Raw genomic sequence first — 222195 nt, forward strand, 5'->3', positions numbered from 1 at the left:
CGAGGTGCGCACAGCGGCGGGCCTGGACGTGGCGTACCGCGACTCGGATCAACTGGTCGCTGCGGTGACGGTCGTCGATGTCGCGACATTGTCCGTCGTGGACAGCGCTGTCGTGCGCGGATCGACTGATTTTCCTTACATCCCTGGACTCTTCGCGTTCCGCGAGGCTCCGTCGCTGCTCGAAGCGCTTTCCCAGCTGTCGGTGGTGCCGGACGTCCTGGTCTGCGACGGCCAAGGCCGGGCCCACCCTCGCCGCTTCGGCCTGGCCTGCCACCTGGGTGTGCTGACGGAGATCCCGAGCATCGGTGTCGGCAAGACCGCGATGGGCCGCTACGAGCCGCCAGGTGAGAAGCGGGGGGAGTGGTCGCCGCTGCGGATGGACGACGAAGTCGTCGGCCGGGCGCTGCGCACGCAGCGCGGGGTGAAGCCGGTGTTCGTCTCGGTGGGCCACCGCTACACCCTCGACGCGGCCTGCGACCTCACCCTCCGCCTAGCCCCGAAGTACCGCCTCCCGGAGACGACCCGCGCAGCGGACCACCTGGGCCGAACCCGGGACTGACTGAGCGGGAGGGCACCCGACGACCCTTCCAGCGAGCTCAAGAGACTTCTTGCCGAATCATGTTCCCAGCATCATCAAAAATCGCCGCCTGGTAATTCGGCCGCCGTCGGAGAAATCCAGTTACGCCTTGCCCGCGCCTTCGAAACGCCGCCGATGGCACCGCCGATGGAGCCGGAGATCGCGGCGTCCTTGAACTTCCCGCCGCCGAAGGTCGCCGGGGCGGCGGCGATCATAGCGGCGATCTTGCCGCCCGTGCGTATGGACGGGCTAGTGCTCCGCTGCCCTGGCGATCAGGTGCTGCTGGCTTCTGCCAGACGCCGGCGGAACCAGTCCGGTGTGTGTTCATCATCGCGCGGGAACAGGTCCTGCTCCTTGATGAAGCTCCCCGGCTCGGCGCCCCACGGCGGTTCGTTGTCGTGGTTGTAGAAGATCTCGTACTCGCCTGGTTGGCGCATCCGGAAGAAGGCGGAGAACCAGGTACCGAGCCCTTCCCGGTACATGCCGACACGCAGCCGCCAGAAGATCGTGTCTGTTTCGGTCGGCAGCTCCCAGGCGATCTGCTCGCCAGCAGCGTTCTTGCACCCAACCCCAAGCTCTACGTGTCGGCCGATGCACTTGTACTCGATGGAGATTCGCTGCCATGCCTCCGGGGCGGTCTCGCGAACCAAGGTGGCCAGCGAGTCCACCAGCTCTTTCTGTTCTTCCGGCCCCAAACCGCCGGGCTGTGTCATCAATACTCCTGTCACATTGAACTCGGCGAGTGCATCAGCCTACCGGTGCCGCAAACGGCGATCTTCAGCCTGTACTTGGATCGGACGCCCCGTAACGGTACCGCTCCGCAAACGTGGCTGCATCTGTCAAGCGTTCGTTCAGCCAACTGGGAATATACTTGGGAGAGCGTGGAAAAGCCTGCTGATCCAGTGCAAAAACCGTCGGCGCTACCGGGGGTGACCACTGCGGATCATCCGTGTAGTTGAACTGGAAGTTCGGCTCGGAGTTCCGTTGAACGGTCGCCTGCACGGAAAGCCAGGTTCCGAAATCAGGCTGATACATATCAGCGCGGAGCTTACGCAATAGGAGGGGCAGGGCCCGGGGTGGGGCGAGCAGTAGCTGAGCACCGCCTGCCCTGGACCCACTGAGCTCCACCTGGCAGATGGTGCTGCTGCCACGAAACGTCATGCGCAGCTCCGCCCAATCGGACGGTGCATCCGAGATAAGTGAGTCGGCGATTGCCTTGGTGAGTTCGCCGGTAGCAGTCGCTGGTTTCGAAGGGTCGTTCGACATCAGTTGTAGTCCTCCCATTCGCGGTAATTGAAGTCCGGCCGGTTGGGGAACCACGCCTCCATGACTTTCGAGACACCGTTCTCGGTCTCAATCCAGCGGTACCGTACCTCGGTCGGGATGCCGTCCGGGTCTCGAACAGCCTCCACCTCGATTCGATCGACACTGCAGCCCGGTCGCTGCGCATGATCGGACAGGTGTTGTTCGAGGTTGCGCCAGGACGCTTCGTTGCTCATACCCTCCATGTTGTGCCCGCTGTTGGACGTCGCCATCTGCGGGAACATGTTGATGTACTCGCCTGGGGCGCCCGCCTCGTGGGCCGCAGCATGACCACCTGCCCAGTGGCGGTTCGGGTAGACCGCGCGCCCCTCGTCGCCAGCCTTGTTCTGCGAGTATTCGTCGCGGTAGTAGCGGTCGCTCTCCAGCGAGTCGGAAGCACCCTTGTAATGCGGGGTACCAGACATGCGTTCGGTCTGTCCATGCTCGTTGGTATTGAAGGTCCAGTTGTCGTCGACCCGGTATTGGGCGTTGCCCGCCGGTTGACGAAGCTCGATGTTCGGCCGGACATAACCGTCGGCCGTGGTATCGACCTCGGCCCATTTGATCCTGCCGGAGTCGTCGGTGAAGAAGGCGCCTCGCCCTTCGATCTCGTAACGCGTCCAAGGCTCGAGCTGTCCCTTTTCCGACAGCGAGCTCAGCGACGTTCTGGGACCGAGTGCGTCCAGTGGCTTCGGATTCGACGAATCCGGGATCTGAACGGGGCTTCCCGGATCGTTTTCGCCTGGCCCTCGCTCGAACCTGGCGTCGTCCGGTCGGTTCCAATCGGTAATTGGGTCGGGGAACGCGTCCTGTTGGGCCGCATCACCGTAGTGTGATGGAAGGTCGTCATGGACGATCGTTTCTACGACGCGACGTTCCGGCGGTTCGTCGAACTCGTCGTTCCCCCGGGCTTCGGCGTCGGTGGGGCGGTCGCCGGGGTCTTCGCCGTCGTTAGATGGGTGGAAGGCGTCGTCGCTGGCGGGCGACTTCGAGCCGTCGGGGCTGTGGGTTTCCCAGCCTCCGTCCGGGGGCCAGGTGGGGCCGCTGTCCGGGGCCGTGCTGCTTGCAAAGACGTTACCGTTGCCGTCGGACCAGGCTTTGCCGTTCGGCGCCGTCACATCCACGCCGAGCTTCTTGGCCAGGTCGCTGGCGAAGTCGCCCGAGTCGCAGCTGAGCAGGCGGATGGGGCTTTCGCCGTCCCAGCCGGAGCGGCGCAGCACGTCAGCGAGCTCGTCCGGAGAGTAGTTCCGGCCGCCGATCTGGAGGCCGTCCGGGCCGTGGTGGGCGTCGACCGTGAAGTGCTTGCCGTCGTTGGGGACCCTGTTGGCCAAGTCCTGCATGTTCGGGTCGGTGTGGCCCGACGCGCCAGCGTCGGTCTGGTGCAGGTTGTTGACGCCGTCGTCGATCTTCTGGTCGTACTCCGGCGTGCCCGGCTCCGGCTTGTCGGCGTCCGCGTCCGGGTCGTTCGGCTTGTCGCCGTCCGTCGGGTTGTCCGGGCCATCCGGTTTGGACTGCGACTCGGTCTCGTTCTTCGGCTTGTCGGGTGCGTCGTTGGCATCCGACTGCTTCGTCGTGTCCGGTGCCTTGTCGGTGTCGGGCGACCTGGTCGTGTCCGGGGACTTCGTTGCGTCCGGAGACTTCGTCGACCCCGGTTCGTTGGTGTCCGGCCGCTGGCCCGGGCCCTTCGTGCCCGTTGGGCGTTGGGTGCTTGGCGTGTCCGTGCTGGTGCCTGGGGTGTCGGTGCGCGGTTGGGTGCCGCCCGGGCCTCGGCCGTCGGGGCCTGGGCGCGACGGACCGTCGGGGCTGCGGCCCGGTGTGTTCGGAACGCTGCCGTCGGGATGCCGAGGCCGGGGCATGTCGCCGGGTCCGCCAGGGCGCGGCGTGTCTGGTTCGCCCTGGGGCCGTGTCGAACCGCCGGGTCCGCCAGGGCGCGGCGGGCCATCTGGGCCGCCGTGGGGTCGCGTCGGGCTGTCGGGGCCGCCCGGACCGCTGGGGCGGGATGGCGCGTCTGGTCTCCCTCGCGGAGCAGCGCTCGGGCGCGTGCTGCTGCCCTCCGGGCCGCGGGGCCGTGGTGGTCCGTCCGGGGTCGACGGCGGGCGTCCGGCGGCGCCGGGACTGCCCGGTGTGCCGGTCCAGCCGCCGCCAGGGCCGCTGCCGGGACGGCTTCCGCCGCTGCTCGGGCTCGCGCCGCCCGGGCTGTGCCCGCCAGGGCTGCCCATCGGGCCACCCATAGGGCCGCCGGCCGGAGCACTGCCCGGCTGGTCTGCACGGGGTGCGCTGGGAGACGGGGCGGTAGGTGATGGCGCCGTCGGAGCGTCCACATTGGACGAGGTGGTGCTTGATGGGGTGTTCGGGTGCGATGTGGACGGCGAATGCCCGCTGCTCGGCGCCGACGGGCCGCCGCCGAGCGACGGGCCACCGCCTGGGGCGTCACCACCGGCCGGGCTTCCGCCGGGCGAACCGCCAGGGCTGTGCGAGCTGGGGCTGCTCGGCGAATTGCCGGCGTCCGGGCTGTGACCGCCGCCGTTGCTCGGGGCGTTGCCGGGACTGCTCGGGGCGTCCGGGGTGCTTGGCGAACTGCCGTTGCCGGGGCTGCTTGGACTGCTTGAGGTGCTCGCGTCTGGACTGCTGGGCGAACTGCTCGGGGCGTCCGGGCTGCCACCGCTCGGTGCTCCGCTGGCGTTCGGGCTGCTGGACAGGTCGCCGGAGAACGTCGTGGGACGGTTGGTGTCGGGCGAGTTCGGGGAGCTCGGCGGGGCCGAAGGCGCATCGGTTCGGGTGCCCTTGTCGGGCGTCGAGCTGCTGTTCGGGGAGTCGGAGCCGTTGCCGGAGCTGCTCGGGGAGGAGTCTGCGCTACCACTGTCCGAAGTGGACCTCGGGGATCCGCTGTCGGCGCCGGAGCTCGACGACCCGTTGCCAGAGTTCGACCCGTTGCCAGAGTTCGGCGAACCCGAACCGGAATCCGTGCCACTGCCGGGCGAGCCCGTTCCGCCGTCCGAACCGGAACCGGATTCGTTGCCGCTGCCGGAGTTGGAACCGGAATCGTTGCCGCTGCCGTTGCTGGAATCAGATCCGCTGCCGGAGTTGTTGCCGTTGCCGGAGTTGTTTCCGGAGCCCGAATCCGACCCGCTACCAGAGTCGTTGCCGGAGCCGTTGCTGCCGTTGTCCCCGGACCCGTTGCCGTCGGTTCCGCCGCCCAGGCCGCCGACCTTGGCGTTGTGCTTGCCCACGACGTTCGTGCCGAAGACGTCGTCGAACTTCTTCCACACGCCCTCGGCGATCTTGTCCGGCGCGCTGCCGAGCTTCTTGATGACCTTGCCGAGGACCTCGACCATCTTGCTGATCTTCGGTGCCACGTTGCTGATCGTCTTGATCAGCTTCTTGACGACGTCGCCGATCTTCGAGGTGACCTTGGCGATCTTCGCGGTCACCTGCGCGACGATGACCGGGGTGCCCAGCCCGAGGGTGCACACCGCTTCCAGCGCGTACGTGATGATCGCCGCGATGCACTCGGCCACCAGATCGCGCACGAACTCGCGCACGAACGAGACGACCTCGCCCATGATCGTCACGACGGAGCTCAGCGTGCCCGCCAGTTCGCCGGCGCCCGCAACGGCCTCGGCCTTCTCCGTGGCATGCTTGCGATACGCGTCGCCCGCCGCGCCGGTCCACTCCGCCGTATCGGCCTTGACCGCGTTGTTGTACTGCTCGACGGCCGCCTTGACCGCCTCGGACACCTTCCCCCACGTCTGCCCGTACGCCTTGACCCCGTCCGGGTCGCCTGCGAACCAGTCCAGCGCCTCCTTGAGGGGTTGGACGTGCTCGATCAGCCACGACAGGCCGTAGGAGAGCAGGGTTCCGATCGGGTCCACGGCCAGGCTGACGACTTCCATCGCCATGCCGCCGTAGGCCAAGCCGGCTTCCACCCAGCTGGAGCCGTCTTCCAGGCTCTTGATGTCGTGGGCGGATTCCAGGATCCCGATGCCCTTGACGCCGTCGGGAGTCTCGTTCGGGTCCTTCTGCAGGGTGTCTTCGGTGACGACCAGGTTGTTTTCGGCCATCACTGCACCTTGTTGATCAGCGCGCTGTTGTCGTCGTCCATGGACTGGTAGTCCTCGGCCGCGCCGCGGACGTTCTCGGCGATCTCCTCCATCGCCGAGATCGCCTTCTGCAGCGCCTCGACGCCGTTGCGCTCAACGGGCTGCAGCATCATGGCGAACGGCTGGCAGAGGATGCCGTACGCCTCGTTGTCCATCGTCACCTGCTGCGACGCGTCCAATGCGGTGTTCAGCTGATCCACCACCCCGTCCACTCTGGACGAATGGGCGCGCAAGTTCTCGGTGACGACGTTCATCTCGTCTGCCATCGTTTGCTCCCTCGGTGATCAGCGCAGGAAAGAGCGGTCGCTGAAGTCGTCGTCGTCGAAGTCGTCCGGGCGGCGGCGAACAGGCCGCGGTGGTGGTGGCGGCGGTGGCGCGGCCGGTCGCTGCGGGGGCTGCTGCTGCCGCGATTCCTCGTAGTCGTCCTCGACGCCGAACTGCATCTCCGGCACGCCGGACCCGCGTTGCTGCGCCTCTTCCTCAGCTGCCGGGGGTTCGGGGAAGTTCTTGCGGGCCTCGCCGAGCACGTGCTGCGCGGCGGAGTCATCCAGCCCGACGGTGCTGGCCACCGCCTGCTGCATCAGTTCGGGAATCTTCGCCTGTGCCGCCTGGACGGCGCGCATGATCTCGGTGCCCAGCTTCGCCATCGGGCGGTTGTTGGCGTTCTCGGAGAGCTGGATGTTCTGCAGGATGCCGTTCGACCCGACGGTCACCTGGATCGAGCCGTCGCGGGACGTTTCAGTGGCCGAGATCTGCTCGATCTCCTGCTGCATCCGACCGAACTTCTCGGCCTTCTCGGCAGCACGTTCCTGCCATTGCTGAACCATCCTCTCGGCCGCGCCGATATCCCTGCCGAAATCCTCGGGCACACGTCCTCCCCCCGGGCGAAACCCCTGTTCGGGAAAGGATGACGCGCCGCGATTGGAATCGGTGCCCCTCAGTCGCACAAAACGGCTCAACGGCCCATTTCGTTGCGACGGACGGACTAATTGGAATTGCTGGGTTCAGGTGATCCGGGCTGATCCTGTTCGTGTCGATCATCAGCGCTCGACGGAGAGCTGCCGTTCGCCGTACCGCCCGTCCGACTTCCAGTGACCTCACCGGGCAACCAGGACCTCGTTCCGCAGCACGGGCGCCTGTCGGCTGCTGTTCACCTCGGCGGCCAGCGCGACATCGTGCGCGAACCCCAGCTCCGCGAGCTCCCGACCCGATTCGCAGTCGGCGAGCAGAGAGCCGATCTCGCCGGTCACGGCCCGGAACGCGGCCGCGGCCAGCTCTGCCTCGGGAGAACGGCGGCCGGGCAGGGCGGAGATGATCGCGCCCGCACCGAGCTGATCCTCGATCGCGGGCCGCAGCTGGTCGTCCCGGCGTTCCCCTGCGGCGATGACGCCGATCGGCCCACCTTCCTGCGCTGCTGCGTGCGCCACCGCCTCCGCGTTGCGCAGACAGCCCACGAACACGGTGGCCCCGGTGGCTGACGCCTCAGCGCAGAGCGTCGCGCCATTCGGTGACGGCAATCCCAGCAGCACGTTCGGGTTGAGAGTGCGCAGCGACGACGGGCTCAGGGACCACTCGTCCAGGCTGCGGGGCTGCGCGAGCACCGCACCTGCGGGTATCGAGGCGTCCTGCCAGCGCAGCGGGAGCACCCGGGCCCCGGTGGTCGTGGCGACGTCCACGGCCGTCGAGAACGACAGCACGTCGACCACCACCAGCACCGGGCAGTCCGCCAGGGCTCGCAGGCCGGGCAGCGCCCAGTCGAGGTGCACGTCGGGGTTCGCGCTGGTCACAGCGGGTAGCGTAACCGGGGTGAGCGGGGGTGGGGGCCCATTTGGCAGACTGCCCGCGTGCGCGTCTACATCGGCTCCGACCATGCCGGCTACGAACTGAAGAACCACCTCGTCAAGTGGCTGACCGACAAGGGTCACGACGTGACCGACATCGGTCCTGCGGAATACGACGCCCAGGACGACTACCCGCCGTTCTGCGTCGAGACCGCCCGCCGCGTCGTCGCCGACGAGGGCAGCCTCGGGCTGGTCCTCGGCGGGTCCGGCAACGGCGAGCAGATCGCCGCGAACAAGGTCCCCGGCGCCCGCGCCGCGCTGGCCTGGAGCGTTGAAACCGCGAAGCTCGCCCGGCAGCACAACAACGCGCTGCTGGCCGGCATCGGTGCGCGGATGCACACCGTCGAGGAGGCCGAGCAGATCGTCGAGGCGTTCCTGACCACCGACTTCGAGGGTGGTCGGCACCAGCGCCGGATCGACCTGCTCACCGACTACGAGAAGTCCGGCCAGCCCCCGGCCCTGCCCGGCAGCTGATCGATGGCACCGGCACGCCGTACCGCGGCGCTGCTGACACCTCTGGTGGCGGCAGCGGGCACCGCTGCTGGCGTGCTGGTGCTTTTCTTTGGGCAGCGCGCGCTCGCGCCCGTCCTCGCCGGTGGCCCAGGTGCGGCCTGCACCGAACCCGACTGCGTGCTCGGGGTGGGCCTGTGGCTGATCGTGGGCGGCGTCATCGCGCTGTGCGCCTCGCTGCTGGCCGGGACGGTGTTCCGGCATCCCGATCGACCGGTTCGGCGCGGTCTGCTGATCGCACTGTGGTGCGTGACGGCGTACCTCGTGGAGTCGGTCGTGCTGTGGATCCTCGCTTGACATGGACGGACTGTTGACATGCCTGAAGGCCACACCCTGCACCGGCTCGCCGGGTTGCACGGCGAGCTGTTCGCCGGCACGGAGGTCCGGGTGGGCAGCCCGCAGGGGAGGTTCGCCACCAGCGCTTCGCTGCTGAACGGCTCGGTGTTGCAGCGGGCTGAAGCGCACGGCAAGCACCTCTTCCATTTCTACGGCCCGGATCGGGTCGTCCACGTGCACCTGGGGTTGTACGGCACGTTCACGGAATCCGAGCTCCCGCTGGCCGAACCGCGCGGCCAGGTGCGGATGCGCATCATCGGCCGTACACATTGGACGGACCTGCGCGGTCCCACCGCGTGCGAGCTGCTGACCGGCGAGGAGGTCGCCGCGCTGCGCGGGCGGCTGGGCCCCGATCCGCTGCGCCGGGACGCCGACCCCGAGCAGGCCTGGCAGCGGATCTCGCGGTCCCGCACGAGCATCGCCGCGCTGCTGATGGACCAGAAGGTGCTGGCGGGTGTCGGCAACGTCTACCGCGCCGAAGTGCTGTTCCGGCACGGCATCCCGCCCTACACTCCGGGCCGGTCGCTGGACCGGGCGCAGTGGGAGACGATCTGGGCGGACCTGGTCGAGCTGATGGCCGACGGGGTGCGCGCGGGTCGCATCGACACGGTGCGGCCGGAGCACCTGCCGGAGGTCACCGGTCGGGCGCCGCGTCAAGACCGGCACGGCGGAGAGGTCTACGTCTACCGGCGGGCGGGAATGCCTTGCCTGATCTGCGGAACCCCGGTGGCCACGGCAGCCCTCGCCGCCCGGAACCTCTACTGGTGCCCCGCCTGCCAAACAGACTGACGAACGTCCCCACCTCCCCAGGAGGTGTGCGATTTCAATGGAAATCGAAGGTTCGATTTCAATGGAAATTGCGGTTCTCCGGCGTGTCGGGTCACGACACGCCGGAGGGTGTGGATAACTCGCACGATTTCAATGGAAATCGAAGGTCTCCTACGAGGTGGTCCGCCGCGTCGAACAGGTCGAACTCGTCGACATGACCGCCGAAGTCCTGCGCCGCCGCATGGTCCACGGCAACGTCTACCCGCCCGAGAAGATCGACGCGGCGCTGAGCAATTACTTCCGCGTCGGCAACCTCACCTGCACCGCAGCGAGTTGACAAAATTAGCAACGCGGTGGCATATGGCGTACAGTCGAACGTTCTGTTAAATGGGGGTTTCCAGTCAAGTGCGAGTTCGGCTCGAGAGTCGAACTTCCGGCAACGAATGTTGCCGATTCTTGGCACGAGATTGCCGCGCCGGCCCTGGACCCCGGTTCGGGTTCACTTTGCGTAATTACTGTTCGGATAAATTGAGTGAGGGCATGCTCGCATCCGCCAATCCAAGCAGAAAGCCGACGTCACCAAAAGGGCGAAGTTTTAATTCTTGGTTGAAAAACGCAGATCTGAAGATGATTGCCGACCAGGTCGGCACGCCGGTGTTCATTTACAGCGAGGCACAGCTGCGGCGCAACCTCGGCCGCGTGCGCTCGGCGGCGCAAGCCGCGGGCCTTGGCGAACGCGTCGAGCTCTACGTGCCATTCTTCCCCAACTCCAATCCCCACGTGCTGCGCCCGCTGCGGGAACTGGGCGTCGGGCTGCTGCTTCAGCTGCCCGGAGAATACGAGATCCTGCGTCAGTTCGGCTTCGACCGCTTCATCGTCTCGCCGGGCCACATCGCCGACGAGGAGATCACCTTCTGGTCCCGCGCCGGCCACCCGACTTTTCTTTCCAGTGTCGGCGAGGTTCGAGTACGCATTGCGCAGCAAGGCGCCTACGATCAGTGTCCGCGTCGACAGCCTCGACTCCGGCAAGCCCGGCGTCAAAATCGGCGAGCTCGAACGGCTGACGCGGTTGCTGCGGGAATACGATCGCGAGCTGGAATGCTTCGAGGTCTACTGCGGCAGCGGGAACTCGCGCGACGAGATGATCGGCATCATCGAGACGATGTTCCGGATCTTCAACGACCACTTTCCGTCCGCGCGGTCGGTGAATTTCGCCGGTGGTCACGGTTTCGCGTACGAAGAATGGGACGAATCGGCGAAACATTTCGACTGGCACGAATATTTCCAGGAGCTTGCGGAGACCGCGCGGCGAATGGATATACCGCCGCACGTGCGTTTCCTGTTCGAACTGGCCCGTGACGTGCTGGCCGACACCGCGGTGCTGCTGCTCGGTGTGAAGCGCGAAGTGATCAGCAACCCCGTATCGAGCCTGGTACCTACCGACGGTTCCCGGATGCTCATGCCTTCGGCGCAGCTGCGCGACCGTCGGCACAACATCGTGTTCTTCGACGCCGACATGGCCGAGCTGACCGGCGAGAGCTCGACCAGTGCCGCGCTCCGCGGCCGGACCATTCTCCGCAACGACTACATACTGCCCGGCGAATACCCCGTTCCCGCAGGTGTGGATGCGCGCAGCTACGTGGCGATCTTCGACGTTGGCGCCTACTGCGCGACTCAGCACATGGAGTTCCTCAACGTCCCGCCGCCGGCCGAAGTGCTGGTCGACGTCGACGGCGCCGCCCACCTGATCACTTCCCGCGGCGACGACCTCGATAAGTGGCGAAACCTGCTTTTCGGCCGTAAGAAGCTCAGCTGAGCCCACTGGTCAACGGTCCGGCCCCGCCGACGACGTGTGGGCCGGCCGGGGTACGTCCAAGAAAGATGGCATGTGATGAGGACCCCCTCAGCTCAGGCGCAAGATGAGTGCGTCACAAGTTGTTTCGGGAGCGTGAGGAGGTCCCGATGACTATCGTAGGCGGTTTTGGCGTGCACCGTCAGCAGATCACGTTCGATCATGTGGATACCGGCACCGGTGAGGTGTGCCGGGGGCAGATTCGTCCGGCGACGCGGGGGATGTTGCGGGGCTGGCTGGCACAACGGTGTCCGGCCGGTGGTGCGGTGGATGCGGCGATCGCGGTGGAGGGCTGCACCGGGTGGCGGTTCGTGGCCGAGGAGTTGACCGCGACCGGTGTCGAGGTGCATCTGGCCGAACCCGCGGACACTGCGAACGCCCGGGGCCGGAAGAAGCGGGCCAAGACCGACCGGTCCGATGCGAGGTTGCTGCGGGATCTTCTGCTGGAACACCGGTTACCGGAGTCGTGGATACCCCCGGCACAGGTGCTGGAAGTCCGCACCGTGGGACGCTTGTACTGCGCGCTGATGGACCAGCGGCGGTCCTGGCAGCAGCGCATCCACGCTCAGCTGTTCCACCAAGGCTGCCCGCCGGTGCGGGCGCTGCTCACCGAGGCCGGCCGGGCGAGCCTGGCCACCGCCCAGCTATCGCCGGCAGGCCGGCAGTCAGTAGACGTGGCCCTGCCGGCCATCGATGCGCTCACGGAGCTGATCACCCCGATCCGTGCGCAACTGGTGACCTTCGCCCGCCGTCAGCCCGGCTGCCGGGCGTTGCAGGCGCACTACGGGATCGGCTGGTTATGCGCGGCGGTCATCTGGGCCGAGCTCGGCGATTGCCGCCGGTTCCACAATTCCGATCAGGTGGTGCGCTACTCGGGGCTGGATGTCACCGTCTATTCCTCCGACGGTAAACGCTCCCCGGGACACCTGGCCCGCCAGGGCCCACCCGAGCTGCGGTGGGCGGTCTTCGAGGCAGCCACCTCTGCCGCCCGCCGAAGCTCCCCGGATTACGCCTACTACTGCTACTGCGCCGCTGCTACCACACCCTGCGTGACCTCGGCGACACCGCCTGGGTTCGGCGTCGACTGGCCGGAGGCGGCTGCCTGATGACCACGTGCACGCCATGCCCAACTATTCAGCCGATGCCCGCGGCCGGCTCCCGCCAGCCCCCTGCCGCCACCGAATCGCCGGTGGACGTCCCGGAAAGATTGAGCGGCCGCACCCCATCACCGGAAACACCCCATCCACCATCATGTCGCCGGACCGGTACACACCCGAGTCCGTGGTCCCAGATAAGGCAGGGCGCCGGGCGTGCACACCGTTTAGTCAAGCACCGCAACCATTCCCACGCCTCGAGGCAGCCATGACCTAACCCAGGCTCCAGCTTTCCCGGTCTCGCCGCCCATCGCCAGCATGCGGGGGCCCCCGCCGGCGTCAAGGTCGTTCGTCCTCGCTACCGCTGCGGGCGCTCCACCTTGACCCCGCCGCGGACCACCACGCCCAAACAGCGACGACGAGCCCTCAAAAACGACGAAATCAATCATCGAACGCTCCCTTTACGGGGCCCACATCACAGATAAGGGGACACGCATGTCCCGCCACCCGTCGGATGGCCTGGCGCGGGTCACCGAGGCCATCGCGAACGCCTGCGCCCGGTCCGGCCGCGATCCCGGCTCCGTCGAACTGGTCGCGGCGTCCAAGACCGTCCCGGTCGAGGTCCTTACCGAGGCCATCATGGCCGGCCACCGAGTCTTCGGTGAGAATCGGGTGCAGGAGGCCAACGGCAAGTGGCCTGAGCTGCGCGCCGCGCACCCGGACGTCGAGTTGCACCTGATCGGCCCGCTGCAGAGCAACAAGGCGGGCCAGGCCGTGGAGCTGTTCGACGTCATCCACTCCGTCGACCGCGTCAGCCTGTGCGCCGCGCTCGCCCGCCAATGCGAACTGAAAAGCCGGTGGCCGGAGCTGTTCGTCCAGGTCAACACCGGTATGGAGGCGCAGAAGGCCGGTGTCGCTCCGGAGGACGCCGACGCCTTCGTCAAGTCATGCCGGCAGGACTTCGGGCTCAATGTGACGGGTCTGATGTGCATCCCGCCGCCTGACCGGCCGCCGGCGCCGCACTTCGAGCTGCTGGCCGGCCTCGCCGAACGCAGCGGGCTGTCTTCGATGTCGATGGGCATGAGCGGGGATTACGAGCTCGCCGTCGAATACGGCGCGACGCACGTGCGGGTGGGAAGCGCGATCTTCGGCGCCCGCCCGCCGATGGGACCGGCATGACAGCGCGACTTCCCGTCACCCGGCCTGCCCGCTACGACGTTCTGTTCGAGCCGGTGCGCATCGGCCCGGTCACCGCGAAGAACCGCTTCTACCAGGTCCCGCACTTCAACGGCATGGGTCGCTCTTTCCCCAGCGCAATGGCCGCCATGCGCGGGGTGAAGGCCGAGGGCGGCTGGGGAGTGGTCAGCACCGAGCAGTGCGACGTGCACTACTCCGGAAACCATCTGCGGGAGCTGCGGCTTTGGGACGCCCGCGACGTGCCCTACCTGGCCAGGGCGACGGACGAGATCCACCGGCATGGCGCGCTCGCGGCGGTCGAGCTGGTGCACAACGGCCATCACGTGCCCAACTTGGAGTCCCGCGCGACCCCGATCGCCCCCAGTGTCACGGCCACCAGAGGGATTTTCCCCGTCACAGCGAGGGAAATGGACTCCGCGGACATCCGCGCGTTCCGCCGCTGGCATCGCGCGGCTGCGGTCAACGCGAAGCGGGCCGGTTTCGACATCATTTACGTCTACGCCGGTCATGACATGACGCTGCCGGTGCATTTCCTTTCCCGGCTGCACAATCAGCGCACCGACGAATACGGCGGCAGTCTGCGGAACCGGGCCCGGCTGCTGCGCGAGCTCGTCGAGGACGCCAAGGAAGCCGTCGGCGACACCTGCGCGGTAGCGATCCGCTTCGGTGTCGATGCGCTCGCCGGCCCTGACGGCCCTTCGGCGGAGGAGGCGCGAGAGGTCGTCGAGATGCTCGCCGAACTGCCGGATCTCTGGGACGTCAATCTCGGTGACTTCTCCCGCGACGGCGCTACCTCCCGGTTCAGCGACGAGGGGCACCAGGCCGAGTACGTCAAGTTCGTCAAGACCGTCACCAGTAAACCCGTCGTCGGGGTCGGCCGGTTCACCTCGCCTGACCTGATGGTGGCGATGGTGACCGGCGGGACGCTCGACTTCATCGGGGCCGCCCGTCCGTCCATCGCCGACCCGTTCCTGCCGGCCAAGATCGAGCAGGGCCGTTTCGGCGATATCCGGGAGTGCATCGGCTGCAATATCTGCGTCGCCGGTGACAAAGCGAACGTACCAATGCACTGCACTCAGAACCCCACCATGGGCGAGGAGTGGCGGCGCGGCTGGCACCCGGAGTACATCCCGCCCCGTGACACCGACGACTCGGTGCTGATCGTAGGTGGCGGGCCGGCCGGACTGGAGGCCGCGCGGGCGCTGGGACAGCGTGGTTACCAGGTTATTCTCGCCGAACGTGACCGCGAGCTGGGCGGCCGGATCAACCGCGAGTCCCGGCTGCCCGGGCTGGCTCCCTGGGCGCGGGTGCGGGACTGGCGGCTCGGCCAACTGAGCGGCATGCGCAACGTGCAGCTGCTGCCGGGCAACGAGCTCACCGCGGCGGAGGTGCTGGCGGGGGAGTGCTCGCTGGTCGCGGTGGCCACGGGAGCGACCTGGCGGGCCGACGGGGTCGGGCGTTATCACCGCCGGGAGGTGCCCGGCCTGGCCGGCGTCCCGGTCTTCACGCCGGACGACATCATGACCGGACGCTTACCCGAAGGCAGGGTCGTGCTTTTCGATGACGATCACTACTACATGGGCGGGGTGCTCGCCGAACTGCTGGCGCGCAGCCGCCGGGTCACGTTCGTGACTCCAGAGCCGCTGGTGTCGGCGTACACCCAGTACACGGCGGAACAGAAACGAATCCAGCGCCGGGTCATGGAACTGTGCGCCGATGTGCATACTTCCACTGCGTTGTCTCATGTTGACGCCGGAAGTGCGGTGCTGTCGTGCGTTTTCACCGGTCGTGAGCGTGTGGTCGAGGCCGATGCGATCGTTACGGTGACCGGGTCGGTCCCGCGTGATGCGCTTTACCGCGAACTGCCGGGCGAGTCCCTGGCAGCGGCGGGGATCCGGCGCGTCGTGCGGCTCGGTGACTGCCTCGGGCCGGGTATCATCGCCGCCGCGGTGTACAGCGGGCACTTGTTCGCCCGCACGCTCGACACGGGCCTGAGTGACGAGCCGCCGTTTCGCCGGGAGAACACCGAACTCGACTGGGACCAGCGTTTCCCCACCGAAAGCTCGAATGACCCGGCTGGAGACCGGAATGGCTGATTTCAGGGAATACGTCGGCCGGGTGGCGACCGGTTCGGACCTGGATTTCGATGCGGCGTCCAGGGCGTTCGCCCACCTGACCTCGGGTACGGCCACGCAATCGCAGATGGGCGCCTTTCTGATGGCGCTGCGAATGCGCGGGGAGACCGTCGCCGAGCTGACCGCAGCGGCAAATACGTTGCGCCGCAAGATGATCCGCGTCGACGCGCCCGCCTCGGCCGTCGACGTGGTGGGAACCGGCGGCGACGAATCGGGCTCTTACAACGTGTCGACCTGCGCGGCGTTCATCGTGGCGGGAGCGGGCCTTCCGGTGGCCAAGCACGGCAACCGGGCGCTTTCGTCGCGAAGCGGCGCATCCGACGTGCTCACGGCGCTCGGCGTCCGGATCGACCTGGGGGCGGCGGCGATCGGTCGTTGTATCGCCGAGGCCGGCATCGGGTTCATGTTCGCCCCGAATCATCACCCTACGCTCAGACACGTCGCCGCCACCCGCGTCGAACTCGGCACCCGGACGATCTTCAATCTGCTCGGTCCGCTGCTGAATCCGGCGGGCGTGCGCAGGCACCTGGTCGGTGTCTACTCCCGGGAATGGGTCGAGCCCTTGGCAACCGTGCTCGGCGAACTCGGCTCGGAGCGAGCGTTGGTGGTCCACGGCAGTGATGGACTCGACGAGATCACCACATCCGGGCCGACGACCGTCGCGGAGCTCCGAGCCGGCCGGGTCCGCGTCTACGAACTCAGCCCCGGCGACGCCGGGCTGCCTACGGTACGCGCCAACCAGCTGAAGGGCGGCGACCCCGCGGCCAACGCCGAAGCGTTGCGTGCCGTACTGGAAGGAGCCACTGGACCCTACCGCGATATCGCGGTCTTCAACGCCGCCGCCGCGCTGGTCATCAGCGACCGGGCGCAAAACCTGGTCGAAGGCATGGAAATCGCGGCGAAATCGTTGGATTCCGGAGAAGCACTCGCCCGCCTCGAACGACTCATTCACGTGTCCAACCACGCCTGATTAGGACCCGAGATGGCCAACTTCCTCACCAGAATCGAGCAATACAAGCGAGCAGAGATCGCAGCGGCGAAACAGCGGACGCCGCTGGCCGAACTCGAGCGACGAGCAGCCGATGCCGAGGCGCCGAGGGGGTTTCTTGCCGCGATCGAAAAGCGGCTCACCGCTGGCGGATACGCGCTGATCACCGAGCTTAAGAAGGCGAGCCCGTCAAAGGGGCTCATCCGCACCGACTTCGACCCGCCGGCGCTGGCCCGCGATTACGAGCGAGGTGGCGCGACGTGTCTGTCGGTGCTCACCGACGTCAAGTCGTTTCAGGGCGGCCCCGAACATCTCACCGCAGCTCGCGCGGCCACCTCACTTCCCGTACTGCGTAAGGACTTCATGTACGACGTATACCAGGTGTTCCAGGCCCGGGCGTGGGGCGCCGACTGCATCTTGATCACCCTCGCCACGGTGTCGGACACGGAGGCGCAAGAGCTGGAGGAAGCGGCATTTTCGCTCGGCATGGACGCCCTGGTGGAGGTTCACAACGAGGCCGAACTGGCCCGTGCGGTCGGGATGCGTTCACGGCTGGCCGGCATCAACAACAAGGACCTCCGGACGTTCGAAACCTCGCTGAGCACAACGGAAACGCTCGCTCCAGGTTTCCCGCCGGACCGCGTCGTGGTGGGCGAAAGCGGACTGAGTACCCGGGCGGACCTCGACCGGCTCGCAAAAGCCGGCGTACGCACCTTCCTCATCGGCGAAAGCCTGATGCGGGCCCCCGACGTGGAACGCGCGACAGCGGAACTGGTGCGCTGATTCAGGCTGCCGTCTCGCGGGCCGCGGCGACGAATTCCCGCATGCGGCCGTGGTCCTTCACGCCGCGGCGGGATTCGATGCCGCTGGAAACATCCACACCCCACGGACGCGCCTCGGCGATCGCCCGCGCGACGTTGTCCGGCGTCAGGCCGCCTGCCAGCAGCCAATGCCCCTGCGGACGGGCGCCGGCCAGCCCGGCGAGATCCCAGCGGCGGCCCGAGCCCGCCACCGGCGAGTCCAGCAGCAGGACTTCCTCCCCGAAGGCCCCGACCCGTACCTCGGTCTCCGGGGTGAGTGTGGTGGCGCGCCAGAGCCGGTGTGGGGCCAGCGAGTCGAACGCGGCCGGTGGGTACTCGCCGTGCAGCTGAATCACGCCGACGCCGGATGCCTCGGCCAGCGGTGCGACTTGCTCGATCTGCACCTTGCCGAACACTCCTACGGCGAGCACGGAATCGGGTAGTCCCGCCACCAACGCCCGCGCCGTCTCGGCGTCGATCCGGCGAGGGCTGGGGCCGAAGACGAAGCCGACCGCGTCACAGCCGGCGTCGACCGCAGCGGCCACGTCGGCGCTGGTGCGAAGCCCGCACAGCTTCACGAACATGATCATCACCATACCTGGGGCCACCCGCAGTGTCCCGTCCGGTTACGCAACGGGCGACACACTGAGCGAGCCTGATACTACCTTGGGTAACGTTACAGGTGGGAAGCCTGAGCCTCTGTTTGCCGAGAGGGAGAGCAGTGTCCGTCGAGTTTCTGCTGACCATGCTCATCGTCGTGATCACGCCGGGAACGGGGGTTCTCTACACGATGGCCGCCGCACTCTCCCGGGGGATGGCCGCCGGCGTGGTCGCCGCCGTCGGCTGCACGCTGGGCATCGTCCCGCACATGATCGCGGCGATCTCCGGTCTAGCCGCCCTGCTCAGTGCCAGCTCGGTGGCGTTCGAGGTGCTGCGGTATCTCGGCGTCGCCTACCTGCTCTACATGGCGTGGGGGGTGCTACGGGAAAAGGGCGGACTCAAGATCGAAGATGACGTGGAGCCCCAGTCGCCGCTCCGGGTGATCGTGCACGGCATCCTGATCAACATTCTCAACCCGAAGCTGACGCTGTTCTTCTTCGCGTTCCTGCCGCAGTTCGTCGACACCAACGCGCCCAACGCACTGCTCTACATGGTGGAGCTGAGCGCGGTCTTCATGCTGGCGACGTTCGTGGTGTTCGTGCTCTACGGGAAGTTCGCGGCGATCATCCGCTGGCGGGTGATCAGCAAGCCGCAGATCCTGGCGTGGCTGCGCCGGGTCTTCGGCATCGCGTTCATAGCGCTCGCCGCCCGCCTCGTCTTCGACAACTGACTCCGACCGACGCTGCCAACCCGATCTGCTGAGGAATCATGTATTTCGAGCATTCCACCGACATCTGGAACGACTTTCCCGAACTCGTCGCCGGGGTGCTGGTCGCCGACGGCGTGAACGCCGAGAACTCGACGGTGGCGCGCATCGACCGGTTCACCGGCATCGCCACCGAGCGGCTGGCCACCGCCGCCGAGAGCGAGTTCCCGGAGATTCAGGCGTGGCGGCGCACATTCTCCCGGATGGGGCTCAAGCCGACCCAGTACCGGTGTGCGTCGGAGGCGATGCTGCGCCGGTTCCGCAAGGACAAGTCCCTGCCGCAGCTGCACCCGCTCGTCGATGTGTGCAACGCGATGTCGATCGCCTTCGCGATTCCGATCGCTGTCTTCGACATCGCCGAGGTGGCCGGACACTTGGAGGTCCGCCGGGCCTCGGGCGAAGAGACATATCTGACCTTCGGCGGGGAGACGGAGAACCCGGAGCCGGGTGAGGTGATCTTCGCGGATGAGCAGCACCGGGCACACGCCCGGCGATGGACCAACCGGCAGAGCCGCTACTCCGCAGTGCAACCGTCCACCGGCAAGGTATTGATCGTCGTGGAGGCACTGCACGACTCGGCAGGCGAGGACGTCACCCGCCTACTCGCGACGGTAGCGGAAGAACTGGAAGCAGTCTGGGGCGTGCGGGCCAAGTCAGCGACCCTCGGGCCGCAGTCCCGCCGCTTCGAATTCTGACTTCCGCAGGTGTTTGGGTCATGGCGAGCCGACGCGTGCTGGCGGATGAGCCCTGCCGATGGAGACACCGTGGCCCGGCGGCCAAACCTGCAGGCCCATGAAGCCACGATCACCCGACCTCCGACGGGAAAGGTAGATCGAGGCGTACGCCATCGATGCCGAAGTCGGTCTCGATGTGCATAGCTGGTCTAGTTTCCATTGAAATTGCGGGTTGTCGCCAGCGACATCGGAACCGTCAGAGGTCGAAACCGCCCATGTCGATTCCGCCCTGGTCGAAACCGCCTTGGTCGAATCCGTCGTCGCCGCCCGCGTTCGCGGCGTCGATGCCTGGGTCGCCGCTGGCGCCCAGGCCGTCCTGGAAGCCGTCCGCGTAGGCCGCCTCTGCCGGGATCCCGGCCATGCCGCCGAACAGGGCGCTCATCAGCACGAACGAGCCCACGCCCCAGGCACCCGCGACGAGCGCCGGCTTCCACCACGGCTCGCTGTACCAGCCCTGCGGCACCGGCCGCCCGGCGACCGTGCCGCCCGGGTAGTAGTGCGGGGTCTGCTCGGTCGGGTTCGGCGACGCCACCTGCGGGTGGCCTTCGACCTCGACCTCGCGGTACTCGGTCACCTTGCCCGCGCCGCGCTGGCCGGAGAGGTCGGGGAGCTCGGGGCCCGGATCCAGGTCCATCGCGATCCGCGCGGCCCGCACGTAGTACAGGCCTTCCAGCGCGGACTCCGTGGTCAGGCGGGCCTGCGCGGCGGTGCGCGCCTGGTCGAGCTGAGAGACCGCCGCGCCATGCCGTTCAGCCGCATCGGCGAGCGACTGCTTGGCCGCTTCGTTGGTGCCGACCAGGTTGAGCACCTGACCGCCCAACCGCTCCACCCAGCGTCGCGCTTCCGCCTTGGCGTCTTCGAGCTGGTTGCGTTGGTGCGCCACGGCCTTCTGCCGGGACCACCAGACCGCGGCGACGATCACCACGAGGGCGATCACGATGATGACGATTGCGGTCACCCATGCCTCCTGACCCGGCGGAACACCCGTTGGTTCCGACGGTACGCCGCTCAGCAGGGGCGCTGGTCGATCAGAAACCCTCCGGGCAGTGCGGGGCGTCGTCGGTGGCGAACGCGCGAGAGGCTTCGAACAGCGCACCCGGCGCGAGCTCGGCTACCCGCCCGGACCTGGCCAGCCCGGACAGCGTGTTGCCGCCCAGGTACGCCGCGGCCAGGTCGCTGACGTCCAATGCCATCTGGCCCGGGTCGTCGGTGCGGGCGACGCTCGCGACCCCGTCGGCACCCGTGGTCAGCCGCCACCGGCCCGCGTTCCACGGGCAGAACGAGTCGGTAACGTCGAACACGACGTCCACCGCGGCGCTGTACCGGCGTGCTTCCAGCGCGTGGCCGAGATCGACCAGTCGGACCCACAGCCCGTCGATGATCTGCCGCTCCGCGAGGCGCGAGTTGGCGAGCATGCCCACCACTGGTTCGTCGACCGCGGCCTTGCCCCAGTGCACCTCGCCGACCAGGTCGAAGTCGAGCAGGTACCGCCAGAGCGCGGCGTAGGCCTGCGGGGTCGACGCGACGAGCTCCAGCACCCGCAGGTGGTAGGCGGGGCCCTGGTTCGTCCAATTGGGCTTGGGCCGGTAGATGACGTAGCCGTCGGGGTGCAGCGCGAACCGGGTCTTGCCCAGGTCGCCGCGCTCGCTGCGGTCGTCGATCATCCGGACCTCCCAGGAGCCGTCGGCCCTGGACAGCCAGCCGGTCCGGGTCGCGGCCACCGCCGGGTATCGTTGGTGCACGAATTCCAGCGCGGTTTCCCGGTCGACCTCGCTGACCCGCCTCCCATCGACGTCCACAGTGGACAAGAAAGCCGCGCCGCGGGGCAGGGTCAGGTGGCTCTCGTAGCTGGCCAGGCCGAAGCCGAACCGGCCGTAGATGGACGCTTCCGAGGCGTACAGCGCGGCGAGCCCGGAGCCGTTGCCGCGCAGGCCGTCGAGCTGGGCGCGCATCAGCGAGGTCAGCGCGCCGCGTCGCCGGTGTCCGGGCTTGACCCCGACCGCCGTGATGGCGGCGACCGGGTGCTGAACCGGGCCCGGCAGTGTAATGCCCGTTTCGAACCGCCCGGCGACGCCGATCGCCTCGTCGCCGTCGAACGTTCCGTGGGCCAGCGCCGGGTCGAAGAGCTCGCGGTAGCGCTCGATCGCGGAGTCGCGGCTGTCGTCGAGGAAAGCAGCGGTGAAGACGTCGAAGAACAACTCGCGGTCGTCGGCCGAAAGACTTCTCGTGGTGAGGTCCGCCATATGACGTTCATACCGCCCGCGAGAACGGCGTGCGACTCATTTTCAGGCGGTCCTCGGGACTCGGCGAAACCGTGCTTTCAGACGCCGAGCGGGACCTCGGCGACGGTCTCCCACTCGGAGCACGAGTGGTCCCGGTTGAGCTTGACCAGGGACAGCGCGGACACCTTGGCCGTGGTCGGGTCGACCACCGTGGCACCGAGGGTGGCGACGGCGAAGATCGCCGGGCCTTCGGTGGTGGAGTGAGCGAGGCTCACGTGCTTGTCGAGGTCTTCGGGTTCCGCCGGGAGGGTCGCTCCACCGAGTGCCTCGGCGGTCACTTCGCGCACCGCGGCGCGGAGTTCGAGCACCGTCGACTGGGGTTCGGCGGGCAGCGACAGCGACTCCGGCAGCACCACTGCGTGGTGGAACGCCAGGGTCAGGGGCAGCGCGGACGCCAGCCGGGTACGGGCGGCCGCCACCAGCGGTTCGATGCGCGACTCGTCGATCTCGTCGGTGAAACCGATTTCCTGCACCAGGATGTGCATCCATTCCAGCGGAACGAGGTCGAAGCCGGGCAAATCGCGCAGCGCGTACTGGTAGCCGTTCACCAGCTTGCGCAGCCCGGGCTGATCGGCCAGCGGCAGCAGCCACGCGTAGCCGGTGCGCCCGGCGTGCCAGCCCGAGCGCCAGCGGGCGTGATTGCGGACCTGGTCGGCGTGCGGCATGTCGGTCACCCCTCACATACTGCCCGGGCCGCTCCGGGAGTGGGGCGAGCTTGAGCTATCTCACGGTTTTCGAGGGCTCGCGTTCACTCGGCTGTGCCTTCGCGTCCGGGGTGTCCAGGCTGGCCGCCGCGTCGGAGTCGCGCACCCGCAGCCCCAGCAGCAGGCCGAGCCCGGCGAAGACCACCGAGACCAGGAACGCGCCGTGGTAGGCGCCCAGCTGCGCCTCGGCGACCTGGCCGGCCGCAGCGGGATCCACTGTGGACATGCCGTGCTCGGTGAGCACCACCAGCACGGTCGCGACGATCGCGGTGCCCAGCGCGGTGGCGACCTGCCTGCTGACGTTGAACATCGAGCTGGCCTGCCCCATGGCGGCACCGGAGATCCGGGCGAATGTCGCGGTCTGCACCGGAGTCATCAGCAGCCCCATCGCCACGCCCTGCACCGCGAGCAACGCGACCAGGAGCCACAACGAGGTGTCGGTGCCCTGCAGTTGCAACCCGAGGCCGATCGCGACCTGCACCGCGAACCCGGCCAGGATCAGCCGCTTCGGCCCGACCCGGCCGTAGATCCGGCTGATTACCTGGGTGGTCAGCAACATGCTGATGGCCTGCGGCATCAGCACGAGGCCGGCGTGCATGGGCGATACCCCACGCAGGTTCTGCAGGTACAGCGGGATTAGGAAGAGCACCCCGAACATCGCCCCGGTCTGGCACAGCAGCAGCACGTTGCCGGTGCCGAACAACCGGTCGGTCAGCAGCCGCAGGTCGAGCATCGGATGCGTGACGGTCAACTCCCGCCAGACCAATCCGCCGATGAGCAGCACCGCGGCCACGAGGCTCGACCAGACCTGGGGCTGGCCCCAGCCGAGCTGCGCACCCTGCTCGAGCCCGTAGAGCAGCGTCGCCAAACCGGCTCCGGCGAGCACGAAACCGGGAAAGTCGAAGCGCCCCGGATCGCGCCGCGGTTCCTCCCGGAGGAACACCACGGCGAAGAACAGCGCCAAGGCCCCGACGGGGACGTTGATGAAGAAGATCCACCGCCAGTTGGCGTATTGGACGAGCAATCCGCCGAGCACCGGCCCGAGCATGGGCGCAACGGTGATCGGGATGGAAAGCACGGCCCCGGCTTTGGCGCGCTCGTTGGGCGGGAAGGCTCGGAACAGCATCGCCTGGCCAACGGGCACGAGCATCCCGCCGCCAACGCCCTGCAGCACCCGGGCGCCGACGAGCTGCCACATCTCGGTGGAAACCCCGCAGAGCACGGACGCGAGGGTGAAGATGACGACGGCGGACTGGAAGGTCCGCTTGCTGCCGAACCGATCGGCGATCCAGCCGGACGATGGGATGAACACGGCGAGGCTGATCATGTACCCGGTGAGCACCCACTGGAGTGCGGCGGCGTCGACCCGGAACTCCCGCCCCAAGGTGGCCAGCGCGACGTTCAGGATGGTGACGTCGAGGATCTGCATGATCAGCGCCAGTACAAAGGTGATGCCGACCAACCACTTGTACTCAAGCCGCCGCACAAAACCCCCAAGAGATCAAGAAGAGCCGAGAAGGGCCCGAGCCACCATCAGCCCGACCACAAGCCTCGCCCAACCCGCTGACAAAACCCAAAGCCTTTTTATTCCCCAGAACCCCAACCCAAAACGCAACAGCCGCGAAGCGGCACGAACCGCCCAAACGGCAAGCCGCACCCGAGAGGCGCGACACAACGGACACTGTGAGCAAGGTCGCTGCCCCAGCACGCCGCTCTGCAGGACGACACTGGATGCGCACGAACACACCGCGCACCAACGGGGAAGGACCAAGCGGCGATTTCGCGCGAAATCGCCACCCAGCACGCATGGGGAGCGGCGATTTCGCGCGAAATCGCCACCACGGCGCGGCTGGTCGGAAGCCTAGGTCGGGTACGTGAGAAAGCCGAGAAGCAGTCGAAAAGCGCCCCCCGGGCCGTGGGTGTGTGGGGGCTCGGTCTCCGTGGCGTGGCGAAGTGTGGAGGTCTGGGGCCGCGCGAGATCGCTGCTATGGCACGGCTGGTCGGAAGCCTAGGTCGGGAACGTGAGGAAGCTGAGGGGCAGTCGAAAAGCGCCCCCCGCGCCGTGGGGGGTGTGGGGGGCTCGGCCCCCCACAGCGAAGGCGAAGAGTAAGGGTCTAGGTGGGCCGAAGGCCCACTAGACACAAAGTACCCAACTCGGAGCGGGCGACGGGAATCGAACCCGCGTAGCCAGTTTGGAAGACTGGGGCTCTACCATTGAGCTACGCCCGCGTGCTGGTTCCGCCTGGCCCTCGCGGGTTTAGGCGACCTTGCGTGTCATAGCTTAGCGGGTCGCGATAAGCTCTCCGCAACGCACCCGGAGTTCCCGGGTGCTCCGCACGTCGGACGGGGTGTGGCGCAGTTTGGTAGCGCACTCGCTTTGGGTGCGAGGGGTCGTGGGTTCAAATCCCGCCACCCCGACGTCGCGGCCGGCCGCTCGCCATCGGTGAGTGGCCGGTTTTCTTTTTGCCGGTCGGCGTGTTCGGCGTGGTGATGTGCGTCGCAGCAGCCGGCCGCGGATGGTAACGGTCTGTGGGGGGCGGCCGATCTTCCTTTCGTGCGCGATTGGAGTCTGTCCGGTTTCCGGATCCAGCTGCCGACCTTGGTGGTGTGCGCGGTGTTGGGCGCTGCGGTGGCTTTCCTGGTCGTCGTTTCGCTATGCGTGCCGGGTCCGCCGGTTTCGCCTGCGTCGGCGCCGCCGGAGGGCATCGTGACCGCGGTGACGCCTACTCAGTTGGGTTCGGCGGTTGGGGCGCTGGTCGGCGGTTGATGGTTTCGACGGCGCAGGCGGTGGGGCGGATCGCCTTCTTGCCGCAACTGTTGGGCCGGGGCGGGTCGAGTTCGCGTTCCCGGACCACGACCTGCCAGCTCCGGCCGTCCTTGTGGTTGATCAGCACCTGGTGGGCTTCTTCGCCGGTGACGCGTAGGGCGTCGGCGAGGTATTCGCCGAGGCGCTCCCGGAGGGCGAGTTCGGCGGCTTGTCCGGCGCGGCTCCACGTGGATCGGCCTCGGCAGTGGTCGAGGACGACCTTCCCGGCCGCAGCTGAGGACAGCACCGCGTCGGCGGTTTGCGCGTTCAGCCGCCCGTAGGTGTACCCGCTGGGCAGCACGACCGCGGCGGGCGCGAAGCGGTGCCCGCCGGTGTGCGAGGACTCCCAGACCGTGCCGTCGTGCCGCCCGGCGAGTTCCGTGATCAGTTCGCGGCCTAGGAGGGCGCAGCACCGGTCGCGGCGGCCGTTGGTGCAAACCAGCAGCAGCGGCTCGGTGGCGGGCTGCCCCCAGCCGTCGTGGTGGCCGGCCGTGATCCGGGCGAAGTCGAGTTCGAGGAGTTCGGCGGGGTCCGTGGTGGTCGCCGTCCGCAGCCAGCCAGTGCCGGGGGCGGTGTGCGCGAGGAACACCCGCTGCGGCTGGTCGCCGGCGGTGTCCGCGTGCCGCCCGGGGTGCCGGATGAGCTGGATCCGCACTCGGTGCTGGTCGGCCCGCGCGGACAGCGCCCGCCCGAGCTCGGGGTCCAGGTGGCTCTGGGTCAGCGCGTTGTGGCCCCAGGGGCCGCGCTGTTCCAGGCACAGCCAGCTGGCGGCCACCGCTGCGGTGCCGGGCATCGGCTCGGCGAGCGCTTCGGACAGTGCGGCGCAGGTAGCGGCGTCGGCTGCGGTGTGGTGCACGTTTCCACTCAAACACGGATGACGGTTCGGCGGAGCATCCGGGCTTAGGTGAGGCTTGCCAACGCCGGTAGTTGCAACCCCGGGCCGGGTGTCCCGGCGGGAAGCAATAGACTCGGAGGTCAGCCCGGCATCGTTGGACGTGGTGGTATGCCGCGCCCGTTGGCAGCGCCGGGAATCAAGCACGTTCGCACTAGGAGACCACGTGAAGAGCACCGTCGAGCACCTGAGCCCGACGCGCGTCCGGATCAATGTCGAGGTGCCGTTCGACGAGCTCAAGCCGAACTTCGACCGCGCGTACAAGGCACTCGCCCAGCAGGTCCGTATCCCCGGCTTCCGGCCGGGCAAGGTCCCGGCGCGGGTGCTGGAGAGTCGCATCGGTCGGGGCCCCGTGCTCGACGAGGTCGTCAACGAAGCGGTCCCGGCCAAGTACCTGGAGGCGGTCAACAGCAGCGAGGTGCGCACCCTCGGTACCCCGGACATCGAGGTGACCAAGATCGAGGACGGCGCGGAGATTGCGTTCACCGCCGAGGTCGACGTCCGCCCCGAGATCACCGTGCCCGCCTTCGGCGAGCTGTCGGTCAGCGTGGACGACGTCGAGGTCACCGAGGACGAGGTGACCGAGCAGCTCGACTCGCTGCGCGCCCGCTTCGGCACCCTCGCCGGTGTGGAGCGCCCCGCGCAGGAGGGCGATTTCGTCAGCATCGACCTGTCGGCCACCGTCGACGGCGAGGACGTCGAGGACGCCAATACCAGCGGCCTGTCCTACGAGATCGGCTCCGGCCAGCTCATCGAGGGCATCGACGACGCGCTGATCGGCGCGAGCGAGGGCGACACCAAGACGTTCACCACCAAGCTGGTGGGCGGTGAGTACGCCGGCAAGGACGCCGAGGTTTCGGTCACGCTCAACTCCGTCAAGGAGCGCCAGCTGCCCGAGGCCGATGACGAGTTCGCCCTGCTGGCCAGCGAGTTCGACACCGTCGAGGAGCTCGTCGCCGACCTGCGGGAGCGGCTGGGCCGGGTCAAGAAGATGCAGCAGGGCATGGAGGCGCGGGACAACGTCCTGGACGCGCTGCTGGAGACCGTCGAGGTGCCGCTGCCGGAGAAGATCGTCGAGTCGGAGATCGAGGCGCGCCAGCACGACGCGTTGCACCCGTTCGACCAGGACGAGGCGCGCTTCGAAGAGTGGCTTGAGCAGCAGGAGAAGACCCGCGAGGAGTTCGACGCCGAGACTCGCGCCGAGGCGGAGAAGGCGGTCAAGACTCAGCTGGTGCTGGACACCATCGCCGACTCCGAGGACGTGTCCGTCTCCGACGACGAGCTCACCCAGCGGATCATCTACCAAGCCCAGCGCTTCGGCATGAGCCCGGACCAGTTCGTCCAGCAGGCCCAGCAGTCGGGCCAGCTCGGCGCGATGTACGCCGACGTGCGCCGCAGCAAGGCGCTGTTCTCGGTCGTGCGCCAGGCCACCGTCACCGACGGGGCCGGCAACGAGCTGGACCTCGACGAGCTGTTCGGCCCGCAGGAGTCCGAGCAGGCCGAGGCCGCGAAGGCGGCGGAGTGACCCGCCTCTCGACTGGACAATTGAATAGCATGCTCTAAGCGAACGTGGGCGGTACTGGGAAGCTGGTGCCGTCCACGTTCGTTAGGGTCAGTTGTAGCGGATCACCCGAGAGGGAAGCAGGACATCGCCGGGGCGCGGTCCACTGTGGAAGTGGGCGGAGTGGCCGAAGTGGCCCCGGTGGACAACGGCCCATTGTGGGAGAAGGCAGGGAGACGTGACGCAGCACCTGACTGTTCCGGCGTCCGACACGCAGTCGCCGTCCATGCGGACGGGGACGAACGGGCTCTCGCTCAACGACTCGGTTTACGAGCGGCTGCTGCGGGAGCGCATCATCGTCCTCGGCTCCCAGGTCGAGGACTCGATCTCGAACCAGATTTGCTCGCAGCTTCTGCTGCTGGCGGCGGAGGACCCGGACCGCGACATTTCGCTCTACATCAACTCGCCGGGTGGCTCGGTGACGGCGGGCATGGCGATCTACGACACCATGCAGCTGATCAAGCCGGACGTGGCCACCGTGGCAATGGGCATGGCCGCCTCGATGGGACAGTTCCTGCTGTCCGCGGGCGCCCAGGGCAAGCGGTTCGCGCTGCCGCACGCGCGGATCATGATGCACCAGCCGTCGGCCGGTCTCGGCGGTACGGCTTCGGACATCGAGATCCAGGCCAAGATGTTCTCCAGGCACAAGAAGGAGATGGCCGAGCTGATCGCGGCGCAGACCGGTCAGACGGTGGAGAAGATCACTCAGGACTCGGACCGCGACCGGTGGTTCACCGCGGAGGAGGCCCGCGAGTACGGGTTCGTGGACCACGTGGCGAGTGCCGCGAACCTTCCGAGCAGCTGATCATCCCGCCCGGACCTAGCAACGAGGAGTCACCTGTCGTGAACCCTTATCAGTCACTGCAGTCCCGGTACGTGCTGCCTTCGTTCGTCGAGCGCACCGCGTACGGGGTCAAGGAGTCGAACCCGTACAACAAGCTGTTCGAGGAACGGATCATCTTCCTCGGCGTCCAGGTCGACGACGCGTCGGCCAACGACGTGATGGCGCAGCTGCTGTTCCTGGAGTCCGACGACCCGGACCGCGAGATCCAGATGTACATCAACTCGCCCGGTGGTTCGTTCACCGCGCTGATGGCCATCTATGACACCATCCAGTACGTCCGGCCGGACGTGCGCACCATCTGCCTCGGGCAGGCGGCCTCGGCCGCGGCGGTGCTGCTGGCCGCCGGCACCAAGGGCAAGCGGATGGCGCTGCCGAACTCGCGGATCCTGATCCACCAGCCGTCGGTCGAGGGCATCTACGGCCAGGTTTCCGACCTGGAGATCCAGGCCGCCGAGGTGCAGCGGATGCGCGAACTGCTGGAGACCACGTTGGCGAAGCACACCAACCGGTCTCAGGAGCAGGTCCGCGACGACATCGACCGGGACAAGATCCTCACGGCCGAGCAGGCCGCCGAGTACGGCATCATCGACGAGGTCCTGCCTTACCGGAAGCTGTCGGCGCAGAAGTCCTGATTCAGAAGAATGCACGGCTCGTCCTGAGCAGCGGTGCGAGTAACGGAACCTCAGAGGCTTTCTCGACCCCGGGATCCCCGACTCGTGTATGACCCAACACGCCACGTCGGGGCTGTCCTCGCGAGAAGGCCTCTGAGAACCCGCGGCGGTGCCGGTTGCGAGGGTGGGCCAAGCGGCTGCGCCGCTTGCGGCGGCTTCCGCGCACGCCGCGTCAAGCGTCGCGATGCGGGTTGCGGGATGAAGCAACCGCCCGATACCGCAGTGCGCGGTCGCGCACCTGGTAGAAGTGGGCGGACGGCCGGATAGTGGCGGACTCGCCACGCCCGTCCGTTGTCCACGACACGCCGAACGCGGTGCTGGTCACACCACGCTCGGCCATGGCGGACACTGTGAGTCTCCCCGAACACGGGGAACGACAGGTACCGTCGGAGGCACATACGGTCAGGCGCGCTACTGGACGGCGCGCCGGAGGGGACGGGGTCAGCGGTCATGGCACGTATCGGTGACGGCGGCGACCTGCTGAAGTGCTCCTTCTGCGGGAAGAGCCAGAAGCAGGTGAAGAAACTCATCGCCGGCCCCGGCGTGTACATCTGCGATGAGTGCATCGATCTCTGCAACGAGATCATCGAGGAGGAACTGGCCGAGGCGGGCGAGGTCAAGCTCGACGAGCTGCCGAAGCCGGCCGAGATCCACGAGTTCCTCGACCAGTACGTCATCGGGCAGGACCCGGCGAAGCGGAACCTGGCTGTTGCGGTCTACAACCACTACAAGCGCATCCAGGCCGGTGAGCGCCGGGAGAGCCGCGGTGAAGAGGCCGTCGAACTGGCCAAGTCGAACATCCTTATGCTCGGGCCCACCGGCTGCGGCAAGACCTACCTGGCCCAGACGCTGGCCAAGATGCTCAACGTTCCGTTCGCGATCGCCGACGCCACCGCGCTCACTGAGGCCGGTTACGTGGGCGAGGACGTGGAGAACATCCTGCTCAAGCTGATCCAGGCGGCCGACTACGACGTGAAGCGGGCCGAGACCGGGATCATCTACATCGACGAGGTCGACAAGATCGCGCGCAAGAGCGAGAACCCGTCGATCACCCGCGACGTCTCCGGCGAGGGCGTGCAGCAGGCCCTGCTGAAGATCCTGGAAGGCACCACCGCGAGCGTGCCGCCGCAGGGCGGTCGCAAGCACCCGCATCAGGAGTTCATCCAGATCGACACCACGAACGTGCTGTTCATCGTGGCGGGCGCGTTCGCCGGGCTGGAGAAGATCGTCGAGGACAGGGTCGGCAAGCACAGCGTCGGGTTCGGCGCGGAGCTGCGGTCGAAGAACCAGATCGACACCACCGACCATTTCGCCGACGTGATGCCCGAGGACCTGATCAAGTTCGGCTTGATTCCCGAGTTCATCGGCCGGCTGCCCACGGTCGCCAGCGTCACCAACCTGGACAAGCCGTCGCTGGTGCAGATCCTCACCGAGCCGCGCAACGCGCTGGTGAAGCAGTACAAGCGGTTGTTCGAGATGGACAACGTGGAGCTGGAGTTCACCAAGACCGCGCTGGAGGCCATCGCCGACCAGGCGATCCTGCGGGGCACGGGTGCCCGCGGGCTGCGCGCGATCCTGGAAGAGGTCCTGCTGCCGGTGATGTACGACATCCCGAGCCGTTCAGACGTGGCCAAGGTCGTGATCACCGAGCAGACGGTGCGCGAGAACGTCAACCCGACGATCGTCGCCCGCCAGGCCACTCGTCGCGAGCGCCGCGAGAAGTCCGCCTGAGGCCAGCTGGGTCGGTGTCGCAGTCGCTCGTGCGGTGATGTCCCCTGCGCGGGCCTGCGCGTCGCGAGCGCGTTCAGCGGTTGACGAGTCGTTGCGAATGGTTCCGAGGGCGGTGCCCTTCGGGCTGCTCCTCGGGTGGGTGCCGCCCTTGGTCTTAATCATTACCGGATCGGTGGATACCGGTCGCGGCCTGCGGATCCATCAGGGTTAGATGATCATTGGGTGCGACCAGACCAACGTTTCTCCGGGAGCGGTGCCATGAGCGAGATGCATGTCCTGCTGGTTCACGGAATGACCGGTTCCGGTCCTTGGCATTGGCAGCAGTGGCTCGCCGGGCAGCTCCGTGAGCAGGGCGTCCAGGTGGACCTGCCGGCCCTGCCCGACCCCGACCGGCCGATGCTCGAAAACTGGCTGCCGGTGCTTCGGGAGCGGCTGGAGGCCGTGCCGCCGGAAGCCGAACTGGTCGTCGCGGCCCATTCCTGCGGGGTGGCACTGTGGCTGCACCACGCGGCGACGATCGCCGGGCGGTCCCGGCGCGCGGACCGGGTCCTGCTCGTGTCCCCGCCGGCCCGGGACTGGCAGCACCCGGGCGCCCAGGGCATCACGCCCTACCCGGCGGACGCCTCGGCGCTGCGCCGGGCCGCCGGGATCACCCGCCTCGTGGTGGGCACCGGCGACCCCTACCTGTCGATGTACCAGGCGCACGCGTTGGCCGAGGACCTGCAGGTCGAGGTGGACGTGATCCTCGATGGCGGGCATCTCAACACCGACGGCGGCTACGGTCCGTGGCCGGCGGTGCTGCGGTGGTCCCTGTACGGCACGGTCCCGCTCAACGACCGCTTCGACACGGACACCTACGCCGCGGGCCCGTCCCAGGAACGCCTACGCCTGGTCTGAGAGCCTGACTGGTGAACGGAATGGTCTGGGTGGGTGGTCGCTTAGCGGAACCTTAGGTTCCCTGGACTGCGGGTGCCCCTCCTGATGTATGACCAAATACGCGGCGGAGGGGCCGTCCTCGCCAGAAAACCTCTCAGAACCCGCCGATGGTCGTCTTGGCAAGGTGAATGCAAGCGGCTACGCCGCTTCCAAAGGCGCGGACGGCATTCGCCGACAGGCTCTGAGCTGAGCCCTTCACCTGTCGCTTGAGCGGGCGAGCTGGGTGCCGACGAAGTCGACGAGCTCCGGCAGCGCCTTGCGGTAGTAGCGGCTGTTGTGGCCACCCGGGGTGGTCGAGGCGTAGTCGGGCTGAGCGGCGCGGATGAAGCGGCGGGTGCCGTCGATGAAGCGGTCCTCGGTGCCGCACCACACGCCCAGCGGGACGTCGCCGAGCGCGCCGATGTGGCGGAGCGGGTCCATCTCCGCCCACTCCGCCTCGTTTGCGAAGGCCCGCCGCTTGCTCATCTCCTGCCAGCTGGTGATCAGCGCCGGGGAGACCACGGCGGCGGCCGACAGGGGGTTGCCCTGCTCGCGGCGGCGGCGGGCGTAGAGCAGCGCGCCGAACCCGCCCATCGAGATGCCGGCGGCCGCGAACGGTCGGCCGCCTTCGCCGCCGAGGCCACGTTCGGCCAGCCAGCGTGGCACTTCGTCGAGCAACATCGACATCGGGTCATCGCCGGGCCACCGGTGCCAGTAGCTGTTCCCGCCGCCGTCCACGGCGAGGAACGCGAACGACGGGATGCGGCCGACCGCGACCGAGTCGGACAGCCAGTTCGGCAGCCCGCCCGCCGACTTGCGCGCGTCGCCGAACCGGCCGTGCAGCATCAGGCAGGCCGGAAGTCCTTCGCGCGCAACGCCTTTCGGGTACATCGTGACGAGGTGGACGGGGCAGTTGCGGGCCTGCGAGTACACCTGCTCCACGGACAAGTCCGACGCGTCGGCCAGTGGCACCGCCGGGCGCGAGTCGAGGTCGGCGGTCAGGCCGACGCCCAGCGCGGCGAGCCCGGCGACACCGGAGGCAAGGACGCTGCGCCGACTCAGCATGCGGCCGCGCGATTCACCGTCGCCCATGCGCCCTCCCGTTTGACCGTTCCGCTCTATCGTGCCAACGGCATGTGCCGCCACCAACCGGATGGGGCGCAATCAGGCGATGTCCTTCGTCACGATGCGTTCAGCTCCGGTGTAGACGTTCATGGACTGGCCGCGGAGGAACCCGATCAACGTCATGCCCTGCTCCGCCGCGAGGTCCGCGGCCAGCGACGATGGCGCGGACACCGCGGCGAGCGCGGGCACCCCGGCCATCGCGGCCTTCTGCACGAGTTCGAACGAAGCCCGGCCGGACACCAGCAACACGCATCCGGTCAACGGCACCCGGTCCGCCAGCAGGGCCCAACCCAGGACCTTGTCGACCGCGTTGTGCCTGCCGACGTCCTCGCGCACCACGAGCACCTCGCCGCCGGAATCGAACAGGCCTGCCGCGTGCAGCCCGCCGGTGGTGTCGAAGACGCGCTGGGCGGCCCGCAACCGGCCGGGGAGCTCGATGAGGGTGGCGGGTTCCAGCGTCAGCGGGTCGTCGGCGGGGGAGTGGCGGGTGCTCAGCCGGACCGAGTCCAGCGCGGCCTTGCCGCACACCCCGCAGGACGAGGTGGTGTAGAAGTTGCGCGTCACCGAGGCGTCCGGCGGCTGCACGCCGGGCGCGAGCAGGATGTCGAGCACGTTGTAGGTGTTGCGGCCGTCCGGGCCGGGGCTGTCGCAGTAGCGGGCCGTGGACAGCTGGTCCTTGTCGTGGATGACGCCCTCGGTCAGCAGGAACCCGTGCGCGAGCTCGATGTCGTGGCCGGGCGTGCGCATGGTGACCGAGAGCGGGGTGCCGTTGACCCGGATCTCCAGCGGCTCCTCGGCGGCCAGGGTGTCCGGCCTGGTCCGGGCGCCGTCGGCGGCGATCTTCAGCACCGGTCGTCGTATGGTTACGCGTCCCATCGGGCCCTCCCTGCCAGGCTGCGTCGGCGAAACGCGCTTCATTCGGGTTTGTACACAGTATGCTCAGCCGCGCTGTGATCAACACCGCGCCGGGGAGGTCCCATGGTCGCAGACCTGCTCGCTCCCACTCGAATCGTCGCACCCACTGGCTGGAACCGGTGGCTGGTTCCGCCCGCCGGCCTCGCGGTGCACCTGTCCATCGGGCAGGTCTACGCCTGGAGCGTCTTCAAGCCGCCGCTGGAAGGGGCCCTCGGCCTGTCCGGAACGCTTAGCGCGCTCCCGTTCCAGCTGGGCATCGTGATGCTCGGGCTGTCCGCCGCGCTGGGTGGGACGCTGGTGGAGCGCCGTGGCCCGAGGTGGGCCATGGCGGTGTCCACCACCTGCTTCTCGCTGGGATTCCTGCTGTCCTCGCTCGGGGTTTCGCTCGGCCAGTACTGGCTGGTGGTGCTCGGGTATGGATTCGTCGGCGGGATCGGGCTCGGCATCGGCTACATCTCGCCGGTGTCGACGCTGATCAAGTGGTTCCCGGACCGGCCGGGCATGGCGACCGGCATAGCCATCATGGGCTTCGGCGGGGGCGCGTTGATCGCCTCGCCGTGGTCGGCCCAGATGCTGGAGGCCTTTGGCACCGGTCGGTCCGGGATCGCGCTGACCTTCCTGGTGCACGGGCTGGTCTACGGGGTGTTCATGTCGCTGGGCGTGGCGCTGGTGCGGGTGCCGCCGCCGGACTGGCGCCCCGCGGCGGCGCCGAAGCAGGTGGCCCGCCCGCTGATCACTACGGCGAACGTGGCGGCCCGCAACGCGGTCCGCACGCCGCAGTTCTGGCTGCTGTGGGTTGTCCTGTGCTGCAACGTCACGGCCGGGATCGGCATCCTGGAGAAGGCTTCGCCGATGATCGTCAGCTTCTTCGCGGAGAGCTCGACACCGGTTGCGACCGGCGCCGCGGCCGGGTTCGTCGCACTGCTTTCGCTGACCAACATGGCCGGGCGCTTCATCTGGTCGTCCACATCGGACATTCTCGGGCGCAAGAACATCTACCGGCTCTACCTCGGCGGCGGGGTGCTGCTGTACCTGGGCATCATGCTGTTCGGGGCGACCGGGGTCCCGGTCTTCGTGCTGTTCGCGATGCTGATCCTTTCGTTCTACGGCGGCGGTTTCGCGACGATCCCCGCCTACCTGAAGGACCTGTTCGGCAGCTACGAGGTGGGCGCGATCCACGGTCGGCTGCTCACCGCGTGGTCGGTGGCCGGCGTGTTGGGGCCGCTGATCGTCAACGCGATCGCCGATGTCCGCAAGGCGGCCGGTGCCACCGGGCCGGACCTGTACACGACGTCGCTGTACATCATGATCGGCCTGCTCGTCGTCGGGTTCGTGGCCAACGAACTCGTGCGGCCGGTCAACCCCAGGTTCCACGAACCGGCCACGGGAGGTGCGCGATGAACCGCCGGGGACTGCTCCTCTTCGCGTGGGCGTGGGTCGGCGTGCCCTTCGCCTACGGCGTGTACGAACTCGTCCAGAAGGTCACCCAGCTCTTCACCGGCTGACCCTCGGCGCAAATCCGAAGCGCGGTTCTCCTCTTTGGACTCGCGCTGGTCGCGCGTGCAGCAGGAGGTCCAGTCCACTGCGGGACTGGACCTCCGGGCCGGATCGCTACGAGGCGATGTATCCCCAGCTCGGGCACGAGAACTCGTCGCCGTGATGAATCGACGTGACGTTGTTCTGCAACCCGTACGCGTCGAGGTCGTCGATCCGGCTGCCCGGTAGAACGGTGACGCATCGCCCGTAGCGCCAGTGTTCGTACAGCGTGATCTGCTGGTCCGTCCTGTTGATCACAGACTCTGCCTCGTCGCTGCTACCTGGACTTCGCCCGAGATCGGGCTGGGAATTCCTGGACCGCCACATCCAGTTCTCCTGGCCCTGGTTGTAGAAGGGGGCGTTGTACCAGCAGAACTCACCCACGGGACACCGCTCGATGCCGCTTCCGCGTTCCTCGACGAATGTTGGAACCGTTCTTGCTTCTGGACCGTCTGCCCCGGGGACGGCGACCGCGGCGTGCCCGGCGGCAGCGGGAAGAAGAGCGATGGCGGCAGCGAAGCCACCAGCGACGAGCGAACGCAGACGCATGGGAATCTTTCCCTTTCGGCTGGAAGATCGACATGTAGGACGTTTCAGGATGTTTCCGCCGCTGCCAGCGGAAGTCCACCAATGAGTCCCCGTTACAGCCTGTCGGGTTACTGGACGACACCCGGTCGAACCAGCAGTACCTCAAGGCACTAAATCGCCACCGAATTACGCAGGTTTCGAACTGGTCCAGGAGGTTGTTCGGCTCTTCACGGCCCCGCGCCTGCGGGGGTGGTTGGTGGCGCTAACGTCGGTCGCGCACCCCGCACAGTGAGGAATGTGATGGCCACCAGCACCCCGCTCGATCGGCAGAACCTGGGCTTCGTGGAAGCGCCGGAGCCGATCACCGAACCGGTCACCAAGTTCGGCGGCCAGCCGGTTTGGCTGGCCGAACCGACCTGGCCGCTATCAGCGAGCACCGGCCGGCCGATGCGGTTCATCGGCCAGATCCGCCTGCCGGGCGAGGCGGTCCGGCTCGGCTACCTGTTCATGACCGAGGACGATCCCGGCGAATTCGTCGACGGCACCTACGACCCGGCCGGCGGCGAGAACGCCTTCTTCGCCCAGCCCGGCGAACCGGCGGACTTCTATCAGGTGGCCAGCATCCGCCGCGGCCCGACGTTCGGCCCCGACCACCGAGCGGAACTCACCCCGCACGACCCCGACGCCGCCACCGACGACGAAAACGACCTGCTGCGCAGCCGCCTCTGGGGCGAACCGGGCTGGCTGCAGGGCGAGGAGTGGCCGGACGAACCCGGCACCTGGCGCTTCGTGGCGCAGTTGGACAGCGCGGACGAACCGTTCGACATGAACCTGGGCGACGCGGGTGTCGCCTACGCCTTCCTCGACGAGAAAACCGGCCAAGGCCGCTTCCTCTGGCAATGCTGCTAGGTGGTTGCCGGGAGTCCAGTTGATCACTCGTGCAGCCCTTGGTTGATCATTGCTCTTGAGAGAGAAACAAGATCGATCCAAGGGCTGCGGTGGCTCGTGTGCATGATCCCGGACGCGGGTTGCATTCGGGGTGGGGTTCGGGAATTACGACATAACACCGGGAATTACGACATAACACACTGTCCCGTGGCGGGGATTGGTCGTGCTGCAACCGATCGCTGTTGGCGACAGCGGTCGGCACCAGCGACAGGTCAGGTCCGTTCCAGGCGGATGATGACGGCCTTGGAGACCGGGGTGTTGGACTTCTCCGCCACCGAGTTCAGCGGGACCAGGGGGTTGGCCTCCGGGTAGTAGGCCGCCGCGCAACCCTTGGCCGTCGGGTAAGCGACGATCCGGAAGCGGTCCGCGCGGCGCTCTTCGAGCGAGCCGTCCGCCGCCGTCCACTCCGAGATCAGGTTCACCAGATCTCCCGCCGCGAAACCGAGTTCCGCGATGTCCTCGGGGTTGACCAGTACCACGCGGCGGCCGTCCTCGACGCCGCGGTACCGGTCCGACAGGCCGTAGATAGTGGTGTTGTACTGGTCGTGGCTGCGCAGCGTCTGCAGCAGCAGGCGCCCGGCAGGCACCCGGATCGGCTCCGGGACGTTCACCGTGAAGTTCGCCTTGCCCGTCGCAGTCGGGAAGGTGCGGCTGTCGCGCGGCGGGTGCGGCAGCACGAAACCGTCCGGTTCGCGGACCCGGCGGTTGTAGTCCGCGCAGCCGGGCACCACCTGCGCGATGTGGTCGCGGATCACGTCGTAGTCGCGCTCGAAGGACTCCCAGCGCACAGGATGGTCCGGGCCGAGCAGCTCGCGGGCCAGCCGGCAGATGATCGCGACCTCCGAGAGCAGGTGCTCGGACGCCGGGGCGAGCCGCCCACGCGAGGCGTGCACCACCGACATCGAGTCCTCGACCGTCACGAACTGCTCCCCGCCGCCCTGCACGTCGCGTTCCGTGCGGCCGAGCGCGGGCAGGATCAGCGCGGTCCGGCCCGGGGTCGCGTGCGAGCGGTTGAGCTTCGTGGACACCTGGACCGTCAGCTCGCAGCCGCGCAGCGCCTGCGCGGTGGCGTCGGTGTCCGGCGTCGCGGACACGAAGTTTCCGCCCATCCCCAGGAACGCCTTGACCCGGCCGGACTGCATGGCCCGGATGGTGTCCACTGTGTCCAGACCGTGGTGGCGCGGCACCGGCACCCCGAACTCGCGCTCCAGGGCGTCCAGGAACTTCTCCGGCATCTTCTCCCAGATGCCCATCGTCCGGTCGCCTTGCACGTTCGAGTGGCCGCGGACCGGGCAGACTCCGGCGCCGGGCTTGCCGATCATTCCGCGCAGCAGCAGTAGGTTGACCACCTCGCGGATGGTTGCGACGCCCTGCTTGTGCTGGGTCAGCCCCATCGCCCAGCACGCCACCGTGCGCTGCGAAGAGATCAGCATCTCCGCGATCCGCTCGATCTGCTCGCGGGCCAGCCCGGTGGCCTCGGTGGTGGCCGCCCAGTCGACGTCGGTGGCCTGGGCGGCGAACTCGGCAAAGCCGTGCGTGTGGGTGTCGATGAAGTCCTGGTCCACCGCCCCCGCCTTGATCACCAGCGCGTTGAGGGCCTTGAACAGCGCCAGGTCGCCGCCGATGCGGATCTGTGCGAACTCGTCGGCCAGTTGGGTGCCGTCGCCGACCACGCCGCGCACGTTCTGCGGGTTCTTGAACCGCATCAGGCCGGTCTCCGGCAGCGGGTTGACCGCGATGATCCGCCCGCCGCGCCGCTTGACCTTCTCCAGCGACGACAGCATCCGCGGGTGGTTGGTGCCCGGGTTCTGGCCCACCACCAGCACCAGGTCCGCGTGCTCCACATCGGACAGCGACACCGAGCCCTTGCCGATGCCGATGGTCTCGGTCAACGCCGACCCCGACGACTCGTGGCACATGTTCGAGCAGTCCGGCAGGTTGTTCGTGCCGAAGCTGCGCACCAGCAGCTGGTAGAGGAATGCCGCCTCGTTGCTGGTGCGGCCCGAGGTGTAGAACGCGGCATCGTCGGGCGAAGCCAGCCCGCGCAGGTTCGCCGCGATCACCTCGAACGCCTCGCCCCAGCCGATCGGGCGGTAGTGGCTGTCGCCGTCGCGCAGGATCATCGGCTCCGTCAGGCGACCCTGCTGGCCCAGCCAGTAGTCGGTCTTGCCGACCAGCTCGGCGACCGGGTGGCGGGCGAAGAACTCCGGCCCGACCCGCCGCGTCGTCGCCTCCTCGGCCACGGCCTTCGCGCCGTTCTCGCAGAATTCCGCGATCTTGCGCTTGTCACCCTCGGCCTCGCGCGGGTCCGGCCACGCGCAGCCCGGGCAGTCGAAGCCCGCGCGCTGGTTCAGCAGCGGCAACGTCCGGGCGGTCCGGGCCAGGCCCATCTGCTCCCAACTGCGCTGCAGCGAGACCAGCACGCCCTTCACGCCCGCCGCGGCGTGGCCGGGCTGACCGACTCGGAGGGCGTTCTCGTCGATGTCCTGTTCTGGGGCTCCACGCGACATGGCAATAGCGTGCGACACCATTCACAGACCGGCATCGCCGAGGTGTCGGGAGTCACAACGGATGCTGGTCGCGGCGCAGCCTAATGCCCGGAAAACGCGCTGAACAGACACTCGTAGAATTCGGTGCGTGACACAGACCCATGCCGCCCAGCCCCGTGAACTTCCGTCGACCTGGAATCCGGCCGACGTAGAGGCCGAGCTGTACGAGCGCTGGGTAGCTGCCGGGTATTTCGTCGCCGACGCCAACAGCGACAAGCCGCCGTTCTCGATCGTCATCCCGCCGCCGAACGTCACCGGCAGCCTGCACATCGGGCACGCCTTCGAGCACACCCTGATGGACATCCTCACCCGGCGCCGCCGGATGCAGGGCTACGAAGCGCTGTGGCTGCCCGGCATGGACCACGCGAGCATCGCGGTGCAGGCGCTGGTGGAGCGCCAGCTCCGCGAGGAGGGCATCGACCACCGCGACCTGGGCCGCGAAGCGTTCCTGGAGCGCGTGTGGCAGTGGAAGGAGAAGCACGGCGGGGCGATCCTGTCCCAGATGCGCCGCCTCGGGGACAGCGTGGACTGGACCCGCGAGCGCTTCACCATGGACGCCGGGCTGTCCCGCGCGGTGCAGACGATCTTCAAGAAGCTCTTCGACGACGGCCTGATCTACCGGGCGGAGCGCCTGGTCAACTGGTCACCGGAGATGCGCTCGGCGATCAGCGACATCGAGGTGGAGCACAAGGAGGTCGAGGGAGAGCTCGTCTCCATGCGGTACGGCGACGGCGATGACTCGATCGTGGTCGCCACCACCCGGATCGAGACGATGCTCGGCGACACCGCCGTCGCGGTGCACCCCGACGACGAGCGCTACAAGCACCTCGTCGGCACCGAGATCGAGCTCCCGCTGACCGGTCGCAAGATCCCGATCGTCGCCGACGAGCACGTCGACCCGGAGTTCGGCACCGGTGCCGTCAAGGTCACCCCGGCGCACGACCCGAACGACTTCGAGATCGGCAAGCGGCACGACCTGCCGATGCTGACGATCATGGACGAGCAGGGCCGGATCGCCCACACCAGCACGCAGTTCGACGGCATGGACCGCTTCGAGGCCCGCGTCGCCGTCCGCGAGGCGCTGCGCGAGCAGGGCCGCATCCTCGCGGAGAAGCGCCCGTACCTGCACAGTGTCGGGCACAGCTCGCGGTCGAAGGAGCCGATCGAGCCGCGGCTGTCGCTGCAGTGGTTCGTCAAGGTCGGCCCGCTGGCCAAGGCCGCCGGCGACGCGGTGCGCGATGGCCGGGTCGCGGTGCACCCGCCGGAGATGACCAAGCGTTACTTCGACTGGGTCGACAACCTGCACGACTGGGCCATCTCGCGGCAGCTCTGGTGGGGCCACCGCATCCCGATCTGGTACGGGCCGAACGGCGAGGTCGTCTGCGTCGGACCGGACGAGGAGCCGCCGACCGGCGAGGGCTGGCACCAGGACGAGGACGTGCTGGACACCTGGTTCTCATCGGGCCTGTGGCCGTTCTCCACGATGGGGTGGCCAGCGGACACCACGGACCTGCGGAGGTTCTACCCGACCAGCGTCCTGGTCACGGGCTACGACATCTTGTTCTTCTGGGTCGCCCGGATGATGATGTTCGGCCTCTACGCGATGGACGGCGTGGAGCCCTTCAAGGTCATCGCGCTGCACGGCATGGTCCGCGACGCGCACGGCAAGAAGATGTCGAAGTCTGCGGGCAACACCGTCGACCCGCTGGTGTGGATGGACACCTACGGCACCGACGCGCTGCGGTTCACCCTGGCGCGCGGCGCGAACCCCGGCACCGACTCGCCGATCAGCGAGGAGTGGGTGGCGGCATCCCGCAGCTTCTGCACGAAGCTGTTCAATGCCACCAAGTTCGCGATGATGAACGGCGCGCGGGTGCCGGAGCGGCTGGCCGACCGCGGCGAACTCACCGACGCGGACCGGTGGATCCTGGACCGGACCGACCAGTTGGTGTCCGATGTGGACGAGCTGCTGGAGGACTTCCAGTTCGCCAAGGCCACCGAGGCGCTCTACCACTTCACCTGGGATGAGTTCTGCGACTGGTACCTGGAGCTGTCCAAGGTCCAGCTAAACGCTTCTGGAGCTGGCATGGGCGATAATTCTTCGCCTGCCCATGACCAGCGACCGGGTGCGGGTGTCCCGCAGGACGCTGCCGAGCGGGCGGAGCGCACCCGCGAGGTGCTCGGGTACGTGCTCGACGTGCTGCTGCGACTGCTGCACCCGACCATCCCGTTCATCACCGAGACGCTGTGGACCGCGTTGACCGGCCGCGAGTCCGTGGTGATCGCGGAGTGGCCGGAGGTGTCCGGGGCGGCTGCCGACGAGGCGGCCGCGGTGCGGATCGCCGCGGCGCAGAAGCTGATCACCGAGATCCGGCGGTTCCGGTCCGACCAGGGGCTAAAGCCGGGTCAACGGGTGGCGGCCAAGCTTGGCGGCGTCGTGGAGCAGGGCCTGGCCGACCACGTGCCCGCGGTCCGGGCGCTGGCCCGGGTCACCGAGCCGGCCGACGGGTTCACCTCGTCGGCGTCCATCGAGGTCGGGTTGACCGGCGGCAACGTGTCGGTGGAGCTGGACCTCTCCGGTGCCGTCGACGTGGTCGCCGAGCGCAAGCGGCTGGCCAGGGACCTGGCCGCGGCGGAGAAGGAACTCACGGGCACCGACAAGAAGCTGAACAACCTGGCATTCCTGGACAAGGCCCCGGCCGACGTGGTGGACAAGATCAAGGCCCGTCGCGAAACGGCGCAGGCCGACATCGCCCGCATCAACGCGCGCCTGGCCGCGCTGCCGGAGGCCTGATCGGTTACGAGAGTGGTGGGTGGCGATTTCGCGCGAAATCGCCACCCACCACGCATGGGGTGCGGCGATTTCGCGCGAAATCGCCGCGCTCCTTTCCGGGCGCGTCGCCAGGTTGGTGCGTCCACGCTCAACGGTTGCATTAGTTAGCCATGCCTAACCTGAGTGAGGCTCGCGATAGGGCACGCGCCCTCGGAACGGGGCCGCCGCTCGCCGATCTCGCCCGCCGGGCCGCTCGACCACCGCCGCCGAACGGGTCTTCGACGGCCCGCTCGACGTCGAGACGTAGACTGACCTCGACATTCGTCGTGCCCAGCCGAGAAATCGCAGGGGAGTGAGCATTTGTCCGGCACCGATCCCGCCGCGCTGCAGGAGCTACGCGTGGTGGAGGCCGAGCTCAACGAACGCTGGCCGGAAACCAAGATCGAACCGTCGCTCGACCGGATCAGGGCGCTCACCGAGCTGCTCGCCGACCCGCAGCACAGCTATCCGGTCGTGCACATCGCCGGCACCAACGGCAAGTCGTCGACCTCGCGCATCACGGACGCGTTGCTAAGCGGCCTCGGGCTGCGCACCGGCCGCTACACCAGCCCGCATCTGCAGCTGGCCACCGAGCGCATAAGCATCGACGGCGCGCCGATCAGCCCCGAGGGCTACGTCGAGGCGTACCGGGACGTCGCCCCGTATGTGTCCATCGTGGACTCGCGCAGCGACGTCCGGATGAGCAAGTTCGAGGTGCTCACCGGCATGGCGTTCGCGGCCTTCGCCGATGCCCCGGTGGAAGCCGCGGTGATCGAGGTCGGGCTGGGCGGAAGCTGGGACGCGACCAACGTCGCCGACGCGAAGATCGCGGTCGTCTGCCCGGTCGCGCTTGACCACGCCGAGTACCTCGGCACCGACCTCGCCGGGATTGCCGAGGAGAAGGCCGGGATCATCAAGCCCGGTTCGATCGCCGTCGTGGCGGCGCAGCCCGCCGAGGCGCAGAAGGCGATCATGGAGCGGGTCGCCGAGGTGGACGCGACCGTGGCCCGTGAAGGCCAGGAGTTCGGGGTGCTGTCCCGGACCGTCGCGGTGGGCGGCCAACTGCTCCGGCTGCAAGGCCTGGGCGGCGTGTACGACGAGATCTTCCTGCCGCTGCACGGCGAACACCAGGCGCGCAACGCCGCGCTCGCGCTAGCGGCCGTCGAGGCGTTCTTCGGTGCCGGTGCGGACCGGCAGCTCGACGTCGAGCGGGTCCGCGAAGCCTTCGCCAGCGTCGTCACCCCGGGACGCCTGGAGCGGGTCCGCGCGGCACCGACCGTGCTCGTCGACGCGGCCCACAACCCGCACGGTGCTCGCGCCCTCGCCGACGCACTGAGCTCGGAGTTCTCCTTCCGCCGACTGGTCGCCGTGGTCGGCGTGCTCGGCGACAAGGACGCGCGCGGCATCCTCGCCGAACTGGAACCGGTGGTCGAGGAGATCGTGTTGACCAAGAACTCCTCGCCCCGCGCGATGGATCCCGACGAACTCGCGGGCGTGGCCAAGGACGTCTTCGGACCAGACCGGATCGTGGTGGAACCCCGGCTGGACAACGCGGTCGAGACCGCGATCCAGCTGGCCGAGGAGACCGAGGAACCGGGCGAGTCGGTCTCCGGCGGCGGCGTTGTGATCACCGGGTCCGTGGTGACCGCGGGCGAGGCGCGCGCCCTGTTCGGCAAGGAGCCGGCGTGAGCCATCCGCAAGACACGGGAGCCGTCGTGACCGATCAGTCGAAACCCGAACCGGAAAAGGGCCTGCCCGAGGCACCGGCCGGCGTGCGCGACCCGTGGAAGGGCCTGCGCGGGATCATGGCGGGCACGCTGGTGCTGGAGTTCATCACCTTCATGCTCGCGCTGCCGGTGGTCGGGAAGCTCGGCGGTGGCGTCTCCAGCATCGGCTTCGTCATCGTCACGGTGCTTTCGGTGCTGATGCTGGCGGCCGCGTTCGTGCAGCGCCGCCCCTGGGGACTCGGCGTCGCGCTCGCGCTGCAGGGCGCGATGATCCTGTGCGCCTTCGTGCACCCGGCGGTCGGGATCATGGGTGCGGTCTTCGCGGCGGTGTGGGGCTACATCCTGTACCTGCGCCGCGACGTCGCCCGCCGCATGCGGGAGGGGCAGCTCTACGACCAGCTCGGCCACCCGCCGGGCTACCCGCCGGAACAGGCCGACTGAACGTTGCGCGTCCCGTGAGTACTTTTCGGTGTCACAGCGCCGAAAAGTACTCACGGGCAGCTAGCGGCGGAGCGCTTCGACGAGTGCCGAAGCGGCCGGGTGCCAGGGCCTGGCCAGCGGCCCGGTGAGGACGAGACTGCGGGTTACGCGTTGGCGCAAAGGGACCAGCACGAGCCTGGCGTCGAGCATCGGCTCGGCCAGGCCCGGGACCACCGAGATCCCCACACCGGCGCGGACCATGGCGAACAACGTGCCGAGCTCGCGGATGCGGTGGGCGGGTTCGAGCCGGGCCCCGGCCTGGCGGTAGGCGTCGCGGACGTGCCGCTCGCAGCCGCCGCAGGACAGCAGAAACGGGGCGTCGTCGAGGTCGCGGAGGTCGATCTCGCGCTGGTCGGCCAGCGGGTGGTCGTGCGGTAGCAGCGCGTGGAAGCGGTCCTCGCCGATCGGCACCCCGTCGCCCGGCGGCGGATCCACGAGCACCGCGAGCTCGACGGTCGCCGAGGCCAGCCAGTCGGCGACCTCGTCGTCCTCGCCTTCGAAGACGCGGATCTTCAGCTGCGGGAACTCGTCCCGCCAGCGCGCCAGCAACTCGGGCAGCAGCCCCTGGCAGACGGTCGGCGGCGCGGCCAGCCGGAGCGGGCCGGTCGGACGCCCGTCCCGATGCTCCGCGAGCACGCGGATGGCGTCGGTCGCGGCGACGGCGGTCCGGGCGTGTTCGAGGATGGTTCCGCCGAACGCCGTCGGCCGGGGTTTTCCCTGGCGCACCAGTACTCGGCAGCCCAGCGACTTCTCGAGCGCTGCCACGGCGTGGGACACCGCGGACTGGCTGATCCGCAGCGCGTCGGCCGCCGCGCTGAACCCGCCCTCGTCCGCCACCGCGAGGAACGCGCGGAGCTGCGCGATGTTGATCGACATGAGAAATCCTCATCGATGGCTCAGATCTGCTTGTTTGACTCATGATGCCCGGTCTTGTGCGATGGCGGAAAGCCGCCGGAGAACGGCGGCGGCGACAGACAAGGTGGTGGCATGGCCGAGCGACTGGTTGAGTCCGCGGAGCGCGGGACCGAACGGTGGTTACCGGGCTTCGTCCTGCTGTCCGCGATCTGGGGATCCAGCTTCGTGCTGATCAAGGTCGCCGTCGACGCCGGTGTCGCACCGGTCTGGGTGGCGCTGGCGCGCTGCCTCTTCGGCGCCGTGGCGCTGTGGCTGGTATGCGCCGCGCAGCGGGTTCCGGTGCCGCGCGATCCCCGGACCTGGGGGCACGCCGCAGTGGTGGCGTTGTTGCTCAACGCCGTGCCGTTCACGCTCTTCGCCTACGGCGAGACGCACGTCAGCTCGGTGCTGGCCGGGGTCTGGAACGCGACGACGCCGTTGACCACGCTCGTCTTCGTCCTACTCCTCGTCCCGCAGGAGAAGCCGACCGCGCGCCGGATGGTGGGCCTGCTGATCGGCTTCGGCGGGGCGCTGGTAGTCCTCGGAGTATGGCGCGGTGTCGGCGGCGCGGTGCTGGTCGGGAGCCTCGCCTGCCTGACCGCGACCACCTGCTACGGCGCCGGATTCGCCTACACCAGGCGGTTTTTCTCCGGCCGCGCCGAGTCGGCGACCGCGCTGACGGCCGTGCAACTCACCTGCGCCACGACCCAACTCGCGCTGGCGGCCGCGGTCGTCGGGGCGGTGCCCGCGTGGCCTGGCGCGACGGCGTTCGGATCCCTGGTGCTGCTGGGCGCGGTGGGCACCGGCCTCGCGTTTCTGCTGAACATGCGGGTGATCCGCGCGGCCGGGTCGACCATCGCATCGACTGTCACGTACGTGACACCGTTGTGGTCGACGGCGCTGGGCGCGCTCCTGCTCGCCGAACCGGTCGGCTGGAACACCCTGCTCGGAGGGGCCCTGGTGATCGCCGGAGTCCTCTTCGCCAGGACCTCCCGCTGACGCCGAACCTGGGCGGATGAGCGCTAGCCAATATCGATGACGGCTCGGCCGACGGTTTCGCCTCGCTTGAGTGCGTCGTAGGCCTCTTGGACCTGCTCGAATGGGTAGTGGCGGCTGATCGCGTCCTGGGGGCGGAGCAGGCCGCGGGCCACCAGGTCGAGCAGGACCGGCATGTCGCGCCGCGGCTTCGCGCCGTAGGAGCCTTTGATCTGCAGCTTCCGTCGGGCGATCGTGGCCAGGTCGAATTCCCCGGTGGTGCCCCTGGCGGCGATGCCGACGACCACGACCTGCCCGCCCTCGACGACCGAGTCCCGGGCGATGTTGAAGGTCGGCACCGCGCCCAGCGCCTCGAATGCGATGTCCACGCCGCGCCCGCCGGTCAGCTCGCGAATCGCCGCTGGAGCGTCGACTTCTGCGGAGTTGACCGCGTGCGTCGCGCCGAGCTTCCGCGCCTCAGCCAGCTTCTCCTCGCTGATGTCCACCGCGATGATCACCGATGCGCCGAACACCGCCGCCAGCTGGATCAGCGCCGAACCGACGCCGCCCGCCGCGACTACCGCCACGGTGTCGCCCACGTGCACGTTCGCCGCGTGGCGCAGCGCGCCGTAGGCGGTCATCGTCGAGCAGCCCACCGAAGCGACGTCGCTGAGCTCCACGCCGTCCGGCACGCGGTAGACCGAGGTCGCGGGCGCGACGCAGCGTTCCGCCAGGCCGCCCATTGAGTACATCCAGACCGGCTCGCCGTCCGGCCGGAACAGCCGGGTCTCGTCGTCGTAGAGCCGCCCCTTTCCGCGGTTGAACTCGAAGAACCGCTGGCAGATCTCCTCGTTGCCCCGCGCGCACTGCTCGCACTGGCCGCACGGCATGATGAAGCTGGTCACCACCCGGTCGTCAACCTCGAACCCGCTGACGTCCGGCCCGACCTCGGTGATCACGCCGGCAACCTCGTGCCCGAGCACGGTCGGCGTCGGGAACGGCAGTTCGCCCTTGAGCACGTGCAGGTCCGTGTGGCAAGCGCCGCAGGATCGCACGTCGATGGCGACCTCGCCGGCCTTCGGTCGGGGATCGGCGAGTTCCTCGATCCGCATCGGCTGGTTCGCGGCGGTGTGCACGGCGGCGCGCATCCGGACCCCCTTGTCAGACCGGCCAGTCGGTTTGCCCGTGAAGCTATCGCGCCGACCGGCCGGACACCAGGTGTGAGCGCGAAGGTGCCGTCGGTGAACCGGCGGCCGATCGGCACGAACACTTCACTTTTGCGTCGACCAGCGGTGATCCGGAAGCTTCCTGCCCTGGATAGAACCAGCGGCATGAGTCCCGAAAACTCCCAGCTCAACCGGCGCGCGCTGCTCCGCGGCGTCGCTGCCACCGGAATCGCTGCCACCGGCATGTTCCTCTCCGGCGCCCCCGCGTTCGCGCGCGGCGGTCGCCCGGTGCTGACCCACGGCGTCCAGCTCGGCGACCCGCGCCCAGACGGGGCGGTGGTGTGGACTCGCGCCGACCGGCCGTCGCGGATGTTCGTGGAGATCTCCCGGCACGCCGATTTCCGCGGCGCGCGGCGGATCCCCGGTCCGGTCCTGACCCCCGAGACGGACGGCACCGGCGAGCTGCAGGTGACCGGATTGCCGCCGGGGGAGCAGGCCTACTACCGCGTAATCGCCGAGGACCTCGACGGGCGCGTCGAGAGCGAGGCCCTGACCGGCACCTTCCGCACCACCCCGCGCAACCGCCGGGACTTGCGCTTCCTGTGGTCCGGCGACGTCGTGGGGCAGGGCTGGGGCATCAACCCGGACCTCGGCGGTATGACGATCTACAACGCGATGGCCGCTCGAAACCCGGACTTCTTCCTGCACAGCGGCGACACGGTGTACTCCGACGGGCCGTTGAAGGAGTCCGTCACGCTGCCCGACGGCCGGGTGTGGCGCAACGTCGTGACCCCGGAGAAGTCCAAGGTCGCCGAGACGCTGGCCGAATACCGCGGGCAGTTCGCCTACAACCTGCTGGACGAGAACGTGCGCCGCTTCGCCTCGCAGGTCCCGCAGCTGGTGCAGTGGGACGACCACGAGGTCACCAACAACTGGTACCCGGGCGAGATCCTGGACCTCGCCCAATACACCGAGAAGCGGGTCGACGTGCTCGCCGAGCGCGCCTTCCAGGCCTTCCACGAGTGGCAGCCGGTCCGGCGCCAGGACGCGGTGGACGGCCGCGTGTACCGGAAGGTCTCGCACGGCCCGCTGCTGGACGTCTTCGTGCTCGACATGCGCAGCTACCGCGACCCGAACTCGGCGGGCACCACGCCGGAGCGGATCCTCGGCGACCGCCAGGCGCGTTGGCTCGTCGACGAGCTCAGCCGGTCGCAGGCGACCTGGAAGGTGATCGCCTCGGACATGCCAATCGGCATCGTCGTGCCCGACGGCGACAAGATCGAGGCCGTCGCGAACGGGCTGCCGGGGGCGCCCAACGGGCGCGAGGCCGAGCTGGCGTGGGTGCTGCAGGAGATCAGCCGCCGATCGGTGCGCAACACCGTCTGGCTGACGGCCGACGTGCACTACACGGCCGCGAACCATTACTCGCCGGAGCGCGCGGCCTTCGCCGGGTTCGACCCGTTCTGGGAGTTCGTCTCCGGCCCGCTGCACGCTGGCGCGTTCGGGCCGAACAAGCTCGACCCGACCTTCGGACCGGACCAGGTGTTCGTCAACGCCCCGACCCGCCAGGGTGCCTCGCCGTGGGAGGGCTTCCAGCACTTCGGCGAGGTCAACATCGACGGCCGCACCGAGCAGCTGACCGTGGACCTCCGCGACCAGTCCGGCCGCTCGCTGTGGGCCAAGACGCTGGACCCGACTCGCTGACCAGCCACGATCGAGTTATTCCGTGGAAGTGGAAGTAGGAAAGGTCGTATTCTTACTTCCATGAAGATGACGGAGAAGGGGCAGGTGACCATCCCGGTCGACCTGCGCCGCGAACTAGGACTGCGCCCCGGGGATCAGATCGAGATCAGATTGGAGGGAAACGCGCTGATCCTCACCCGCGGGCATTCGGTGCCCAGCCGGGGACAGCGGATCGTGGAGCATCTCCGCGGACGTGTCAGCGGGGAGGGGCTTTCCACCGACGAGATCATGGCGTTGACCCGTGGCGAGTGAGCACGCCCGCGCACCGGCCACGTTGGTCGACTCCAACATCCTGCTCGACATGGTCATCGAGGAGGCTGAATGGGTCGACTGGTCATCGGACGCGTTGGAGAAGGCGGCGGAAGAGGGCCCCTTGGTGATCAACCCGTTGATCTTCGCCGAGGTGTCGGTCCGCTTCCCGACGATCGAGGAAGTCGAGGAAGCGTTCCCGAACGACTTCTTCATCCGCGCGCCTCTGCCGTGGTCGGCGGCGTTCCTCGCGGGGAAGTGCTTCCTGGACTACCGGAAACGAGGCGGGGAGAAGTGGTCACCCCTGCCCGATTTCTACATCGGTGCGCACGCGGCGGTCAGCCGACTCCGCCTGCTGACCCGCGATGCGCGCCGGTACCGCACCTACTTCCCGACGGTCGACGTGATCGCGCCAGACTGAGGCAGGGCCGCCGTCCGGGGTGTCACCTGCATCGATACCCTGGCGGGCAAATCGGGCGCGGCGCGTGTTCGCGCCCTGCGCCACCGGAGATGAAGGAGAGTCAATCGTGAGCGAGCGCACCCTGGTCCTGGTCAAGCCCGACGGTGTCGGGCGTGGCCTGGTCGGCGAGGTGATCAGCCGCATCGAGCGCAAGGGCCTGAAGCTGGTCGCGCTGGAGCTGAAGAACGTCGACCGCCAGCTCGCCGAGCAGCACTACGCCGAGCACGACGGGAAACTCTACTTCTGACTTAGGTTCTTCTGCATAACCGGGGCTCTCGGTCACAAACGAGGGCCTTTTTTCGTCTCATGGATTAGGTTGTGCAGTATGGGGAGATTGGCTAGGGCTCGCATGTTGCGAGCGGCTAGTGACGGGACTCCACTTCGCGCCTTGGTGTATGCGCGAGCGTCAGTTGACAAAGAGAAGTCGGTCGACGCACAGATCGAAGAATGCGTTGAGTTCTGTGAGGATGAGGGATTCGAAGTCGTCGCAGTGCTGCCCGAGAATCAGCGTAGCGCATCACGGTATGCGACCAAGGACCGTCCTCGCTTCGTAGAAGCGATGGAAATGATGCGGTCGGGGACTGTCGATGTGCTGGTCACTTGGGAGAACAGTCGGGCGCAGCGTGACCTGAAGATGTACGTGGCCCTTCGTGACATCTGCGAAGAGTTCGATGTCTTGTGGGCATACGGCGGCGAGGTCTACGACATGAACGACCCCGCCGACCGGAAGGCCACGGCTCAAGATGCCGTGAACTCCGAGTCTGAGTCCGACAACATCTCGATCCGCGTCACCAGGGGCGTTCGTAAGCGAGCCAGCTCTGGCCTGTGGCATGGGCCGCTGCAGTACGGCTACAAGCGCGAGTACGACCCGGACACCGGCAAGGTCGTAGGCCAGGTGCTCGACCCTGAGACGGCTCCGATCGTTCGGGAACTCGTCGAGCGGTTGCTCGCCGGTCACTCGGTGACTGCGATCTGGAAGGATCTCAACGCGCGAGGCATTCCTTGCTCGCGTAGCGGTGAGTGGTGCGCAAGCAAGATTCGAGCCGTCGTCCTCAGCCCTGTGATCGCTGGGTTTCGCCAGTACAAGGGCAGGTTGATCAAGGCTCAATGGCCCGAGATCGTCACCGAGGCCGAAAGAGAGACCCTCGTGGCACTCCTCACCGACCCGGCAAGGCGGACGAACAAGGACGGCACCCGGGTGAAGCATCTGCTTTCAGGAATCGCGTTGTGCGGGGTGTGCGGTTCTCCGGTTGGGCGCGGGAGGGCTGCGACCTACCCGTCCTACATCTGCCGCGCCAACCGATGCGTTGTCCGGAATCAGGCGCGAGCGGATGAGTACGTCGAGGAAGCTTTGCTGACTGCGCTCGAAAGTCCGGATGCGGCCGACATCTTCCGTATCGAGCCTGGCGACGAGGTTGCGAGAGCTTTGGAAAAGGCCAAGGAGTTGCGTGCTCGCCTGAAGACCTTCTACCGCAGAGCTGCCATGGGGGAGATCAGCGATGGTGGGATCGCTGAGATCGAAGCGCAGCTTCTTCCAGAGATCGAAAAGGCAGAGAAGCATGCGAAGCAGGCGTCGTTGCCTCCGGTCCTCGCTGGCGTTGTCGGTTCCAACGCCAGGGCAGCTTGGAAGGCCCTCGATATCGTGCAGCGCCGGGCGGTCATTCGCGCTGTCATGCAGCCTCGGATCTTGAGAGTTGGGAAGGGTGCAAGGGGCCCCGGTCGGATCGGCATCGATCCCGGGTTCTTCGAATTCGACAACGGGCCGATTGCTGAGCTAGCCGCATAGACCAAAAAGCCCCAGGGGCTCCCACTACGGAGAGCCCGTGGGGCGCAGGCGTGCTTATGCAGGTGGTTCCGCTCGCACGAGCTTGAGCAGACTCGGCCGGAAGATGTCGCGCAGGCGGTGTTTCTGCTCTTCGGTGAAGCGTGCCGCTTGACCTGCGGCACGGGCGGCGCTCCTTTCCTCGTAGGACAGAGCGCTTCCACCTTCGAATCCGGTCGACGACATCTTGGTCGAACTGCTCACTTGTTGGTCTCCGCAGGCCTGCCAACTCCATTCGCCACGGGCGGTTCAGCAGGGGCGAGAGGCCGCCCCTGATCGTCGTAGGGGTCAGCGGTGGGAGTCACCTTCGGTTCGGTCGCGATGGCGAAGCCGAAGGCACCCGCGGCCGCGACTACAGCGCTGATGACGCCCGTGATGGCGTCACCCTGAAGTCCGGTGATGAGTCCGGATCCGACGAGTCCGCTGATGACCGCGGTGAGGCCGCCGACGATGCTCGCGGCGGAGCGGACCGGGCGGGGGCGGCGATGCTGTGGCATGGACAGTTCCTCCTGATCAAGTTGGGCTTGGTCGAATGCGGCGAGACGCACGAGGGTGCGGGCGAGGATGCTGGTGAGCCAGCCGAAGGCGACGGCGGCAAGGAACAGCGGAAGTTGCTGCTGGCCGGCCGCCGTCGCGGGGTTGCTCACGGGATGCGAAGGCGCTGGCCGGGGTAGATCCGGTTCGGGTCGGCCAGGTTGTTGTGGTAGGCCAGGGCCTGCCAGGTGGTGCCGTAGCGCTGGGCGATCCCGGACAGGGTGTCTCCGGCCTTGACGATGTAGATCTCCTCGTCGGGGTCGCGGCCGTCCGGGAATCTCAGTCGCTGGCCGGGGTAGATGCGGTCGGGGTCGGCGAGGTTGTTGACGCGGGCGATGTCGTGCCAGTCCACGCAGTACCGCTCCGCGATCTCGGAGAGAGTGTCTCCGGGCTGGACGGTGTAGACCGGCCCCTGCTGTTCTGGGATGCCGACTTCGGGCGGGCAGGGTGGGTTGCTTCCGGTCAGTGGTGCCAGGTCGACCAGGGCGTGATTGAGGTCGACGTCGCCTGTGATGCCGGGGACGCGTCCGGTGGCGGAGTACTGGTGGGCGATGACGTGGGTGGTGGTGTAGCTGGGCTGGCCCGGCGGTCGTCCGTAGTGAGCTACCCAGAGGTAGGTGTCATCGTCGAGCCAGTAGCCGGGATCGAGGCGCTCGGAGAACCACGCGGACGAGGCGTAGATGGTGATCTCGCGCCGCCCGGTGGTCTTACGGAGCTCGGTGATGAAGCTGGCGACCCAGCCGGGCAGGTCGCCGGTTCCGGCGCGCTCGATGTCCAGGCACGGCGGGAGCCAGCCGTGCCCGGCGGCGTCGTTGCGGGCGAGCTCGGCGGCGAAGTGCTGGGCTTCGGCGGCTGGGCTGTTGGTGTCAGGACGGGCGAAGTGGTACGCGCCGACCAGTAGTCCGGCGGCGCTGGCCCCGGCTAGGTTGGCGTCGCCCCTGGGGTCGACGTAGCCGACGCCTTCGGTGAGCTTGGTGTAGGCCCATGTGTGTCCGGAGTCGCGGACGGAGTTCCAGTTGATGACGCCCTGGTGGTTGGAGACGTCGATTCCCGAGGTCACGCGAAGTGTCCCTTTCCGGTTGTGGATAACTTGTGGACAAAGCACGTAGCCCCAGCACATGAGGGTGCGCTGGGGCTACTCGATCGAGTGTTTGTGCTGTTCAGCGGTGGACAGACATCCCTACGCTGGGCGACGCAACGCCGTGCTGTTGTGGAGGCGTCCCATCTTCGGAGAGGGAAGATGGGACGCCCTTTTCGTTCGTCAGCTCTGGGTGCCGATGGCGGCGGAGATCGTGGCGCGCACCGCGCCCGTGCCGATAGTGCGGCGGGCCTGCAGGGTGATTTCCGAGAGGTCGCCGAATCGGCCGGGCATGCGCAGTCGCAGGACCCGGATGTCCTGGCTGAAATCGACCGGAACCGGTTCGCCGAAGGGGATTTTGGTCTCGGGGTTGACGAAGCGAAGTTCGCCCCGAGTGTCGGGCCGATCGCTGGTGAACCGCACGTGCAGCTCAAGCACCGGATGCTGGCGGATGAACCGCGCGATCTCCAACGGTTCGAACTCGCCTGCCGTGGTGGCGGGCCAGTCGCCATACCCGGCTTTGGCGATCGTGACGGGGATGTAGGGGCGAGCGAGACCTTCGCCAGTGGGCACGTCGTCGCCGACGATGCGGTTTCCGGCGTGGTCGTAGACGGAGACGGATTGCCGGTAGTCGTCTGCGCCGGGGTTGTCGTCTATGACGGCGATGCGCCAGGCCCCGCGGTCGTCGGCGAGGAACGTGGCGGGTTGTGGGCTGCCGTCGGGGCGTTGCCATTGGCCATCGAGACCGCCGACGAAGAACACGGTCTGGCCGTCGCGGTCGGCGAGCTGGATGCCGCCGAGGTCGCGGACGGTGATGCCGCCTTCGGAGATCACAGCGTTGGTCAGGGTGCCGCGTGCGAGCTCGTCGACGCGGGCTTCCAGGCGTTTGATCCGGTCTAGGAAGGTGTCCGGACCAGGGGTGACAGGCAACAGGATCCTCCGAGCGATTACGTGGGAATGGGGGCGAGGGTGAGTTCGAGGGTGTCCTCGGATCCGCCGCCCTGCCGGGAGATGCCGGTGATCCGCCGGACTCGTGGCCCTGCCGGGGTAAGCCTGCTCGGGCGCGGCAGGAGGACCACGAGGTCGCCGGGTCGGTAGGTGCCGGGCGTGGGTGGGTGATCGCCGCGCACGACGGCGGTGTCCTTGTGGACTCCGGCGCGGTAGGCGGTCAACGAGGCGCGGGCGTGGTTGCTGAGCACGGCGGGGTCCTTGACGCTGGCGAAGTCCGAGACGACCGTGTCCAGCGGCGGCCACCCGGCGTCCAGAAGGTGGTCGTCTTGGGCGTGGCCGATCAGCCGGCCGCGCTCGGTGCCATCGCCGGGCACGAACACCGACGAGGCTTGGTTTTGCCCGTCGTCGTCCCAGTTCCACGACACCAGACCCGCGCCGTGGTCGAAGTGCCACCGGGCACCTGCCTGCGTCAGGTATGGGTCGCCGACGCGCATCACCCACTCCACGCCGAGCCCGTCGGCGCGGAATCGTGGGGTGAACTGGACTTCCGGTCCGTTCTCCTCTTTGGACAGTTGTTGTAGCCGTTGTCCTGCCATGGCCAGTTCGTGGCCGAAGTAGCGGCGCTCCTCGCCGCCCGTCGGGTCCATGTCGGGGAGCACGATGGGAAGTTCGCCGTGGGGGCGGTTCAGGGCGGTGCGGACGATCTCCACGGCGATGGAGCGCAGGGATCGGCCGGTCAGGATGACATCGGCGCGTGGATCGGTGAACTCCCACGGACCGAACCGCGCCAGCACACGGTGCTCGAACACCGCGGCCAGGCCGGACGCGCCAACCTCGAGGCTGCCGTTGGCGTTCGGCTTGCGCGTCACGATCGGCCCAGCCCACACCACGTGCCCACCACGCACGATCGCCAGAAAGTGCCGCCACTTCTCTGTAACCGCCGCCAGGTCCAGCACTTCGGGAACCGCGTCGATCGGGATCGTGGCTCGCCCGGATCCCGCGCCGTCGAGAGTGTCTTCGAAGGTGTACTCACCCGGGAGTTCGGCAACGACGCGCCCGGAGCGAAGATGGCCTACAAGAACGCGGTACGGCATCATCTGGCTCCTTGCGTCGAGAAAATGGTCCGCGCCTTCCACGCCCGCTCTGGCATCATCGCCAACATGTCCAGCGTTAAGCTTGCGCGACGTATTGAGCTCATTAGAGGGTCCTGGGTCGTGTACCAGGGATCCGGCAAGTTTCTGATGTGAGGCTTTGACCTGGGTTTTCGTGGTCGCTCGCGCCTGGGGGACCCGGTGGGTGGCGCGTGGGGTCCGTGGCGGTGTGATGGAAGTTCTCATGCTCACCGTCACGCCCGGAACGGAGTCCCACGCGCCGATGGCATCTTCGCCTACGTCTGCTGTCCGTCGCCAGTGCCTGATGGATCTGCTGGGGTTGATCAAGGACCCGCGCCGGCGGCGGGGTCGGCAGTATCGGCTGGTCGGCCTGCTGGCCGTGTCGGTGGCCGCGGCCATTGCCGGCGCGTCGTCGTTCACGGCGATCGCGCAGTGGGCCCGCAACGCAGGTGAGGAGGTCCTGGCCGCTCTCGGCGCGGATCGTGGGCCGGCGGAGGAATCCACGTTCCGGCGGGTCCTGTCCAAAGTAGACCCGGACCGGCTGGACACGCTGCTGGGACTGTGGTTATGGACCCGTACCACACGGGTGGCCGACCGGCTGGTCATCGCGATCGACGGCAAAACCGTGCGGGGCGCGAAAGCCGCGGGCGGGAAAGCCCCGCACCTGGTCGCCGCCCTGGTACACGGTCTCGGGACGGTGATCGGGCAGACCGCCGTGGACGACAAATCCAATGAGATCCCGACCGTGCGTGACCTGCTACGCCGCATGGTCACGACGGGCATCGAGCTGGCCGGCGCGGTGATCACCCTCGACGCGATGCACACCCAGACCGAGACCGCCGGGCTGATCCGCGCGATGGGCGCGGACTACGTGATGTGCGTCAAAGGCAACATGCCCAGCCTGCACCGCAGACTGAAAAAGACCATCCCGTGGAGCAAAATCCCGGCGTCGGTCACCGACGACGCCTCGCACGGCCGAAAGACCAAACGCAGCCTGAAAATCGTCCAGGCACCCGAATGGATCGACTTCCCCGACACCGCGCAGATCGCGCAGATCCGCCGGACCCGAACGGTGAAGAACACCAAAACCGGGAAAACGAAGACAACGTGGGAAGTGGTCTACCTGATCACCTCCGCGTCACCGAAGGCCGCGCCACCACAGGTACTGGCGACCTGGATCCGCGAACACTGGCACGTGGAAAACCGCCTGCACTGGGTGCGTGACGTCACCTACGGCGAGGACAAGTCCCTGATCAGAACCGCAAACGCACCACGCGTCATGGCCACCATCCGCTCAACCGCGATCAGCCTCCTACGCCTCGACGGCGCCACCAACATCAAAAAAGCCAACCGCGACCACGCCAGATTCCCCGAACGCACCCTCGCCCTCATCGAAACCGCATGATGAACCATGCCCATCCACACGAAAACACAGGTCAGACACAGGATTCAACGAACTTGCCGGATCCCTGGGTCGTGTACTTACGGCCCGGTGCCAAGGCAGGCGAGGAGACAATCGCTGAGGTGCTTCCGCTGGTCTTCCGGCTTGAACATGCTGGCTATACCGCCGCCCGACCCCCGTGGCCGGAGGACGCCACGGAAGGGCTGAGGCTCACCCGGCGGATGCGTTCAGCGATCAGGAAGATCGAGCGCATCAGCGAGACTGGATCGACCATCGCGTTGGTAGCCGCGCCTCCACCGGAGCTCTGATCGCCTTTTCCTGACTCATAACACAGATAGCTACTGCCGAGTATTTCAATGCGTGTCCGCTCGTTAGGACGAGTGCGAATAACGCTGCCATCCGTGCTCTTGGGTCCAATGAAGAGCCGTATCCCAGTATCCGATAGCTCCGACCCACACCCGTGTGAGTCCGTACTTTTCGACGTCCGGACCACGGTCGGGCTGCCTGTCTTCTTGAATTAGGCGGTGTGTGTGCCGTTCGGTGGAGGCTGCCCAGAAGAAGATCTCCCGTTCAGATTTGCCAGGTACGTGCAGCTTTTCCCATGAATCTTGCTTCTTCGCCAGAGTGTGCTCGATGGCGTCAACGACAAGATTGACGTCCGGAGGAACTGTTCCGCCATGCATGGCGGAAAGCTCGATATGCGGTTTTCCATGCTTCGCGTCAAGCTGTGGCGCCTGCCGAGCGGAAGTGACGCCATACCCGAGCAGGGTACGCACCGGGCAGGACGCATCGCAGAACAGGTGCTTCGAAAGACTGTCCCATTTGGGCATCTCTGCTTGGCCCTGGGCTTCAAGAGCGGCTAATGCTGCCTCGATTCTCGGGACGAGCTCCCGGAAGTCGACAATCAGGACCTTGTTGCCGTCCTGGGGAAGGCGCATCATCACGACCCAGGACGTGTGCAGGTTGCGGGCGCGAATGCTGTGATTCTTCGCAGCGCGAACCAGCGCGCGCCGGGTGTCCTCGTCGACGATCGTGGTCACCTCCAGCGCCCCGGTTGTGCCAATGTCGAAGTCGTACATGCTCGGCTGTTTGCCCGTGTCCCACTGGGTTACTTCGCGCCCGAGCGCCTTGGCGACGATTTCTTGTGCCATACGTTCTTCGTAGGACATTTTGGTAGGCATAGCCGTGATTCTGCCCCACCAGGAGGGCAGCGTTTACCTACATTGCCGTGCTTACACCGGGAGTCGTAGGACGGTGAGGTTGGCGTTGCGGTCGGTGTTGGACCAGACTGCGGGTTCGCCGGAAGGGAACAGCCGCGTTCCAACCGCGTAGACCTTGTGAGGACCGATGAGTTCTGCCGTGGTGCGCATGGGGGTCAGGACGTGCTGGCTGGCACTGGCCGGTCCGACGCCGACCGCGACGGGTGGCGCGGTCACGGAGTCGAGGCAGACGAAGAGGTCCGCGCGGCATTGGTGGGCGGTCATTTCGGCTGATGCCTGCACAACGAGTCGGTAAGGCCCCCCTGGATCGGGGATCTGGATGGCGGCGATCGGAGCCAGGCCGCTTTGATCTTGTCGTCTGGTGATCGCCGTGGTCTCGAAGACTTCGGTGGTGCGGGGTGTGTGCCAGGCTTGGCCGTTCCAGGTTTCGAGCCTTCCGTCCCGATACCGACTCTGTCCGCTGTGCACACCTGGTTCGGTGGGATCGTCTCCCGGCAACAGGACCCGGATGCCGTTGCGGGTGGCGGTGGAGCGTCGCAGGTCTCGGACCGTGTCGTCGCGGATGGCCCGGTCGCCGGGGCCGACCACGACGGCAGCGAGCACGATCGCCCCGACCGGTACGGCCTGCGGGGTGGGGTCGGTGTTGGGGGTGCCGGTGAGGGGCTCGATGACGAAGCCGGTGGTGGGGTCGCCCAGGCGTTTGTCGTAGGCGCGGGCGATGACGAGGTCGATGCGGGGGTTGACGGGGTCGGCGTCGTCGAGGGTGATCGTGCCGGGCTCGTCTAGCGTGCCGAGATACGGTCCCTGACCCGGGCGGTGGAGGACGCATTGCCCTGCGAAGATCCGCAGGTCCATGCTGGGATCGGGTGCGTCGGCGGTGACTTTGAGGTCGAGGGTTTGGCCGTCGACGGTGGTGGAGGGCAGCACGCCGTCGGCCCCGGCGAGCGCGGGCCCTGCGGCGGGGGTGAGGGTTGCGCCGAGGGCGTAGCGGGCTTCGCGTTCGCCGATGCGCTTTTGGGTGGCCCAGGGGTCGAGGCCGGGCAGGACAACAGGCACGAGCGTTCTCCCTTGGGGCTAGTTCCAGGCTGAGCGCCAGCAGACCGTGAGCCGAGCGCGGGTGTTCGGGGCGGCGTGGTGGGCCAGGGCGTAGTCGATACCGTCGCGCCGGGGTGGGATGGCGAGGGCGTCCCAGTCGGTGACGGCCAGGCGGTAGCGGCGGTTAGCCCTACCGGTGAGGACGATGCGGTCGGCCAGGTCGACGAGGACCTGTTCGTCGGCGGAGATGGAGTCCAGGTAGATCACGTGCGCGCCGGTGTCGCGGCGGGTGATCGTGATCGGTGCGACGAGTGGGCCGGTGAGCACGAACCGCGGCTCGGCAGTGGTGGTGCCGTGGTTGGCCACGTGCGCGAGCCCGGTGGAGTGTGCGGGCCCGAAGTCGAGGCCTCCGTGGAAGTCGAGTCCTCCGGTGAAATCCAGGCCTCGGCCCGAGCTCGGCAGCCCAGTGCTGACGCGGCGTTCCGGTCCGTATTTGCGGGGGTCGGGTGCGGTGAGGGTGATCGTGAAATCGAGGGCGGTGCCGCCGGGCCGGATGGTGATCTCGGTTGCGCCCGCGCGCTGCACCTGCGTCGTGAGGGTGCCGGTTTCCTCGGTGCACATCAGCTCGTACAGCCTGCCGGGCTCGGCGGCGAGGGTGGCGAGGCGGTGTTCGGTGTGGCGGCGGGCTTGCCAGGTCGGGGTGAGGACAACGCCGTGGAGTTCGATCTCGCGGGCTTGGGGCCAGACGAGACCCGGGTAGCCGCCGGGGCCGGTGGCCCGGCTAGGCGCGGAGGTGCGGGTTTCGGGTGCGCCGGACCAGCCTTTCTCCTCGGTGATGAGGTATTGGCAGCCGTGGTCGTCGGGGTCAGTGTTGAACGTCAGTCCATCGAGGACCCACCGCACCGGCAAACCCATGGTGTTGCTCCGTTCTGTGGGACTAGAGGCGGGCGTCGTAGGCCAGGCGGCGAGAGACCATCGCGGCGATGGCGGCTTCGGACTGCCCCGGTTGGGGGTGAACGTTCACCGTGATCGACCGTCCCGCCGCCGGTATGGGGGTGGTGGGTAGGCGGGGTGCGGGTGGCAGGCCGGGTAGCGGAAGCGCGGCGGCGCCTGCGACGCCTGCGGCCATGCCGTTGACGGCCTGCACGGGTAGCGGGGCGGTGCGTTGGACGCCTTGGGCGAGTCCGGCGGTGAGGTTCGCGCCGATCTCGGCGAACACCCGCGACGGGGACCGGATCCCGAAGATGCCCTGGACCTGCCCGATGAGGCCGCGTCCGAGTCCGAGGACGAAATCGCGGAACCCGGCCCAGGCTTGTTCGAAGCCCCGGCGCAGTCCGTTGACCAGGTCGCGGCCGGGTTGCAGGAGCAGGTCGCCGAGTCCGGCCAGGGTTTCGCGGACGCGGGGCGGGAGGGTGCGGAACCAGCCGACGAACTCGACGATCTTGGCTGCGGCGACGACGGGTAGCTGCGTCAGGGGATTGTGCAACAGCCAGTCGATGGCTTGTGAGACCGCCCGCACCGGCCCGATGGCGAAGGTGAACGCGTCGGCGAGGAATCGCAGGACCCCGACGACAGCGGGAATCACGGCGATGAGCACCCGGAGGATGAAGGTCACGAACGGTAGCGCGACCGCGTTGACCTCAAGCCAGGCCTGAGCGATCCGAGTGAGTTCGGGGATCAGGGGCACGAGCGCGGCGAGGAGTTGGCCGAGCGCTGCGATCACGGGCTGAAGCAGTGGCGCGGCGGTGATCAGGGCTTGGGCGAGGCCGGTCAACAGTGCGCCGATGGCCTGCCCCAGAGGGCCGAGCAGCGGGGCGAGCGCCGTGGCGACGGCCCCGATCGCCTGCCCGATCACCGGCAGGGCTGGGGCGATCGCGGCGAGCCCATCCCGCAGGCCACCCAGGAAGGTTTGCAGACCGTCGCTGTTGACCAGCGCAGCGCCCAGATCAGCGATCGCGGGGGCGATGACGGTGCCGATGATGCTCGCGACCTGCGTGAGCACCGGCACCAGAGCGGTGCCCAGGCGCATCGCGGAATCGAAGAACGCCCCAAGCGCTTGCTGACCCGCCGTGGAGTTGACGAACTCCGCGAGCCGACCGGTGATTTCGTCGATGACGCCCAACAACCCGCTGCCCACGTTCTGCCCAGCGGTGACCACGCCACTCACCAGGCGGGCGATGTTGCCCAGCACCCCGGCGAGCTGGCCGAGTGCGGCCAGGCCCGAGCTGATCCAGTTCTCCAGCTGGCCGGACTCGCGGGCAGCGGCCACCATCCGCCCGAGCTCGGTGGCCGCTGTAGCGGCTCCGGCGGCGAAGGCCGGCAACACCGAGGCCCCGACGGCCACCAGGTCGCGCACGACCCCGGCCAACGGTGCTGCCGCCGGAGCGATCGTCTGCACCGCGCGGGCGACGTTGAGCAGAATGTCGCCGACATCCGCTTGCGTCGCGGCGGAGGCCAGGAAATCAGCCAAACCTCGGGCAGCGGTGTTGAATCCGTCCGCCACGAGACTCAAACCGGTGGTCAGTATCGGGAGGTAGCGGGCACCGAGGTCACGGACGCGTTCGGCCAGCCCGGCGAAGAGGCTTTCCTGAACCGACAGGCGCAACCGGGAGAACCCGCCGCCGAGCGCGGCGATCTCGGTGACCGCCGCGCGGGCGGCGGGGGCGAGCGTGCCCAATGCCTTGGCCAGCGCAGCGGCGTCGCCTTCCCGCAGCGCGGCCAGCGCATCGCCGATCCCGGACAGTCCCAGCCGCAGCGTTCCAGCCGCGACCCCGGCGGCAGCCAGGATCGAGGGCAGCATTCCGGCGGAGCCGCCCGCTGTGGCCAGGGCGGAGGCGAGCCCGGCGAGAAGACCGACCCCGGCCTGGGCACCGATCGAGGCGAGTCCTGCCGACGACAACCCGGCGAGCGCCCGGGTGATCTGACCCGGCAGGCGTGTGACGGAGTGCTTGTCGAGCCGGACCTTGATCTGCGCCGGTGGTGCGGTTTGCTCGGCGCGCTGCACCTCGCCGCGCAACTCCCGGCCCAAACCCTCCAGCGAGGGCATGACCTTCAGGTAGGCGTGCCCGACGGTGGCCACGAGGCACCACCCCGAAACCACCAGGCTGTGGTCGCTAGCTGCGCATCCAGTGGGCGATCGACCGCAAGGACGCTGTTTCCGCCCGCAGTGGCGGCTGCCGTGCTGCCGGTTGGTCTGGGATCAGGACGGGAGGGGTGGTGTGTTCGTTCTTCACGGTTGCGCCGAGGGCGGTCACCACGTCCCGCCACAGCGCGGTGATCCGCCGCTCCACTGCCAGCAACAGAACTTCGCTGCGGGTCCACGCCGCCTCGGGGTTCCCGACTCGATACAACCGCGCTTCCGGCGGCAGGCCCGCGACGAGGACACATACCCGGCGCAGCGACATCTGGCCCCGGTACAGGTCGAGGACATCGGCCCGGTAGTAGGCCAGCAGGTCTGCTTCGATCGCCGCAGCGGTGGTCTCATCTGCCAGCAGGCGGGCGACGGTCAGCGGTTTCCCACCCCCACCTCGGCCATCACCTGTGCCGCGAACTCCTCGGCATCCCCAGCGGTGCGGGCGATGCCGCGCCACAGGATGTACTGGGCTTCGCCGAGGATGTGACGCAGGGCGGTCAGATGTCTGCCGTCCTCTTCGGCTTCCATTGCTTCCAACGGGAACGCCTCAGCCCGAGGCAGGGTGAATTCAGTGCCACGCCAGGAGATCCGCACCCCCTCACGGTCGGGGGCGGTTGTTCCGATGGCTTCGGCGCGCTGTGCAGCGGACATCGAGGCGACTCCTTCGGGTTTGGTGGCGAGCGGGTTTTAGGGGCGGGCGACGGCCGGCGCCATGCCCGGAGGCATCGCGTCGGGGGTTTCGCCGTATTCGGGGGAGAAGGCGGGGTCATCGGTGAGCCAGGCGACCAGCGTGTTGGAGCCGTTCTGGTCGGCCAGCGCGGCGAAGGTGATGCCCCACTTCGCCTCCTGGGTCCGGGAGAGTTGGGCCTCTTCGTTCTCGCTGACGTCGGTGCGGGCGATGTAGAGGCGGTGGTGGTAGACCTCGATCGCCGAGATTCGGTCGCTCCAGTCCACGCACAGCGCTCGGACATCGCCGGAGGGGATCGCGGAGATCTCTCCTCGCCACTGCCCGTTGGCGTGTGGGCGGAAGGTCATGCCGCCGAAGTACGTCGAGAGCACCGCGGCCTTGGTTTCCTGAAAGTTGCTGGTGACCCGAAGTTCGTGGGATTGCAGGATGTAGCGGGCGGGGGCCAACTGCTGCCAGTGCTTCGTGGGTTCTTTGTCCACCTCCCGCTCGATCGTCACCCCGTCCTCGTCGGACAGGCCGAGACCCACCCACGGGCGTGGCAGCGGGCTGGTGGCATCCGGAGGCTCCGGCGTGCCCGGCGGCGCGATCGACACCTCACCCACCCCAGGCACCCGGACCAGACCAGAGTTCAACGCCATCTGAGGTTCTCCAGAAATTGCGAAAGCCCCGCCACAACACGGCAACGGGGCACGGGAAAGGAATCAGAGTTCGGGGCGCGGGCGGGTGAACACCGCCGCCGACGCCGTCGCCACCGGCCCGCCGGTGTAGGGGTCGGGGCCGACTTCGGCACCGGCGATCGGCTCGGCCGCGATCACACCACCGGCATCCCGCTGCGCGACGAGAGCGGCGAGCGCCAGAGAACACACCCGTTTCGCGGAATGCTGCGTCTCGTGCCATGCCGATATCCGGATCGTCGACCGCAGCGGCGCGGGCCACGACCACGTGGAGCCGTCCTCCCGCACCAGAACCCACGGCAGCGACGGTGGACCTGGGCCGTGGCCTAATTCGGTGGAGATCCGCAGGCCCACCACCAGCCGCTCATCCAACGACGGCAGCACGTCCCGGAGGAGCCGCACCACCAGCTCGGCTGCGTCCGGCGGGACGAGGACTGTCACGTTTTCAGCCCTTCCGGCTCGTATCCGGCGGCGTGCGCGGCGTTCTTCAGCAACCCGTGATGGGCTTCCATCCCGACACCAGCCGGATGCCGGATGGCGACCGTCACCCCGGCCCGGTCCGTGCCCGGATCGTCGAACACGTCGATCGGCAGTGGCTCACCGCTGGTGACCGTGTGCTCCTTTGCTCGTGCGGCAGCACCGATCTCCTCGGCCGCCGCGCGAACGACCGCCGCCACCGGCTGGCTTCGCAGGACCTCGACCACACCAGGGCTATACAGCCGAACTCGCGCCATGATTCCTCCCCTCGACGACTCGTAGGAAGGCCTCGACATGCCGACGTCCTCGGCGTGGTTCCCATACCTGAGGTTCGCCCTCGATGTCGAAGACCCGGCCCCGCCACTCCACCCGCGCCTGTGGCGGGATGTCGGCGAAGGTGAACAGCCGCCACCGCGACACCACCGCCTTACGTCCCGGCTCGGCGGCGTCATGGCTTGGCATCGGCTGCATCAACGCCAGCACGGCCCGACGGCTGCCCCTCCGGTAGTCCAGCTGGGACACCGGGTTGCTGTAGGCATCGGCGACCTCCGCAGGAATGATCAAGGTGATCGTGTGCGGGAGCTGCATGGATAGCCCTCCCCTCGCTACTTTTTGGTGCTCGCTATCGTGTCTGAAAGAGAAGTCGACGACTGGGGAATCGCTTCGCCATGACGCAGCAGTCCAGTAGGCCGAACGGCCGACAAGACACCGTCACGAAGACGGAAACGACCAACGTCACCAACCCGCGGAACTTTTGGAAGACGAACGGCCTCGGGATTGTGATCACTGCACTCGGAGGCGTGATCGCGTCGATCGTCACGGGCACGGCAACCTACTTGGCGGCCCAGAAGGACAAAAACCCGCTGCCGACTTTCGCAGAAAAGACCGTGACCGTTACGGCTGAGGCGCCCCTAGGCGTGACTCCCGAAACTTCAGTTGCTGGATCTACACAGCAAGTATTGTCTGATTCTGAGGTTCGCTGGAACGGACGGTTCGCCTTCACGATCTATCCTGACTTCGAATCGATCCCGCCAAAAAACAACGGGGATACGAAGAATTATCTATACGCAAGCTCAAGTGAGATCCACTTGGGTGGTAGTGGTGGGGGTAGCCTGTGGACGGGTCCGACTCCGCCGACGAAGAAACAGTGCTCGGATCTGATTGATACTCAAGCTCAAGCTGGTGCTTCTACTGCAGCGGGAACGCAAATCTGCTATCGCACCGGTACGGGCCGGTTGATCTTCTTCACTGTCGTTAGTGTCGATAGGCAAACTGGTGCAATTGACCGAGTTCAGACCGACCTTGTGATCTGGAAATAGCGGTTGCTTTGCGCGTTATACGAAGTTTGAGTTCCTGTGCCATTGCTCGCCGCCGTAAAGCACTGCTTCGTGCTTCCCTCGCCGGTAGTCCAGCTGGGGCACCGGGTTGCCGTAGGCGTCGGCGACCTCGGCGGGCGTGATGAGGGTGATGGTGTGCGGCAGCTGCATCTAGTCGCCCCCTCATGCCTACTGCGGTCTGCCCGTGTAGTGGCCGAAGCGTGGGTGGTCTGCTTACGTTGCGTCGAAAATTCCTGGTCCGGGGCCGAGAATGGTGTCGGGGTCGAACTGGGCTTTGCGTCGTTGCGCGATGGGCCACCGGTCCCCGTAGTGCCGGGCCCAGTCCGCCCGCGTCATGGGTGTGGCACCGATCGGGTAGAGGGTGCCTCCGACGGAACGGGCCTGCTCGTACAGCCGCTTGTTGCGGGCGAGCATGTCTGCGGCAAAGTCCCGGTCGGCCACGGCCAGGGTGGAGTCGTTCAACAGGTCGAAGAGGTACACCAGATCGCCGTCGGTATGGGAGGGCAACCGCAGGTTCGGGCGCCGCATGGTGTCGCGGTGGTGCACGAACAACAGCACGTACCCGGTCGGCGACCAGTCGCGCACGCTCAAAGCCTTCACCGCGTTGGTGACGAAGGGTTCCACTGTGGAGTCTGGCAGGAAAGCGTCGAACCACGGTTTCGTGGTGTGTTCCCACCCCAGAGCCTCCGTGACACGCATGACGCCGTCGAAAAACAGGGCATGCGCCAGGTAGGACCAGTTCAACGGCACCGGCAGCACACCATGCAGGCCACGCAGCAGGTGCCCGGAATCCGGCGGTGACTCCGGCTCGGAGTACACGGCGATGTTCAGCGTCGGCACCAGTCCGGTACTTCCCGGCTGCCACATGCCGAAGACCTCGTCGACCTCGCCACGGCGGGCCAACGTCCGAAGGTCGGCGAAGAAGCTTGGGTGGTCCAGGTACGGAATGATCCACGACCGCACCCGGCGCGGGCGCGGCATGAGGTCCAGCTTGACGCGGGTGACGATTCCGCACTGGCCCAGCCCGGCGAGCACCGCGTCGAACAGCTCGGCGTTGTGCGTCGCCGAGCAGGTGACGATCTCGCCTGCCCCGGTGACCACCTCCAGCCACCGGACGTGGTCGACCTGCGCGCCGTGCCGGTAATTCGGCGAGATGCCGCCGGTTTGCAGCGTGCCGCCGATCGTGGGCCCCAGATGCCCGGTCAGACCGGACGTGGCCCGCAGGCCCTTCGCATCGGCGGCCTTGACCAAGTCGCGCCAGATCACCCCGGCATCAACATCGGCGCCACCGCGACCGGTGTGCAGGGAATGGATCGTGTTCAGCGACCGCATGTCGATCAGTAGCCCGTCCGCCACGAGGGACTGGCCGAACATCCAATGCCCCGATCCGTGCGCGGCGACCTTGATGTGTCGTGCGCGGCAGTACCGGATCATGGCGGCGACATCGCGCGCCGATCCCGGCCACAGCACCGCAGACGGGCGACGGCGCACGATGTTGCCCCAGTCCCGCGAGGCCCGATCCAGTGCAGCGGGCTCCACAGTGAGAACCCCGTCCAGCTCGGGGATCGCCTCCCATGACGGATTCGCTCCGGCCATGCCAGCGGTAATCCAGCCGAGGGCGGAGCTGAAGCCCACCACGGTCGCCGCACCTGCAGCGGCACCGAGAAGGTGTCGACGGCTCAAGGGTTTCTGGTCCAACCTGGATTCCTCACATCACAACAAGCCGCCGGAAGCCCAGCGGCGAAAAAACGGAAAGTGGTCCCACGAAACAAGAGTCCGTGGTTGTCGGACAGAAAACGCCTCGTCAACCAGGGGTGGGGGCGGTCCAGATGCCGAACGCGGCGGAGCGTGGTTCGGCAGGCCGCAGGAGGTCGATTTCGTCGTCGGTCAAATAGAGCCCGCCGCCGTCGTGGGCAGCGGTGCGCGACCACGACCCGGCGGTCTCGGTGGTGAGGCCGTCAGCGGGAGTTTCCAGCGCGCGCAGCACAGCGGTGGCGATCACGCCGACCGCCGTGGCGGGTGGCGGATGGCCGAGCGCGGGAACACGGGCGTGGGCCATGGCGGTGGCGTCGTGGATGAGCACGGCCGCCCGCGCCCGCTCGGCCTCATCGAGAACACGGGTTGCGCGGGCCTGGACGTCGTCCACGGTGGCCAGTGGCGGCCATGCGGGCATCGGGTTACCCCCGCGCCACCCGCGTGGGCTTGGCCGCCTCTGCCTTGGGCGCGGCGGGCCCGGCGGTGAGTCCGGTGATCGTGCCGTGGGCGCGTTCGTTGCCCCATTTCAGGCCGATTTCGCCGTAGAGCTGGTAGTCGTCGCGGGATCCGGTTTTGGCCAGGGGTTCGACGAACAGGAAGCCACGGTCGGGGATACGCAGAAACACCGGGGTGCATTGCTCCAGAGACACCAGGGCGAGAGTGTCGCGGGGCATGTGCCGGTCAAGCATGATGCCCAGCTGCCCGAAGTCGGTTTCGATGGTCTGCACCGCCACGCCGCCGACGGTGCGGGAGAGCTCGCGGTAGTGCTTGCGGGTGATGAACAGCTCGGTGAGCTGGCGCTTCTGCCAGGCGTTGACCAGCAGGGTCGCGGTGTCGCTGACCTGGATGCCGCCGTTCTCCCACACGCTCTGACACAGATCCAGCACCATGGTTTCGCTCAGCGGCGTCGCCTCGGGGTGCCGGATGGTGTTGGTTTCGATGGCGTCGAGGAGTCCGCGGGTACGCCGTGGTTCGGTGTTGTCCACCGGTTCGTGCAGGCGTCCGGTGAGGAAGCTGACCTCGATGTCGCGGGCGATCTGCTCCAGCTGGCGCTGAATCTGGAACTGCACCTCGTTGGTCACGGGGTTGGCGCCGGCCAGTCCTGCGGCGTCGCGGTTGGGGGATCCAGTGCTGGCGTATTGGCCGATGGCGGCTTGCTTGGTGTAGGAGACGTCGATGGCTTCCTGGTGGATTTCCACAATATTGCGGACGTTCCACCGCACCCGGTGTTCCGGATCCGGCGGGGCGGCGCCCTCCAGGCGCTGCCGGTGGGCATCCGGCGAGCGAAGGTCGTAGGCCTGCCACTGGAAGGTCGTCGACGTGGTGTCTTCACCTCCGGTGAGGCCGTCGATGGCGGACAGGAACGGAGTGTCGGTGGGCGTGACCGCGAACAGCTCACCCACGAAATTGGGTGTGTTGTAGGTGTTGGCCATCCCGATGATGCCGGGCACGATGCGCTACCTCCAGGATCAGGCGGGGCGGTTGAGGTCGATGGCTTGCTGGGTTTTCAGCGCGAGGGATTCACGCCAATTGCCCGACTGCTGCGCTTCGGCGATCCGGGAGTCCACACCGGGTGAGCCGTCGGGCCGGGCTCCCTGCCCGGCATCCGGCGCGGGCCTGCGCCGCTCGTCTCGGGCGAGGTAGGGGCGTTCGGCCAACACCGTGTCGAGGTCGGTGCGGATGGCGGTGGTGTCGATGTCGCCGTTGTCGGTGAGGTAGCGGGCGGTGTCGTCGAGGAACCGGGGCGCATCGGCCGGGTGCGCCCACCCCGAGGCGGCGGCACGGATCTCGGCTTCCACTGCTCGTCGGATCGCCGCGTCTCGGGAGGCGGCGAGTTCCTGGGCTTGCCGTTGCAGCTTCTCGGTCTCCGAGCGACCGGCCTCTTCCAGTTCGTCGAGCTTGCGGGCTTTGTCGCGGTTCTCCTTCGCCCGTGCCTCCCACCGCCGGAGTTGTGCCTCGGTCTTTTCGTAGAGGGCTTTGTAGTCTGGCTGCGCCTCGGCGGCTGTGTCGTCGGGTTCGGTGGTCTGCGGCTCGATGTAGTCGGGGGTGTCGAGATCGGTTTCGGACAACGGGTCTCCTTGTCAGATGAGGTAGCCGAAGCGGCGGAGAGAGGTGGTGAGTTCGTCGTGGTCGCGGGCAGAGCGCAGCAGCTCACTCGGCATCGGCCGAGGCCCGGAGCTACGGCTTCCGGCGAGGCCTCGGCGGGTGGTGCCTTCGCGGGTGAACTGGTGACCACCTGCGGCGTACATGCCTCGGCGGGCGTTGACGACCTGGCCGAGGTCCGCCCCGGCGCGCACGGCGGCGGCCCCGGCCTTACCCAGCGCCTTGTCCTGCTGCGCGGGGCTCATGGCCTCGAGCAACGCACGCGGGTTGTTGCCGAGGTCGCGCCCGGTCCATTGGGCGTGGGTGACCGGCCGCATCTGGCAGTCACAGCGCGGATGCCGCAGAAACCCGGCGGAGTACCGATACAACCGCCCGGCAAGGATCAGGCACCGCCCGCAAGCGGGCAGGACCACGATGCGTTCGTACCCGGCGATGCCGGGTTCGGCGGCCATCGCGACCTGCCCGGCGACCCGTCCCGCGTCGGCCACTTCCGTGGTCACGTACAGCAGTAGCCGATCAAGCCCGGCCGCCTGTGCCTGCGACGGTGGGGCTCCGAGGCGTAGTTGCCGCAGCGTCCACAGCACCGCCAGACGCAGCAGGCTCAGCAGTGGCCGGCCGTCGGCCGCCAGCCCGGCGAACGCCGACGCCACCAGCTCGCCGACCGGGGCCGGTGGCGTTCCGGCTTCGGCCGTGGCGGCCGTGACATAGGGCTGGGCTAGCGCAGCCGCATCGGTCTGCGCCTGGGTGAGCGTGGCGGCGGCCCGCTGCCCGAGGCCTGCGTCCCAGGAGTCGGCGAGGTTTGCCGGGTCGAGTTGCCGCCAGGTGTGTTGCGCGGCATCGGCGGCCCGCCGGACAAGGGCCTGTTGTTCCCGGTAGTAGCGGGTGGCGAGATCGACCACGCCCCACCACCCTCGTCGTCGGTGCCGGGTTTGGGGCCGTACTGGGCGGCGGGGTCGGAGATCACGCGGGTGAGAGCTTCGCGGTCCTCGGCCTCCATGTCCCGGATCTGCCCATCGGTGTAACCCAACGCGCGGCGCGCGGCCCGGCGAGGCAACAACTGGTCGGCCTGGAACAGCTTCACCGTGGCATCCGCCTGCGCGGCGATCGTCGGGGTGGCGGCGTCAGTCCACATCGTCTCGATCCGCCGCGCCTGCTCCGGGATCTCATCATCTCGCACGAGGTAGACCAGGCGAAGGACCTGTTCCCACGCGGATTCGAACCCGCGTTGCCGCCGCTCGGCACGCTTGACCAACCGCGCCTCAGACGACCTAATGGCTTCGGCCGAGGCAGGGTTTTCCGTGGAATAGCCCAGGAAATGCGGCGGCAAACCAGAGATCGAGGCGACGAGCCGGGCCAGTGAGTTGAGAGTGTCGTGGAAGTTCGCCAGATTGGCCTCGGGGAACTGCCCGACCGCCACTCCGTCGTCACGTGGGGACTTCGGTGTGGCCCAGATCAGCCCGGCCACCGCTTCCCACGGGGTCAGTGGGCGGCCGTCTGCGTCGGTGAAGTCCTCTTGATCGAAGCCGAGCGCGTACCGGCGGGGCATGGCGTGGAACTCCGCCGAGACCATCATGTCCGTGGCGATCTTGCACGCTGCATCCGACAACGGAATGACATCGGTCAGCTCGGACTCACCCAGCGGGCGCATGGTGCGCGGCCGGTTGACTACCGGCACCACCGGCACCGCTCCCAACCCATGCTCATCCACCTCGCTCACTCGCCAGCCAGCGGCGGCGTCGCGGGTGAAGGACACCGTCTCCTGGGGCAGATACAGCGTGGCGAACCATTCCCGGTCCCCGGCTGGGTTGGTGTCCGACCAGCGTTTCAACGCCGCCCGCACCCGCCGGGTCCGCGGATCGAGCTCGACGTGCATCTGCAGCGGCGACTCGACGGTGACCAGCGGGGTGTCAGGGTCGTCTTCGTTGCTGCCGACCAGGACGTATGAACGGCGCATCACCATCGCATCGGTGTGCGCCTGCTGATACCCGGCGTCCAGGTCGTTGTACTGCCAGATCCGCCACAACTCCTCATCACGCCGGGATTGCCCACCGAGCCGGAAGCCAACGATGTCCAGACGCTCCTCCAGCGAGTCGACGACGAGGCGGGGCCAGTTCACCACCAGCTGCCGCACCCGTTCACCAAGACGGGGCAGCAGTTCGGGGTGCATGTAGGACAACCGCTGGCGGCCTTCGTAATAGGCGTCCAGGCTCTGAAGCTTGTCCAGCTCGCTGTCGTGTGCGCGAGCAAGCCGATTGAGCCAGTGCTCTCGGAGTGGTTCGGGCACGACCATCACCCGCCTAGAGCAATTGCAGTCGACTTGTCCAGAAAATCGATGAACCTTGGCTACATTGCCGTAGGCATGCTGTGTGGACTGTCCTCAATTCAAGGACGACGATGTGAGGGTGACAAGGTGAGCAATCGGCGGTCGTACTCTTCCGGAACCGAGAAGGCCCTGTTCCTACTGAGCAGGGGATACTGCTACGCGCCAACCTGTCAAGAACCAGTCTTACGGCGGATTGACGGCAAGGACATAGTTCATGTTGAAATCGCGCATATCTGCGCCCGCGAAAAGGGCGGAGCACGTTTCGCGGAAAGTATTCCTGAGGGCGACCGGAACAACTTCGAAAACCTGATCCTGCTGTGCACCGCGCATCACAAGCTCGTCGACGGCCTGTCAACCAGAGATGAGTACCCGGTAGAAATTCTGCGGCAATGGAAAGCGAATCGTGAGGGCGACCAGGCTGCCGAGCTCGAAGGACTGCGGGGACTCACCGAGGAACGTCTGCAAGAGTTGATGTCTGGTGCGATCGATCAAACGAGGACCAACCTGGAGAGTGCGATCGCGAAACTTGATGCGAATAGCAGGGAAGCTGCGGACATGCTGCGGTCAATGCTTGCGGAGACCTTCGATCGGCCGTACCTCGATCTCGACGCTGTAGCTTCACTCGAACACTCGGCCCGAATAATTCAGAACCTCCCTGACTGGGCACACATGTTGGAGCACGCGGCCCGGCCCGTGGAGGGTTTGGCGGACAACGCCACGATGCTTGAGCACGCTGCCCGACCGCTGGCTGGTTTGGCGGATACCGCCTCGATACTCGAAGACGCCACTCGACCGCTGGCTGGTCTGGCGGACAATGCCACGATGTTAGAGCAGGCATCCCGCCCCTTAACTAACCTCGCGGACAACGCAATGAGCCTTAAAGAAGCCGCCAAGCGCGTCGAATCAGCGATTCCCGGAGAAGCTCTCGAAAGAGTAGCAAGTCTAGGGAATTCCTTTCGGAAGATGTCGAATGGATCTTCTTCGTTTTCTGGCTTGGAAAAGACCGTCGACCGGATGGAACGGCTTGCCGCAGATATGGCAAAGGCTCCACCGGTGCTGCAGATCGATGACCAACAGCGGTGGCTTTACTTCAAATGGGGTCTGGGAATCGGCGTTGGCGTGTCGATCGTCCTCTTCGTACTGTGGTTTACATCAACCCAGCCCGCCTGAGGCCAACCGCATTTGGACACATGCACCGGCAACGACTGTGCTTCATCAATCGACCTACTATGTTCGACGAACATGCTGTCCCAAGCTCGCTGGTTGGCATGCTTGGCGGTTTCGTCCGCCCCCGCTGCTCCTGCAACGAACGCGAACACCGGCTCGGTCAGCACGGACCGAGCCGCTGCTTCTTCCTCGGCAGCAGTCCGGGGTACGGTAAGGCCGTCGCGGGGGCTCCTTACCCCATGACGACCATGCGGGATGGTTTGATCTTCTGTCCGCGCAAGCGCCAGCCGGTGATGGCCATGGCGGCGGTGGGCACGGCGTCGATGCGGGTGGCGGTCTTGCCGCGTTCGGGTTTGTCGGGGCGCAGCTGGTCGGGGTCGCCGGGTGGGCTGCGGACTTCGACGTTGTTGAAGCACCATTCGGCGACCGGGTTTGCGTGATGCGACCAGCTGCGAGATTTGGTCAGGGTCATCAGCTCGGTCATCCCGAGCGTCATGCCCTTGAACGTCTGGGCGACGGGAAACATCCGCACCCGCGTGCGCTTTTCCAACTGCTGCCGGACGGGTTCACCGGACCATTCGTCGTAGGAGATATCAACGACGGTGAACGCCGCACAGTCGGCGACGATGTCGGCATAGATGGTCTCGTAGTCGATGACCTCGCCCGGCGTGACCGTGATCCAACCCTGCTCGGCCCAGCGGGAGACGCGCCGGTCGGTGTGTTGATCGAGAAAGGCGACGGCGGCTTCCGGCAGCCAGAACCGCCACAACGCCGACACCGCACCGTCTAGGCCGTTCGGGACGATCAGGCACCACGCCGTGAGGTCCATCTTCGCCGCAAGATCCAGCCCGGCAAACGCCGGGCGGCCGGCCAGCCGCCGCCGCAGCGTCTCGGGTGACTCAAAAGAAGCGCCGGTGCAGGCGGTGTAGAGGTGCATCGGCATCCACCGGGTGGCCTGCGAAACCCACTGATTCAAACGGTATTGCCGGAAGGCGTTCTCCCGAGCCGGATCATTGCGCGCTTCGCGGGCCTCCTCCCGCAGCGAGCTGATCGACAGGAAATCACCGAGCGCGGGATTGGCGAAGAACCAGTTGCTCTCATCCCACGGATCCGCATCCGGCGGGGTGTTCCGCAGGTAGACGAACCGGTGCGTGGCGCGCTCGGGCTCTCCGGCGATCCGGGAGCATTCGTCATGCTCGGACTTCGCGAACGACGTGGGGTCGTTGCCCGCGGTAGTCGCGGCGACCATGAGCGGCTGCATCCGGGTACCCATGCCGGTGCGCATCGCCGACCACAGCTCCCCGTTGGGCTGGGTCAGCACCTCATCGAAGATCACGCCAGAGGGGTTGTGGCCAAGGTTGCCCTTGGCGTCGGCGGCGACCACTTCGTAGAACGACGCGGTTTTCTCGTCCACGATGCGCTTGATGTGGTCCTTCACGACCAGGCGTCTGGACAGCACCGGGGAAAGCTTGACCATCCGCGCGGCGACGTCGAAGACCTTCGAGGCCTGCGGCCGGTCCAGGGCGCAGCCGTAGATCTCCGCGCCCTCCACACCATCGGCGACCAGCAGGTAGAGCGCGATGAACGCCAGCAGCTCGGACTTGCCGTTCTTGCGCGCCAGTTCGATCCACCCGATGCGGAAGCGGCGGACGTAGGCGCCCCATTCCTCGCTGTAGGCGACCTCGCCGAACAGCGGGCGCACGATGTCGTCGCGCTGCCAGTCCGAAAGAACGAATGCGGTGCGCGCCCACCGATCCTTGGTATGCACGCAAAGCTCTTCGCAGAACGCCACCGCATGATCAGCGCGCGGAACGCAGAAGTGGTCACCGACCTCGGTGCAGGTGTTGTCGTCGAAGGTCCACCCGCAGACCGCGACCTTGGTCGGTTCGTCAGGACAGGAGCCGTTCCGCGCCGGGGCCCGGTTTGGCATCGGCCACCTCGGTCTTCAACGCCTGCCGATCCGACGGAGTCAACCCGAACCGCGCTGCGTAGGTCAGAAACGCCCGCTCGGCCTCGCTCTGCACCTGCAACGCAGGATTGCGCACCAAGCCGGTCGAGCCCTGCACCAGCAGCGCGGAGCCGTTCACCAGGGCGGTGGCGGCCTTGTACCTGGCCAGCGACTCGCACAACACCGTGAAGGCGTCGGCGTCCCACGGCGTCAGCACATTCCGCGCAATCAGCCCCGGCGCGAGGCGTTCCCAGATCTTCTTCGCCTCATCCGACAACCACTCCGGACACGCCACCTCCTGCTCCGGCGGCACCGGCTCATCGTTGTTGATCCGATCCTTGCGGTCCCCGTGCAAGATCCGCAGCTGCGTCGGCTTCGGCGCAGGACCACGCTTACCCACAGCCGATCACCTCGCCTGAACATTCCAGCCCGCAATCGCATGCCGGGGACTAGAGTGTGATGTTCGCCGAGTTGCTGGGCCGTCTGGGGGTAAAGATTTCGGTCTTGCCTCTGCCGCGGTTAGCAGCGCGTCTAGGGTGTGCGTCGCACTGGAGTCGAACCGTAGGAGCGGAGCCGGATGGCAGACGGATTTCGCGTTGACCTCCCTGCCTTGACGAAGGCTTCGGAGGGCGTGAACGACACCATCACCGCGATGGCGAAGAAGCGAGTACATGACATCGACTGCCCCGCCGATGGTTTCGGTCATGATCGGCTGGCCTCCACCGTGGCCGAGTTCTGCGAGCGCTGGGACCTCGGAGTGACGAACTTGACCGAGGACGGGCAGGAGATCGCCGGTCGGTTGGCTCACTGCGTTCAGGTCTACCGCCAGACTGACGAGGCGGTCCGCTCCCATTTCGAAGGCATCGTGCAGCGCACCGCTGGCGACGATCCGGCGGCGCAGTGATGGCAGCTGAACTCGGGACCACCACTGACCCTAGGGCGCTCGTTCCCGGCTATGCGGACGCGGTTCGCGCGACGGCCTCTGCGATGAAGGCGTATGGAGAGAACCTGCACGAAGCAGGTGCGGGTTTGCAGCGTATCGAGACCTCCGAAGGATGGGAGGGCGAGGCGGCCGAGCAGTTCCGCTCCGCCTTCGACGGTGAACCAACGAAGTGGCTGGACGCCGGAGATTGCTTCCACGACGCGGCCGGTGCGCTGGAGCGTTACTGCGAAACCTTGACCTGGGCGCAAGAACAAGCCAGGGAAGCGATCGTGCTGTGGGATTCGGGCGAGGCTGCAACCAGCTACGCCAGGAAGCAACACGACCGTGCGGTCGAGCAAGCGCAGCAACAAGCGCCCCAAGGCGCAGGACCGGTCACTATTCCGTTCAACGATCCTGGCGAAGCGAAGCGACAACAGGCCCGCGAACTCCTTGATCGTGCTCGCACCCAGCTTGCGACAGCAGGCGAGCAGACCGCTGACGTCGTCGGTCAGGCACGGGACAAGGCTCCGGAACGAAGCTGGCTGGAACAGGCCGGTGACGCTATGGGACAAGCGGCGGGCACGGCGCTTAACGCCCTCGCCTCGTTCGGCAACGCCGCGCTCAACCATCCGGAAATGGTGCTTGGTGTCGTAGGCGGCGCCGCGCTCACCGCAGTCAGCGCGGTTGGGGAAACCGCCGGCGTGGTGTTGGATGCCACAGGCGTTGGGGCGATCGGCGGAGTCCCGTTGAACGTCGTCTCGACGGCAGGCGTCGTCACTGGTATCGGCATCGCGGGCACCGCAGCCATGGCGTTGGGTGCTGAGGCCGCGGGGGACGACGCTGTCGAGGTCGTTGATACCGACGAAGTAGCGGAGGCCGACGAGTCGACGCAGGACAAGGATTCGCTGTCGCCATCGGATCGGCGTTCCGTCGAGTCCTATGAGAAGCGGATCAAGGAACACGAGGAGAAGTTGGAGGCGTACAAGCGCGATCCCGAAGCTTACGATAATAAGGGCTTTCTCAAGAACGCCCCGAATGACGAGGTTCGACAGAAGATCTTCGACACTCGTGTCGGCCATCTGGAGAAAGAAATCCAGACCTTCCGGGACAACATCGACAAGGTTTACAAGGGTAAGCAATGAGTGAAAATGACTCAGTTGTGTCTGTCGAGGTTCTGCGCCAGGTATTCAACGCGGCGCTGGACAGCCTGCAAGATCGGGTAGGCGACACCGTCGAGCTCGACAAGGATTTCTTCTGGTCGATCCCGCAGGAAGCGAAGTACGACAACTACACACCGCCGGAGGCGGACCAGTTGACCCTCGGTCAACTTTCGGAGACGTGGAACAACCTGGTTCGCCTCGCGGAGCCTGGTGAAACAGTGCCGACTTACGCATTGGTGTGGATCGGTGACGTCCTCAAAGCATTGGGGTACCAGGTTCCTTAACTGCTGCCTGCGCGAGGTGCCCCGTAGATAGTGCGGGGCACCTTCGCTGTTCCTACGTCCCGGAGCTGCGGCCTCGGCCGGGGCTGGCGGCGCGGCGGGAGAACGCGCGGCGGATTCCGGCGGCGGCGCGGGCGATGCGGTTGCGCATCAGGTCTCACCTCCTTCTTCGTTGGTGGGCATGGGGATGCCGAGGGTCCGCGCGACGGCGTAGCCGTCTAGGTACTTGTCGCCGATCGCCATCAGCCGCGCAGCCTTCAGGAAGGCGTCTTTGTCTTCGCGGGTGCGGAAGCAGACTGCGAACCAGTACTCCGAGTCCGTGGCGAGTCGGAAGCGTTCGTCTTCGCGTTTGGTGCGTTCACGGAAGCCCTTGGCGAGGGCGTCGAGTTCGGCGGCGGAGTCGGCTTCGATGTCCCCGGTGTAGTTGACGCCTTCGAGTGGGTCGGGTTCGGGTTCAGCATTGAGCTGCGCCAGCAGCTCGTCGTGGCTCGGGCCGCTGGGTGCGGCGCTGACCTGCAGCTGCGCTAGCAGGTCGTCGTTAGGGTTGGAGTCCACGTCGGAAGATCTCCAGGTCTGCGAGTGGGAACCAGTCGAGAATGCGTTGGTAGTCGTCGGGCGCGTTCTCCTTGATGGGTGCGAGGAACCGGTAGTCCATGCCGTCGAACGACCTGGCGAACCACTCGTATTCCGGTGGTAGCGGGCAGTTGTGGCGTTTGAGTGCGGCACGCACGTCGGCGATGCGCCAGTCCCACACGGCGCTGACCTTGCGCAGATGCTCGCGTTGGGGTCCGTGGGTGACCATGGCCATCCGCCGGTTCGGCGAGTCCGCGGCTCGTACCCCGTCGGCGTTCCATGCGTCCGGGAGGTCGAAGTCGTCGCGCAGCATCCCGGCGATTTCTTCGTAGGTGGGTTCGGGGAACTGCGCTGCTTCGATGATCGCGAGGCGTTCGGGTGGCTGGAACAGGAAGCTGTTGAGCCATCGGTAGAGCGAGGGGTGGGGCAGGTTGATGATCTGGGTGTCGAAGAAGTCCTCGTAGAAGGCGAGGCTGTCTTCGACGAACTTCAGGCCCGGCACGAGGTAGAGGTGGTAGGGGATGACCTCGCAGCCGGCCTCGCGTAGGGCTAGCCAGGCGGCCAGGGAGTCTTTGCCGCGTGAGAACCCGAGCAGGACGGGGGTGCCCTCGTTGGCGAGCTGGGCTCGGATGTCGGCGGAGGGGGTGATGCCGTCGATGGTGATCACACGATTCTCCCGGTTGCGCGAACTGGGTTCGCGTGATCGAAGTTGGTTAGCATGGTGGGATGCCCGATCCGATCACCGCACGTCAGCAGCGGGTAGCCGAGCTGCGCGCCCAGCTCGGGCAGGCCGCCGAGCAAAAGGACGCCTGGGAAGCGGAGCGGAATCGCCTGATCATGGAGCTGGCCGCCCTGGGTAACAGCAACCGGGGCATCGCGCCGCACGCGCGGCTCAGTGATGTCGGGGTCGGCAAGCTGATCCAGCGGGAGCGCGCGTCGGCCAGCGAGTGATCCGGGAGCCCGGAAACCTGGCGGCACATTTTCAGGCCTCGGCGGCTTGTGCCCTACTGGGCCCTTGAGGGGGCCCTCCCCTGGGTAACGGCGGCTCATGGGGTGTTCCAGCCCCCTTTGGTCAGCCGGTGGTGTGCGGTTGCCCTGGCATGGCAAGCGGCACAGAGACCACGGCCATGGGCAGGATCATCAGGATCAAGGGCCTTGATGACCAGCTCGCGGCGGATCAGCGGCCAGTGATCGGCTACTGTGGACGGTTTGGGACAGGGCTTGCCCTGGTGTGTAGGACAGTCCAAATCGCATCGGCAGTAGCGATCTCGGGCCAGTACGGCAGGCCGGAAACGGGACCGGTGCCCAGCGGTGTAGCCCCGTTGGGCCGAAGTTCCCCCGGCCTGGCGGGCACGGCTACGGCAGCCAGCACAGCGGCCACCAGCGGCAGTGAGCTCGGAGCAGCCAGGCCGGGTGCACGGCCTACGGGCACGGGCAGGCACGGGGGCTCCATGTGGATAGGCCACTGCCCCGGTACAAAGGCTGTACCGGGGCAGTGTGCGGGGGTGGTCGGTTACCTCTGCCATGCCTCGGGCAGGAAGCCACCTCGGCTCAGCCACTTGTCCAAGTTCTCGAAGTGGCCCACCAGCTCATCAGCAAGCTCAAGGTGGCCAGCTGGGTCGGTGGTCTCCTGGCGGTACTCCCGGACCACGGTTCGGAGCTGCTCAAGGGTCTTGTTCGGGTCCATCAGGCCACCACCATCAGCCCAAAGGCCTTTTCCTTGACGGCCTTGGCCTGCCCCAACAGTGCCCGCTCGGCCCGGACAGCACCGGCATTCTCGGTGTCCTTGACCGGTGCAAAGTGGTCAACATACTCGGTGATGGCCTGGTATCCGGCCCACCGGGTACCACGGATGTTCTCTTGGGTCTCGGCGGTCCGGAACAGTCCCAGCAGATCTTCCATCCTCTTGTCGTCGGTTTCCTTGACCAGGGAGTTGGCATCCTCATCCGGCTTGGGCCAAATCTGCCGGATCAACTTCTCAAAGGTCTTTCCGGGTAAGGTCTTGTTGATCATCTTCTCGGCTTCGGCCTGGAACTCGGCCACATAGGACCAGGTGAGCTGCAGAGCTTCCCTGGCTTCCTGGATTCTGCGGTGAGCTCCCGGGGTGTGGCGGATGGTGAAGCTAGATCGGAAGTCTCGGAGTGCGGCGGCTTGTGTGTTGGCGCAGACTACCCGGACCGGGGTGGTGATCAACCGGAGTGCCCGGCGGCCATCATGAGAGTTCATGCCAGCCAGGTACAGCTCCATCTCGTCGACGCCACCCACGGTCAGCCCCTCGGGCAGCTTGGTAGTGACGAACACGTCCCGGCCACCCCGGAGGCTCCCGGCAGTCTCCACGAAGCCACCGGACTGATCAGTGATGGCCTTGATCATCTCGGCCAATTGGTCATTCTGGATCGGGGTGTAGTCCAGACCTGCAACCCCCAACACCTCGGGGCTGCGGGTTTCCGGGTTGTCTCGGATCACAGCTTTGTGATCTGGGACCTCAGTCGGCACGGCGGTGTCATCCTGATCCACCTTGCGTGAGTCATCCAGCCCATCGTGGTCACCGGTCGCGCACAGTTCGTCGTGCTGGTCTCCCAGCAGGTGGCCGCACTCCACACACTGCAGACCGGGCACCAAAGCCATCAGCGGCTCGGTGCGGACATTCCACTCGGCCAGATTGGCCTTGACCATGGCCTCATCCACGGACATCGGTTCCGGGGTGATCTCCCCTAACCGGTGCCAGGCATGTATCCGGGCGGAGGCAAATGCGGCGGACCCATCTGAGAACTGTTCAATCTCATGTGCCATGAAAGTAGTGCCCCTATTGTCAATGCACAGCGGAATTGCTGTGCGGTTTGTGTGTCGGCACTACACACATTAGTCACAGGAGATTCGGAGTCAAGCGGTTTGGAGAAATTTCCCAGACGGATTTCTTGGCATTTGATCGCCGGTGTTATTGGCCAGCGAAATGGCGGTCCGTGCAATTCTAGGGAATGCGCGGAACAGGGATGATTTGTTTTTGCGTTCGAGTCGGTGTCTGGGCGTGCGGTGCGCAGTGATGGACGCTGGGTCGAGCAGGAACGGGCCGGGCACGGGAGAACGGTGCTGGGCGGCACCGCGCCCACGCCGGGTGAGTCTGGCCAGTCGCACGTCGGCTCGGGCGGCCTGGATGCGGGGCAGCTCCCGCAGGCTGGCCAGGACGTAGCCGGGCAGGCTGACCTGGGTGTCTTCGCCGTGCTCGCGGTACCAGGTGGCGGGATCGGCCGTGATGGTCACGGTGAGAGAGATCGTGAGCATGTCGCGCACTGCTGCGCTCCTTCCTAGGCGAGAAAGCTGAGGACGAGGTGCCGGGGCTGACGCGTGGTCGGCCCCGGCGGTAGGGCTATTTCGCCCGGTTGGGGCACGGCAGTTCGGTGACCAGCACTTCGTTCAGGTGCGGCGGGGGCTCGGTTGGCGGGGTCAAAACGACCGCGCAGGTGTCGAACCGCCGGTCCGCCGGTTCGACCGGATTCCGCCAGCCGAGCTGATCCAGGAGGTTGTGGACCTCCACCACTGTGGGGAGGTAGTCCTCTTCGGTGGAATTTTCGCCTACGGCCCCGTGGATGGTGACTTCCATGCAGCCCTCCTTGTGGAAGGCAATACCGCAGCTCAGGGTTGGCATCAGGGTGAAGACCCCGACGAGGTACGTCGCCAGCTGCGGGTTATCCATGTGGGCAGTCTTGGAGTAAAGGTGTCCGTACTGCCGGGCCGACTCGCTGCCGGATGTGCTCGGATTGCTCATGTCGATCGCTCCCGCTCCCGGCTGATCAGGAGTTCTGCTTTGGGCAGGGCATCAGCGGAATTCCGCTTCCGAAGACGGGGCCATCCACGCCCGCGTCTTCGGTGATCAACCAGAAGCTGCAGACGTCGAAGCGCTTGTCCTTCGGGTCACGGGGGTTGATCCAGCCGAACTGGTAGAGGTAGTCGCAGACGAGGCCGGACACCGCGTCCAATTCCTCATCGGAGGCGTCCCTGGTGACAGCGTTCGCGATCCAGATTTCGAAGCATCCGCCCGTGTGGAGGGCGACGCCGACGTGCCAGTCGGCGGCTGCGGTCAGGTCCCGCAGAATCGTTTCCGCCAGCTGGCGCTTGCTCATGTGCGCGGTCGCGGTGAACTTGCTTCCGTAGAACCGGAACTCAGGTGCATTGACAATCCTGAGATTTGAAAAATGGTCAGACATGAATGATTGCCTCATTTTGTTGGCACAGAAATTCTGTGCGGCTTCTGTGTTCGGCAATCTCCACATTAGCCATAGAGAAACGGGTGTCAATGCAAGATTTGAGTAGTGAACCTCTCTTTTGGTTTTGCGTGAAGCGTGTAATTCGGAACAATGGAAAGCGGTGGCGAGGAATAAGTGTGGCCCCTCGGTACACCGAGGGGCCACTGCCCATCTTTTTCCTGGGTTTGCCGACACAGAAACCAGACAGGGCATGAGCATCATGCCGGAGGCCGGGGCGCTGTGTCGAGCCTGGCGAGAGGCCGGGGCCTGCATCATGAGTGCGACGCAGGCCCCGGCGGGCTCAGGTGCGGGTGACGCGCACCCACAGCGGGCGGAATCGTTCCTGGTTGGAAACCGGAAGGATCTTGGTGTACCAGTCGTGGAGCTTGTGGGCTCCGGCGTCGGTCATATGGACCTTCAGCCGGGGATCGGGCGGAGTGATGATGAACCCGCGCTTCGCCGCTTCGTCGATGGCGTTGGGGTCGGCGAGGGTGGGAACCGCCCAGGTCCAGTGCATGTCCAGGGCCAGCACGTGCAGGACGCGCAGGATGTCCAGGTCCTCGGAGAGCTCATCGCGAAGCTCGCTCTCTGCATCAGCCCACGCCTGGTGACCGATCCCAGACGCAGCGTCTTCGCCGTTGTAGGGGCTGCCGCCCATCGTGAGAAGTCCCTTCGTGGCAGGAAACCGGGTCCGCATGGGGTGGTCACCAGGCGATGACGTGGCGGAGCAGGACCTGGAATCGGTCCTGGCGGATGACCTGGTCCAGGGCGTTTCTCCAGTTGGTGAGCGCCTGGTGGCCCTTCTCGTTGAGGAACAGCACCGTGGGCAGGAAAACGGGACGGTCGACTAAGCCCTGTTCGAGGGCTTTCTCGCGGGCCTCGGCGGTGGTGATCTCCTCCAGGTTGGGGGCCCAGCCGACTTGCCGGAGCGCGTAGAGGACTCGCATCACGTCGGCATTCTCGGACAGCTCTTGGTAGAGCGCGTCCACGCCGGTGGTCTCCGCTGAGCTAAGCTGTTTTTTGTCGGATGGTGACGTCATTCTTTGTCTCTTTCTGGATGGCGGCACCACTGGCCACGCCCCGGGGCTGTTGCAGCAGTCGCCGGGGTCCTTTCTGGTCGTGGTGCCTGTGGATTCCGGTCTTCCAGCAGGCAGAGTTTTTCTGTACGGCTGAAATTGCTGCCAGATTAGGGATTGTCGGAATGAACGGCAAGCATTGTAAATGCCGGAAACATCACCAGTGTCGACCGTGAATTCGTGTTGTTGAGAATGCCGGTTGACGGGAAGCGTGCTGGGGTTTGGCTTCCCGTCAACCGGGGCCGGACCGCGCGCCAGCGCTAGCCGCGACTGGAGGTCCGAGATTGAGGTCTGGGCAGACTTCTACCCAGCGAGGGCAGTATGCGTGTCGATGATCGTCATTGTCAAACGCCGACGCTGAGGGTGTCGTGTTGTTGTTGCTGCAGCAGCAACGCGGCGAGCTGTTGCCACTGGTCCAGCGGCCAGGTGGCCTCGCAGGCGCCGCAGGTGGCTTCGGCTCGCTGCACGTCGATGGTCAAGGCCGTGCGGCGAAGCGGGGCTTCGTCGTTGCTGTCTGACCACACGCTGACGGTCGTTTCCCAGCAGGAGGGACAGGCGTGACCGCGCAGTGGGTACCGCCGGGGCGGGTCCAGCAACGTGCGGATGGCGTGCACCCAGTACCCGGCGCGGTCGGTGGCGTAGGTGAGGTAGTCGGGTGCCTCGTGCTGCCAGCGTTCGGCGTGGGCGGCCCAGGCCCGCACCTGATCTACCGGTGCGGGTGGGACGTGCTCCCCGAGAACCGCGAGGGCTTGCCGCATTTCCACGCCGATGTCGGCGGCGAGGGCGAGCGCGTCCATCGCGGCCGGCGGTCTTGAACCGGTGGCGGTTTTGCCGGTGTGTTCGCTGCCCGGCTGCACCGCGTCGGCGAGCTGGTCGAGCAAACTTGGCACAATCGCCTGGTCCTGAGCGAGGACAGGTCGGGTGAGCTGGTCGATGGCGGCGTCGAAGGCGATCCGCTGCCGCAGGGCCTGGTCCGCGTCGGTGAGCTGGCGGGACATGACAAGGGCCTCCTGACAGTCGAGGGCGTGCCGGTGGGTGCTCACGCCGGGACCTCGTGATTGCTGGACTTCGTGGCACGGTGGGCTGCTTCGATGCGCGAAGGGTGCGCGTGGATGCGCAGGTCGCGGTGTTCTTCTCGACCCGCCGGGGTGCGGCCTTTCCGGCGGCAGCGCACGTTCGGCGCGGCACCGCATGCGGGGCAGGCCACGTTGAGCGCGGTGTTGCGGTCTTCGCTGCGATGCCAGTTCATCTGCTGGTAGACCAGCTCGATCCCGCGCTTGCCTGCAGCGGTGTGGCGGGCACATTCGGCGGCCCGCTGCTGCTCCGTGGGCCTGGCTCCTGGTCGATTCGCCTTGGCTTGCCGCGCTTTTCGGATGCTGTCGAGGATCATTGGCGGCGTGATGCGCTGCGTGGAGTTCTTCGACAGCGCCAAGATCGCGGCCTCGACCTCGACTTTGTCGCAGCCCGCCAGGGCTTCCTGCCACGCCATTACGTCGGCAAGGCCGATGGTGCGCTGGTCGTAGGCCGAGGCCAGCGCCAGCAGGCGGGCGATATCGCCACGTGGGATCAGCTCGTTGGCGGGCACGGTCACGAAGCCACCCCCGCCAGCAGCTCACGCAGCGGTGCGGCGATCGACGACGGTTGGCGGCCGTCCTCGACGTCCAGTTGCTCGGCGAGGCGCAGACCTGCCAGGACACGGGCGTCGGTGGTCGCCAGGCCGCCGCGGCTGGCGGTGGCCTGCTGGATCGCTGGAGTGCGCATGGCTTCGCCGACCAGCTCGGCGAGCAGACCGGGGCCGACGCGTTTGCCCGACCACAACCGCAGCCCTGCGGCGACCTGCTCGCCGGGAATGCCTTCGGCTAGCAGCCGTGCGGCTTCACCGGCCAGACGGTCGGCGACCTTGCGGGGCTGTGGGGGCACGTGTTCGGCGACCAGGCCGAGCGCTACCCGCGCTTCCGCCGGTCGCGGAGCCGGCGCCGGGGCCGGGGAGTTGGTGGGGAATTCGACGACGATCGGTGGGGTGGCGGCGCTGTGCTCGCGCGGTACGTCACAGGAACCCGCCCTATCAACGTAAGTATCTATATCGGGACGGGTCGGGTCGGGAGAAGCGTGATTCACGCTGTGAGTCACACGCTCGTCACGCGTGACAGAATCCCCTGACCTCGTCTTTTGATCACGAACCGCGCGCGTTTTGGCCTGCCGTTGCGCGGTAGCATGGCGCTTGCGTTGCACCTCGGCGCGAGTCGGTTGGTAGTCATTCCAGTCGTGAAAGATCCATCCGGCCTCGCCGTCGTGTTCGGCCGGAACCCACAATCCGACCTCGACGAGCTTGGTGGCCTGCCGGGCGGTGCCGTAGCGCAGCGCGACATCGCGCGGCACAAACCCGTCGGAGAGATTCGACGCGCACCACGAACCGGCCAGCGCCCACAGCCCCATCGCCGCCGTCCCGGCGCGACGGGCCTTCTTGTGGTCATGCAACGAGTCATCGATCTTGAACCACGCCATGCGTGCGGAACTCCCTTGTATCAAGAAGAAACGCGGTGGGACGGCAGACCCAGCCGCGAACGAATGCGCCCAGCGGTGTAGGTGGTCATGCGGCAGCGCTCGGCAATCTGCACATCGGTGCAGCCCCTGGCGTGCAGCCAGGCAACGACCAGCTCACGAGCGGACGTGGACAACTCCTCGGCGACCAGCTCGCCGGAAAGGCAACGCCGCGCTTGCTCAGCGTCGGCGTGCACGGCCGCGCAGATCATGCGGCATCAGTGGCGCATAGCGAGTCCAGCAGGCCGAGGTCGACCGCGTAGACCGGCTGCGGCTTGCCTCGGTTGCCCGAGCGGGTATCGGTGCATCGGCTGTAGCGACCGGTCGGCCGCAGCATTCCAATAGCGACCAGGCGCTGCACGGTCGCGCCGATCGTCGGCGGCCGGATCCACGACGGCAGCAGCGGACGCCACCCGTTGGCCGTGGTCTGCCACTGCGAATCCCCAGCGGCGTCCCGTAAAACCGCCGACACCACAGCCTCGACGTGATCGTGATTGCGCGGATCACCAGCGATCAGTGCGCACACCGCCGCCACCATGTCGTTCGGCACAGGGCTAGCTGCCGTAAGTCGCGCCATCGCCATACGGGCGCCACGTTCGAGATCTTCCGGTGTCCACAAGGCGCTCTGGCCCGGTATCGGATCCCACGTGAGCCCGGAGGCAGACGCCCGTGGGCGGCGGGTTCGCCGCGTAGCGATGACGGCGCTCATGACAGCAGTCGGAACGACCGGACTTCGGTGATCTCCTCGCACTCCGGGATCACCTCGGGGTGCAGCGCCTTCACCAGCCTTTGGCTCAACGCCACCCGAAGCGTACGCTTCCACGACACCACCGGGCGACCGGCCACGGTGCCGATCTCAGCGTCCCCCAGCGCGTTCTTGATCTTGTCTTGGAGGTCGGATCGCATCCGGCTCAGGTTCTCGATCTTCGACTGCACCTGGCGCAGCAAGCTCACGTACTCGGCCAGCGCGTCCACCGCGACCGACTCACCGTCGGGCTCGGCAGGGGTGGCAGCGACATTCGGTGAAATGGGCATGACAAGGCCGCCTCCTCGACGGCCAGAAGCAACTCGGGGCGGATGACCAGCAGAGAATGCGCGCCCGAACACCCACACCGAGAGGGATGTCAGGCGCATCGGTAACAGCGCTAACCACACGGCCAGCAGCGCTTCAGGCGTGCCGACATAGGCGCGACGACCACGTAAACCGCGCACGGATCCCCCTTCCGACGCACTTCCCCAGCCCGTGGGAAACCCACGAGAAAACGCCATAGGCGGTGAGAACCCGACGTAACGCCGGGTAGTCACAGCCTTGATCAGCCAAGGGTGCGTGTCAAGTAGATACCGCAAAGTCCTATTGTGTGTTCCATATGTGACACGGTCGGCATGCTGGCTCCCAACGAAAGTTGATCGCGCCTACGGCAAGTGGCGGATCTCTTCGTGTCTCAATGAAACCGCAGGTGGGTCGGCCATAAGATCAAGCAAGTACTTGACCAAGGTGTGCCTAACATCGGGCGCTGAACACAACCAGAGTTGTGACTGAGATCACATTCCAGAACAAGGGGGGCGCGGCAAGGTGGCCGAGCAAGAGCAAGAGGACTCTCGCATCGTGGCACTGGTGCGACGCCACGCAGGCGACCGCAGCGTCCGGGAGATTGAACGCGCCAACGGCCTACGGGAGGGTTCGCTCCAGCACTTCCTCAAGCCTTCGCAGCGCGGCAAATGGCCTCACCTGTCTGTCGTCGAACGCTTCGCCAAGGCGCTCGGACTGTCGGTAACCGAAGTTAGTCGAGCCTTCGCGGCAGACTCGGGCATCGACCTCGAGCCAGATGGCCTCAACCAGGACGAGCTCGACCTCGTCGCGAGCTACCGCGCACTGTCTGAGCCCGCCAAGTCGGTCATGCGCGACTGTCTCGCGCTGTTGGCCAAGCAGGCTGCGGACCACGAGGCGCAGAGTGAGTGACGGGAATGTGATCTCACATGCTGAGATCAACTTACCTGTGTTTAGGCCGAAAGGGTGACGCCTCGTTCCCGTCTGCCCTAAATGAGTGAACTGGTATATGTCGAGGGCTTAGCGTGCCAGCCGGTAGTGCGATCACTACGGCGTCGGGGGACGCCGAGCGTCGCGATCGACGGGGACTGTCCGGCGCTGCGCGCTACTGGGTGTGCGAGGAGGAGCGCAGTGGCCGAGTATCCGCTCATGGTGGTCGCCAAAGACATGGACTACAAATGGGAAATCAGGACCAATCCCGACGCTAGCTGGACGATCGCCATCCGAGAAGGCACCCCCGCCACGAACTTCGCTGCGATCATGATCAGCGACATGGAGGTTCAACGGCGCCACCTGTGGGTGAGAAGGCTCCGATTCGGAGCGCGGGTGCGGCTCGCCTGGCACGTTCTCACTGGATCAGAGTGCCTTGCAGCCTGGCCGCGAGAACAAGAACCGCCCGACAGAACAGTGCCCGCGTGGCAGGCCTCGTCTACAGGACCTTCCGGCTACTGCAGTCGGCGTAATCGGAGAATCGGATCGGCTGTATCGGCAGGTGAAACCGAGGGTAGCTAAGGTCTGCAACCTTATGAAGTCACTCGTATGGCAGCTCTCGTCTCATCAGGCGAGCATCGTAATTTCGGCCTGCAGGCCGGTAGCCTCTTGGCGGAACGCCGGGAAGGAGGCGATTCGATGGACGAGAACAATGCCTTGGGGCGACGGCTCAGGGAAGTCCGCGCTTGGCGGCAGCTCTCGCTCCGGGCCACTGCGGAGCTCGCAGGGCTGTCACATGGGTACCTCGGGCAGATCGAACGAGGTGAGAAGCCGGTCACCAGCCGTGCAACGCTTGAAGCGTTGGCAAACGCCTTGAGAGTGAACCCGACCGAGCTGACGGGTTCGCCGTATGCGCCGACCGATCCGATCGGAAGCGATGCGCACGCTACTTTGCGTGAGGTCGAAGCGGCATTGTCTACTCTGGACTTGGGTCTCGACCCTGGCGTTCAGGCGAGGCCGTTTCAGGAACTCGCCTCCGAGGTCAATCACCTAAACGCAGTCCTGCGTGTCGCAGCCGACTATGCAGAGCAAGGGAAGATCGTTCCTGGCCTGCTCACCCAGCTCCACGCGGCGTATGTGCAACAGCCGGAGAACAGAAAAGGCGTGCTCGTAGCCTTGATCCACGTCTTTCATTCGGCAGCGGTCTTGACCAAGAATCAAGGCGTTCGCGGGTGGCCTGTTATGGCGGCCCGCCTCGCTGAGCAGTGCGCACAAGAGCTCGAAGAACCTGAATGGCTGGGGTTCGCTGCGTGGCTGCGCGGACATTCCTCAGGTAGTCAAGGACGAGAACAGCAGCGTCTCCTTTCTCTTCGCGCGCTAGATCAGCTCGGAGGGGCGATCGACAACCCGAACGCAGCGCAGGTCGCGGGGATGCTTCACCTCAACGTCGCTCTGGCGGCCGCGGCACGTCGTGATGCTGAGTCCACCTGGTCACATCTCAGGGAGGCTGAGCAGTTGGCCTTGCGTCTTCCTCGCGAGCGAGAGAACTTCGGGTTCCTTTGGTTCGGGCAGGACAACGTTGGAATCTGGCGAGTTTCCCTTGCCACCGAGCTGGGCGAAGGTGGCAAGGTGGCGGAGCTAGCCAAGGGCGTCCGTCCGTCATCTATCCCAGCAAAGGCCAGGCAAGGCATGTTCTACGCCGACCTTGGTCGTGCGCTTGTTGCGGAACGCAAAACGCGTGACGAAGGGCTTCGTGCACTCCTAACGGCGGAGACTATTGCTCCGCAAAGAGTGCGTTCTGTTGACCGGATTACTGGGCGACACGCCGTCTAGATGGGGCTGCTTGTCACTGGGTAGTCGGTAGATCTGGTCCACCTTGATCGGAGAGGTGGACGAGGGTGTTTGACGAGGTTGAACGTAATGTCGGCTCGATCCGGCTTCCGCGGTGGGGACGAGTTGTGTCGGCTGCGGGGTCGGTGCCGTGGCTGGTGGTCGATCCCGATGGTGTGCCGGTGGAACCGGTGCGTCGGTTCCTGGTTGAGTTCGTGGCCCGGGACAACCGGCCGGGCTCGGTGCGCAGTTATGCCTATGATCTTCTGCGGTGGTGGCGGTGGCTGCGGGCCGTTGGGGTGGACTGGGACAAGGCCACCCCGGCTGAGGTTCGGGATCTGGTGCTGTGGCTCAAGCAGGCTGCCAAGCCCGGACAGAGGCCGCGGACGAAATCGGCAGGCACTGCGGGCTGTGTCAACCCGATCACTGGCAAGCGCCATCAGGGAGACCAGTACGAGCCGCGAACAATCCGGCACTCGAACGCGGTGCTGCGGAGCTTCTACCAGTTCTGGATCGAGGACATAGGTGCGGGCCCGCTGATCAACCCGGTGCCGCAGGAGCGGGTCAAGGGGCGTCGGCCCAACTCCCATCACAACCCTCTGGAGCCGTTCCGGGCTGAGGGCCGTCTGCGCTACAACCCCAGGGTTCCCAAACGGAAACCTCGGGCGATGCCCGACGAACGGTGGAACGAGCTGTTCTCGGCTATGCGCTCCAATCGGGACCGGGCGATCCTTGCGGTGGCGGTCAGCAACGGCGCCCGAGCGTCGGAACTGCTCGGCGTTCGAGGCGTCGATTTGGACTGGGGAGATCAACTGGTCCGCGTGATCCGTAAGGGCACCCGCACAGAGCAGTGGCTGCCCGCCAGTTCAGAGGCGTTTGTGTGGATTCGCCTGTATTTGGCCGATATCGGCGACCTGCTGGATCGAGACGAGCCGCTTTGGCTGACCCTCCGCCGCCGTGACCGGGGCACCGGACTGCGGCGTCAGCCGATGAACTACGAGGCTCTGCGTGCGGTTTTCCGTCGCGTTAACGCCGTCTTGGGAACGAACTGGTCCATGCACGATCTCAGGCACACTGCGGCGATCCGGATGAGCCGGGTGAACCTCCGCAGCCGCCAAGGCCGACGCATCACCAACGACCACTTCCATCTGCTCGATCAGCGGCGAACCGGCTCCGCCGACCATCTGCCAATCGAGGATGTCCTGCGGTTGCTGCGCCAGCTACCGGACTGGCCAGGCCGCGCCGAGCACCAGAACCGGATCACCAAGGGTGCCCGTGTGATCTTGAACTGGCTGCTTGAACACCCCGGTTCAGGCTGGCAGGACAGATGGGTATCGGCCGGGGCCGACGGCGGCCCGGATTGGCTTGACGGGCTCGCGCCGGAGGACACACGTCAGCCTCACACCAAGCGGTATCAACACCTTGTCGGGCTGGCTGCCTTGGTGCTGTGTCGAGTGATCGTGCCTAACTACGACTTTCTTACCCGCTACCGGTCCAACAACCTGTTCGACCGGACACGGATGGTCATCTCGCCGAAGTCGTTCGCCCGCGTCGAGCGCGCCGCGATCGAACGGGGACTCAGCGCCCGCGAGCGCGGTGAGGCGTTGAGCGTGTGCAGCAAGATCGTGCTGCGCACCGGCAAGGACCTCGACCAGGTGACCGCGGAGGACGTGCTGGAGTTGCACGCCTGGAGCCATCGCCACTGCGGCAGAGCGGTCCGGGGGCTGCACCTGGCTTGGGATCTGCTCAGCGTGCTCGGAATCACCCCGGAAGGCGTCACTCTGCGGGCGGCCCTGAAACGAGGGCAACTTCGCACCGGGGAGTTGGTCGACGACTTCGATATCCAGTGCCGGCCTGTCCGCGATGTCCTCGTCCGCTATCTCGACGAGCGTCGGCCGGCGATGGACTACGGCTCGTTCCGCAGCCTGGCCAGCCACCTGGCCGGGCGTTTCTGGGCCAACATCGAGCAGCACCATCCGGGTATCGACACCCTGCACCTGCCAGACGAGGCGGCCCAGGCATGGAAAGAACGGGCGCGATTGTTCGTCACCAAGGACGGACAAACCAGGGAGAGCAAGGACTTCCACCGCCTCTTCATGCGAGTGAGGGCCTTCTATCTCGACATCCAGGAATGGGCGCTGGAGGACCCCAGCTGGGCGCCATGGGCGGTTCCCAGCCCAGTGCGCAAGATCGATACCCAGGGATATATCAAGTCCCGCAAGAGGATTATCTCCGAGATGCACCAGCGCGTCCGAGAGCGACTTCCTCATCTTCCGCTGTTGGCCGACGTCGCCGAACGCCTCCGGGCCGAGACAGCGGCGTTGCTGGAAGCCGCCGGCGAGCACGATCCGGGTGAAGTGTTCGACCACGCAGGCACTCGCTACCGCCGGACAGCCCCCAAAGCGCTGACCAGGACAGCCCGCCAACAGGCGAACCTTCCTATCGAAGCGCAGAACCTGGCCACCGATGAGACGACCAACCTGACCCGCCGCGAAGACGAGGCGTTCTGGGCCTGGGCGGTCGTCGAAACGCTCCGCCATACCGGCATCCGCCTCGAGGAACTACTGGAGATCACCCATCTAGCGTTGGTGTCCTACCAGCTGCCGGATACCGGTGAAATCGTTCCCCTGCTGCAAATCGTGCCGTCCAAAGGAAATGAGGAACGGCTGCTGCTAGTCAGTCCCGAGTTGGCCAGTGTCCTGGCCACCGTCATCACCCGGCTGCGCAAGGACAATGATGGAGCGGTCCCGCTCGTCGCCCGCTACGACCCGTATGAGCGAGTCACTGGCCCGCCCCTGCCGCACCTCTTCCAGCGAGCGTTGGGCTCCCGCCACATGACTATCAGCGTCACCACGGTCTACAAGCTCATCAACACAGTGCTGGCCGCTACCGGTCTGCGGGATGCAACAGGCCAGCCGCTGATCTACACGCCGCACGACTTCCGCAGGATGTTCACCACGGACGCGGTGACCGGCGGGCTTCCGGTTCACATCGCAGCAAGGTTGCTTGGTCACAAGACCGTGGCCACAACGGAAACCTACCTGGCTGTTTTCCAAGAGGACTTGGTGCGCTCTTACCGCGCCTTCCTCAACAAGCGGCGAGCCATGCGGCCGCAGGCCGAGTACCGCGAACCGACCGCAGAAGAGTGGCGCGAGTTCCAGCAGCACTTCCAGCTTCGCAAGGTGGCGTTGGGAGACTGCGGCCGTCCATATGGGACGCCGTGTCAGCACGAGCACGCGTGTTTGCGGTGCGCCATGCTTCGGATTTCTCCCAAAGAACGGCCCCGCCTGGTCGAAATCATCGGCAATCTCAAAGATCGCATCCAAGAAGCGAAGCTGAACGGGTGGCTCGGCGAGGTCCAAGGACTCGAAGTCAGCCTGAACGAGGCCACAAAGAAGCTCGTCCGCCTGGATCGCATGCGTGATCGACAGCCCACCGGCCCAGTCAACCTCGGCATCCCCATCATCCGCGACCCACAATGACCGACCTCGCCAACACGGCCCCAACATCACACTGGTGCCGCGATGTCGATACCCACAAGGTGCTGAACCCTGCCCGTCGATCATTAGTCCGGAAAAGAAACAATGTGTTTGTGCGCGAAGCTGTGGCTGACCTGCTTAGACAAGCGCGGCGCGATGCGGGAGGGCGTGAATTGCGAGGTCTCGCGCATCGCCTGGGGGTTGCACCAATCGGGTGAGATTGCCGAGCGTGTACTTCTAGTACACAAATCGTCCGGCTAAGCCGCCAAAGTACGGCGCATGCACGGACAGGAACTGCAGCCGGGGTACATCAGCAAGCAGCGGGCTAACTGTTCTGTTTCTGGGTGCTTCGGCTCTTTTCGTGTCCGGCGGGACGACCTCGCGCGCAGCAATTGCGGCCACTCCAGGACGCTGTCGCGCATGGCGAGGTCGTCTGGGGCCGAGTGCGACTGCATTCCTCCTCGGGCGCACTCGCCCCTCAGCTGCCGAGGGATCGTCAGTCCCCTCAACAGCCGCCGTTGTGACGGTCCCTCGGTATCCCAGTGCTGGGTCTACGGAAACCCCCGGCCCGTAGGCCCAGCACTGCCACTTACATCGCTTGATTTGGGTTGTGCCGAAGCCCTTCTCGGCACCGAAGGAGCCCCTACATGTCCTCGTTCGACTGGAAGAAAGTGCCGTGCCGCGACATCTCGCACAGAGCTCGGGATCTTCGGATCGCGCGCACTGAACGCGGGGCGAAGCTGCTCGCTCCGCCCTCGGAGGTTGTGCACCTCGACCTGCAGGCCATCGAGAGCTTGAGGCGGATGTTGCTGGAGTTGGCCGATGAGCTGATGAGAGAGAAGAGCGCCACTGGGATGCCTCTGCCGAGGGGAAGCATTGAGGCATGAGGTACCGCTTCCACGTGAGGGCCCAAACCCTCGTGCCGTGCGAGCCACTGGCGACGTTGACGGCATCGTATGGCCCACAGGTGATCGGGAAGTGGATACGCTGCTGCGTGAGCGTCAACGGTTGATGTACCGGATGCTGTGCCGCCTCCACGGTCTTCCGGTGGATCTCTCGTGATTTTGCACTGCGTGCCCACAGGATGCGGACCAGCTGAAACGCTTGGAGACTGCTCACGGCATGATGGCGTCGCAATCACGACGAAAGGAATGTCATGTCTGACGTGCAACGCTCGCTCGTTCTGCTCAAGCCGGACGCAGTGGCCCGCGGGCTCGCCGGCCGAATCTTGGGGCGCTTCGAGGATGCGCTGCTCAAGATCGTTGGCGTGAAGATGGTGCAGCTGGACGCTGAGTTTACGCGCAAGCACTACTTCGATCTGGAGGAGCGTCGCGGCGCGGAGGCATACGACAGCACCGCTGAGTTCATGCAGTCCGGGCCGGTCATCGCCGTCGTGCTCGAAGGTGTGGACGCTGTGACGAAGGTGCGCAGCATCGTCGGCACCACGTTCCCCGAGGAGGCAGCTCCCGGCACGATTCGTGGCGACTTCGCGCACCAGACGAAGGCGTCCTCGAACGCCACCGGCAAGGCGATCATGAACCTGATCCACGCCTCCGGGAACGCCGAGGAAGCCAAGTACGAGGTCGAGCTTTGGTTCAGCCCGGCCGAGTTGTTCAACTACAAGAGCGCGGCGGATGCCTTCGCGTTCTGACACTCCGATGTGAAACGAAGGGCCAATGACAGCTGTCGACGTCAGAGCATCGCTGAGCAGTCTTGAGGCGATGTTCCATCAGGAAGTCCAGCTCGACCGCCGAGCTGCAGCGGAGACCGCCTTCGCCTTGTCGGTTCGATACCGCCGCGAGGACATCGACGGTGTCCGCCAGTTTGGTACCGCAGGCGAGTGGGCGCGCACCGCCGCCCACCTTCTCGACCAGCTTCCGGCAGACACGCCAGAACAGGTCGCGAGCACACGGCGAGCCGTGGGTGGTGTTGAGATTCCTGAGCTGCTGCATTCTGGCGTCGTGTGGCACCGGCTGGCCGACGTGCTCATCTTCTGCGAGGTGGAGGATGAGCATTGAGGTCGAGTGCCGTGCCCGGTTCGACCGGGCACGGCACGAATCCCTGATGGCTTTCTTGCTGGCCAACGCCCAGGACCTCGGCGAGAACAATAAGCACATTCATTTTTTCGTCCTTCCGGATGCGCTGTTGAAAGTCGTCCACAATCTCTCTAGTGGCACGGCGAAGGTTTCGTTCAAACCTAACAAGATTGGGCAAGGGGCGTTCTTTCCCGAGTACGAATACGCGGTCGATCCCGCCGAGCTCGAAACGGTCGTGAAGACATTCAACCTGCTCGGGTTTGCTGACGCTCGTCACGACGCGCACAATGAACGACACGATTTCCGCTACAAGGGCGTCGAGATCGCCGTGAAGTACAGCGAGGCATGGGGGCACCACGCTGAGTTCGAAGTGGTCCTTCCTGATAGTGCTGACCGCGATGCCCATCACGCCGCGCTTGAGCGCATCAACACCCTTGCCAGCGAGCTCGGGGTTCGGGTTATGACCGAAGAAGAGCTCGCCGCGTTTACGGCGGAGTTCGAGCAGAAGCAAGCCCAAAATAACTGAAACCTTCCAGGAAAGGCCCGTTTCATGGATAGGGGCGAATCGCACGCCCCGGTCGATGACTCGGAAAGTCTTGTGTCGCTTGCTGCGCGCAAGGCGCTTCCTGAGCATCAATACATCGACTGGGCTACTGTTGCATGGATTCAAGGGAACCGAAGCGAGATCCCGCGTGCCGAGCGCCAGGTAATGCCATCATTGTCCGACTCTGTTCGGCGCATCTTGCTCTCGGCCCCGATACCACTGGATTGGCACGCCGAGCCCTTGTTAGCGGACACGATCCACGGGACGCGGCACCTCCTCCGTACCGCAGTGTTCGCTGCGATCCTCGCGGACGAGAACGGGCTCGAAGAGGAGCTCATTGAGGCGCTCGTTGTAGCAGGGGCGTTGCATGACTGCCGCCGCTTGCATGACAAAGACGATTTCGGGCACGGTAGCCGAGGCGCGGACTGGTTCATCAGTCACGTGGACGAGATCGCAGAGTACTTCGATCTTCGCTGCAGTCCCCGGCATCTTGCCAAGGCGGCGATTGCCATAGCGCTGCACGAGGTTCCGTATGCAGCCTTCACCGAAGAGCACCACTTCGCATGGCGGAGTGCTGGGCCGCTTGTGGATCTGCTGAAGACGGCAGACGCGTTGGATCGTTACCGCCTGCCGAAGCTCAAGTGGTGGCCGCGAGAGGATCTGCTCGCGCATCGGGCGCCGCCGTGGCTGCACCGCCTGGCGTTCTTCCTGGTCATTGACTCCGAATCACGGTTTCTTCGAGGCGTTACTGGAGCCGAAGCAGTCCGCGCCTCGCTCACTGTGAGGGGGCTGCTGTGATCGACCAATGGGAGGCGTACCGCATGTGGGCGGAGGCTCACGTCTTTTTCCATAACCCGTACACGGCTGCTGCGGTTACCACCAGCGAGTTCAGTGAGTCCACCGATACCTGGCGTCGCCGCCTGGTCCACGAGACCCCAAATGGTGCGCTGCTGGTGCGCAACACCATGTTCGATGCCCTGTCAGGGCACAAGAAGCTCTACCTCCTCCACGTCACCCATGCACTGGAGAAGATCACCGAGCACGGCGTGATCTACCCAAGCGGTGGCTGCCTGGTCGGCAGCGTCTACTGCACGCCGCTCACGCAGACGGGGCAAGGCTTCCGGATGCACAACCTCGGCAAGTATGTGTTGACGAAGGAGGCCCCCGCCTTCGCCAAAAAGCTCGGTGCGGAGGCTGGCGTGCCGGAGCCTCTGATCATCGAGCTGACGATCCCTTCAGATGGATACAGGGGACTCGCGGGGATCGACTACCTGCGCCTGGGCCTGCTCCACCTGCGGATCTTCGAGCACCTCGAATACCTCCTATCGAGGACCGAGCGCCATCAGCTCCGAGAGCTCGTAACCGGGCGCATCAAGAACAGTACCGGGTTCTTGGGCTTGTGCTGCGGGCTGCTCCATGGTACCGCCGACGTGGGAGCCGAAGACTTTCTACGAGCCCTCGACCAGATCATTCCGACGCTGCCCATACTTGGCTACCTCTACTTCGAGGCGCTCGCCGAGTACGTCATGCTGCACTCCACTTCCAACGCGACGGCCGAGCTGCGTGAGATCGGCGAGCTCAACAACTGGCTGTACAAAGAACTCTTGTTCAGTGTATTTCCACGCATGGGTGGCAAATTCGACCTCAGCAAGTTTCGCCCGCAGCCGCACCAGTTGGGCAAAGTGCTTCGGCGCGTTGATCGAACGCTGGACGTCGCCCATGCCATGCGCTACCTGCGAGACCGGATCAGCTACCTGGTCAATGCTCGTCTTCTCAGTGCGGTCGTCCATCCCGAAGACTGGCACTGCGTTCGCTGGGAGTTCGATGACTTGCGCAAGTTCGCATCGCCCTTGATCGGGCACCTCATCCATCGTGAGCTGCGCTCGTTCGGTCGGTACCCAGACTTCTATTTCTACTACGATCAGCACAAGGCCCTACAGGTGTGGAACTACTGGAACCACATGGACATTGTCGCGCCGTTCAATGGAACCATTCCGAAAGGGGAGGTCGGGGTCAATCCGGCGTACCCCGACCTGAAGTACTCGATCCACCGAGCGGAACTCGGCGAAGATGGCCTGCTTCACCGGTCCGGCAAGCTTCACTCAACGATCGCTCCCCGTCTTGTCGACATCAAGTACAGCTTGATGCGCACTCGTTCCTGGAGTGGAAGAAGTTCGGCTAGGTCAATTACCGCAACGCGAGGATGAGTTATGGCTGAGGCGAAAATTGAGGAGGTGGAGCGCGTCCTTAAGGGCCTGCTCCACGAATGGAACGTGACGCACGGGCTTGCGCGATCGGTCCGCTCCGCCCTAAAAGAAATCGAGCTCTTCCGCAATCACGCGGAAAGCCGCGCTGCAAACTTCGACGGGGTTCCGGTGCAGACAAGGGTCCAGATCGGCGGGGGAGCGCACCGGCTGCCTGGGTTCTTCAACATCGACATCGTGCCGCCTACCGATCTCATATGGGACGTCCGGGAAGGCATCCCACTGCCTAGCGGAACGACTGAGTTCGTCTTCTCCGAGCACTTCCTGGAGCACATCGACTACCCGACGTCGGTCAAGAACTACGTCGCTGAAGTGCACCGGATCCTCGTCGAGGGTGGTCAGGTGGTAACTGGCGTCCCCGACGGAGACGTGGTGCTCCGTGGTTACTACGAACGGGACTTGGGCTTGCTGAGCGAGATGCGGGAGCGGTGGTTTGGCAGGCGCGACAACTTCCACTGCGACACCTACATTGACCTCGTCAACTACGTCTTCCGCGATCAAGACGACTCGGCGAAGTACACCCCTCACCTGTGGGCCTACGACTTCGACAAGCTCGTCAGTTTGTTCGAAGAGGCAGGCTTCCGCCACGTGGAGCGGTGGCCCTTCGACCCTTCCATCGCGAACCCAGACCGCGAGTGGGCTAGCCTCTACGTCCGGGCAATCAAGTGACGTTGAGGGCGGTAAGGGTGTGCTGACCTGCGCGGATGCAAGCTGGGACTAACAGTGCCCAAGTGGGAACTTGACTAAACCGTTCTTCGGCAGCCTGATCGAGTTCATCACGTCCGGTCCGGTCGTGGCCGCGTGCGTCGAGGGCCCGCGCGCGATCTCGGCGTTCCGGCAGCTGGCTGGCGGCACCGACCCGGTCGACAAGGCCGCGCCGGGCAGCATCCGCGGCGACTTCGGCCTGGAAGTCCAGTACAACCTCGTGCACGGCTCCGACTCCGCCGAGTCCGCCGAGCGCGAGCTCAAGCTGTGGTTCCCCGAGATCTGAGGCCGCTGGCCGGGCGCGGTCTGGGTCGCGCAGCCTGCGACGACTGCGACGAAATCGGGTTCACCCGGTACGTCTGAACGCCGATGCTGCGCGATTTCAATTGGAAATCGAAGGTCGAAGGTCCAATTTCCAAATTGAAATCGCCCCCGGTCCTCCTGCCCGGGGCGGACCTCTACCCTGGTCGCGTGCGTGTTGAGTCCGTTTTCGACAGGTTGGAACCGCTGCTACCGCGGGTCTCCAAACCCGTGCAATACGTGGGTGGGGAGCTCAACGCGACGGCGAAGGCGTGGGACGACGTCGCCGTCCGGTGGTGCCTCATGTACCCAGACGCGTACGAGGTCGGCCTGCCCAACCAGGGCGTGCAGATCCTCTACGAGATCCTCAACGAGCAGCCGGATGTCCTTGCCGAACGCACGTACGCGGTGTGGCCGGACCTCGAAGAGCTGATGCGGGAGCACGACATCCCGCAGTTCACCGTGGACAGCCACCGCCCGGTCGGTGCGTTCGACGTGCTGGGTCTCAGCTTCGCCACCGAACTCGGTTACACCAACCTGCTCAGCGCGCTTGACCTCGCGGGCATCCCGCTGCACGCGGTGGACCGCACCGACGACGACCCGATCGTGCTGGCCGGCGGGCACGCGGCGTTCAACCCGGAGCCGATCGCCGACTTCCTGGACGCCGCGGTGCTCGGCGACGGCGAGGAAGCCGTTCTGGAGATCACCGAGGCCATCCGCCGCTGGAAGGCCGAAGGACAGCCGGGCGGCCGGGACGAGCTGCTGCTCCGGCTCGCGGAGTCCGGCGGCGTGTACGTGCCGAAGTTCTACGACGTCAGCTACCGCCCCGACGGGGCGATCGACGAAGTCGTGCCCAACCGTGACCGGGTGCCGTACCGGGTCTTCAAGCGCACCACCATGGAGCTCGACGACTGGCCGTACCCGAAGAAACCGCTGGTCCCGCTGGCCGAGAGCGTGCACGAGCGGATGAGCGTGGAGATCTTCCGGGGCTGCACCCGAGGCTGCCGGTTTTGCCAGGCCGGGATGATCACCCGGCCGGTACGGGAGCGGTCCATCGAGGGCATCGGCGAGATGGTGCAGCGCGGGCTGGCTGCCACCGGCTTCGAAGAGGTCGGCCTGCTGTCGCTGAGCTCGGCCGACCACTCCGAAATCGCCGAGATCACCAAGGGGCTGGCGGACCGCTACGAGGGCACCAACACCGGGCTGTCGCTGCCGTCGACCCGGGTGGATGCCTTCAACATCGACCTGGCCAACGAGCTTTCCCGAAACGGCCGCCGCTCTGGCCTGACCTTCGCGCCCGAGGGCGGCAGCGAGCGGATCCGCCGGGTGATCAACAAGATGGTGTCGGAGGAGGACCTGATCCGCACCGTCTCCGCCGCGTTCGCCAACGGCTGGCGACAGGTCAAGCTGTACTTCATGTGCGGCCTGCCGACCGAGACCGACGAGGACGTGCTGCAGATCGCCGAGATGGCCAAGGAGGTCATCCGGGCCGGTCGCGAGGTTTCGGGCCGCAAGGACATCCGCTGCACGATCTCGATCGGCGGGTTCGTGCCCAAGCCGCACACCCCGTTCCAGTGGGCCGGGCAGACCGACCCGGACACCATCGACAACCGGCTGCGCAAGCTGCGCCAAGCGATCAACGCCGACCGCAGCCTGGGCCGGAACATCGGCATGCGCTACCACGACGGCAAACCGTCCCTGGTCGAAGGCCTGCTCTCGCGCGGCGACCGCCGCCTCGGCCGGGTCATCGAGCGGGTGTGGCGCGAAGGCGGCCGGTTCGATGGCTGGAACGAGCACTTCTCCTTCGAGCGCTGGATGTCCTGCGCCGCCGCCGAGCTCGAGCAGTTGGGCGTGGACGTGGACTGGTACACCACTCGGGAGCGCGGCGAGCACGAGGTGCTGCCGTGGGACCACCTCGACTCCGGGCTGGACAAGGAGTGGTTGTGGGCCGACTGGCAGGACGCGCTGGACGCCCGCGAGCAGGACGACTGCCGGTGGACGCCGTGCTTCGACTGCGGCGTGTGCCCGACAATGGGCACCGACATCGAGGTCGGCCCGACCGGGCGAAAACTGCTGCCGATCTCCCCGGTCGGCCAGGGCTCCCCGGTGCGCAACCCGGCGTTCAACGGCGGCTGACCACTCGGACCAGATCCCGGTTTCCGCTGGTCAGGTATTGCGGAACGGCTGCGTCTCGGCGGAACCGAGGATGTGTGCAGGAGCAACCAGGGCCCGTGCGCCGAGCTGTCGGTGCAGGGTGGTCGCCGGGGTACGGTCCTTCGAAACATGACCCGCAGGTGTTGTCACACTGCGGTTGAGCACGCAAGCATCGACATCGGAGCGGTCGACGGCGACCGCCGATGACGATCATGGTCGGGGAGGGCATCCTGAGTCGGCGAGATCACCCCAATCCCTCGGCGCCACCGGTGCAGAAACTGCGGCTGCGCTACGCCAAACGGGGGCGGCTGCGGTTCACCTCGCACCGGGACGTCGCGCGCGCCTTCGAACGCGCGCTGCGGAGGGCCGGGGTACCCATGGCGTATTCCCAGGGCTTCAGCCCGCACCCGAAGGTGTCCTGGGCGGGCGCGGTGCCCACCGGCGTGTCCAGCGTGGCCGAGTACGCCGAGGTCCAACTCGTCGAACGGCTCGACCCGGAGGTGCTGCGCGACGAGCTCAACGCCGCGCTGCCCGACGGGATCGACGTGCTGGACGCGGCGGACGCCGAGCCCGGTGCGCTCGCCGACCGGCTGCAGGTCAGCCGGTGGCGGATCGATCTTCCCGGCACGGACGTCGCCGAGCTGCGCGACGCCGTAACGGCGCTGATGGCGGCCGATACCGCGCTGGTGGAGCGGATGACCAAGGACGGCCGCCGCACCATCGACGCGCGGGCGGCGCTGGTCAGCGCGGAGGTCCAGGGCGCTCCCCGGATCGTCGCGCAGGGTGATCAAGTTTCCGCGTCGACCGCCCAGGTGGACGATTGGCCGGAGGCGTCAGAACCGTATGGGATACTTGTAACGGTCGTGCGGCAGACAACACCGGTCGTACGACCCGACGACGTACTGAGCGCCCTGCGTGTCGTCGCTGATCTGGCACCGTCGGCCGCCGCGAGCGCGACCCGGCTGGAGCAGGGTCGGCTCGACGACGGGGGACGGATTGTCGACCCGTTGGCCCGGGCCTCAGGCGGCGACCGGATTCCGGCGGGAGGCCCCGCGGCGGGGTGACGGGCGGCGCGGACGTCGTCGACCCGCCGTGTGACTTCCCGGCCTGAAGGCCCGGGGCGGAGGGACCACGAAGAATTGCCGTCGCCTGCGGGCGGCGGAGACCGAAGATCGCAAATGCCTCTGTGCGGCCGCGTCCACCCGGACGCGCCCGGGGGCGGAGGAGCTGGATGTTGAACATGAATACGCCCGCTGGAAGCACCAGCGGGCAATCGCCCACACCTACCCGAGAAGGGCAGGGCACGATCGAGCTGCCCGCCAAGCTCCGGGTCCACGCACTGGCCAAGCTGCTGGGCGCCAGCAGCCGGGAGATCATCACGACGCTGGAATCGATCGGTGAATCGGTCCGCAGCGCGCAGTCGAACATCACCCGCGACGTCGCCCTGCAGGTGGTGCAGGCCCTGCACCCCGAGCTGGTGGCGGAGTCGGGCAACCCGGCCGAAGCCGAGGCGCCGGACGAGGCCGAAACCAAGAGCGAACAGCAGTCCGCGGTCGAGCCCGTGGTGCCTGCTGCTGACTTCACGCCCGCCGCAGTCGAGCCGGGCGCCAGCGCGTCCGCGCCCGGGCTGACGCCGCTCTTCGCCGCGCCAGAGGCGATGTTCCTGGCACCGCAGCAGCAGGAGGCGCGGCCCGTGCCGAAGGCCGAGCCGGTGCCGCCCGAGGCGCAGCCGGAGCCCGAGGCCGTCGAGGCCGAAGAACCCGGGGTGGACGCCGAGGCCGAGGACGAACCCGCTGGTCGCCGCCGTCGTAGGCGGGGCCGCCGGGGCCGTGGTCGGGGTCGCGGCGCCGAGTCCGAGTCGGGTGGCGAGGAAGAGTCGGAGATCACCGAGGAGACCAGCGCCGAAGCCGCCGAACCGGCCGCCGAGGAAGCCACCGAGGGACAGTCGGCCGAGGCCGAAGGCGCGGGCGAGTCCAACCGGCGCCGTCGGCGTCGCCGCCGTCGCAAGGGCTCTGCGGACGACGAGAGCGGCGCCCGCGAGGACGACCCGCCGAACACCGTCGTGCACGTGCGCGAGCCGGTGGCCGCGGAAACCCGCCAGGACAGCAGCGACGACGAGGTCCGCGCGGTCAAGGGCTCGACCCGGCTGGAAGCCAAGCGGCAGCGCCGCCGGGACGGCCGCGAGGCCGGTCGCCGCCGGGCACCGGTGCTCTCCGAGGCCGAGTTCCTGGCCCGCCGCGAGTCGGTGGACCGCAAGATGGTTGTCCGGCAGAACGGCGACCAGACCCAGATCGCGGTGCTCGAGGACAACGTCCTCGTCGAGAACTTCGTGACCTCGTCGGGCTCTGGCTCGCTGGTCGGCAACGTCTACCTCGGCCGAGTGCAGAACGTGCTGCCGAGCATGGAGGCGGCGTTCGTCGACATCGGCCGGGGCCGTAACGCGGTGCTCTACGCCGGCGAGGTCGACTGGGACGCCGCAGGGCTGGCCGGCAAGGCCCGCCGCATCGAGCAGGCCCTGCAGACCGGCGACAGCGTGCTGGTGCAGGTCACCAAGGACCCGGTCGGCCACAAGGGCGCGCGCCTGACCACCCAGATCAGCCTGCCCGGCCGATTCCTGGTGTACGTGCCGGGCGGCGGTGCCACCGGCATCAGCCGCAAGCTGCCGGACACCGAGCGCAAGCGGCTCAAGGAGATCCTCAAGCGGATCGTGCCGGACAACGCCGGGGTGATCATCCGCACCGCGTCCGAGGGCACCAGCGAAGAGGCGCTGGACCGCGACGTGCGGCGCCTGCAGGCGCAGTGGGAGGTCATCAAGGAGAAGGCCGAGACACCTGGCGCGCAGGCCCCGCAGCTGCTCTACGAGGAGCCGGACCTGCTGATCAAGGTCGTCCGCGACCTGTTCACCGAGGACTTCTCGGCCATGACGGTCCAGGGCAACGACGCCTGGGACACCATCGAGTCCTACGTCAAGCACGTCGCACCCGACCTGGCGCAGCGGCTGTACAAGCACGTCGGCAAGAACGACGTGTTCACCGAGCAGCGGATCAACGAGCAGATCGCCAAGGCCCTGGACCGCAAGGTCTGGCTGCCCTCCGGCGGCTACCTGGTGATCGACCGCACCGAAGCCATGACGGTGATCGACGTCAACACCGGCAAGTTCACCGGCTCCGGGGGCAACCTGGAGGAGACGGTCACCCGCAACAACCTGGAGGCGGCCGAGGAGATCGTCCGCCAGCTTCGGCTGCGCGACATCGGTGGCATCATCGTCATCGACTTCATCGACATGGTGCTGGAGTCCAACCGCGACCTGGTGCTGCGCCGCCTCACCGAGTGCCTGGGCCGGGACCGCACCCGCCACCAGGTCGCCGAGGTGACCTCGCTCGGTCTGGTGCAGATGACCCGCAAGCGCGTCGGCACCGGGCTGCTGGAGGCCTACAGCAGCACCTGCGAGCATTGCCGCGGTCGTGGCCTGCTGGTTTCGACGGAGCCGGTCACGTACCCGAACGGCCAGGCCGCCAACAACGGTGCTCGCCGCAACCGGCACCGCGGCAAGCAGTACGACGAGCAGCCCGCTCCGGAGCCGCGCAGCGAGGCCAAGACGGAGGCCGTCAAGGCCGAAGAGCCGAAGGCCGAGGCTGCCAAGGTCGAGCAGCCCAAGCCGGAGCCCGTCAAGCCGCCGGAGCCGGTGAAGCCAGCGGAGCCTGCGGCCGTCGAGTCCGAGCCGGAGATGGCGAAGCCGGAGGCGCCGGTTGAGCCGAAGGCGGCCGTCGAGTCGAAGGCGGTGGAGCCCGCGGCGGAGCCACTGAAGGCCGAGCCGGTGGCGGCGGCCCGTGCAGAGGCCAACGGCCGACCGCGGCGGAAGGCGAGGCGGGCCGCTGGGAGCGCCGGTGCTCCGGTGACTCCGCTGGTGGTCAGCAAGTCGGCGGAGCCGCAGCAGTCCGCCGACAACGGAATGCCGAGCGTCGCCCCGGCCGCGCCGGTGCGGCGGGTTCGCCGGGCCGCGTCGCGTCCGGCCGGTCCGCCGGTGGAGGACCCCACCGGGGCTGCGACCGAGGGCTGAGCAGATTCGACGGAATGGCCGATTCGTTCAAGAACGGATCGGCCTTTCTTCTTATCGTCGGCACATGATTCGATGCACCGCCGAGCGCGTGACCGCCGTCGAGCAGTTCGTCTGGCTGACCGCGCGAGTGCTGGAACAACGCCGTTTCGAGTTCTTGTTCGCCAAAGGCGGCGCGGACGGGGTGCTGGCAGCGCTCGATGCGTACCGCTGCGCCGACGGCGGCTACGGCTACGCCCTGGAACCCGACGCGCGTGGCCCGTTCAGCCAGCCGCTGCAGACCTACACGGCGCTGATGATCCTCGACGAGGTCGGGGCGTGTGACGGGGCTGCGGTTGCGCGGGCCTGTGACTATCTGATGTCGATCACGCGTCCGGATGGCGGTGTGCCCGCCGGTGACACGCGGCTGCGGGACTACCCGCACGCGCCGTGGATGCCGGTGGTCGAGGAACCCGACGGGAACCTGCTCACCACCGGACTGCTCGCCGGTGTGCTGCACAAGAACCGGATCGAGCACCCGTGGCTGGCCGGGGCCACCGAGTTCTGCTGGCAGCGGATCGATGGGCTGACCGAGAGTCACCCGTACGAGGTGCAGGCGGCGATGGCGTTCCTCGACCACGTTCCCGATCGGCATCGGGCGCGTGCGACGGCCAAGCGACTGGGCGAGTTCGTGCGGGAACAGGGGTTGGTACTGATTGATCCGCAGCACCCCGAACGAGCCCAGGTGCCTCCCGGCTACGCCCCTGGCGAGCTGCACTGCGTCTGGGATTACGCGCCGGAACCGGCGAGCCTGGCGCGTTCGTGGTTCTCCGACGAAGAGATGACACAGGGCCTCGACCACCTCGCGGGCCTGCAGGAGGACGACGGCGGCTGGCCGATCCGCTGGCGCGCGTGGGCCCCCGGTACCCGACTGGAGTGGCGCCCCCGGGTGGCGATCGAAGCCCTGCGCACCCTCCGCGCCTACGACCAAGTCTGAACCGGGGCCGTGAGCAGCCCAGCCTTTGCTCACCTGTGCTAGGTTTTGCTCATGCGAGCAAATTACAGCTCAGGTGAGCAAGGCGGGTCGTTCACCGAGCGGGGCCGGCGGGCGCAGATCGTCGAGGCCGCCATCGAGGCGATCGTCGAGCTCGGCTACTCGCGCGCGTCGTTCGGGCAGATCGCCAAGCGGGCCGGGCTGAGCAGCACGGGCATGATCTCCTACCATTTCAAGAACAAGGCCGAGCTGATGCAGCAGGTCCTCACCGATGTCTACGCGGCGGCCGAGAAGCTGGTGGGAGCACGCATCGACGCGGCCGGCACGGCGCGCGACCAGCTCCGGGCGTTCATCGAGTCCAGTGTGGACTTCTATCGAACGAACCACCGGCAGCTCCGGGCGCTCACCGAGATCTTCTTGAACGAACGCGGCGACGACGCGGCGTTGCCGCACCGACGGGAACTCGAAGGTCTGCGAGAACTGCTCCGCGCCGGTCAGCGGTCGGGGGAGTTCCGGGACTTCGACCCGCACGTCATGGCGGTGACATTGCGCCACGCGCTGGACGGCGTCGCGCTTCGCCTTGGGGTAGAGCCCGATGCCGACGCCGACCTCTACGCCCGCGAGCTCGCGACCACGTTCGATCTGGCCACCCGAGCGGGTTGAGCCGACTGGGGTGCGGGGCGTCCCGCAACGACACGGAGGTGTCATGAACAACATCGTGGAACTGGATACGGGCCGCGTGCGCGGGCTGACCTACGAGAAGCACCGGCTGTTCCAGGGTATTCCGTACGCCGCGCCACCGGTCGGCGAGCGGCGGTGGTGCTCGCCGCAACCCGTCGATCCGTGGCCGCAGGTGCGCGACGCGACCGAGCCGGGCAGCCCCTGCCCGCAACTCCCGCAGGACTTCGCCGACATCGCCAGCCTGGACGAGGACTGCCTGTTCCTCAACGTCACGGCCCCCCGGACCGGCGGCTCCAAGCCGGTCATGGTGTGGCTGCACGGTGGCGGCGGGGCCAACGGCGAGGGCGCGATCTTCGATGCGCATCGGCTGGCCGTCGCAGAGGACGTCGTGGTGGTGACGCCGAATTCGCGGCTGGGCATCTTCGGCAACTTCGGCTACCCGATCCTGGCCGGCGGGGGCGGGTTCGGGATTGAAGACCAGCAGGCGGTGCTGCGCTGGGTGCAGCGAAACATCGACGCGTTCGGCGGAGACCCGGGCAACGTGACGCTGTTCGGCGAGTCCTACGGCGGGCTCAACGTCAGCGCGCACCTGGTCGCGCCGGGCTCGGCTGGGCTGTTCCACCGGGCAATCGTGCAGAGCGGGTTCGCGCTGCTGCGTTCCCCGGCCGGTGCCTGGGCGCCCGGATCACCCGAGATGCCGACCATGTGGCTGTCCACAGTGGAACTCGAAGAGTTGGCGGAGCACCTGGTCGGCCAGCTCGGCTGGGTGCAGCCAGGGAAGGGGGCGGCGATCGAGCAGTTGCGCCGCGTCCCGGTCGAACAGCTGATCAACGTGTCATCGGTATTCAGCCGGCCAGCTTTCGGCGGCGCGGTGCTGCCGGAGTCACCTGCACAGGCGTTGCCAGGTGGACGGTTCCACCGGGTCCCGGTGCTGACCGGTGGAACCCGGGACGAGGCCAGGCTGTTCACGGCGCTGTTCTGGGACGCCGCAGGTCAACCGATCACGCCCGACGGCTATGACAAGCTGCTCGCAGACGGCTTCGACGCCGCAGCCGACGAGGTGGCCGAGCGGTACCCCGTTGACGCGCATGCGAGTCCGAGCCTGGCCTGGGCGGATGTGATCGGTGACGCGGCTTGGGCACGCTCGGTGTGGAACTTCGCGAACGCGCTGAGCGCGGAAACCGCCACGTACGTCTACGAATTCGCCGACCGGAAGGCGCCGCCGGTCGTGCCGTTCCCGCCGGGATTCCCGCCCGGTGCCCACCACTCCGCCGAGGTTGCCTACCAGTTCGACCTCGGCGACCCGGCGCCGCTGACCGAAGCGCAGCGCCGGCTGGCGGCGACGATGAACCACTATTGGGCGAACTTCGCGCGCAGCGGTGACCCCAACGGGCCGGATCTGCCTAGCTGGCAGACCTTCTCGGCGGCCGATCCGCACGTGCAGTCGCTGCACGCGGAACAAATCACCGGAACGGACTTCGCAGCCGAACACCGCCTGGATTTCTGGAGCGCTCTCGCCTGATCGCCAGGTGCCGTGAATGGTTTCGCGTCGCTATGGCGGCTGTTTGGGATGTGGTGGTGTGGAGTTGTTGCGGGGCCGCTGGTGCCGTTGAAGCGCCGAGGCTCTTGGCGCGCCCTCGCGGGGCCGGGGCGCGCCGGGCTATCCGGGGCAATGCCGGTGATGGGTGCGGCGAACGGACCGTTTGTGCCGTCTATCGGGGTGGAGGTTCCGTTCGCTTCACGCCGACGACGCCAGACGCATCACCGCCGCACAATGAGTTCCCGACGAGCCTCAATGGCGCCCAAAGCACTCACGAGCCGGCGGCAGCGGGCTGAAGTACTGGCGCGGGGTCACCCCGGCGAGGCGGCGGAACTCGCGCGTGAAGTGCGCTTGGTCGGCGTAGCCGCTGGCGTGGGCGAGCCCCGCGAGGCCGCCCGAGCCGACGCCTAGCCGCGTCGCCCGCTGGAAGCGGAGCACTCCGGCGAGGGTCTGCGGGCCGTATCCGACGGCAGCCGCGACACGCCGTCGGAGTTGGCGCACGGACAGCCCGACGCTGTCCGCGAGCGCCGGAATAGTGGGTGGGGCCGGGGCATCGAGGGCAGCCACCACAGGCGTCAGCGCCGGATCGGGCCGGTACTCCGACAACCGCGAGCACGCGAACTCCTCCAGGATCCGCCCAGCCTGATCCGGCGCATCGCCGAGCCGGCCCACGACGTCCCGCATCGAGGCGCCCCAGATGTCGACGCTGTCGACCTGCAGGTCGCGCAGTTCGGTGGGGGGGATGTCGCCCAGCAGCAGGCGGGCAGCACCGGGCTTGGCGCGGATCCCGGTGATGCGGCTGCCCGGCGGCAGCGCCGAGAGCCTGGCGGTGGTGTCCGGTCCGACCACGTCGAGCCGGTCGCCCATCCAGATCAGATCCACGCAGCCGTCCGGGACCACGCGCTGCAGGTAGCCGAGCGCCCCAGCCCCGTGCGTCCACACGCAGGCGATCGCCGTGCTCAGCGCTCCGACCGGCGGCCGCTCGCGATACCGACTCACGGTCCCATGATGCCCACCCGCCCCGACACCGGAACCAGCGACGGGTGCGAGCAACCACGCCGCCGCAGGCACCCAACACCGCAACCCGCTCACCTGGTCAGGCATGAGTCCGACCCGCTCAGTCGGGTCGGAGGTGCCCCTCGCTCGGATCGAAAACGCCCGCCCCGGGTGTCGGAAAGCGACACCCCGGGTCAGTCCTGCTTGTCGTCGAAGGTGGGGATGTCGGTGCGGTCGTCCGAGCTGGGCATGTCACCCGGCAGCTCCACGGACTGCGTCAGCGGCCCCGGCGACCAGGTGCCCCAGTGGGTTTCGGAGTGCACCTCCATCGCCGCCTGCGCGGACAGCGCATCCGCGTCGTACGGGTGCACCACGAACAGCGAACCCCAGTCCTGCTGCGGATCGTTGCGCAGGTAGGTCGGCAGCTCACGGACGCTCGACGCCACGGTCAACCAGCCGAACGGCCCGCCGGCATCCGGCGACGACCAGCCCTCACCGACGTCCCGGACCTCCTCGCCTGCCGACACCCGGAACTGCGGCATCTCCGCGATCCCGTTATACAGCCCGGAAATGCGCAGGCAGGGATGCACCAGCGCGGCGGGCCACTCGACGAACGTCGCGCCGTCGCCGATGACCTCGGTCATGTTCGTCAGCTTGGGCACCCGCGGCGCGGTCACCGCGAGCCAGCCCTCCCGGCCCAGCGCCTGGTCGACCGCGATCAGCCGCATCTTCGTCGCACCCTCGGCTTCGGCGCCGAGCATGTAGCGGTGGTCCCGCCACCCGGGCGGCGGCCCCTGCTCCACCGTGTAGCGGCCGGTGACCTGGAAGCCCCGGTCGGTGTCCTTGCCGAATTCGAGGACGACGAAGTTCGCCCCGCTCTCCGCGCCCGCCAGGCTCACCGCAACTGGCACCTCGCCGTTGCGGGCCGATTCCGGCAGGTCGTACCAGGGGGTGCGCAACTCGCCGGTGTTCGTGCCGGCCTCGTCGAAGCTGCCCCACGCCGGGGCGTTGTCGCCGCCGAACTGGTGCGGCGGCTTCCAGTTCGGCGAATCCGGGTCGGCACCGTCGCTCGGGGGCACGCCCGGCCGGGCGAAGCCGACCTGCTTGGGCTGGAGGTACTGCTCGGCGGTCTCCCGATCCGCCAAGCGGCGCGGCGGCACCGGCACGTCGGAGTTCTTGGTCGGCGCGGCCACGGCGGGCTGCTCGGGCGACACCGTCAGGACGCCGGCCTGCGGATCGGTCTCCACCCCGATGTAGTCCGACAACCCGCAGCTGGTCCCGGTGAGCTGCTTGATGTTGTCCGTGGACAGGCTGTAGCTGTCGCCGCGCTCCTGGATGGCCTTGCCGAACGCCGAGACCTCGCCGAACACCATCAGCGCGCATAGCACCGACAGCGGCGCGGTCCCGAGCCGCAGCGCCCGGCTGCGCTTCTCCGGGCTGTCCCAGCGCTCGTCGACGATCTTCGGGTTGTTCTCGTCGATGCGCAGGTGCTCGATCAGCGCGATGACGCCCGCGATCCCGGCGAATACCAGGAACAGCGTGCTGAACTGGTGCCCGCTGATCGACGGCGGTTTGTCGAACCACGGGATGCCCCAGCCCGAGACATACCACCAGGCGTTCGGGCCGGTGGAGGCGAACGCCAGGATCACCATCAGCCCGGCGACGAAGGCCGCCCGGTTGCGCCGGGAGCGCAGCACGGTGGTGCTGGTCGCCAGCGCGGTCAGCGCGGCCAGCGCGCCGCCGAACGCGGCGAAAATGCCGAAGTGGTGGGTGTGCTTGGTGGGGGTCAGTGCCAGCACGGCGAAGCCCAGCGCGGTGATCGCGAGCAGCCGTCGGCTCGGGCCAAGCGCGGCACCGCGGATGCGGCCACGCCGCAGCAGCACAACGGCGCAGGTCGCCAGGCACAGGATCACCAGCAGCACCGGGAACCGGCGGGTTAGCGAACCGTCCGGGCTCTGGCTGAACAGCAGGCTGTAGCGGTTGAGCTCCTCGTACCAGCGGCCGTTCGGACCGAAGGTGGTCTTGAGCTCCATCGCGTCCATGACCGACTGCCACGTCTGGTCGTAGAACACCAGCGTCAGGATCACGAACCCGGAAGCGGAGACCGGTGCCAGCACCGGCACCCAGCCGAACTCCTGCGCCCGCTTGCGCACCAACCGGAACAGCGGCTTCACCGCGGCGATGTAGGGCAGCACCGCGACGAGGCCGTGCGGGTTGACGCCCACCGACAACGCGGCGCCGACCAAGCCCAGCGCGGCGGGCATCAGACGCCCGGTCGCGACGGCCCGCTCCACGGCGCACAGCGCCAGCAGCGAGAAGAGCACCACGACCGGCTCGGCGCGGAGACCGTTGTTGTACGGCAGCCAGAACGCCAGGAAAACCGCGGCGGCGGCCCAGCCGGCGGCGTTGCTGCGCCGCACCTGCTGGCCGAGCCGCGGCAGCACCTCACGGCTGATCAACAGCCAGCTGATGACAGCCATCAGCAGCGCGGGCAACCGCACCCATGGCGTCGCTGTCGAGACCTTTACCCACTGCGCGTAGAACTCGTAGAACCAGCCGAACGGCGACTCCGGGTTGGCGAACCAGCGGTAGTAGTTGCTGACGTACCCGGCGCTCTGCTCCGACCGCACCATGCTCAGCACATAGCCGTCGTCGGAGGTCATCGCGCCGATCAGCCACCACACGACCAGTGCCGCGTACACCACCGCATCGCGGAAGGTCGGCTTCCACCAGCCGCGCGGGGCCAGCCGCGGCGGACGCCGTCCGGCGCGCACGTCCAGCCGCCGTAGGCAGATCACCGAGCCGATGAACGCCGCGATGGCCAGGGCGATCACCAGGAGCTTGAGCGGCGTTGCGTAGCTGCTGAACCGGTTGTCGACGCGGGCCTCGAAGGACAGGCCGCGCACGTCGTCGACGGTGTTGTCCAGCGACGAGTAGATGCCGGTCAGCTGTGGGCGCTGGTCGCCGAGGACGCGCGCCCACACCTGCTTGCCGATCCCGGCGGTGGTGCCGGAGGCGTCGGCGCGCACGCTGATGGTGCAGTCACCGGTCGGCAGCGGCACGGTGCTCACCTGCTGGCCCTTGGAGTAAAGCGCGGCCTGGCCGTTGTCGACCTGCAACGTCAGCCCGGTCAGCTTGCCGTAATCCGATGACGGCGGGTTGGTGCTCAACAGGATTGCGGGCCCCGTGGTGCGCGCGTCCAGGCCGTGCGCGGCCGTGCACGGCACCGCCGCGTCCAGCCACAGCGGTGAATAGGCGACCAACGGCGCGGACACCGATTTGGTGCCTTCCGCGGTTGGCCACCGTAATGTGACTACATCGTGGTTGACAGGTAGGAAAGGCACGAGCAACGCCAGCACCGTGCCGACGAGCCCGAGCAGCGAGGCGTACAGCCGAAGTTTCTTCGCCGACTCAGGGTGCACGGGGAGACCATACGGCCGGTGATCGACCGTAGTTGTGCGCACCCCTCGCCTGTTCGCCGGGCCTTTTCTGCATGCCCGTAGAGCTGCGTGTTTCCGCTGGTCAGAGTCCGTGAGTACTTCCGGGTGCCCCAGCACCGAGAAGTACTCACGGTGATTTACCGGACTGAGCCGGGCTCGCGTTCGTCGTCTGGTCGGCCACCAGCACGTCCACGTCCCGGTCCCGCCCGGTCCGGTGCAGCACCAGCTCGGCAAGCAGACCGACAGAGATCATCTGCGCCGCGAAGATCTCCAGCAGGATCCCCAGCGTCAGCAGCGGGCGGGTGCCGATCGACTGGTCCGTGAACAGCCACACCCCACTCAGGTAGAGCAGGATCAGCGTGCCGATCGTCCCGGCCAGCAACCCGAGCCCGCCGAACAGGTGCGCCGGGCGCCGCCCGTAGCGGGTGAGCGCGATGACCGTTAGCAAGTCCAGGGCGCCGCGCACGTACCGCTCCAGCCCGTAGTTGGACTTGCCGTGCACCCGCGGCCGGTGATGCACGGCCAGCTCGCGGACCCGGTAGCCGAGCTGGTGCGCCAGCGCGGGGATGTAGCGGTGCAGCTCCCCGTACAGCGGCACGCGCCGGTAGACCTCGGTCCGCGCCGCCTTGAGCCCGCAGTTGTGGTCCGCCAGCTTCAGGCCGGTGATCAGCCCGGTGACGGAGTTGAACACCTTCGACGGCAGCCGCTTGCCCAGCGGGTCCTGCCGTTGCGCCTTGTGCCCGCTGACGAGGTCGGCCCCGTTGTCGAGCTCCGCGAGCAGCCGCGGGATCTCGGCGGGGTCGTCCTGTAGGTCGGCGTCCAGCGTGACCAACAACTCCCCGCGGACCTCGGCGACCCCGGCGGCCAGCGCGGCGGCCTTGCCGAAGTTGCGCCGCAGCCGGATGCCGCGCAACCGGGGGTCCTGCCGGGCCTGCTCCGCGATCACCTGCCAGCTGTCGTCGGTGCTGCCGTCGTCGACGACCAGCAGCTCCCACGACCGGTGCTGCTGCTGCATCGCATCGCGGATCTCGGCGAACAGCCGGGGCAGGTTCTCGCGTTCGTTCTTGGCCGGGGCGAGCAGCGAGACCTCGACTTCCGGTGCGGCATCTGTCATGGCTTGACCTGCGGACTTTCCGTAAGGGGCCGGATCCACCAGCCGTCGGGGAAGTGGAAGGCGACGCGCAGCAGCCCGGGCTGCGCGGGGGCGACCGCCTCGAAGCCCAAACCGATCTCGATACCGGGCGTCCGGGCTTCCGCGTCCGAGCGCGGGATGTCGACCACCCCGCCGCCGACGACGGTGCCGGTCTCGTCGAGCACGGCGATGCATTCGGCGCGTTCGATCCCGGAAATGGCCCAGCCCTTGAGCATCCGGGCGCCGCCCTGCACCTGGTCGGTCTCCACGTTGAGCACCACGTCGCGACCGTCCGGCCGCGGCTCGCGCAGCGCGCCGACGCTGGGGGTCCGCCAGTCCACGGTGCTGACCCGGTCACCGATCTCCAGGCCGTCGGGGCAGCCCAGCGTGAACTCGCCGGAGAACGGATAGTGCCCGAGCGCCTGCAGCCGCGGCAGCAGCCGGTCCGGTTCGGGGAACCGGTCCTCGAACGCGTCGGGGTGACCGATGCGCGCGGCGATGGCCAGCAGGTTCTGATTGGGCGCATCGGATCGCACACTCTGCGCCATCGGGGCGCCCAGGGCGACGGTGGCCAGCACCGTGCCCGCGACGGCGACGGTGCGGATCTTCGGCCAACGCGGCCAGGCGACCACGATCACCAGCACCGCGATCCACAGTGCGGCGGTCATGCTGTTGTACCGGCTCTGCAACCCGGCTGCCTCGCCGAACGCGGCGCGCGAACCGGAGATCATCACCGCGCACCCCATCGCGTAGATCGCCAGGCCCCACCAAGGAGCGGCACTGCGACGTTCTTCTGCGGTCTGCCGGACGTGCAGCGCGAGCACCGCGAGACCCGCCACGCCAGCAATCAGCGCGATCGCCGGTTCGGTCCCGGTCCACACCATGCCGAGCATGCTCAGCCCGGCGAGCAGCGCCTGCGCCGGATCGTCGGTCGGCGACCTGCCGCCCCCGCCCTGCGGACCGCGCAGCACCAGCCAAGACGCCACTACGAGCACCCCGACCACCATCGGAGCCGCGATCGAGCGGCGACGGTCGCCGCGCAGCCAGGCCACCAGGGCCAGCGCCGGCCACACCGCGAAGGACGTGCCGTAGCTGATCGACGCCAGCAACCCGAACACGATCGCCAGCACCCGGCGCTCCCGCTGCATCGCCAGCAGCGCCGCGAGCACCAGCATCAGCGCGAGGATCCACGACGCCCCGCTCATCGAGCGCACGTAGTTGTGGATGCCGTGCGGGTTGAAAACCAGCGTCGAGGTGGCCGCCACCAGCCCGGCCCGCTGCCACGGGTTCAGCGCCTTCGGCAGCATCGCCCATCCGAGCAGCACGGACACGACACCGAACGCGATGATCAGCAGCCCCAGCGGCTGGTTGAGCCCGTGCCCGTACCGGGCGCTGAGCCAGAACAGCAGGCTGGGCAACACGAACGGGTGCTCGTTGCGGAATCCGAACAGCGCCTCCGGGCGCAGCGACCCGTCGTCGTTGGTGATGTCGAGTAGGACCCACCAGTAGTCGTAGAAGTGCATCTGCGGGTAGCGCAGCACTTCCCGAAGCATCATCAGCGGCGGCACGAGCGCCGACAGGCCGAGGAGCAAAGGGCCGAACCGCTGCACGAGGCCTGGAACGGGGGCTTCGGGGGTGACGCGCTCGACCCGGCCCGTCTCGGATGCGATGTCTGTCACGCTTTGTGTCCCCAGATCCGAATCAATAAGCGACTCACGTTAGCAAGCGCAGGTCAGGGCCCGGCACCTTCCAACGTCGGGCGACTGGATTTGACCACGCGGATCCGGTGGTCGTAGGCTGTCGCGGCTCGTCCGTCACCGGCCCCCGCGGCCGGTCCCTCCCGCAGTTCGGCCCCGGTCGATCGGGGTTGGGAACGCGGTCTGTATGATGGATGAGAACTTCTCGCCGCCGGACGGGCGGAGAGAAAAAACGCCTGTTTCGAATGCGATCGCCCGTGCGGCTCGGCTGCCGAGACAGGAACCCACCGAGGCGCTGCACCGGCGGCGTGGTAGGAATCCTCGCCCCGCGCGGTCGAGGGGGACGTCCGCCGCAGACCTGGTGAAGTAGCGAAACCGAGCAGCAGGAGACTTCCGACTCATGTACGCGATCGTCAAGACCGGCGGCAAGCAGTACAAGGTGGCTGTCGGGGACGTCGTCGAGGTCGAGAAGCTCGAGGGCGAGCTGGGCTCCGAGGTCAGTTTCCCGGCGCTTCTGGTCGTCGATGGCTCTGAGGTCACGACCGACGCCGACGCGCTGGCCAAGGTGTCGGTGACCGGCAAGCTGGTCGAGCAGACCAAGGGCCCCAAGATCCGCATCCACAAGTTCAAGAACAAGACCGGCTACCACAAGCGCCAGGGTCACCGGCAGAAGCTGACCCGCGTTGAGGTCACCGGCATCACGAAGTGAGGACCTGAGTAGTCATGGCACACAAGAAGGGCGCATCCAGCTCTCGGAACGGCCGCGACTCGAACCCCAAGTACCTCGGGGTGAAGCGCTACGGCGGCCAGGTCGTCAAGGCCGGCGAGATTCTGATCCGGCAGCGGGGCACCAAGTTCCACCCCGGCCTGAACGTCGGGCGGGGTAACGACGACACCCTGTTCGCGCTGTCCGCTGGCACCGTCCAGTTCGGACGTTACCGCGGCCGCAAGGCCGTCAGCGTGCTGCCGGCCGAGGCCTGACCCGGCTCTCGGCTGCGAAGTACTTCCCGACGAGGGGCGGGTCCGGCTAGTCCGGCCCGCCCCTCGTCGTTTGCGTTGTGCGGGTGGTCACGCCCCACGGCAACATCGCGCCCCGCGCGGCACCATCGAGGTAGGTGACGCTGCGTGCGCCCCTGGTTCGCACGCGCGGGGCACTTAAGACAGTTTTCGCCGGGCCGGGCTCGGCCGGAGTTTTCCTGGAGGCATTCGTGTCGCGGTTCGTTGACCGCGTGACCATCCACGTCGCGGCAGGCGACGGCGGGCATGGCTGCGCCTCGGTGCACCGGGAGAAGTTCAAGCCGCTGGGCGGTCCAGATGGCGGCAACGGCGGCAAGGGCGGCGACGTCCAGCTCGTCGTGGACCCCAACGTGCACACCCTGCTGGACTTCCACTACCGCCCGAACGCCCGTGCGGCCAACGGCAAGCCGGGCCAGGGCAGCATGCGCAACGGCGCGCAGGGCGGAGACCTGGTCCTTCCGGTCCCGGACGGCACAGTGGTGCTGACCGCGGACGGTGAGGTGCTGGCCGACCTGGTCGGCGCTGGCACCACGTTCGTCGCCGTCGCCGGTGGTCGCGGTGGGCTGGGCAACGCGGCGCTGGCGTCCAAGGCCCGCAAGGCGCCGGGCTTCGCGCTCCTCGGCGAGCCGGGGGAGCAGTCCGAGCTGGTGCTGGAGCTGAAGTCGGTCGCCGACGTCGGCCTCGTCGGATTCCCGTCGGCGGGCAAGTCGTCGCTGATCTCGGTGCTGTCCGCGGCGCGGCCGAAGATCGCCGACTACCCGTTCACCACGCTGGTACCCAACCTCGGCGTGGTCACCGCGGGCGAGACGGTGTTCACCGTGGCGGACGTGCCCGGCCTGATCCCGGGTGCCAGCGAAGGCCGCGGGCTGGGCCTGGACTTCCTGCGCCACATCGAGCGCTGCGCGGTCCTGGTGCACGTCGTGGACTGCGCCACGCTCGAACCCGGTCGCGACCCGCTGTCCGATGTGGACGCCCTGGAGACCGAGCTGGCGCAGTACACCCCGGCGTTGAAGGCCGAGCAGGGCGGCCAGGACCTGGCGTCTCGCCCGCGCATGGTCGTGCTCAATAAGATGGACGTGCCGGAAGCCAAGGAGCTGGCCGAACTGGTCAAGGCGGACCTCGTCACGCGCGGCTGGCCGGTGTTCGAGGTGTCCACCGCCTCCCGCGAAGGGCTGCGCGAGCTCAGCTTCGCGATGGCCACCGAGGTCGAGCGTTACCGCGCGGAGCTGCCGCCGCCGGAGCCGGCGCGCGTGGTGGTCCGGCCAGCGGCCGTGGACAGCAGCAACTTCACTGTCGAGCCTGACCCCGAGTTCGAGGACGCGTTCGTGGTGCGCGGCGAGAAGCCGGAGCGCTGGGTGCGGCAGACCGACTTCGGCAACAACGAGGCGATCGGCTTCCTCGCCGACCGGCTGGCGAAGCTCGGTGTGGAGGAAGCCCTGGCCAAGCGCGGTGCGAAGCCCGGCAGCCAGGTGACCATCGGCAACATGACCTTCGACTGGGAGCCGTCCACGCCGGCCGGGGTCGCGGGCGTGCTCGGCCGCCGCGGCACCGACCTGCGCATCGACCACGACGACCGGATCTCGGCCGCGGACCGCAAGGCGGCGAAGAAAGCCCGCCGCAGCTCGCTGGACGAGTTCGGCCGGTTCGTCGAGGAGGAGGAAGGCCGGTGAGCGATCAGCTCTCGGCGACCAGGAAGGCAGTCGCGGCGGCGCAGCGCGTTGTGGTGAAGGTCGGGTCGTCGTCGCTGACCACCACGAAGGGCGGCCTGGACGCGGCGCGGTTGGGGGCGCTGGTCGATACCGTGGCCCGGCGAGTCGCCGCTGGTGGCCAGGTTGTGCTGGTGTCTTCCGGGGCGATCGCGGCGGGCATCGCGCCGCTAGGGTTGCGCCGCAGGCCGAAGGATCTCGCGACCCAGCAGGCCGCGGCGAGCGTTGGTCAGCAGGCCCTGGCGCACGCGTACGCGGAGTCCTTCACGCGTTACGACCTGACGGTCGGGCAGGTGCTGCTCACCGCGGACGATGTGGTGCGCCGCGGCCACTACCGCAATGCGCAGCGCACCCTGAACCGGCTGCTCGGACTCGGCGCGGTGCCGGTGGTCAACGAGAACGACACGGTCGCCACGCACGAGATCCGCTTCGGCGACAACGACCGGCTGGCGGCGTTGGTGTCCCACCTGGTGGGGGCGGACGCGCTGGTCCTGCTGTCCGATGTGGACGCTCTGTACGACGGGGACCCGCGCCGCGGCGACGCTTCGGCGATCCGCGAGGTCAACGGCGACGCGGACATGGAAGGCGTGCGGGCGGGCCGAAACGGCGCGTCCGGCTTGGGCACCGGCGGCATGGCGTCGAAGGTGGAGGCGGCGAGGGTCGCCTGCTCCTCGGGGATTCCCGTGCTGCTGACCTCGGCAGCGCTGGCCGACCGCGCGCTCGGTCCGGCCGACGTCGGCACGGCGTTCGCGGCGACCGGCAGCAGGCTGTCGGCCCGCCGCTTCTGGCTGGCGCACGCCGCCGGAGCCAACGGCCGCCTGTGGTTGGACGACGGTGCGGTGGCGGCCGTGGTCAAGCGCCGCCGTTCCCTGCTAGCGGCGGGCGTCACGGCGGTGGAGGGTGCCTTCGACGGCGGCGACGTGGTCGAGCTGGTCAACCCGGCGGGCAAGGTGGTGGCGCGCGGAGTCGTCGCCTACGACGCGACGGAACTCCCGGACCTGATCGGCCGCTCGACTCACGAGCTTCCGGCGGAACAACGCCGAGAGGTGGTCCACGCCGACGACCTCGTCCCGCTGCGCTGAGCAGCCCGCAACGGGTTTTCGAGGCGAAGGGCACTTTTGGGCGACCATGCAGCTGTGCACCGTTCAGCTGTGCACCTTGCAGCCAAAGTTGCCCTCCACTCACAGGCCGTCGGGGTCAGCGGAGTTCGGTGCCTTTGGTTTCGGGGAGGGTGCGGATCACGAAGAACGCGACCGCCGCGCCGATGGCGATGTACCAGAAGAACATCGTTGACAGCTCGTAGCGGGCGAGCGCCTGGATCACCAGCGGCGCCGTGCCGCCGAAGATCGCGACGGTGAGGTTGTACCAGGCGCCGATGCCCAGGCCGCGCAGTTCGGTGGGGAACAGCTCGGACATGATCGCCGGCGCGATCGAGGTCATCGCCGTGTACAAGGCGACTCCGACGCAGAACACCACCAGCAGCCCGCCCAGTCCGGTGCCGACCAATGTGGACAGTGGAACGATCAGGACCGCGGTCGCCGCCGACCAGACCAGCAGCTGCGGCCTCCGGCCGATTCGGTCCGACAGCGCGCCCATCGGGTACTGCAGCACGATGAACAACGCGGTGGCGATCGACAGCGCTAGGAACACGTCGGTGGCGTCGGCGTGGCGGTTCTTCACTGCGAACGGGGTCAGCGCGCTGAAGAACGTGTAGTAGCACAACGTGGACAGCATGCTGAAACCGACGAGTTGGCCGACCGCCTTGGGGTGGTGCTTCAGCGTCATCCACAGTGGATTCTTCAGCGCCTTGGCCTTGGCGCGGTTGTCCTCGAACTGCTCGGTCTCCTCGAGGGTGCGGCGCAGCCAGATGCCGAGCACCCCGAGCGCACCGCCGATCAGGAACGGGATCCGCCAGCCGTAGTCGGTGAGCTGGTCCTCGGAAAGCAGCCCGGTCAGCGCGTAGCCGAGCAGCGAGGCGACCAGCAGCGCGGAACCGGTCGAGATGTAGAAGAAGGCCGAGTAGCGGCCTCGTTTGGCCGGTGGCGCGATCTCCGCCAGGTAGGCCGACGCGTTGGAAACCTCGCCGCCCAGCGAGAGTCCCTGCCCGACCCGCGCCAGGATCAGCAGGATCGACGCAGCCCAGCCGATCGTCTGGAAGGTCGGCAGCAATCCGATGATCAGCGAGCCGCCTGCCATCAGCGAGATGGTCAGCAGCATCGCCGTCTTGCGGCCCCGGAGGTCGGCGAACCGGCCGAGCAGCCAGCCGCCAAGCGGGCGGAAGAAGAACGCCAGCGCGAACGTGGCGAGTGTGTTGATCAGCGCGAGTTCGCCGGGGAAGAACGAAGCGGCGAAGTAGACGCTGAAGGCGGTATAGATGGTCCAGTCGTACCACTCGACCGCGTTGCCGATGCTGGCGGCGACCAATGTGCGAAGGGGTAGTCGGGATTCCTCTGCCGTCGTCGCTTGCGTCATCGCATCCTTCCAGTGTCGTGGCAGGACGCCCGTGCGCGCCGGAGGTGTGCTGTTGTCCTCCGGGCTTCGTACGGGTGACGACACAGTACGGTCTGCGTTGCCCGTGCGGAAGGTCCGAATTCACCTAGTGGGAGGACGTGGACTACAGGGAGCGATGGGGGCACCGGCCAACTCGTGCGCGGTCTTGTTGCACTCGGGGCAGGTCGTCCACAGCCACGCGATGTCGGAGTTGTCCACGGTGATCTGCTTGCCGCACAACGTCTCGACCTGCGAGTTGACCGGAAATCCGCCGCGGGGCCGAGGTTTCAGCGTGGCATGTCGCTGTCCGTTGCCCGGTTGCCAGCGAAACGGGTGTGGCATGCATGATCACCGTCTGTTCCAACTCGACTTGAGGCGTCCGCCGCGTGTAGCGTCCGGCAGCCGGTTCCGGGACGACGCCGACGGGAGCACGGTATCGGACACCGGGGTGCGGTGCTCCTGGGGTGGTCGTCGTCGCGCGTACCATTTTGGTGGTACTGAAACGGATGGCCAATTACCTGAACAGGTAGTTGTTACCATGACCCGAATTCTGTTTCGCAATGTTTCATGACCCGTACCACTGGTGGCACGCCGAAGGCCCGCGCGCTCGGGGCTGAGCTGCGCGAAGCCAGGGAAGAGGTCGGCAAGAGGCTGCGCGCACTGGCACAGGAGCCCGACACCGATCAAGTCAGGCTGATGCGGTACGAAACGGGGAAGTCTGTCCCGCCGCTGGAAGTGGTGGCCGCCTTCATGACCGCTCTGGGCGTTTCGGCTACCCAACGTGATCGACTCGTCGAGATGGCCCGCGGCTGACGGTGATCATCAGCGAGCATGCGCTCCGGGAGCGGATCGGCGGGCGCGCGGTCATGGCCGGACAGCTCCGTAAGGTGACGGAACTGGCAGACCACACCCAACTCCGGCTCGCCCGTAGCCACCCCGAAAATCACCGCCATCCCTGGAAAAACCAAGCCCCGAACCCCAGCGGCCAAGCCCAGCACGCATCCGCCGAAGGCAACGAATTCTGCGTGCGATGGGACGGTAGCCGACGATGTGGACCGAATGAGACAGTCCAGGCGGCTGTGTCCACTGTGGTTAGTCCTTGGTGATTCGCCGCGTCCGCGCAGCAGGCTTACTCAGCGCCAGGGGCGACCGCAGTGGTGATCGGGGTCAGCATCCGGTGGGGGTTCTCAAGGGCGCGGGCGACTCGATCGCTGCGGTGCATCGCGTTGGTGCCGGGACCAGGGCGGACGACGAGGTCGTCGGGGCCGGGATCTGCCCACACGCACGGCATCGCCCGAAGTCGTCGATGTCGGTGTCGCATGCCGTGTGGCTGAAGATCCGGGAAGGGTGTGGTCCGCTCGTGTACCGCTCGCCCCATTTGGACAGGGCGAAGATCGTGGGCCACAGCGCCCGCCCACCCTCGGTGAGCAGGTACTCCGGGTTCCCGCCCGAGTCCTCCCGGGTCAGCACGCCGGCCGCGATCAGGGTCTCGAGCCGGTCACGGGTCCTGAGCTGTGGCTTGGTTTCGAGGCCGGTCACGAAGTGGTGGCGAGGGTGAACGGCAGGACTGCCGGGGCGCCCGCTTGGCGGAGCAGGCGGCTGGCGACCGTGATGGTCCAGCCGGTGTCGGAGTAGTCGTCCATCAGCATCACCGGTCCGTCCAGCGTGGACAGCTTGGCGGCGAGGTCCTCGGGCACCTTGAACTGCTGCCAAAGCGACGCCACCCGCTGGGCACTGTTCGTGGCACGCCGGGGCGTCGTGTTCGGGTTCGTCAGCACCTCGCCGAGCAGCGGCAACCGCCCGATCGTGGCGATCCGCTCAGCGAGGCTGCGCACCAGCCGCGGACGCGTCCGCGAACCGAGCGCGACCACGCCCACCGGCCGTCGCGCCCAGTCCCACGCGGCCAGCACCTTGATTCCGGCCTGGAACAGGTCGTCCGGCAGTTCCTGGTCGGGCGCGCCGGTGGCGAGCAGTTCCCGCAGCCGGTTGCCCCAGCCGATGTCGGTGAGCCGCCCGATCGCCCGGCCCGTGGTGGCCTGCTGGCCGGCGGGCAGCTTGCCGGAGACCGGGATGCCGAGCGCATCCATGCCACTCGGCCACATCTTGCGGGGCGAAACCTCCACGCCGGGTCGCCGCAGTCGCTCCTCCGCCTGCTGCACGGCCTGGTCGTCGACGTCGCCGGAATAGCCGGAGCCGGTGCAGTTGTCGCAGCGTCCGCAGGGCTCGGCCGCCGGATCGTCGAGTTGCCGCCGCAGGAATTCCATGCGGCAAGACGACGTCCCGAGGTAGTCGAGCATCGCCTGCTGCTCGGACCTCCGCTCCGCGGCGATGCGCTCGTAGCGCTTGGCGTCGTAGTGCCACGGCGCGCCGGTGGCCTCCCAGCCGCCCTTCACCCGGCGGACGGCCCCGTCGACGTCCAGCACCTTCAGCACCATCTCCAACCGGGTGCGCCCGAGCTCGACGTACGGTTCGAGCGCGGCCGTCGACATGCGTTCCTGCTGCGCCAACGCATCGAGAACCGCGCGCACCGTCGGTTCCGGTGGGAAGGCCAGCGACGCGAAGTAGCTCCAGATGTCGCGGTCCTCCGGGCCGGGCAGCAGCAGCACCTCGGCCCGCTGCACACCACGCCCGGCGCGCCCGATCTGCTGGTAGTAGGCGATCGGCGAGGACGGCGCGCCGAGGTGAACGACGAATCCGAGGTCGGGCTTGTCGAAACCCATGCCCAGCGCTGAGGTGGCCACCAGCGACTTGACCCTGTTCGCCAGCAGGTCGGCCTCGGCCTGCTGCCGCTCGGCGGGATCGGTGCGGCCCGAATAGGACGCCACCTCGTAGCCCTGCTCGCGCAGGTAGGCCGCGATCTCGTCGGTCGCCGCCACCGTGAGCGTGTAGATGATCCCCGAGCCGGGCAGTTCCTTCAGGTGGCTCGCCAGCCAGCCCAGCCGGGCCTGCGCCGTAGGCAACCGGACCACGCCCAGTCGCAGGCTCTCCCGGTCCAGGCTGCCGCGCAGGACCAGCGTTTCCTGCGGATCGGTGAACTCGCCGCCCACCCCGAGCTGGTCGGCGACGTCCTGCACGACGCGGTCGTTCGCGGTGGCCGTGGTCGCGAGCACCGGGACGCCCTCGGGCAGCTCGGTGAGCAGCGTCCGCAGCCGACGGTAGTCCGGGCGGAAGTCGTGGCCCCAGTCGGAGATGCAGTGCGCCTCATCGACCACGAGCAGGCCCGCGGCTTGGGTGAGCTCCGGCAGGATCGTGTCCCGGAAGTCGGGGTTGTTCAGCCGTTCCGGGCTGACCAGCAGCACGTCGACCTCGCCGGCGGCGACCTCCTCCTCGATGTCGGCCCACTCGTCTGGGTTCGCGGAGTTGATCGTCGCGGCGCGCACGCCGGCCGCCGCGGCCGCATCGACCTGGTTGCGCATCAGCGCGAGCAGCGGCGAAACGATCACGGTCGGGCCTTCGCCGAGTTCGCGCAGCAGCGCGGTGGCGATGAAGTAGACGGCGGACTTGCCCCAGCCGGTGCGCTGCACCACGAGCGCTCGACGACGCTCCAGCACCAGTGCGCGGATCGCGCTCCACTGGTCCTCGCGCAGCGCGGCGTCGGGGCCGGCCAGCGCGCGGAGTCGGTCGTCGGCGAGTTCGCGCAGCGCGTTTTCGTCCACGACCCGATTCCTACCGGATGCCCGCGACGTGCCACGTCCGGGGTGACCGGGCGTGAAATCCGATGTCGGGGCGCGGGCCGAACGGACTAGTCTGGGCAGGTGACCACCACCGAGTCCACGATGACAGACCAGGTGTCCGGAGACGAGCTGCGGGAGCAGGTCCGCGACGCGGCACGGCGGGCCAAGCGGGCGGCGGCGGAGCTGGCGCAGGCCACCCGTGGCGACAAGGACGCGTTGCTGCACGCGATGGCCCACGCGCTGGTGCAGCGCGCGCCGGAGATCCTCGCCGCCAACGACCGGGATGTTGCCGCGGGCCGCGAGTCGGGGATGCCGGAAAGCCTGATCGACCGGCTGAGCCTGAGCACCGAGCGCATCGCCGCGATGGCCGACGGGCTGCGCACGGTCGCCGGTCTGCCGGACCCGGTCGGTGAGGTGGTGCGCGGCGGCGTGCTGCCCAACGGGTTGCAGTTGCAGCAGGTCCGGGTACCGCTCGGCGTGGTCGGGATCGTCTACGAGGGGCGCCCCAACGTCACGGTGGATGCGGCGGGGCTGACGCTGAAGGCCGGCAACGCTGTGCTGCTGCGGGGTTCGTCCTCGGCGGAGCACTCCAACACCGCGCTTGTGGCGATCCTCGCCGACGTGGTCCGCGAGCAGGGCCTGCCGGCCGACGCCGTGCAGCTCCTGCCGTGCCACGACCGGGCGTCCGTGCAGCACTTGATCACCGCGCGCGGGTTGGTCGACGTGGTGATCCCGCGCGGCGGCGCGGGGCTGATCTCGGCAGTCGTGGAGAACGCCACGGTGCCGGCCATCGAGACCGGCGTCGGCAACTGCCACGTGTACGTCGACGCGAGCGCTGACGTCGACACCGCGCTGCGCATCCTGCTCAACTCCAAGGCCCGGCGCCCCAGCGTGTGCAATGCGGCGGAAACGGTGTTGGTGCACAAGGACATCGCGGCGGAGTTCCTGCCCCGTGCGCTCGCCGAGCTGCACGGCGTGGGCGTGACCGTGCACGGCGATGAGCGAGTCGTCGAGGTCGGGGGCTCCAACGTGGTTCCCGCGACCGATGAGGACTGGGACACCGAGTTCTTGTCGCTGGACATCGCGGCAGCGGTAGTGGATTCGCTGCCCGGCGCGGTCGAGCACATCCGATCCCACGGCTCCGGGCACACCGAAGCCATCGTGACCAGCGACGTCCGCGCAGCCCGGCAGTTCACGGTGCAGGTGGACGCGGCTGCGGTGATGGTCAACGCCTCCACCGCGTTCACCGACGGCGCCGAGTTCGGGATGGGCGCGGAGATCGGCATCTCCACCCAGAAGCTGCACGCCCGCGGCCCGATGGGGCTGCCAGAGCTGACCTCAACGAAGTGGCTGGCCTTCGGCGACGGGCACGTGCGGCCGGGCTCCGCCCCGCCGAACACCGGTTCCTGCCCGGGGAGCTGACTTGCCCCAGGCGCCGCGCCGCAAGAGTGACTCGGCCGCCACAAGGTAGCGCTGTTGCAGGCCGCGTCGGCGTTGTTCCGACGGCACCGGCCGCGAACGGGTCGGGAAACGGTGGGGCCGATGCACCGGTGCACCACCTGCGGACATTCCGGGCACGCGGACGTGAGCGCGGCCCGCAACATTCTCGCCGCTGGACGGAAAGAAGCTGACGTGCTTCAAGCGGTGACAGCCTGTGGAGACCTCCAGCCGTTGGGCGGGTCCGCGAAGCAGGAACCAGGAACCTCAGTGATGGGGACCGCCAACTAACGTTGCTGGTTGGAATCCGGCGGCTTTAGTTATCAGCCGTCCGGAGGACGTCAACTCGCGCATAACTGGAAGAGGTGGCGAATGAGCTGGTCGATCGAGATCGACGCGGACACCTGCATCGGTTCCGGCATGTGCGCCGGTGTAGCGCCGGACCACTTCGAGCTGGTGGACGGCTACTCCTGCGCCAAGAACGCGACGGTGGAGCCGGCCGACGAGGTGGTCGACGCGGCGGAGTCGTGCCCAGTGGAGGCGATCCTGGTCAAGGACGCCGAAACCGGCGCGGCGATCGCCCCAGCAGAGTGACGCAGCCCACTTTCGAAGTCGCGTCATGGTTTCCCGGGTGCGCGAGTCACACCGGTGCGCGCCTGAGAAATGGCAGCGCCCGCGACCTGAGGTAGGCCCCCAGCCGCCGAGGGTTGCGCAGGGCCGTGGGGCCCGGCTCAGGGGGGAGCGTGGGTCGGGCTCCACGGTCGGCGCGGCTTGGGGCCCAGCTCATAGTGGCCTGGGGCCCAGCTCATAGGGGAGTGTGGGCTGGGGGCCACGGCCGCCGTGACGCGCGACGCACGCCCCGCCGATCGACGCGGGCCGTCGGCTTTCTAGGCTTGTCAGCTATGTCTCGTCGCAGGATCGGGGTCATGGGTGGCACCTTCGATCCCATTCATCACGGGCACCTGGTGGCAGCCAGCGAGGTGCAGGCCCAGTTCGGCCTGGAACAGGTCGTCTTCGTGCCCACCGGCCAGCCGTGGCAGAAGAGTCACGAGGTGGTCAGCCCCGCCGAGGACCGCTACCTGATGACGGTGATCGCCACCGCGTCCAACCCGCGGTTCTTGGTCAGCCGTGTCGATATCGACCGCAGCGGTCCGACCTACACCGCCGACACCCTCACCGACCTGCACCAGCAGTACCCGGACGCGGAGCTCTACTTCATCACCGGGGCCGACGCGCTGGAGCAGATCCTGTCCTGGCACCGGGTCGACGAGCTGTTCGACCTGGCGCACTTTATCGGCGTGACGCGGCCCGGCTACTCGCTCAACGGGGCCCACCTGCCCGCCGGGGCGGTGTCGCTGGTGGAGATCCCGGCGATGGCGATTTCCTCCACCGGCTGCCGGGACAGGGTCCGGGCGGGCCTGCCGGTCTGGTACCTGGTCCCGGACGGAATCGTGCAGTACATCACGAAGCGAGGCCTCTACCGGGAGGAATCCGGCGCGGAGTGGGGCCCGTCCGGTTCCTGACGCGCCCCGCACCTCGTCGCGGTCGGAAGCAGATCGTTAGGCCGCCGGTGACCGTGGGCGTGGTCAAGACGGCGTCGAACGCCGCCGGGATGGCCGGTGCTCCTCTTACCGTTCACGAAACGTGTCAAAACGTTCCGTGAGCAGATGACTTGCGCCACCTGCGTTGACCATCAGGAAGACTGGTGGCCTTCACGCTTCCTCGACCACTGCCAGCACGAACGCTGGTCTGACACGGTCTCCACGTGCGTTTGGCCTTGCGGCCGGTTCCCACGCAACTCGCGGTACCTGACGTGTTTCACCTGCCGCCGCAGGAAAAACCGCTGACCGGGCTTGGCTTTCGCTCGGTCAGCAAGCAACACACTACACCACGCTCTGTCACACATTGACACAGGATCCGGAACTGTCAGTAACCCTGTCGCGCGACCTGCGTGTTCCACCGCTGGGTGAAGGACCGTGGTGGGGGCAAGGCCAGGGGCGATTCGGTCTCCGCGCGGCGCCCATGCGGGAACACCACTGGCGAACCCGAGGACACCTGGGGCGGCTGCGGCTCCAGGGACGTGGAGGCGGGTTCGGCCTGGTGCGAGGCGGGCTGGCTATCCTCTATCCGGCGTGGGGCACACCGGACCCACCCGAGAGGAGTGACGTGGCAGCCACCGAGAACGCCCGCCGGCTGGCTCTGATCGCGGCGCAGGCCGCGGCGGACAAGAAGGCCACCGATGTGGTCCTGCTGGATGTCTCCGAGCAGCTGGTCATCACAGACTGCTTCCTGATCGCTTCGGCGCCCAACGAACGGCAGGTCGAGGCGATCGTCGATGCGGTCGAGGAGAAGCTGCGCGCCGCCGGGACCAAGCCGGTGCGCCGGGAGGGTGCGCGTGAGGGCCGGTGGGTCCTGCTCGACTTCGTCGACGTGGTGGTGCACGTCCAGCACTCCGAGGAGCGCGCGTTCTACCAGCTGGAACGGCTGTGGAAGGACTGCCCGCGAATCGAGTTCGAGGACCAGAACGCGCCCGCCGAGGCCGACTCGCCGGACGCCGAATCGTGAGCCTGGACCGGTTAGTCCTCTGGCGGCACGGCGAGACCGACTACAACGCCGCCGGCCGTCTCCAAGGACACCTCGACAGCGCGCTCACCGAGACCGGCCAGGAGCAGGCGCGGCGCACGGCGCCGGCGATCGCCCGGTTCGTCCCGGACACTGCCATCAGCTCCGACCTGAACCGTGCGCGCACCACCGCAGCGGCGTTCGCCGAGGTCAGCGGGGCTTCGGTGCGGTTGGACAAGCGGTTGCGCGAGACGCACCTGGGGGAGTGGCAGGGGCTCAGCGGCGCGGAGGTCGAGCACGGCTGGCCTGGAGCGATGGGCACGTGGCGGGCGGATCCGACGTGGGCGCCACCGGGCGGCGAGGCCCGCGTCGAGGTCGCCGAGCGCGCGCTGGAGGTCGTCGAGGAGCTCGAATCCCAGCACCACGCTACCGCGTTGCTGTGCGCGCACGGGGGGTTGATCACCGCGCTGACGGCGAAGCTGGTCGGTCTGCCGCTGGACCTGTGGCCGGGGCTGGGCGGCATCAGCAACTGCCACTGGGTTGTGCTGAAGCGGCGGAGCAACGGCGATCACCGCTGGCGGTTGATGGCTTATAACGCCGGGGTACCGGTCGAGGGCTGATCGCATTCCGACCGCGACATCGTAGGGTTGCGGCGTGCCAATTGCAGTCGTCACCGACTCGACGGCGTACCTGCCGGCGGGATACGCCGAGCGGTACGCGGTGCGGACCGTTCCGTTGCACGTCAGCGTTGATGGCGCCGCCGCGGTCGACGAACCCGTTTTCGGTCCTGGTGATCTCGCGCGTGCCTTCGACCGCAAGCACCGGGTCACCACCGCGGGCGCGACGCCGCAGGAATTAGCGCAGGCGTATCAGGACGCGCTGGACTGCGGCGCGGACGGCGTGGTCGCGGTCCACCTGTCCCGGCAGCTGTCAGGCACCTGGGATGCGGCGCGGCTGGCCGCGCGCGAGGTGGATCCGGAGCGGGTCCGGGTCGTGGATTCCCGATCTGCGGCCATGGGGCTGGGTTTTTCGGTGCTCGCGGCGGCCGAGGCGGCGAAGTCGGGAGCAGGGTTGGCCGAGGTGGAGCGCGCCGCGGTTTCGACGGCCGAGCGCACGACGACTTTGTTCTCCGTGCAGACCTTGGAATACCTGCGGCGTGGTGGCCGGATCGGAACCGCCGCCGCGGTCTTGGGGACGGCGTTGGCGATAAAGCCGCTGCTGCACGTTCATGACGGGCGCATCGACGCGTTGGAGAAGGTGCGCACGACCACTCGGGCCATGGCTCGGTTGTTGGACATTTCGTTGGGGGCAGCGGGTTCCGGCGCCGCCGCGATCGCGGTGCACCACCTGGCCGCGCCGGAGCGAGCCGAGCGGCTCGCCGGACGGATCCGGGCCGAACTCGGGGAGTCCGCCGACTGCGTCGTTTCGGAGGTCGGCGCGGTCATCGGTGCGCACATCGGGCCCGGAGCGGTGGGTGTCGTGGTGCTCCCGAACGGGTGGCGTTCAGGAGCTTGAAAACCTTTCGGTGGGCGGATTCCACACCTTCGAGCTGAATCTGGGGGCGATTTCCTCCACTGTGCTCTGAGCGACGAAAAATAAAGCTGCGCAACGTGTTTCGTCTCCCCTACCGTCGATCTCATGTTTGTGACGCGGAGTTTTCATTCCAGTACAGGCGAATCCGAGGAGCTCGACCCGAGGAGCAGGCTGCAAACCCTGCGGCGACATGCGTCCTTCGACGAGCCGGCGGAGCGCGCCGGCCCGAACTACTCGGTGACGCCGCCGGATACCGGATCCGGTTCGCCTTGGCGGCGACTGGCGGAGAGATGGCTTCCCGAATCCCTGCTGAAGTCCAGAGCGGACCCCGGTCGGATCGGTGTGCTCGCGCTCGCCCTGGTGGCGTTGGTGGTCCTGGTGGGTGTGGTGGTCGGGGCGTGGGCGAACCAGCCGGCCGCCGAACCCGTGCCGCCGCCCATCTTGCCGCCACCGCCACCGGTCACGACCGCGGCGCCACCAGAACTCGTCGTCAGCGTCGTCGGCCGGGTGACTCGCCCGGGGCTGGTCACCGTGTCGCCGGGCGCTCGGGTGGCCGACGCCGTCGCGGCGGCCGGTGGCCCGCTACCCGGCACCGATCTAACAGGTCTCAACCTGGCCCGCCGGGTGGTCGACGGCGAACAGCTCTACGTCGCCGTGCCGCCGCCACCGCAGGCGTCGTCCGGCCAGCCCGGAGGCGACGGCAAGGTCGACCTGAACACCGCAACGGAGGATCAACTCGATGAACTACCCGGCATCGGCGAGGTCACCGCCAAGCGGATCGTGCAGTGGCGGGCGGAACACGGCCGGTTCGACTCGGTGGAGCAGCTGCGTGAAGTCGGCGGCATCGGCGAATCCCGGTTCGCCCGGCTGCGGGAAGTGGTGCGGGTGTGATCGCAAGACTCGACCTGCGCCTGGTGCCGACCGCACTCGCGGTCTGGGCCGTGACGTTGACCGGATTGCTGGTGGGCTGGTTTCCGGCCGCGGTCTTGGCGTTGCTCTGCTCGTTGGCCGCGCCACTGGTGTGGAGGGCGGCGCCGACCAGGCCGGCTGCCAGGGGCACCCTCGCGGTCCTGCTGCTGGCGGGCGTTGCCGCGACCGGAATTGCGGTGCGCGCCTACGGCGTCGAGCACCACCCGGTGCGACTGGCAACCGAGCACGGCGAGCGGGCAACACTGCGGGTCGTGTTGACCAGCGCGCCAAGGCCGTTGCGCGGCGCGGCGTTCGGCGCCCGACGAGCGGCGGACAGGTCGTTGGTTCGCGCGGAGCTGCAGTCCGGTGAGCTCGCCGGGCGTCGAGTGCGGGCGGGCGGAGCGATGGTGCTGCTGGTGCCGACTGCAGGATGGCGGGATCTCATTGCCGGGCAACAGGTGACCGCGACGGGAAAGCTCTCCCCGCCGCGTGCGGGCGAGCTCACGGTCGCCGCGCTCCAGGTGTTCGGCCAACCGGCCGATGTCGGGGCGGCTCCGGGCTGGCAGCGCGTCGCGGAAGACCTGCGGGAGGGCCTGCGGCGGGTGTCGGCCGACGTGCTCAGCCCGGCCGCGGCGGGACTGCTGCCGGGGTTGGTGGTCGGCGACACCGGGAGACTGCCACCGGAGGTGGAGCAGAACTTCGAGACGGCCGGTCTGTCTCACCTGACGGCGGTTTCGGGGGCCAATCTCGCGATCGTGTGCGGCGCGGTGCTCGTGCTACTGCACCTGGTCGGCGCGGGGCCGGTCATGTCGGCCGGCGGCGCGGGCGCGGCGCTCGTCGGTTTCGTCGTCCTGGCGGGGCAGGAACCGAGCGTGCTGCGCGCGGCGGTGATGGGTGCGATCACGCTGCTGGCGTTGGTGCTTGGCAGGCAGCGGTCGGCGTTGCCGGTGCTGTCCGCGAGCGTGATCGGTTTGCTGCTGATCCTGCCCGACCTGGCGATGAGCGCGGGATTCGCGCTGTCGGTGGCGGCCACCGCCGGACTGGTGGTGTTGGCACCGGTGTGGTCGTCGGCATTGCGGAGGAGAGGAGTGCCCATTGGATTAGCGGAAGCGATCGCCGTTCCGCTGGCGGCGCACGTCGTCACGGCTCCGCTGATCGCGGCCATTTCCGGCGAGGTCAGCCTGGTGGCGGTACCGGCGAACATGCTGGCCGGGCCTGTTGTCGCGCCGGCGACGGTGTTCGGCGTGCTGGCCACCGTGGCCGCGCCGGTTTCGACCTGGCTGGCCGGTGTGCTCGGCTGGCTGGCGGCGCCGGAGCTGGAGTGGATCATCCTGGTCGCGGACCGGGCGGCGGCGGTTCCCGGCGCGGCGTTCGACTGGCCATCCGGCACCGTCGGCGGGTTGTTGCTGGCGGCGCTCGTGGTGGTCGGGCTGGTCGCTCTGCGCGGCAAGCGGATTCGCTGGGCGGTTGCGGTCATGGTGCTGCTCGCGGCGCTGGTGCTGGTGCTGGTGCCAGTGCGCACGATGTTGCCGGGCTGGCCGGTGCCGGGTTGGAGCATGGTGGCCTGCGACGTCGGTCAGGGCGACGGGCTGGTGCTGGCCACCGGTGGCCCGGACGAGGCCGTGGTGGTCGACACCGGACCGGATCCGCAGCGGGCCGCGGAATGCCTGCAGCGGCTGGGCATTCGCCGGGTAGCGCTGGCGGTGCTCACCCACCTGCATGCCGACCACGTCAGCGGACTCGCCGCGCTGATGGGCAAGGTCCCCGTTGGCGCGGTCGCAATCGGCCCGCTGCGAGAACCGGCGTGGGCGATGGACGACGTGACCAGAGATGCCCGCGCACACCGGGTTCCTGTCGTGCCGCTGCTGTCCGGGCAGCGGGTGGTCTGGCCGGGACTGGTCCTCGACGTGCTCGGCCCAGATCCGGTGCTGGCCCGCGCGCAGACGGCCGACGACGCCAACGACGCGTCGATCGTGCTGCTCGCGACCACACCGGCCGGGCGGGTCTTGCTCACCGGTGACGTCGAACTGCCCGGTCAGGGGCGGCTCATGTCGTCCGGTGCGGATCTGCGAGCCGAGGTGCTCAAGGTGCCGCACCACGGATCCCGTTACACCACACCGCTTTTCCTGCGATCAGTGCGTCCGCGACTAGCTGTGATCAGTGTGGGAGACGGTAACACCTACGGTCACCCGAGCCCGTTCGTCGTCGACGACCTGACTCGTGCGGGCACGAAAGTGCTGCGCACCGACCAGGAAGGAGACATCGCCATCCTGCCCGGCCCGCAGGGGCCCCGCTATGTCGCCAGGGGAGGCCCATTGCGCGCGGGCGAGTCGTAGGACGGCAGCGGCGTGCCGGGCGCCTTCGAGGAAGTCCTTTGTAGACGAAGGCGCGGCGTCACCGTCGTGCGGTGACGCCGCGCGTCTCGAGTCGGGTGGGGTTCAGAGCCCCAGCGCCTCAACCGGATGCCCTCGCGGACCTCGTCGTCGCTGACGTCGTCGATGGCGCCGCCGGACTTGCGCACGATGTCCAGCCCCACCTGAGAATCCTCGGGCGGGGGCTTTTCGTGTTTCTGGTGTTAGCAGGCGAAGTCGAACTCGCCCTTTTTCGCGCCGTCGAGGAAGGCCGCGAACTTGACCCGCGTAGTCGACAGGATCACGCCTTTGTTGTCGCTCTCCAACAGGTGAACGTTGTCACCATCGGCTGCGACGTGCAGGCACTGGCTACCCTCGAGGTGGCTCTTGCTGGCCTTGACGAACTCCAGCGCTGCGCCGTTGACCATGAGCTTCATCATTTCCGTGCTCCATCTCTGGATCACGGGCCGCAGCGAGGACGCTAGCGGATCGATCCTTGGAGATCGATAGGCTAATCGGGTCGTCGCAGCTGGATCTTGCTGCTGGAGATCGGGTTCGAATCACCTGTGATCGCGTCGAAGATCTTGCCGTACTTCGTCTGCTCCCATTTAACATCGCCGACGATGCTCAGCTTGTCGCGATGTACGACGTGGAACTTCCCGTCGTCGATCATGCGCGCCATGTAGTCGTAGACCCATCCTGGTGCGTTGGTCTGGTCCCAAAACGCTCCGCAGGCGAAGCAGTCGAGCCGGAAGACGGCTTGCTCGATCAGGGCCGGGAAGTGCGCAGCTTGCAGACTGACGCTCTCGTAAGGATGCAAACACCGATGCGGGGGTGCCCAAATCTGGCTCGGATACTCCGGATCGCGGCCGGCCGGTATGCCAAGGTCGTCAAAATCCATGACTAGTCCTCTCAGCGGCAGCGCCGTGTTGTCAGTGATCACGGGCCGCGCCCAGCAGCGTAGCGCGCTGTAGTGATCGTGTGACAGTGGGCACACTCCGACTTAATCCGCATCCCAGGCGTACCGAAGCTCGTAGCTTTCCGCGGGCATCACCATGTCGTTGACCTCGACGAGACGCCCGTTGCTGTACGTAAGCCGCTGGACCGTCAGGACTGGCCCGCGGCCAAGGCCGAGCGCCTGCTTCTCGTTCGCATCCGGCATCTTCGCGCCGACGATCTCTTCATGGTTCGTCACCGGGAACCCGAGATCTTCCAGCCGGGCAAACACACCACCGGGGCCGGTGTCCTCCTCTTCAACCGCGGTTCCGCGGGTGATCTCACGCGGGTACCGGGAGATCGCGAGCATTACGGGTTGTCCGTCCGCGGTCATGACTCGGTCTCGGACGTAGACCTCCGCAGTCTCGTCCATCCCGAAGAGCTCCGCGAAGTCCTGTGCCGGCTCGAACCACATGCGGACCGACGTCGCCGGGGTGAAGCCCTGGACCTGCGCCTCTGCCAGGAACGCCCCTTCGTTGCACTCCCGCCTCGCCCGGGACAAGCGCTCTCGCGAGTCGAGCCTCTTCACTACCCGAGGGGATGCCACGAACACCCCGACCCCGTGTCGCATTCGCACCAGCCCGGCATCCCGGAGCTCCGCGAGCGCTTGACGGACCGTCGTGCGCGAGGCGTCGAACCGCTGGATTAGCTCGGGTTCCGCGGGCAGCTTGTCTCCGACCGCCCAGGCACCCGAAGCGATCTCGCCTCGAAGAATCTCGGCGATCTCCTTGTAGCGGGCTGCCGCATTCATTCGGGACCTCTCACACGTCTGGGTCGTCTTCCCTGGCTCTCCATGAAATCACTTGTTGGCCTCTTGCCGAAACTCGATCGACATGCTTATCGTATCACTCGTCTCATACGAGTATGACGACTGGAACGAGCGGAGCTTCCAATGGATGGCTTCTCCTTGGTTCACAACACACCTACGCCCCCGCCCGAAGATCCCGAGGTTGCCTACTGGATTTGCCCGCCAGCGGAAGACTTCCGGCACGCCACGTCGCAGCGACCAGGCGCGCTTCAGCACGGCTGCACGATCACGGCGCTGGGCGGATGCGACCTGAAGATCCCGTGGTCGACCCCGTATGGGTCGACACCGCGGAGCGCGCACGTCATAGATGAGTGCCCACGCTGCGCAAAGGTCGTCCTGGATCAGGGCCTCGTGTCCCGTACTTGGGACTTCTAAGACCGCCCGGCCGGTGGTACCGAGACCGCAACGGAGCGGATCACGGGCCGCGCCTACCGGACCGGGCAGCCGTCCCCGCGTCTCGCGTCTACTCGGGCGCGGGGACGGTCCAATCTTCGCCCGAGCTTTCGTCGCTGACCAAGTTCGCCATCAGGAATGAGGCAACTCGATGATCATTTGGGGATGTGCGATCGGTCTCGCTGCTGTGGCGAGCATCGCGCTGTGGGCGACGTTCTACTACGCCCCGGCGCGCCACGCCGGTGGTGGGGAGGGCGCGTTGACGGTCGCCTACCTGCTCGCGCGGGTGGAGGCCGAGGCGCGCGGACATGGCCGGCATCGGCTGCGCGAGGTCACGATCCGCGGGGACCTGGCCGAGGACCTCGCCGCAGTCGAAACCCGGCTGCTGCCGCTCGTCGAGTCAGGTTTGCCGGTCGATGACCGGGAAGCGATGGCGCGACACCCCGGAATGCTGCGGCGACTTCTGTTCGCGTTGCAGACCCTGTAGCCCGGTGGGAGCACCGCAGCTGATCCCACGGCCGGTGCTCCCACCGCAACCAACGTACTTGCGCCGTCGTCGGCCAGGTACACGGATGGTCAGGCGACGGAAGCCCCCCGACGTCGTCTGACCATCCACTCCAGTTCCCCGGCGCGGAACGGCCGACCGACCCGACATGGCGGCCGTGGTGGGGTCGACGAGCGGCAGTGCGCCGCAACCGGCCCCACCGCGCCGGGGGACCTGCCACGCTATCCGGCGCGGCGAACTTCAAGAGGGGACGGCGTGTCGGCGGTCGGTGATCTCGATCAGGTATTGGTGCAGGTGGTTGATCGGATCACGGTCGTCCTCGGCTTTCTCACCGCCGCACAGGATGCCTGCGATGAAGCCGGTGAAGTCCTGGGGTTCGCACTGGAAGGCAACCGCCGACCCGGCGGCACTGTAAGTCCTCGCGGCGGTGGAGCCGACCAGCGACGAGTTGATCCACGCCTACCAGCCGGCACACCGCGTAATCGAGCTGATCACCACCTACCGCCGAGGTCTCGAGGTCCAGCAAGCCGTCGACGCTACACCGCCCAGCGCTGCGCACCCCTCGACTGCGGGCCGTATCCCCACTGACGCAGCTCACGACGGACGATGGGTCGAGCAGATACGGAAGCGTTTGCCTGAATTCACCGGCGGGCAGACCACCGGAGTGGTGTACGACCGCGATGGAACCGAGTTCCGCACCACCAGCGGCCGGGAGTCGGACATTTCCGAACGAGTGCGCTTAACGCTGCACAACTCGGAGGTGTTCGTGCCAATCGACAGCCGCGGCGCGCCAGCGGTGTTCACTCACGTCGAAGCCAAGTACGCGCAGCGAATGCGGGACATCGGGCAGACCTACGGCATTGTCGTACTCAATCGGGCGATATGTGACATGGAACGTGGATGCGGTGCCGCAGTTCGCGCGATCCTGCCCCGCGGGTCGGTCCTGGTGGTTTGGGAGCCGGGTGCAACGAAGCCCATCGAGCTGCATGGAGAGGCGAGACCATGACGATCGAGCAGACGCAGACCGTGGTCACGGCGGTTTTTCACCACATCTTTCGATATGCCCGCACTGCCGACGAGATCACAGAGCTGATGCGCGTGATCGTGGAGCAGCCACCGGAGCCGGTCTGCGAGGTGTACGTGTGGGACCGGCCGTGCCGGTCGTTCCGCGAAGAGGACGGCCCCGCGTTCCCCGGCGCCGGCCGACTGCGCGTCACCAGCAACCCGGCTTCGGGCTGGGCAGCGCTCAACTACATGCACCCAGGAGCTCCGGACGGCGCTTTGGTCGACTCGCTCAACCCGGACGTCACCGAGGACACCCCGGCGCTACTGTTCGACCCCGAGGGCGACCTGTGGTTCCCGGCCTCGGCGTCACTCCCACTGGGGAGGGTGCGCGAGGCCATCGCCGAATACTGCCGTACCGGGGCGCGGCCGATGTGCGTGCAGTGGCAGCCCGGCGAGTGGTACTGACCCGAAAACGCCGAACGCGCCCCGTACCCGTGAAGGGATGCGGGGCGCCACGAATGTGAACAGGTCCACCAACCACAAGAGTCCCAATGTGCGAGAGATTCAACGTCGAATGCCCCGAGTGCGGGGGCGAGTTCCCTGCTACGCGCGACGACAACGGCCGTACTGAGTTCGTCTTGCACCGGATGGCCTCGGCGCAACCGAGTGCCCAAATGAGGGCTTGACCCCGGCCGTCAGGACAGCGCCGGTGGCGTAGGTACTGACGAGGCCCCACGTCCTTGTTGACGTGAGGCTTTCTGCGTTTAGCAAAGGTTTGTTCATACACCTGACGGCGGTTTCGGGCGAAGTCGATTCGGGAGTGGGTCCTATGTCGATTCTGTGTGCCACAGTCGGTAAATCCGCAGTTCAAAGGTAAGAAGATTGACCCATCTGTGGGCCAACTTTCGTGCTCTTCTTGGCCCTTTTTGACCCATCCTGGGCTTGAACTTTTGTGCCCGCGCGAGGGTGATGGCTATCCCAGTGGCCCCATCAAGGTGCACAACATCGGGTGCGCCGACCCCGTCGAGCCTCGGCCCCACTGTCTACGTGCTCGGCGCGTCCGACGCGAAGGACTTCTTCAAGCAGCCGTTTGCCCGCATGCCTCGACCTCCGCGGCCTGGCAAGAGACGTGCTTCTTGCTTGATCGCGTGGTGTCAGGGTCTGGTCGATGCTGGGGGCATGTCCGTTGCGGAACTGCGTACTCAGTTGACGAACCTGGCCGCCCAACTCCCCGTATCCTCGCTCTCCACGGCCTGCCGCGGCGCCGAGGACGCCCGGGCGAGTCTGACCTCCGCCTGGAGGGGAAGCGATCACCCTTCGGCGCAGGCAGCGGTGCCCGCGGCATCTGCGGCTTCGGACCGTCTCGCTGGCATCATCGAGGCCCTGGAGCAAGCGGTCGAGGACATCGCCGCCTACAACGAACGCCTGTGAGCGATGTCGGCGCTCACCGAGACCATCAGCAAGCTCCACAGCGCCCTCAGTGTCCTCCCCGACGGGGCAGTTCAGGAGGCGCACCAGCGGCTGGCCGACGATCTTCTTCCGCGACTGGCGGCCTTGGCCGCCGGCACCCATCAAGCCAGCCGCCTTGCCGCAGCACACGTCCGGCTGGCCGCGCTGCCCGTCGAGCTGGACCAGGTTCGGGACCTCCTGCAGACCGTGCGGAGCCACACCGAGGAATGGATCAACCAGCACGGCGGCACCGCAGCGGTCTCCGCAGCATCGTCCCGGCCTGCGGCGGCCCTCGGCACCTCGGAGCGAACGACCGCGGGGTGGGTTGCTGCCTATCGCGCCCGGCTGGAGCATCCCTGGCCGTACGGCAAGCCTCTCCAGGGGTGGCGGCTGGCGGGTGGCGACGGTTCGAGCGATCGGGAGCTGGCCAGTGGGACCAAACTGGCCTCCGGCCAGACCGACCCGTCCTACACCGCCGCGGTCCAGCGTGCCCGTGAACTCGGGTTGGCTCGCGGCGGCTTCGTGCCTGACATCGCCCGGCACATCGAGATCAAAGAAGCCTCCACGATGACCGCGGGCGAGACCCGGACCATCGTGATCGGGAAGGACCCGTGCGGTATCGACCCGGTGACCAATGTCAGTTGCCACCGGTTCCTGCGCTACTTCCTCCCGCCCGGTGCCACACTCATCGTCTACGGTCCCCGCGGGGAGCCGTACCGGTATGAAGGGAAGCGCACGTCGTGACGATCCAAGCCCAGTACTGGGCCTACGAACCCGACCAGCCGCCCGCCGAGCACGTCGCCGAGCTGGCCACACCCGAGCAGGTGCGCGAGTTCGTGACGCTGCTGTCCAGCGACCAGGTCAGCGACGCCCTGCTCACCCATACCCAGCGCCCCCGGATGGAGACGCTGATCCCGGACGAGGACGACCCCGATGCGTTCCTGACCGTGCCGGACCACTCCGTGATCGCCGGCGTCCACGGTGACCGCGGCGCGCTGTCCTACCAGGGCAACGACGGCCACGGCACTGAGCCGGTACACCTCTACAGCCACGGAGACGGTCCCGAGCGGCCCGTGTTGTACGAAACCGACGAATTCCCCCCGCACTGCGAAGTCACCATCGACGCGATCGCGGAGGCGTTGATCGCGTTCCTGCGGACCGCCAAGCGTCCGGCCACGCTGACCTGGCAACCCGCACACGACTGCGCCCGCCAGTGATCCCGTCGGCGGCATGCCGCCGGCATCGATCGAACGGATGTGCGAGCGTCTGGGTGCGGGTGAACTTCGAGTCGGACGGGGAGGTCGTGGTGGCAGTCAAGCTCGTCCACACGACGCGGTCACAAGAGGTGCGGTTCGGTGATCGGGCAACGGCCCAGCACTACGCCGCCCAGTAAGGCGGACTTGACGCATGGCGGGTCCTGCCGGGTCGGCGAGTCATGTTCCATGGCCCTGGCGAGCAGGAACTCGTCCAGCTCCTTCAACTCCAGATCATCCGCCGGCCGCCACCCGAGGTACTGGGTGACCAACCGGAGATGGCCGGTGCGTGTTGGGGCGCGACGCCCGTAGGAGCGGATGGCCTCGGGCTTGACCTGGAGCTGCTCGGCCAGCCGCGCTACCGCCGCCGGTGGTGTGGCGACGTCGTCGGGCACGAAACCCAGCCAGGGCAACGTACACAGCGCGACTGAGAGTCCAAAGCGGTCTGTGGGGCCACGTCCGCGACCGGGTGCGACGAACGCGTTGTCGGCTGGAGTCAGGGTGAAGAACCGGAACAGCTCCTCACGTCCGATCCCGGGAAATCGGCGCAGGGCCTCAAGTTCCTGGTCGGTGAAGACCTGAGCGACCAACCCGCATCCCTCGCCACAGTCCGAAGATCCGCAGTTCAGAAGCTTAGTCGATCATATCCGTTCAAAATTTCCCGGATACTGCGGCGACCCCCAGATTCGGTGCTGGCCCGCGCGCAGAGGGCCGACGACGCCAACGACGCGTCGACCGTGCTGCTCGCGACCACACCGGCCGGGCGGGTCTTGCTCACCGGTGACGTCGAACTGCCCGGCCAGGGGCGGCTCATGTCGTCCGGTGCGGATCTGCGAGCCGACGTGCTCAAGGTGCCGCACCACGGATCCCGTTACACCACACCGCTTTTCCTGCGATCGGTGCGTCCACGACTAGCTGTGATCAGTGTGGGAGACGGCAACACCTACGGTCACCCGAGTCCGTTCGTCGTCGACGACCTGACCCGCGCGGGCACGAAAGTGCTGCGCACCGATCAGGAAGGAGATATCGCCATCCTGCCCGGCCCGCAGGGTCCCCGCTATGTCGCCAGGGGAGGCCCATTGCGCGCGGGCGAGTCGGGTGGGGTTCAGAGCCCCAGCGCCTGGTTGACCGCGTCGGTGCTCGGGGCGACGGTGGCCTTCGGGCCGATCTGGTCCTGCACCGCGTCCAGGGTCTTCAGCCCGTCACCGGTGATCAGCAGCACGGTCTCGGCGTCCGGGTCGATCTTGCCCGCCTCGATGAGCTTCTTCGCCGTGGCCACGGTGACCCCGCCGGCCGTCTCGGCGAAGATTCCCTCGGTGCGTGCCAGCAACCGGATGCCCTCGCGGACCTCGTCGTCGCTGACGTCATCGATGGCGCCGCCGGTCTTGCGCACGATGTCCAGCACGTACGGGCCGTCGGCGGGGGCGCCGATGGCCAGCGAACGGACGATGGTGTCCGGCCGTACTGGCTGGACCACGTCGTGGTCGTTCTTGTACGCCGTCGACACCGGGGAGCAGCCGGTTGCCTGCGCACCGAAGATCCGCACCGGGCTCGGCTCCACCAGGCCGACCTGGCCGAGCTCGTTGAACCCCTTGTAGACCTTGGTCAGCTGCGAGCCGGAGGCGATCGGCACAACGATCTGCTCGGGGATGCGCCAGCCGAGCTGCTCGGCGACCTCGAAGGCCAGCGTCTTCGACCCCTCGGAGTAGTAGGGGCGCACGTTGACGTTGACGAACGCCCAGTCCTCGTGCTCCGCGGCGAGCTCGGTGGCCAGCCGGTTGACGTCGTCGTAGTTGCCGTCGACGGCCAGCAGCGACCCGTCGTAGACCGCGCTCATCAGGATCTTGGCGCGCTCCAGGGTCTTGGGCACCAGCACCACCGAGTCCCAGCCGGCGCGGGCCGCCGCGGCGGCCACCGCGTTGGCGAGGTTGCCAGTGGAGGGGCAGGCCAACACCTTGAAGCCGAACTCACGGGCGGCGGCCAGCGCCACCGCGACGACGCGGTCCTTGAAGGAGTGGGTGGGGTTGCCGGTGTCGTCCTTGATCCAGATCCGCTTGACGCCCAACGCCTTCGCGAGCTTGTCGGCCCGGACCAGCCGGGTACAGCCCGGCTCGGTGTTCGGGTGCTCTTCGACGTTGGTGGGAACCGGGAGGAGCTGCTTGTAGCGCCAGATGGAGCGCGGGCCGGATTCGATGTCCTCGCGGCGGATCTTGCCGAAGTCGTAGGCGACCTCTAGCGGGGAGAAGTCCTCCAGCGAGACGAACTCCGGGGCCAACGGCTGCCGGTGGCCCTCTTCCTTGGATACCAGTTCGACGGCATTGCCCAGGTCGAAGGTCTTCTTCGGGGTCGTCTGGGCATGGGCGGCAGCAGTCATCGCGAGGTCCTCTCCTCATCTGTCCCGCGGACGGGTCGGAATTGGCACCGCTTTCGTCAGAGACCTCGCGGGTGAAAGCGCGATTCGCTGACGAACGGTTGCCGGGGCTTCATCGGGCCGTTCCCTCTGCCCCTCTGGATGAGCTATTCGGTTGTGCCAGCAACGCTAGTGGACCGCGCCGGGGTCTGGCCAGCACGATCCAGATGGCGGGAACGTCACGGGTGCGTGCGACGATGCGTGCATGAGCGCACCGGCCGTGGTCCCCGATCCGCTGCAGTTGGTTCTCGGCGACGAAGAACTGCTGGTGGAACGCGCGCTTTGGGCTGCTGTCGGAGCCGCCCGCGCGGCCGATCCGGCAGCCGAACTGCGCCGCGTGAAGGTGAGCGAACTCACTCCTCCGGAGCTGACCGAACTGCTCAGCCCATCGCTGTTCGCGGAGGGCCGGGTGCTGGCGGTGGAGTCCGCCCAGGACGCGGGCAAGGAGATCGCCGAGGCGCTGCTGATGCACGCCAAGCAGCCGGCGGACGGGGTCATGCTCGTCGTCGTGCACAGCGGCGGCGGCCGCTCCAAGCACGCCAAGGAACTACCCAATGCGCTGCGCAAACTAGGCGCGCGGGTCACCGAGTGCAACAAGATCACCAAGCCCGCCGAGCGGGAGGCGTTCGTCCGCGACGAGGTGCGCCGGGCCGGCGGCAAGACCGATGCCGCCGGGGTGGCTTCGCTGATCGAAACGGTCGGTTCCGACCTGCGGGAGCTGTCGGCCGCGGCGACGCAGCTGGTCGCCGACACCGGCGGCAAGGTCGACGAGACGGCCGTGCGCCGCTACCACCGCGGGCGAGCCGAGGTGACCGGGTTCGCGGTAGCGGAGAAGGCGGTGACGGGTGACCGGGCGGCCGCCCTGGAGGCCTTGCGGTGGGCTGTGCAGCTCGGCGTCCCGCACGTGCTGATCGCCGACGCACTCGCGGACTCGGTCCGCACCATCGGCCGCGTCGCCGCCGCAGGCGGTCGCAACGATCCGTTCCGGCTGGCAGGGGAGCTGGGCATGCCCGCGTGGAAGGTGAAGAAGGCGCTGGCGCAGTCCCGGGGCTGGAACGCTTCGAGCCTCGCGCAGGCGCTCCAGGCGGTCGCGGAGGTCAACGCCGGGGTCAAGGGCATGGCCGCCGACGCCACCTACGCCTTGGAACGCACCGTCCTGCGCCTCGTGGAGCTCCGCAACCAGCGTTCGTGATCGCACCAGTTTCCACCGAAATCGCGAAAGGCCCCTTCTCCGCGCGAAAGGCCCCTTCTCCGCGCGAAAGGCCCCTTACCCGGGTTTTGCCCGCGGGGAAGGGGCCTTTCGTAGTTCAGGCCTCAGCTCAGAGCTGGTTGGCGCGCTGCGCCAGCGCGGACTTCTTGTTCGCGGCCTGGTTCTTGTGGATGACGCCCTTGCTGGCGGCCTTGTCCAGCGCGCGGCTGGCGGCCTGCTGCAGCTCGATGGCCTTGTCCTTCTCGCCGGCGTCAGCGGCCTCGCGGAACTTGCGGATGGCGGTCTTGACCGCGGACTTCACGGCCTTGTTGCGCTGCCGGTTCTGCTCGTTGGTCTTGATCCGCTTCATCTGGGACTTGATGTTGGCCACTGTGGCGCCTCTTCCTCGTCTGTCGAACCGGTCGTGCCGCGCTTTTGTCGGCGCTGCGCTCAGGCAGGTTTCCTCCACGGCGGAATGCCGCACGGCACGGTCGTCCATCTTAACAGCGCCCACCTGCGCAGATTTCGGGCGGGCGGTGCCGGGCGAGGGCTATCACATCGGCTCGGATCCGGCGTTTCCGAACCATAGGGTCAAGCCTCGTGCTCGATGCGTTGAACTGGCCCGGATTCGCCGATCTGTCCCTCGCCGGACTGCTGTTCCTCTGTGGCGGCGCGTTCCTGGCCGGGGCGGTCGACGCGATCGTCGGTGGCGGTGGCCTGATCCAGCTGCCCGCGATGCTGCTGCTCCTGCCCGGCGGCGAGGTGATCTATTCGCTGGCGACCACCAAGGTCGCGTCGATCGCCGGTACGGCCGCCGCGGCCCGGACCTACGCGAAGCGGACGCCGATCGACTGGCGGGCGGCGCTGTCGATGGCGCTCGTTGCCCTGTTCGGGGCCCTCGGCGGCGCGGCGCTGGCCGATGCCCTGCCGTCGCACGTGCTCAACGTGGTCGTGCTGGTCGCATTGGCGCTCGTCGGCGTCTACACATGGCGCAAGCCCGAGCTCGGCTCGGCGGACGTCCCGCGGTTCGAGCGACGCATCCAGTTGCTGGTGATGGTCGTCGGTGGCGCCGTGATCGGCTTCTGGGACGGCATCGCCGGCCCGGGCACCGGTTCGTTCCTGGTGTTCCTGCTTGTCGGCCTGGTCGGCTTCGCGTTCATCACGGCGTCGGCGACAGCGAAGGTCGTCAACGTGGCCACGAACATCGGCGCGCTGGCGTTCTTCATCCCGGCGGGCAAGGTCCTGTGGGGATTGGCGCTGGTGATGGCCGCGAGCAACATGGCGGGCAGCGTCCTCGGCGCGATGATCGCCGCGAAACGCGGCTCCGGCTTCGTGCGTCAGGTCTTCCTGACCGTGGTGGTGGGCCTCGTCATCAGCCTCGGCTGGAAGCTCGCGGCCGGCGCGTAGCGCGGGGCTGGCTTGCATAATGGCCTGGCGCCTCCTGGGAGAACCGCAACCGGCCCGCCGCATGATGGGCGCGGTCGTCGCCCTCGCCGGAGGGGTCTTCTTCGGCATCGCCTGAGTCAGAGCCGCTCGGCGAGGACAGCGCGCGCGCCGCGTTCCGCGAGTTGCCGGTACGTCGTCGTCACCGAGTCGCGGAAAGCCGGGTGCCAAGCGAGTTCCGGCGCGAAGATCCGCTCGACGCCGAGCAGACGGCTCGCCTCGTCGGCTGGGTTCCGCCGAGCGCGTCGCGCAGCACGCCCGCCAGCGGGTCGTCGAGCGTTTCGGTGGTCGCGATGTGCCGCATCCAGGCCGCGACCCCGAGCGCCACCCAACTCGGGTCGCCGCCGGAGGCGAGCTGTTCCGATGCCGTGTCCAGCAGGCGGGGCCCGAGTTTCTGCGAGCCGTCCTGGGCGACCTGGGCGGTGGTGTGCCGCAGAGCGGGGTTCGCGAACCGCGCCAGCACGGACTCGCCGTAATCGCGCACGTCGACGCCGGAGGGTGCAGCGAGCACCGGCGCGACCTCCGAGCCGATCAGCCCGCGGCAGGCGCCGGCGAGCAGCGGTTCGGCCACGGCTTCCGCGATCGTCGCGTGCCTGCACGCCAAACCCAGGTAGGCCAGCATGGAATGGCTCGCATTGAGCACCCGCAGCTTGAGTGCTTCCCACGGCTCCACGTCGGCGACCAGCACCGCTCCGGCGAGCTCCCACGGCGGGCGGGCGGCGGCGAAGTCGTCCTCGATCACCCACTGCCGGAACGGCTCGGCGACCACCGCCGCCTCGTCCCGCAACCCGGTCCGCGTCCGCACCTCCGCGAGGTCGTCGGCGGTGGTGGCGGGCACGATCCGGTCGACCATCGTGGCGGGGAACCGCACGTGCTCGGACACCCACGCCGCCAGCTCGGCGAGCCCTGCTGCGTCGATGAACTGCTGCGCCAGCCGCCGCAGGGTTCGGCCGTTGGCGGGCAGGTTGTCGCAACTGACCACGGTGACCGGTCCGGCACCGGTTCCGGCGCGGCGCTGCAGCCCGCGCACCAGCTGACCCACGACCGTCCTAGGTGGACGATCCGTGAGGTCGGCCAGCACTTCGGGGGCGGCCAGGTCGAGGTCACCGGTCGCCGGATCGTGCCGGTACCCCTTCTCCGTCACGGTGAGCGTGATGACGCGGATGTCCTCGCGCGCCAGCAGTTCGACCACCGCCGCCGGATCCGCGCTGCCGTCGACGACCTCGCACAGCGCGGAAACCACCCTCGGCTCTGCTGCGTCCGGCCCGCGCTCCAGCACTGTGTAGCGGCAATCCTGCGGCGCCAACAGTGCGGCCGCCCTGCCGCTGCGCTGCGTGACCCCGCAGATGCCCCAGCGCCGATCGCCCGCGGCGAGCATCGCGTCCTCGGTGAAGACCGCCTGGTGCGCCTTGTGGAATGCGCCGAGCCCGAGGTGCGCGATCCCCACCGACTCCGGTGTCGCGGAGGGGGCGGTGCGGGCCGATAGCCGTTCGCCGCTCACCAGTCGTGCACCGAACCGTCGCGGCGCCGGTTCACGGGCAGGTAGCGCGGCTCGTACGGGAACGCCTCCGCCGCCTGCTCGTCGACGTCCACCCCGAGTCCCGGGGTGTCGCCGGGGTGCAGGTGCCCGTTGCTGAAGGTGTAGCTGGTGCGGAACACCTCCGAGGCCGGTTCGGCGTGCCCCATGTACTCCTGGATACCGAAGTTCGGCACCGAGAGGTCGACGTGTAGCGCCGCCGACAACGACACGGGGGAGAGGTCCCCGGCGCCGTGCGAGCCGGTCCGCACGCCGTATAGGTCGGCGAGCGCGAAGATCCGCCGCAGGTGGGTGATGCCACCGGCGTGCGAAACCGACGTGCGGATGTAATCGATCAGCCGCTCGGTGATGAGCTGCTGGCAATCCCAGATCGAGTTGAACACCTCGCCGACCGCGATCGGGGTGGTGGTGTGTTCGCGGATCAGCCGGAACGCGCTCTGGTCCTCGGCGGGCGTCGGGTCCTCGATCCAGAACATCCGGTGCTCTTCCAGATCGCGGCCCAGGCGGCCCGCTTCGATCGGCGTGAGCCGGTGGTGCACGTCGTGCAGCAGGTGGAAGCCGAACCCGAAGCGCTCCCGCACCGCGCCAAGCACCGTCGGCGCGAACCGCAGATATGGCTCGGTGTCCCAGCGGCTTTCGGCCGGCATCGCCGACGATGCCGGCTCGTACACCTGCTGGCCCCGGTCGGGGATGCCGTAGGTCTTGTCGACGCCGGGCACCGCCGCCTGGGCGCGGACCGCGCGGTAGCCCTGGTCCAGATGCGCGGCGACGTCGTCGAGCAGTTCGGGGACGTCTTCGCCGCTGGCGTGCGCGTAGACCAGCACACCGTCGCGCGCCGCGCCGCCGAGCAGCTGGTAGACCGGTAGCCCGGCGATCTTGCCCTTGATGTCCCACAGCGCGATGTCCACCGCGGCGATGGCGGTCATTGTCACCGGACCGCGCCGCCAGTACGCGCCCTTGTACAGGTACTGCCAGACGTCTTCGATGCGGTGCGCGTCGCGGCCGATCAGCAGCGGGCACACGTGGTCGCGCAGGTAGGACGCCACGGCGAGCTCGCGACCGTTGAGGGTGGCATCACCCCAGCCCACGACCCCGTCTTCCGTGGTGATCTTGAGCGTGACGTAGTTGCGGCCGGGCGCGGTGACGATGACCTTCGCCTCGACGATCTTCGGCATGGTGCTTTTCTCCGGTTCAGTGGTTGTCGTAGCGAGGCCAGTCGGCGTATTCCTGCCCGCCGCGGCGGCTCGGTGCGGTCTCGGGGAGCCAGCGCAAACCGGCGATGCTGACGACGATGAGCGCCGTGACGTAGACGGCGACCCAGGTGAAGCTGCCGCCGCCGAGCACCAGCAGGGCCGAGGCGACCACGGTGAACGGCCCGCTGGCGAGCATCGCGCCGAACTGCCACACCACCGAAACCCCGGTGTAGCGGGCGCTCGACGGGAACAGCTCGGGGAAGTACGACGCCTGCGGGGCGTAGGTGCCGGCGTGCCCGAAGGCGAGCCCGGCGACCAGCAGCAGCGTGATCACGAGGGTGTTCCCGTTTTCCACGGCGAGGAAGGCCGGCACCACGAGCACCAGGTTGAGCACCGCGGCACCCAGGTAGGTGGTGCGCCGGCCGATGCGGTCGGTGAGCCTGCCCCAGAACGGCAGCAGGGCCAGCTCGACGATGATCGCGATGATCACCGCGTCCAGCACGATGCCGCTGTCGACGTCGTGCGCCTTGGCGTAGGAGACCAGGAACACCGTGTAGAAGGGGAAGACCGCGGCCTCCACGAACTTGGCGAGCATGCCGCCGAAGACCTCCCGGCGGTGCTCCTTGAACAGCACCTTCACCGGCGCCTGCCGCGGTTCCTGCTGTTCCTTGACAGCGCGGAACGTCGCCGATTCGGGCACCCGCAGCCGGATGTACAGGCCGATCACGACGACCACGGCGCTGAGCAGGAACGGGATGCGCCAACCCCAGGAAACGAAGGCCGCTTCGGGGAGCTGCGCTTCGAGGACGGCGAACAGCACGGTTGGGATGAGGTACGCGGCAGGCGACCCCATCTGCACGAAGCTGGCGTAGAACCCGCGTTTGTTCGGTGGGGCGGCTTCCGCGGTCAGCAGCAGGGCGCCGCCCTGCTCGCCGCCGACACCGAAGCCCTGGATCAGCCGGACCACGACGAGGATGACCGCCGCCCACAGCCCGATCTGCTCGTAGGTGGGCATCAGCCCGACCACGAAGGTGCCGAGGCCGGTCAGCAGCAGCGTGTAGACCAGCGTCTGCTGCCTGCCGATCCGGTCGCCGATGTGTCCCCAGACGAGCCCGCCGAGCGGCCGGGCGAAGAACCCGACGGCGTAGGTCGAGAAGGCGGCCAGGGCGCCGACCAGCGGGTCGACCGCTGGGAAGAAGACCTTGTTGAACACCAGGGCGGAGGCGGTGCCGTAGATGAAGAAGTCGTAGTACTCCGCGATGGTGCCGATCACCGATGCGGTGACCGTGCGGCGGAGCTGTCCCGGGCTACCTGCCCGGGATTCGAGGTCAGTCGGCATTGACTCTCCTCCAGAGTGGGATACCAGCGGTACCATACAAGCACTGGAATGCCATCCGTCAAGGGCGATCGATAAGGTGGGCCAATGGCAACGACGGCAGGCGACAAGCCCTCGGCGCGGGTGCTGGTGCACCGGGAACTCCGACAGCGCATCGTCACCCTGCAACTGCCGCCCGGGCAGCCGCTGTCGGAGAACGAGCTGGCGGCCGAGTTGGCCGTAAGCCGCACCCCGGTGCGGGAGAGCCTGCTGCTGCTCGCCGAGGAGGACCTGGTGCGGGTCTTCCCCAAGCTGGGCTCGTTCGTCGCGCGCGTCGACCCGCAGCGGATCGCCGATGCGCAGTTCGTCCGCGAAGCGGTCGAGGTCTCGTCGCTGACCGATGCGGTGGTGCGCCGCACCGACGAGGACGTTGCCGACCTGCGCCGAATCCTCGCGGAGCAGCGCGAGTCCGCCGAGGATGTCGAGCGGTTCTTCGAACTCGACGAGAAGTTCCACCAGCGCTTGCTGGCCGCCGGTGGGCACGCGAACGCCTGGCGGACCGTGGTGTCGGCCAAGGCGCACCTCGACCGCGCCCGCCGCCTCGGCCTGCGCACGGTCAGCCCGGTGTCGGCGCTGATCGATCAGCACGAGGAGATCGTCGACGCCCTCGCCGCGGGCGATCTGGAGGCCAGCGTGACGGCCCTGCGCGCGCACCTGCGAGCGGTCTTCGAAGACGTGGAGCGGATCCGGGCGACGGCGCCCGACCTGTTCGTAGACAGCGCCGACGAACGCCCGGTCCGACGGAGCGTCACCTTCCTCCAGTAGCGCCGACCGTTCGGCGGTCGGTGGTCCCCGCGGGTAGAAACGGGGCATGGAGGTCTTGAACAGCCGGTTGATCCTTCGTCCCCAGGACTGGGACCGCTCGTTGCGGTTCTACCGGGACGTGCTCGGACTGGCCATCGCACGCGAATTCCCCGGCGGCACGGTCTTCTTCCTGGGGCAGGGATTCCTGGAGATCTCGGGCCGGGGTGGCCCGGGACCGAGCCCGGACCAGGTGCTCTGGCTCCAGGTACGCGAAGTCCGAGCCGAGTTCGAGCGGCTGCGGGACCACGGCGTGACGGTCCTCGCCGAGCCCGAGCGCCAGCCCTGGGGGCTGGATGAGGCATGGGTGGCCGACCCGGACGGCATGCGAATCGTCCTGGTCGAGATCCCGGCCGACCACCCGATCCGCACCGACGTCCGCCCACCCCAGGCATGACGCCACCCCGCGCTCGAGGGTAAGCGAGAGCCGGATATCACCCACGAGCCAGGAGTCGCCGCGACCTGAGCCCAGCGACGAATTCGCCGAAGGCCGCAGCCGAGACGACGAGTACCGGTCCGGTTGGGCCCTTGGAGTCTCGAATCGCCGCCCCCTTCGGGTCTAGCGCCACTTCGACGCAGTTGGTGTTACCGCGACGACTGCTCTTGCGCCAATCCGGGGCGCTTGGCGACTTGGGGCGCGCCAATCCGAGGCGCTTGGCGACCTGGGACACGCCGAGCCCGGTGGCAGCGCGAGACCTGCGCAGCTCGGCGCCGAGTTGTCGGGCGCGCAAGGTGGGCGTGGACCTCTGCATGGCTGAATGCCGGCGCGATCCTGTCGACGTCGGAAGCGAACATTCCGATGTAGCGGGTGGTTTCACTCCAACGAACAGGACTTGCCGTGCCGGCAACCGAAATGGTCCCGGGCGGCTCTGATGAGGTCGACGTCCGGACTACGGCCGGGTGGCTCGGGTTTGGGCTTGGGTGGTGCCTCGGGCCGGTGGCTGCCAGGCCCAGGTCTGCGCGTCGGCGAAGCCGGCGGCTTGGACGTCGGCGTGGAGCCCGGCGCGGCCGCCGGGCAGCCAGCGCTCGTGGGTCGACAGCAGCAGGACGCCGCCGGGGCTTAGCACGCGGTGCAGTTCGGCCAGCGCGGTGGCGCGGTCCGGCCACAGCTGGACGTTGTTCACGCTGAGCACCACGTCGAACGCCGCGTCCGGTTGGCCGGTCTCCTCAGCAGTCCCGTCCTGGACGGTCACATTGCTCATTGCCGCGCATCGCCGGGAGGCGGCCTGCCGCATCCGCGGCGACGGTTCGATCGCGACGACGCGCGCCGCCTGCTCGCCGGCCGCCAGCAATCCCACGACGGGACCGGGCCCGATCACCAGCACCGCTTCGCCGCCGGACAGCCGGGCCAGCCGCACCACCTGCTGCTCCACCGCCGCGTTGCCGCGCGCCATCAGCGCACCGCCCACGGTGCCCAGCAGTCCGCTCGGGTGACCGAAAGCACGATCCAGGGCGAAGGCGACGAAACCGCTCATACGACCAGCTCAGCAGCCCGAAGCCGGTGGTCGCATCCGGGATGTCCCGGAGTTGGGCGCCGGGTACCGGGCGTGTCATGGGACGATGGGGTGAACCCCCGCACCAGTCGACATCCGCGAGGAACACTGAGTGAGCAGTTTCGCCGACACCACGTTCACGCCCCCGGAGCGAATCCGGAATTTCTGCATCATCGCGCACATCGACCACGGCAAGTCGACGCTGGCCGACCGCATGCTGCAGCTGACCGGTGTGCTGGAGGAACGCGCGTACCGGGCCCAGTACCTCGACCGGATGGACATCGAGCGGGAGCGCGGCATCACGATCAAGGCGCAGAACGTGCGCCTGCCGTGGACCTCCGACGGCGTCGACCACGTGCTGCACATGATCGACACCCCCGGTCACGTCGACTTCACCTACGAGGTCAGCCGGTCGCTGGCGGCCTGCGAGGGCGCGGTGCTGCTGGTCGACGCCGCGCAGGGCATCGAGGCGCAGACGCTGGCGAACCTGTACCTCGCGATGGAGCACGACCTGCAAATCATCCCCGTGCTCAACAAGATCGACCTGCCGGCCGCTGAGCCGGACAAGTACGCCGCCGAGCTGGCGCACATCATCGGCTGCGAGCCGGAGGACGTGCTGCGGGTGTCGGCGAAGACCGGTGAGGGCGTCGCAGCCGTGCTGGACGAGGTGGTCCGGCAGATCCCGGCGCCGCAGGGCGCCGTCGACGTGCCACCGCGCGCGATGATCTTCGACTCGGTCTACGACACCTACCGCGGTGTGGTCACCTACATCCGGGTCGTCGACGGCAGGATCACGCCGCGGCAGCGGATCCGGATGATGTCCACCGGCGCGACCCACGAGCTGCTGGAAGTCGGCATCATCTCGCCGGAACCCAAGCCTTCGGCGGGGCTCGGCGTCGGCGAGGTCGGCTACCTGATCACCGGGGTGAAGGACGTCCGCCAGTCCAAGGTCGGCGACACGATCACCGCCGAGCGCAAGGGCGCCGAGGAGCCGCTCAGCGGCTACCGCGAGCCGAAGCCGATGGTGTACTCCGGGCTCTACCCGATGGACGGCACGGATTACCCGCTGCTGCGCGAGGCGCTGGACAAGCTGCAGCTCAACGACGCGGCGCTGACCTACGAGCCGGAGACTTCCGGGGCGCTGGGCTTCGGTTTCCGCTGCGGTTTCCTCGGGCTGCTGCACCTGGAGATCACCCGTGACCGGCTGGAGCGCGAGTTCAACCTGAACTTGATCTCCACCGCGCCGAACGTGGTCTACGAGGTGCAGATGGAGGACGGTTCGGGGTTGGTGGTGACCAACCCGTCCGACTGGCCCGAGGGCAAGATCAAGGACGTACTCGAACCGGTCGCGAGATGCACGATCATCGCGCCGTCGGAGTTCGTGGGCACGATCATGGAGCTGTGCCAGAGCCGGCGCGGGCAGTTGTCGGGCATGGACTACCTTTCGGAGAGCCGGGTCGAGCTGCGCTACACGCTGCCGCTGGCGGAGATAGTCTTCGACTTCTTCGACCAGCTGAAGTCCCGGACCCGCGGTTACGCCTCGATGGACTACGAGGAGTCCGGCATGCAGGCGTCGAACCTGGTGAAGGTCGACATCCTGCTGCAGGGCGAGCCGGTGGACGCGTTCAGCGCGATCGTGCACCGCGACGCCGCCTACGCCTACGGCACGAAGATGGCTTCGAAGCTGCGCGAGCTGATCCCGCGGCAGCAGTTCGAGGTGCCGATCCAGGCGGCGATCGGGTCGCGGATCATCGCCCGCGAGACGATTCGCGCGATCCGCAAGGACGTGCTCGCCAAGTGCTACGGCGGTGACATCAGCCGGAAGCGGAAGCTGCTGGAGAAGCAGAAGGAAGGCAAGAAGCGGATGAAGACCATCGGCCGCGTCGAGGTCCCGCAGGAAGCCTTCGTCGCCGCGCTGTCTACCGATGAAGCCAAGGACGACAAGGCCAAGGGCAAGAAGTAGCGCCCCGCCCCTGAGCCTCGGTGAACGCCGTGCCCGCACCCGGCCGGGATGGCGCGCGGCCCAGTCGTGTCCAATTAGGACCACCGCGTCCAGGCGAAGTGCGTCGAACCAGGCGTCGAGGTAGCGGGCGTGATCGTAAGGTGTAGTCGATGTTCGGCTTGCCGGAGTCGCCCATGCCGATCAGGTCCGGTGCCAGGCGTCGGCCGGGATCGCCCACCGCAGGCAGGACTCGTCGCCACAGGTACGACGACGTGGGGTTGCCTTGCAGGAAGACGATCGGCACGCCGGCGCCGATTTCCCGGTAGAACATGGTCGAGTCGAGAACGTGTGCGACAGGCATGGTTTTCTCCGTGCAGGTTCGGATCGTGTTGCTGGCGGTCACTCGAAGGCCGCGATGTTGCGCGCGACCCATTCGGCGAAGGTGCGGGCCGGACGGCCGAGGAGCCGTTCGACGTCAGGGCTGACCCGCTGCAGGGCACCTGGCGAACCCAAGATGTCGAGGGTGCGGTCGACGATCGGTTCGGGCATGAAGCGCGTCAGCTGCGTTTTGGCTTCCGCCCGGCTCTGCTCGACGAAGCGCACCGGCTCACCCAGCGCCTCGCCGATCGCCGCGACCTGCTGCCGGGTAGTCATCGGTGCCGGCCGGGTCAGCTCGTAGATGCGGCCGGCGTGGCGGGTGTCGCGCAGCGCGACGGCGGCGGCCTCGGCGATGTCGACCGGATCGATGGCGGACAGGCCGACGTCGCCGAACGGTGCGGCGACAGTCCGTTGTGCGCGAACCATTTCGGCCCACTGCAACGCGTTGGAAGCGAAGTTCTCTGGCCGCAGCATGGCCCATTCCAGGCCCGAGCGCGTCACCGCGTCCTCGAATTCCGGCGAGTGGTGCCGCGTGCCGAAGCCCTGTGAGGACAGCAGGACGACCCGCCGAACACCGCCGGCCCGCGCGACTTCCAGGACTGCGTCGAGGTCGCCACCGGCCGCCGCGAAATCGCCGGAGGTCAGCAGGAAAATGGCGTCGGCGCCAATCAACGGCCGACTTGAGGTTTGCCGGCTCTGCCATGTCGACCTGCTGGTGGCGCACGCCTGCCGGCACGTCCTGGGCAGAGATCCGCCGGCTGGCGGTGCGTTCGACATCGGTGCCGTTCGCCAAGGTGTCGGCGATGCTGTGGTCGGTGAGCACGTGCGTGGTGATGTCTCTGTCGCACAACACGTCTACGACGTTGGCGAAGCGCTGCCACGTGTCCGGGCTGTAGTCGGCAAGCTTCGGCACGCCGCTGATCACCCACGTCGAACTGCTCGGCGACCGCGAGGTAGCCCGGCGTTGATGTCGCTGTGGCGCAGAGTTCGGTGAAGTCGAACCACGCCAACCGATCGCGCACTGCCAGCGTTCGGAGGTCGCGGCCGTTGATGCGCAGCTTGGTCTGTCGCGACGTCTCGGGTAGCCGGCCGTGCGGTGTCCACATCGGGCGGTTGGGTGTGCGCGGTGCAGGACCAAGGCCCGTGAGCGGTTTTCGGTGCTATGGCGCCCAAAATCACTCACGGCCAGGTGGCGGCCTTCGCCGCGGCGGCGCGTGGGGTCAGTAGCGGAAAGTCAGGCCGCGAGCGTCCGCGACGGCGGCCCGGCCTGTGTACCAGCGGGGGCTCGGCGAGAGCGCGCTGGACGGTTCACCGGCGCGGAGCCTGGCGGAGCCGGGCAGAGCCGGGGCAGAGCCGGGGCAGAACCGCCGCACGGCCGAGCACCCGAGCCTCGACCTCGCGGCCGCCGACATCCTGGCACTGCTGGACCGGTCAGAGCTGCCGCAGGTCGTCCTGGGCGGATGCTCGATGGGCGGCTCCGTCGCGATGGCGGTGCCGCGGGCCGCGCCGCAACGGGGTCGCGGGTCTGCTTCTCGTCGACACCAAGGCTGTCGCTGACAACGACGAGCAGCGTGCCAACCGCCTCAAGGTCGCGGATCGATCGGAACGCGAGGGCACCGCGCGCTGGCTCGCGGAGAGCACCCTCCCGAACCTGCTGGGAAGCACGACGCACGAGTGGGTGTTAGTGATCGAAGGCAATGAATGATCGTTTGCTGGTCGCGCCGGTTGTCCAGTTGTGCCAGATGGCGGCGGTCATGGCCAGTAGGCGTTGGGCGATGGGGGTGAACACGCCTGCTGGGGACATCCCGCAGGGCACAGCAGTGGCGTCGGTGATCCACAGGTCGTCGAACCAGGATGGGCAGCACGCAGCCACGGTCCAGACTGCCTACGCGGCAACGGTTCCGCTGCCCGTAAACGCTTGTTGTAGCCGGAATATTTCGGCAGATACGGGGACATAGCGCGCCACTGCGGATCACTATGGATGTGCCGGATCCAGCGACGCTCCCCGTGGTAGCGCAGCAGGACCTGGGTCACGGCCAGCGTAATGAGCTCACTGTCGGTGAGTAGCGGTTGACGACCTCGCCCTGTGCGGGCGGGAACAACGTGGTCGTCGACGAGCACGTAGAGTGCAGTCAGGAAGGTGTTTAGTTCTTTATTCACACATTGATCTTGGACACCCTCGTCTGCGGGTTGCGTGCGATGTCCGGTGGGCGGCGATTTCGCGCGAAATCGCCGCCCACCAGCGGATGTCCCTCGGCACTCAGCCCTGGTGTGCTTCGACGAACGCGTACACGTCGGCCTCGTCCACGCCGGGGAAGGTGTCCGACGGCAGTGCGGCGAGCACGTGCGAGTGGGCTCGGGCCGACGGCCACACCATGCCTTCCCAGCGGCTCGCGAGATCCGCGGGCGGGCGCTGGCAGCATTCGCCGTTCGGGCACTTCGACTTGGAGTGGTTGTTGGTGTCCCGGCCCCGGAACCACCGCGACTCCGTGTAGGGCACGCCTAGGGTGATCGCGAAATCCCGCCCGCGGCTGGGGTCGACGTGCGCGACGCACCAGTGCGTGGCACCGGGCTTGTCGGTGTACTGGTAGTAGGTCGAGTAGCGGTCCGGGGATGCGAACACCTGGCGTCCCGCCCAGTACCGGCACATCCGCTGCCCCTCGATGGCGCCTGTCGGGTCGGTGGGGAAGACCAGCCCGTCGTTCTCGTACGCCTTGTAGATGATGCCGGTCTCGTCGTTGCGCACGAAGTGGCAGACGAGGTCCAGGTACTGGGTGGCGAGGTTGGTGAACCGGTGCGCGGCCATCTCGTAGGACACGGAGAACACATCGCGCAGGTCCTCGACGGCGAGGTCGCGCTCGGCCTTCGCGTCCTGCAGGAACGGCACGGCCGTCTGCTCGGGCACCAGGACCGCGGCGGCGAAGTAGTTCGCCTCGACGCGCTGCCGGAGGAAGTCGGCGAAGTCGCGGGGCTGGCGGTGGCCGAGGCTGAGGTGGCCGAGGGTCTGCAGCAGGATGGTCCGCGGGCTGTGCATGCCCAGCGATTCGCGACGCAGGAAGATCCGCCGGTTCTTCAGGTCGGTCACCGAGCGCACCGAGCGGGGCAGGTCGGTGACGAACCGCAGCCCGTAGCCGAGGTGCGTGGCGATGGACTGGATCAGGCCCTCGGACAGCGGGCCGCCGTGGTAGCCGACCTTGTCGAGGATGCCGGCAGCAGCCTTCTCGATCTCGGGGAAGTAGTTGCCGTGCTCGCGCATCATGCCGCGCAGTTCGGCGTTGGCTTTGCGGGCCTCTTCAGGGGTGGCGACCTGCTTGGTCTCGCGGCGCTTGAGTTCTTCGTAGAGCGCGAGGACGTGTTCGAGGGCTTCGGTGGGGACGCGTTTGCCGGCCTTCAGCGGCGGCACGCCCAGCCGTTGGTAGATCGGGTCGAGCTGCGCCTTCTCCACGGCGATCTCCAGCTCGGCGCGCCGGTTCGGCGGCTTCTTGGACAGCAGCTCGTCGACGGAGCTGCCCAGCGCATCCGCTAGTGCGCGCAGCAACGACAGCTTCGGCTCGCGGTGGCCGTTCTCCAGCAGCGACAGCTGCGACGGCGCGCGCCCGACCCGTTCGCCCAGTTCCACGAGGGTGAGCCCGGCTGCCCGGCGCAAGTGCCGCAGCCGCTGACCGAAGACCAAAAGGTCGTGTGCTGTTGAAAAACTACGGTCTTCTTCCGTAGCAAACTCCGTCATGGCGTTGATGCTAGCAGAAAAAACGCGAAAATTACCTCGAAATACTGGTCGTGTTTCGCTGGATGGGGGTCAAGACTGGGATCAACAGGCCGCAGGGCGATCTCGGAAGGGGAACATCATGAGCATCCGCGAGCAGGCGAAGCAGGCCGTCGAGGAGCTGCAGCGTGACTGGGACACCAACCCGCGTTGGCAGGGCATCGAGCGAACGCACTCGGCCGAGACCGTCATCCGCCTCCGCGGTTCCGTGCGCGAAGAGCACACCCTCGCCCGGCAGGGCAGCGAGCGGCTGTGGAAGCTGCTGCACGAGACCGACTACGTCAACTCGCTCGGCGCCCTGACCGGCAACCAGGCGGTCCAGCAGGCCCGCGCCGGTCTGCAGGCCATCTACCTGTCCGGCTGGCAGGTCGCCGCGGACGCCAATCTGGCCGGCGAGACCTACCCGGACCAGAGCCTGTACCCGGCCAACTCGGTCCCGGCGGTCGTGCGGCGGATCAACAACGCCCTCAAGCGCGCCGACCAGATCAACTGGTCCGAGGCGCTGGACCCGCAGGGCGCCGGCGGCGAGAGCGAGGACATCCATTGGCTGGCGCCGATCGTCGCCGACGCCGAGGCCGGTTTCGGTGGCGTGCTCAACGCCTACGAGCTCATGAAGGGCATGATCGCCGCTGGCGCCGCAGGCGTGCACTGGGAGGACCAACTGGCCTCCGAGAAGAAATGCGGCCACCTCGGCGGCAAGGTGCTCATCCCCACCGGCCAGCACGTCAAGACGCTCAACGCCGCGCGCTTGGCCGCGGACGTCGCCGGCGTCCCGAGCCTGGTCATCGCCCGCACCGACGCGCAGGCCGCGACGTTGCTGACCAGCGACATCGACGAGCGCGACCACCAGTACGTCACCGGTGAGCGCACCCCGGAGGGCTTCTACAAGGTGCGCAACGGCATCGAGCCGTGCATCACCCGCGCCCTGGCCTACGCGCCGCACTCGGACCTGATCTGGATGGAGACCTCGACCCCGGACCTGGAGGTCGCACGCCGGTTCGCCGAGGCCGTCAAGGACAAGTTCCCGGAGCAGATGCTGGCCTACAACTGCTCGCCGTCGTTCAACTGGAAGAAGAACCTCGACGACAGCACCATCGCCAAGTTCCAGCGCGAACTCGGCCACATGGGCTACAAGTTCCAGTTCATCACGCTGGCCGGTTTCCACGCGCTGAACTACAGCATGTTCGACCTGGCCAAGGGCTACGCGGCGGACGGCATGACGTCCTACGTGGACCTCCAGGAGCGCGAGTTCGCGGCGGAGGACCGCGGCTACACCGCGACCCGCCACCAGCGCGAAGCGGGCACCGGCTACTTCGACCTGATCAGCACCGCGGTGAGCCCGGACTCCTCGACCACCGCGCTGGCCGGTTCGACCGAGGCGGCCCAGTTCCACTGATCTCGCAGACCAACTGAATCCGTGGTCGGCGCGTGGGTAGCGCGCCGACCACGCCCCAGACGCACCAGCGGCCCTGTGGCGGGGTGTCAGAAAATCGCGATGGTGCGAGTGGGCGGGAACCCAGGCGTCGGGTTCCCGCCCACTTTTTCGTTCCCCTTTCCGGTGATCATTGGCGGCGACTGTATCTGTTCGGGCCCTTCGCTCCTCTTTATTTGCGGGACTCCGAAAACCTCGGGGCCCGCAAGCGAGTGGAGGGAGCAAGTGATGTCGATCGATCTTGGCGGGCGCCGGTTCACGGTCCAGGACCTGGAGGCGTTTCCGGAGGACGGCCGACGGTACGAACTCGTCGACGGCGAGCTGCTGGTGGGCCCGGCACCGGGCTGGCCGCACCAGGAGGCGCTCGGTGCCTTGTTCGTCCGCCTGCACCGGGCGAGCCCGCCCGATTACCGGGTGCTGTCCGCGCCGTTCGCGGTGCGCCAGGACCTGTGGACCGAGTTGCGGCCTGACATCCTGGTCGCGCGCTACGAAGACCTGACGCTGAAGAACTTGCGGACCGCACCGGTGCTCGCGGTGGAGGTGGCGTCGCCGAGCAGCCGGTTGAACGACATCAGCCTGCGGAAGGCTGCCCACGCCAGGCTGGGCACCCAGCACTTCTGGCTGGTCGACCCGGATCTGGAGGTGCCGTCGGTGACGGCTTGGGAACTGGTCGGCGGCAGCGAGTACCAGCGGGTGGCGCGGGTCGTCGGGGACGAGCTTTTCGAGCCGCAGCGACCATTCCCGCTCCGCTTCGCCCCGGTAGACCTGGTCGCGGGGTTGCGGCTCTGACTCGGGTCGTCAGCGGTCGACCGGCCGCCACATGCCGTGGACGGTGAGACCACCGGTGATCGGGTACTCGTGGATCACGCGGAATCCGAGCCGCTCGAAACGCGCGACCCCGAAGTGCGTCGTGGCTTCCAGGTAGATCGGGGTGTCGTGGGCGTCGGCGCGCGCCAACCCGGATTCCAGCAGGGCGGGGCCGAGCCCGCGGCCGCGGGCCTGCGGAGCCGTGCCGATCGCGGCCAGGTGCCAGTGCGGTTCGTCCGGCCGGTGGCTGTCGGTGGCGTTGAACGCCTCGATCGCCCGCGCGGTTTCGGGAAGCCGCCAGCGGAAAACCGACAGCAGCGCCGGGAGGTGCGCGAGGCGTCGACCGAGCGGTGCCGTTCGGCTGCCCGGCCGGTCCCAAACCGCGACTGCCGCCGGGTGTCCGTTCAGTGCGGCGATCTCGGTGCCGTGGTCGAGGTGGTCTTGCTTGAGCAGAAGGGAGAACAGCGCACGGAGCTTGGTTTCTCGCTGCGCCTGGTTCGGCAGCAGCCCGGCCATCCGGGGCTCGTCGCGGTATGCCGTGCCGAGCAGCTCGGTGAGTTTTGCGGTGTCTTCGCCGCTGGCGGCGCGGAGCACGAGGTCATCGCGCGTGGTGGTTCGCATGGGGGTGCCTTTCCGATCAGCTCCTCAATTCCAGTTATGCCCGGGTGAAAGGAGGAATGCCGTTGAAAGAGTGCCGGATCACGCACAAGTCAACTTCTCGGCCCTGAAGGGCCGAGCTTGCGGCTAGCTGAGGCTGCCGCATCTTGATCGGCTATGCGCCGACCGGGACGCGTGACTCACGCCCCGCGTTCCACACAGCATTGCCCCGCTCGGCGATGTTGCGGGAAGCGTTCCGGTCGGCGTGCTGAGCGTGGCCGCACGATCGGCAAGTGAAAGACTCCTGCGAAACACGGTTCTTCTGGTCCGTGTACCCGCACTCGGCGCACATCTGTGATGTGTACGCGGGATCGACGTAGACCACCGGCACCCCAGCTATGTTGGCCTTGTAGACGATGAACTGCCCAAGCTGGTCGAACGACCACCTGGCCGGGGTTGTGGCGTGCGCGATGCTCTGATGCGCTCCCGGTGGGGCTGGGGCTACCGTCGAAACATGATCGCAGAGCGACGAATTCCGCTGATCGCGGCGCCGATGGCGGGCGGCGTCTCCACACCGGAGCTGACCGCGGCGGTGAGCGCTGCGGGGGCCTTCGGTTTCCTGGCCGCCGGCTACCTGACGGCGGATGCACTGGCCAACCAGATCGCGGGGGTGCGGGCGATCACGTCGGAGCCTTTCGGCGTGAACCTCTTCGTCCCGGGTAAGCGGCGGGACCACGACCTCTCCGACTACCGGACGCGGGTCGAGGCGGCGGCCGCGCGGCACGGGGCCGAGGCGGGCTCGCCGAGCTGGGACGACGACAACTACCCGGCCAAGGTGGAGTTGGTGATCGCCGAGCGGATCCCGGTCGTGTCGTTCACCTTCGGGTTTCCGGACAGGTCCATTGTGGATCGACTGCGCGAGGTGGGGTCGCAGGTCGTCGCCACGGTCACGACTCCGCAGGAGGCGCGTGCTGCCGCGGATGCGGGGGCGGACCTGCTGTGCGTGCAGGGCATGGAGGCTGGTGGGCACCGTGCGGTGTTCAACGACGACCCGGCGCTGCCGGGCGGCGGGTCACTGTTCGGCCTGCTGGCGGCGATCCGCGTGGTCCAGGCGGAGGTCGACCTGCCGATCATTGCGGCGGGCGGTCTGGTGCACGGTGCTGATGTCGCGGCGGTGCTGTCCGCGGGTGCGGTGGCGGCCCAGTTGGGCACTGCGTTCCTGGTGTGCGACGAGGCGGGCACGCAGCCGACCCAGCGTGCAGAAATCGCCGCGGGGCAGCGGGAAACCGAGCTGACGCGCGCGTTCAGCGGACGCCCGGCGCGGGGGCTGGTGAACCGGTTCCTGGCCGACAACGGTGACGCCCCGGCGGCGTACCCGCAGCTGAACAACCTGACCAAGCCGATGCGCGGTGCCGCGGGCAAGGCCGGCGACCCAGAACTGATGTCGCTGTGGGCGGGCCAAACTTATGCCCAGGCGCGCCCGCTGCCGGCAGCGGAACTGGTGCGTCGCCTGACCGAAGAAGCACGCCAAGCACTGCAGCAGGCCAGCATCCGGCTGTAGCAAACGACCGAGATCGCGTCCCCGGACAACCGGACGCGATCAACCGAACACTGCCGCGCGGCAGCAATGGGGAGGGCGGGGGAGGGCCCCGAGGAAACCCGCGCGGCAGCGGGCGAAAGGCGGTGGCGCTGCTCGGCGTTTGGCTCGCTGGGCGGTTGCGACCGCACGCGTCAGGCATGCGTGGGCGGGGTCGGGGAGCCGCTGCTGTCGAGGGTGCCACGGGTGGAAACTCGATCACAAGTAAGCGTGGGCGGGTTACCGCTGGGCGCCTCGTGCTGGACTTGACGCGCTTGCTCCCCACGAATAAATCCGGGGGCCTCCGCACTACATTCCTTCGGTGAACCTGGCGGTGGTGCGGACCGGGGATTGGACCGGTCGGGTCGGGCGCGGCGGCATCGACAAGGCGCCCGGCGGAGCAGCCGGCGCGATTCGGGCAGGTCGGGGGTGCGTGGCGACACCGTGTGCGACCCGAAGCACCACGGGGCCTGGTAGCAGGCTGCTTACGCGTTCGACCGCGAGGAGCTCGCGTACTGGTCGAAGGAACTGGGCCGCGAGCTGGTTCCCGGCAATGCCGGCGAGACCTCACCCTGGCTGGTTGCGACAGCAGTTCCGCGGTGATCGGCGAGCGGTGGCGGGCCGGGGGGGTGCTGCGGGTGACGGGTCCGCGCAGGCCGTGCCGGGTGTTCGCCGGGTTCTGGGATGTCCAGGGGCTGGTCAAGCGGTTCACCGAGCACGGGCGGACCGGCGGGTACCTGGCGGTGGAGGAGCCGGGTGAGATCGCGGTGGGTGACGCGGTCGAGGTGATCTCCCGGCCCGGGCACGGGTGCAGGTGGCCGAGGTGTTCGCCCTCCAGATGCACGGCCGGGCCGACCTGGCCGAGCACGTCGCCGGTGGGTTGGACGACCTGCCGGAGAAATGGCGGAAGTCCGTCGCCGCCAGCCTGCAGCGCTGTTGAGGCTGCTCTTCGCCTTTGAAGCGCCGAAGGGCCCGCCGCGGACGTCGTCTGGCGAGGGCGGCTGGACATGCACAAGTCGAGGGAGCACAGGCGGTGTCCGAGGCCCGCTCCCCGCGCCTTCGCGTAACGAAGCCGGCGCTACCGTTCGGGGCGGCATTCGATGATGGCGTAGCCGTTGTCCATCGGGGTGAAGTCCTCGACGGTCAGCCCGGCCGCCGCGGCTACCTGCTGGGTGCGGTCGAGATCGCGCATCCGGCCGCCGGCGTAGATCATCATCCGCAGGTCCATCTCGGTGAACAGCGCCATCCGGTCCTTGTCGGGCAGCAGTTCGATAATCAGCAGCCGCCCGTCCGGTTCCACCGCCTGCCTGCAGTGTTCGAGGATCCGGATGGCGTCCTCGTCGTCCCAGTCGCCGAGGACGTCGCAGATCACCGCGGCGTCGGCCTGGATGGGCAGCGGGTCGAAGAAGCTCGCGGTGACCACCTCGCCGCGTTCCGCGACCCCCTGTTCCTGCAGGTAGTCGGCGGCGTTGCGGGCTGGGCCGATCAGGTCGACGAGGATGCCTCTCGACTGCGGGCTCGTCCGGAGGATCTCGGCGAGCAGCACGCCCTTGCCGCCGCCGACATCGGCGATCCGCGCGTATGCGCTCCAGTCGTGCGCGGTGGCGATCAGCGGAGCGATCCCGTACGTCTTGGTCTCCATCAGCGAGTCGAACGAGTCCGACAGTTGCGGGTTGTGCGCGAGGTCTTCCCAGAAGGACCGGCCGAACGCGGCCGGGTAGGCGGGGTGGTGGCCCCGGACCTGTTCGATGAGCTCGACGAAGGCGAGGTCGGCGCGGCCGACTGCGCCGTCGAGGTCCATCCAGGGTTGTGGGCCGTCAGCCAGGTCGCTGCGCAGCGCGTCCGAGGCATCGTTGGGGCCGAAGACGTCCGGCTCGGGTTCGGTGAACATGCCGTGGTGCACCAGGAATCGCAGCACGCGCCCGAGCGGGTCTGCCTCTGCCTTGCAGAGGTGCGCGATCTCGGCGAGCGGGAGCGGCCCGTCCTTGACCACATCGGGCACCCGGAGGGTGGCCGCGGTTCGAACTGCGAACGGCGTGGCCAGGTCCGCCATTGCCCAGATGCCGGGTGACTCGGGAGGCATGCGTTGCAGGGTAAGCCCGTGACGCCTGCTCAGCGCGCCGCGATCCGGACCGGGCTCGGACGCGGTTCCGGCCGGTTCCGGCTGTGCCTTGTGGACGCTCGCCGCCGCCACGCGGTGGAAGGGAGCTCGTCTGCCGCGAAACCGTTGGTCTTGAAGGGAAAGCCCGCGATCCGCGATGTGCGGCCGATATGAGTCCTTCGGGCCGCCGTGGCGGCCTGAAGGACTCGCAGATTCGCTAGAGCCCGAAGACGCCTTCGCTTCGCGCTCGGCGCTCTGGGGTTGCCTTGCCGCACGTCCCAGGTCCAGAACTCGACGATGTTGTGGTCCGGGTCGGGCACGTACGCCGAGCGGGCATTGCCCGGGCTGAACTCCAGTTGGCAACCTGCACGCCGTGCGCGCGAACCCGTTCGACGGCCGCGTCGTATTCGCTGTCGCTCACTGGCAGCGCGTAGTGGACGTGCACGCCGTCCCGGGCGCGGGCGATGCCCAGCGCCGGCTTCTACCGGCCGATCCTGGTGCCACCGGTTGCGCCAGCGCTCGCCTTCCCGGCGTGCGATGGCCAGGAAGCCGAGCACTTCGGTGTAGAAGCGCTCCGGGGGCGGCCAGGTCCGCCACCTCCAGGACCAGCTCGTTCACACCGGACGGCATTGTCACCCTCCTATATAGTTAAACTCCTATCCTCTATATAGGAGAATGATCGGGTGGGCAACGATGATCTCGCGCAATCCGCCAGCCTGTTCCGGGCGATGGGGCATCCCATCCGGCTCGGCGTCCTCGACCGGCTCTGCGGGGAGGGCGAGATCTGCGCCTGCGACTTCACCGAGTACTTCGGCGTGAGCCAGCCGACCATCTCCGGGCACCTGCGGACGTTGCGTGAGGCCGGGCTGGTGCGAACCCGGCGGGACGGCACCCAGATCTGCTACTCGCTCGAACCCGGAGCGCTGGAAGTGGTCCGGCGGATGTCCATCCACCTCGCTGGTCCCGGTCTGGTAGGGGTGTGCGAGTAGTAGCCAGGGTGGGCCGGTACGGTGGCGAAAAGCCCGGGAGGACGGTCCGCATGCACCTGGCCGAAGTGGCCGATCTGGCCCGCCGAGACGCTGCCGACGGCGTGCAGCAGCAGATCGTCGCGGCCGTCATCGACGCCGGCGGGCAGGTCCTGCTGGTGCGGCGCCGCGCGGCGGATTCCCGTGGCGGCGAATGGGAATTCCCCGGCGGCAAGGTCGATCCGGGCGAAGACCTGAACACCGCGCTGCACCGCGAGGTGGTCGAGGAAACCAACCTCCGGATCGCCGAGATCACCGGATACCTCGGCGCGTTCGACTACACCACGCGGAGCGGCACGTACAACCGACAGCACACCTGGTCGGTCACCGTCGCTACGACCGAAAATGTGCGGCTGACCGAGCACGACGCCTACGCCTGGGTCTCGACGGTCGACGAGATCCCGCTCGGCTCCGACCTCCGGAAAATTCTTGAAAAGCACCTCGAAGCCTGATCGTCCTTAGTGGACCAGCTGCACCCGGGCTCGGGGCGGGTGATGACCTGGCGGCGGGGCCGGATTGCGCTACCGTACGCACCGGCGCGGATCATGTTTGGTGCGTGATCCATGACTTCAACGCCGACGGCTGGCTCGCCCGAAGTGCCGGAGCCGAGCCGATGCCGTCGAGTCGTCGATTCTGCCGGTTTCGGTCGTTGAGATGCGGCGCCGGAGCGGTTTCAGTCGTCGAGGCGCACGGTGACGCGGCCGTGTTCGTCGCGGTGGCCGACTGCGTATCCACTGCGGTCCTCGTCGTCCAGGTGCAGCGAGATCGGGCCGCCCGTACCCAGGAAGTTGCGCCACCACGTCCTGGAGTCGGGAAAGCGCACTCTGATCCTGACGACGCCGGCGGTGCGGCGGTAGGCGACAGGTGTGCTGAACGTGCGCCCTGAGCGTCGTCCTCTGTAGGTGACGACCGTGAGGTATCGACTGACCCATTGCCCCCATCGGGGCGAGGACCGCAATGCGAGCACACGCGCATTGAGCCGGCCCACGGCTCGCCGCGGAAACCACCGCTTGGGCTGCATGCATCCGCCATCGGCGAGCCTGGCGCGGCAGGAATGGTCCCTGGTCACCGACCGGTGTGAAAGTCACTCTCGGCGGCGAGGTAGTGGTTGGACATTGCCGGTGCCGGCAACATTGACGCCGATAAGGGGAGTGTCCCGTCCGTTTTGCGCTGGCGCAGGGGCTTCGCCCCGCCGCGTGCCTGCTCTGTTTCTCGGCGGGACGGTTGCCGACCCGGCCGGATCGCCTTCGCCGCCGGTTCTGTTCGCCCTCGGGATGGCAACGTAGACGGCGGACCGCCCCATTAGTGGTGTGACGCAGAGCACCCTGTTGCATCCGTCGGGTTTCTGGGAAAGATTGGAGTACCAAACGTTTGGCTTCCTAGTAATTACCGGCCGGTTCGGCGGAAGGTGCGTTGCGACATGACCAACGAGCTGGAGCACTTCATCGGCGGCAAGCGCGTCGCGGGAACGTCCGGTTCCTTCGGTGACGTGTTCGATCCCAACACCGGGCAGGTACAGGCCAGGGTGCCGCTGGCCTCGGCGGAGGAGGTCTCGGCGGCGGTCGGTAACGCCGCCGAGGCGCAGCCAGCGTGGGCCGCGATGAACCCGCAGAAGCGGGCGCGGGTGCTGATGCGGTTCCTCCAGCTGGTCAACGACGAGATGGACTCGCTGGCCCGCCTGCTCGCCTCCGAGCACGGCAAGACCGTCGCCGACGCCAAGGGCGACATCCAGCGCGGCCTGGAGGTCGTCGAGTTCGCCGTCGGCATCCCGCACCTGCTCAAGGGCGAGTACAGCGAGAGCGTCGGCAGCGGTATCGACGTGTACTCGATGCGGCAACCGCTGGGCGTGGTCGCCGGCATCACCCCGTTCAACTTCCCCGCGATGATCCCGCTGTGGAAAGCGGCGCCGGCCATCGCCTGCGGCAACGCCTTCGTGCTCAAGCCCTCCGAGCGCGACCCCTCGGTGCCGCTGCGGCTGGCCGAGCTGTTCATCGAGGCCGGGCTGCCGCCGGGGATCTTCAACGTGGTCAACGGCGACAAGACCGCGGTGGACGCGATCCTGACCGAGCCGCGCATCCAGGCCGTCGGGTTCGTCGGTTCGTCGGCGATCGCCGAGTACATCTACTCGACGGCCGCGGCCCACGGGAAGCGCGCGCAGTGCTTCGGTGGCGCCAAGAATCACCTGATCGTGATGCCCGACGCCGACCTCGACCAGGCCACCGACGCGCTGATCGGTGCTGGCTACGGCTCCGCGGGGGAGCGCTGCATGGCGATCTCGGTGGCGGTGCCGGTCGGTGAGGCCACCGCGGACGCGCTGGTCGAGAAGCTCATCGAGCGGGTGCACCAGCTCAAGATCGGCACCAGTTTCGACGAGTCCGCCGACTTCGGCCCGCTGGTGACCAAGCAGGCCTGGCATCGGGTCCGCGACCTGATCGGCGCGGGCGTCGAGGAAGGCGCCGAACTGCTGGTCGACGGCCGGGACTTCAGGCTGGCCGGGCACGAGGACGGGTTCTTCCTGGGCGCCTCGCTATTCGACCACGTCACCCCGGACATGCGGATCTACCAGGAGGAGATCTTCGGGCCGGTGCTGTCCGTGGTCCGCGCCGCCGACTATGACGACGCGGTCCGGCTGCCCAGCGAGAACGAGTACGGCAACGGCGTGGCGATCTTCACCCGCGACGGCGACGCGGCCCGCGAGTTCGTCTCGCGCGTCAACACCGGCATGGTCGGCGTCAACGTGCCGATCCCGGTGCCGATCGCCTACCACACCTTCGGCGGCTGGAAGCGGTCCGGATTCGGCGACCTTAACCAGCACGGGCCGGACTCGATTCGCTTCTACACGAAGACCAAGACGGTCACCTCGCGCTGGCCCTCCGGCCTCAAGGAAGGCGCCAGCTTCACCATTCCGACGATGCACTGAACCGGGTGGGTGCGGCGGCGATTTCGCGCGAAATCGCCGCCGCACCCCCTTTGGAAGTGGCGATTTCGCGCGAAATCGCCCAGGGGAAGGGAGCGGACGTGTCCGTTGCAGCCGTCGCCGGCCCGGTGTCGCCGTTCGAGCTCACCGAGGACCAGCGCGCGATCCAGCAGACCGCGCGGGAATTTGCCGCCGAACAACTCGCCCCGCACGCCATCGAGTGGGACCAGGCCAAGTACTTCCCGGTGGAGGCGCTGCGCGCCGCCGGTGAGCTCGGCATCGGTGGGGTCTACGTCGACGAGTCGGTCGGCGGCAGCGGGCTGAGCCGGTTCGAGTCGGTGCTGATCTTCGAGGCGCTGGCCACCGGCGACCCGTCTATCGCCGCCTACATCTCGATCCACAACATGTGCGCGGGCATGATCGACCGCTTCGGCACCGCCGAACAGCGCGCCCGCTGGCTGCCCCGCCTGTGCTCGATGGAGCGGCTGGCCAGCTACTGCCTCACCGAACCCGGCGCGGGCTCGGACGCGGCTGCGCTGCAGACCCGCGCGGTCCGCGACGAGGGGGGCACCTCCCGCTCGAGCGAAGCCGAGAGTGGGGGAGACTACGTGCTCACCGGCGTCAAGCAGTTCATCTCCGGCGCTGGCAGCTCGGACGTCTACGTGGTGATGGCCCGCACCGGCGAGCCGGGCGCGAAGGGCATCTCCACCTTCATCGTCGAAGGCGATGCCGAAGGGCTGTCCTTCGGGGCCAACGAGAAGAAGATGGGCTGGAACGCCCAGCCGACCCGGCAGGTGATCTTCGACGGCGTCCGGGTGCCCGCCGACCAGCGGCTCGGCGAGGAGGGCATCGGCTTCCGGATCGCCATGACCGGCCTCGACGGCGGCCGCCTGAGCATCGCCGCGTGCTCGCTGGGCGGCGCGCAGGCCGCGCTCGACAAGAGCCTCGCCTACGTGCGGGAACGCAGCGCCTTCGGCGCCAAGCTCAGCGAGTTCCAGGTGCTGCAGTTCAAGCTTGCCGACATGGCCACTGACCTGGAGGCCGCCCGGCTGCTGCTGTGGCGGGCGGCGTGGGCGCTGGACGTCAAGGACCCCGGTGCCACCCGGTTGTGCGCGATGGCCAAGCGGCTGGCCACCGACACGGGATTCGCGGTGGCCAACGAGGCACTTCAGATCCACGGTGGATACGGCTACCTTGCCGAGTACGGCCTGGAGAAGATCGTCCGCGACCTGCGGGTGCATCAGATCCTGGAAGGTACCAACGAAATCATGCGATTGATCATCTCCCGGGGCCTGCTGGCGGCCTGACCGCCGCCGGCCCGGGTGGGCAGCGCGCGAGAACTTGGAGTCGCATCATGACGGAGGCCGAGATCCTGGTTCGCGAACAGGGATCGCTCGGACGGATCACGCTCAACCGACCTAAGGCGCTCAACTCCTTGACGCTGGGGATGGTGCGGGCGATGGCGCAGGCGGTGGAGCAGTGGCGCACCGCCGAGCACATCCGGGCGATCCTGATCGATGGCGCGGGCGAGCGCGGGCTGTGCGCGGGCGGCGACGTCCGCGCGCTGCACGACGCGGCGAAGGCCGGTGACGAGTCGCTGCCCGCCGCGTTCTGGACCGAGGAGTACCAGCTCAACTCGGCGCTCGCGGGCTACCCGAAGCCGGTCGTCGGGATCATGGACGGCATCTGCATGGGCGGCGGCGTGGGCATCTCCGCCCACGGCTCGCACCGGGTGGTCACCGAGCGCTCCAAGGTCGGCATGCCCGAGGTCGGCATCGGTTTCATCCCCGACGTTGGCGGCACCTACCTGCTCTCCCGCGCCCCCGGCGAGCTTGGCACCCACCTGGCGCTGACCGGCGCACCGATCGGCGGCGCCGACGCGATCTACTGCGGGGTAGCCGACTACTACGTCAACAGCGCGAACCTGCCGGAGCTCGTCGAGGCCCTGTCAGGTGGCGAAGTGGACGAGGTGCTGCAGAAGTTCTCCGAGCCCGCCCCCGAGGCGCCGCTGGCCGCGCAGCGGGAGTGGATCGACGCGGCGTACTCGGCCGACAGCGTGGAGGAGGTCCTGCGGCGCCTGCGCGAGCGGCCGGAAGAAGCCGCCCGCGAGACCGCCGAGGCGATCGAACAAAAGTCGCCGACCTCCCTCAAGGTCACCCTGAAGGCCCTGCGCAGCGACTACGGCTCGCTGGAGGACGCACTCCTCCAGGAGTACCGGCTGGCGATGGCGTGCGTGCGGATCGGCGACTTCGTCGAGGGTGTGCGCGCGACGCTGGTGGACAAGGACCGCAACCCGCAGTGGTCACCGGCGCAGCTGTCCGATGTGGACGAATCGCGGGTGGAGAAGTTCTTCGAGCCGGTCGCGGACGAGCCGAAACTGCTCGGCTGACGCCGCTTCGGCCTTGACGGAAGTTCCAGCGCAGAAGGGGAAAATGACAATGGCTGTCATCGGATTCATCGGGCTGGGCCACATGGGCGGCCCGATGTCGGCGAACCTCGTCAAGGCCGGTCACGCGGTACAGGGCTTCGACCTGGTGCCGGCGGCGCTGGAGGCCGCCGACCGGCATGGCGTGACCACCGTGGCGTCGGCCGCCGATGCCGTCGCGGGCGCCGATGCGGTGATCACCATGCTGCCCAGCGGCAAGCACGTGCTGGCCTGCTACGACGAGGTGCTGGCCGCGGCGAAGCCCGGCACCCTGCTCATCGATTCGTCCACGGTGGACGTCGCGGATGCCCGCCGGGCGCACGAGCGCGCCGCCGAGGCCGGGTTCGGCTCGATCGACGCCCCGGTCTCCGGCGGCACCGCCGGCGCCGAGGCGGGCACCCTGACGTTCATGGTGGGCGGGTCGGAGGAGGACTTCCACCGCGCCGAGCCCCTGCTGGAACCGATGGCGCGCAAGGTGATCCACTGCGGTGGTCCCGGCAACGGCCAGGTCACCAAGATGTGCAACAACCTCATCCTCGGCGCGTCCATGGTCGCGGTGAGCGAGGCGTTCGTGCTGGGGGAGCGGCTGGGGCTGTCGCACCAGGCGCTCTACGACGTGGCGTCGATCTCGACCGGGCAGTGCTGGGCGCTGACCACCAACTGCCCGGTGCCGGACCTGGTGGAGACCAGCCGGGCCAACCACGACTACGAGCCCGGCTTCGCCGCGGCGCTGATGCTCAAGGACCTCAAGCTGGCGACCTCGGCGGCGGAGCAGAGCGGCACGGACACCGCGATCGGCCGCCTGGCCACCGAGCTCTACCAGCGGTTCAACGACGAGGGCGGCGGCAGCCTCGACTTCGGCGCGATCATCAAGTCCGTCCGGGAGCGCTCCGAGCAGCACTGACGGGCGATGCCAATTTCGCGAGAAATTGACGTTCACCCAGGTGACGGTCAATTTCTCGCGAAATTGTGCTGCCCTGCGGGGACAGGTACACGTGGGGTAGTCGCGGGAGGGACCGGGGCGCCGCACGGCATCATCGGACCGGGCGTACCCTGACGCTCTGTGTTGGAGTGGCTGGTCGAGTGGTACGACGGCGTCGAGCTGTGGCTCGTGCAGCTCGTCTACCCGCTGCAGGTGACCCTCGTGCTCGCGGTGCTGCTACCGCTGTGCTGGGCGCTCGCCCGCGTGATCGACCGCGGCATCGACGGCCTAGGAGCGAAGCTGACGAGGGTCCGCGACGCGGAACCCCCGGTCGGCCGCCGGGACGGCGAGACCGGGCGGAAGGGGACGGCGGCGTGACGTCGCGCAGACGCATCTCGGTGGCGCTGGTCGGGCTGATCGCCCTGGTCGTCATCGGCTGGTTCGTCCGGGACTACGTGGACCTGGATCCCGGTGCGGCGACGCAGCAGCGGGCCGTGCCCGGGGCTGAGTCCGGCCTGCCGGTGAAGCAGCTGTCCACGCTGCCACCGGAAGCCGGGAAGACCTGGCAGCTGATCGTCAAGGACGGCCCGTTCCCGTACCCGGGCAAGGACGGCTCGGCGTTCGGCAACCGGGAAGGCGTCCTGCCGGACAAGGCCTCCGGCTACTACCACGAGTACACCGTGCCGACCCCGGGCTCGAAGGATCGCGGAGCCCAGAGACTGGTCACCGGTGGCCAATCCGAGCTTTACTACACGAGCGATCATTACGATTCATTTGTGGTTGTCGACCCCGCAGGTTGAGTGCGATGTTTGCGACGAAGTGGGCTAGCAGGGTGCGGAAGGAGCCGGCGGTGAGCGAGGTGGAGCAGCCGTCCGGCGGCGTCACTGCGCGCGAGGCCGTGCAGGAAGCCGAGCAGCGAGGCGCGACCGCGCACGTCTTGGACGGCTCAGACCTGCTCAGCAAGCGGACGACGCTGGACGGGATCGCCGCGGTGCTGAACTTCCCGGAGTGGGCGGGCCGAAACCTCGACGCCCTCTACGACTGCCTGACGGACCTGTCGTGGCTGCCGGAGGGCGAGCACGTGCTGGTCTGGTCGGGCTTCCAGACGCTGGCGGAGCACGACCCGAAGGCCTTTGGCCGGATCAACGCGGTCCTCCGCGACGCCTCCGAGCACCCCATCTGCGGCCGCGAGTTCACCGCAGTCCTGACCAGGCCTTGATCGCCCATTAGTGGCCGGGGCCGTCTCGCAATACTGGCTGCCGTGCAGAACCAGGAGGCAGTATGACTGTCGTGAACATGCAGGCGGACGAGCAGCACGCGCCGATGACCGTCGACGACTTGGAACGGCTACCCGACGACGGGCGCCGCTACGAAAACCGGGGATCGTCGAGCTCCGGCTGGAGGATGGCGAGTACCGGGAGGTGCAGCAGGTCCTCGGCGAGGACACCTTCGTCACTGACTTCCCGTTCCCGATCAAGCTCGTTCCTTATTGGCTTCTGGCCAGGGGGCCGTGGCGCAAGCGGATCGGCGGCGAAGGCGACTGATCAGCCGGTCACCTGAGGTTTTCAAGCACCTATGCGGGCTTTCGCGGCGAAGCCCCGCATGCCTTCTAGGCCGATTTCGGTGGCGCGGCGGGCGTTGAGGCGGGGGAGCACCCGGATCAGCGCGGTCCTTCGCGACGCTTCCGGGCAGCTCTTCTGCGGCCGCGGTTCGCAGCAGTCCTGGCCAGATCCTAAGCCTGTGATCGCTCGTTCGTGAATCGGGGGTGCCCGGAATACTGGCTCCCGTGCAGAACAGGAGGCAGTATGACCGTCATGAACATGCGGGCGGACGAGCACCACGTGCCGATGACCGTCGACGACTTGGAGCGGCTACCCGACGACGGGCGCCGCTACGAGTTGGTCGACGGGAGCCTTGACGTGTCTCCATCGCCAGCCTTCAAACATTCAGACATTGAAAGCCGGTTGCACCTTCATCTCGGCAATACTGCGCCAGATGAATATAGGGTCCTGCAAGGCGCGGGCTACAACTTCAATGGGGATCGGACGCATCATCGCATCCCAGACCTTTCGGTGATCCGAGTCGAAGATAGCCAAGAGCCGTATCTTACTCGGCCGCCTTTGCTTGCTATCGAGGTCGTCTCACCCAGCAGCGCTCTGCGCGATTACCACACCAAGACCAGCGAATATGCCAAGTTCGGCATTGCCGCGTACTGGATCGTCAATCCGACGATGGATGAACCGGTCATTGTCGAACTCCGCTTGGAGGACGGCGACTACCGCGAGGTGCAGCAGGTCTTGGGCGCGGAAACCTTCGAGACCGACTTCCCGTTCCAGATCAAGATCGTTCCACGTTGGTTGGCTGACGACGGGCCGTGGCGCCGGTACATCGGCGGCGAAGGCGACTGATCAGCTGGTCACCTGAACTTTTCGGGCACCCAGGCGGGCTTTCGCTTTTCGGCGAAGGCCCGCATGCCTTCCTGGCCTTCTTCGCCCGCGAAGTGCTTGGCCGACAGCTCTAGCATCTGCGCGAACGCCTCGCCCATGTTCGGCGGGCGCTGGCTGGTGAGCATCTGCTTCGTGGCCGCCAGGGCGTTCGGGGCGCCAAGGGCGAGCATGTCGGCGTAACGCTTGACCTCCGCATCCAGCTCGTCGGCCGCGACCGCGGAGTTCAGCAGGCCGATTACGGCGGCGCGGCGAGCGTCGAACGTCTCGCCGGTCAGGAACAGCTCGTGCGCCTGGCGGGAGTTGAGACGGGGCAGCACGGTCACCGAGATCACCGCGGGCACGACGCCGATGCGCACCTCGGAGAAAGCGAAGGTCGCGGTGTCCGCCGCGACCGCGATGTCGCAGGCCGTGACGATGCCGACGCCGCCGGCGCGGGCGGGCCCGGCGAGCTTGGCGACCACCGGCTTCGGGCTGGTCCAGATCTGCTCCAGGATCGCTGGGAACTCATTCACGCCCTGCTTCTCGGGGTCCGCCGAACGCGACTCCTTGAGGTCCATCCCGGCGCAGAACACCGTGCCGGTGTGGGCCAGGACGATCACGCGCACCGCGTCGTCGGCGATCGCTGCGTTCAGGTGGTCCCGCAGTTCGCGCCGCAGCTGCGCGGACAGCGCATTGCGGTTGTGGGGCGAGTCCAGCGTGATCGTCGCAATGCCGTCGGCCACGGCGAGGTGCACGAGTTCATCCATGACAGGCACGTTAACCGCCGTTAGCCACCCCGGGCCAGTGAGCAACATCCCACTCCGGGTCGGACTGAGCGCCTCCACCGCAGGTCACGGGCCGTGAGCACGCCGTAGCGGCCCAACGCGCTCACGGGCCCTGGCCAGCAGAGATGTGGTACCGGTTCCGGCGTGCGGGTCAGGCTTGGAAGCGCCCGGCCTTGACGGCGGTGAGGAACGAACGCCACTGGGCCTGGTCGGCGGTGATGTACCCGGCGTCGCGGTCCTTGGTGTCCCGGATCGCGGCGCCCTCGGCTAACCGAGCCTTGGGCGTCAGGTCGGGGGGTAGCGGTCGGACCAGTCCGGTGGGCGGGGGCCGAACTCCAGGACCGCGTCGTGGGCGAGGCGCTCGATCACCTCGTAGAGCTCCAGCTCCGCCTTCCAGCGCTCCGGGATCTGCTCCGCCCCGGATTCCGCGCCGATCAGACTGCCGCAGACCGCGCCCGTCGTCGCGCTGTTGCCCGAGTGGTTCACCGCCACCGGGAGCGCCGCGTCGAAGTCGCCGTCGCAGACCAGCGCCGCGTACAGCCCGATGCCCAGCGCTTCGGCCGCCGTCGATCCCGTGCCGAGGTTGCGCTCCAGATCGCCCGGCGCGATACGGCCGCTGCGGGCCAGGCGGACCGCCGCGGTGATCCGGCGGCTCACCTCCTCGTGCCCGGTGTGCGGGGTGAGCTGCTCCAGTGCCGCATCGACCGCCGTGGCCAGCGGCTCGCCGTTCATCAGGCGCGACACCAGGAACGCCAGCGCTCCCGCGGTCAGCCAGGCCGCCGGGTGGCCGTGGGTCAGCGCCGCCGCCCTCATGCCGACGTGGAAGACCTCCGCCGGGTCGTTGCTCCACAACGCGGCCGGAACCGCGCGCATGATCGCGCTGCTGCCCTGCGAGTCGCTGACCGGGTTGTCCGGGGACCCCATCTGCTGCTGGCCCTTGGCGAACGCGATGAGCGTTCGCATCATGGTGCGGCCGGGGTTGCGGGTCTGGAACAGCGCCCGCTGGCCGACCAGCCAGCCGTCCGGTTCGGGGGTACCGTGCAGGAACTCGCCCGCCGCGCGCGGCCAGCTCAGGTGCTGCGTGTGCAGCCAGCGCTGGTAGGCGTGCTGGATGTGCCGTGCCGGGTCGTCGGTGCCGGTGGCGCGCCGGCTGATGTTGGCCCGGATCGTGCCCTCCAGCGAGAACAGCACCAGCTGGGTATCGCTGCCGAGCCGTCCGGACGGGTGCCCGGCCGGGATGTAGTCGGTCAGGCCGCCCGCGCCGTGCCGGGACTGGATCTCGTCCCAGCTGTCGGCGGCGATGGGCATGCCGAGCGCCTCGCCGACCGCGCCGCCGAGAACCGCGCCGAGGAACCGGTCGCGGGACGCCGCCAGGCGGGGGACCGCGGTCAGCCCGGTGCGGTAGTCCGATGTGGACGGCGCCAGGGGCTCGGCGGATTCGGTGGTCGGGTAGCGGCGCTCCCACTGATCGGATTCGTCCGGGTACGGGCCGAATTCCCTTGCTGCGTCCGCGGAAAGCCGCTCGACCAGTGCGGTGATCGGGAGTTCTTCCAGCCATTCCGCCGGAATCGCCGTCGGGCCGTGCAGCGCGCCGAGCAGCTGCCCGCACAGCATGGCTGCCGTCGCCGCGTCTCCGCTGTGCTCGCTGGCGGAGCCGATGGCGGCGGCGAAATCGTCCTCGCAGGCCGATGAGACCCTGACCGCGACCGCCAGTGCGTCCAGGCCGCTGCGGCCGGGTTGCGTCGCGTCGAGGTTCGTGCGGCGCGGCCGGAACCCGGCGGGGCTGAGCTGGCCGAGCCGCAGGGCGCGCCTGAGCTGGGTGCGTCCCGACTGCCAGCCGGAAAGTCCTTGGCTCAGCGATGTTTGCAGCGCGTTCCCGCGCAGCAGCGACAGCATCGTCACCCCGAGCACGCTGGCCGGGCTGTGGCCTTTCGGGTGGCCGTGGGTGAGCGCGGCGAGGTCGCCGCCGAGCGCGAAAACCGTGCCGGGGTCGCCCGACCACAGCGCGGCGAGTGCGCCGAGCGGCACGGCGGTGGCCGTGTCCGAGGTGTTGATGGGCAGCCGCCGGGAACCGGCGGCGTGCCCGGCGGCGACCCGGGCGAGCGCGGTGAGCATCGTCGGCTCGTCGCTGTCGGCGGAGTGCAGCGCGGGTTCCGTCACCAGCCAGCCGTTGGGCTGGGCGGTGTCGGTCCCGCAGTCTCGCCAAGGCACGCCGCGGGTGTGCAGCCAGCGCTGGAGTCCGCCGAGGGCGAAGCCGACCGGATCTCCATCGCCCGCCGACCGCGCTTGGGTGTGCGCGCGGATCAGGCCCTCCAAGGCGAAGAGCACGGCGGTGGTGCGCTGCCCGACCCGGCCTAGCGCGACGAATTCGCCCACCGCGCCGCCGAGCAGCATGCCGAGCAACCGTCCCGGTGCTTCGGGCAGCGGGCCGTTGCGGTCGGCCAGGCCGGTGGCAGGTGCCGGCGGGGGTTCCGCGCTGAGCCAGTGTTGCAGGGCCGTCGCCCACAGCGGGCGGGTGGCGGGTTTCCGCTGCCACTGCCGCCAGGTGTCCAGCAGCTGCTGCTCCGCCGGGTCACGGCGGCTGGTCGCGTGCGCCTCGCGCCAGGCCGCCAGCAGAGCCCGTTCCGTCTCGTCCAACCAGGATTCGTCCACTGTGGATTAGCCGGGGTAGCGCTGCGCCCAGCCGGGCACTGGCTCGTGGGTGTCGATCTCCGTGCCTGCGCGGTGCGCGTCTTCCAGCAGCTGGTCCAGGACCGGGCGCAGCTCCAGGCCGGTGGTCCACTCGGCGGGGATCGGCCCGGCGCCGCGGGCGGTGCCCAGCAGGCTGCCGCAGATGGACGCGGTCGCCGCGCTGTTACCGGCGTGGGTAGCCGCCAGTGACACGGCGTCGGCGAACGAGTTCGGGTGCGCCAGCGCGGCCGCAACGGCGATCGCCAGCGCTTCCGGTGCTTGCCAGCCGAGGCCCAGGGATTCCAGGCCGGCCGGCGACACCGGGCCGTTCGAGGCGATCTCGATCGCGGAGCGCAAGCCCAGCGCAGTGGTCTCAGCACCCTCCATCTGGTCCAGCTCGGCCAGTACGGCATGCACCGCTTCGGCGAGGGTGTGGCCCTCCTGCAACGCGGACACCAGCCCGGACAGCGCCCCGGCCGGCAGGTAACCGTCCGGATGCCCGTGGGTGACCGCGGCGATCTCGATACCCAGGGAGATCGAGTCCTGCACGGTGCGGACCTCGAAGCCGACCACCGCACCGCGGACCGTTGCCGCGGGCGTGCGGGCGGCGTTCGGCGGGTTGCCTGGCGTCGGGGGCTCCCGGCGGTCGCTCCACTGCGCCAATGAGGTCAGCGACGCCTCGTCCGGGAACCGCTGCACGCGAAGCGTTTCGTTCTCGGCGAGCGTCCCGGCCGGCAGGTTCACGTCGACCCGGGCGCCCTGCGTGAGCAGCCATTGCTGGAGCACCGTGCGGACCAAGCCTGGCCGGAACGCCGGGACGCCGCGTAGCGTCGAGCGGATGGTCCCGCCGATCAGGCCGTAGAGCACGAATGCCGCCTGCTGCGAGTAGGCGGTGGCCGCGCCGCGGCGGCCGAAGGCCTCGGCGAACTCCCGCACGCCTTCCGGGTTCACGCTTAGGATCGTGCGCAGGTCGGAGAACATCCAAGGCGCGCCGAGGGCGTCGCCGACGGCGGCGCCCAGCACACAGCCTTCGAGCCGATCGCGGCGGCTGAGCCGCACCCGGGTTTCGGCGGCGAGCTCGGCCCCGGGTTCCGCACCGGCGGCGGCCTCGCCGATCAGCTGGGCCGCGCGTTCGGGGCCGAAGGCCTCGACGAGCAGCTTCTGCAGTCCCTGCGTCAGGTCGGCGGAGTTCCCGTCGCCGTTGTCGCGGAACTTGCGCCACACGCTGAGCAGCTGCAGTTCCTCGTCCGACAAGCCTTCGTCGGTTTCGTCGCGTGCCTCGGCCGGCGCCTCCGTGACGGCGGTTTCCGCAGCCGGAGCCTCGACGACTGCCGCCTCGGCAACTGGGGTCTCGGAAGCTGGAGGTTCCGCAGCGGGCGTATCGGCGGCAGGAGAATCGGCGACCGGAACTTCCGCGGCTGCGGCTTCCTGGACGGGCGCTTCCTGGTCCGGGGTTTCCGGCGCCGCGTCGTCCGCGACCGGTCCCTCGCCGGGCTGCGCGGTCTCGGATTCCGGCGTTCCTGCTGCGTACCGAGGCCCTTCGGGCACTTCGGCCGCTGGCGCGACGACGTCCTCCAGCGGCGGCACGGCGGGCGCGGCCTCGCCGATCGGGTAGCGCGCCAGCCAAGGTTCGTCGACCGCCTCGACCGCCTCCGCCTCCTGCTGGTCCGCAGTTTCAATTGAAACCGCGGGGGCGTCTGGTTCGGCTTCGGGCTCGACCGCTTCGGCTGGTGCGTCGTCGGCGACCGGCGCCGCCTTCGAGGGCTCCGCGCCCCTCAGCGGCAGGGTGGAGGTGAACACCAGGTCCGAGATGTCCTTCGCGGCCGGGTAGCGCGAGGTCCACGCGTCACCGCTCGGCGGAGTCGGGCCGAACTCCAGCAGCGCGTCCTTCGCCAGCGCCTCGACGATCCCGCGCTGCTTGAGGTCGCGCAGCCACACACCCGGCAGCGCGGGCGCGCCGTAGTGGGCGCCGACGATGTTCCCGCAGATGGCCGCGGTGGAGTCGCTGTCGCCGGAGTGGTTGACGGACACCATCAGCGCGGCCGCGATGCTGTCGGTGCTAAGCGCCGCGCACACCGCGATGGCCAGCGCCTCGTGCCCGGCCCAGCCGCCGCCCAACGTGTCCTTGAGCCGTTCGGGGCTCGGCTTGCCCTGCTCGGCGAGCTCCTCGGCGGCCTGCAACGCGCGCTCGGTGTCTTCGTGGCCCTGGTACTGCACGAGCAGTTCGCGGGCCTGCCGCACCGCGTCTTCCAGCGTCTCCTCGCGCAGCAACCGGTGCACCACCACGGCAAGCGTCCCGGCGGGCAGGTAGCCGTTGGGCTGCGAGCAGGTCAGGGCCGCGGTCGCGGCGGCGAGTTCGAAGACCTGCTCGGGGTCGTCGGACCACAGCGCCACCGGTGCCGCCCGGACCACGCCGCCGCAGTCCTGCGAATCGTTGATCGGCCGCTCGAAGGTGCCGGGCGCGCCCACCGCGGCGAACTCGCGCAGCGCGGCGATGCAGCTGCTGTTCGGCGAGCGCACGGCGAACAGGTCGCGCTGCTCGATCAGCCAGCCGTTGGGCTTGGGGTGGCTCATCGTGAACGGCCCGGCGGCCCGCATCCACGCATAGCCCTGGGTGTGCAGCCAGCGCTGGTAGGCCAGCTGGATCGCGGACAGCGGGCTGTCGGCCCCGGCGGTGCGGGCCGCGAAGTGCCCGCGGATCAGACCTTCCAGGGTGAACAGCACCATCTGGGTGTCGTCGGTGAACTCGCCCGGGTGCTCACCGGCGCGGTCGTACTCCGTGACGCCCATCGCGCCGAAGCGGCTGCGGATTTGGTCCACCGGATAGAACTCCACCGGCGCGCCGAGGGCGTCGCCGATCGCCCCGGCCAGCATCGAGCCGAGGAACCGGCGGCCGAACCCGGTTTCCAGGGGATCGCCCGGCGGCTGCGCGGTCGGCCCGCCCGTCGGCTTCGGGGCCTGCTCGCCGGGCTGCGGCGCGGCTCCCGGCGGGGCCTGTACCGGCATTCCGTTCGCGGGGGAGTTGATCGGCACGCCAGGGGCCTTCGGTGGCACGGCGGCGGCCTTGGCCAGCTCCTCGGCGGGGAGCCGGGCCTTGACCGGGCTGGTCGGGTTGACCTGCACGTCGATGCCGGTGAGGTGGTGCGTCGCCAGCTGCCGACCGGTCATCCGCTGCCAGGTCGTCCAGTTGGGCGGCAGGAAGGTCTCCGAGGTGAACACCTGCAGCTGCCGGCGGCCCGACTCGTGCTCCATCGTGAACAGCCCGCTGCCCTGCGGCTGCGCGAACAGGATCAGCTCGGCGTCCAGCATCGCGGTCAGCAGCGAATGCCCCTGCGCGTAGCCGGTGGTGGTGAGCTGCAGGGCGCGTTCAACGTCGTTGGTCGGCGCGGGCAGCCGCAGCGCCACCGGCGACGGCCGGTAGTTCGGGTTCGGTGAGAAGTCGTCGGTGATCTCGCCCTGCTCATCCACCCGGTAGCCGCCGATGAAGCCCCACGGCGGCACCTCGGCGTTCGGATCGGTGAAGATCGGGTCGACCACGTACAGCCAGGTGTTCGGCTGCTTCTGGGCCTGTTCCCGCATGGTTGGCGTGATGACCGGTCGATTCGGCTGCTGCGTGTTCATCTCGCGCTGTTGTCCCCGACTCCTCGTCCAGCCTTGCATTGATCGCCCCCCACCCACCGGCGCGGTCACCCGATAGCGCGGCCTGACGGGTGAGACGAGCACATGGAGCGGCCGGTTCCCCGTCCAGACGCTGGCAACAAACTCTCTCATGACCACATGGGGTGAAGCTAAGTGTTCGAAAGAACAACTCAGCGTTAGGTGCGGATTTCTGCTGTCGTCGCTGGTCGCGACGCGATCAAACGCTGCCGTCGGAGAGCGCGGCGGCCATCAGGCACGGCAGGCACGGCATGCCGGCCGGTCTGTCGAGAGCTTCCGCTTGACCTGGGACGATGCCGAAACCGCAGTAGGCGTAGAGCATCGCGGGCAGCTCACCGTCGTCCGGCAGCGGGAAGAAGTGGCAGGACTTGTCCTGCTCGCTGCGCGCGAACTCGGCTCGGACGCGTGCGATCAGGTGCGGTCGCGCGTTCATCCGGCCCCCACGGTGCACTGCGAATCCGGGTCCGGCAGCGGCCTGGGCTGTCGGGGGTGTCCGGGCCGCTGCCGGTCTTCGTGTACCCAGCTGGATGACACGGCCACATCATGCCCCGCAGGTTGCGCCCACCAACAGAGTTGTCGACTTTTGCTCAGACGCCCGCCTTTTCGGTGCAGTCGAGTTCGTCTTCGGAGTGGTCGAGCTCGTTCATCGAGACGGTGACATCGTGATCTTCGAAGTCCGCTACGAGTTTGAGGCGTCCCCCGAGGGCAGCGACGTAGCGCTCAAGCGTGCCGACCTCGATCTGCGCCAAGTCCCCCTGTTCGAGTTTGCTCACGCGGGGCTGGCTGACCTGCATCCGCGCGGCGACCTCCGACTGTGACAGTCCGGCCGCTTTGCGCAGCTGGGCGAGGCGGTCGCCCAGAATGTAGGCCTGGGTCAGGATGCGGGCTTGTTCCCTGGCGGCTTCCACATCGCGGCCACGCGCCCGGTCCAGGGCTTCCTTGTCCTTCTTAGCGTCCTTCCAGGAACGACCCATCGCTGCGCCCTCCTCTAACTCCGCCAGGTGTTCCTCGAACCGCTTCTCGGCAAGCGGGATGTTCGTCTCGTACCAACCCCGCCAGTTCCCGGCTTTATCGCCCGCCACCAGAACAATGGCACAACGTCGTGGGTCGAAGGCGAACAACATCCTGATCTCGCTCCTGCCCGCCGAAGCGGGACGTAGTTCCTTGAGATTGTGGTATCGAGACCCCTTGATCTTGTCTACGAGAGGACGTCCGAGCCGCGGCCCCTGGTGGGCTAACTGGTCGAGTGCCTGTTCGACCAGGTCGGCGCACTCGGGGTCGTTCTGGACCAACGAGAAGAACCAGGTGTTGACCTCTTCGTGCAACTCGACGTCCCAGCTCACGACCCTAGTATAACGTTAGGGTTATGGCTAGGGGGCCGCAGGATGAATGCGGCGTCTGGCTCCTAGCGTCACAGGACTGCGGACAGCTGCAAGGATCCCGTGTATTCGCTCAGGTCGCGCACAGGCTGGCCAGCGAGGGTGACCAGGCCGTCAGCCAAGTCATTTGCCGTAGTGGTAGCGGCAAGCCGCGATTCGAATTTCGTCTCCCGCAACCTTGTAGACCAGACGATGCTCGTCAGAGATGCGACGCGACCAGTAGCCCTGGAAACCGTGCTTGAGCGATTCGGGTTTGCCGATTCCTTCGTTCCCGTTGCGGCAGATGTCTTTGATCAGCGCGTTGATTCGCTTGAGGATCTTGCGGTCCTCGGCTTGCCACCAGACGTAGTCGTCCCAGGCAAGCCCGTCCCAGACCAGTTTCATTCGGCGAGCTCGTGTTGTTCTCCGCCGCCGGCTTCCAGTCGCTCGATCGCGAGGATCAGGCGGCGGGCGTTCTCGGGGCTGCGGAGCAGGTAGGCAGTTTCCTTCAGGGACTGGTAGTCATCCAATGACACCATCACGACGGGCTCGTGCCCTGCTCGGGTGATCACGACTTCCTCGCGGTCGTTCACCACGGAGTCGAGCGTCTCGGCGTACTTGGCACGGGACTCGGAGTAGCTCATCGTCTTCACCGAAACACCTCCTTGTACAGGATACTGTACGCCTCGCATGGGGGTGGCGGCAAGCACGGGCAGAACCGCACGTCACAGGGCTGCGGACAGCTGGAGGGGAGCTGCGGTGAGGGCCTCGGCGTAGCGGTTCAGGATCAGGTCGGCCACGCCCTCGTCGTCGGCCATCGGGGCCGCTAGCAGCGGGTTTGTCGCGTGCTTGCGGGCCAGGTCGATGATCCGGTCCGGGAGCAGGCCCGGGGCCAGGAACCAGGAGGCGACCGCGATGCGGCGGGCACCGCGTGCGCGCAGGGCCTCGATCGCCGCCGGAACCGCGGGTTCGGCGGCTGCGGCGAAGGTCGCGACGGCGCCGGCCCATGACGTGCGCGATTGCCAGCGCGCCGCGACGTCGGCGACCAGGCGGTTCGCCGGTGCGTGCGACGATCCCGCGCCGGCCAGCAGCACCCCCAGTTCCGGGTCCTCGGCGGACGCTCCGGCCTCGGCCAGCCGCCGCCACGCCGCCTCGTCCAGCCGCGGATCCGGGCCCAGCACATCGGCCACGTGCACCCGGAACCGCGGATAGCGCCGCTCCGCGTCGGCCACCGCCGCGGGCACGTCGACGCGGGCGTGGAAGGCCCGGCCGAGCAGCAGCGGCACGACGACCGCCGAGCCGTGGCCGTCGCCGTGCGCCGCGCTGAGCACGTCGCCCACGCGCGGTGCCGACAGGTCCAGGAACGCCACGCGCACATCGAGATCCGGGCGCATCGCGCGGACCACGTCCATCAGGGCGTGGATGGTCGCGGCCGAACGCGGATCCCGGCTGCCGTGCGCGACGGCCACCAGTGGAGCGGTCATCTCCTGCTCATTCCGACGCGGCGGCCAGCGGCGCCAACGGCACCCCGATCAGTCCGGCGGCCAGCGTGGTGCCGTCGGCGGGGTCGATCACCAGGAACGATCCGGTGCGCCGGCTCGCGGCGTAACCGTCGATCGGCAGCGGCTCCGCCGTGCGCAGCCGCACCCGGCCGATCTCGTTGAGCTGCAACGAATCCGGACTGTCCACACTCGACAGCTGTTGTTCGTCGAAGCGGGCCGCCAGCTCGGTGACGATGGCCTGCACGGTGCGGGTGCCGTGCTTGACCAGCACCTTGGCGCCCGGGTTCAGCGGCTTCTCGGCCAGCCAGCAGACCGTGGCGTCGAGCTCGTCGGTGACCCGCGGCGGGGCGTCCGCGGCGGCGATCAGGTCGCCGCGCGAGATGTCCACGTCGTCGGCCAGCAGCAGGGTGACGGAGTGCCCGGCCGCGGCGCGCGGCCTCGCCCCGTCCGGGCTGTCCACCTTGGACACCCGGGTGCGCAGCCCGGCGGGCAGCACGACCACCTCGTCGCCCTCCGCCACGACACCGGCCGCCACCTGGCCCGCGTAGCCGCGGTAGTCCGGGTATTCGGCGGTGCGCGGCCGGATCACGTACTGCACCGGCATCCGGAACGGCGCGTCGTGCGGGTCCGGCGCCACCGGCACGCTTTCCAGGTGCTCCAGCAGCGAAGGACCGCTGTACCAGGGGGTATTCGCGGAGCGTTCCACCACGTTGTCGCCGAGCAGCGCGGACACCGGGATGGTCACCACGGTGTCGTCGCGGTAGCCCAGCGCACGGGCGTGCTCGGTGAACTCGGCGGCGATGCGGGTGAACACCGCCTCGTCGAAGCCGACCATGTCGATCTTGTTGACGGCCAGCACCAGCTGCGGCACGCCCAGCAGCGCCAGCACTGCCGCATGCCGCCGGGTCTGCTCGATGATGCCCTTGCGCGCGTCCACCAGCAGAACCGCCAGCTGTGCGGTCGAGGCACCGGTGACGGTGTTGCGGGTGTACTGCACGTGACCGGGGGTGTCGGCGAGCACGAAAGTGCGCTTGGGCGTGGCGAAGTAGCGGTAGGCCACGTCGATGGTGATGCCCTGTTCACGCTCCGCGCGCAGGCCGTCCACCAGCAGCGACAGGTCCGGGGTGGCGAGGCCGCGGTCCGCGCTGGCGCGCTGCACCGCGTCGAGCTGGTCGGCCAGCACTGACTTGGTGTCGTGCAGCAGCCGCCCGACCAGGGTGCTCTTGCCGTCGTCGACGGAGCCGGCGGTGGCCAACCGCAGCAGGTCGCTGTGCACCGGCAGGGTCACCTCGGTGCCGCTGTCCGGCGCAGTGCGAGTAGTCGTCTCGGTCATTTAAGAACCCATTCCTGCTTCATGGAGTGTCGGCTCGGGGAGCCGGAGTCGTGAGCGCAGATCAGCTGGTTCGTCTGCGCACAACATCGGACTGCTTTGACTTCGGTTTGATCTTTTTCTTTGAAGCGGCGAAGCCGCTTAGCCCACTCTCGCAACTTGCACCGCCGCGGGTTCTCAGACGTCGCCTCGCGAGGACAGCCCCGATGCCGCGTATTGGTCATACGTAAGTCGGGGATCCCACAGCCGAGGCGGCGTCTGAGGTTCCGCTACCTGCACCGCTACGCAAAGGGAGTCCATGGACAGCTTTTCTCAGAAGTAGCCCTCGCGTTTGCGGTCTTCCATTGCTGCTTCGGAAATGCGGTCGTCGGCTCGCGTCGCGCCGCGCTCGGTGAGTCGGCTGGCGGCGACCTCGGCGATCACATCGTCCACTGTGTACGCCTCGGATTCCACCGCGCCGGTGCAGGAACCGTCGCCGACGGTGCGGTAGCGCACGGTCTTGGTGGCCGCGACCTCGCCGTCGCGGGGCCCGCCCCACGGACCCGAGGTCAACCACATGCCGTCGCGCAAGAACACCTCGCGCCGGTGCGCGTAGTAGATCTCCGGCAGCTCGATCTTCTCCCGCTGGATGTAGCGCCAGATGTCCAGTTCGGTCCAGTTCGACAGCGGGAACACCCGGACGTGCTCGCCCGGCCGGTGCTTGCCGTTGTACAGGTTCCACAGCTCGGGGCGCTGGCGGCGCGGGTCCCACTGCCCGAAGGCGTTGCGGAGGCTGAAGATGCGCTCCTTGGCGCGGGCCCGCTCCTCGTCGCGCCGACCGCCGCCGAAGACCGCGTCGAACCGGTTCTCGCTGATCCCGTCCAGCAGCGGCGTGGTCTGCAGCGGGTTGCGGGTGCCGTCGGCCCGCTCCTGCAGCCGGCCGTCGTCGATGTAGTCCTGCACGGACGCCACCACCAACCGCAGGTCGTGCCGCTCGACCAGCTCGTCGCGGAAGGCGAGCACCTCCGGGAAGTTGTGCCCGGTGTCGACGTGCAGCAGCGGGAACGGCACCGGAGCGGGCCAGAACGCCTTCAGCGCCAGGTGCACCAGCACCGTGGAGTCCTTGCCGCCGGAGAACAGGATCACCGGCCGGTCGAACTCCCCGGCCACCTCGCGGAAGATGTGGATCGCTTCGGACTCCAGCGCGGCCAGGTTGTCCGCCTGCGGCGGCACGTCGGTCCGATCGATCGGCAACTCGACTGTCGTCATGTCTCCTCCGGAGTTCCTCACCCGTGCAGTCCGCACTCGGTCTTGGCGCTGCCCGCCCAGCGCCCGCTGCGCGGGTCGGCACCGGGCGCGGGCTTGGCGGTGCAGGGCTGGCACCCGATCGACGGGTAACCGGCCGGCACCAGCGGGTTGACCAGCACGCCGTGCTCGTCGATGTAGCGCTGCATGTCTTCGTCGGACCAGGCCGCCAGCGGGTTGATCTTGACCAGGCTGTTGCGGTCGTCCCAGGTCACGATCGGCGTGTTGGCGCGCGTCGGAGCCTCCACCCGGCGCACCCCGGTCACCCACGCCTCGTAGCGGGCCAGGGTGTTGCGCAGCGGCACCACCTTGCGCAGGAAGCAGCAGCGGTTCGGGTCCCGCTCGAACAGCCGCGGGCCCTCGCTGGCGTCCTGCTCGGCGACGCTCTGCGCGGGCATCGCGTTGACGATGTTGACGTCGTGGACCTGTGCGACGGCGTCGCGGGTTCCGATGGTCTCGGCGAAGTGGTAGCCGGTCTCCAGGAACAGGATGTCCACGCCCGGCTTGGCCTTGGCCGCCAGGTCGACCAGCACCGCGTCCTGCATGTTCGACGCGACGATCAGGCCGTCGCCGAAGTTGTCGACGGCCCAGCGCAGGGTTTCCTCCGCATCGGCCTCGGCCAGCCGCGGCACGGCCTCCTCGATCAGCGCCCGCAGCTCGTCGTCGCTGCGCCGGGCGCCGATGTTCGTGGTGGTGTCGGCAGTCATGCTTCTCCGTTTCCTGCGGCCGGGTCGTCGGCCTGTTCACCGAGGGAAAGCCCGACGAGCCGCACGGTGAAGACCCGCAGGCACGACGCGCACTGCCACGCCCCGGCCGGCTCGGCCTCGGGCGTGAGGTCTTCGTCCCCGCAGTACGGGCAGTAGAACGGCGCCGCTCGGCTCACCTGATCTCCAATCTGCGGATGCCCCGTCCTTCAGGGTGGGGAGGAGCAGATCTCGCGTGTCGGTCGCGTAGCGACCGCTGATAGTCTTGATTTCGGTAGGTGAGACCTACCACTCCCACGCAAGTGGGAGCACCCGAGCAAGTACGTGGGTACCGCTGGTCGAGCGGGAACCCGGACCACCCCGGTCCGAACGCCTGAGTGAGATCGTGTGAGACCGAACCGCCACGGTGGGGACGCTGCGGTCGTTGAAGCAGGAAACTCAGTCCGCGAGGACTGAATCTCCTTCCTTCAGGGAGGAGAGAAGTCAATTGAGGTCGTCTTCCTCGGCCCGTGCCACCCACTGTGCGAAGCGCTCGCCGGTGGAGCGCTGCGCCAGGTAGCGGCGGACCAGCCGCTCCACGTAGTCGCCGAGCTCGGCGGAGGTGACCTTGTGACCGCGGATCTTGCGGCCGAACCCGGCGTCCTCTCCGAGGCCGCCGCCGAGGTGCACCTGGAAGCCCTCGACCTGGTTGCCGTCGCCGTCCGGCACCATCTGGCCCTTCAGGCCGATGTCGGCGACCTGGGTGCGGGCGCAGGCGTTCGGGCAGCCGTTGAGGTTGATCGTCACCGGGTCGGTGACGTCGCCCTGGATGTCGGCCAGCCGCTGCTCCAGCTCGTCGACCAGCGCGATCGCCCGCTCCTTGGTCTCCACGATGGCCAGCTTGCAGAACTCGATGCCGGTGCAGGCCAGCACGCTGCGCCGCCACGGCGACGGGTCGGCCTGAAGGCCAAGCCCGTCCAGGTCCGAGACCAGACCGTCCACTTCGGACTTCGGCACGTCGAGGACCAGCAGGTTCTGCTCGACGGTGGTGCGCACGCGCCGCGAACCCACCCGCTCGGCGGCCTTCGCGACCTCCACCAGCGTGGAGCCGCTGACCCGACCCGCCGCGGACTTCGCGCCGACGTAGAAGTTGCCGTCGACCTGCGGGTGCACCCCGACGTGGTCGCGGTGACCGGTCGGCGTCTCCGGCGCGGGGCCGTCGACCAGCTTGCGGCCCAGGTACTCGTCCTCCAGCACCTGCCGGAACTTCTCCGCACCCCAGTCGGCGAGCAGGAACTTCATCCGGGCGCGGTGCCGCAGCCGCCGGTAGCCGTAGTCGCGGAAGATCTGCACCACGGCCTGCCACACCTCGGCGACCTCACCGAGCGGCACCCAGGCGCCCAGCCGCACCGCGAGCTTCGGGTTCGTGGACAGGCCGCCGCCGACCCACAGGTCGAAGCCGGGCCCGTGCTCCGGGTGCACGACGCCGACCAGCGAGATGTCGTTGATCTCCGGCACGGTGTCCCAGCGCGGCGAGCCGCTGATCGCTGACTTGAACTTGCGCGGCAGGTTGGACAGCGACTTGTCGCCGATGAACCGCTCGGCGATCTCCTCGATCGCCGGGGTGGCGTCGATGATCTCGTCCGCGGCGACGCCCGCGACCGGCGATCCCAGCACGACGCGGGGGCAGTCGCCGCAGGCCTCGGTGGTGGACAGCCCGACACCCTCCAGCTTCTGCCAGATCGTCGGCATGTCCTCGACCCGCACCCAGTGCAGCTGGATGTTCTGCCGGTCGGTGATGTCGGCGGTGTCGCGCGCGTAGGTCTGCGAGACCTCACCGATGGTGCGCAGCTGCTCGGTGGTCAGCGCACCGCCGTCGATGCGGACCCGCAGCATGAAGTAGCGGTCGTCGAGCTCCTCGGGCTCGATCGTGCCGGTGCGCGCGCCGGGGATACCCGGGGCGCGCTGGGTGTAGAGGCCCCACCAGCGGAAACGACCACGCAGGTCGGCCGGGTCGATCGAGTCGAAGCCGCCGTGGGCGTAGATCGTCTCGATGCGCTGCCTGACGTTCAGCGGGTTGTCGTCCTTCTTCGAGCGCTCGTTGGCGTTGAGCGGCTCGCGATAACCGAGCGCCCACTGGCCCTCGCCGCGCGTCTTGCGCTTGCGGGCGGGGCGAGCAGGGGCTTCCGTCGGGGGGACCATGTCCGACCTCCGGGATTCGGGCGCGGCAGCGCCGCGCGGAATTCCCGTCGACGGTGACGGTTCTCACTGCTCGGCGCTCCCGGCGCCGACTGGACAAAGCAGCAGAACGCGGCGGCGGGGTTTCAACGCATGGCGCGGCACAGCGCGCTGGACACGCGCCGCAGGTCCACGTAGCGGCGGGTGACCAGCAAGAGCCTCGGCAAGGTCGCACCCATGTGAGGCAGCGTGCCACGTGCTCACCGACCGGTCCATCCCTATCCGAATGGTGAGACAGTGGTGGAGTGCCTGCTCAACTGCCAGTCGGTGAACCCGCCCCGGCCGACGGAATGCTCCCGCCCGAAGCCCTGACGGGCCTGGGTTCGCGGCCGTTCGGGGTGTACGTCCACGTGCCGTTCTGCGCCACCCGCTGCGGCTACTGTGACTTCAACACCTACACCGCCGATGAGCTGGGCTCATCGGCGAGTTTCGGCAGCTGGCTGGACGGCCTGCGGGCGGAGCTGGAGCTGGGCGCGCGGGTGCTGGCGGCGGGCGATCAGCCGGTGCCTGCGGCGGAGACGGTCTTCGTCGGCGGCGGCACGCCGTCGCTGCTCGGCGCGGGACGGCTGGGCGAGGTGCTGGCCGCGATCCGCGAGTCGTTCGGGCTCGACGGTGCGGCGGAAATCACCACCGAATCCAACCCTGAGTCGACGTCGCCGGAGTTTTTCGCCGGGATCCGCGAGGCCGGGTTCAACCGGGTGTCGCTGGGCATGCAGTCCGCCGCGGAGCACGTGCTGCGGGTGCTGGAGCGGCGGCACACGCCGGGCCGCGCGGTCGCGGCGGTCGACGAGGCGCGCGCGGCCGGCTTCGACCACGTCAACCTGGACCTGATCTACGGCACGCCGGGGGAGGCCGACGACGACCTACGGGCCTCGCTGGACGCGGTGCTGTCCACCGGGGTCGACCACGTCTCGGCGTACGCGCTGATCGTCGAGGACGGCACCGCGATGGCCCGCAAGGTCCGCCGAGGCGAACTCCCGATGCCCGACGACGACGTGCTGGCCGACCGCTACGAACTGATCGACGGCGCGCTCGGCGAGGCGGGTCTGGGCTGGTACGAGGTGTCGAACTGGGCGCGGGACGACGCGGCGCGCTGCCGCCACAACCTCGGCTACTGGCAGGGCGGCGACTGGTGGGGCGCCGGCCCGGGCGCGCACAGCCACGTCGGCGGCGTCCGCTGGTGGAACGTCAAGCACCCGGCCCGCTACGCGGCGGTGCTGGCGGAGGGCAACTCCCCGGCGGCGGGGCGGGAGCGCCTCGACGACGAGGACCAGCGGGTCGAGCGGATCATGCTCGGACTCCGCCTGGCCACGGGTCTCCCGGTGGACGCGCTGGACGAGCCGGGCCTTCTGGAGGCGAAGCAAGCAGCCGCCGACGGTCTGCTGCAGCCCGAAGCGCTGACGGCGGGCCGCTGCGTCCTGACGGACCGGGGCCGCCTCCTGGCCGACGGAGTGGTTCAGCGCCTGATCGCGTGATCAGGCAGGGGAGCTGACCTGGATTCCGTTCAGAGCGGTAGCTTCAGCGAGTCTCTTGTCGTAGGTCATCACCAGATCGACGTCGAGGGCGATTGCCGCAGCGAGGTGAATCGCGTCGAGCGAGCGCAGCTGGTTCGGCTCAAGCCTTCGGGAGAGGTTCACGATCTCGAAGTCGAGCGGATGCTCGGCGATGCCGCTCATTGCGTCCCGCAGTTCGTCAGCCACTTCCTGGAACGTCGTGTCCCGGCTGGCTCGAAGCACCCGGGCGACTTCGGTCCAGGCCAACGTGGTCGAGACCAACAGTGCCTGGCGGCGGGCGAGATCGTCCAGTTCCGCGACGAGCGCGGAGGATTCCGGCTCGCGGACTACCCGCTTGATCAGCGCGCTGCTGTCCAGGTATACGCGCATCAGAAACGGTCCTCGCGATCCAGCAGGTCGATCGTCAGTTGGCCCGCCGGGAGTGTTCTGGTCGGTACGACCTTGCGGTAGGGGCTCCTCGGCAGGAGCACCTTGCCCGAAGTGATCAGGTGGTCCCACTCGTGCTTGGGTTCCGCGGCCGGAGTGAGCCCGAGATAGCGGTCTACGGCTTCACGGAGGATCTCCTGCTGAGAGCGACCTGATCGTTCCGCTTCGGCGCGCAAGGCATCTTCTGTCTCGGCGCGAAGGCGCAGGTTCAGAGCCATGACGCAACGGTACCAACTCCGATACCATGATTGGTACCGCTATCGGATTGCGTCCAGGTCGAGGACTCTGGCGTGCAGGACCGTGCGCTGGTGCAGGGCCGACCGGAGGCCCGGTGCAGGCCGTCCTCCAGGTAGAGCTCGCCGCGCCAGCGGACCACGTGCGGGAACAGGTCCCCGAAGAACGTCGAGTCCGGGCTCAGCAGCCGATCCAGGTGCAGCACCTTCGTCGTGGTGACCAGATCTTCCATCCGCACCGGGCGCGGCGGCACCTTCGCCCAGTCCCGCAGCGCCATCCGATGATCGGGGTAGGGTTGGCCGTTCCGGACGTCCTTGAAGAGATCACGGCAGCTGGCACCTCCTGGCGAACGGCCGAACGCGTTGCACGCCGCAGTTGGTCCGCCTGCGGCTACCGCCGCCGGAACCGATCTGCTCCGCTCGATGTACCGGCCCATCGGCCCCGCGGCAGGCTACCGCCGTCCGCCCGTGCGCCTCGGCTCCGGTGCACGAACACCGTAAACTCGATGGTGGTACCCGGGCCGTGCCTGGGCATCGAGCCTGGGCGGGTGCCGCTGGAGGTGAAGGAGGTGGCGGTGGTGAACGCGGATGATCGCCGTTTCGAGGTGCTGCGGGCGATCGTGGCCGACTACGTGTCGACCAAGGAGCCGGTGGGTTCGAAGGCACTCGTCGACCGCCACAATCTCAGTGTGTCCAGCGCCACGGTCCGCAACGACATGGCCGCCCTGGAGGAGGAGGGCTTCATCGTCCAGCCGCACACCAGCGCCGGCCGGGTGCCCACCGACAAGGGCTACCGGCTGTTCGTGGACCGGCTGCACGAGGTCAAGCCGCTGACCCAGGCCGAGCGTCGCGCCATCCATAAGTTCCTCGAAGGGGCGCTGGACCTGGACGACGTGATGCGCCGCAGCGTCCGGCTGCTGGCGCAGCTCACCCAGCAGGTCGCCGTGGTGCAGTACCCCACGTTGACCCGATCGACCGTCCGGCACGTCGAAGTGGTCACCATCACCCCGGCGCGGCTGATGCTGGTGCTGATCACCAACACCGGGCGCGTCGACCAGCGGATGGTCGACCTCGGCGACGTGATCACCGACGACGACGTGGCCCGGCTGCGCAACGTGCTCAACGCGTCGATGGTCGAGAAGCGGCTCGCCGACGCCTCCGCCGCGGTGGCCGAGCTGCCCGACCAGTCTCCGTCGGAGCTGCGCGACCCGCTGATCCGCGTGTGCAGCGTGCTCATCGAGTCGCTGGTGGAGCACCCGGAGGAGCGGATGCTCCTGGGCGGAACGCCCAACCTGACCCGCAACGTCGCCGACTTCCCCAACTCGCTGCGCCAGGTCCTGGAGGCGCTCGAAGAGCAGGTCGTGGTACTCAAGCTGCTCGCGGCGGCGCGCGATTCGGGCACCGTGCGGGTCAGTATCGGGATGGAGAATGAGGCCAAGGAGATGCAGACGACCTCGGTGATTTCCACCGGATACGGTTCGGATGGCATGGTACTGGGCGGCCTGGGAGTTGTCGGACCGACTCGGATGGACTACCCGGGCACCATGGCGGCGGTGCGGGCCGTAGCCGCGTACGTGGGTGAGATCCTGATCGGTCGGTGACGGTTCACCGCGCCCGACCGGCGTGTACTCGTTGATCGAGCAGAGGAAGTACGGAGAAGGTGGCCAGGGACTACTACGCGACCCTCGGGGTGGCCAGGGAAGCGACACCCGAGCAGATCAAGCGGGCATACCGCAAGCTCGCCCGAGAACTGCACCCAGACGTCAACCCAGATGAGGCCGCGCAGGAGCGGTTCCGCGAGGTGACGACCGCCTACGAGGTCCTTTCCGACCCGAAGAAGCGGCAGGTGGTCGACCTCGGCGGGGACCCGCTGTCCAACGGCGGCGGTGCCGGCGGCGGCATGGGCGACCCGTTCGCGGGCTTCGGCGGGCTGGGCGACATCATGGACGCCTTCTTCGGCGGCGGTGCCGGTGGCGGCGGGCGGGGCCCGCGCAGCCGCGTCCAGCCGGGCTCGGACGCGCTGCTCCGGCTGGAGATGACGCTGGAGGAGTGCGCCAGCGGCATGAACCGGGATATCACCGTCGACACTGCGGTGCTCTGCGACTCGTGCGACGGCGGCGGCTCCCGCGCCGGCAGCGCCCCGTCGACCTGCGACACCTGCGGTGGTCGCGGCGAGGTGCAGTCCGTGCAGCGATCGTTCCTGGGGCAGGTCATGACGTCCCGGCCGTGCCCGGTCTGCCGCGGTTTCGGCGAGGTCATCACCGACCCGTGCCAGCAGTGCGGCGGCGACGGCCGGGTCCGCGCGCGGCGCACCATCACCGTCAAGATCCCGGCCGGTGTCGGCGACGGAATGCGGGTGCGGCTGGCGGGCGAAGGCGAGGTCGGGCCCGGCGGGGGACCGGCCGGTGACCTGTTCGTCGAGGTCGAGGAGCTCCCGCACGAGCGGTTCACCCGCGACGGCGCGGACCTGCACTGCACCGTCGAGCTGCCGATGACGGCCGCGGCGCTGGGCACCGTGCTTACCCTGGAAACCCTCGATGGCGGCCAGGAGGAGCTGACGGTCGAGCCTGGCACGCAGTCCGGCACCGAGCAGGTGCTAATCGGTCGGGGCCTGCCCAAGCTGCGGTCCAACGGCAGAGTCAGCGGCCACGGCGACCTGCACGTGCACCTCGACGTCGTGGTGCCGACCCGGCTCGACGAGTCGCAGTCCGACCTGCTGCGCCAGCTCGCCGCGCTGCGCGGCGAGGAGCAGCCGGAGCCGACGGTGACCGCCAACGGCAACGGCAACCGGCACGGGCTGTTCTCCCGCTTCCGCTCCTTCGGCAACCGCTGAACTGGAAGATGCTTCAAAGTGGTTTGCGTGGCGGTGCAGGCAGCGGAACGTCAGAGGCCTTCTCGCAGCGGGATCCCCGACTCAGCCAATTCACCACGTCGGGGTGTCCTCGCTGGGAGACCCCCAGCGAGGTGGGCACCGTGAAACCGCGGCGGTGCCTGTTGAGTCCCACACCGCAAGCGGCTCCCGCCGCTTGCGAAGAACAGACCGAACGGTGAGGCGGGACGTGTCCGAATCCTCGCTGCCGGTGTTCTCTGTCGAGCGGCTGCCCGCAGTCGGCGCGGCCACCCTGGACGGCCCGGAGGGCAAGCACGCGGCCACCGTCCGCCGCCTGCGCGTCGGTGAGCAGCTGCTGCTCACCGACGGGCAGGGCGGTTTGGCGCGCTGCGAAGTGGCGGCCGCTGCGAAGGATTCGCTGCAGCTCGCCGTCTCCGAGACCTGGCATGTCCCGCAGCCCGGACTGCGGGTGCGGCTAGCGCAGGCGCTGGTCAAGGGCGACCGCGGGGAGCTCGCGGTGGAGCTGGCGACCGAGGCGGGCGTGGACGCGGTGGTGCCGTGGCGCGCCGCCCGGTGCGTGGCGAAGTGGGACGACGGCCCACGCGGCGCGAAGGCGCTGGCGCGGTGGCGGAGCACGGCCGCGCAGGCGGCGAAGCAGGCGCGGCGGGCGTGGACGCCACCGGTGGACGAGCCGGTGAGCACCAAGCAGCTCGCGGCGCTGGTCCGCGGTGCCGACGCGGCGCTGGTGCTGCACGAGTCGGCGGCCACGCCGCTGTCGTCGGTGGATCTTCCCGCGACCGGCGAACTCGTCCTGGTCGTCGGCCCGGAGGGCGGCGTGACCAGCGATGAGCTTGCCGCGCTGGCCGAAGCGGGGGCGAACGTCGTCCGCCTTGGCCCGACGGTCCTGCGCGCCTCGACAGCCGCCGCGGTCGCCCTCGGCGCCCTAGGCGTTCGCACCGACCGCTGGGCCTGACGACCTGATCTCACGACTGGGTGACTGGCGATCTCATTCGAAATCGGCGCATTACGCGCAAGGTGGTCACATACCGCTAAGAAGATCAAAAACTTCGGTCGATCCGTAGCGCGAACGGTTGACTCAGCGATACGCTCGGTGTGCGAAAGATCGCGGCGGGGTTTTGCCGCGACCGGTGCCGCACGGGGCATCGGACCCCAACGCTCGTCGGACACCTCCCCCCTCGGTCCGGCGAGAGCCGCGCCGCAACCGGGACAACCCCCAGACCCGGTTGCGGCGCAGCGTGCCGGTATGCGACCGGTTTGCGGTGATCGAACCGCATCGGACGGAGATCGAGTCCAGGCGGCATCCGCGGTTCCGCTACCGCACCGCTTCGCAAGATAAACGGTGAAACCTCTAATCTTCAGGGCATGAGCGACATGGACTCCCTGTTCCTGCGGATCATCGCGCGCGAGGTCCCGGCCGACGTGGTGCGCGAGGACGACCGGGTCATCGCGATCCGCGACATCAACCCCCAGGCCCCGACCCACGTGCTCATCGTGCCGAAGAAGCGCTACCGCAACGTCGGCGAGCTCGCCGCCGCCGACCCGGAGCTGCTCGCCGAGCTGATCACCGTCGCCCGCGAGATCGCCGAGCAGGAAGGCATCGCCGAATCGGGTTACCGGCTGCTGTTCAACACCAACGCCGACGCCGGGCAGACGATCTTCCACGTGCACCTGCACCTGCTCGGCGGCGAACCGCTCGGCGGACTCACCGGCGGCCCGCTCAAGGGCTGATCTCGGCGTCGACGAGGTGGCGGTGACGGCGGCAATCTGATTGCCGGGTGGACTACCATCGACGCCAGGGAGAACTGACCGAACGACCCGCGCGAATGCGCAGAAAGCAGGCCCGAACACACGTGGCCGGTATTGCAGCGGGTGGAGCTGCCGCCCAGTCCGGAGAGCACTCCCAGACCGCAGCGCAGCAGGCAACAGCGCAGTCGAAGGTGACCGTTCCCGACGACGTCGTGCTGACGCTGGTCGGATCCAGGGACGAGAACCTCCGGGTCGTGGAGGATCTGCTCACCGCCGATGTCCATGTCCGGGGCAACGAGGTGACGCTGTCCGGGGATCCCGCGGAGGTCGCGTTCGCCGAACGGGTGTTCGCCGAGCTGATCGCGCTGATCGCCAAGGGCAGCCCGCTCACGCCCGACATTGTCCGCCGCAGCGTCGGGATGCTCTCGTCGGACCACAACGAGTCGCCGGCCGATGTGCTCAGCCTCGACATCGTGTCCCGGCGCGGCCGGACGATCCGTCCCAAGACCCTCAACCAGAAGCGCTACGTCGACGCCATCGACGACCACACCGTGGTATTCGGCATCGGCCCCGCCGGTACCGGCAAGACGTACCTGGCGATGGCCAAGGCGGTGCAGGCACTGCAGGCCAAGCAGGTCAACCGGATCATCCTCACCCGCCCCGCAGTCGAGGCGGGTGAGCGGCTCGGGTTCCTGCCGGGAACCCTCTACGAGAAGATCGACCCCTACCTGCGGCCGCTGTACGACGCGCTGCACGACATGGTCGACCCGGAGTCGGTGCCACGGCTGACGCAGGCGGGCACGATCGAGATCGCGCCGCTGGCCTACATGCGTGGCCGTACTCTTAATGACGCGTTCATCATCCTCGACGAGGCGCAGAACACCACGCCCGAGCAGATGAAGATGTTTCTGACCCGGCTGGGCTTCGGCTCCAAGATCGTGGTGACCGGGGACGTCACGCAGATCGACCTGCCCGGCGGGCAGCGCAGCGGCCTGAAGATCGTGCAGCAGATTCTGGACGGCGTCGACGACGTGCACTTCGCCCTGCTGGACAGCCACGACGTGGTGCGGCACCGGCTGGTCACCGACATCGTCAACGCCTACGACCGCTGGCACGCGCTGGAGGACGCCGACCACCACGACCGGTCGGATCGGCGAAACGGGCATCGACGGGGACGCGCATGAGCATCGAGATCGCCAACGAATCCGGCGTCGCAGTGCCCGAGGCGACCATCGTCTCGGTCGCCCGCTTCGCCCTGGACAAGATGAGCGTCAGCCAGCTCGCCGAGCTGTCCATCGTGCTGGTGGAGCTCGACGTGATGGCCGACCTGCACGAGCGGTGGATGGACCTGCCCGGTCCCACCGACGTGATGTCGTTCCCGATGGACGAGTACGACTCGGCCCGCCGCCCCGACTCCGCCGGCTCCGGGCCGGCGCTGCTGGGCGACATCGTGCTCTGCCCGGCGTTCGCCAAGGACCAGGCCCGCAAGGCCGGGCACAGCCTGCTGGACGAGTTGCACCTGCTCACCGTGCACGGCGTGCTCCACCTGCTCGGCTACGACCACGCCGAGCCGGAGGAGGAGCGGGAGATGTTCGGCCTGCAGAACCGCATCCTGGCCGAATACCGCGAAGCCCGCGGCGAGGCCGAGCGGGCGGCCGCGCAGCGTAGTGCGGACGCCAGGGTGCTGGGTGCCGTCGGGCTGGACGAGCCGGAGCCGCCGCAGGGCGGCCCGGCCGCCACCAACTAGGGGAGTCGGCGGTGGCCTCGACCAGTTCCACTGCGTTCCTGATCATCGCGGTGCTGCTGGTGCTGGCGGCCGGGGTCTTCGCGGCCTCCGAGTCCGCCATCGCCGTGGCTTCCCGGGCCCGCGTCGACGAGCTGGTCCGCGAGGGGCGCGGCGGCGCCAAGCAGCTCGCGCAGCTGCTCGCGGACCGGCCCCGGCACGTCAACCTGCTGCTGTTGCTGCGGCTGGCGTGCGAGATGGGCGCAACGGTGCTGGTCACCGTGGTCGCCATCCGGATGGCCAACTCCGAGGCCTGGGCGGTGGTGATCGCCGGGCTGATCATGCTGGTGGCGTCCTACGTGCTGGTCGGCGTCGGCCCGCGCACCCTCGGCCGGCAGCATCCCTACGGCATCGGGCTCAAGGTGGCGGCGCCCGTGCGGGTGCTGGCCAGGCTGCTCAACCCGCTGACCAGGCTGCTGATCCTGATCGGGAACATGATCACCCCCGGCAAGGGCTTCCGGGAAGGCCCGTTCTCCACCGAGGTGGAGCTGCGTGAGCTGGTCGACCTCGCCGGCGAGCGCGGCGTGGTGGCCGCGGGCGAGCGGGAGATGATCCACTCGGTCTTCGAGCTCGGCGACACCCTCGCCCGCGAGGTGATGGTGCCGCGCACCGAGATCATCTGGATCGAGCAGACCAAGTCCGCCCGGCAGGCGCTGGCGCTGTGCTTGCGCTCCGGGTTCTCCCGCGTCCCGGTGATCGGCGAGAGCGTCGACGACATCGTCGGCGTGGTGACCCTCAAAGACCTGACCCGCGCCGTGCTGGATGCTCGCGACGAGGCCGGTCCGGCGGTGGCGGAGCTGATGCGCCCGGCGAGCTTCGTGCCGGACACCAAGCGGTTGGACGAGCTGCTCGGTGAGATGCAGCTGTCCCGCAGCCACCTGGCCATCGCGGTCGACGAGTACGGCGGTACCGCCGGGCTGCTGACCATCGAGGACATCATCGAGGAGATCGTCGGCGAGATCACCGACGAGTCCGACCTGGAGGAGCACCGCCCCATCGAGTGGCTCGACGACGGCACCGTCCGGGTCAGCTCGCGGCTGCCGGTCGAAGACCTCGGCGAGCTGTTCGGCGTGGAGCTCGACGACTCCGACGTGGAGACGGTCGGCGGGCTGCTGGCGCAGCGCCTCGGCCGGGTGCCACTGCCCGGGGCGGAGACCGAGATCGCCGGGCTGCGGCTGCGCGCCGAGGGCGGCAAGGACCACCGCGGGCGGATTCGCATCAACGCGCTGCTCGTCCGCCCGGTGAACGCAGATCAAGCACCGCTGCGCGGTGCCGACCAGGAAGGAAGCAACGCCCGTGGCTGAGTACGTCGAACCGGTGGCCCCGCAGGAGATCGACCCGGAGGACGCCAAGATCGTCACGCTCGCGCGGTCGTCCCGGGCCCGCACCGGAGCGGCCGAGGGAGCAGCGGTGCGCGACACCGACGGCCGGACCTACGCGGCGTGCACGGTGGCCCTCCCGTCCCTGCGGCTGACGGCCCTGCAGGCGGCGGTGGCGGCGGCGGTCGCCAGCGGCGCCGAGGGGCTGGAGGCGGCTGCGGTCGTCACCGACGCCGACTCCGTCGACGCCGACTCCGCGGCTGCGGTCCGCGACCTCACCAGCACGGCGACGATCCTCCGCGCGGACGCCACGGGCACCGTCGCAGGCGTTCTCCAGGCGTAACCCAGTCCCGGGTCGTCGGAGCGCCGATCCTGGGCGCAATTTCAATGGAAGTTGCGAACTTTCGGCGTGTCGTCCCCCGACACGCCGAAGGCTGTGGACAACTTCCGCAATTTCAATGGAAATCGGACCTCTGATTTCCATTGAAATTGCGGCACCGGGTGCCTCCCCGGCCTCAGAGCCTGTCGGCGATGCCGTCCGCGCCTTTGGAAGCGGCGTAGCCGCTTGCGTTCACCTTGCCAAGACGACCGTTGGCGGGTTCTGAGAGGTTTTCTGGTGAGGACGGCCCCTCCGCCGTGTATTGGGCATACGTCAGGAGGGGCACCCGCAGTCCAGGGATGTCTCTCAGGTTCCGCTAAGCGACCACCCACCCAGACCATTCACCAACAGGCTCTGAGGCGCCCGGGTCGCACGCCCGCTGTGCTGGGGCCAGGGCGGGCCGGTCACAATGGTGCGGTGACCAGCTCCGCAGATGTGCACCGCTCCGGATTCGCCTGCTTCGTCGGCCGCCCCAACGCGGGGAAGTCGACGCTGACGAACCGCCTGGTCGGCTCCAAGGTGGCGATCACCTCGAGCAAGCCGCAGACCACCCGGCACGCCATCCGCGGCATCGTGCACCGCCCCGACGCGCAGCTGATCATCGTGGACACCCCCGGCCTGCACCGGCCGCGCACGCTGCTTGGGCGGCGGCTCAACGACCTGGTTTACGAGACGTGGTCCGAAGTGGACGTGGTGGGATTCTGCGTGCCCGCCGACCAGAAGGTGGGCCCGGGGGACCGGTTCATCGCCGAGCAGCTGAAGAAGGTGTCCCGCCGCACCCCGGTACTGGGCATCGTCACCAAGACGGACCTGGTCGGCAAGGACCAGGTGGCGCAGCAGCTGCTAGACCTGCAGCAGGTGATGGAGTTCGCCGAACTGGTGCCGGTGTCCGCAGTGGACTCCTTCCAGGTCGACGTGCTGGCCGATCTGCTGGTCGGACAGCTGCCGGAGGGCCCGCAGCTCTACCCGGACGGCGAGCTGACCGACGAACCGGAGACGACGCTCATCGCCGAGCTGATCCGGGAGGCGGCGCTGGAGGGGGTGCGCGACGAACTGCCGCACTCGCTGGCCGTGACCATCGAGGAGATGATCCCCCGCGAAGACCGCGACGACCTGATCGACGTGCACGCGGTGCTCTACGTCGAGCGCTCCAGCCAGAAGTCGATCGTCATCGGCCGCGGCGGGGAGCGGCTGCGCGCCGTCGGCACCCAGGCGCGCAAGCACATCCAGGCGCTGCTGGGCACCAAGATCTACCTTGATCTTCACGTGAAAGTCGCCAAAGATTGGCAACGCGACCCGAAGCAGCTGCGCAAACTGGGGTTCTGATCACAACTTCGCGGCGGATTCCCGGGAACCCGCCGAAATGCGTGTGCGTCTCAGGTACGTTGCTGGCCGGTCTTTGCGCACGGCAAGGACACATCGGCTTCTTTTGTTGACCACTAAAAGGAAAAATCGTGACTAATCCCTATGGCGGCCCGCCCTCGGAGCCCAACCCGCAGCAGCCGTACGGCCAGCAGCCAGGCGGATACGGTCCGCCGTCGGGCCCGATGCCGCAGCAGCCCTACGGCCAGCCCGACCCGTACGGTCAGGCGAACCCCTATGCGCCGCAGCCCGGAATGGGTGGTGCCCCACCGAACAACAACATCGGCTGGGGCATCGGTTCGATCTTCCTGTGCTGGCCCTTCGCGATCCCGTCCCTGATCAAGGCCACCTCGGTGCAAAACCTGTGGGCCCAGGGCCAGTACGCGCAGGCTCAGGCGGCCGCGGACGACGCCAAGAAGTGGGGCAAGATCGGGATCATCGCAGGTGCCGCCTGGTGGGTCCTGATCATCCTGCTCTACGTGATCTTCGGCATCATCATCGCCGCTTCGGTGAGCTCGTCCTCCTACTGATCAAAGTCGTGTGGTTGCGGCCAGCCGAGCGCTGGCCGCAACGGCATGCTCGAGTCCCCTGGTGAGGCCATGACCGAACCGTCCGACCCCGCCGGCCTGCCGGCGCAGCAGCCGTTACCGCCACCGCCCCCTCCTCAGCCGGGGCCGGGCCCCTACGCGGCGCAGTTCGGATACACCCCGGTGCCGGTGAACAACAACCTGGGGTGGGCCATCGGCGGCATCCTCGTGTGCTGGCCCTTCGGGATCCCGTCGCTGATCAAGTCGCTGGCGGTCAACTCGTTGTGGGCCCAGGGCCAGTTCGACCAGGCTCAGTTCGCCGCGGCCGAGGCCAAGAAGTGGGGCAAGATCGGCATCATCGTGGGCGCCAGCGCCTACGGGCTGCTGATCCTCGCCTACGTCGTCTTCTTCATCGTCTACGCCGTCCTCATCGGCAGCCTGGTAGCAACGACGCAATGACCGCGACGCGGCTGCGCACCATGCTGCTCCCGGCGGCGACGGTGCTCGTCGGCTGTGCGGCGGCCGGTGTCGTGCTGGCCGCCGACCCGACGTCCGACGCGGGTTTCCCGCTGCCGCCGTGCCCGGTCAAGTGGCTGACCGGGCTCGACTGCCCGGGCTGCGGCGCGACGCGCATGTTCTACAGCCTGCTGCACGGCGACGTGCAGTCGGCGCTGCACTACAACGCGGCGCTGATCGCGTTCATCCCGTTCTTCCTGTGGACCTGGGGCGCCTGGGTGCTGGGCCGCTGGCAGGGGCGGCGCATCCCGACCTGGGAGCAGTGGCGCTGGTCCCCGATGGCGGGGCTGGTCCTGATCGCCGTCTGGGCGGTGATCAGGAACCTGCCGTTCCCGCCGTTCACAGCGCTCTACGTTTAGTCGTTGAACGAGCTCTGCAGGCCGCTGCCGAGGACACCGGTCGCGGCCAGGATCATGAACGTGATGAACAGCACCCAGAGCGCGGGCACGACCCACCCGACGATGATGCCCGTCAGCGCCATGGCGCGGTTCGTGTAGGCCTGCGGATTCCGATTGATCTCGCGCATCGAGACGTGGCCCAGGATCGCACCGACCGGCCCGATGAGGATCGCGCCGTAGCAGGTGAAGATCGCCGCCAGCGAAACGCACATCGAGGCGATGGCCATGCCGTTGTTGCGCGGCATCATCGGATAACCCGGCCCGACGACGATCGGTACCTGCTGCTGGTACGGGTTCTGCGGGTCGTGCGGGTAGGTCATCTCTTCCTCTCAGCGATTGGCGGCGCACACCTGGGACGTTCCAGGACGCGAGCCGGATCCCTCGAATCGCCGCCTTCGCGGCGGGGAACCCGCACGAAGGTGCGACGATGGGGAGGTGAGCCTCTACCGGGATACCGCGGTCGTGCTGCGGGTGCAGAAGCTGGGCGAGGCAGACCGGATCATAACCCTGCTCACCCGGCGGTACGGGAAAGTCAGGGCTGTTGCCAAAGGCGTGCGCCGGACGACGTCGCGCTTCGGCGCGCGGGTCGAGCCGTTCTGCCACATCGACGTGCAGCTCTACACCGGTCGCACGCTCGACGTGATCACCCAGGTGCAGACCGTGGACGCGTTCGGCGTGCACATCGTCGATGAATACCAGCGCTACACCGCGGCTTGCGCGGTGCTGGAGACCACCGACCGGCTGGCCGCCGAAGAAGGCGAGCCGGTGCTGCGGCTCTACCTGCTCGCCATCGGCGCGCTGCGCGCGCTCGCCGGGCGGGAACGCGATTCTTCGCAGGTGCTGGACGCCTTCTTGCTCCGCGCGATGTCCTTCGCGGGCTGGGCGCCGGCGCTCGCCGAGTGCGCGCGCTGCGGTGAAGCGGGCCCGCACGCCGCGTTCAACGTGCAGGCCGGCGGCGCGGTGTGCGTCCGGTGCCGGCCGGCCGGTTCGGTGCGGCCCTCGGTGCAAACCTTGCCGCTGATGGAATGCCTGCTGCACGGTGACTGGCCGTCTGCGGAGACTGCCTCGAACTCGGTCCGCAGGGAGGCCAGCGGCTTGATCGCGGCGCACCTGCAGTGGCACATGGAACGGCAGTTGCGGTCGTTGCCGCTGGTCGAGCGGACGGTGCCGGAGCTGATCCAGGAGCGCGCGGCCGATGCCACGCTGGTCGCCGCCGCCGAGGACGGGCGCTGAACCGATGACCGATCGGGGCGAGGACAATAAGCACGCACGCCCAGCAGTCCGAAGGAGAACCCAGTTATGTTGCGACGCCGTGGGCGGGGCAAGGACGACCCGACCGTGCGGACGCCGGAACCGCACGCCTCCGGCGCGAAGCCGCCGGCGTTGCCGCCGGAATTCGTGCCCAAGCACGTCGCCATCGTGATGGACGGCAACGGCCGCTGGGCCAACGAGCGCGGGCTGCCGCGCATCGAGGGGCACAAACGCGGCGAGGCGGTCGTGCTGGAGCTGGCCAGGGGCGCGATCGAGATCGGCGTCAAGTGGCTGTCGCTGTACGCCTTCTCCACCGAGAACTGGAAGCGCAGCCCGGACGAGGTCCGGTTCCTGATGGGGTTCAACCGCGACGTGATCCGGCGACGCGTCGACGAACTCGACGAGATGGGCGTGCGGGTGCGCTGGGCGGGCCGCAAGCCACGGCTGTGGCGCAGCGTGGTGAACGAGCTGCAGGCCGCTGAGGTCCGCACGCAGCACAACGAGGTCATGAACCTGACCATGTGCGTCAACTACGGCGGCCGGGCCGAGATCGGCGATGCCGCGCGTGAGATCGCCAGGTTGGCGGCGGCGGGCAAGATCAACCCGGAGCGGGTGGACGAGCGCACCCTCGCCCGGTACCTGTACCAGCCGGAGATGCCGGACGTGGACCTGTTCATCCGGCCGTCCGGCGAGCAACGGACCTCGAACTTCATGCTCTGGCAGGCCGCCTACGCGGAGCTCGTCTTCCAGGACACGCTGTTCCCCGACGTGGACCGCCGGCACCTGTGGAGCGCGTGCGAGGCGTACGCGCGCAGGGACCGGCGGTTCGGCGGGGCCATCGACAGGGCGGCGGCCGGTGCGCCCGCCGATGCCGCTCGGGAGGGCAATTGATGATCCAGGAAGCCGCCGCCACCGCGCGGTTGTTGACCGCGGCGAAGGAAGCGCTGGAGAACTACCACGACGTGCACGTCGACGACGACGGCGCGCTCACCTTCCGGCACTCTGACGTCCCGTGCGCCGTGCAGGCGATGCAGCTCGCCGAGGGGCTGACGGTGCTGAGCCTGACCTGCGTGGTCGCCTGGGACCTGCCGCCCACCGACGAGCTCGCGCAGTCGGTCGCGGAGCGCGCGGGGCAGGGTCTGTTCGGCACGCTCGGAGTGGTCCGCACCGAGCGCGGCATGGACGTGACACTGCGCTACGCCTTCCCGGCGGATGGGATGGCGGCGACGCCCCTGGGCACCCTGCTGATGCTGGTGGTCGCGACGGCGTCTCAACTGCGCACCGAGCTGCTGACCGAATCCTAGGGTTTCTGACAGTTCTGGAGCCTGTGTCAATGTGTGACAGAGCGTGGTGTGGTGTATTGCTTGCTGACCGAGCGAAAGCCAAGTCCGGTCAGCGGTTTTCCTGCGCCGGCAGGTGAAACACGTCAGGTACCGCGAGTTGCGTGGGAACCGCCGCAAGGCCAAACGCACGTGGAGACCGTGTCAGACCAGCGTTCGTGCTGGCAGTGGTCGAGGAAGCGTGAAGGCCACCAGTCTTCCTGATGGTCAACGCAGGTGGCGCAAGTCATCTGCTCACGGAACGTTTTGACACGTTTCGTGAACGGCACCACCAACTAACGGCCCGGGCACCAGGCCGGGGGGACCGCAATTTCAATGGAAATCGGATCTTGATCTTCGATGTCCATTGAAATTGCGGGTCGTCACGGAACCGGGGGATGCGCCGGTGTGTCGGTCCGGCGGCAAGCGCGCCGCTTGAGCAGGGGCGATGGTGTCGGTACCGGGAGTCGTGGTGGTGTTTTCGCCCCCTAGTGCGAACGATTATGAGTTCGAACTGGCACGATGATCCGGTGACCGAGATCGCCGACCCGCCGCGCACGCGGCGCCCCAGCATCACCTCGTTGGAGGTGCTCTGCGGCCTGCTGGTCGTCGCGGCGGTGTTCCAGCAGCAGCTGAGTGCACTGCTCGACGTCCCTGCGCTCCGCACCGGCTCGACCGTGTTCGTCGCCGTCTGCGTGCAAGCCATGCCGTTCCTGGTGCTCGGCGTGCTGGTCAGCGGGTTGATCGCGGCGTTCGTCCCGCCGGAGGCGCTGCGTCGGCTGCTGCCCGCGAACCCCGCCGCCGCGGTGCCGGTGGCTGGTGTCGCGGGCGTGGCGTTGCCGGGCTGTGAGTGCGCTTCGGTGCCGGTGGCGCGACGGCTGATACAGCAGGGCGTCGCACCGGCCGCGGCGCTCGCCTTCCTGCTGGCCGCCCCGGCGGTGAACCCGGTCGTCCTGGTCTCCACCACGGTCGCCTTCCCGGACGAGCCGCTGATGGTGGTGGCGCGATTCCTCGGGTCACTGCTGACGGCGTGCGTGATGGGCTGGCTCTGGGCCCGGCTCGGCAAGGCGGAATGGCTCGCGGAGCGGGCGTTGCAGCGGGTCGAGGCGAACTGCGGATCCGGCAGCCGGTGGATGGTGTTCGCCGAGTCCGCTCGGCACGATCTGGTCGAGGCGGGCGGATTCCTGGTGCTCGGCGGCCTGACGTCCGCGGTGTTCAATGTCTTGGTGCCTGCGGCCTGGCTGGAGTCGCTCGGTGGTCAGCTGGTGCTGGGTGTGCTGGTCATGGCGGTGCTCGCGGTGGTCCTCGCGCTGTGCAGCGAGGCCGACGCGTTCGTAGTGGCTTCGATGCCGGGCCTGCCGCTGATCCCGAAGCTGGCGTTCCTGGTCGTCGGGCCGGCCGTGGACCTCAAGCTGATCGCGCTGCAGTCCGGTGCCTTCGGCCGCCGCTTCGCCGCCCGGTTCGCACCCGCCACGTTCGTCGTCGCCGTCGGCTGCGCCGTCGCCGTCGGCGCTCTGCTGCTGGGAGGTGCGTGATGCGCCGGGAAACGCAGAACCTGCTGCTGTTCCTGCTGGGCGGCGCGCTGCTCAAGATCGCCTTGGGCGGCAGCTATCTCCGCTACGTCAAGCCGGCGCTGTTCCCGTGGCTGGTCGTCGCGGGGGTGGTCATGGTCGCGCTGTCGGCGTTCGCGATCGTCCGCGACATCCGGGCCGGCGGGCCCGAACGGCACGAGCACAACTCGCGCAGTCCATGGATGCTGCTGCTGCCGGTGTTCGCGATCTTTCTGATCGCCCCGCCCGCCCTCGGCTCCGACTCGGTGACCCGCGACCGGATGGTGGCGCCGGCGGCGCCGAAGGAATCCCTGTTCCCGAACCTGCCGCCCGAGCAGGCGCCGCTGCTGAGCATGTCGGAGTTCGTCACCCGCGTCATCTGGGACGACAGCGGTGCGCTGAACGGCCGGGCAGTGCGCCTCCAGGGCTTCGTGGTGCATCCGACACCGGGGACGACGCAGCTCGCGAGGATGCGCATCAGCTGCTGCGCCGCGGACGCGGCCCCGGTGAAGGTCGACCTCGCGGCCGCCGCGCAAGCGGCGGAGCTCCCGGCGGACACCTGGATCGAGGTGACGGGCAAGCTGCGACCGGGAACGGCCACGGAAGCCAACGACTACGTCCCGACGCTGGAAACGGTGCTGATCCGCCCGATCCCAATCCCGCAGGACACCTACGAGTACTGACCAGGCCACGTCCGGCGCAAAATCGCCGCCAGTATCAGAAGCCTCGGGCGGTGCAGTCCGGGCAGGTGCCGATGATCTCCACCGTGTGGCTTACTTCGGAGAAGCCGTGTTCCTGGCCGATCCGCTCGGCCCAGTTCTCCACCGGCGGGTCGGCCACCTCCACGGTCCGGCTGCAGTGCCGGCACACCAGGTGATGGTGGTGGTGGCTTGAGCACCGCCGGTACACCGCCTCGCCGGACGGGGTGCGCAGCACGTCCACCTCTCCCGCGTCGACCAGGGTTTGCAGCGTGCGGTAGACCGTGGTCAGGCCGATGCCCTCGCCCTGCCGCCGCAGCGCCTCGTGCAGTTCCTGGGCGGAGCGGAAATCGTTGACCTGGTCCAGCAGGTTCGACACGGCCGCTCGCTGCTTGGTGGCCCGCAGTCCCGGTACGCCGACCGTGGGACCCTCGCCGGTGGTCACGCTGTCTCCGTCTCCTGTCGGGTTGCGATGGAACGTGACGCCGGACCGCGCGACCGGGTGCCGGAGATCTCCTCCGCGTGCGCGGCGGCATCCACCACGATATGCGCCAGGTGCTCGTCCACGAGCCGGTAGACGACCTCCCGGCCGTGCCGCTCGCCGTGGACGACCCCGGCGGACTTCAGCACCCGCAGGTGCTGGCTGATCAGCGGCTGGGCGACGCCGAGCGCATCGACCAGCTCGTGCACGCAGCGCTCCGCCTCCCGCAACTGCAGGACGATCGCGATGCGCACCGGCGCTGCCAGCGCCCGCAGCAGCTCCCCTGCCTCGACCAGGACGCGCTGGTCCCGCAGCGGCACCGGGTGCGCGGCTCGCTCCGGCGAGTGCACGTGGTCGGCGGTGCTGTCCAGGGCGGGGCCCGCAGTCGACCGGGCCGGCTCGGAATCCGGGCTGACGGCGGGCATCGTTTCCTTTCCGGCGAGCCTCGACGCGGGGTCGCCTGCCTGCGGTGACATCGGCTGAGTGCAGTGACGCTCCACGAACCCATCCTACGGGTACGCCTGAGCCGACCTGTCGCCTGAAGCCTCCGATGATCGGGTAGGTGCAGTCAGTGCGCTGCGAGAACCAAGCACGCACCATCCGTTGGCTTTGATGTCAACCGGGCTGGTTCCAACCCGGCTGGTGCTGATCGCGTAGGGCTCGATCATTCGCTGAGCGATCGTGCACTGGGAGCCAGGAATCCCCCGCGTGTTCAAGGGAGGGGGAAGGTTTAAATCAATACCGCACGCCCGGCCGGTGGCCTCGTGCCACCCGATGGCCAGCCCGGGCGAACGTCACCCGGTCCGGGATCGGTACGCTGGGAAACTCCAGCCCGACCAGCTGGTTCGACGTATTTCCAGTGATGATTCCGGAGTGAGCGTGCCCGCCGACCAGATCGACACGATCGTCAATCTCTGCAAGCGCCGTGGTTTCGTCTACCCGTCCGGCGAGATCTATGGCGGTACGCGGTCGGCCTGGGACTACGGACCGCTCGGCGTCGAGCTCAAGGACAACATCAAGCGCCAGTGGTGGAAGTCGATGGTGCAGGGCCGCGACGACGTCGTCGGCCTGGACTCGTCGGTGATCCTGCCCCGCCCGGTTTGGGAGGCCTCCGGGCACGTCACCGCGTTCCACGACCCGCTCGTGGAGTGCACCTCCTGCCACCACCGCTTCCGCGCCGACCAGCTCGCCGAGGAGTACGCCGAGCGCACCGGCAAGGAGATCGCCGAGGACGACCTCTCCGACGTCCCGTGCCCGAACTGCGGAACCCGCGGCCAGTACACCGACCCGCGTGAGTTCAACATGATGCTCAAGACCTTCCTCGGCCCGGTGGAGAGCGAGGAAGGGATGCACTACCTGCGGCCGGAGACCGCGCAGGGCATTTTCGTCAACTTCGCGAACGTGATGACCACCGCGCGCAAGAAGCCGCCGTTCGGCATCGGCCAGATCGGCAAGTCGTTCCGCAACGAGATCACGCCCGGCAACTTCATCTTCCGGACCCGCGAGTTCGAGCAGATGGAGATGGAGTTCTTCGTCGAGCCCGGCGAGGACGAGCAGTGGCACCAGTACTGGATCGACGAGCGCACCCGCTGGTACTCGGACCTGGGCATCGACGCGGAGAACCTGCGCACCTACGAGCACCCCAAGGAAAAGCTCTCGCACTACGCGAAGCGCACCGTCGACATCGAGTACCGGTTCCGGTTCGGCGGCCAGGAGTGGGGTGAGCTGGAAGGCATCGCCAACCGCACCGACTTCGACCTCACCACGCACTCGAACCATTCGGGCGTGGACCTGTCGTACTTCGACCAGGCCAGCAACTCCCGATACCGGCCGTACGTGATCGAGCCGGCCGCGGGCGTGGGGCGGCCGATGATGGCGTTCCTGATCGACGCCTACCACGAGGACGAGGCGCCGAACGCCAAGGGTGGTGTGGACAAGCGCGTAGTGCTGAAGCTGGACCGCCGGTTGGCGCCGGTGAAGGTGGCGGTGCTGCCGTTGTCGCGCAACGCCGAGCTGTCGCCGAAGGCCCGCGACATCGCCGCGCAGCTGCGCCGCAACTGGAACGTCGACTTCGACGACGCCGGTGCGATCGGTCGCCGCTACCGGCGGCAGGACGAGATCGGCACGCCGTTCTGCGTCACGGTCGACTTCGACTCGCTGTCCGACCTCGCGGTCACCGTTCGCGAGCGCGACACGATGTCGCAGGAGCGGGTGGCGATCGACAAGCTGGAGGAGTACCTGGCGGCCCGCCTGCTCGGCTGCTGAGATTGGTGCACCGGTCCGGGCCGGCGGCGTCCTCGGACGTTGCCGGCCCGACGTCTGGGAGCGGTTGAGAATGTTGGTGCTTCCGGACCTGTCGAACCGCCGGTGTGGCCGGACCCGGATCGCCGTCGGCGGTTCCCGAAGATCTGCGAGGATGCCAACGTGAGCCCTCATCGAGCCGCCCATCGGCGCCGACCCGCCGGTAGGTTGCTGGGGCGCGCGGTGGTCGGTGCCCTGCTGGTGGTGCTGCTGGTGATCGGCGGCACCGCGTTCCGCGTGTGGCAGGTGGCCCGCGCCGACGACCGGCGGCCGGTCGACATCGTGATCGTGCTCGGTGCCGCCCAGTACCACGGCAAGCCCTCGGACGTGCTGGCCGCCAGGCTCGACCAGGCCTTGGAGCTCTACCAGGATGGCCTGACCAAGTACATCGTCACGGTCGGCGGCCGGTTGCCTGGAGACGCCTACACCGAGGCGCAGGCCGGCAAGAAGTGGTTGATGGGCAACGGAGTGCCCTCCGGGAAGATCGTGGACGTCGATGTCGGCAGTGACACGCTGGGCAGCCTCCAGGCCGTCGCCGAGCTGTCCCAGCAGCGCGGTTGGACAAGCGCGCTGATCGTGAGCGACCCCTGGCATTCGCTGCGGGCGCGGACGATGGCCAGCGACTTCGGGCTCACGGCGTGGGCGTCCCCGGCCCGGTCCGGGCCCGTGGTGCAGACCCGCGAGGTCCAGTTCAAGTACATCGTCCGGGAAACCGGCGCACTCGTGTACTACCGCTTGACGCACGCCCCGTCCGAGATCTCCGGCGACGGGCTGGGCTGAGGCGCGGCGCGCGACAGGCCGGCCCCGCTGCGCTGCGGCGATGTGTCGGGTTCTGGCCGTAATCTGAGCGCGATGAGCTCCGGAGACCCGACGGGCGCGATGCCCGGCTACGACGCGCACGACCTTCGGCGGCTGCTGCCCGAGCCGCCGAAGGTCGCGGTGCCCGTCGGCGCCCGTTCCGACGACCGGAGTCCGTTCGCGCGGGACCGATCGCGGGTGCTGCATTCGGCGGCGTTGCGCCGGTTGGCGGGGAAGACGCAGGTCGTGGGCCCGGAAGAGGGCGATGTGCCGCGCACCCGGTTGACCCATTCGCTGGAGGTCGCGCAGATCGGGCGGGGCATCGCCGCCGCGTTGGGCGCCGATCCGGATCTGGTGGACACCGCCGGGCTCGCGCACGACATCGGGCACCCGCCGTTCGGGCACAACGGCGAGCGGGCGCTGAACGACCTGGCCGGCGACTGCGGCGGTTTCGAGGGCAACGCGCAGACCCTGCGCATCCTCACCAGGCTGGAGCCGAAGCGGGCCGAATCGGGTGACGTCGGCCGCGGCCTGAACCTGACCCGTGCTTGTCTGGACGCGGCGACGAAGTACCCGTGGCCGAAGCGCCCGGGCCAGGCCAAGTTCGGGGTCTACCCGGACGACCTGGCGGTGTTCGAGTGGCTGCGCGAAGCCGCGCCATCGGCGCGCCGGTGCCTGGAGGCCCAGATCATGGACTGGTCTGACGACGTGGCCTACTCGGTGCACGACGTCGAGGACGGGGTGCTGTCGGGGCGGATCTCGCTGCGCTCGCTGACCAGCGGCGATGAGCGGGCGGAGATCGTCCGGATGGCGGCCAAGCACTTCTGGGGCGACGGTTCGGGGGACACCGCCGGGCAGCTCGAATACGCGGCGTCGGAGCTGGTGCGGTGGCCGGTGGTGGCCGCGGTGCTGGACTACGACGGCACGTTCCGCGCGCAGGTCGCGCTGAAGCGGCTCACCAGCGAACTAGTCGGACGGTTCGTGGCCGCGGCGGTGACCGGGACGGCCGACCGCTTCGGGCCCGGGCCGCTGACCAGGTATCGCGCGGAGCTGGTCGTGCCCGAACCGGTGGTGGCCGAGGTCGCGGTGCTCAAGGCCGTCGCGCTGCGGTACGTGATGAGCGATCCGCAGCGGTTGCGGATGCAGGAACGGCAGCGGGCGCTGCTGGCCGAGCTGGTGTGGGCGTTGTCCGAGCGGGCCCCGGATTCGCTGGACCCGGCGATGGCCTCGGCCTGGAGCCGGGCGGGCGACGACGCGGCCCGGCTGCGCGTCGTGCTGGACCAGGTTTCGTCGTTGACCGACGCGCAGGCGATCGGCTGGCATCGAAAGCATGTACGGAATGTGGCGAATCCGATGTGACGTTAATCTGAAAGGGGAGAGTTGATCTGGGATTTGCTTGCAGAATCCTTACCCAGAGTGTTAATCGGCGGGTCCCGACCGCCGACAGCACGGCCCCCGATCCCCGCCCGGCTGTCCGACGCGGAGACAGCCCGCGGCCCGGCCCCGAAGCCCCGTGCCGCAAGGAGACCCCGATGCGCAACCGGCACTACATCCAGAAGCTCGTCGTTGGCGGCGAGCCGTACGTGAACACCGACAACCTGGCCGACTGGGTCCGGGACCTGCGTTGGCAGGACCCGGCGGCCCAGCAAGCGGCCGACTACATCGCCCAGGAGCTCCGCCTGATGGGCCTCTCCGACGTCGAGGAATCCATCCGCTAGGAGCGAGTTTCCAGACTCGTTCCGCGTGGCGGTGCGGGTGGCAACGGCGACTGGGGCTCACGTCGACGACGGTGCTCCAGGCGGCGATTTGGTGCGGTGATGGCCGCTCGCTCCACTTCGGACGCAACACCATTCGTCCTGAGCCGTCGAACCGCTGGCACGGCGCCCCACGCCCTGGTGCTCGGGTGGGCGAGAATCCGCCAGCGCCGGTGCGAGCGGTGTGGGCCGTTCGGCTGGCAGACTCGGGATCAGCCCGAGTCAGCCGACGCGGAACGGAGCCCAGCGGCCGTGAGCGAACACCTCGACTTCAGCCTGTCCCTCCACCGGCGGCTCGCTCCGCCGGTGGACACCCCGTTCTGCTGGTCGCCGTACTCGGTGGCCAGCGCACTCGGCCTGGCCGCGACCGCGACCAGCGGTCAGACCAGGGACGAGCTGGTCTCCGCGCTGCGGGACGACCCGGCCGGACTGCTGAAACTGCTAAGCGGCGCCGCCGAACTCTCCGCCGGTGGAGCCGCCGAGCCGCCCGTGCTGGCGGTGGCGAACACGCTGTGGACGCACGCGGGTCTCCCGGTCGAGCAGTCCTACCTGTCCACGCTGGAGGACTGGCCCGGTAGCGCGGTGCGCAACGCGCCGTTCCGGGCGGCCCCGGAGGATGCCCGGCAGCTGATCAACGCGGACGTCGCGGAGACGACGCGTGAACTGATCCCCGAGCTGCTGCCCGCCGGTTCGGTCGACCCAGAAACGGTCGCGGCCCTGGTCAACGCCCTCTACCTGAAGGTTTCGTGGCGGCAGGCGTTCGACGAGAAAGCCACGGGTCGGCGGCCATTCCACGCCCCGGCCGGCGACCGCGAAGTTCAGACCATGCACGCCACCCGCCGCCTCGGCTACGCCGCAGCGGAAGGTTGGCAGGTCGTCAGCCTGCCCGCAGCAGGCGGTGTCGAGGCCGTGGTGCTGCTGCCGGACGGCGACCTGGCGACGTCCGAACCGGATCTCGACGCGGCGCGGCTGGGCAGGCTGCTGGCCGCCGTCGGGCAGCAGCGGGTGGAGCTGTTCCTGCCGAAGTTCGACGTCACCGGCGATGCCGAACTGAGCAGCCCGCTCGGCGCGCTCGGGGTGCGTGCGCTGTTCACCCCAGCGGCGGATTTCTCGCCGCTGACAGATCAGCCGCTGCGGGTTTCGATGATCATGCACCAGTCGGTGCTGGAAGTGGACGAGAGCGGCCTCGAAGGCGCGGCGGCGACGGCGATGATGATGCGGCTGACCGCGATCGTCCGGGAGCCGGACCCGATCCGCGTCGAAGTGGACCGACCGTTCCTATTCCTGGTGCGCCACCAGACCACCGGAGCCCTCTACTTCCTGGCCCGAGTGACCGACCCCAGCTGAGCCCGGGGGCCTGCTTAGAACCTGTCGGCGAATGCCGTCCGCGCCTTTGGAAGCGGCGTAGCCGCTTGCATTCACCTTGCCAAGACGACCATCGGCGGGTTCTGAGAGGTTTTCTGGCGAGGACGGCCCCTCCGCCGCGTATTGGACATACATCAGGAGGGGCACCCGCAGTCCAGGGAACCTAATGAGTCGTGAGTCGGCCGTGGGGCAGACTCGGGTCTGGTAGCCGCCGGCAGGTGAGCACTCTGTGGTCCTGGACGTGTGAGTCCTGATGAGAGAGCGTGCCCCTGCCGGTGCGCCGGGAGAGTTGATCGCTGATGGGATGTCGTGCCCGTCCGTGCTTGTGGGACGTGAGCACTGATTCATTAGGTCGCTGAGAGTTCTCCCGCGGGCTGCCGGTGGTGATCGAGGACGGGAGAACGGCGGATGCTCTCGCGGTCGGTCGACGCCAGCCGTAGCCAGGCGTCCTGGACTGCGTCCTCGGCGTCGGCGAGGCGGCCGGTGAGCCGGTAGCCGATGCCGATCAACCGGCTGCGGTGCTGGTCGAATTCTGCGGCGAGGGTGGCGTTCGTGGCGGGCACAGCCGCGATTCTGCCGCACCGGCAAGCCACCTCGACCGTGACGATCACAATGCCCCTAGACTGGGTGCGTGGCAGGCAGGATCCGGGAAAGCGACATCGCCGAAGTGCGCGATCGCAACCGGATCGACGATCTGGTCGCCGACTACGTAGCTCTGCGCAACGCCGGCGGCGGCGCGCAGAAGGGCCTGTGCCCGTTCCACGACGAGAAGACCCCGTCGTTCAACGTCCGGCCCAGCCACGGCACCTTCCACTGCTTCGGCTGCGGCGAGGGCGGCGACGTCATTGCCTTCCTGATGAAGATCGAGCACCTCAGCTTCGTCGAGTCCGTCGAGCGGCTGGCCGACCGGGTTGGTCTCCAACTGCAGTACGAGGGCGGTACCCCGGGGCCGAAGCGGGACCGCGGCACGCGCGCCCGGATGGTCGAAGCGCACCGCATCGCCGCCGAGTTCTACGCCGAGCAGCTCCGCTCGCCGGAAGCGCTGAAGGCCGGGGAGTACCTGGCAAAGCGCGGTTTCGACGAGGCGGCGGCCGAGCGCTTCGGCTGCGGTTTCGCCCCGGCCGGTTGGGACAAGCTCACCAAGATCCTGCTGATGAAGGGCTTCGAGCTCGACGAGCTGATCAAGTGCGGCCTGTCCAAGGAGGGGCGCCGCGGCCCGATCGACCGGTTCCACCGGCGCCTGCTGTGGCCGTTGAAGGACCTCAGCGGTGACGTGGTCGGATTCGGCGCGCGGCGGATCTTCGACGACGACCCGATCGAGGCCAAGTACGTCAACACCTCGGCCACCCCGATCTTCAACAAGTCCCAGGTGCTCTTCGGCATCGACCTGGCCAAGCGGGATATCGCCAAGCGCCGCCAGGCGGTGGTGGTCGAGGGCTACACCGACGTGATGGCGATGCACCTGGCCGGAGTGCCGACGGCGGTGGCCTCCTGCGGCACGGCGTTCGGCGACGACCACATCTCCGTGCTGCGCCGCCTGATGGTTGATAATGACCGTTTTAGCGGTGAAGTCATCTTCACCTTCGATGGTGATGAAGCTGGACAGAAGGCAGCGCTCAAGGCATTCGAAGGTGATCAGCAGTTCACCACGCACACATACATCTCGATCGCGCCTGATCGGATGGACCCATGTGAGCTACGTGAGGCTAAAGGCGATGCGGCGGTCCGCGATCTGGTTGCTCGCCGCATTCCGCTTTTCGAATTCGCCATCAGAAACGAACTTAAAGGGTTTGATCTCGATTCGATTGATGGTCGGGTTTCGGCGCTGAAACACTTGATTCCATTGGTTGCAAAGATTAAGGACGTCGAGAAGCGAGACGGTTATGCCGTCAAGCTTTCGTGGTGGGCGGGTTGGAACGATGAGAACAAGGTAGTGTATCGGGTTCAGCAAAGTACTGGTGCCCCAACGCCTTCACGCCGCCGCCCAAAGCGTAACGCTGCTCAGCAGTCGCTCGGGTTGGATGTCGACCAGCCGAAACGGCCGCCACGATACGACCCCAGGTGGGCAGAGCGAGAGACGCTGAAGGCAGCGCTCCAAGCTCCCGCGTTGGCCGGGCCGATGTATGACTCGCTACCTGAGGAAGCCTTCACTGAGCCTGCTTACGGTGAGCTTCACCGAGCTATTACAGCGGCTGGCGGCACGATGTCTGGCCTAGGAGGGCCAGCTTTTGTTGACGCGATTGCTCAGAATTGTGAGAGCCAGGCGACTTACAGGCTGCTCACAGAACTGGCCGTTGAGAAATTGGAGATCAAGTCGGTAGAGGATGATCCGCGCTACGTGTCCGGATTGATTGCCCGATTGCAGGAACAGTTGGTCAGCAGGCAGATCGCGGACATCAAGTCCAGGGTGCAGCGGATGTCGCCGCTGGAGGACGCTGAGGAGTACAACGCGCTGTTCGGCGACATGGTGGCGTTGGAGGGTTACCGGAAGGCGCTGCTGGACCAGGCGATGGGGACGCTGTGATCGCCTGGCTGCGGCGGTTGGTCGCGCGGCTGGGCGGCACGGCCGAGGTGCCGGCGGAGTTCCCCGGCTCGCTGGAGGCCGAGGAGCACGTGCTGGCGGTGGCGAAGACGGCAGGCGGAGCGCTGCTCGCCACGCACCTGGGGTTGTGGCTGCCGGAAGGCCGCCGCGTCGGCTGGCACCTGCTCAGCAAGGCCACCTGGAAGAACGGCGTGCTCACCGTGATCGAAGCCGAGGAAGCCGGTTCGGCGGGCGGCGCGGTGCTGCTGCGCGACCAACCGGGCCGTCGGCTCGAACTGACCGAGCCGGGGCGGCTGCCCGACGTCGTGCACGAGCGCGTCAACCAGTCCATCCGCTCCCGCCACCACCGGGACCTGCCCGGCGGGGGAGCATGGTTCGTGCAGCGCAAGGTGCCCGGCGAGGACGGGATCGTGCTGCAGGTCCGGGCCGACCAGGACGCGGACGAGGCGGCGGTGGCCGAGTTCGCCGCGACCGTCGCCGAGCGCCTGCGGGAGGCGAAAGGCCCGGAGCCGGACTGATTTCCGCTCGACACCGTCGAAGCCCCGGATATACAGTACGTGCGTACTGTTTACGGAGGTGTGGACGTGTGGGACCCGCAGAAGTACCTGTCGTTCAGTGACCAGCGCGACCGTCCGGCCCACGACCTGGTGGCCAGGGTCGGTGCGGCCAGGGCTCGCCGGGTCGTGGATCTCGGCTGTGGGGCGGGGAACCTGACCTCGCTGCTGACTGATCGGTGGCCAGCGGCGGCGGTCGAGGCCACGGACTTGTCGTCGGAGATGGTCGCGGCAGCCCAGATTCGTGGGGTGGCCGCGAGGCAAGAGGACGTCCGGGACTGGAAACCGTTGCCGGACACCGATGTCGTGCTGTGCAACGCGGTCCTGCAATGGGTGCCGGAGCACCTGGAGCTGCTGCAGAGCTGGCTGCCCCAGCTGCCCGCCGGGGCGTGGTTCGCCTTCCAGGTGCCGGGCAACTTCGAATCACCGTCCTACGTGGCGATCCGGGAACTGGTCGCGGAGTCGCGCTGGCGGGACCGGGTTGGCGAGGTGCTGCGATCCGACGCGGTGCTGTCGCCGATCGGCTACGCGACCGCGCTCGCCGACCTCGGCGCGGAGGTGGACGCCTGGGAGACGACGTACGTCCACGCGCTGAGAGGCGCCGACCCGGTGCTGGAGTGGGTCACGGGCACGGCGCTGCGTCCGGTCACGGCGGCGCTGGACGATGCGGAGTGGGCGGAATTCCGCGCGGGGCTGGCACCTCGCCTGGTGGCGGCGTACCCGCGACGACCCGACGGTACGACCTGGTTCCCGTTCCGCCGCATCTTCGTCGTGGTCCACCGCCGCTGACCAGCGGGTTCATCGTCTGGATCAACAACAGGGGGGGCCGGTGAAGCGGTCTGGGGGGATGGGCTAGAGTGGTTCCTGTCAGCGCGACGAGGGCTGACGAGAACGAAATATTCCTCCGTAGCTCAATTGGCAGAGCATTCGGCTGTTAACCGAAGGGTTACTGGTTCGAGTCCAGTCGGGGGAGCAAAAGCCCAGGTCAACGACCTGGGCTTCTTCTTTTGGGGGCCGGTTTCGGGCCCGAGGGTGCAGAAAAGGTGCAGAATCACGATGCTGCGCCACTGTGGCCGTAACCGGGGCAGTGGCGGTTTGTTGGGCGATGTGCACATCTGCGCAGTTCATCGTTACGTTCGGCTGCCGCTGTGGTGCGTTCAAGCACGAGTGTCTGTCAGCGTCCGTTGGGATGTCCTGCGGTTGGCATTCGCTCTCGGTCGCTTTCCTTATGCGGACGGCTGGCGCCGATCCGTCTCCAGGGCCTTGCGGATGAGCGAGAGCGAGCTTATTGCCGGCGATCTTCGGAAATTCCGGCCCGCTGGGCTTCGGCGATCACGGCGGGATCGTGGGGGTTGAGCAGGACGTCGAGCTGGGTTGGGTAAGAGGTCGTGCTCGTGGGGTACGGAGGCCATCGGCAGGACACGGTCGACGTCATTGGGCTGGAGATGGCGGGCCGGGCGGGCTCGCCTGGTCGCCCGGCTGGGACTTGTGGTGAGCCGAAACACCTTGCTGCGTCTGGTGCAAGTGCTGCCCGACCCCGTGGCGAACGCGGTGCCGGTCCTCGGTGTCGATGATTTCGCGCTCAAACTCGGGCGCCGGTATCCGTTCGTGGCAAACCATCGCCCCCTCACCACTGTGAAAGCCCCGGGTTAGCTTTCAGTCCCGGATCGCGGTGATCATGTGTAGGTTGGTGTTCCGGAACATCGTCGGTTGCGACGCGGTCACTTCGTAGTGCCGCGTTCTCAGTCGGCTCGCTGCTTCGGCGAGTCTGCCGTCGACGTCGTGCACTTCCATGACGATGCGGCGGATGCCGGGCCACACCTCGTCGCTCACCCCGTCGAGCACTTCCAATTCGGCGCGCTCCACATCGATTTTCAGCAGATCGATGGTTCCGATGCCCTGTTGCTCGACCACTTCAGTCACCGTGGTGACCGGCACAGGGAAGGTGTAATTGGTCGCATCCCGTTGTTGCAGAAGATCGAGTGCGTTGATTGCGTTCCCGCCCGTGTTGGTGACGATGGCTTCGAGTGTGCGTCTGTCCTCTTCGTGGTCCGCGTGGAGCGTCGACACGCAGGGCGCGACCGGTGAGTACGTCATTTCGCGGTTCCCGGGCCGCCTGCCGAGGGCGCAGCGGAACGGACGACCGCCCGGCACGTGACGGGACAGGTTCTCCCGCAGGCACTCGAAAGTGGTTGGCACGGGTTCGAAAGCCAAGATCGTCGGGTTCGGGACGTGGTGGGCAAAGAAGAGGGCGGCGAGCCCGTAGTGTGCTCCCGCGTCGACGATCAGCGCCCCCTGGGCGAGTCCCTGGACCGCTGCGAGGTAGGCGTCGTTGTGGTTGACGTCTTCCCAGACAGTCAGCATCTCCGAGGGCGACGTGCAGGAAACGGTCCGGCCGTCCGGAAGGGAATGCGATGATTCTTCGGAAATACGCCAGTGCAAGGCTTCTCCTTCTCTTCGATCCATGCGGCCGCGCCGTTCGACACGTCGTAATGGTTGTCGACACTGGACCGCTGCTGCCACCTGAGTCCCATTCGAACGTGTCTGGACCGCCCGCCGCGGGGGTGACTCCGACTTTCGGGATCGCAAACTGGTGATTCGTGACGCCTGCGGGTGAGATAGGTTCGTCGGATGGACTCAATTGGATGAATTCGCAGTGATATCACTCTTTTTCGCCTCGTTGACATGGGGAGCGGGCCCGGAGAATCCCCGGAGAAGTCCAGCGCACCGGTGCCCAAGAGCGAGGAGAACTCACTACACCATGGATTTTCCCGCCATGACTCCGCTGGGGGTACTGCCGTCCGGCGTGGGCAGTTCTCCGCCATCGACTGATGGACTCGCCCGCCTCAACAATGGCAGGCGGCGGGCGGTGGACCGGCTCGTGGACGCACTGGCGGCGCTGGGTGTCACGCACGTGTTCGGCGTGGGCGGCGCCAACATCGAGGACCTGTACGACGCGTTGCATTGCAATCCAGCGGTGACCGGAGTACTCGCCAAACATGAGTTCTCCGCGTGCACCATGGCAGACGGCTACGCGCGCGTCACCGGTCGTCTCGGTGTCGTCGCCACGACCTCGGGTGGAGGTGCCCTCAATGTGGTTTCCGCCCTCGGTGAGGCGTACACGTCGCGCATCCCGGTGCTCGCGCTCGTCGGTCAGCCACCAACTCGGCTCGACGGGCTCGGCGCTTTCCAGGACTCCAGCGGTCGTGGTGGCAGTCTCGATGCGGAGCGGGTTTTCGGCTCAGTAGCGCGTTTTTGTGCACGAGTGAATTCACCGGATGAGCTGATCATTCGTTTCCGTGAAGCGGCTTCGGCGGCGTTGTCCTCTCCCCGCGGACCGGCCGTTCTGCTGTTGCCGAAGGATGTGCAGCAGGCGCCGAGCGACGTGGTGTTGACCGAGCTGCTCCGGGCGCGGGTCGAAACCGCACCGCTCGAACGCGAGCTTTCGGCCGCCGCGTCCACGCTGGAGTCGGCACGCCGTGCGGGTGGCGTTCTTGTGATCGCTGGTGACGGCATCGCCCGAGCTGACGTGCGCGATCACCTGGCGCGGCTGGTGGACAAGCTGGGGGCGAGGGTCGCGGTGACCCCGGACGCCAAGGACGTCTTCGACAACGGGGATCACCGCTTCGTCGGTGTCTCCGGGGGCATGGGGCACCCGACCGTCGTCGAGGGCTTGGCTGACTCGTCGGCGTGCCTGCTGGTCGGTACCAGACTACCGGTCGTCGCGCGCGACGGGCTGGACGAACTGCTCGCGAATCGTCCAGTCGTGTGCTTGTCCCCCGAGCGGCCCTACGTGGACGCAGCTGTCGTCACCGGCGATCTCCGCGCCAGCCTGCCTGCGTTGGTCGGGCGCCTCAGCTTGGTGTCTGGCGGCGTACTCGATCACAAGCAGCGCATCCGATACCTCGAACCACCGCCGCACTCGGGCAGTGGCCTGGGATACCGCGAGGTCATGGCTGCCATCGATGAATCGTTGCCCCGTGACGCAGCCGTGTTCGCAGATGCGGGAAACTGCGGTGCGGCGGCGATTCACCACCTTTCCGCTCCACGGCACGGGCGGTTCGTGGTCACCCTGGGCATGGGCGGCATGGGGTACACGTTCGGTGCTGCGATCGGTGCGAGTTTCGCGGACACCGATCGGCAGCGCCGCGTCTACGTGATCGCAGGGGACGGCGCCTTCTACATGCACGGGTTCGAGCTGCACACAGCCGTCGAGCATGGCCTGCCCATCACGTTCGTCATCCTCAACAACAACGCCCACGCGATGTGCGTGACCCGGGAGCAGGTCCTCTATGGCGGCGGCTACAGCTACAACCGGTTTGGCCGCGCACGTCTGGCGACCGGCATCAACGCGATGTTCCCTTCCCTCGACGCGCGCAACGCGACCACCACCGAAGGACTCGCTCGCGCGCTTGCCGACACCTGCGCCACCCGGGAGCCGGCGTTCATCTCGGTCGACTGCGATGTCGACGAGATACCACCGGTCCGCTCGTTCCTAAATAAGGAGATGATCCCGTGTCCACGTTGACCGCCATTCCCGACCTGGTCCGCATCGAGAACTGTTCGCGGCCGGAGACCATGGCCATGATGCGGGAGATGACCCGCCCGAAGTGGGACCACGAGGAGATCTTCGGCCGGTACTGCTCGCTCAGCGACCACATCGACGCGCCGCCGCGGGAGGTTTACGAGTACATGGCCGACCCCCGCAGCCTCGTCGAGTGGACGCTTACGCTGCGGCGGTTGACAGAGACCGACGAACCCGGGCTCTGGGCAGGCGAAGAGATGCTGTGCGACGACAGCAGCAAGATCTACGTCCGCACGCTCGCCAACCCCGAGGCCATGACGGTGGACTACCACTGCGCCTGGGATCAGGGCGAGCACCTGTGGATGATCTACCTCCTGCGTGTCGTGGATGCCGAGCTAGTGCTCAACCGGCCGGGCTCGGTGGTGTTGTGGACCAACTGCCGCCATCCCTTCTACCAAGAGAACCCGTGGCCGGATCTGGCCGCGAGTCCGAACCGTCCGTGGGTCGGCGAGTTCTGGGACCTGTTCTACGCCGCTCACTGGGTCGAACTGCAGAACCTGAAGAAGATTTGCGAGCACCGGCACTCCCACGGGCAGCCCATCGCTCCCGAGTGGTCCAAGGAGGACGCGTGAAGCAGATCAGCATGCTCGACGTCAGCAGCTATCTTCCTGGGAATCCAGTTCCCGTGGATTACTACGCGCGCTTCGCCGAATGCTCGGACCAGGCTGGGAGCGCCATGTTCAAGGCGCCCCCGCATCATCGGCACCACCTCGCACCGGGCGAGACAGCGGTGGACATGGCCGAGCGTGCCCTCACCGGTCTCGTCTCACGGCACGGCCGTGAGACGATCCGCGCGGTGGATGTCATCGTCACGCACACGATGTTGCCCGACACGCCCATCCACGGCTGCGGTGGCGAGCTGGCGCATCGAGTGGGCGCGAACCCGGAGTGGATCGTCGACCTGCACAACGCCGGGTGCGTTTCCTTCGTCTACATGCTCAAACTGGCGCGTCAGCTCCTCCAGGCCGACGGCGCGCGGTCGGCGTTGGTATGCGGCGTGGCCAACATGGCCGGGCAGATCTACGTCCAGCCCCAGGTGCGCAAGACGCCCCAGGCGCCCATTCCCGGCGACGGTGCGGGGGTCGCGCTGCTGACGACTTCGGCGGAATCGCCGATCCTGC

Annotated in this window: 227 protein-coding genes, 3 tRNA genes, 9 pseudogenes and 1 riboswitch (2 of these 240 running past the window's edge); of the genes and pseudogenes, 127 read left to right on the plus strand and 112 right to left on the minus strand. The window is 67.9% G+C overall.

From position 1 onward, the window contains the following. A protein-coding gene (locus tag ACRXBZ_RS26980) for an endonuclease V (RefSeq protein ID WP_433881456.1) crosses the window boundary here: on the plus strand, positions 1–559 show its 3' portion. 104 nt of this gene lie to the left of the window's left edge; the window shows 559 of its 663 coding nt (coding positions 105–663); its start codon lies off the left edge, out of view; its stop codon occupies positions 557–559. Between the two features lie 74 nt (positions 560–633). On the opposite strand, the gene ACRXBZ_RS26985 is transcribed toward ACRXBZ_RS26980, so the two are convergent. The 7 genes from ACRXBZ_RS26985 to ACRXBZ_RS27015 all read right to left on the minus strand — a co-directional run bounded on the left by ACRXBZ_RS26985 (position 634) and on the right by ACRXBZ_RS27015 (position 7766). After that, positions 634–792, minus strand: coding sequence for a hypothetical protein (locus ACRXBZ_RS26985; protein WP_433881457.1), 159 nt, complete (start codon positions 790–792; stop codon positions 634–636). 57 nt (positions 793–849) lie between these two features. Then, positions 850–1290 carry a hypothetical protein gene (locus tag ACRXBZ_RS26990; protein WP_168586948.1) on the minus strand — a complete coding sequence of 147 codons (441 nt, stop codon included), beginning with the start codon at positions 1288–1290 and terminating at the stop codon, positions 850–852. Positions 1291–1354: 64 nt separating this feature from the next. Continuing rightward, the gene (locus ACRXBZ_RS26995) at positions 1355–1843 is read right to left on the minus strand and encodes a hypothetical protein (RefSeq protein ID WP_433881458.1); all 489 of its coding nucleotides are present in this window, start codon (positions 1841–1843) and stop codon (positions 1355–1357) included. After that, positions 1843–5940, minus strand: coding sequence for a DUF8616 domain-containing protein (locus ACRXBZ_RS27000; protein ID WP_433881459.1), 4098 nt, complete (start codon positions 5938–5940; stop codon positions 1843–1845). Before ACRXBZ_RS27000 ends, ACRXBZ_RS26995 begins: the two co-directional genes overlap by 1 nt. Beyond that, positions 5940–6245, minus strand: a complete 306-nt coding sequence (locus ACRXBZ_RS27005) for an ESX-1 secretion-associated protein (protein ID WP_433881460.1) — start codon at positions 6243–6245, stop codon at positions 5940–5942. The genes ACRXBZ_RS27000 and ACRXBZ_RS27005 overlap by 1 nt, the downstream gene beginning before the upstream one ends. A gap of 18 nt (positions 6246–6263) precedes the next feature. Beyond that, complete coding sequence (locus ACRXBZ_RS27010; protein WP_433881461.1) at positions 6264–6848, minus strand: YbaB/EbfC family nucleoid-associated protein; 585 nt, start codon at positions 6846–6848, stop codon at positions 6264–6266. A 228-nt stretch (positions 6849–7076) separates the two neighbouring features. Continuing rightward, positions 7077–7766: a 2-phosphosulfolactate phosphatase gene (locus ACRXBZ_RS27015; RefSeq protein ID WP_433881462.1), complete on the minus strand. Its 690-nt coding sequence runs from the start codon at positions 7764–7766 to the stop codon at positions 7077–7079. A 57-nt stretch (positions 7767–7823) separates the two neighbouring features. On the opposite strand from ACRXBZ_RS27015, the gene ACRXBZ_RS27020 reads away from it, so the two are divergent. The 4 genes and pseudogenes from ACRXBZ_RS27020 to ACRXBZ_RS27035 all read left to right on the plus strand — a co-directional run. Then, on the plus strand, positions 7824–8294 hold the full coding sequence (locus tag ACRXBZ_RS27020; RefSeq protein ID WP_168586953.1) for a ribose-5-phosphate isomerase: 471 nt from the start codon (positions 7824–7826) through the stop codon (positions 8292–8294). Positions 8295–8297: 3 nt separating this feature from the next. Further along, positions 8298–8627, plus strand: a complete 330-nt coding sequence (locus ACRXBZ_RS27025) for a hypothetical protein (RefSeq protein WP_433881463.1) — start codon at positions 8298–8300, stop codon at positions 8625–8627. A gap of 18 nt (positions 8628–8645) precedes the next feature. Next, positions 8646–9455, plus strand: coding sequence for an Fpg/Nei family DNA glycosylase (locus ACRXBZ_RS27030; RefSeq protein WP_433881464.1), 810 nt, complete (start codon positions 8646–8648; stop codon positions 9453–9455). A 139-nt stretch (positions 9456–9594) separates the two neighbouring features. Then, positions 9595–9753 (plus strand): annotated as a pseudogene (locus ACRXBZ_RS27035) (hypothetical protein); the annotation flags it as partial. Between the two features lie 257 nt (positions 9754–10010). On the opposite strand, the gene ACRXBZ_RS27040 reads toward ACRXBZ_RS27035, so the two are convergent. After that, positions 10011–10418, minus strand: coding sequence for a hypothetical protein (locus tag ACRXBZ_RS27040; protein ID WP_433881465.1), 408 nt, complete (start codon positions 10416–10418; stop codon positions 10011–10013). On the opposite strand from ACRXBZ_RS27040, the gene ACRXBZ_RS27045 reads away from it, so the two are divergent. The 6 genes from ACRXBZ_RS27045 (at position 10408) to trpC (ending at position 17483) form a co-directional block, all read left to right on the plus strand. Continuing rightward, positions 10408–11250 carry a hypothetical protein gene (locus tag ACRXBZ_RS27045; RefSeq protein WP_433881466.1) on the plus strand — a complete coding sequence of 281 codons (843 nt, stop codon included), beginning with the start codon at positions 10408–10410 and terminating at the stop codon, positions 11248–11250. The genes ACRXBZ_RS27040 and ACRXBZ_RS27045 overlap by 11 nt on opposite strands. A gap of 146 nt (positions 11251–11396) precedes the next feature. Further along, positions 11397–12392: an IS110 family RNA-guided transposase gene (locus ACRXBZ_RS27050; protein ID WP_433881467.1), complete on the plus strand. Its 996-nt coding sequence runs from the start codon at positions 11397–11399 to the stop codon at positions 12390–12392. A gap of 483 nt (positions 12393–12875) precedes the next feature. Next, positions 12876–13559 (plus strand): YggS family pyridoxal phosphate-dependent enzyme, encoded by a 684-nt coding sequence (locus ACRXBZ_RS27055; RefSeq protein WP_433881468.1) that lies wholly within the window; start codon positions 12876–12878, stop codon positions 13557–13559. After that, positions 13556–15673, plus strand: a complete 2118-nt coding sequence (locus tag ACRXBZ_RS27060) for an oxidoreductase (RefSeq protein WP_433881469.1) — start codon at positions 13556–13558, stop codon at positions 15671–15673. The genes ACRXBZ_RS27055 and ACRXBZ_RS27060 overlap by 4 nt, the downstream gene beginning before the upstream one ends. Then, positions 15666–16682, plus strand: coding sequence for an anthranilate phosphoribosyltransferase (trpD, locus tag ACRXBZ_RS27065; RefSeq protein WP_433881470.1), 1017 nt, complete (start codon positions 15666–15668; stop codon positions 16680–16682). The genes ACRXBZ_RS27060 and trpD overlap by 8 nt, the downstream gene beginning before the upstream one ends. Positions 16683–16694: 12 nt before the next feature. Next, positions 16695–17483 (plus strand): indole-3-glycerol phosphate synthase TrpC, encoded by a 789-nt coding sequence (gene trpC / locus ACRXBZ_RS27070; protein ID WP_433881471.1) that lies wholly within the window; start codon positions 16695–16697, stop codon positions 17481–17483. Between the two features lies 1 nt (position 17484). Here trpC and ACRXBZ_RS27075 read toward each other — a convergent pair whose 3' ends face one another. Continuing rightward, positions 17485–18090: a phosphoribosylanthranilate isomerase gene (locus ACRXBZ_RS27075; protein WP_433881472.1), complete on the minus strand. Its 606-nt coding sequence runs from the start codon at positions 18088–18090 to the stop codon at positions 17485–17487. Between the two features lie 131 nt (positions 18091–18221). On the opposite strand from ACRXBZ_RS27075, the gene ACRXBZ_RS27080 reads away from it, so the two are divergent. Next, positions 18222–18830 carry a LysE family translocator gene (locus ACRXBZ_RS27080; RefSeq protein ID WP_433881473.1) on the plus strand — a complete coding sequence of 203 codons (609 nt, stop codon included), beginning with the start codon at positions 18222–18224 and terminating at the stop codon, positions 18828–18830. A 38-nt stretch (positions 18831–18868) separates the two neighbouring features. Further along, positions 18869–19561: a B3/B4 domain-containing protein gene (locus ACRXBZ_RS27085; RefSeq protein WP_168586960.1), complete on the plus strand. Its 693-nt coding sequence runs from the start codon at positions 18869–18871 to the stop codon at positions 19559–19561. 235 nt (positions 19562–19796) lie between these two features. On the opposite strand, the gene ACRXBZ_RS27090 is transcribed toward ACRXBZ_RS27085, so the two are convergent. The 5 genes from ACRXBZ_RS27090 to ACRXBZ_RS27110 all read right to left on the minus strand — a co-directional run bounded on the left by ACRXBZ_RS27090 (position 19797) and on the right by ACRXBZ_RS27110 (position 24815). Further along, complete coding sequence (locus ACRXBZ_RS27090; protein WP_433881474.1) at positions 19797–20558, minus strand: hypothetical protein; 762 nt, start codon at positions 20556–20558, stop codon at positions 19797–19799. Positions 20559–20628: 70 nt separating this feature from the next. Continuing rightward, positions 20629–21843: a GNAT family N-acetyltransferase gene (locus ACRXBZ_RS27095; RefSeq protein ID WP_433881475.1), complete on the minus strand. Its 1215-nt coding sequence runs from the start codon at positions 21841–21843 to the stop codon at positions 20629–20631. 77 nt (positions 21844–21920) lie between these two features. After that, complete coding sequence (locus ACRXBZ_RS27100; protein WP_433881476.1) at positions 21921–22547, minus strand: 2'-5' RNA ligase family protein; 627 nt, start codon at positions 22545–22547, stop codon at positions 21921–21923. Positions 22548–22602: 55 nt separating this feature from the next. Then, positions 22603–24072, minus strand: a complete 1470-nt coding sequence (locus tag ACRXBZ_RS27105; RefSeq protein ID WP_433881477.1) for an MDR family MFS transporter — start codon at positions 24070–24072, stop codon at positions 22603–22605. A gap of 672 nt (positions 24073–24744) precedes the next feature. Beyond that, positions 24745–24815, minus strand: a tRNA-Gly gene (locus ACRXBZ_RS27110). A 115-nt stretch (positions 24816–24930) separates the two neighbouring features. Here ACRXBZ_RS27110 and ACRXBZ_RS27115 point away from each other — a divergent pair. Next, a tRNA-Pro gene (locus tag ACRXBZ_RS27115) sits at positions 24931–25004 on the plus strand. Between the two features lie 305 nt (positions 25005–25309). Here the strand turns inward: ACRXBZ_RS27115 and ACRXBZ_RS27120 are convergent. Continuing rightward, a complete protein-coding gene (locus ACRXBZ_RS27120; RefSeq protein ID WP_433881478.1) occupies positions 25310–26248 on the minus strand; it encodes a ferredoxin family protein in 939 nt (312 codons plus the stop codon). A 202-nt stretch (positions 26249–26450) separates the two neighbouring features. Here ACRXBZ_RS27120 and tig point away from each other — a divergent pair, with 202 nt between their 5' ends. From tig to ACRXBZ_RS27135, 3 genes are all read left to right on the plus strand, one after another. Beyond that, a complete protein-coding gene (gene tig, locus ACRXBZ_RS27125) occupies positions 26451–27809 on the plus strand; it encodes a trigger factor (protein ID WP_433881479.1) in 1359 nt (452 codons plus the stop codon). A 214-nt stretch (positions 27810–28023) separates the two neighbouring features. Beyond that, the gene (locus ACRXBZ_RS27130) at positions 28024–28650 is read left to right on the plus strand and encodes an ATP-dependent Clp protease proteolytic subunit (protein WP_168586968.1); all 627 of its coding nucleotides are present in this window, start codon (positions 28024–28026) and stop codon (positions 28648–28650) included. A gap of 38 nt (positions 28651–28688) precedes the next feature. Next, positions 28689–29321 carry an ATP-dependent Clp protease proteolytic subunit gene (locus ACRXBZ_RS27135; protein WP_168586969.1) on the plus strand — a complete coding sequence of 211 codons (633 nt, stop codon included), beginning with the start codon at positions 28689–28691 and terminating at the stop codon, positions 29319–29321. Between the two features lie 211 nt (positions 29322–29532). Here the strand turns inward: ACRXBZ_RS27135 and ACRXBZ_RS27140 are convergent, their stop codons facing one another. Further along, positions 29533–29709 carry a hypothetical protein gene (locus tag ACRXBZ_RS27140; protein ID WP_433881480.1) on the minus strand — a complete coding sequence of 59 codons (177 nt, stop codon included), beginning with the start codon at positions 29707–29709 and terminating at the stop codon, positions 29533–29535. A 101-nt stretch (positions 29710–29810) separates the two neighbouring features. On the opposite strand from ACRXBZ_RS27140, the gene clpX reads away from it, so the two are divergent. Continuing rightward, positions 29811–31091, plus strand: a complete 1281-nt coding sequence (clpX, locus tag ACRXBZ_RS27145) for an ATP-dependent Clp protease ATP-binding subunit ClpX (RefSeq protein WP_168586971.1) — start codon at positions 29811–29813, stop codon at positions 31089–31091. A 258-nt stretch (positions 31092–31349) separates the two neighbouring features. Then, complete coding sequence (locus ACRXBZ_RS27150) at positions 31350–31988, plus strand: RBBP9/YdeN family alpha/beta hydrolase (RefSeq protein ID WP_433881481.1); 639 nt, start codon at positions 31350–31352, stop codon at positions 31986–31988. A 234-nt stretch (positions 31989–32222) separates the two neighbouring features. Here ACRXBZ_RS27150 and ACRXBZ_RS27155 read toward each other — a convergent pair whose 3' ends face one another. Together ACRXBZ_RS27155 and fdhD are read right to left on the minus strand one after the other, a co-directional pair. Next, entirely contained in the window at positions 32223–33098 is an 876-nt protein-coding gene (locus tag ACRXBZ_RS27155) for an alpha/beta hydrolase (RefSeq protein ID WP_433881482.1), read from the minus strand. A 72-nt stretch (positions 33099–33170) separates the two neighbouring features. Further along, complete coding sequence (gene fdhD / locus ACRXBZ_RS27160; protein ID WP_433881483.1) at positions 33171–34007, minus strand: formate dehydrogenase accessory sulfurtransferase FdhD; 837 nt, start codon at positions 34005–34007, stop codon at positions 33171–33173. Between the two features lie 102 nt (positions 34008–34109). Here fdhD and ACRXBZ_RS27165 point away from each other — a divergent pair, with 102 nt between their 5' ends. Together ACRXBZ_RS27165 and ACRXBZ_RS27170 are read left to right on the plus strand one after the other, a co-directional pair. Further along, complete coding sequence (locus ACRXBZ_RS27165; protein ID WP_433881484.1) at positions 34110–35447, plus strand: OFA family MFS transporter; 1338 nt, start codon at positions 34110–34112, stop codon at positions 35445–35447. Further along, entirely contained in the window at positions 35444–35551 is a 108-nt protein-coding gene (locus ACRXBZ_RS27170) for an MFS transporter small subunit (protein WP_433881485.1), read from the plus strand. The genes ACRXBZ_RS27165 and ACRXBZ_RS27170 overlap by 4 nt, the downstream gene beginning before the upstream one ends. A gap of 106 nt (positions 35552–35657) precedes the next feature. Here ACRXBZ_RS27170 and ACRXBZ_RS27175 read toward each other — a convergent pair whose 3' ends face one another. Continuing rightward, entirely contained in the window at positions 35658–36131 is a 474-nt protein-coding gene (locus ACRXBZ_RS27175) for a peptidase inhibitor family I36 protein (protein ID WP_433881486.1), read from the minus strand. 279 nt (positions 36132–36410) lie between these two features. Between ACRXBZ_RS27175 and ACRXBZ_RS27180 the strand changes: the two genes are divergently transcribed. Next, positions 36411–37019: a YwqG family protein gene (locus tag ACRXBZ_RS27180; RefSeq protein WP_433881487.1), complete on the plus strand. Its 609-nt coding sequence runs from the start codon at positions 36411–36413 to the stop codon at positions 37017–37019. A 251-nt stretch (positions 37020–37270) separates the two neighbouring features. Here ACRXBZ_RS27180 and ACRXBZ_RS27185 read toward each other — a convergent pair whose 3' ends face one another. Further along, the gene (locus ACRXBZ_RS27185) at positions 37271–39568 is read right to left on the minus strand and encodes an FdhF/YdeP family oxidoreductase (RefSeq protein WP_433881488.1); all 2298 of its coding nucleotides are present in this window, start codon (positions 39566–39568) and stop codon (positions 37271–37273) included. Between the two features lie 127 nt (positions 39569–39695). Between ACRXBZ_RS27185 and ACRXBZ_RS27190 the strand changes: the two genes are divergently transcribed. The 3 genes from ACRXBZ_RS27190 (at position 39696) to ACRXBZ_RS27200 (ending at position 44587) form a co-directional block, all read left to right on the plus strand. Then, positions 39696–42401 (plus strand): valine--tRNA ligase, encoded by a 2706-nt coding sequence (locus tag ACRXBZ_RS27190; protein ID WP_433881489.1) that lies wholly within the window; start codon positions 39696–39698, stop codon positions 42399–42401. A 339-nt stretch (positions 42402–42740) separates the two neighbouring features. Continuing rightward, positions 42741–44108, plus strand: coding sequence for a bifunctional tetrahydrofolate synthase/dihydrofolate synthase (gene folC / locus ACRXBZ_RS27195; protein ID WP_433881490.1), 1368 nt, complete (start codon positions 42741–42743; stop codon positions 44106–44108). After that, on the plus strand, positions 44105–44587 hold the full coding sequence (locus ACRXBZ_RS27200; RefSeq protein ID WP_433881491.1) for a DUF4233 domain-containing protein: 483 nt from the start codon (positions 44105–44107) through the stop codon (positions 44585–44587). The genes folC and ACRXBZ_RS27200 overlap by 4 nt, the downstream gene beginning before the upstream one ends. 60 nt (positions 44588–44647) lie before the next feature. Here the strand turns inward: ACRXBZ_RS27200 and ACRXBZ_RS27205 are convergent, their stop codons facing one another. Beyond that, positions 44648–45502, minus strand: coding sequence for a LysR family transcriptional regulator (locus ACRXBZ_RS27205; protein WP_433881492.1), 855 nt, complete (start codon positions 45500–45502; stop codon positions 44648–44650). Positions 45503–45613: 111 nt separating this feature from the next. On the opposite strand from ACRXBZ_RS27205, the gene ACRXBZ_RS27210 reads away from it, so the two are divergent. Next, a complete protein-coding gene (locus tag ACRXBZ_RS27210) occupies positions 45614–46519 on the plus strand; it encodes a DMT family transporter (protein WP_433881493.1) in 906 nt (301 codons plus the stop codon). Positions 46520–46542: 23 nt separating this feature from the next. Here ACRXBZ_RS27210 and ACRXBZ_RS27215 read toward each other — a convergent pair whose 3' ends face one another. Beyond that, a complete protein-coding gene (locus ACRXBZ_RS27215) occupies positions 46543–47643 on the minus strand; it encodes a zinc-binding dehydrogenase (RefSeq protein WP_433881494.1) in 1101 nt (366 codons plus the stop codon). Between the two features lie 183 nt (positions 47644–47826). On the opposite strand from ACRXBZ_RS27215, the gene ACRXBZ_RS27220 reads away from it, so the two are divergent. From ACRXBZ_RS27220 to ACRXBZ_RS27240, 5 genes and pseudogenes are all read left to right on the plus strand, one after another. Further along, on the plus strand, positions 47827–49365 hold the full coding sequence (locus ACRXBZ_RS27220; RefSeq protein WP_433881495.1) for an alkaline phosphatase D family protein: 1539 nt from the start codon (positions 47827–47829) through the stop codon (positions 49363–49365). A 66-nt stretch (positions 49366–49431) separates the two neighbouring features. Beyond that, on the plus strand, positions 49432–49656 hold the full coding sequence (locus tag ACRXBZ_RS27225; protein ID WP_256413759.1) for an AbrB/MazE/SpoVT family DNA-binding domain-containing protein: 225 nt from the start codon (positions 49432–49434) through the stop codon (positions 49654–49656). Further along, entirely contained in the window at positions 49646–50074 is a 429-nt protein-coding gene (locus ACRXBZ_RS27230) for a type II toxin-antitoxin system VapC family toxin (RefSeq protein ID WP_433881496.1), read from the plus strand. Before ACRXBZ_RS27225 ends, ACRXBZ_RS27230 begins: the two co-directional genes overlap by 11 nt. Positions 50075–50180: 106 nt before the next feature. After that, positions 50181–50357 (plus strand): annotated as a pseudogene (locus ACRXBZ_RS27235) (nucleoside-diphosphate kinase); the annotation flags it as partial. Between the two features lie 147 nt (positions 50358–50504). Further along, on the plus strand, positions 50505–51899 hold the full coding sequence (locus tag ACRXBZ_RS27240; RefSeq protein WP_433881497.1) for a recombinase family protein: 1395 nt from the start codon (positions 50505–50507) through the stop codon (positions 51897–51899). 54 nt (positions 51900–51953) lie between these two features. On the opposite strand, the gene ACRXBZ_RS27245 is transcribed toward ACRXBZ_RS27240, so the two are convergent. The 5 genes from ACRXBZ_RS27245 to ACRXBZ_RS27265 form a co-directional block, all read right to left on the minus strand. After that, on the minus strand, positions 51954–52139 hold the full coding sequence (locus ACRXBZ_RS27245; RefSeq protein WP_433881498.1) for a hypothetical protein: 186 nt from the start codon (positions 52137–52139) through the stop codon (positions 51954–51956). Further along, positions 52136–52582 carry a hypothetical protein gene (locus tag ACRXBZ_RS27250; protein ID WP_433881499.1) on the minus strand — a complete coding sequence of 149 codons (447 nt, stop codon included), beginning with the start codon at positions 52580–52582 and terminating at the stop codon, positions 52136–52138. Before ACRXBZ_RS27250 ends, ACRXBZ_RS27245 begins: the two co-directional genes overlap by 4 nt. After that, complete coding sequence (locus tag ACRXBZ_RS27255) at positions 52579–53529, minus strand: GH25 family lysozyme (protein WP_433881501.1); 951 nt, start codon at positions 53527–53529, stop codon at positions 52579–52581. The genes ACRXBZ_RS27250 and ACRXBZ_RS27255 overlap by 4 nt, the downstream gene beginning before the upstream one ends. A gap of 201 nt (positions 53530–53730) precedes the next feature. Then, positions 53731–54477, minus strand: a complete 747-nt coding sequence (locus ACRXBZ_RS27260; protein ID WP_433881502.1) for a hypothetical protein — start codon at positions 54475–54477, stop codon at positions 53731–53733. Positions 54478–54494: 17 nt separating this feature from the next. Further along, positions 54495–55592, minus strand: a complete 1098-nt coding sequence (locus tag ACRXBZ_RS27265) for a hypothetical protein (protein WP_433881503.1) — start codon at positions 55590–55592, stop codon at positions 54495–54497. Positions 55593–55833: 241 nt separating this feature from the next. Between ACRXBZ_RS27265 and ACRXBZ_RS27270 the strand changes: the two genes are divergently transcribed. Then, on the plus strand, positions 55834–57015 hold the full coding sequence (locus ACRXBZ_RS27270) for an ISAs1 family transposase (RefSeq protein ID WP_433881504.1): 1182 nt from the start codon (positions 55834–55836) through the stop codon (positions 57013–57015). Between the two features lie 368 nt (positions 57016–57383). Here the strand turns inward: ACRXBZ_RS27270 and ACRXBZ_RS27275 are convergent, their stop codons facing one another. The 10 genes from ACRXBZ_RS27275 to ACRXBZ_RS27320 form a co-directional block, all read right to left on the minus strand. Next, positions 57384–58181, minus strand: coding sequence for a hypothetical protein (locus ACRXBZ_RS27275; protein ID WP_433881505.1), 798 nt, complete (start codon positions 58179–58181; stop codon positions 57384–57386). A 63-nt stretch (positions 58182–58244) separates the two neighbouring features. Beyond that, complete coding sequence (locus ACRXBZ_RS27280) at positions 58245–59288, minus strand: hypothetical protein (protein ID WP_433881506.1); 1044 nt, start codon at positions 59286–59288, stop codon at positions 58245–58247. 18 nt (positions 59289–59306) lie between these two features. Further along, positions 59307–60182, minus strand: coding sequence for a phage tail family protein (locus ACRXBZ_RS27285; protein ID WP_433881507.1), 876 nt, complete (start codon positions 60180–60182; stop codon positions 59307–59309). Between the two features lie 22 nt (positions 60183–60204). Beyond that, complete coding sequence (locus ACRXBZ_RS27290; protein WP_433881508.1) at positions 60205–62346, minus strand: phage tail protein; 2142 nt, start codon at positions 62344–62346, stop codon at positions 60205–60207. Between the two features lie 34 nt (positions 62347–62380). After that, the gene (locus tag ACRXBZ_RS27295; RefSeq protein ID WP_433881509.1) at positions 62381–62857 is read right to left on the minus strand and encodes a hypothetical protein; all 477 of its coding nucleotides are present in this window, start codon (positions 62855–62857) and stop codon (positions 62381–62383) included. Beyond that, the gene (locus ACRXBZ_RS27300; protein ID WP_433881510.1) at positions 62773–63051 is read right to left on the minus strand and encodes a hypothetical protein; all 279 of its coding nucleotides are present in this window, start codon (positions 63049–63051) and stop codon (positions 62773–62775) included. The genes ACRXBZ_RS27295 and ACRXBZ_RS27300 overlap by 85 nt, the downstream gene beginning before the upstream one ends. Before the next feature lie 36 nt (positions 63052–63087). Further along, a complete protein-coding gene (locus ACRXBZ_RS27305; protein ID WP_433881511.1) occupies positions 63088–63726 on the minus strand; it encodes a phage tail tube protein in 639 nt (212 codons plus the stop codon). A 63-nt stretch (positions 63727–63789) separates the two neighbouring features. Then, a complete protein-coding gene (locus ACRXBZ_RS27310) occupies positions 63790–64203 on the minus strand; it encodes a hypothetical protein (protein ID WP_433881512.1) in 414 nt (137 codons plus the stop codon). Next, entirely contained in the window at positions 64200–64496 is a 297-nt protein-coding gene (locus tag ACRXBZ_RS27315) for a hypothetical protein (protein ID WP_433881513.1), read from the minus strand. The genes ACRXBZ_RS27310 and ACRXBZ_RS27315 overlap by 4 nt, the downstream gene beginning before the upstream one ends. Then, the gene (locus tag ACRXBZ_RS27320) at positions 64474–64827 is read right to left on the minus strand and encodes a hypothetical protein (protein WP_433881514.1); all 354 of its coding nucleotides are present in this window, start codon (positions 64825–64827) and stop codon (positions 64474–64476) included. The genes ACRXBZ_RS27315 and ACRXBZ_RS27320 overlap by 23 nt, the downstream gene beginning before the upstream one ends. A gap of 80 nt (positions 64828–64907) precedes the next feature. On the opposite strand from ACRXBZ_RS27320, the gene ACRXBZ_RS27325 reads away from it, so the two are divergent. Beyond that, positions 64908–65558, plus strand: a complete 651-nt coding sequence (locus ACRXBZ_RS27325; protein WP_433881515.1) for a hypothetical protein — start codon at positions 64908–64910, stop codon at positions 65556–65558. A gap of 15 nt (positions 65559–65573) precedes the next feature. Here the strand turns inward: ACRXBZ_RS27325 and ACRXBZ_RS27330 are convergent, their stop codons facing one another. The 7 genes and pseudogenes from ACRXBZ_RS27330 to ACRXBZ_RS27355 form a co-directional block, all read right to left on the minus strand. Then, positions 65574–65726, minus strand: a complete 153-nt coding sequence (locus ACRXBZ_RS27330; RefSeq protein WP_433881516.1) for a hypothetical protein — start codon at positions 65724–65726, stop codon at positions 65574–65576. A 63-nt stretch (positions 65727–65789) separates the two neighbouring features. Then, entirely contained in the window at positions 65790–67214 is a 1425-nt protein-coding gene (locus ACRXBZ_RS27335; protein WP_433881517.1) for an FAD-binding protein, read from the minus strand. Positions 67215–67380: 166 nt separating this feature from the next. Beyond that, positions 67381–67749, minus strand: a complete 369-nt coding sequence (locus ACRXBZ_RS27340) for a Gp19/Gp15/Gp42 family protein (protein ID WP_433881518.1) — start codon at positions 67747–67749, stop codon at positions 67381–67383. A gap of 4 nt (positions 67750–67753) precedes the next feature. Next, positions 67754–68782, minus strand: a complete 1029-nt coding sequence (locus ACRXBZ_RS27345) for an SU10 major capsid protein (protein WP_433881519.1) — start codon at positions 68780–68782, stop codon at positions 67754–67756. Positions 68783–68800: 18 nt separating this feature from the next. Beyond that, complete coding sequence (locus tag ACRXBZ_RS27350; protein WP_433881520.1) at positions 68801–69400, minus strand: hypothetical protein; 600 nt, start codon at positions 69398–69400, stop codon at positions 68801–68803. A gap of 12 nt (positions 69401–69412) precedes the next feature. Next, positions 69413–70261: pseudogene (locus ACRXBZ_RS42180) on the minus strand (hypothetical protein); the annotation flags it as partial. Next, on the minus strand, positions 70150–71718 hold the full coding sequence (locus tag ACRXBZ_RS27355) for a phage portal protein (RefSeq protein WP_433881521.1): 1569 nt from the start codon (positions 71716–71718) through the stop codon (positions 70150–70152). The gene ACRXBZ_RS27355 and the pseudogene ACRXBZ_RS42180, both read right to left, overlap by 112 nt. Before the next feature lie 126 nt (positions 71719–71844). Between ACRXBZ_RS27355 and ACRXBZ_RS27360 the strand changes: the two genes are divergently transcribed. Beyond that, a complete protein-coding gene (locus ACRXBZ_RS27360; protein WP_433881522.1) occupies positions 71845–72927 on the plus strand; it encodes an HNH endonuclease signature motif containing protein in 1083 nt (360 codons plus the stop codon). 229 nt (positions 72928–73156) lie between these two features. Here the strand turns inward: ACRXBZ_RS27360 and ACRXBZ_RS27365 are convergent, their stop codons facing one another. Next, positions 73157–74854, minus strand: a complete 1698-nt coding sequence (locus ACRXBZ_RS27365) for a terminase large subunit (RefSeq protein ID WP_433881523.1) — start codon at positions 74852–74854, stop codon at positions 73157–73159. Next, the gene (locus tag ACRXBZ_RS27370; RefSeq protein WP_433881524.1) at positions 74814–75272 is read right to left on the minus strand and encodes a phage terminase small subunit P27 family; all 459 of its coding nucleotides are present in this window, start codon (positions 75270–75272) and stop codon (positions 74814–74816) included. The genes ACRXBZ_RS27365 and ACRXBZ_RS27370 overlap by 41 nt, the downstream gene beginning before the upstream one ends. Positions 75273–75449: 177 nt before the next feature. Here ACRXBZ_RS27370 and ACRXBZ_RS27375 point away from each other — a divergent pair, with 177 nt between their 5' ends. Genes ACRXBZ_RS27375 through ACRXBZ_RS27385 form a run of 3 tightly spaced genes read left to right on the plus strand, consistent with a single transcriptional unit; the run spans position 75450 to position 77238 of the window. After that, positions 75450–75776 (plus strand): DUF6317 family protein, encoded by a 327-nt coding sequence (locus tag ACRXBZ_RS27375; RefSeq protein WP_433881525.1) that lies wholly within the window; start codon positions 75450–75452, stop codon positions 75774–75776. Next, positions 75776–76936 carry a putative T7SS-secreted protein gene (locus tag ACRXBZ_RS27380; RefSeq protein WP_433881526.1) on the plus strand — a complete coding sequence of 387 codons (1161 nt, stop codon included), beginning with the start codon at positions 75776–75778 and terminating at the stop codon, positions 76934–76936. Before ACRXBZ_RS27375 ends, ACRXBZ_RS27380 begins: the two co-directional genes overlap by 1 nt. Before the next feature lie 17 nt (positions 76937–76953). Continuing rightward, on the plus strand, positions 76954–77238 hold the full coding sequence (locus ACRXBZ_RS27385) for a hypothetical protein (protein WP_433881527.1): 285 nt from the start codon (positions 76954–76956) through the stop codon (positions 77236–77238). Positions 77239–77385: 147 nt separating this feature from the next. On the opposite strand, the gene ACRXBZ_RS27390 is transcribed toward ACRXBZ_RS27385, so the two are convergent. Both ACRXBZ_RS27390 and ACRXBZ_RS27395 read right to left on the minus strand, forming a co-directional pair. Beyond that, a complete protein-coding gene (locus ACRXBZ_RS27390; RefSeq protein ID WP_433881528.1) occupies positions 77386–77790 on the minus strand; it encodes a hypothetical protein in 405 nt (134 codons plus the stop codon). Then, on the minus strand, positions 77774–78475 hold the full coding sequence (locus ACRXBZ_RS27395; RefSeq protein ID WP_433881529.1) for an adenine nucleotide alpha hydrolase family protein: 702 nt from the start codon (positions 78473–78475) through the stop codon (positions 77774–77776). Before ACRXBZ_RS27395 ends, ACRXBZ_RS27390 begins: the two co-directional genes overlap by 17 nt. 59 nt (positions 78476–78534) lie before the next feature. Between ACRXBZ_RS27395 and ACRXBZ_RS27400 the strand changes: the two genes are divergently transcribed. After that, positions 78535–78759: a hypothetical protein gene (locus ACRXBZ_RS27400; RefSeq protein ID WP_433881530.1), complete on the plus strand. Its 225-nt coding sequence runs from the start codon at positions 78535–78537 to the stop codon at positions 78757–78759. A gap of 562 nt (positions 78760–79321) precedes the next feature. Here ACRXBZ_RS27400 and ACRXBZ_RS27405 read toward each other — a convergent pair. The 13 genes from ACRXBZ_RS27405 to ACRXBZ_RS27465 all read right to left on the minus strand — a co-directional run bounded on the left by ACRXBZ_RS27405 (position 79322) and on the right by ACRXBZ_RS27465 (position 86704). After that, on the minus strand, positions 79322–79495 hold the full coding sequence (locus ACRXBZ_RS27405; protein ID WP_433881531.1) for a hypothetical protein: 174 nt from the start codon (positions 79493–79495) through the stop codon (positions 79322–79324). After that, a complete protein-coding gene (locus ACRXBZ_RS27410; protein WP_433881532.1) occupies positions 79495–80601 on the minus strand; it encodes a DUF932 domain-containing protein in 1107 nt (368 codons plus the stop codon). Before ACRXBZ_RS27410 ends, ACRXBZ_RS27405 begins: the two co-directional genes overlap by 1 nt. Before the next feature lie 90 nt (positions 80602–80691). Further along, the gene (locus ACRXBZ_RS27415; RefSeq protein ID WP_433881533.1) at positions 80692–81099 is read right to left on the minus strand and encodes a hypothetical protein; all 408 of its coding nucleotides are present in this window, start codon (positions 81097–81099) and stop codon (positions 80692–80694) included. A 76-nt stretch (positions 81100–81175) separates the two neighbouring features. Beyond that, positions 81176–81574 carry a hypothetical protein gene (locus tag ACRXBZ_RS27420; RefSeq protein ID WP_433881534.1) on the minus strand — a complete coding sequence of 133 codons (399 nt, stop codon included), beginning with the start codon at positions 81572–81574 and terminating at the stop codon, positions 81176–81178. A 25-nt stretch (positions 81575–81599) separates the two neighbouring features. Next, the gene (locus tag ACRXBZ_RS27425; RefSeq protein ID WP_433881535.1) at positions 81600–82070 is read right to left on the minus strand and encodes a hypothetical protein; all 471 of its coding nucleotides are present in this window, start codon (positions 82068–82070) and stop codon (positions 81600–81602) included. Between the two features lie 283 nt (positions 82071–82353). Further along, on the minus strand, positions 82354–82710 hold the full coding sequence (locus tag ACRXBZ_RS27430; protein ID WP_433881536.1) for a hypothetical protein: 357 nt from the start codon (positions 82708–82710) through the stop codon (positions 82354–82356). Positions 82711–82756: 46 nt separating this feature from the next. Further along, on the minus strand, positions 82757–83092 hold the full coding sequence (locus ACRXBZ_RS27435) for a hypothetical protein (RefSeq protein ID WP_433881537.1): 336 nt from the start codon (positions 83090–83092) through the stop codon (positions 82757–82759). 380 nt (positions 83093–83472) lie between these two features. Further along, a complete protein-coding gene (locus ACRXBZ_RS27440; RefSeq protein ID WP_433881538.1) occupies positions 83473–84126 on the minus strand; it encodes a DUF7341 domain-containing protein in 654 nt (217 codons plus the stop codon). A gap of 41 nt (positions 84127–84167) precedes the next feature. Further along, positions 84168–84719, minus strand: a complete 552-nt coding sequence (locus ACRXBZ_RS27445) for a zinc finger domain-containing protein (protein WP_433881539.1) — start codon at positions 84717–84719, stop codon at positions 84168–84170. Beyond that, on the minus strand, positions 84716–85633 hold the full coding sequence (locus tag ACRXBZ_RS27450) for a hypothetical protein (protein WP_433881540.1): 918 nt from the start codon (positions 85631–85633) through the stop codon (positions 84716–84718). Before ACRXBZ_RS27450 ends, ACRXBZ_RS27445 begins: the two co-directional genes overlap by 4 nt. A 20-nt stretch (positions 85634–85653) precedes the next feature. Beyond that, positions 85654–85881, minus strand: a complete 228-nt coding sequence (locus tag ACRXBZ_RS27455) for a hypothetical protein (protein WP_433881541.1) — start codon at positions 85879–85881, stop codon at positions 85654–85656. Further along, positions 85878–86219, minus strand: coding sequence for a hypothetical protein (locus ACRXBZ_RS27460; RefSeq protein WP_433881542.1), 342 nt, complete (start codon positions 86217–86219; stop codon positions 85878–85880). Before ACRXBZ_RS27460 ends, ACRXBZ_RS27455 begins: the two co-directional genes overlap by 4 nt. 155 nt (positions 86220–86374) lie before the next feature. Further along, on the minus strand, positions 86375–86704 hold the full coding sequence (locus tag ACRXBZ_RS27465; RefSeq protein WP_433881543.1) for a hypothetical protein: 330 nt from the start codon (positions 86702–86704) through the stop codon (positions 86375–86377). Between the two features lie 538 nt (positions 86705–87242). On the opposite strand from ACRXBZ_RS27465, the gene ACRXBZ_RS27470 reads away from it, so the two are divergent. From ACRXBZ_RS27470 to ACRXBZ_RS27550, 17 genes and pseudogenes are all read left to right on the plus strand, one after another. Then, on the plus strand, positions 87243–87629 hold the full coding sequence (locus tag ACRXBZ_RS27470; RefSeq protein WP_433881544.1) for a hypothetical protein: 387 nt from the start codon (positions 87243–87245) through the stop codon (positions 87627–87629). A 717-nt stretch (positions 87630–88346) separates the two neighbouring features. Further along, the gene (locus ACRXBZ_RS27475) at positions 88347–89480 is read left to right on the plus strand and encodes a helix-turn-helix domain-containing protein (protein WP_433881545.1); all 1134 of its coding nucleotides are present in this window, start codon (positions 88347–88349) and stop codon (positions 89478–89480) included. Positions 89481–89545: 65 nt separating this feature from the next. Further along, entirely contained in the window at positions 89546–92959 is a 3414-nt protein-coding gene (locus tag ACRXBZ_RS27480) for a tyrosine-type recombinase/integrase (RefSeq protein WP_433881546.1), read from the plus strand. A gap of 644 nt (positions 92960–93603) precedes the next feature. Further along, on the plus strand, positions 93604–93843 hold the full coding sequence (locus ACRXBZ_RS27485) for a hypothetical protein (RefSeq protein WP_433881547.1): 240 nt from the start codon (positions 93604–93606) through the stop codon (positions 93841–93843). A gap of 269 nt (positions 93844–94112) precedes the next feature. Then, on the plus strand, positions 94113–94607 hold the full coding sequence (locus ACRXBZ_RS27490; RefSeq protein WP_433881548.1) for a nucleoside-diphosphate kinase: 495 nt from the start codon (positions 94113–94115) through the stop codon (positions 94605–94607). 25 nt (positions 94608–94632) lie between these two features. After that, positions 94633–94974, plus strand: a complete 342-nt coding sequence (locus ACRXBZ_RS27495) for a hypothetical protein (RefSeq protein ID WP_433881549.1) — start codon at positions 94633–94635, stop codon at positions 94972–94974. After that, positions 94964–95518 carry a hypothetical protein gene (locus ACRXBZ_RS27500; RefSeq protein ID WP_433881550.1) on the plus strand — a complete coding sequence of 185 codons (555 nt, stop codon included), beginning with the start codon at positions 94964–94966 and terminating at the stop codon, positions 95516–95518. The genes ACRXBZ_RS27495 and ACRXBZ_RS27500 overlap by 11 nt, the downstream gene beginning before the upstream one ends. Positions 95519–95542: 24 nt before the next feature. Next, a complete protein-coding gene (locus ACRXBZ_RS27505) occupies positions 95543–96334 on the plus strand; it encodes an HD domain-containing protein (protein WP_433881551.1) in 792 nt (263 codons plus the stop codon). After that, positions 96331–97743, plus strand: coding sequence for a hypothetical protein (locus ACRXBZ_RS27510; RefSeq protein ID WP_433881552.1), 1413 nt, complete (start codon positions 96331–96333; stop codon positions 97741–97743). Before ACRXBZ_RS27505 ends, ACRXBZ_RS27510 begins: the two co-directional genes overlap by 4 nt. Positions 97744–97746: 3 nt before the next feature. Next, a complete protein-coding gene (locus tag ACRXBZ_RS27515) occupies positions 97747–98469 on the plus strand; it encodes a class I SAM-dependent methyltransferase (protein ID WP_433881553.1) in 723 nt (240 codons plus the stop codon). A gap of 76 nt (positions 98470–98545) precedes the next feature. Beyond that, positions 98546–98791, plus strand: a pseudogene (locus ACRXBZ_RS27520) (nucleoside-diphosphate kinase); the annotation flags it as partial. A 185-nt stretch (positions 98792–98976) separates the two neighbouring features. After that, the gene (locus ACRXBZ_RS27525) at positions 98977–100941 is read left to right on the plus strand and encodes a TIGR03960 family B12-binding radical SAM protein (protein WP_433881554.1); all 1965 of its coding nucleotides are present in this window, start codon (positions 98977–98979) and stop codon (positions 100939–100941) included. Between the two features lie 287 nt (positions 100942–101228). Next, the gene (locus ACRXBZ_RS27530) at positions 101229–102023 is read left to right on the plus strand and encodes a TIGR03936 family radical SAM-associated protein (RefSeq protein ID WP_433883983.1); all 795 of its coding nucleotides are present in this window, start codon (positions 101229–101231) and stop codon (positions 102021–102023) included. Between the two features lie 167 nt (positions 102024–102190). After that, complete coding sequence (locus ACRXBZ_RS27535) at positions 102191–105019, plus strand: translation initiation factor IF-2 N-terminal domain-containing protein (protein WP_433881555.1); 2829 nt, start codon at positions 102191–102193, stop codon at positions 105017–105019. A gap of 88 nt (positions 105020–105107) precedes the next feature. Beyond that, positions 105108–105992: a hypothetical protein gene (locus ACRXBZ_RS27540; protein ID WP_433881556.1), complete on the plus strand. Its 885-nt coding sequence runs from the start codon at positions 105108–105110 to the stop codon at positions 105990–105992. 51 nt (positions 105993–106043) lie between these two features. After that, entirely contained in the window at positions 106044–106652 is a 609-nt protein-coding gene (locus ACRXBZ_RS27545; RefSeq protein WP_433881557.1) for a TetR/AcrR family transcriptional regulator, read from the plus strand. A gap of 43 nt (positions 106653–106695) precedes the next feature. Next, positions 106696–108192 (plus strand): carboxylesterase/lipase family protein, encoded by a 1497-nt coding sequence (locus ACRXBZ_RS27550; RefSeq protein WP_433881558.1) that lies wholly within the window; start codon positions 106696–106698, stop codon positions 108190–108192. Between the two features lie 270 nt (positions 108193–108462). Here the strand turns inward: ACRXBZ_RS27550 and ACRXBZ_RS27555 are convergent, their stop codons facing one another. The 4 genes from ACRXBZ_RS27555 to ACRXBZ_RS27570 form a co-directional block, all read right to left on the minus strand. After that, complete coding sequence (locus tag ACRXBZ_RS27555) at positions 108463–109314, minus strand: helix-turn-helix domain-containing protein (RefSeq protein ID WP_433881559.1); 852 nt, start codon at positions 109312–109314, stop codon at positions 108463–108465. A gap of 86 nt (positions 109315–109400) precedes the next feature. Then, positions 109401–112628, minus strand: a complete 3228-nt coding sequence (locus ACRXBZ_RS27560; protein WP_433881560.1) for an arabinosyltransferase domain-containing protein — start codon at positions 112626–112628, stop codon at positions 109401–109403. A gap of 145 nt (positions 112629–112773) precedes the next feature. After that, positions 112774–113760, minus strand: coding sequence for a glycosyltransferase family 2 protein (locus ACRXBZ_RS27565; RefSeq protein ID WP_433881561.1), 987 nt, complete (start codon positions 113758–113760; stop codon positions 112774–112776). After that, complete coding sequence (locus ACRXBZ_RS27570) at positions 113757–115457, minus strand: hypothetical protein (protein ID WP_168586996.1); 1701 nt, start codon at positions 115455–115457, stop codon at positions 113757–113759. The genes ACRXBZ_RS27565 and ACRXBZ_RS27570 overlap by 4 nt, the downstream gene beginning before the upstream one ends. A gap of 418 nt (positions 115458–115875) precedes the next feature. On the opposite strand from ACRXBZ_RS27570, the gene rplU reads away from it, so the two are divergent. The 4 genes from rplU to proB all read left to right on the plus strand — a co-directional run bounded on the left by rplU (position 115876) and on the right by proB (position 119280). Continuing rightward, positions 115876–116184: a 50S ribosomal protein L21 gene (gene rplU, locus ACRXBZ_RS27575; protein WP_010695780.1), complete on the plus strand. Its 309-nt coding sequence runs from the start codon at positions 115876–115878 to the stop codon at positions 116182–116184. Between the two features lie 14 nt (positions 116185–116198). After that, entirely contained in the window at positions 116199–116456 is a 258-nt protein-coding gene (rpmA, locus tag ACRXBZ_RS27580) for a 50S ribosomal protein L27 (protein WP_010695777.1), read from the plus strand. Positions 116457–116671: 215 nt separating this feature from the next. After that, positions 116672–118162: a GTPase ObgE gene (gene obgE / locus ACRXBZ_RS27585; protein WP_433883984.1), complete on the plus strand. Its 1491-nt coding sequence runs from the start codon at positions 116672–116674 to the stop codon at positions 118160–118162. Then, positions 118159–119280: a glutamate 5-kinase gene (gene proB / locus ACRXBZ_RS27590; RefSeq protein WP_433881562.1), complete on the plus strand. Its 1122-nt coding sequence runs from the start codon at positions 118159–118161 to the stop codon at positions 119278–119280. Before obgE ends, proB begins: the two co-directional genes overlap by 4 nt. 115 nt (positions 119281–119395) lie before the next feature. Here the strand turns inward: proB and ACRXBZ_RS27595 are convergent, their stop codons facing one another. Together ACRXBZ_RS27595 and ACRXBZ_RS27600 are read right to left on the minus strand one after the other, a co-directional pair. Beyond that, positions 119396–120670, minus strand: coding sequence for an MFS transporter (locus tag ACRXBZ_RS27595; protein WP_433881563.1), 1275 nt, complete (start codon positions 120668–120670; stop codon positions 119396–119398). A gap of 120 nt (positions 120671–120790) precedes the next feature. After that, complete coding sequence (locus ACRXBZ_RS27600; RefSeq protein WP_433881564.1) at positions 120791–121030, minus strand: HC3 family zinc finger protein; 240 nt, start codon at positions 121028–121030, stop codon at positions 120791–120793. A 225-nt stretch (positions 121031–121255) separates the two neighbouring features. Between ACRXBZ_RS27600 and ACRXBZ_RS27605 the strand changes: the two genes are divergently transcribed. Then, positions 121256–121501 carry a helix-turn-helix domain-containing protein gene (locus ACRXBZ_RS27605; RefSeq protein WP_433881565.1) on the plus strand — a complete coding sequence of 82 codons (246 nt, stop codon included), beginning with the start codon at positions 121256–121258 and terminating at the stop codon, positions 121499–121501. 2 nt (positions 121502–121503) lie between these two features. Further along, complete coding sequence (locus ACRXBZ_RS27610; RefSeq protein WP_433881566.1) at positions 121504–121794, plus strand: Scr1 family TA system antitoxin-like transcriptional regulator; 291 nt, start codon at positions 121504–121506, stop codon at positions 121792–121794. A 61-nt stretch (positions 121795–121855) separates the two neighbouring features. Here the strand turns inward: ACRXBZ_RS27610 and ACRXBZ_RS27615 are convergent, their stop codons facing one another. Both ACRXBZ_RS27615 and ACRXBZ_RS27620 read right to left on the minus strand, forming a co-directional pair. Continuing rightward, complete coding sequence (locus ACRXBZ_RS27615) at positions 121856–122227, minus strand: winged helix-turn-helix transcriptional regulator (RefSeq protein ID WP_433881567.1); 372 nt, start codon at positions 122225–122227, stop codon at positions 121856–121858. Beyond that, entirely contained in the window at positions 122224–124344 is a 2121-nt protein-coding gene (locus ACRXBZ_RS27620; RefSeq protein WP_433881568.1) for a RecQ family ATP-dependent DNA helicase, read from the minus strand. Before ACRXBZ_RS27620 ends, ACRXBZ_RS27615 begins: the two co-directional genes overlap by 4 nt. A 120-nt stretch (positions 124345–124464) precedes the next feature. Between ACRXBZ_RS27620 and ACRXBZ_RS27625 the strand changes: the two genes are divergently transcribed. The 8 genes from ACRXBZ_RS27625 (at position 124465) to ACRXBZ_RS27660 (ending at position 133139) form a co-directional block, all read left to right on the plus strand. Next, entirely contained in the window at positions 124465–125784 is a 1320-nt protein-coding gene (locus tag ACRXBZ_RS27625) for a glutamate-5-semialdehyde dehydrogenase (protein ID WP_433881569.1), read from the plus strand. 387 nt (positions 125785–126171) lie between these two features. Continuing rightward, complete coding sequence (locus ACRXBZ_RS27630; protein ID WP_433881570.1) at positions 126172–126393, plus strand: ferredoxin; 222 nt, start codon at positions 126172–126174, stop codon at positions 126391–126393. A 308-nt stretch (positions 126394–126701) separates the two neighbouring features. After that, positions 126702–127322, plus strand: coding sequence for a nicotinate-nucleotide adenylyltransferase (gene nadD / locus ACRXBZ_RS27635; protein WP_168587004.1), 621 nt, complete (start codon positions 126702–126704; stop codon positions 127320–127322). Between the two features lie 643 nt (positions 127323–127965). Beyond that, positions 127966–128364: a ribosome silencing factor gene (rsfS, locus tag ACRXBZ_RS27640; protein WP_168587005.1), complete on the plus strand. Its 399-nt coding sequence runs from the start codon at positions 127966–127968 to the stop codon at positions 128362–128364. Next, positions 128361–128981 carry a histidine phosphatase family protein gene (locus ACRXBZ_RS27645; protein ID WP_433881571.1) on the plus strand — a complete coding sequence of 207 codons (621 nt, stop codon included), beginning with the start codon at positions 128361–128363 and terminating at the stop codon, positions 128979–128981. Before rsfS ends, ACRXBZ_RS27645 begins: the two co-directional genes overlap by 4 nt. Positions 128982–129015: 34 nt before the next feature. Then, complete coding sequence (locus ACRXBZ_RS27650; RefSeq protein ID WP_433881572.1) at positions 129016–129876, plus strand: DegV family protein; 861 nt, start codon at positions 129016–129018, stop codon at positions 129874–129876. Positions 129877–129999: 123 nt separating this feature from the next. Then, complete coding sequence (locus ACRXBZ_RS27655; protein ID WP_433881573.1) at positions 130000–130785, plus strand: ComEA family DNA-binding protein; 786 nt, start codon at positions 130000–130002, stop codon at positions 130783–130785. Further along, on the plus strand, positions 130782–133139 hold the full coding sequence (locus tag ACRXBZ_RS27660) for a ComEC/Rec2 family competence protein (protein ID WP_433881574.1): 2358 nt from the start codon (positions 130782–130784) through the stop codon (positions 133137–133139). The genes ACRXBZ_RS27655 and ACRXBZ_RS27660 overlap by 4 nt, the downstream gene beginning before the upstream one ends. Here ACRXBZ_RS27660 and ACRXBZ_RS27665 read toward each other — a convergent pair. The 4 genes from ACRXBZ_RS27665 to ACRXBZ_RS27680 all read right to left on the minus strand — a co-directional run bounded on the left by ACRXBZ_RS27665 (position 133097) and on the right by ACRXBZ_RS27680 (position 134901). Beyond that, a complete protein-coding gene (locus ACRXBZ_RS27665; RefSeq protein ID WP_433881575.1) occupies positions 133097–133339 on the minus strand; it encodes a hypothetical protein in 243 nt (80 codons plus the stop codon). The two genes, ACRXBZ_RS27660 and ACRXBZ_RS27665, sit on opposite strands and share 43 nt — an antisense overlap. A 39-nt stretch (positions 133340–133378) precedes the next feature. Continuing rightward, positions 133379–133594, minus strand: coding sequence for a DUF397 domain-containing protein (locus ACRXBZ_RS27670; RefSeq protein ID WP_433881576.1), 216 nt, complete (start codon positions 133592–133594; stop codon positions 133379–133381). A 71-nt stretch (positions 133595–133665) separates the two neighbouring features. Beyond that, entirely contained in the window at positions 133666–134055 is a 390-nt protein-coding gene (locus ACRXBZ_RS27675) for a hypothetical protein (protein WP_433881577.1), read from the minus strand. A 102-nt stretch (positions 134056–134157) separates the two neighbouring features. Then, positions 134158–134901, minus strand: coding sequence for a GntR family transcriptional regulator (locus ACRXBZ_RS27680; RefSeq protein WP_433881578.1), 744 nt, complete (start codon positions 134899–134901; stop codon positions 134158–134160). A gap of 601 nt (positions 134902–135502) precedes the next feature. Between ACRXBZ_RS27680 and ACRXBZ_RS27685 the strand changes: the two genes are divergently transcribed. The 6 genes from ACRXBZ_RS27685 (at position 135503) to ACRXBZ_RS27710 (ending at position 139527) form a co-directional block, all read left to right on the plus strand. Continuing rightward, the gene (locus ACRXBZ_RS27685; protein ID WP_433881579.1) at positions 135503–135838 is read left to right on the plus strand and encodes a hypothetical protein; all 336 of its coding nucleotides are present in this window, start codon (positions 135503–135505) and stop codon (positions 135836–135838) included. Positions 135839–136283: 445 nt separating this feature from the next. Further along, positions 136284–136862: a DddA-like double-stranded DNA deaminase toxin gene (locus ACRXBZ_RS27690; protein ID WP_433881580.1), complete on the plus strand. Its 579-nt coding sequence runs from the start codon at positions 136284–136286 to the stop codon at positions 136860–136862. Then, complete coding sequence (locus ACRXBZ_RS27695) at positions 136859–137326, plus strand: Imm1 family immunity protein (RefSeq protein ID WP_433881581.1); 468 nt, start codon at positions 136859–136861, stop codon at positions 137324–137326. Before ACRXBZ_RS27690 ends, ACRXBZ_RS27695 begins: the two co-directional genes overlap by 4 nt. A 714-nt stretch (positions 137327–138040) precedes the next feature. Then, positions 138041–138292: a hypothetical protein gene (locus tag ACRXBZ_RS27700; protein WP_433881582.1), complete on the plus strand. Its 252-nt coding sequence runs from the start codon at positions 138041–138043 to the stop codon at positions 138290–138292. A 3-nt stretch (positions 138293–138295) separates the two neighbouring features. Next, a complete protein-coding gene (locus tag ACRXBZ_RS27705) occupies positions 138296–139054 on the plus strand; it encodes a DddA-like double-stranded DNA deaminase toxin (protein WP_433881583.1) in 759 nt (252 codons plus the stop codon). Then, positions 139051–139527 carry an Imm1 family immunity protein gene (locus tag ACRXBZ_RS27710; protein WP_168589093.1) on the plus strand — a complete coding sequence of 159 codons (477 nt, stop codon included), beginning with the start codon at positions 139051–139053 and terminating at the stop codon, positions 139525–139527. Before ACRXBZ_RS27705 ends, ACRXBZ_RS27710 begins: the two co-directional genes overlap by 4 nt. 119 nt (positions 139528–139646) lie before the next feature. Here ACRXBZ_RS27710 and ACRXBZ_RS27715 read toward each other — a convergent pair whose 3' ends face one another. Further along, positions 139647–140153, minus strand: a complete 507-nt coding sequence (locus ACRXBZ_RS27715) for a DUF4158 domain-containing protein (protein ID WP_433881584.1) — start codon at positions 140151–140153, stop codon at positions 139647–139649. 515 nt (positions 140154–140668) lie between these two features. Then, positions 140669–141937, minus strand: a complete 1269-nt coding sequence (gene thrC, locus ACRXBZ_RS27720) for a threonine synthase (RefSeq protein ID WP_433881585.1) — start codon at positions 141935–141937, stop codon at positions 140669–140671. 12 nt (positions 141938–141949) lie between these two features. Next, positions 141950–142082, minus strand: a riboswitch (SAM riboswitch). A gap of 96 nt (positions 142083–142178) precedes the next feature. On the opposite strand from thrC, the gene holA reads away from it, so the two are divergent. Beyond that, positions 142179–143165 carry a DNA polymerase III subunit delta gene (gene holA, locus ACRXBZ_RS27725; RefSeq protein WP_433881586.1) on the plus strand — a complete coding sequence of 329 codons (987 nt, stop codon included), beginning with the start codon at positions 142179–142181 and terminating at the stop codon, positions 143163–143165. A gap of 127 nt (positions 143166–143292) precedes the next feature. Here holA and rpsT read toward each other — a convergent pair whose 3' ends face one another. After that, a complete protein-coding gene (rpsT, locus tag ACRXBZ_RS27730) occupies positions 143293–143553 on the minus strand; it encodes a 30S ribosomal protein S20 (protein ID WP_010695744.1) in 261 nt (86 codons plus the stop codon). 209 nt (positions 143554–143762) lie between these two features. Here rpsT and ACRXBZ_RS27735 point away from each other — a divergent pair, with 209 nt between their 5' ends. Then, a complete protein-coding gene (locus ACRXBZ_RS27735) occupies positions 143763–144569 on the plus strand; it encodes a sulfite exporter TauE/SafE family protein (RefSeq protein ID WP_433881587.1) in 807 nt (268 codons plus the stop codon). Between the two features lie 178 nt (positions 144570–144747). Here ACRXBZ_RS27735 and ACRXBZ_RS27740 read toward each other — a convergent pair whose 3' ends face one another. Genes ACRXBZ_RS27740 through ACRXBZ_RS27750 form a run of 3 tightly spaced genes read right to left on the minus strand, consistent with a single transcriptional unit; the run spans position 144748 to position 148674 of the window. Then, positions 144748–146106: a mannitol dehydrogenase family protein gene (locus ACRXBZ_RS27740; RefSeq protein WP_433881588.1), complete on the minus strand. Its 1359-nt coding sequence runs from the start codon at positions 146104–146106 to the stop codon at positions 144748–144750. After that, on the minus strand, positions 146103–147317 hold the full coding sequence (manD, locus tag ACRXBZ_RS27745; RefSeq protein ID WP_433881589.1) for a D-mannonate dehydratase ManD: 1215 nt from the start codon (positions 147315–147317) through the stop codon (positions 146103–146105). The genes ACRXBZ_RS27740 and manD overlap by 4 nt, the downstream gene beginning before the upstream one ends. Before the next feature lie 16 nt (positions 147318–147333). Beyond that, on the minus strand, positions 147334–148674 hold the full coding sequence (locus ACRXBZ_RS27750) for an MFS transporter (protein WP_433881590.1): 1341 nt from the start codon (positions 148672–148674) through the stop codon (positions 147334–147336). Positions 148675–148758: 84 nt separating this feature from the next. Between ACRXBZ_RS27750 and ACRXBZ_RS27755 the strand changes: the two genes are divergently transcribed. Continuing rightward, a complete protein-coding gene (locus ACRXBZ_RS27755) occupies positions 148759–149475 on the plus strand; it encodes a GntR family transcriptional regulator (RefSeq protein ID WP_433881591.1) in 717 nt (238 codons plus the stop codon). 46 nt (positions 149476–149521) lie between these two features. Continuing rightward, positions 149522–149908: a VOC family protein gene (locus ACRXBZ_RS27760; protein WP_168587017.1), complete on the plus strand. Its 387-nt coding sequence runs from the start codon at positions 149522–149524 to the stop codon at positions 149906–149908. Between the two features lie 37 nt (positions 149909–149945). Here ACRXBZ_RS27760 and ACRXBZ_RS27765 read toward each other — a convergent pair whose 3' ends face one another. Together ACRXBZ_RS27765 and ACRXBZ_RS27770 are read right to left on the minus strand one after the other, a co-directional pair. Further along, the gene (locus ACRXBZ_RS27765; protein ID WP_433881592.1) at positions 149946–150263 is read right to left on the minus strand and encodes a DUF397 domain-containing protein; all 318 of its coding nucleotides are present in this window, start codon (positions 150261–150263) and stop codon (positions 149946–149948) included. 138 nt (positions 150264–150401) lie between these two features. Continuing rightward, entirely contained in the window at positions 150402–150986 is a 585-nt protein-coding gene (locus ACRXBZ_RS27770) for a class I SAM-dependent methyltransferase (protein ID WP_433881593.1), read from the minus strand. Between the two features lie 130 nt (positions 150987–151116). Here ACRXBZ_RS27770 and lepA point away from each other — a divergent pair, with 130 nt between their 5' ends. Next, positions 151117–152967 (plus strand): translation elongation factor 4, encoded by a 1851-nt coding sequence (gene lepA, locus ACRXBZ_RS27775; RefSeq protein WP_433881594.1) that lies wholly within the window; start codon positions 151117–151119, stop codon positions 152965–152967. Between the two features lie 378 nt (positions 152968–153345). On the opposite strand, the gene ACRXBZ_RS27780 is transcribed toward lepA, so the two are convergent. Then, complete coding sequence (locus ACRXBZ_RS27780; RefSeq protein ID WP_433881595.1) at positions 153346–153996, minus strand: Rossmann-fold NAD(P)-binding domain-containing protein; 651 nt, start codon at positions 153994–153996, stop codon at positions 153346–153348. Positions 153997–154025: 29 nt separating this feature from the next. On the opposite strand from ACRXBZ_RS27780, the gene ACRXBZ_RS27785 reads away from it, so the two are divergent. Beyond that, the gene (locus tag ACRXBZ_RS27785) at positions 154026–154220 is read left to right on the plus strand and encodes a hypothetical protein (protein ID WP_433884160.1); all 195 of its coding nucleotides are present in this window, start codon (positions 154026–154028) and stop codon (positions 154218–154220) included. 45 nt (positions 154221–154265) lie between these two features. Here ACRXBZ_RS27785 and zapE read toward each other — a convergent pair. After that, positions 154266–154430: pseudogene (gene zapE / locus ACRXBZ_RS27790) on the minus strand (AFG1/ZapE family ATPase); the annotation flags it as partial. A 163-nt stretch (positions 154431–154593) separates the two neighbouring features. On the opposite strand from zapE, the pseudogene ACRXBZ_RS27795 reads away from it, so the two are divergent. Beyond that, positions 154594–154999 (plus strand): annotated as a pseudogene (locus tag ACRXBZ_RS27795) (alpha/beta fold hydrolase); the annotation flags it as partial. Positions 155000–155122: 123 nt separating this feature from the next. On the opposite strand, the pseudogene ACRXBZ_RS27800 reads toward ACRXBZ_RS27795, so the two are convergent. Both ACRXBZ_RS27800 and ACRXBZ_RS27805 read right to left on the minus strand, forming a co-directional pair. After that, positions 155123–155484 (minus strand): annotated as a pseudogene (locus ACRXBZ_RS27800) (IS982 family transposase); the annotation flags it as partial. A gap of 100 nt (positions 155485–155584) precedes the next feature. After that, positions 155585–157051 carry a helix-turn-helix domain-containing protein gene (locus ACRXBZ_RS27805; protein WP_433881596.1) on the minus strand — a complete coding sequence of 489 codons (1467 nt, stop codon included), beginning with the start codon at positions 157049–157051 and terminating at the stop codon, positions 155585–155587. Between the two features lie 118 nt (positions 157052–157169). Here ACRXBZ_RS27805 and aceA point away from each other — a divergent pair, with 118 nt between their 5' ends. Both aceA and ACRXBZ_RS27815 read left to right on the plus strand, forming a co-directional pair. After that, entirely contained in the window at positions 157170–158483 is a 1314-nt protein-coding gene (aceA, locus tag ACRXBZ_RS27810) for an isocitrate lyase (protein ID WP_433881597.1), read from the plus strand. 264 nt (positions 158484–158747) lie between these two features. After that, on the plus strand, positions 158748–159308 hold the full coding sequence (locus ACRXBZ_RS27815; protein ID WP_433881598.1) for a Uma2 family endonuclease: 561 nt from the start codon (positions 158748–158750) through the stop codon (positions 159306–159308). A 9-nt stretch (positions 159309–159317) separates the two neighbouring features. Here the strand turns inward: ACRXBZ_RS27815 and ACRXBZ_RS27820 are convergent, their stop codons facing one another. Next, the gene (locus tag ACRXBZ_RS27820) at positions 159318–159947 is read right to left on the minus strand and encodes a GNAT family N-acetyltransferase (RefSeq protein WP_433881599.1); all 630 of its coding nucleotides are present in this window, start codon (positions 159945–159947) and stop codon (positions 159318–159320) included. 151 nt (positions 159948–160098) lie between these two features. Next, a complete protein-coding gene (locus ACRXBZ_RS27825) occupies positions 160099–160395 on the minus strand; it encodes a zinc ribbon domain-containing protein (RefSeq protein WP_433883985.1) in 297 nt (98 codons plus the stop codon). Between the two features lie 42 nt (positions 160396–160437). On the opposite strand from ACRXBZ_RS27825, the gene ACRXBZ_RS27830 reads away from it, so the two are divergent. Together ACRXBZ_RS27830 and ACRXBZ_RS27835 are read left to right on the plus strand one after the other, a co-directional pair. Further along, positions 160438–161484 carry an NAD(P)H-dependent flavin oxidoreductase gene (locus ACRXBZ_RS27830; RefSeq protein WP_433883986.1) on the plus strand — a complete coding sequence of 349 codons (1047 nt, stop codon included), beginning with the start codon at positions 160438–160440 and terminating at the stop codon, positions 161482–161484. A 614-nt stretch (positions 161485–162098) separates the two neighbouring features. Then, positions 162099–162224 (plus strand): annotated as a pseudogene (locus tag ACRXBZ_RS27835) (MOSC domain-containing protein); the annotation flags it as partial. A 353-nt stretch (positions 162225–162577) separates the two neighbouring features. Here the strand turns inward: ACRXBZ_RS27835 and ACRXBZ_RS27840 are convergent. Further along, positions 162578–163582, minus strand: coding sequence for a methyltransferase (locus tag ACRXBZ_RS27840; RefSeq protein ID WP_433881600.1), 1005 nt, complete (start codon positions 163580–163582; stop codon positions 162578–162580). 701 nt (positions 163583–164283) lie between these two features. On the opposite strand from ACRXBZ_RS27840, the gene ACRXBZ_RS27845 reads away from it, so the two are divergent. Both ACRXBZ_RS27845 and ACRXBZ_RS27850 read left to right on the plus strand, forming a co-directional pair. Further along, positions 164284–164589 (plus strand): ArsR/SmtB family transcription factor, encoded by a 306-nt coding sequence (locus tag ACRXBZ_RS27845; RefSeq protein WP_433881601.1) that lies wholly within the window; start codon positions 164284–164286, stop codon positions 164587–164589. 50 nt (positions 164590–164639) lie between these two features. Continuing rightward, positions 164640–165077 (plus strand): NUDIX domain-containing protein, encoded by a 438-nt coding sequence (locus tag ACRXBZ_RS27850; protein ID WP_433881602.1) that lies wholly within the window; start codon positions 164640–164642, stop codon positions 165075–165077. 221 nt (positions 165078–165298) lie between these two features. Here ACRXBZ_RS27850 and ACRXBZ_RS27855 read toward each other — a convergent pair whose 3' ends face one another. Next, a complete protein-coding gene (locus ACRXBZ_RS27855) occupies positions 165299–165448 on the minus strand; it encodes a hypothetical protein (RefSeq protein WP_433881603.1) in 150 nt (49 codons plus the stop codon). Between the two features lie 597 nt (positions 165449–166045). Here ACRXBZ_RS27855 and ACRXBZ_RS27860 point away from each other — a divergent pair. The 9 genes from ACRXBZ_RS27860 (at position 166046) to ACRXBZ_RS27900 (ending at position 173297) form a co-directional block, all read left to right on the plus strand. Further along, on the plus strand, positions 166046–167545 hold the full coding sequence (locus ACRXBZ_RS27860) for a CoA-acylating methylmalonate-semialdehyde dehydrogenase (protein ID WP_433881604.1): 1500 nt from the start codon (positions 166046–166048) through the stop codon (positions 167543–167545). A gap of 98 nt (positions 167546–167643) precedes the next feature. Further along, positions 167644–168849, plus strand: coding sequence for an acyl-CoA dehydrogenase family protein (locus tag ACRXBZ_RS27865; protein WP_433881605.1), 1206 nt, complete (start codon positions 167644–167646; stop codon positions 168847–168849). A gap of 47 nt (positions 168850–168896) precedes the next feature. Further along, positions 168897–169931 (plus strand): enoyl-CoA hydratase/isomerase family protein, encoded by a 1035-nt coding sequence (locus ACRXBZ_RS27870; protein WP_433881606.1) that lies wholly within the window; start codon positions 168897–168899, stop codon positions 169929–169931. A gap of 49 nt (positions 169932–169980) precedes the next feature. Then, the gene (gene mmsB / locus ACRXBZ_RS27875) at positions 169981–170871 is read left to right on the plus strand and encodes a 3-hydroxyisobutyrate dehydrogenase (protein ID WP_433881608.1); all 891 of its coding nucleotides are present in this window, start codon (positions 169981–169983) and stop codon (positions 170869–170871) included. Positions 170872–171030: 159 nt separating this feature from the next. Then, positions 171031–171267 (plus strand): hypothetical protein, encoded by a 237-nt coding sequence (locus tag ACRXBZ_RS27880; RefSeq protein ID WP_168587038.1) that lies wholly within the window; start codon positions 171031–171033, stop codon positions 171265–171267. Next, complete coding sequence (locus tag ACRXBZ_RS27885) at positions 171264–171689, plus strand: guanyl-specific ribonuclease (protein WP_433881609.1); 426 nt, start codon at positions 171264–171266, stop codon at positions 171687–171689. The genes ACRXBZ_RS27880 and ACRXBZ_RS27885 overlap by 4 nt, the downstream gene beginning before the upstream one ends. A 50-nt stretch (positions 171690–171739) precedes the next feature. Next, entirely contained in the window at positions 171740–172108 is a 369-nt protein-coding gene (locus ACRXBZ_RS27890; protein ID WP_433881610.1) for a barstar family protein, read from the plus strand. A gap of 202 nt (positions 172109–172310) precedes the next feature. Continuing rightward, positions 172311–172433, plus strand: coding sequence for a hypothetical protein (locus ACRXBZ_RS27895; RefSeq protein WP_433881611.1), 123 nt, complete (start codon positions 172311–172313; stop codon positions 172431–172433). 261 nt (positions 172434–172694) lie between these two features. Further along, positions 172695–173297: a Uma2 family endonuclease gene (locus ACRXBZ_RS27900; RefSeq protein ID WP_433881612.1), complete on the plus strand. Its 603-nt coding sequence runs from the start codon at positions 172695–172697 to the stop codon at positions 173295–173297. A gap of 8 nt (positions 173298–173305) precedes the next feature. Here the strand turns inward: ACRXBZ_RS27900 and ACRXBZ_RS27905 are convergent, their stop codons facing one another. From ACRXBZ_RS27905 to ACRXBZ_RS27975, 15 genes are all read right to left on the minus strand, one after another. Continuing rightward, complete coding sequence (locus ACRXBZ_RS27905; protein WP_433881613.1) at positions 173306–174082, minus strand: enoyl-CoA hydratase-related protein; 777 nt, start codon at positions 174080–174082, stop codon at positions 173306–173308. Positions 174083–174251: 169 nt separating this feature from the next. Beyond that, positions 174252–174497, minus strand: a complete 246-nt coding sequence (locus tag ACRXBZ_RS27910; RefSeq protein WP_433883987.1) for a DUF397 domain-containing protein — start codon at positions 174495–174497, stop codon at positions 174252–174254. Further along, positions 174386–176737 (minus strand): ADP-ribosylglycohydrolase family protein, encoded by a 2352-nt coding sequence (locus tag ACRXBZ_RS27915; protein WP_433881614.1) that lies wholly within the window; start codon positions 176735–176737, stop codon positions 174386–174388. The genes ACRXBZ_RS27910 and ACRXBZ_RS27915 overlap by 112 nt, the downstream gene beginning before the upstream one ends. A 21-nt stretch (positions 176738–176758) precedes the next feature. Next, the gene (locus ACRXBZ_RS27920) at positions 176759–180391 is read right to left on the minus strand and encodes a type VII secretion system-associated protein (RefSeq protein ID WP_433881615.1); all 3633 of its coding nucleotides are present in this window, start codon (positions 180389–180391) and stop codon (positions 176759–176761) included. A gap of 235 nt (positions 180392–180626) precedes the next feature. Next, positions 180627–180860, minus strand: a complete 234-nt coding sequence (locus ACRXBZ_RS27925) for a hypothetical protein (RefSeq protein WP_433881616.1) — start codon at positions 180858–180860, stop codon at positions 180627–180629. A 154-nt stretch (positions 180861–181014) separates the two neighbouring features. Then, complete coding sequence (locus tag ACRXBZ_RS27930; RefSeq protein ID WP_433881617.1) at positions 181015–181770, minus strand: type II toxin-antitoxin system RelE/ParE family toxin; 756 nt, start codon at positions 181768–181770, stop codon at positions 181015–181017. 159 nt (positions 181771–181929) lie between these two features. Next, a complete protein-coding gene (locus ACRXBZ_RS27935; protein ID WP_433881618.1) occupies positions 181930–182190 on the minus strand; it encodes a Txe/YoeB family addiction module toxin in 261 nt (86 codons plus the stop codon). Continuing rightward, positions 182187–182429: a type II toxin-antitoxin system Phd/YefM family antitoxin gene (locus ACRXBZ_RS27940; protein WP_245761466.1), complete on the minus strand. Its 243-nt coding sequence runs from the start codon at positions 182427–182429 to the stop codon at positions 182187–182189. Before ACRXBZ_RS27940 ends, ACRXBZ_RS27935 begins: the two co-directional genes overlap by 4 nt. Before the next feature lie 81 nt (positions 182430–182510). Continuing rightward, positions 182511–183269 carry a sirohydrochlorin chelatase gene (locus tag ACRXBZ_RS27945; protein WP_433881619.1) on the minus strand — a complete coding sequence of 253 codons (759 nt, stop codon included), beginning with the start codon at positions 183267–183269 and terminating at the stop codon, positions 182511–182513. Positions 183270–183276: 7 nt separating this feature from the next. After that, entirely contained in the window at positions 183277–184620 is a 1344-nt protein-coding gene (locus ACRXBZ_RS27950; protein WP_433881620.1) for a sulfate adenylyltransferase subunit 1, read from the minus strand. Positions 184621–184929: 309 nt separating this feature from the next. Further along, positions 184930–185865: a sulfate adenylyltransferase subunit CysD gene (gene cysD / locus ACRXBZ_RS27955; RefSeq protein WP_433881621.1), complete on the minus strand. Its 936-nt coding sequence runs from the start codon at positions 185863–185865 to the stop codon at positions 184930–184932. Between the two features lie 17 nt (positions 185866–185882). Then, a complete protein-coding gene (locus tag ACRXBZ_RS27960; protein ID WP_433881622.1) occupies positions 185883–186608 on the minus strand; it encodes a phosphoadenylyl-sulfate reductase in 726 nt (241 codons plus the stop codon). Continuing rightward, positions 186605–186784, minus strand: a complete 180-nt coding sequence (locus tag ACRXBZ_RS27965; RefSeq protein WP_433881623.1) for a hypothetical protein — start codon at positions 186782–186784, stop codon at positions 186605–186607. Before ACRXBZ_RS27965 ends, ACRXBZ_RS27960 begins: the two co-directional genes overlap by 4 nt. A gap of 304 nt (positions 186785–187088) precedes the next feature. After that, entirely contained in the window at positions 187089–188786 is a 1698-nt protein-coding gene (locus tag ACRXBZ_RS27970) for a nitrite/sulfite reductase (RefSeq protein WP_433881624.1), read from the minus strand. A 122-nt stretch (positions 188787–188908) separates the two neighbouring features. After that, entirely contained in the window at positions 188909–189001 is a 93-nt protein-coding gene (locus ACRXBZ_RS27975) for a putative leader peptide (RefSeq protein WP_317891387.1), read from the minus strand. Positions 189002–189067: 66 nt separating this feature from the next. On the opposite strand from ACRXBZ_RS27975, the gene hemW reads away from it, so the two are divergent. Next, positions 189068–190297 (plus strand): radical SAM family heme chaperone HemW, encoded by a 1230-nt coding sequence (gene hemW / locus ACRXBZ_RS27980; RefSeq protein ID WP_433881625.1) that lies wholly within the window; start codon positions 189068–189070, stop codon positions 190295–190297. Here the strand turns inward: hemW and ACRXBZ_RS27985 are convergent, their stop codons facing one another. The 3 genes from ACRXBZ_RS27985 to ACRXBZ_RS27995 are packed head-to-tail and all read right to left on the minus strand — an operon-like array spanning position 190298 to position 191273. Further along, on the minus strand, positions 190298–190705 hold the full coding sequence (locus ACRXBZ_RS27985; RefSeq protein WP_433881626.1) for a PIN domain-containing protein: 408 nt from the start codon (positions 190703–190705) through the stop codon (positions 190298–190300). It lies immediately after the preceding gene. Beyond that, positions 190705–190980, minus strand: coding sequence for a ribbon-helix-helix protein, CopG family (locus tag ACRXBZ_RS27990; protein WP_433881627.1), 276 nt, complete (start codon positions 190978–190980; stop codon positions 190705–190707). Before ACRXBZ_RS27990 ends, ACRXBZ_RS27985 begins: the two co-directional genes overlap by 1 nt. Then, positions 190971–191273: a hypothetical protein gene (locus tag ACRXBZ_RS27995; protein ID WP_433881628.1), complete on the minus strand. Its 303-nt coding sequence runs from the start codon at positions 191271–191273 to the stop codon at positions 190971–190973. The genes ACRXBZ_RS27990 and ACRXBZ_RS27995 overlap by 10 nt, the downstream gene beginning before the upstream one ends. 297 nt (positions 191274–191570) lie before the next feature. On the opposite strand from ACRXBZ_RS27995, the gene hrcA reads away from it, so the two are divergent. The 12 genes from hrcA (at position 191571) to ACRXBZ_RS28055 (ending at position 201837) form a co-directional block, all read left to right on the plus strand. Next, positions 191571–192596 carry a heat-inducible transcriptional repressor HrcA gene (hrcA, locus tag ACRXBZ_RS28000; protein ID WP_168590184.1) on the plus strand — a complete coding sequence of 342 codons (1026 nt, stop codon included), beginning with the start codon at positions 191571–191573 and terminating at the stop codon, positions 192594–192596. A 59-nt stretch (positions 192597–192655) separates the two neighbouring features. Continuing rightward, on the plus strand, positions 192656–193828 hold the full coding sequence (gene dnaJ / locus ACRXBZ_RS28005; RefSeq protein WP_168587057.1) for a molecular chaperone DnaJ: 1173 nt from the start codon (positions 192656–192658) through the stop codon (positions 193826–193828). A gap of 226 nt (positions 193829–194054) precedes the next feature. After that, positions 194055–194798, plus strand: coding sequence for a 16S rRNA (uracil(1498)-N(3))-methyltransferase (locus tag ACRXBZ_RS28010; RefSeq protein ID WP_433881629.1), 744 nt, complete (start codon positions 194055–194057; stop codon positions 194796–194798). A gap of 410 nt (positions 194799–195208) precedes the next feature. Further along, complete coding sequence (locus tag ACRXBZ_RS28015) at positions 195209–195574, plus strand: histidine triad nucleotide-binding protein (protein WP_433881630.1); 366 nt, start codon at positions 195209–195211, stop codon at positions 195572–195574. A gap of 95 nt (positions 195575–195669) precedes the next feature. Then, a complete protein-coding gene (locus tag ACRXBZ_RS28020) occupies positions 195670–196776 on the plus strand; it encodes a PhoH family protein (protein WP_433881631.1) in 1107 nt (368 codons plus the stop codon). Next, positions 196773–197339, plus strand: a complete 567-nt coding sequence (gene ybeY / locus ACRXBZ_RS28025) for an rRNA maturation RNase YbeY (RefSeq protein ID WP_168587061.1) — start codon at positions 196773–196775, stop codon at positions 197337–197339. The genes ACRXBZ_RS28020 and ybeY overlap by 4 nt, the downstream gene beginning before the upstream one ends. Before the next feature lie 11 nt (positions 197340–197350). Then, positions 197351–198679 carry a hemolysin family protein gene (locus tag ACRXBZ_RS28030; protein WP_168587062.1) on the plus strand — a complete coding sequence of 443 codons (1329 nt, stop codon included), beginning with the start codon at positions 197351–197353 and terminating at the stop codon, positions 198677–198679. Then, positions 198672–199037 carry a cytidine deaminase gene (locus ACRXBZ_RS28035; protein ID WP_433881632.1) on the plus strand — a complete coding sequence of 122 codons (366 nt, stop codon included), beginning with the start codon at positions 198672–198674 and terminating at the stop codon, positions 199035–199037. The genes ACRXBZ_RS28030 and ACRXBZ_RS28035 overlap by 8 nt, the downstream gene beginning before the upstream one ends. Positions 199038–199490: 453 nt before the next feature. Next, on the plus strand, positions 199491–200399 hold the full coding sequence (era, locus tag ACRXBZ_RS28040) for a GTPase Era (RefSeq protein ID WP_168587064.1): 909 nt from the start codon (positions 199491–199493) through the stop codon (positions 200397–200399). Positions 200400–200527: 128 nt separating this feature from the next. After that, entirely contained in the window at positions 200528–200965 is a 438-nt protein-coding gene (locus tag ACRXBZ_RS28045) for a CD225/dispanin family protein (protein ID WP_168587065.1), read from the plus strand. A gap of 69 nt (positions 200966–201034) precedes the next feature. Beyond that, the gene (locus ACRXBZ_RS28050) at positions 201035–201421 is read left to right on the plus strand and encodes a CD225/dispanin family protein (protein WP_433881633.1); all 387 of its coding nucleotides are present in this window, start codon (positions 201035–201037) and stop codon (positions 201419–201421) included. Further along, the gene (locus ACRXBZ_RS28055; protein ID WP_433881634.1) at positions 201418–201837 is read left to right on the plus strand and encodes a DUF2752 domain-containing protein; all 420 of its coding nucleotides are present in this window, start codon (positions 201418–201420) and stop codon (positions 201835–201837) included. The genes ACRXBZ_RS28050 and ACRXBZ_RS28055 overlap by 4 nt, the downstream gene beginning before the upstream one ends. Here the strand turns inward: ACRXBZ_RS28055 and ACRXBZ_RS28060 are convergent. Further along, positions 201834–202196 (minus strand): DUF4190 domain-containing protein, encoded by a 363-nt coding sequence (locus ACRXBZ_RS28060; RefSeq protein ID WP_010695661.1) that lies wholly within the window; start codon positions 202194–202196, stop codon positions 201834–201836. The genes ACRXBZ_RS28055 and ACRXBZ_RS28060 overlap by 4 nt on opposite strands. A 115-nt stretch (positions 202197–202311) precedes the next feature. On the opposite strand from ACRXBZ_RS28060, the gene recO reads away from it, so the two are divergent. The 5 genes from recO (at position 202312) to ACRXBZ_RS28085 (ending at position 206679) form a co-directional block, all read left to right on the plus strand. Continuing rightward, positions 202312–203109: a DNA repair protein RecO gene (gene recO / locus ACRXBZ_RS28065; protein WP_433881635.1), complete on the plus strand. Its 798-nt coding sequence runs from the start codon at positions 202312–202314 to the stop codon at positions 203107–203109. Positions 203110–203175: 66 nt separating this feature from the next. Further along, the gene (locus tag ACRXBZ_RS28070) at positions 203176–204018 is read left to right on the plus strand and encodes an isoprenyl transferase (RefSeq protein WP_433881636.1); all 843 of its coding nucleotides are present in this window, start codon (positions 203176–203178) and stop codon (positions 204016–204018) included. Beyond that, on the plus strand, positions 204018–204431 hold the full coding sequence (locus ACRXBZ_RS28075) for a hypothetical protein (RefSeq protein WP_433881637.1): 414 nt from the start codon (positions 204018–204020) through the stop codon (positions 204429–204431). The genes ACRXBZ_RS28070 and ACRXBZ_RS28075 overlap by 1 nt, the downstream gene beginning before the upstream one ends. 518 nt (positions 204432–204949) lie before the next feature. Beyond that, positions 204950–205981 (plus strand): permease, encoded by a 1032-nt coding sequence (locus ACRXBZ_RS28080; RefSeq protein ID WP_433881638.1) that lies wholly within the window; start codon positions 204950–204952, stop codon positions 205979–205981. Next, a complete protein-coding gene (locus ACRXBZ_RS28085) occupies positions 205981–206679 on the plus strand; it encodes a TIGR03943 family putative permease subunit (protein WP_433881639.1) in 699 nt (232 codons plus the stop codon). Before ACRXBZ_RS28080 ends, ACRXBZ_RS28085 begins: the two co-directional genes overlap by 1 nt. 34 nt (positions 206680–206713) lie before the next feature. Here ACRXBZ_RS28085 and ACRXBZ_RS28090 read toward each other — a convergent pair whose 3' ends face one another. After that, positions 206714–207139 carry a Fur family transcriptional regulator gene (locus ACRXBZ_RS28090; RefSeq protein WP_168587073.1) on the minus strand — a complete coding sequence of 142 codons (426 nt, stop codon included), beginning with the start codon at positions 207137–207139 and terminating at the stop codon, positions 206714–206716. Beyond that, entirely contained in the window at positions 207136–207600 is a 465-nt protein-coding gene (locus ACRXBZ_RS28095) for an ArsR/SmtB family transcription factor (RefSeq protein WP_433881640.1), read from the minus strand. Before ACRXBZ_RS28095 ends, ACRXBZ_RS28090 begins: the two co-directional genes overlap by 4 nt. Positions 207601–208054: 454 nt before the next feature. On the opposite strand from ACRXBZ_RS28095, the gene ACRXBZ_RS28100 reads away from it, so the two are divergent. The 5 genes from ACRXBZ_RS28100 (at position 208055) to ACRXBZ_RS28120 (ending at position 213375) form a co-directional block, all read left to right on the plus strand. Continuing rightward, a complete protein-coding gene (locus ACRXBZ_RS28100) occupies positions 208055–209440 on the plus strand; it encodes a glycine--tRNA ligase (RefSeq protein WP_168590185.1) in 1386 nt (461 codons plus the stop codon). 159 nt (positions 209441–209599) lie between these two features. Next, positions 209600–210256: a YdcF family protein gene (locus tag ACRXBZ_RS28105; protein ID WP_210434999.1), complete on the plus strand. Its 657-nt coding sequence runs from the start codon at positions 209600–209602 to the stop codon at positions 210254–210256. 72 nt (positions 210257–210328) lie between these two features. After that, positions 210329–211633: a deoxyguanosinetriphosphate triphosphohydrolase gene (locus ACRXBZ_RS28110; protein WP_433881641.1), complete on the plus strand. Its 1305-nt coding sequence runs from the start codon at positions 210329–210331 to the stop codon at positions 211631–211633. A gap of 173 nt (positions 211634–211806) precedes the next feature. After that, on the plus strand, positions 211807–211992 hold the full coding sequence (locus tag ACRXBZ_RS28115; protein ID WP_168587075.1) for a hypothetical protein: 186 nt from the start codon (positions 211807–211809) through the stop codon (positions 211990–211992). Between the two features lie 288 nt (positions 211993–212280). Then, positions 212281–213375: a serpin family protein gene (locus ACRXBZ_RS28120; RefSeq protein WP_168587076.1), complete on the plus strand. Its 1095-nt coding sequence runs from the start codon at positions 212281–212283 to the stop codon at positions 213373–213375. 437 nt (positions 213376–213812) lie between these two features. Here the strand turns inward: ACRXBZ_RS28120 and ACRXBZ_RS28125 are convergent. After that, a pseudogene (locus ACRXBZ_RS28125) lies at positions 213813–213956 on the minus strand (sigma factor); the annotation flags it as partial. Positions 213957–214024: 68 nt separating this feature from the next. On the opposite strand from ACRXBZ_RS28125, the gene dnaG reads away from it, so the two are divergent. The 4 genes from dnaG to ACRXBZ_RS28145 all read left to right on the plus strand — a co-directional run bounded on the left by dnaG (position 214025) and on the right by ACRXBZ_RS28145 (position 217462). Further along, complete coding sequence (gene dnaG / locus ACRXBZ_RS28130) at positions 214025–215917, plus strand: DNA primase (protein ID WP_433881642.1); 1893 nt, start codon at positions 214025–214027, stop codon at positions 215915–215917. After that, positions 215914–216453 (plus strand): hypothetical protein, encoded by a 540-nt coding sequence (locus ACRXBZ_RS28135; RefSeq protein WP_433881643.1) that lies wholly within the window; start codon positions 215914–215916, stop codon positions 216451–216453. Before dnaG ends, ACRXBZ_RS28135 begins: the two co-directional genes overlap by 4 nt. Before the next feature lie 66 nt (positions 216454–216519). Beyond that, the gene (locus tag ACRXBZ_RS28140; RefSeq protein WP_433883988.1) at positions 216520–217278 is read left to right on the plus strand and encodes a trans-aconitate 2-methyltransferase; all 759 of its coding nucleotides are present in this window, start codon (positions 216520–216522) and stop codon (positions 217276–217278) included. 111 nt (positions 217279–217389) lie between these two features. After that, positions 217390–217462: transfer RNA gene (locus ACRXBZ_RS28145), tRNA-Asn, on the plus strand. A gap of 683 nt (positions 217463–218145) precedes the next feature. Here ACRXBZ_RS28145 and ACRXBZ_RS28150 read toward each other — a convergent pair. After that, positions 218146–219012: an FkbM family methyltransferase gene (locus ACRXBZ_RS28150; RefSeq protein WP_433881644.1), complete on the minus strand. Its 867-nt coding sequence runs from the start codon at positions 219010–219012 to the stop codon at positions 218146–218148. Positions 219013–219250: 238 nt separating this feature from the next. On the opposite strand from ACRXBZ_RS28150, the gene ACRXBZ_RS28155 reads away from it, so the two are divergent. The 3 genes in view from ACRXBZ_RS28155 to ACRXBZ_RS28165 are tightly spaced (each overlapping or abutting the next) and all read left to right on the plus strand, a layout consistent with a single transcriptional unit that may run on beyond the window. Beyond that, on the plus strand, positions 219251–221017 hold the full coding sequence (locus tag ACRXBZ_RS28155; protein ID WP_433881645.1) for a thiamine pyrophosphate-binding protein: 1767 nt from the start codon (positions 219251–219253) through the stop codon (positions 221015–221017). After that, positions 221005–221646 carry an SRPBCC family protein gene (locus tag ACRXBZ_RS28160; RefSeq protein ID WP_433881646.1) on the plus strand — a complete coding sequence of 214 codons (642 nt, stop codon included), beginning with the start codon at positions 221005–221007 and terminating at the stop codon, positions 221644–221646. Before ACRXBZ_RS28155 ends, ACRXBZ_RS28160 begins: the two co-directional genes overlap by 13 nt. Further along, positions 221643–222195, plus strand: the 5' portion of a protein-coding gene (locus ACRXBZ_RS28165; RefSeq protein ID WP_433881647.1) for a 3-oxoacyl-ACP synthase III family protein. 458 nt of this gene lie beyond the right edge of the window; 553 of the gene's 1011 nt are visible here — the first part of the coding sequence; the start codon lies at positions 221643–221645; its stop codon lies beyond the right edge, outside the window. The genes ACRXBZ_RS28160 and ACRXBZ_RS28165 overlap by 4 nt, the downstream gene beginning before the upstream one ends.

Source organism: Saccharopolyspora hattusasensis, from assembly GCF_050972075.1.
Taxonomy (GTDB): Bacteria; Actinomycetota; Actinomycetes; order Mycobacteriales; family Pseudonocardiaceae; genus Saccharopolyspora; species Saccharopolyspora hattusasensis.

Excerpts from the sequence above, each read along its gene's own strand:
- ACRXBZ_RS26985 (WP_433881457.1), bottom strand. The coding sequence starts at position 792 with ATGATCGCCGCCGCCCCGGCGACCTTCGGCGGCGGGAAGTTCAAGGAC.
- ACRXBZ_RS26990 (WP_168586948.1), bottom strand. The coding sequence starts at position 1,290 with ATGACACAGCCCGGCGGTTTGGGGCCGGAAGAACAGAAAGAGCTGGTG.
- ACRXBZ_RS26995 (WP_433881458.1), bottom strand. The coding sequence starts at position 1,843 with ATGTCGAACGACCCTTCGAAACCAGCGACTGCTACCGGCGAACTCACC.
- ACRXBZ_RS27000 (WP_433881459.1), bottom strand. The coding sequence starts at position 5,940 with ATGGCCGAAAACAACCTGGTCGTCACCGAAGACACCCTGCAGAAGGAC.
- ACRXBZ_RS27005 (WP_433881460.1), bottom strand. The coding sequence starts at position 6,245 with ATGGCAGACGAGATGAACGTCGTCACCGAGAACTTGCGCGCCCATTCG.
- ACRXBZ_RS27025 (WP_433881463.1), top strand. The coding sequence starts at position 8,298 with ATGGCACCGGCACGCCGTACCGCGGCGCTGCTGACACCTCTGGTGGCG.
- ACRXBZ_RS27030 (WP_433881464.1), top strand. The coding sequence starts at position 8,646 with ATGCCTGAAGGCCACACCCTGCACCGGCTCGCCGGGTTGCACGGCGAG.
- ACRXBZ_RS27050 (WP_433881467.1), top strand. The coding sequence starts at position 11,397 with ATGACTATCGTAGGCGGTTTTGGCGTGCACCGTCAGCAGATCACGTTC.
- ACRXBZ_RS27055 (WP_433881468.1), top strand. The coding sequence starts at position 12,876 with ATGTCCCGCCACCCGTCGGATGGCCTGGCGCGGGTCACCGAGGCCATC.
- ACRXBZ_RS27060 (WP_433881469.1), top strand. The coding sequence starts at position 13,556 with ATGACAGCGCGACTTCCCGTCACCCGGCCTGCCCGCTACGACGTTCTG.
- trpD (WP_433881470.1), top strand. The coding sequence starts at position 15,666 with ATGGCTGATTTCAGGGAATACGTCGGCCGGGTGGCGACCGGTTCGGAC.
- trpC (WP_433881471.1), top strand. The coding sequence starts at position 16,695 with ATGGCCAACTTCCTCACCAGAATCGAGCAATACAAGCGAGCAGAGATC.
- ACRXBZ_RS27075 (WP_433881472.1), bottom strand. The coding sequence starts at position 18,090 with ATGATCATGTTCGTGAAGCTGTGCGGGCTTCGCACCAGCGCCGACGTG.
- ACRXBZ_RS27085 (WP_168586960.1), top strand. The coding sequence starts at position 18,869 with ATGTATTTCGAGCATTCCACCGACATCTGGAACGACTTTCCCGAACTC.
- ACRXBZ_RS27095 (WP_433881475.1), bottom strand. The coding sequence starts at position 21,843 with ATGGCGGACCTCACCACGAGAAGTCTTTCGGCCGACGACCGCGAGTTG.
- ACRXBZ_RS27100 (WP_433881476.1), bottom strand. The coding sequence starts at position 22,547 with ATGCCGCACGCCGACCAGGTCCGCAATCACGCCCGCTGGCGCTCGGGC.
- clpX (WP_168586971.1), top strand. The coding sequence starts at position 29,811 with ATGGCACGTATCGGTGACGGCGGCGACCTGCTGAAGTGCTCCTTCTGC.
- ACRXBZ_RS27150 (WP_433881481.1), top strand. The coding sequence starts at position 31,350 with ATGAGCGAGATGCATGTCCTGCTGGTTCACGGAATGACCGGTTCCGGT.
- ACRXBZ_RS27155 (WP_433881482.1), bottom strand. The coding sequence starts at position 33,098 with ATGGGCGACGGTGAATCGCGCGGCCGCATGCTGAGTCGGCGCAGCGTC.
- fdhD (WP_433881483.1), bottom strand. The coding sequence starts at position 34,007 with ATGGGACGCGTAACCATACGACGACCGGTGCTGAAGATCGCCGCCGAC.
- ACRXBZ_RS27165 (WP_433881484.1), top strand. The coding sequence starts at position 34,110 with ATGGTCGCAGACCTGCTCGCTCCCACTCGAATCGTCGCACCCACTGGC.
- ACRXBZ_RS27170 (WP_433881485.1), top strand. The coding sequence starts at position 35,444 with ATGAACCGCCGGGGACTGCTCCTCTTCGCGTGGGCGTGGGTCGGCGTG.
- ACRXBZ_RS27175 (WP_433881486.1), bottom strand. The coding sequence starts at position 36,131 with ATGCGTCTGCGTTCGCTCGTCGCTGGTGGCTTCGCTGCCGCCATCGCT.
- ACRXBZ_RS27180 (WP_433881487.1), top strand. The coding sequence starts at position 36,411 with ATGGCCACCAGCACCCCGCTCGATCGGCAGAACCTGGGCTTCGTGGAA.
- ACRXBZ_RS27185 (WP_433881488.1), bottom strand. The coding sequence starts at position 39,568 with ATGTCGCGTGGAGCCCCAGAACAGGACATCGACGAGAACGCCCTCCGA.
- ACRXBZ_RS27205 (WP_433881492.1), bottom strand. The coding sequence starts at position 45,502 with ATGTCGATCAACATCGCGCAGCTCCGCGCGTTCCTCGCGGTGGCGGAC.
- ACRXBZ_RS27210 (WP_433881493.1), top strand. The coding sequence starts at position 45,614 with ATGGCCGAGCGACTGGTTGAGTCCGCGGAGCGCGGGACCGAACGGTGG.
- ACRXBZ_RS27215 (WP_433881494.1), bottom strand. The coding sequence starts at position 47,643 with ATGCGCGCCGCCGTGCACACCGCCGCGAACCAGCCGATGCGGATCGAG.
- ACRXBZ_RS27220 (WP_433881495.1), top strand. The coding sequence starts at position 47,827 with ATGAGTCCCGAAAACTCCCAGCTCAACCGGCGCGCGCTGCTCCGCGGC.
- ACRXBZ_RS27225 (WP_256413759.1), top strand. The coding sequence starts at position 49,432 with ATGACGGAGAAGGGGCAGGTGACCATCCCGGTCGACCTGCGCCGCGAA.
- ACRXBZ_RS27265 (WP_433881503.1), bottom strand. The coding sequence starts at position 55,592 with ATGCCGTACCGCGTTCTTGTAGGCCATCTTCGCTCCGGGCGCGTCGTT.
- ACRXBZ_RS27270 (WP_433881504.1), top strand. The coding sequence starts at position 55,834 with ATGCTCACCGTCACGCCCGGAACGGAGTCCCACGCGCCGATGGCATCT.
- ACRXBZ_RS27275 (WP_433881505.1), bottom strand. The coding sequence starts at position 58,181 with ATGTCCTACGAAGAACGTATGGCACAAGAAATCGTCGCCAAGGCGCTC.
- ACRXBZ_RS27285 (WP_433881507.1), bottom strand. The coding sequence starts at position 60,182 with ATGGGTTTGCCGGTGCGGTGGGTCCTCGATGGACTGACGTTCAACACT.
- ACRXBZ_RS27300 (WP_433881510.1), bottom strand. The coding sequence starts at position 63,051 with ATGTCCGCTGCACAGCGCGCCGAAGCCATCGGAACAACCGCCCCCGAC.
- ACRXBZ_RS27305 (WP_433881511.1), bottom strand. The coding sequence starts at position 63,726 with ATGGCGTTGAACTCTGGTCTGGTCCGGGTGCCTGGGGTGGGTGAGGTG.
- ACRXBZ_RS27315 (WP_433881513.1), bottom strand. The coding sequence starts at position 64,496 with ATGGCGCGAGTTCGGCTGTATAGCCCTGGTGTGGTCGAGGTCCTGCGA.
- ACRXBZ_RS27320 (WP_433881514.1), bottom strand. The coding sequence starts at position 64,827 with ATGCAGCTCCCGCACACGATCACCTTGATCATTCCTGCGGAGGTCGCC.
- ACRXBZ_RS27325 (WP_433881515.1), top strand. The coding sequence starts at position 64,908 with ATGACGCAGCAGTCCAGTAGGCCGAACGGCCGACAAGACACCGTCACG.
- ACRXBZ_RS27330 (WP_433881516.1), bottom strand. The coding sequence starts at position 65,726 with ATGCAGCTGCCGCACACCATCACCCTCATCACGCCCGCCGAGGTCGCC.
- ACRXBZ_RS27340 (WP_433881518.1), bottom strand. The coding sequence starts at position 67,749 with ATGCCCGCATGGCCGCCACTGGCCACCGTGGACGACGTCCAGGCCCGC.
- ACRXBZ_RS27365 (WP_433881523.1), bottom strand. The coding sequence starts at position 74,854 with ATGCCAAACCGGGCCCCGGCGCGGAACGGCTCCTGTCCTGACGAACCG.
- ACRXBZ_RS27375 (WP_433881525.1), top strand. The coding sequence starts at position 75,450 with ATGGCAGACGGATTTCGCGTTGACCTCCCTGCCTTGACGAAGGCTTCG.
- ACRXBZ_RS27380 (WP_433881526.1), top strand. The coding sequence starts at position 75,776 with ATGGCAGCTGAACTCGGGACCACCACTGACCCTAGGGCGCTCGTTCCC.
- ACRXBZ_RS27400 (WP_433881530.1), top strand. The coding sequence starts at position 78,535 with ATGCCCGATCCGATCACCGCACGTCAGCAGCGGGTAGCCGAGCTGCGC.
- ACRXBZ_RS27405 (WP_433881531.1), bottom strand. The coding sequence starts at position 79,495 with ATGGACCCGAACAAGACCCTTGAGCAGCTCCGAACCGTGGTCCGGGAG.
- ACRXBZ_RS27410 (WP_433881532.1), bottom strand. The coding sequence starts at position 80,601 with ATGGCACATGAGATTGAACAGTTCTCAGATGGGTCCGCCGCATTTGCC.
- ACRXBZ_RS27420 (WP_433881534.1), bottom strand. The coding sequence starts at position 81,574 with ATGAGCAATCCGAGCACATCCGGCAGCGAGTCGGCCCGGCAGTACGGA.
- ACRXBZ_RS27430 (WP_433881536.1), bottom strand. The coding sequence starts at position 82,710 with ATGGGCGGCAGCCCCTACAACGGCGAAGACGCTGCGTCTGGGATCGGT.
- ACRXBZ_RS27435 (WP_433881537.1), bottom strand. The coding sequence starts at position 83,092 with ATGACGTCACCATCCGACAAAAAACAGCTTAGCTCAGCGGAGACCACC.
- ACRXBZ_RS27440 (WP_433881538.1), bottom strand. The coding sequence starts at position 84,126 with ATGTCCCGCCAGCTCACCGACGCGGACCAGGCCCTGCGGCAGCGGATC.
- ACRXBZ_RS27450 (WP_433881540.1), bottom strand. The coding sequence starts at position 85,633 with ATGGCGTGGTTCAAGATCGATGACTCGTTGCATGACCACAAGAAGGCC.
- ACRXBZ_RS27455 (WP_433881541.1), bottom strand. The coding sequence starts at position 85,881 with ATGATCTGCGCGGCCGTGCACGCCGACGCTGAGCAAGCGCGGCGTTGC.
- ACRXBZ_RS27465 (WP_433881543.1), bottom strand. The coding sequence starts at position 86,704 with ATGCCCATTTCACCGAATGTCGCTGCCACCCCTGCCGAGCCCGACGGT.
- ACRXBZ_RS27475 (WP_433881545.1), top strand. The coding sequence starts at position 88,347 with ATGGACGAGAACAATGCCTTGGGGCGACGGCTCAGGGAAGTCCGCGCT.
- ACRXBZ_RS27485 (WP_433881547.1), top strand. The coding sequence starts at position 93,604 with ATGTCCTCGTTCGACTGGAAGAAAGTGCCGTGCCGCGACATCTCGCAC.
- ACRXBZ_RS27490 (WP_433881548.1), top strand. The coding sequence starts at position 94,113 with ATGTCTGACGTGCAACGCTCGCTCGTTCTGCTCAAGCCGGACGCAGTG.
- ACRXBZ_RS27495 (WP_433881549.1), top strand. The coding sequence starts at position 94,633 with ATGACAGCTGTCGACGTCAGAGCATCGCTGAGCAGTCTTGAGGCGATG.
- ACRXBZ_RS27500 (WP_433881550.1), top strand. The coding sequence starts at position 94,964 with ATGAGCATTGAGGTCGAGTGCCGTGCCCGGTTCGACCGGGCACGGCAC.
- ACRXBZ_RS27505 (WP_433881551.1), top strand. The coding sequence starts at position 95,543 with ATGGATAGGGGCGAATCGCACGCCCCGGTCGATGACTCGGAAAGTCTT.
- ACRXBZ_RS27515 (WP_433881553.1), top strand. The coding sequence starts at position 97,747 with ATGGCTGAGGCGAAAATTGAGGAGGTGGAGCGCGTCCTTAAGGGCCTG.
- ACRXBZ_RS27535 (WP_433881555.1), top strand. The coding sequence starts at position 102,191 with ATGTTGAACATGAATACGCCCGCTGGAAGCACCAGCGGGCAATCGCCC.
- ACRXBZ_RS27545 (WP_433881557.1), top strand. The coding sequence starts at position 106,044 with ATGCGAGCAAATTACAGCTCAGGTGAGCAAGGCGGGTCGTTCACCGAG.
- ACRXBZ_RS27550 (WP_433881558.1), top strand. The coding sequence starts at position 106,696 with ATGAACAACATCGTGGAACTGGATACGGGCCGCGTGCGCGGGCTGACC.
- ACRXBZ_RS27555 (WP_433881559.1), bottom strand. The coding sequence starts at position 109,314 with ATGCCTGACCAGGTGAGCGGGTTGCGGTGTTGGGTGCCTGCGGCGGCG.
- ACRXBZ_RS27565 (WP_433881561.1), bottom strand. The coding sequence starts at position 113,760 with ATGACAGATGCCGCACCGGAAGTCGAGGTCTCGCTGCTCGCCCCGGCC.
- rplU (WP_010695780.1), top strand. The coding sequence starts at position 115,876 with ATGTACGCGATCGTCAAGACCGGCGGCAAGCAGTACAAGGTGGCTGTC.
- rpmA (WP_010695777.1), top strand. The coding sequence starts at position 116,199 with ATGGCACACAAGAAGGGCGCATCCAGCTCTCGGAACGGCCGCGACTCG.
- ACRXBZ_RS27595 (WP_433881563.1), bottom strand. The coding sequence starts at position 120,670 with ATGACGCAAGCGACGACGGCAGAGGAATCCCGACTACCCCTTCGCACA.
- ACRXBZ_RS27600 (WP_433881564.1), bottom strand. The coding sequence starts at position 121,030 with ATGCCACACCCGTTTCGCTGGCAACCGGGCAACGGACAGCGACATGCC.
- ACRXBZ_RS27605 (WP_433881565.1), top strand. The coding sequence starts at position 121,256 with ATGACCCGTACCACTGGTGGCACGCCGAAGGCCCGCGCGCTCGGGGCT.
- ACRXBZ_RS27625 (WP_433881569.1), top strand. The coding sequence starts at position 124,465 with ATGACAGACCAGGTGTCCGGAGACGAGCTGCGGGAGCAGGTCCGCGAC.
- ACRXBZ_RS27630 (WP_433881570.1), top strand. The coding sequence starts at position 126,172 with ATGAGCTGGTCGATCGAGATCGACGCGGACACCTGCATCGGTTCCGGC.
- nadD (WP_168587004.1), top strand. The coding sequence starts at position 126,702 with ATGTCTCGTCGCAGGATCGGGGTCATGGGTGGCACCTTCGATCCCATT.
- ACRXBZ_RS27655 (WP_433881573.1), top strand. The coding sequence starts at position 130,000 with ATGTTTGTGACGCGGAGTTTTCATTCCAGTACAGGCGAATCCGAGGAG.
- ACRXBZ_RS27670 (WP_433881576.1), bottom strand. The coding sequence starts at position 133,594 with ATGATGAAGCTCATGGTCAACGGCGCAGCGCTGGAGTTCGTCAAGGCC.
- ACRXBZ_RS27675 (WP_433881577.1), bottom strand. The coding sequence starts at position 134,055 with ATGGATTTTGACGACCTTGGCATACCGGCCGGCCGCGATCCGGAGTAT.
- ACRXBZ_RS27680 (WP_433881578.1), bottom strand. The coding sequence starts at position 134,901 with ATGAATGCGGCAGCCCGCTACAAGGAGATCGCCGAGATTCTTCGAGGC.
- ACRXBZ_RS27685 (WP_433881579.1), top strand. The coding sequence starts at position 135,503 with ATGATCATTTGGGGATGTGCGATCGGTCTCGCTGCTGTGGCGAGCATC.
- ACRXBZ_RS27695 (WP_433881581.1), top strand. The coding sequence starts at position 136,859 with ATGACGATCGAGCAGACGCAGACCGTGGTCACGGCGGTTTTTCACCAC.
- ACRXBZ_RS27700 (WP_433881582.1), top strand. The coding sequence starts at position 138,041 with ATGTCCGTTGCGGAACTGCGTACTCAGTTGACGAACCTGGCCGCCCAA.
- ACRXBZ_RS27705 (WP_433881583.1), top strand. The coding sequence starts at position 138,296 with ATGTCGGCGCTCACCGAGACCATCAGCAAGCTCCACAGCGCCCTCAGT.
- thrC (WP_433881585.1), bottom strand. The coding sequence starts at position 141,937 with ATGACTGCTGCCGCCCATGCCCAGACGACCCCGAAGAAGACCTTCGAC.
- holA (WP_433881586.1), top strand. The coding sequence starts at position 142,179 with ATGAGCGCACCGGCCGTGGTCCCCGATCCGCTGCAGTTGGTTCTCGGC.
- manD (WP_433881589.1), bottom strand. The coding sequence starts at position 147,317 with ATGCCGAAGATCGTCGAGGCGAAGGTCATCGTCACCGCGCCCGGCCGC.
- ACRXBZ_RS27750 (WP_433881590.1), bottom strand. The coding sequence starts at position 148,674 with ATGCCGACTGACCTCGAATCCCGGGCAGGTAGCCCGGGACAGCTCCGC.
- ACRXBZ_RS27755 (WP_433881591.1), top strand. The coding sequence starts at position 148,759 with ATGGCAACGACGGCAGGCGACAAGCCCTCGGCGCGGGTGCTGGTGCAC.
- ACRXBZ_RS27760 (WP_168587017.1), top strand. The coding sequence starts at position 149,522 with ATGGAGGTCTTGAACAGCCGGTTGATCCTTCGTCCCCAGGACTGGGAC.
- ACRXBZ_RS27765 (WP_433881592.1), bottom strand. The coding sequence starts at position 150,263 with ATGCAGAGGTCCACGCCCACCTTGCGCGCCCGACAACTCGGCGCCGAG.
- ACRXBZ_RS27770 (WP_433881593.1), bottom strand. The coding sequence starts at position 150,986 with ATGAGCGGTTTCGTCGCCTTCGCCCTGGATCGTGCTTTCGGTCACCCG.
- ACRXBZ_RS27785 (WP_433884160.1), top strand. The coding sequence starts at position 154,026 with ATGTCGACCTGCTGGTGGCGCACGCCTGCCGGCACGTCCTGGGCAGAG.
- ACRXBZ_RS27805 (WP_433881596.1), bottom strand. The coding sequence starts at position 157,051 with ATGACGGAGTTTGCTACGGAAGAAGACCGTAGTTTTTCAACAGCACAC.
- aceA (WP_433881597.1), top strand. The coding sequence starts at position 157,170 with ATGAGCATCCGCGAGCAGGCGAAGCAGGCCGTCGAGGAGCTGCAGCGT.
- ACRXBZ_RS27815 (WP_433881598.1), top strand. The coding sequence starts at position 158,748 with ATGTCGATCGATCTTGGCGGGCGCCGGTTCACGGTCCAGGACCTGGAG.
- ACRXBZ_RS27820 (WP_433881599.1), bottom strand. The coding sequence starts at position 159,947 with ATGCGAACCACCACGCGCGATGACCTCGTGCTCCGCGCCGCCAGCGGC.
- ACRXBZ_RS27830 (WP_433883986.1), top strand. The coding sequence starts at position 160,438 with ATGATCGCAGAGCGACGAATTCCGCTGATCGCGGCGCCGATGGCGGGC.
- ACRXBZ_RS27840 (WP_433881600.1), bottom strand. The coding sequence starts at position 163,582 with ATGCCTCCCGAGTCACCCGGCATCTGGGCAATGGCGGACCTGGCCACG.
- ACRXBZ_RS27850 (WP_433881602.1), top strand. The coding sequence starts at position 164,640 with ATGCACCTGGCCGAAGTGGCCGATCTGGCCCGCCGAGACGCTGCCGAC.
- ACRXBZ_RS27860 (WP_433881604.1), top strand. The coding sequence starts at position 166,046 with ATGACCAACGAGCTGGAGCACTTCATCGGCGGCAAGCGCGTCGCGGGA.
- ACRXBZ_RS27870 (WP_433881606.1), top strand. The coding sequence starts at position 168,897 with ATGACGGAGGCCGAGATCCTGGTTCGCGAACAGGGATCGCTCGGACGG.
- mmsB (WP_433881608.1), top strand. The coding sequence starts at position 169,981 with ATGGCTGTCATCGGATTCATCGGGCTGGGCCACATGGGCGGCCCGATG.
- ACRXBZ_RS27900 (WP_433881612.1), top strand. The coding sequence starts at position 172,695 with ATGACCGTCATGAACATGCGGGCGGACGAGCACCACGTGCCGATGACC.
- ACRXBZ_RS27905 (WP_433881613.1), bottom strand. The coding sequence starts at position 174,082 with ATGGATGAACTCGTGCACCTCGCCGTGGCCGACGGCATTGCGACGATC.
- ACRXBZ_RS27920 (WP_433881615.1), bottom strand. The coding sequence starts at position 180,391 with ATGAACACGCAGCAGCCGAATCGACCGGTCATCACGCCAACCATGCGG.
- ACRXBZ_RS27925 (WP_433881616.1), bottom strand. The coding sequence starts at position 180,860 with ATGAACGCGCGACCGCACCTGATCGCACGCGTCCGAGCCGAGTTCGCG.
- ACRXBZ_RS27935 (WP_433881618.1), bottom strand. The coding sequence starts at position 182,190 with ATGAAACTGGTCTGGGACGGGCTTGCCTGGGACGACTACGTCTGGTGG.
- ACRXBZ_RS27940 (WP_245761466.1), bottom strand. The coding sequence starts at position 182,429 with ATGAGCTACTCCGAGTCCCGTGCCAAGTACGCCGAGACGCTCGACTCC.
- ACRXBZ_RS27945 (WP_433881619.1), bottom strand. The coding sequence starts at position 183,269 with ATGACCGCTCCACTGGTGGCCGTCGCGCACGGCAGCCGGGATCCGCGT.
- ACRXBZ_RS27950 (WP_433881620.1), bottom strand. The coding sequence starts at position 184,620 with ATGACCGAGACGACTACTCGCACTGCGCCGGACAGCGGCACCGAGGTG.
- cysD (WP_433881621.1), bottom strand. The coding sequence starts at position 185,865 with ATGACGACAGTCGAGTTGCCGATCGATCGGACCGACGTGCCGCCGCAG.
- ACRXBZ_RS27960 (WP_433881622.1), bottom strand. The coding sequence starts at position 186,608 with ATGACTGCCGACACCACCACGAACATCGGCGCCCGGCGCAGCGACGAC.
- ACRXBZ_RS27970 (WP_433881624.1), bottom strand. The coding sequence starts at position 188,786 with ATGGTCCCCCCGACGGAAGCCCCTGCTCGCCCCGCCCGCAAGCGCAAG.
- ACRXBZ_RS27975 (WP_317891387.1), bottom strand. The coding sequence starts at position 189,001 with ATGGGTGCGACCTTGCCGAGGCTCTTGCTGGTCACCCGCCGCTACGTG.
- ACRXBZ_RS27985 (WP_433881626.1), bottom strand. The coding sequence starts at position 190,705 with ATGCGCGTATACCTGGACAGCAGCGCGCTGATCAAGCGGGTAGTCCGC.
- ACRXBZ_RS27990 (WP_433881627.1), bottom strand. The coding sequence starts at position 190,980 with ATGGCTCTGAACCTGCGCCTTCGCGCCGAGACAGAAGATGCCTTGCGC.
- ACRXBZ_RS27995 (WP_433881628.1), bottom strand. The coding sequence starts at position 191,273 with ATGGCGCTGCGGGACTGGGCGAAGGTGCCGCCGCGCCCGGTGCGGATG.
- ACRXBZ_RS28015 (WP_433881630.1), top strand. The coding sequence starts at position 195,209 with ATGAGCGACATGGACTCCCTGTTCCTGCGGATCATCGCGCGCGAGGTC.
- ACRXBZ_RS28020 (WP_433881631.1), top strand. The coding sequence starts at position 195,670 with ATGCGCAGAAAGCAGGCCCGAACACACGTGGCCGGTATTGCAGCGGGT.
- ybeY (WP_168587061.1), top strand. The coding sequence starts at position 196,773 with ATGAGCATCGAGATCGCCAACGAATCCGGCGTCGCAGTGCCCGAGGCG.
- ACRXBZ_RS28050 (WP_433881633.1), top strand. The coding sequence starts at position 201,035 with ATGACCGAACCGTCCGACCCCGCCGGCCTGCCGGCGCAGCAGCCGTTA.
- ACRXBZ_RS28055 (WP_433881634.1), top strand. The coding sequence starts at position 201,418 with ATGACCGCGACGCGGCTGCGCACCATGCTGCTCCCGGCGGCGACGGTG.
- ACRXBZ_RS28060 (WP_010695661.1), bottom strand. The coding sequence starts at position 202,196 with ATGACCTACCCGCACGACCCGCAGAACCCGTACCAGCAGCAGGTACCG.
- ACRXBZ_RS28070 (WP_433881636.1), top strand. The coding sequence starts at position 203,176 with ATGTTGCGACGCCGTGGGCGGGGCAAGGACGACCCGACCGTGCGGACG.
- ACRXBZ_RS28075 (WP_433881637.1), top strand. The coding sequence starts at position 204,018 with ATGATCCAGGAAGCCGCCGCCACCGCGCGGTTGTTGACCGCGGCGAAG.
- ACRXBZ_RS28080 (WP_433881638.1), top strand. The coding sequence starts at position 204,950 with ATGAGTTCGAACTGGCACGATGATCCGGTGACCGAGATCGCCGACCCG.
- ACRXBZ_RS28085 (WP_433881639.1), top strand. The coding sequence starts at position 205,981 with ATGCGCCGGGAAACGCAGAACCTGCTGCTGTTCCTGCTGGGCGGCGCG.
- ACRXBZ_RS28095 (WP_433881640.1), bottom strand. The coding sequence starts at position 207,600 with ATGCCCGCCGTCAGCCCGGATTCCGAGCCGGCCCGGTCGACTGCGGGC.
- ACRXBZ_RS28110 (WP_433881641.1), top strand. The coding sequence starts at position 210,329 with ATGAGCTCCGGAGACCCGACGGGCGCGATGCCCGGCTACGACGCGCAC.
- ACRXBZ_RS28115 (WP_168587075.1), top strand. The coding sequence starts at position 211,807 with ATGCGCAACCGGCACTACATCCAGAAGCTCGTCGTTGGCGGCGAGCCG.
- ACRXBZ_RS28155 (WP_433881645.1), top strand. The coding sequence starts at position 219,251 with ATGGATTTTCCCGCCATGACTCCGCTGGGGGTACTGCCGTCCGGCGTG.